Origin of the sequence: Kocuria rosea subsp. polaris (assembly GCF_001483755.1) — a bacterium.
GTDB classification, from domain to species: Bacteria; Actinomycetota; Actinomycetes; order Actinomycetales; family Micrococcaceae; genus Kocuria; species Kocuria cellulosilytica.
Map to the genome: position 1 here is coordinate 1 of NZ_LQBK01000022.1, position 227,963 is coordinate 227,963.

Consider the following 227,963-nt stretch of genomic DNA (forward strand, 5'->3'; position numbering starts at 1 on the left):
CCCGGAAGGGTGTGGGAGAGTAGGACACCGCCGGACCACACCACCAGGGTCGAGCCCCCGCACCACACGGTGCGGGGGCTCCCCGCACTTAACGAACCCACCACCGTCATCGCACCTGCTGACCGCGCCGGCCCGCCGGCCCCTGTCACGGCCTCCGCACGACGCAGGCCCCCACCGTGGCGGTGGGGGCCTGCAGCTCGCGGACGGCGGGGATCAGCCGACGATCTTGCCCGGATTGAAGTTGTTCCCGGGATCCGCGGCGGCGAACAGGCTGCGCATGAGGCGCACGCCCTCGGGGGAGACGTCCTGCTCCATCCACGGGCTGTGCTCCAGTCCCACCCCGTGGTGGTGGGACAGCGTCCCCCCGGCGTCGATGAAGGCCTGCTGGATCGCACCCTTGATCACGGCGTACTCGCCGTGCGGGTCCTCGCCGATCTCGTAGCCGAAGGTGAAGTACAGGCAGGCGCCGGAGTGGTACGAGTGGGACATGTGGGACATGATCCACCCCGTCTTGCCCTGCGACGCGAAGGCCCGGTGGGCGGCCTCGTAGACGGCCTGGTGCACGCTGGTGAGCCTGGACCACGGGGCGGCCGTCTCGGAGACGTCGCCGATGGTGTTCTGCTCGAGCAGGAAGTCGCGCAGGTACGGGGTGTCGAACTTCTTCTGGTCGTAGAGCGCGCCGGGGCCGGCGCCCAGGACCAGGGCGCCCTGCATCTTCACGAGACCGGACACGGCCTTCTTCCTGCGCTCGACCTCCGCCCTGCTGCCCTCGAAGCACACGTAGGCGATGCACATGGCATCGGTGTCCCAGCCGCGGCGGCGCATGAGCTCCCACAGCAGGTCCTGGCCCTTGGCCGTGACCTTCTTCTTGAGGGTGGCCGGGGCCTTCTGGGTGGAGAGCGAGAACGCGGTCTCGTGGGCGTCGGAGACCCGGGCGAAGGTGGTGCTGACGCCGGACCGCGCGATCTCGCGCATCGCGGTGAGTGCCTGCTGCCACGTGGGGAACATGTACGCGATGACCTCGCGGTGCTCGGCGATCCGGTGCACGTGCACGTCGAGCTGGGTGATCACGCCCAGCCGGCCCTCGGAGCCGATGATCATCTCCCGCAGGCTCGGACCGGTGGAGGTCGAGGGGAGGGGCCGCAGCACCACGGTGCCGCCGGGGCGCACCACCCGCAGCCCGCGCACGATGTCGGCGATGTCGCCGTACTTGTCGGACTGCATCCCCGAGGAGCGTGTGGCGGCCCAGCCGCCGAGGGTCGAGTGGGTGAAGGAGTCGGGGAAGTGGCCCAGCGTCCACCCGCGGGCGTTGAGCTGCTCCTCCATGTCCGGGCCCAGCACCCCGGCCTGGATGGTGGCGAGGCCGGAGGTCTCGTCGAGGGACAGCACCTGGTTCATCCGGCCCAGATCCAGGGAAACGATCGTTCGTTCTTCATCGGCGTCCGGCTGCAGGCTGCGGGAGATGCTCGTGCCGCCGCCGAAGGGGATGACCACGAGGTCGCGCTCGACCGCCAGGCGCAGCACCTGGGCCACCTCGTCCTCACCGGCCGGGTAGACGACGACGTCGGGCACGCGCGCGAAGTCGCCCGCCCGGGTGAGCAGGAGCTCGGTGACGGACTTGCCGGCCCAGTGCACGACCCGCAGCTCGTCGTCGAGCGTCAGGTGCTCGGGTCCGGTGACGGCGGCCAGCGCGTCCAGGAGGGCGTCGTCCGCACGGGAGGCGGGGACGCGCACCGTGGAGAAGTCGATGGTGTCGCGCTGGCGGGGCCGCAGGTCCACGTCCAGCGCCTTCTTGACGAACGGTGCGAAGGCGGGCTTGTTGGCGTACTCGAAGTGCACGCCTTCCTCGCCCCACCCCCACCACTTCATGTGCTTCACGGGTGCCATCTGCGCAGTACTCTCCTGGTTCTCGGGGGGTGGTGGTTCAGGCGTCGATGCGCGGACGGTGCTCGGCGTAGAGCGACCGCACCGAGGCCTCGATCCGGTCGTTGAACGAGGAGGTGGGCTCCTTCTCGCGCGCGGCCAGCGGCTCGCCGACGGCCACCACCACGCGGGGCCGGCCGCGGCGCGGCCAGCGCGCCCCGCGCGGCATCGCCTCGTACGCCCCGATCAGGGCCACGGGGACCACCGGGACGCCCACGGCCTTGGCCAGGCCCGCCGCGCCGATCTTGAAGGACCCCATCTTGCCCGTGCGTGACCGTGTGCCCTCCGGGAAGATGAGCAGCGGCACCCCCGCCTTCAGCAGCTGCTTGGACAGCCCGCGGTTCGCCCCGGTCCCCGTCCGGTCCACCGGGAAGGCGTTGAAGATCAGCTCGGTGAACATCCGCTTGTGCGGCGCCGTGAAGAAGTAGTCCGCGGCCACCCCGGTCGCGAGGTCCCGGCGGATGCGCCGGGGCACCGAGCCCAGGACGAGGGGCGCGTCGAGGTGGCTCGAGTGGTTGGCGACCACGATGCAGGCCCCGTCCAGGGCGTCGGCCGCCGGGTGGGTCACCACGGTCCGGCGGACGGTGCGGTACGCCAGGCCCTGCAGGAAGATCCGCTGGGCGATCCGCCGGGCGAGGCGGCGCCTCGGGTCGCGGAAGCGCTCCGGGCTCAGGTGCGCGGAGGACGCGGGCGGTGCCTCCGGTGCGGCCTCGGCCGCGGAGGAGGGCCCTGCGCCGTTCCCGTCGATGGAGCGCTGGACCGGCACGGGCTCCTGGGGGCCGCGGCGCGTCACGACCCGGCCGCCCGTTCCTTCTGGCGGGCCGAGGCGACGAGCCCCGAGATCCGGCGCACCGCGGAGCGGGGCAGGTGCCGCAGGACGAAGCCGAGCAGCCGGTAGCGCTTGGTGGGCATCGAGAGCACCTTGCCGCGCGCCACGTCGTCGAGCGCCTCCTCGACCACGCGCTCGGGGCTGAGCCACATGAAGGAGGGGATCGAGGACCCGCTGATGCCGGCGCGCTCGTGGAACTCCGTGCGCACCCATCCGGGCAGCAGGGCGGTGACGTGGACGCCCGTCCCGCCGAGCTCGACGGCCAGGGCCTCGGTGAACGCGGTCGTGTAGGCCTTGATCGCCGAGTACGAGCCCATCGTGACGAGCCCCGCGGTGGAGGAGACGTTGATGATCCAGCCGGAGCCGCGCGCGGTCATCGCCCGGGCGGCCGCCGAGGACAGGACCAGCACCGCCCGGCACATGACCTCGAACGCGCGGTCGTGGGCGCCGGTGTCCGGGTCGGTGAAGCGGGTCTTCACGGAGAACCCGGCGTTGTTCACGAGCACGTCCACGGGGCGCTCGGGGTCCTCGACCCGGGCGGCGACCCGGTCCACGTCGGCGCGGTCGGAGAGGTCGGCGGCCAGGACCTCCACCGGCACGCCGTGCGCCGAGCGGAGCCCGGCCGCCGTCTGCTCCAGGCGTTCCGCGTCGCGGGCCACCAGGACGAGTGCATTTCCCCGGCGGGCCAGGGCCTCGGCGAACGCGGCGCCGATGCCGGACGTCCCCCCGGTCACGAGAGCGGTAAGCATGAGATCTAGGCTACACTACGGTAGCCGTAGCGCAGTCGGGTGCGGTCCGCTCGAGGGGCGCCGTCGTCGCCCGCCGGGCGGGATCCGCCCGCAGCCCCCCGCCCGCTCCGCACCGGCCGCGGACCAGCACACCACCGGAGGAACACCGTTGACCGAGACCCCCACCACGCGCGTCCTGCTGACGGGAGCCACCGGCTTCCTCGGGCAGGCGGTGCTCGAACGGCTGCTGTCCGACCACGAGGGGGTCCACGTCACGGCCGTCGTCCGGCCCAGGGGCAGCATCAGCGGCGCGCAGCGGCTGCGGCAGCTGCTGCGCAAGCCGGCCTTCCGCACCTGGCGCGAGGCCGTGGGCGATGACGAGGCCCAGCGGGTCTTCGCGGAGCGCACCGCGGTGCTCGAGGGGGACCTCTCCGCCCTCGCGGAGATCACGGAACCGTTCGACGTGGTGATCCACTCCGCCTCCACGGTGTCCTTCGACCCGCCCATCCACGAGGCCTTCAGCACGAACGTCGGCGGCGCCACGGGCCTCTACGACGCGCTCCTGGCCTCCGGGCAGGACCCGCACGTCATCCACGTCTCCACCTGCTACGTCGGCGGGATCGCGAAGGGCCTGCGCCCCGAGGCGCCCGTGGACCACGACGTCGACTGGGCCGCCGAGTACGCGGCCGCCCAGCGGGCGCGCGACGAGGCCGAGATGGCCTCCCGCACCCCGGAGCGGCTGCAGGCGATCATCGACGATGCCACGGCGCACCACGGCAAGGAGGGCCCCAAGTCGGTGGCCCGCGCCGCGGAGGCCGCGCGCGAGGAGTGGGTGCGCACCCGCCTCGTCGAGTACGGGCGCACCCGGGCGCAGTCCCTCGGCTGGACCGACATCTACACCTTCACGAAGGCCCTGGGCGAGCGCGTCGCCGAGCAGAAGTGGGCGGGCGGCGGGCACCGCCTCTCCGTGGTCCGGCCCTCGATCATCGAGTCCGCGCTGCGCCACCCGTACCCCGGCTGGATCGACGGCTACAAGGTGGCCGACCCCCTGATCATGGCCTACGCCAAGGGCGCCCTGCCGGAGTTCCCGGGGCTGCCGGACTCGGTGCTCGACGTCATCCCCGTCGACTTCGTGGTCAACGCGATCGTGGCGCTGGCCACGGACGGGCACCGCGGCCCGTCGGGCGAGGTCACCTCGGACGGGCAGCCGGAGCCCGCCCCCGCGTACTACCAGGTCTGCTCGGGCGCCTCGAACCCGCTCCCGTTCCACCAGATGTACGAGAACGTCCGGTCCTTCTTCCTCGCCCACCCGCTCGAGGACGCCGAGGGCAAGCCCATCCGCGTGCCCGAGTGGAAGTTCCCCGCCAACAACGCCGTGGAGCGCTCGCTCGCGGTCAAGGAGCGGCTCTCCGCGGTGGGCGGCCGGCTCACCTCGGCGCTGCCCGCGACGTCCCGCACCCGCGAGTGGGCGAGCTCGCTGCACCGCATGCAGTCCGGCCTCGGCTCCCTGCGCACCTACGTGGACCTGTACCAGTCCTACACGCGCACCGAGATGATCTTCGACGACGCCAGCACCCGGCAGCTCAACGACTCGCTGCCCGCCGGCACGCCCGAGGACCGGACCTTCGACGTCCGGTCGATCGACTGGGCCGACTACTGGCAGAACGTGCACCTGCCGGCCCTGACCACGATGACCAAGGCCTACGGCCGGCTCCAGGCGGCGTCCAAGCGGCGCAACGCGGTCCGGCGGGCGCTCAGCGAAGGCACGGACGTGCTCGCGGTCTTCGACCTCGAGGGCACCGTCCTGGACTCCACGGTCATCCGGCAGTACCTGCAGCTGCGCCGCCGGACCCTCCACCTCGCGAAGTGGCCCGCGGAGGTCGCCGACCTCGTCTCGAGCGCTCCGACCTACCTCAAGGCCGAGAAGCGGGACCGCGGGGAGTTCATCCGGGCGTTCATGCGCCGCTACCAGGGCGTGCCCGCCGGGACCGTGCGGGAGCAGGTGGCCGGCCCGCTCGGCCAGGACATGCGGCGCCTCCTGCGCCCCGGGGCCCTGGCCCGGATCGAGGAGCACCGCGCCGCGGGGCACCGGACGGTGCTGGTCACCGGGTCCATCGACCTCCTGGTGGAGCCGATCGCGCACCTCTTCGACGAGGTCGTGGCGGGCCGGATGGACGAGCGCGACGGCGTGATGACCGGCTACCTCGCCACGCCGCCCCTGGTCGACGAGGCGCGCGCCCAGTGGCTCAAGACGTACGCCGAGCAAGGCGGCTACGACCTGTCCCGCTCCTACGGCTACGGGGACTCCCACGCGGACGCCAGCTGGCTGCTGCTCATGGGCCACCCCTACACGGTCAACCCGGACCTGCCCCTGTACCGGCTGGCCCGGAAGAACCACTGGCCCATCGAGGACTGGAAGACCGCCTGACCGCAGGGGCGGCGGACGGCGAGCAGGAGGGGCACCGATGGGCGACGACGACCGGACCGATCCGCGGACCGTCTCCACCGACAAGAAGATCACCGCGGCGGCACTCGCCCTCCTCCGGGAGGGCGGGCCGCACCGGGTGAGCATCGAGGCGGTCTCGGCGGCCTCCGGCGTGGCCAAGACGTCGATCTACCGCCGGTACGCGAACAGCCTGGAGATGCTCGAGGGGGCCCTCGAGGACGCCGTGGCCACGTACTCGCCGCAGCGGCCGAGTTCCCCGGCGAGCTGGGAGGAGGGCCTCGCCGAGGCGCTGGACTTCCTGCTCCACGACATGGGCATCGGCGTGGCCGTCTCGCTGCTGAGCGACCCGGACTCGGAGACGTCCCGGATCCTGCGGGCGCACCTGGTCCGGCCGCGCGTGCAGCGGCTCAAGGAGCTCCTCGCCGCGGAGACGGCGGCGGGGCGGCTGAGCCCGGACCTGGACGTCGACGTCGTCCTCGACTTCGTGCTGGGCTCCGCCTACTCCCACGTGGCCCGCTACGGGAGCCTGGGCGAGGACTGGCCCCTGCGGGTGCACCGGACGCTGACCGGCGTGCTCCGGGCGCACCGGCCCTGACCGGTCCGCGCCGCCGCCCGGCTCAGAAGACCTCGCGCTCGTCCGGGCGCCGGGCCAGCTGCGAGGCCACGTAGTCCTCGACCGCCGTGTGCGTCGCCACGTCCTTGCCGGCCCGCTCGGAGAGGAACCACCGGTGCTCGAGCACCTCGTGCACGATCTCGGCCGGCTCGAGCTTGCGGCGCATCGGCGGGGTGACCGCCTCCATGATCGGGGAGAAGACCTCCCGCATCCACAGCTGGGCCACGAGCTCCTCGGGCAGGCCCGGGTAGAGGTCCTGGCCGAGCTGGGCGATGTCGGTCAGGAGCCTGCGGGCCTGGTTCTCGTGGGCGCCCAGACCGGTGAGCCGCTGCAGGCGACGGGTGTGGTGGCCGGGCTCCACGACCTGCGGTCGCAGCCGGATCCGCCCGTCGACCGTGTCCATGGAGGCTTCCTCGACGTCGAAGCCGAGCTCGTTGAGCCGGCGCACCCGCTCCACCACGCGCCAGCGCTCGTCCATGCTGAAGGACTCCTCGACCGTCAGCTCGCGCCACAGGAACTCGTAGGTGGCGACGAGCCGGTCGGAGACCTCGAAGGGATCCACCACGTCCGCGATGTCGTGCCCCTCCTCGACGGCCCCGGCCAGCAGGTCCATGATCTCCCCGGCCACGTTGGTGCGGGCCAGCTCGATGTCGTACCCCCGCTGGCCGTCCGTGAGCTTCGGATGGATCTCGCCCGTCTCCGCGTCCACCAGATAGGCGGCGAACGCCCCGGCGTCCCGGCGGAACAGCGTGTTGGAGAGCGAGACGTCGCCCCAGTAGAAGCCGGAGAGGTGCAGCTGCACGATCAGCGAGGCGAGCGCGTCCACGAGCCGCTCGACCGTGGCGGCGCTGGGACCGGCGGAGAAGATGGCCCGGTAGGGCAGGGAGAAGCTCAGGTGGTCCGTCACCAGGGCTGCCGGCAGGAGCTCCCCCTCGGGGGTGTACCGGTCCGTGACCACGGAGTCCGGCACCACGGACGGGATCCCCATCCGCTGCAGCCGGCGCAGGGTCGCGTACTCGTGCCGGGCGTAGTGCAGAACGGTCTCCTTGACGGCGACGACCTTCTCGCCGGCGCGGGCGAAGCGCACGACGTGCCGGGAGATCCCCCGGGGCAGGGCGGCGAGGACGTGCTCCGGCCACTGCTCGAGCGGCGTGTCCCACGGCAGCTCGAGGAGCACCGGGTCCGGGAAGGCCGTCTGGATCGACACGCTCCCTGACCGTCCGCCGCGGGCGGGGCGGTGCTGGGGCGCGAGGGGGAAGCTGGGGCCGGGAGAACCCTTCATAACGGGCCATGCTAGCAACCGGGACGGCCCCGGTGCCGCCGCGCCCGGCCCCCGCGGTGGCTAGGGTGGTGAGGGTGTCGATCGAACAGCGCATCCACGCGCACTACGCCGGGCTCTCGCCGCAGGAGCAGCGGGCGGCCGACCTGATCCTGGACCACCTGGACGACCTCGCCCTGTACAGCTCGGCGGAGCTGGCGCAGATGAGCGGCGTCTCCCGGGCCACCCTCTCCCGGCTCTACCGCCACCTGGGCTTCGAGTCCTTCACCGAGCTCCGGGAGACCGCACGCACCCTGCGCCAGCAGGGCGTGCCCCTCGGCCCCGACGCCGATCCGGAGCTGAGCCGGCACCTGGAGCAGGAGCTCAAGAACCTGCGCAAGGTCCTGGAGCAGTCGGGGGAGGACCGCCCGGCCCAGGCCGTGCGCGCGCTGGCGGGCGCGAGGACCGTCCTGCTCGTGGGGCTGCGCAACAGCTACCCGGTGGCGCTGCACCTGAAGCAGCAGCTGCAGCAGGTCCGGGACCGCGTGCGGCTCGCCCCCCTGCCCGGTCAGACCCTCGGCGAGGAGCTCGTGGACGTGGGCGAGGGCGACGTCGTCGTCCTGCTGGGCTTCCGGCGGCGCCCCCGCGGGTTCGAGCGCCTGGTGGAGGTCTGCGCGGCCACCGGGGCGCGGACCGTCCTCGTCGCGGACAGCACGGCCCGGCGCCATGCGTCAGCCGTGGACCTGTGGATCGAGTGCCCGCTCGACGGCCTGGGGCCGTTCGACTCCTACGCGGCGGCCATGAGCCTCGTGTCGGTGCTCGCCGACGGCGTGCTGGCCGCGGCGGGACCGGAGGGACGACGACGGGTGAGCCGCACGGCCGAGCTCTACGAGGAGCTCGAGGAGCTGGACCTGCGCTGAGCCGGGCCGTTCCGCTGGACGTCCGGTGCTGGACGCCCGGTGCGTCGACGGGATCCGTCGGCTAGAATCCGTCAGTTGGCTGATCAATCCTGACCGGAACGGGTCCGGTCGGCACCGAAAGGAACTCGCCATGCAGGATTCCCAGGCGCTCGCCCAGGCCGAGACGCATCTCATCCACGTGCTCGAGCACTCCGATCCGCCGCGCGACGCCAGCCGCTACAACGTGACGGCCGCCGCGCGGGCCTACCACGAGCGCACCGGGGACTGGGACGTCCGGAACGCCGACCCCCAGCTCGTCGAGGAGGTGCTCGCCGACCACCCCGCCCGGGACTGATCCGGCCCCGGACACGCCGCGGCGCCCTCCCCGGAGAGGGTAGGGCGCCGCGGCGCCGGTGCGGTGCGGCTGCTGCCGGTCCGCCCGCGCGGACGTCAGTCGGGGAGGCGGTTGCCGGTGGTGGTGTCGAACAGGTGCACGTGCTCCAGGTCCGGGGCGACCCAGATGGTGGTCCCGGCCCGCGGTGGGGTGCGGCCCTCGGCGCGCACGATGATCTCGTGCGCCCCCTCGGCGTCCTCGTCGACTCCCCCGGTCGGGTCCACGGGCACGATCGTGTTGGCGGCGGTGACCGGGGCGAGGTGGCCGTAGACGAAGGCGTCCGCGCCGAGCTCCTCGACCACGTCGGCCTCGATCGGCAGCCCGGTTCCCTCAGCCGCGGGGTGCAGGTCCTCGGGCCGGATCCCGACGGTGACCCGGTCCCCGGTCAGCGCCGACTGCTGCTCCCGGGTCAGTTCCAGGCGCATCGTGCCGAAGGTCGCCGTCCCGCCCTGGACCGGCACGCGGAAGAGGTTCATCGCCGGGGAGCCGATGAACCCGGCCACGAACTCCGTGGCCGGCCGGTCGTAGAGCGCCCGCGGGGTGTCGACCTGCATCAGCAGCCCGTCCTTGAGCACCGCGACCCGATCGCCCATCGTCATCGCCTCGACCTGGTCGTGGGTCACGTAGACCGTGGTCACCCCCAGCCGGCGGGTCAGCGAGGCGATCTGGGTGCGGGTCTGCACGCGCAGCTTCGCGTCGAGGTTCGACAGCGGCTCGTCCATCAGGAACACCTGCGGGGACCGGACGATGGCCCGGCCCATCGCCACCCGCTGGCGCTGCCCGCCGGAGAGTGCCTTGGGCTTGCGGTCGAGGTAGTCGGTCAGATCCAGGATCTTCGCGGCCTCCTCGACCCGCCGGCGGCGCTCCTCGGGGGAGATCTTGGCGATCTTCAGGGCGAANNGTGACCTCTTCGAGGCCGGCGAGCATCCGCAGGGTGGTGGACTTGCCGCACCCGGAGGGGCCGACCAGGACGAGGAACTCCCCGTCGGCGATGTCGAGGTTCAGGTCGGTGACCGAGGGGCGTTCGGCCCCGGGGTACTGACAGGTGACGTTGGCGTAGCGCACAGAAGACATGGTTCACAGCCTCTTTCCCGGCAGGCACGTGCCGGACGATCCGAAGGAGAAGAGCTGCCCCCACAGGTGATGGGGACCACAGTGATCCTAGTCACTCCTGCCGTGCAGATGTCCCCGGCTCGCCGTCATCGGCGGTCATGTCGTCCGGGATCACTGCTGCGCGTCCCGGCGCAGCCCGGCCAGACGGGCCAGGGCCGAGGCCAGCTCCTCCGGCGAGGCGACACGGTGCGGGGCCACGGTCTCGCCCGTGCCCACCTTGATCCCGAGGTCGTCCGGGCCGAGCTCGCGCATGGCGTTCTCGTCCGTCACGTCGTCGCCGGCGAACAGGGTGACGTCCGCGCCGGTGGCCTGCATGAAGGCCGTGATGCCCTCGCCCTTCGTCGCGGAGTGCACCGAGGACTCGACCACGTGCTGGCCCGGGGTGATCTTCAGCCCCTCGAGCTGCTCGAACTGCTCGATCATCTCCTGCTCCGCCCGGGCGCACAGGGTCTGGTCCGCCATCGTGCGGGTGTGGAAGGCGGCTCCCGTGGGCTTGAGCTCCAGCTTGGAGCCGGGGTACCGGGCCACCTGCGCCTCCACGAGCGCGGTGGCCTGCGCCAGCAGCTCCTCCTGCGCGGGGGAGAGCTGCAGCGCGGTGTCCGCGGCTGCCGCCCCCAGCGCGTCGAGGAGCAGCTCCGCCCCGTGCGAGCCGGACAGGAGCATCCGGCCCGCCGGATCCACCACGGAGCGCAGGAACCGCATGGGCCGCCCGGAGATGACGGCCACGTACGTGCGGTCCAGCCCCAGCAGCTCCTCGAACGCGGACTGGGCCTCCGGCAGCGCCCGGCTGTCGTCCGGGTCGTCCGTGAACGGGGCCAGGGTGCCGTCGAAGTCCAGGGCGACCAGCAGGGTCTCGGCCTCCGCCGCGCGGTGGAGGGACTCCTCGAGGGCCGTGCGGGTGTCGTCGTGCGCGTTCATCACTGCTCCTCCTCACCGGTCGTGCCCGGGCGGGTGCGGGCGAGGTCCCGCAGGAAGGCCTCCGACCAGTCGTTGACGTCGTTGCCCAGGACCTGCCGGCGCATCGAGCGCATCCGCTTCTTCGCCTCGGCGGCGGACATCTCCTTGGCCCGCAGCATCGCGTCCTTGAGCCCGTCGATGTCGTGGGGGTTGATGAGCAAGGCCTGTTTGAGCTGTTCTGCGGCGCCCGTGAACTCGGAGAGGACCAGCGTCCCGGACCCGTCCGTCTTGGCCGCGACGTACTCCTTGGCCACTAGGTTCATGCCGTCCCGGAGGGAGGTGACCAGCATGACGTCGGTCGCCAGGTAGAGCGCCACCATCTCCTCGAAGGGGTAGCCGTGGTGCAGGTAGCGGATCGCGGTGTGCGAGATGGTGTCGTGCTGGCCGTTGAGGTGGCCCACGAGACCCTCCACGTCCTCCCGCAGCTGGACGTAGGACTCCACGCGCTCCCGGGACGGATTGGCCACCTGGACCAGCACCGACGGCCCCACGGTCAGCTTGCCGTCCTCCAGCAGCTCCCCGTAGGCCTTGATGCGGTGCAGGATGCCCTTGGTGTAGTCCAGCCGGTCGACGCCCAGGAACACGGTCTCGGGGTCGCCGAGCTCGTGGCGGATCTCCCGGGCCCGCTCCTTGACCTCCGGCCGCGAGGCCAGCTCCTGGATGGCCTCCGCGTCGATGGAGATGGGGTAGGACCGGGCGTGCACGGTCCACCCGGCGTCGTCCGTGCCGAAGCGCGCCGCCCCGTTCTTGAACGGCACGTCCAGGAACCGCCGCACGCAGCGCTGGAAGTTCTGGGCGTCGCCCGGGCGCTGGAAGCCGATGAGGTCCGCGCCGGAGAGGCCGTCGAGGACGGCGCGCCGCCAGGGCAGCTGCGCGAAGATCTCCAGGGGCGGGAACGGGATGTGGTTGAAGAACCCGATCGTGAGGTCCGGTCGCAGCTCCCGCAGCATCTTGGGCACCAGCTGCAGCTGGTAGTCCTGCACCCACACGGTGGCGTGCTCGGCTGCGATCTCCGCGGTCCGTTCCGCGAAGCGGCGGTTGACCCGCCGGTAGGTGTTCCACCACGTGCGGTGGAACTCGGGCGGGGCGATGACGTCGTGGTAGAGGGGCCAGAGGGTCGCGTTGGAGAATCCCTCGTAGTAGGCCTCCACCTCGTCGGCGGACAGCGGCACCGGCGCGAGGTGGAAGACGTCGTGGTCGAAGCGCTCCAGCGTCTCGTCGGCGGCCCCGTGCCAGCCCACCCAGGCGCCGGCGTTGCGGGCCATGACGGGGGACAGCGCGGCCACGAGCCCGCCGGGGGAGCGGCGCCAGGAGGACTCGCCGTGCTCCACGACGCGCTCCACCGGCAACCGGTTGGAGACCACGACGAAGTCGTAGCCCGCCTCCTGCGGCACGTCGGTCCGAGGTTCCGGCACCTGCTCCAGATCGTCCGAGGAGGCGGTGGGAGTCTGCTCTGCACTCACGGGGGTGTCCTTCCGGTAGGTCGTCGTCGTCCTGGCCCCAGTCTATTCGTCAGTGTGCTCATGGTTCCGCCTGGGGATCCGCTGAGTCGGCGGGCCGGGAGAGGGTCCGATAATCTGGGCGACGACACGCCCCCATCCGCCCCCGAGGATCTTTCGAAGAGGACCCATGGCATCCAGCAGCAGCACGACCCCCGACCCCCGGAACCGCGACGCCGCCCGGGAGCGGGCGCGGCAGGTCGCGGACCAGCACGCACGGCAGGACAAGCGCTCCCGCCGGATCCTGCAGCTGGGCATCCTCGCCCTGGTCCTCGTCATCGTCGCCGTGATCGGCATCGTGGTGGCGCAGAACCGGGCCCAGCAGATCCCCGAGGCCGGGCCCGTCCCGGCCAGCGCCAACCAGTGGGGCGGCACGGTGCTCACGGCGGACGGGATCCGCACCGGCGAGTCGGAGGTCCAGGAGCGCGACCTCGGTGAGGTCCCCGAGCCCCCGGAGACCCCGGACGAGTCCGCCGTCCCGCCGGGCGTCGAGGCCTCCGGTGACGACGAGCCCGTGCAGGTCGTGATCTTCCAGGACTTCGAGTGCGTGCACTGCGCCGACTTCGAGACCGAGAACGGGGAGGCGATCGAGGAGGCCGTGACCTCCGGCGACATCACCCTCGAGTACCGCAACCTGAACTTCCTCGACCGCTCGACGCCGACGCAGTACTCGTCCCGGGCCGCGGCGGCCGCCTACGAGGTGGGCAACCAGGTCTCCACCGAGCAGTACCTGGCCTTCGTCGAGGAGGTGTTCTCCCACCAAGGCACCGGTGGGCTGGACGACGAGGAGCTCGTGGAGATCGCCTCCGCGCACGGCGCCGACATCGCGAGCGCACTCGAGGAGAACACCTGGCGGCCGATGGTCAACGTGGTCTCGCAGGAGTCCCTGGCCAACGGCGTGTCCGGCACCCCGACCGTCTTCATCGACGGCGAGCGGCTCGGCAACGAGCCGTTCCAGGACGCCCTCGACGCCGCCGTGGAGGCCAAGGAGTAGGGTCCGCCCCCGCAGCAGCACGACGGCGCCGCGTCCCCGCCCGGGGTGCGGCGCCGTCGTGCTGTACGAGCCGTGCCGGTGCGGGGGATTTCGGCGTCCCCCGGCGCGTCCGATATCCTGAGGAACCGGTTGCCCGGGCCGCACCCGTGCGGAGGCCCGAGAGCCGCTCCGCCTCCTTAGCTCAGCTGGCCAGAGCACCTGTCTTGTAAACAGGGGGTCACCGGTTCGAATCCGGTAGGGGGCTCCACCGGTCCACGACTTTGCGGTCGCGACCACTCATGACGTCACATGTTGCGCGGAGATCTCGATCTGAGCTACAAGCCTGCTGTCCTCCGTGCGGCCACGGCAGGCGGGGCGGGCCCGGCTGGATCTCCTCGAAGAGTGTGCGCTGGTGAACACGGGCGTCGAGATCCGCGCCAACAGTGGGATCCGGAGCTCACGTTGCGGAGGCCACCGACAATTCGGCCGGGGGCGGACCACGCCGGCGAGGGTCTGAGCACCACATGCCGCTCCGGGACTGCGGCGAGACAGAACCGTGATCGCGATTCTCCCGGTCCGGGCCTTGAACCGTGACTCAGGACACTCCTACGGTGTTCATACCTATCTCATAGGTGAGACCTCTTGCCCAGGTCTCGGAACATCTCGATCGCATGACGATTCCCATGTCATGCCCATTCCACAGGAGCAATTCATGAGTACTCTGCGGAAGACCCTCGTCGGCGCGGCCATGGCCGCCGCCCTCGTGGGAGGAACGGTTGCCACCCCGGCGGTCGCGGGGTCAGATGATAGTAAGCCCAAGGATGCCGCGAGTAAATACGACAAGGGGCGTGGCGGACACGAGGATCGTGACCGGCGCGGGGACCACGACGGTGAGAAGGACCGGAAGGGCGACCGTCATCGCAACGGCGACGGCGACCGGGACCGCGAGAACAAGCACGACCGTGACCGGGATCGGGATCGCCACGACAGGGACTGGGACCGCGACGACAGGGACCGGTACGACAGGGACCGCGACGACAAGGACCGGTACGACCGCGACAAGGACCGGCACGACCGCGATGGCAAGGACCGTCACGACCACGACCGGTACGACCGGGACCGCGACCACCGCCACGACAAGGACGGCGACGACAAGAAGTACAACGGCCACGATCACCAGGATCACTGGTGGTACTGCGAGAAGCACGAGAAGTGGCACTTCTACGACGACGACAACAAGCGGAGCCGGGACCACCACGAGGACATGAAGGACGACGGCAAGCACGAGCACAAGAAGAATCACGACGACGACCACAAGCACTGATCCGGTCGGCACCGGCTTCGATGCACGGTCCGGAACCGGAGGCGGAGTCCACCGGCAGTAGGACCGGGATCCGTGCGAGGGAACGAGCGCCCCGTCCCGTGGTGGACGGGGCGCTCCCGTGCGCGGGGCGTCAGCCGGTCCTGCCGCCGTCGACCGCCGCCGTGTGCTCGAGGACGACGTCGGCCAGGGGGCCGAGCACGCTGTGCGGCAGGGCGTGGCCCAGGCCGGGGACCGTCACGAGGCGGGCGGACCCGATCGACGCCGCGAGGTGCTGGGCATGGGGCGGCGGGTTCACAGGGTCCTCGGGCGCCTCGACGACCAGCACGGGCACCGTGACGCCGGCGAGTTCCCCGGCGCGGTCCAGGCCGGACTGATCGGCCAGCGCGTGCGCCGCCGGGTTGTCCGCGGTCCCCGAGTGGGCGACGACGCGCTCCTCCAGGCGCCGGAACTCCTCCGGGTCGAACGGCAGCGCGTCGCCGTTGAGGATCCGCCAGTGCTCGACCCGCCACAGGATCTCCTCGTCCGGGTCGCGCGGGTCGGCCAGGTGCTGCCACAGCTCCAGCAGGCGCGGATCGGGCCCCGGGAGGTCGACGTCACCGGCGCCGGACGGATCGGCCAGGCCGGCGCCGAGCGCGGACGTCGCGAGGACCGTGGCGCTGAGCAGCCGGCCGGGGTGGTCGAGCAGGAGGAGCTGCACGAGCGTGCCGCCCATCGACATGCCCACCGCGTGCGCCCGGTCGAGGCCGAGGGCGTCCAGGACCGCGACCGCGTCCGCGGCGAGGTCGCGCAGCGCGTACGGGTGCTCGGCGAAGGCGCGGGTGGATCGGCCGGTGTCGCGGTGGTCGTAGCGCACCACGCGGTGCCGGGCGCCCAGGCGGGCCACCAGCTCGTCAGGCCAGGTCGCGCCGGACGCGTTGGCGCCCATCACCAGGAGCAGGGGCGAGCCCTCGGGACGGCCCGTCTCCTCCACCCACAGCTCGTAGTGCTCGTCCGCCCGCACCGTCCGTTCCATGACGACCAGTATCGTCCCCCCGCGGGGGCGCCGACAGGGCCGACAGGGGAGGGGCCCGGAGGACACGGGCCGTGCTTCCGGGCGTCCGGCGCCGCGCCGTGATGCTATCGGTGGACGCACGCGGGACGAGCTGCTCCCCGCGGCGTCCGTCGTCCGAGCCGGGCCCCCCGCACCTGTTCCGGCGCTCCCGGGCGACGGCTCCCCCCTGGGTGCACGACGCCGCACCCGCACCGACCCTGGAGGGCACCCTGGTACCCATCACCCGACGACGCGCGCGCCCCTCCGCCGCGGCGGCGTCGATCCTGTTGCTGCTCGTGCTCCTCGTCGCACCGGCCGGCCCGGCCCGGGCGGCGGAGCACGCCGAGCCCGACGGCCCGTATCTGGGGGCGCTGCTGGACTGGGGCGAGGACACGGCGGCCGGCCACGCCGAGCGCCTCGGCGCACCGGCGGCCGTGTACGGCCGGCCGGTTCCGCTGCCGATGAGCGAGCAGGAGCAGGGCCACCTGCGGGACTACTTCTCCCAGGTCTCCGGGCAGGGCGCCCACGCCCTGCTCACGATCCGTCCCGAGATCTCGCTCGGCCGGGTGGACGAGGCACGGGCCGCCGTCCTGGCGGAGCAGCTGGCGGACGCCGCCGAGGGATACGCCGGCAGGCTCTTCGTCCGCTTCGCCCCGCAGATGAACGCCTCCTGGGTGCCGTGGGGGCAGCAGCCCCGGGCGTACACGGAGGCGTTCCGGACGGTGGCGGCCGCCGTGGACGCCGAGCTCGGGGAGCCGGTCATGGTCTGGTCGCCCACGGCCGGCACGGACTACCCCTTCCGCGCCCCGTCCGGCGACCCTCCGCCGGGTGCTGACCTGGCGTCCCTGGACACGAGCGGCGACGGCGTCTGGGACCATGACGACGACCCCTACGGTCCCTACTATCCGGGCGACGACCTCGTCGACTGGGTCGGTCTCGTGGCCCCGCACGACGAGACGGGCAGCGGACCGGCCCGCAACGTCATGCCCTCGCCGGGGTCGTTCGGCGCCCTGCTGGGATCCGCGGGAGGGGCGGGGCCGTCGGAGGAGGACGACTTCTACGCCGCCTACGCCCTCGGCCGCGAGAAACCGCTCATGGTCGAGACGGGGGCCTTCTACAGCCCGGGAGCGGGCGGCCCGTCCGAGGAGGACATCAAGTCGGCCTGGTGGGACCAGGTGCTCGCCACGGTCTCCTCGGGCGACCACGACCGCGTCCGCGCGGTGGTGTGGAACGAGACGGTCGAGCAGCGCGAGAACGGTGCGGTGACCGTTGACTGGAGGATCACGGCCGACCCCGCCCTGGCCTCGGCGGCCGGCGACCGGATGCAGGACTCCGCCCTGGTCACCGGGCCCGTCACCGAACGGTCGGATCTGCCGGGCGCCGGTCCCGCGGCGACGGGGTCCGTGCTCCAGGGCCCGGCCGCGTGGGCAGGGGCGCTCGCCGTGCCGGCCCTGGCGACGCTGCTGTGGGTCCTCCCGCTCCGGGGGCCGGCGAGGGCGTGGGCGTACGCGGACCCCTCCCGGCGGGACCTCCGCATCGACATGCTGCGCGGGGCGGCCATCGTGTTCGTGGTGGTCAACCACGTGGGGATCACCTCGGTGTTCCAGCTGCTGACGCAGGAGACCGTCGGCGTCGTCTCGGGGGCCGAGCTGTTCGTCCTGCTCTCCGGGGCGGTCCTGGGCATGGTGCACGGGCCGCGGGCCAAGGACGAAATCGGGGTCGTGGTCGACCGCACGACCTCGCGGGCCTGGAAGCTCTACGTGACCGCCCTGGTCGTGGTGCTGGCCGTCTACGGGCCCAGCCTGCTCCCCTTCCTGGACGCGGGCGCCGTGACCACCTTCACGGACCAGGGCACCGGGGCCGCCGGGGTCGGTGCCGCGGGCGCCACGTACGACCTCTACTCCGGGATGGACGGACTCCTGCAGTTCCCCGTTCCCGCCCACCTGATCCCGTCGCTGTTCCTGCTGCAGATCGGCCCGTGGCAGTTCGACATCATGGGGCTGTACGTGGTCCTGCTGCTGGTGAGCCCCCTGGTCCTCGCCGCCCTGGCGCGCGGTCGCGCGTGGCTGGTCCTCACCGTCAGCCTGGCCCTCTACGCGACGGGCACCGTCTTCCGGATCCGGCTGCTGCCGTCCCAGTTCGAGGACTCGTTCCCCCTGCTGGTGTGGCAGGTGCTGTTCGTCCTCGGCATGACGGCCGGCCACCACCGGCGGCAGCTCGTCGACTGGTTCTCCCGGCACCGCCCCGTGCTGGGGGCCTGCCTCGCGACGGCCGTCGCCCTCGCGCTCTTCTCCTGGACCAGCCCGTACCTCACCAACGCCTACGACGTCCGGCTGGCCCTGCTGCCGGAGTCGACGTTCCGCACGGTCTACGACGCCTTCTTCGGGCGGACCTACCTGGGGATCGGCCGGCTGGTGAACGTGCTCCTCGTGGTGGTGGCCGGCTACACCGTGCTCAGTGCCTACTGGCGCCCGCTCGAGCGCGCGCTCGGATGGTTCCTCGTCCCCCTGGGGCAGGCCACCCTGTACGTGTTCGTCATGCACGTGTTCCTGATCCTGGCCGTGGCCAACGTTCCCGCCCTGCAGCAGGGGAACCTGTGGGTCAACACCGTCGCCTATGTCCTGGTCCTCGGCCTGCTGTGGGGCATGGTCCGGACCGGGTTCCTGTTCCGGCTCGTCCCCCGGTGAGATCCCGGGGGCCGGGCGGATCCGGCCGGGCGGGTCCGGCCGGGCGGATCCGGCCGGGCGGGTCCGGCCGAGAGGATCGGGGGTGCGGCGAGCGGACGGACCGCCGTTCATGACGGCCGGTCACTGCCTCCGGCCAGCACGTATGACGCCGCCGGCACGGACCCGGGGCGACGGTGGCCGCCGGATGCTAGTTTGCGGCTGCTCATTCTCGTCGTTCCGGCGAGGCGCCACCCCCAGCGCGCTCGCCGTCGGCGGAGAGCCCGCTCCCCCCGGAAGGCCCCCCATGCCTGCTCCCGTTCCTCCCCGTGCCCTGTTCTCCCTCACGGCCGCCGCCGCCGCGGTCGCCCTGGGTCTGACGGCCGTCCCCGCGGCCCACGCCGGCCTGTCGGTCCACTCCCCGAGCGGTCCGACGGCGCTCGCCGCGGCGAAGAAGCCGGTCCGGTCCGTCGCGGTCGCGCCGGCCGAACCCCAGCTCCGCACGTGCCCGCTGCGCTTCGGCGTCGGCACGGCCGGTGGTCCCGGGGCCTCCGCCGAGCTCGCCGAGGTGGCCGCGCTGACCGGGGAGAAGCCCTCGATCGTGCTCTCCTACAAGGACTTCCGCCAGCCCGTGCCCTACTGGGAGCTGGAACAGACCCGCGCGTCCGGGGCGACCACCCTCCTGACCTGGGAGCCGTGGGTCTGGGGCGGCGGGACCGACCAGCCCGCCCACTCCCTGGACGCGATCGCCTCGGGCGCCCACGACGCCCACATCACCGACTGGGCCACCCGTCTGGCCGACTGGGGCTCCCCGGTGATGCTGCGCTTCGGCCACGAGATGAACGGGAACTGGTACCCGTGGTCCGAGGGGGTCAACGGCAACGGCGCCGGGGACTACGTGGCCGCCTGGCGGCACGTCCACGACATCTTCACCGCTGCCGGGGCGGACAACGTCCAGTGGGTGTGGAACCCGAACGTCCCGTACTACGGGTCCACACCCCTGGACGGGCTCTACCCCGGCGCCGGGTACGTGGACGTCGTCGCCCTGGACGGCTACAACTGGGGCACCTCCCAGACGTGGTCCAGCTGGCAGCAGCCGTGGGACCTGTTCGCCTACGGGCTGTCCGAGATGCGGCGCCTGGCCCCGGGCAAGGAGATCATCGTCGCCGAGACCGCCGGCGCCGAGGCCGGGGGCTCCAAGGCCGAGTGGAACGCCCACCTGGTGCACTACTTGGCGCAGCAGCCCGACGTCACGGGCCTCGTCTGGTTCCACCTGGACAAGGAGGTGGACTGGCGGATCGACTCCTCCACCGCATCGGCCCAGTCCCTGGCGGCCGAGCTCGCGAAGCGCCCCTGTCCGTGACGGCGGTGGCACGGCGCGCCACACGGTGTCACGCGAATCACAAAAGCAAACCGTCCGTGTAGCGTGACCCCCACGACCGGCGCCGTGCCACCGCTCATCCGGAGGTGGCACGGCGCCGGTCGGTCCCCCCCAGGACCGTGTCGAGGAGTCCCCCCATGGCAGTCACCTTCCCCCCACCACCCGGCCGCCGGCTCGGACCCGTCTGCGCCGCCCTGCTCGTCGTCGCGCTGGCGGGATGCGCCGAGAACGAGGGGCCGAGTGCCACCACGGCCCCCAGCACGAGCCCGCCCGCGGTCTCGGACGGGCCCGCGCCCACGGCGACCGGCGCTGCCGCGACGCCGAGCGCCGGCCCCGCGCCGTCGGGCAACGACGTGGCCCCCTACGACGCCACCTCCACGCGGGACGCCGCCGGGTCCTTCGGCACGGCCCAGCGGCTCGACGGCTCCCTGGAGGCCGTGGTGGAAGGCCCCCGCCCCGCGACCACGGGGGAGCGTCCCGTCCGGGCCGCTCCGGGCACCCCGGTCCAGGTGTTCACGCTGACCCTCACCAACACCGGCAGCACCCCGGTCGACGCCGTGCCGTGGTCCTTCCCGGTCGCCGTCGCCGGTGCGGAGCCGGCGGTCCCCGTCTTCGACGAGTCCCTGGGCGTGCCGATGGAGACCTTTCCGACCATCGCCCCCGGGGAGAGCGCCTCCCTCGAGGTCGCCTTCGCCGCGGCGCACGACGCCGAGCTGGCCGTGCGCGTCTTCGCCACCACCACCCCCGACCACTACGTCGAGTTCACCGACTGATCGCCCAGCAAGGGACCCCCCATGAAGATCTCAGCTCTGCGCATCCCCGCCGCGGTCGCGGCCTGTTTCGCGGTCGTGCTCGCCGGTGCCCCGGGGGCGTCCGCGGCCCCGTCCGCTCCCGCTCCCGGCGTCTCGGCCGGTCCGACGACGACGCCCGGTCCCGCCGCGGGCACCGTCGCGGCAGCCGTCCGGCTCGAGCCGGTGGACGACGCGTCCACCGTGCCCGCCGGGCGCACCGCACTCCTCGACGTCCTGTCCAACGACGGCCTCGACGAGCCCTCGGCGGTGCGGCTCCGGCTCGTGGACCCCGCGGCCGACGACCCCGACGACGAGCTCGTCGATGCACTGCGCACGGACCTCGGGTCCCTGCGCGTGGTGTCCCCGGACGCGGAGTCCGAGTCCCTGCCCGAGGACTGGGAGCTCCCCGGGCACCCGGTCCTCGCCCTGGAGCCCTCCCCGGACCGGCCGGCCGACGCCCCGCCGGTGGAGGTGGCCTACGCGGTGGTGGACGCCTCGGGCGCCGAGGCGCGGGCCGTGCTCACGGTCGCCCCCGACCTCGAGAGCCAGGCGCCCCCGGGCCCCTCCGCCGGGCCCACCGGCCCGGCGGAGGAGAAGCTGCCGGCAGATCCGACGGGCTCGGCCGGACCGATCGCCCCGGCCGAGCGGGCGGTCACCGCCGAGCCGACCGCGGAGCCATCCGCGGGAGCGGAGCCCGCCGAGGAGCGAGCGGCCGCACCGGAGGCCGGGTCGCAGGAGACGGCGGCCGCGGCCGCCGCGGAGGACGTGGACGTGCCCGTCGAGATCCGGGAGGCGCTCGAGGCCGCCGCGGTCCGGGCGGCGGCCCGGACCGGGGCGCCCACTGCGGGGATGCGCCCCTGGAAGGGCGGCTGGGAGTGGCCGCACGAGCGGGGCGTGGTCCTGTGGTCGGAGGCGCACGGCGCGCACTTCGTGCAGCTCCGGGGCGCGATCGGCCACCGCTGGACCCTCGGGGGCGGGGTCGACACCCTGGGCTGGCCCGTCGACGACGAGTCCTGCCACCTCGTGGGCGGCGGGTGCCGGCAGTCCTTCTCGAAGAACCGCACGGTCTTCTGGACCTCAGCCACGGGGGCCCGGACCGTGAACATGCGGGGCGCGATCGGCCACAAGTGGATCCGCGGCGGGCGCGAGGCCGGGACCTACGGGTACCCCACCACCGACGAGATCTGCGGGTCGTCCGGCGGGTGCCGGCAGTCCTTCTCGAACAACCGCACGGTCTTCTGGACCTCAGCCACGGGGGCCCGGACCGTGAACACCCGGGGCGCGATCGGCCACAAGTGGATCCGCGGCGGGCGCGAGGCCGGGACCTACGGGTACCCCACCACCGACGAGATCTGCGGCCTGGCCGGGGGCGGGTGCCGGCAGTCCTTCACCAGGGCCCACACGATCTACTGGAGCTCCGCCACCGGAGCGCGGGCCGTGAAGACGAACGGTGCCATCGGGCAGCGGTGGATCGCCACGGGACGCGAGCGGGGCTCCCTCGGCTACCCCGTCACGGACGAGATCGGCACCGGGAGCGTGCACCAGACCTTCCAGCGGGGACTCGTCACCTGGAGCCGCGCCACCGGGGCGCGGACGCACCTGTTCCGCGGGGAGTGCCACCACCTCAACACGGGGCGCTCCGTGCAGCCGACCCGCAACGCGGCGCGCGTGTCCCTGACCATCGCGGAGGGCTACGGGCGCTCCCAGGCCACCTTCGTCAACTGCGTGCGCATCGGCGGCAGCTACGTGGAGGAGTGGCGGACGTCGGCCTACGTGGGCGCGAGCGGCTTCAAGCGCCCTGGCGTGCCCTCGGGGCACACGCAGTACCTGTACTCGCCGCAGGGCTCGTACTCGGTCACGGAGTCCTTCGGGGTCTACAACCCGGGCACCGCGCTTCCCTACCGGCAGCTCAACCCGAACTCCCGGTGGGGCGGGCGCCTGGGCACGCTCTACAACAAGTACTTCGAGTCGACCGGCTACACCTGGCCGGACGAGAACATGTGGTACTTCTCGCTCTCCGGCGACTACCGGCTGGGCGTGGTGATCAACTACAACCGCCCGCCGGACTCGACCATCGTCCAGGGCAACGGCTTCGCGATCTTCCTGCACGCCAACAAGAAGCCCACCGCGGGGTGCATCGCCCTGCACGAGCACGAGGTGGCGCGGTACATGCGCACCGCGCGGCCCGGTGACCGGATCATCATGGGCGTCCGGGCGGACCTGTTCCGCTGACGGCCCGCGACGTCAGGAGGGGACCGCACAGCGCGGTCCCCTCCTGACGTCGTCTCCTGATGTCGTCGCGGCGCCGGGCTACTCGACCGTCTCCTCCACCTTGGCCTGACCACGGCGGCCGAGGGCCCACAGCAGCAGCTCGCTCGGCGCGGCGCGGAGCACGCGCACGGTCCCGGTCCGGCCGCGGCCGCCGCGGACGGCGCCGTAGGACGGGGCGATGAGCACCACGGTGTCCTCCTCATCCTTGAGCGCGACCTTGGCCAGCAGGCTCAGGGACCGCCACAGCGCCTGCTCCTCGTCGTGCAGCAGCGGACGCTCGTGCCACTGGGGCTGGGCCCGGCGGACGTCCTCGTGGTGGACGAAGTACTCCACGGTGTTCATCCGCTTGTCCACCGGCCCCAGCCGCGCGGGCGAGTACAGCGGAGGGTGCTCCACCTTCCGCACGAGCTCGTCCCACGGCTGGCTCGCGACGGCCTGCTCGGCACGGCGGGTGCGCTCGCCGAGCACGGGCACCCGCGGCAGCACCCTTCCGGCGAGCAGATCGGGGCGCCCCGCGCGCAGCACGAGGTGCACGGCGAGGTCACGGGTCCTCCAGCCTTCGCACAGGGTGGGGGCGTCAGGGCCCAGGCGGCGCAGGAGCGCGGCGAGGTGCCGGCGCTCGACGTTGGCGAAATTGGTCACGTGGATCCTCCTCGTGGCGCCGCCGCCGGTCGGCGGGGCCGTCCCGACGACCACGCTATACCGGGCGCCCCGCCGCCAGGAACCGGCGCGGCGCGCTCCCGGACCGTCCGCGCGGGAGCGGCGGGGCCGGGCACCATTTGCGGGGGCCGGTGGGCCAGGCACCATTTGCGGGGGCCGGTGGGCCAGGCGCCATCTGCGGGGAACCAGTGGGCCCGGGCACCATCCGCGGGGAACCAGTGGGCCCGGGCACCATCCGCGGGGAACCGGTGGGGCCGGGCACCATCTGCGCGGGGCCGGCAGGTGCAGGCCTCAGCCGCGCGGGACCGGCGGGCCCAGATACAGGAGCACCGAGGCGAGGCCTGCGACCACGACCGCGCCCGCCGCCACCGCCAGCCACGGGCTGCGGAGGGACCAGGCCTCCAGCCTCTCCAGCACGGTGGTGGGACGGTCGCCGCCGGGGGCCAGGCGCCAGCCGCCCTCGAGCCGGCCCGAGCGCTGTGCACGGCGCTCGAAGGGGATCGTGGCGTACGGGACGAAGGCGCTCGCCAGGCCCAGCGCCCCGAAGCCCGCGGTCCACCGCTGGTCCACCCAGACGAAACAGGTCACCACGCAGTACCCCAGGAACACCAGCCCGTGCAGCATGCCGAAGACGGGGACGAAGGCCGCCGAGACCCCCGTGTACTTCAGGACCATGCCGAGGATCAGCAGCGTCCAGGTCACCGCCTCTGCGAGGGCGAAGCGTCCGTAGAGCTCACGGGGTGTCATGGGCAGTGCTCTCCTGGGTCTCGGGGGTGTCGTCGGGCGCGTGGCCGGGGTGTCGTCCGGGGGCGTCGCCGGGCGCGTGGCGGGGCTTCGTGGCCAACGCTTGGAGGTCGACCCGGCCCGAGGGCCGCCGCGGCGCCCTGCTCCACGGTCCGGTCGTCCCCATCCAGGATATCTGCGTGCCGGACGGCGGCGGGACAGTGGTGGAACGGCGGCGGGACGGGGGCGGGACGGTGCTCGGGACCGGTGGCGGGACGGTGCCCGGGACCGGATGCGGGCACCGGAACCGGCTCCACCACCGAATGTGGCATTTCGTGAACTGGATCACCGACACCTCTAGCAAAACCACACGAACTCACATAAACTCAAGGGAACGCAAAGATCCACCATCCTTTCCGACCGTGAGGTGAACGCCATGTTCGCAGAAGAACGCCAGGCCGAGATCGCCGAGCTGGTGGTCGCGACCCGCCGGGTCAACGGCGCGGACCTGGCGCGCCGCTTCGACGTCACCATGGAGACCGTCCGTCGCGACCTCGCGGCCCTCGAGGCCGCGGGCAGGCTCCGCAGGGTGCACGGGGGCGCCGTCTCGGCGGACCAGTCGACGTCCGACGAGAAGGCCATTTCCTCCCGCAAGCACCTGAACACCCCGGAGAAGCGGCGGATCGCGCAGGCGGCGTTCGACCTGCTGCGCACCAGCGGGGCGGGGGCCGTCGTGCTCGACGCCGGAAGCACCGTCGAGGCCCTGGCCGACCTCATCGTCCGCACCGACTCCACCCTGCCGGACGGGCAGGAGCAGCTGATCATCACCCACGCCCTGCACATCGCCGCCAAGCTCGCCGACGCCACGGGCATCGGCCTCGAGCTCGTCGGCGGGCGGGTCCGCAAGCTCACCTGGGCCGCCGCCGGGGGGCGGGCCGCGGAGCACTACACCCGGCTGCGCCCGGACCTCGCGTTCGTGGGCTGCAACGGGATCCACGCCGCGTTCGGGCTGAGCACGCCGGACCCCATCGAGGCGGTCGTCAAGACCGCCATCATCCAGACCTCCCGGCGCGTCGTGGTCCTCTGCGACTCCGCCAAGCACGATCAGGAGACCCTCATGCGCTTCGCGTCGCTCGACGAAGTCGACACCCTCATCACCGACCGGGCCCCCGGTCCGGAACTGGCCGCCGCCCTCGAGGAGGCCGACGTCGAGGTGGTGATCGCGTGATCCTCACCCTCACCCTCAACCCCTCCCTCGACCGCACGGTCGAACTCCCGGCCCCGCTGCGCCGCGGCGCCGTCCAGCGCGCCGACGGCGCCCGGCAGGACGCCGGCGGCAAGGGCGTGAACATCTCCCGGGCCCTGCGCGCCAGCGGCGTCCCGACCCTGGCCGTGCTGCCGGGCGACCCCGGGGACCCGCTGCTGGCGGAGCTCGCCGCGGCCCAGGTGCCCTACGAGACGGTCCCCGTCGGTGCTCCGATCCGCTCCAACATCACGATCACCGAGCCGGACGGCACCACCACCAAGATCAACGCCCCGGGCGCGCCGCTGAGCCCCGGGCACGTCGACGCCGTCGTCGACCTCCTCGTGCACCGCGGCGCGGACGCCTCCTGGGTGGTCCTGGCCGGCTCCCTGCCGCCCGGGGCCCCCGAGGACGTCTACGCACGGATCGTCCGCCGCGTCCGGACGGTGCTGGGGGAGCGTTCGCCCCGGTTCGCCGTGGACACGTCCGGGGCGGCGCTGCGCGGTGCCGTGTCCGGGGACGACGCCCTGCCCGACCTCATCAAGCCCAACGGCGAGGAGCTCGCCGAGCTGGTGGGGACGGTCGACGGCGAACGGCTCGAGGCCGATCCCGACCTCGCGGCCGCGACCGCCGCGGCGCTCGTGGGGCGCGGCCTGGGCGGGGTCCTCACCACGCTCGGGGCCGGCGGTGCGGTGCTCACCGTGCCGGAGGGCTCCTGGCACGCCGTCCACGAGCCCGTGGCCGTGCGCTCCACCGTGGGCGCCGGCGACAGCTCGCTCTCGGGCTACCTCATCGCCCAGGAGCGCGGCGACGCGCCGTCCGAGTGCCTGCGGCAGGCCGTGGCCTCCGGGTCCGCGGCGGCAGCCCTGCCGGGCACCCGGGTCCCGGCCCTCTCCGAGACCACCCCGGAGGCGGTCACCGTGCGGGAGCTCCCCGCGCGCGCCGTCTCCGGCTGAACCAGACCCACTCCACCTCATCCGAACCACCCGGGCCACCGGCCCGGCCGCTCAAGGAGGACATCGTGTCCGAGCTCATCACTCCCGACCTGGTCTCGCTCGACCAGGACCTGGGAGCAGACAAGGAAACCGTCATCGGCCGGCTCGCCGACCTGGTGCAGCGCACCGGTCGCGCCGAGCAGCTGGACGGGCTGCTGGCGGACGCCATCGCCCGCGAGAACAAGACCGCCACCGGCATCCCCGGCGGCATCGCGATCCCGCACTGCCGCTCCACCGCCGTGCTCGAGCCGACCCTGGTCATGGCCAGGCTGGCGCAGGGCGTCCCCTGGGGCGCCAAGGACGGCCCCGCCGACATCGTCTTCTTCATCGCGGCGCCGGAGGGGGCCGACCAGACGCACCTGAAGCTGCTGGCCAAGCTCGCCCGCTCGCTCATGAAGAAGGACTTCGTGGCGGCCCTGCGCTCCGCGCGCTCCGAGCAGGAGATCGTCCGGATCGTCGACGACGCCCTGGGCCTCGGCGGGACGGCCGACACCGCACCCGCTGAGGGGGCCTCCGCGGCCGGCGCCACGTCCGCCACCGCGGTGCCCGCGTCCGTGGACGCCCGGTCCGAGGACGACGGTGCCGCACCGGCGCCCGCCGCGGCGCAGACCGGGGGCGACGCCGAGGGCGCCGGCCCGCACGCCGGCAAGAAGATCGTGGCCGTCACCGCCTGCCCCACCGGCATCGCCCACACCTACATGGCCGCGGACGGACTGACTTACGCCGCCGAGGAGATGGGGGTCGACCTGCAGGTCGAGACCCAGGGCTCCGCCGGCTTCACCAAGCTCGACCCCGCCACGATCGCCGCGGCGGACGCGGTGATCTTCGCGACCGACGTCGACGTCCGGGACCGCTCCCGGTTCGCCGGCAAGCCCTACGTCGCCTCGCCGGTCAAGCGCGGCATCGACGAGCCGAAGGTCATGATCGAGGAGGCTCTGGCCAACGCCGACAACCCGAACGCCAAGCGCGTGCAGGGAGCCGCCGGCGCCGCTGACGAGTCCGACTCCTCCGGCGGGCGCGAGGGGTGGGGGACCCGGATCCGCAAGGCCGTGATGACGGGCGTCAGCTACATGATCCCCTTCGTGGCCGCGGGCGGCCTGCTCATCGCCCTGGGCTTCATGATCGCCGGCGCGGACATCGCCAACGTCGCCGACGACATCCTGGGGACCTCCACCCTGTGGGCCCTCGGGGACGCCTCCGTCGCCCAGTACATCGGGGCCGTGCTGTTCAAGATGGGCGCCCTGGCCATCGGGCTGCTCGTTCCGGCGCTCGCCGGCTACATCGCCTACGGCCTGGCCGACCGGCCCGGCATCGCGCCCGGCTTCGCCGCCGGCCTGGTCGCCAACTTCATGGGCGCCGGCTTCCTCGGCGGCATCGTGGGCGGCCTGCTGGCCGGTCTCGCCGCCTACTGGCTGGCCCAGCCGCGGCTCCCGCGCTGGCTCGGCTCCCTGATGCCGGTGGTCATCATCCCGCTGCTGGCCACGCTGTTCTCCTCGGGCCTGCTGCTGCTCGTCCTGGGCGGGCCGATCGCCACCTTCATGGCGTGGCTCACCGAGTGGCTCAACGGCATGACCGGCGCCAGCGCGCTGGCGCTCGGCGCGATCCTCGGCCTGATGATGGGCGCGGACCTCGGCGGGCCGATCAACAAGGTCGCCTACACGTTCGCCGCCGCCGGCCTGGGCGCCGCTACGGCCGTGAACACCGCCCCGCAGGAGATCATGGCCGCCGTCATCGCCGCCGGCATGGTCCCGCCGCTGGGCCTGGCCCTCGCCTCGCTCGTGGGCAAGCGCTACTTCACCGTGGCCGAGCAGGAGAACGGCAAGGCGGCGTGGCTGCTGGGCGCCTCCTTCATCTCGGAGGGCGCGATCCCGTTCGCGGCCGCGGACCCGCTGCGCGTGCTGCCCTCCACCATGGTGGGCGGCGCCGTGGCCGGCGCGATCTCCCTCAGTGCAGGGGCGCTCTCCCCGGCACCGCACGGCGGCGTGTGGATCCTGCCGCTGATCGGCAACCCGCTGATGTTCCTGCTCGCGGTGGTTGTCGGTACCTTGGTCACAGCAGCCGTCGTCGTCGCCCTCAAGCACGTGGGTGGAGCGCACGGGCGGGTGGCCGACGCCACCCGTTCGCGCGAGGACGCCGCCGCTGTGCCGACCACCGCCTGAGCGACGTGCACGGGCCCCAGTGGGGGCCCGTGCACGGTCAGCTCTTTTTCTCGAGGAAGAGGAACACCATGCAGACACTGACAGGCGTGGGAGTGTGCGCGGGCCGCGTCATCGGCGAGCTCGTGAGCATGCCGGACCCCGTCTCCGAGCCGGCCGCGGGACTGGCCCTGCGGGACGAGGAGCCCGAGGCGGCGGTGGCCCGGCTGCAGGCGGCCGCGGCCGCCGTCAAGGCGGATCTCAAGGGGCGCGCCGAGGTCGCCGTCGAGAAGGACGCCGCGGACGTGCTCAAGTCCACGGCCCTCATGGCGGGGGACAAGGCGCTCCTGAAGAACGCCGCGAAGCTCATCACCGGGAAGGGGCTCGCCCCCGAGCGCGCCCTGTGGGAGGCCGCGAGCGACTACGCGGAGCAGATGCGCGCCCTGGGCGGCTACATGGCGGAGCGCGCCGCCGACATCGAGGACGTCCGGGCGCGGCTCGTGTCCCAGCTGCAGGGCCTGCCCATGCCGGGCGTGCCGCAGCGGGACGTCCCGTTCGTGCTGACCGCCGAGGACCTGGCGCCCGCGGACACGGCGACCCTGGACCCCGAGATGGTCCTGGCGCTGGTCACCTCCGGCGGCGGGCCGCAGTCCCACACGGCCATCCTGGCCCGCAACCTGGGCCTGCCCGCGATCGTGGCGGCACGGGGTGTCGAGGCGCTCGCGGACGGCACGCGCGTGTTCGTGGACGGGGCCACCGGCGAGCTCCGCACGGAGCCGGGCGAGGAGGAGCAGGAGCTCGTGGAGGCGTGGGTGCGCAGCGCCGCGGCGCGCACCGCCTTCGACGGCCGGGGCGTGCTCTCGGACGGCACCGAGGTGCCGCTGCTCGCCAACGTGGGCACCCCCGAGGACGCCCGCACGGCGGCCGCGGCCGGCGCCCAGGGCGTGGGACTGCTGCGCACCGAGTTCTGCTTCCTGGGCCGGGACAAGGAGCCGTCCGTCGAGGAGCAGGTGGAGCAGTACACCGCGATCCTCGAGTCCTTCTCCGGGAAGAAGGTCGTGGTCCGCACCCTCGACGCCGGGGCGGACAAGCCCCTGCCCTTCCTCACCGACACCGCCGAGCCCAATCCGGCGCTCGGCGTGCGCGGCTTCCGCACCGACCGGTCGGTGCCGGGCGTGCTGGCCCGCCAGCTCGAGGCGATCGCGCTCGCCGAGCAGGCCACGGAGGCCGACGTGTGGGTCATGGCACCGATGATCGCCACGACCTCCGAGGCCCGGGACTTCGCCGCCATGACGGCCGACGCCGGGCTGCGCGTTCCCGGGGTCATGGTGGAGACGCCGTCCGCGGCCGTCACCGCCGACCAGATCCTGCGCCACGTCGACTTCGTCTCGCTGGGCACGAACGACCTGACCCAGTACACGATGGCCGCTGACCGGATGATGGGCTCGCTCGCCGAGCTCAACAACCCGTGGCAGCCCGCCGTGCTGCGCATGATCCGCTACACCGTGGAGGGCGCCCGCCGGGCCGAGTCCGAGGGCGCCGGACCGCGCAACGTGGGGGTCTGCGGCGAGGCCGCGGCGGATCCCGCGCTCGCCGTCGTGCTCGTGGGCCTCGGGGTGCACACCCTGTCCATGAGCCCCCGGGGACTGGCCCCGGTGGCGGCCGTGCTGCGCAGCGTGGACCTCGCCACCGCCCGGGCCCTGGCCGAGCTCGCGATCGAGCAGCCCAGCGCGGAGGACGCCTCCGCTGCCGTGCGCGCCGAGCTCGACGTGCTCGCCGAGCTCGGTCTCTGACCCGCGGCCCGGGCCGCAACGCACCACCCCAACCCCCGGGGTCCGACAGCCCGGACCCCGCAACCCGAAGGAGAACCACCATGGCAGAACGCACCGCCACCATCGCCTCGTCCGTGGGCCTGCACGCCCGCCCCGCCGCGATCTTCGCCGAGGCGGCAGGGGAGTACGACATCGAGATCACCATTGCCGCCGAGGGCGAGCCCGAGGACGAGGCCATGGACGCCTCGAGCGTCCTGTCGCTGATGTCCCTCGGCGCCGGCCAGGGGGACAAGGTCGTCCTCCGCGCCGAGGGCGAGGGCGCCGACGACGCGCTCGACAACCTCGTGCGGATCCTCGAGACGGACCACGACGCCGAGTAGGACCTCCCCGCACCGGCCCCACGGCGCCCGCCCACCGCACGGTGGGCGGGCGCCGTGCTGTGCTTGCTGTCCCGTGCTGTGCCGTCCCGTCCCGTGCTGCCCTGCGCCGTGCCCTGCTGCGCCGTGGCCTCCTGTGCGGTTGCTCTCCTGTGCTGTGCCGAGGCCGGACCCGGTCCGTGGCCGCGCACGCGTTTCACGGTCTCCCACGTGCGGCGACTACCGTGGAAGGGATGCCCGCCCACCTCGATGGAGGACCGATGACCGCCGACCGACCACCGCTCGACCACCGCCGCCGGGAGTCGGAGAGCGCCGAGCCGGCGCAGCGACGGGCGCTCATCGTGGGCACGGGCAGGGACCGGGGAGCCCTCGCGGCGGCGCGCGCCCTCGAGCGGGCGGGCTGGCACGTGGGCGTCGGCACTCCGGACGGGCCCGGCATGCTCGGCGCCACGCGGGCGGCCGCGGTCCGCCACGAGGTGCCGCGCCCGCGCGGCGACGGGGCAGGCTTCATCGACGGCGTCCGCCGCGCCGTGGCGGAGGGAGCGTACGACCTCGTCTTCGGCGCCGGCGACGACTGGATGGCCGCGGTCTCCGCGTACCGTCAGCACATCCCGGCGGCCGTGGCGCACCCGGGCCCCGACGTGGTCGCGGCGGCCCTCGACAAGGTCGGCCTGGCGGACCGGGCGGCCCGGGCGGGGCTGAGCGCTCCCCGGACGCTGACGGCCACGGACGAGGCGCTCGCCGCCTGGGACGGCCCGGTCGTCGTCAAGTGCCGGGCGCACTGGGCGCCGGGGCAGACCCGGCCCCACCGCATCGAGGCCAAGCTCTTCCCGGACGCCCCCGCGGCGGCGGGACAGGTCCGGCGCATCCGGGAGGCCGGGGCCGAGCCGGTGCTCCAGGCACCGGTGCGCGGCACCCTCGGAGCCCTGATCGGAGTCCACCACGACGGACGCCTGCACGGCCGGGTGCAGCAGGTCACCTCCCGGCTGTGGCCCACCCCCAACGGCGTCTCGGCCCGCGCCCGGACGGTGCCCGTCGACGAGGAGCTCGCCGCGCGCGCCGAGGTGCTGCTGCGCGAGCTGGGCTGGTGGGGCCTCGTGGAGCTGCAGTTCCTCACCGGGGACGACGGCGTCCCGCAGCTCATCGACCTCAACGGCCGCTTCTTCGGCTCGATGGCACTGGCCGAGGCCGCCCGCCCCGGGCTGGCCGACGCGTGGGGCAGGCTGGTCCTCGGCAGGCCCGTGCCGGAGCTGCCGGACGCCCGGACCGGCGTCCGCTACGCCTGGCTCGCCGGGGACCTGCGCCGGGCGTCCGTGGAGCGCCGCGGCGGTCTGGCCGCGGACGTCGCCGACACCCTCCGCTGGGGCCGTGGCGCCCAGCACAGCGTGTGGGACCTGCGCGACCCCGGCCCCACGTGGCACCTGGCCACCTGGCGGCTCGGGAGCGGCATCCGCTCCCGGTCGGGCGGCCGGTCGGCTCGTCAGCGCCGCCGGCGCACCGTCCGCAGCGTCTCGCCGACGAGGCGGCGCTCGGGAGCCCGCAGCACGACGAGCCCGAGCAGGTAGGTCCCGCCCACGACGGCGGCGCAGAGCGCCGCGAGCACCAGCGACGGCAGCGCGGGCAGCGCCTCGCGCGCGCCCAGGCCCGCGGCGACCGCGACGGCCGCCAGCACCAGGGCCCGGAGCACGAGGGCGGTCGCCCCCCGGGTGTCCAGCCCGGCGTGGCGGCGGTGCAGCAGCCACGCGTTGAGCAGCGCCGCGACCACCAGGGACGCGCTCGTGGCCGCCGCGATGCCGGCGAGGCCCAGCACGGGGGCCAGGACGAGGTCGCCCACCACGTTGACGACCATGGCCAGCACTGCCACGACCACCGGCCCGCGGGAGTCACCGAGGGCGTAGGACGCCCGGACCACCACCTGGCGGACGCTGAGGGCGAGCAGGGCCGGCGCGTACCAGGCGACCGCGGTGGCCGTCGCCGCGACGTCCCCGGCGTCGAACGCGCCGTGCCCGAAGGCCGTGGCGACCAGGGGCCCGGCCGCGACCACGAACACCGCGCACACCGGGGTGAGCACCGTGACGACCACGGACAGCCCGCGGTTCACGAGCCGGCGCAGCTCGGGGCGGTCGTCCGCGGCGGCGCCCAGCGCCGGGTACAGGGGGACGAGCAGGGCCGCGATGACGACGGTCTCCGGAAGGTCGACCAGGCGCCAGCCGTAGGTCAGGGCCGTGATCGTGCCGTCGCCGAGCGTGGAGCCCACCGCCCGGTCGACGAGGGTGTTGATGTTGACTACGGCGTTGCCCACCAGCATGGGCGGCACCAGCCGGGCGATCTCCCGGAAGCCCGGGTCCCGCAGCTCCCACCGGGGCCGGAGCCGGGTGCCGAGCGACCGCACCGGGGGCACCTGCATCAGCAGCCGCGCCGCGGAGCCCACCACGTAGCCCACGGCGAGCGCCGAGATCCCGTACCGGGGCCCGAGCAGGCCCGCCGCGGCGATCATGACCAGGTTGAACGGGACGCCCTGCAGGGAGGACCACGCGAAGCGGCCGTGCGCCTGCACGAGCGAGGCCAGCAGGTCGGTACCGGCCACGAGCACCGTGGCGACGAGGACGATGCGGGTGAGCGAGGCGGCCGTGGCGGTCTGGGCGTCGTCGAACCCGGGAGCGAGCAGGGTCGTCACCGGTTCCGCGAGCAGGCCCGTCACCACGGCGGCCAGGCCGAGGACGACGACGGTGACGGTGAGGGAGACCTCGAAGCCGCGGTGGCCGCGGCAGCCCGTGCCGTCCGCGCGCTCCCGGGCGGCCTCCCGGGACGTCACCGGAGTCACGGAGCGGGCCATCGCCCAGGCGAGCAGGCCGAGGACCACGTTCAGCACGCCCTGGGCCACGAGCCACGCGTCGAGGTCAGCGCCCGCGCCGAAGACGGCGCCGACGACGACGTCCCGGAGGAAGCCGAGAACGGTGGAGACGGCGGTCAGTCCGGTCACGAGCACCGCGGCGCGCGCGATGCTCCAGCGCCCGCCCGGTCCACCCACGGCTTCGGCCACCTCCCTGCTCGGGACCGCTCCGGGGATCGGTGCGGGCTGCATCTGGTGCGAGCCGCGGACCTGCCGGTGCGAACCGCCTGAACAGAATACACAGCACGGTCCCCGGGGCCGTCCGGGTCCGTCCGGGATCCGGGGCGGGGGAGCGGTCCGCGGGGCGCGGACGGACGTCCGGCACGGCTCAGAAGCCGCTCAGGCCTGCGCGGTTAGACTGACCGGGGCCGGCCCCCGCCGGTGCACCGGTCCGCCGGCCGTCCCCGGCCGGCCGGCCCCGACGACCCCGACGATTGAGAGAGCCTTGCGAGAGTTCACCGCACGCTTCGCCACCGCCCAGGAGATCGCCGACTGGGACGCCCACGTCACGGCGAACCCCCACGGCGGCAACATGCTGCAGTCCGCGTCCTTCGCGGACGTCAAGGCGGACCACGGCTGGCGGCCCCTGCACCTCGTGCACGAGCCCGCCGACGGCGGGCAGGCCTCCTACAACCTGGTCCTCGAGAAGCCGGTGCCTGCCCTGGGCAGGCTGTGGTACATGATCAAGGGCCCCGACGTCGCCTCCGTCGACGACATCCCCGGGATCGCGGCGGCCAGTGCCCGGTTCGTGGCCGAGCAGCGGCTGAACGTGTTCGCGATCAAGATCGAGCCGGACGTGCTGGACTCCGACTACGCGCGGGGCGTGCTCGCGCGGGCCGGGCTGAAGAAGTCCTTCAACATCCAGCCCAACGACTCCACCGCGATCCTCGACACCGACCGCGACGAGGAGGCCGTGCTGAAGTCCTTGCACTCCCGTGGGCGCAACGCCGTCCGGCGGGCGCTGCGCGAGGGCTGCACGGTCGAACGCGTCGAGCTCACCGAGCAGAACATGCGCCGGATGTACGCGCTCATGGACACCGTGGGACAGGGCGACGCGAACGTGAACCTGCGCTCCTACGAGTACTACGCGAAGTTCTGGACGACGTTCGAGCAGGCCGGCCAGGGCCGGCTGTACTTCACCTACGAGGACGGTGAGCCGTCCGTGGGCGCCTACGTCATCGCCTACGGGAACAAGGGCACCTACAAGGACGGCGGGTCGAAGCCCCGGCGCCGCCAGTACGGTGACTCCCACCTGCTGCAGTGGACCGCGATCACGGACCTCATGCGGGAGCACGGGATCGTCGAGTACGACTTCTGCGGCACCCCGCCGAGCGACCAGCTCAAGAACAAGGAGCACCCCTACTACGGGCTGGGCCTGTTCAAGACGAGCTTCACCAAGACCGTCGTCGACTTCGTGGGCGTCCACGACCAGGTGCTGAGCCCGGCCAAGTACGCGGTCTGGACCAACGTGGCCGAGAAGGTCCAGCGCCAGCTGTGGGTCCGCCGCACGGGCCAGCCCTTCTACTGATCCGGCCCCGACCGTCCGGCGGCCCCCGCCCCCGCGCCACGGAAGGAGGAACACCGCGTGGTGACCGACCAGCGCGCCCCCCTGCGCCCGTTCGCCGCCTACCCCTCGTCGGACGGGGGTGAGGAGCCCGACGCCCACGTCGTCGAGCCGTTCGGGCCCGGCGGGGACACGACGCTCACGGGCGCCGCCCGCCCGGTCGCCCGGCACGGTGCGGGGCTGCCGGCGGTGCGCCCGACCGAGGCCCAGGCCCTGCACGCCCGGCGCCGCGCGGGGACCGCAGCGGCCGACGTGGTGCCCGACGCCCCGCAGGCGCTGCCCGTGCTGAGCGTGGACCTGATCCGCCGGCACGGTGGCGCCCCCGAGCCGGAGCAGCGCCAGGAGCCGCTCACGGCCGCCGAGACCGTGCCCCTCGCGACGGCGGCCCGCCGGCGCCGCCGCACCGACACCGTTCCCGTCTCCCGCCCGGAGACGACGACGATGGGTCCCCTCCCGGCGCCCGGCAAGAGCTCCGATCGGATGCAGCGGGGCGCCTACCCCTCCACCCGGGCGCAGGGGGCCCGGCCCGGCGGGCGCTCGCGGCTGCGGTCCATGCTCCAGGGGGAGGCGGCCCCGACCGCCCCCATGCGCGTGGTGGAGCGGCTCAACGCCTCGCCCTTCGCCAACCTGCGCCGGTTCGGGGAGTCCACCAGCCGGCAGGCCCGGCGCACCCTGAACTTCGCCCTGCGGCTCGCGGAGACGATGTTCCACTACGGCGCCGACGCCCTCGACGTCGAGAACGCCATCATCGCGGTCTGCGCGACCTACGGGGTCGAGAACGTCGAGGTGGACATCACCAACCAGGCCGTGACGATCAACTACATCGCCGACGACCAGCCGGACGGCGGGGACACCCGAACCCGCGAGGACGTCTTCAACGACCCGGACACCAACAGCCACACGGTCATGCGGGTCGTGCGCTCCTGGACGGACAACTACGCGGGGCTGGCCGAGACGCACCAGCTCGTCGCGGACATCACGGGCGGGGAGATGCCCCGCAGTGAGGCGGAGCGGCGGCTCGAGGCGATCAACGCCAAGCCCAAGCCCTATCCGCGGTGGATGGTGCGGGCGGCCACGACCGCCGCGGCGATGACCATCACCGCCGGCATCGGCGGCGGTGTCCTGGGCGCCCTCGTCGCCGGCCTGTCCTCGATCCTCAACCAGCTCGTGGCGCACCGACTGGGCGCCTGGCGGATCCCCGAGTTCTTCACCATGGCCGCCCAGTCCGGGATCCTCACCACGATGGCCCTGCTGCTGTCCTGGGGCGGCCTCGACCTGTCCCCGACACGCGTCATCGCGGGCGGGATCATCCTGCTCCTGCCCACCACGCGCATGGTCTCCACCATGCAGGACGCGATCAACGGCTTCCCCGTCACGGCGGCCGGGCGCCTGCTGTCCACGTCGATGGCGTTCCTCGGCATCGTCGCCGGGATCGCGGGGGGCATCTCCATCGCCGGGTACGCCGGCATGCCCCGGGTCGACGTCTCGCAGAGCGCCTTCGACCCGGTGAGCCCGCTGACCAACGCCGTGTTCATGCTGATCGCCACCGGGCTCATCGCGGTCACGATGCAGGCCAAGCCCCGGCACGTGCTCTCCACCGTGGTGGCCGCCCTCGGCGGCCTCGTGGTGTACCACACGGGCATGGCCGCCGGTGTGGGAGCCCGCCTGGACACGGCGCTCGCGGCGATCACGAGCGGGTGCGTGGCGACCGTGCTCGCGGCCCGGCACCGGATTCCCCAACTGGTCCTGGCCATCCCCGCGATGACGTTCCTGCTGCCCGGGCTGTCCATCTTCCGGGGCATGTACACCATCACGGTGGAGACGGACACCTACGGCCCCGGGATCGTGGGCCTCGTCAACGCCATGGCCTCGATCGTGGCCCTGGCCTCCGGGGTGGTGCTCGGCAAATACCTCATGCGCCCCTTCGTGGGACACCTCAACGGCACCAGCTCCCGGCGCAACCGGCGCCGCTGACCCGCCGATCCGGGTCACTCGGTGCTGGCACCCGCATCGGAGCGGCAGCGAACCGGGGACGGTTCAGAACGGCGGTGGGTCGTCGTGGGGCCGGGGGCCGCAGGAGGACACCGGGCCTCGGAACGTCCACGGGGCCTCGGCCGACGGCGGCCGGGCTGTCGGTGGTCCGGACAGCGGTGGCGGTCCGGCCGATGGTGGTCCGGACAGCGGCGGTCCGGCCGTTGGTGGTCCGGACAGCGACGGTGGCTCGGACCGCGGTGACCCGCGCGGCGGCCGTGGATCGATGCGCAGGTCGTCGAGGATCCGCAGCGGTGTGAGCACGGGGTGGTGATGCTCCTGGGGATAGGTCACATGGACACGACCTGCCGGCGAAGTCCATTCCAGGACGCCCTCCGGGGTCCGCGGGTGGCGGTGCCGGACCTGCCAGCGCCCGAGCGGGCCGTGCCGGTGCTTGAGGACGTGGTGGTGGCGGCACAGGTGAGCGAGATTGTCAGCGGCGGTCCGCCCGCCGTCGACCCAGGCCACGGTGTGGTCGAGGTCGCAGCGCTCCGCCCGGCGCCGGCATCCGGGGAACCGGCAGGTGCCGTCCCGCGCTCGCAGCCGGCGCTTGAGGTCGGCCGGCACAGCGTAGGTGGTGCGGTCGTGGTCCAGGACCGTGCCGGTGACCGGATGGGTCAGCACTCTCGACCAGGACCCCGCGCCGGCGGCGATCCGCTCGGCCACGCTCACCGGGATCGGCCCGTAGCCGGCCAGTTCCGCGCAGTCGGTGGCCCCCGGCGGGTCCCCGGCGCAGGGGCCTCCGCCGGTGTCGAACGATCCGCTCGAGTGCCCGTCGCGGGGGTGTCCGGCGGTGGTCGGTGACCAGCCGGGGTGTTCGTTGCGGGGATCTCCACCTGTGTCAGCTGACCCGTCGGAACGGCCGTCGCGGGCGTGTCCGCCAGTGATCGGTGATCCGCCGGGGTGCCCGTTGCGGGGGCCCCGGCCGGTGCCCGGCGACCCGCTGGGATGCCCGTCGTCGGGCGTCTGCGCGCTGCGCTCCAGCAGGGCGAGCACCGGCACGGTGACCGTGACCTGTCCGCGGATCCCACGCAGGTGCTCGGGCATCCAGGTGGGCTCCCCGTCCAGCAGCAGCGAGGCGAGCACGTCCGCGCGCAGCTGCCCCGCCGTGCGCCGGCCGCCCTCCCCATGGCCCGGGTCGAGGTCCTTCCCGCCGCACGGGCCGTCACCGGCAGCCCCCGGCCCGTCCGGTGGTGGGCTGTGCGGGTCCACCCGAGCGGCGATGGAGACGAGACGGTGCTGGACGGCATGGGCGGTGGCCGCATCCAGGAGTGCGCACAGCCGCGCCATGCCGTCCTCCTCGGGCTCCACCCACACCCGGCGTCCACGGTGGGCCGCACGGTGGCGGGCCTCCTCGGAGCCGGCGAGCAGCCGAGCCCGCCGCCGCCGGGCCAGCGCCCGCAGCTGCGCCGCGGTGACCGCCGGCGCCTTCTCCAGCAGCTCGTCCGCGACGCGGGCCACGGCCTCGCCGGCGGCCCGCTGCTCGGGCACCCGGCCGGCACCGTCCACGACATCGCGCCACAGGTCCACGATCACCTCGGCCTGCCGCAGGGCGATGGTCCCGGCCTCGAGGGCCTGCAGGACCCGTGGCAGGGACTCCGCCAGCAGGATCGCGTTCTCCACCCGTCGCACCGCCGTGCCCGCCGGCAGCCGCAGAGCGGGGCCGATCTCGTCGGCCACGTCCAGCACCGTGCGCTTCTCCGGTTCCGGGAGGTCCTGACCGCGACCACGGGCGCGCTGATGGCACCGGCGCGCCCGGTCCGTCTGCTGCTGCTCGTGGGCCTGCTCCTGCAGCTGCCACATCCGGTGGATCGTCCGGAGCTGCCGGCCTGCGGCCCGGGCCTCCGCCCGGGCGTCACCGACCAGCTCGGCCACGGCGCCCGCGTACGCCCGTTCGATCCCGGCCGCGGTCCTGTCCTCCCGGAGGGTGCCCTCCCGGTTCCACAGCCGTCCGGCGGTGATGGTCATGATCCATGGTCTCCACCACCTCCGACACCACAAGGGCGGCTCCGGGCGGCTTCGACCGTGCATCCGGCGGCACCCGTCGCACCTGGGGCGTCAACGTCCGGGGGCACCACGACGACGACGGTCCAGGCGGGCCCGCACCTGATGGCCTCAGCCGGTGCCGGCGCCGGGGCGAGCGCGGGACAGAATCCTGGGCCCGCACCCGATGGCCTCAGCCGGTGCAGGCGCCAGGGTGAGCGCGGGGCAGAACCTTGGTCCCGCGCCTGCTCCGGCCTCGGGGACGAGGGGAGGCCTGCACGTCCGGAAGCCGACGGTCCGACCGAGGCCGGACGCTCGCAGCCAGTGCGGCCGGCGCCCGCGGAGCCGGGTCAGATGATCTGGCCGACCGGCAGCTTCTTCTCCGCCTGGAAAGCGTCCTCGGTGCGGCCTCGCGCCCAGTAGCCGGACAGCGAGACCTGGTCCCGCTCCAGCCGGCGGCGGGTGAACAGCTCCTCGCGCAGGGCTTTCATGAGCTCCCGCTCGCCGTGGGCGAAGACCTGCACCCCTCCGGGGTCCGCGGGCCACCCGGCCTCGCGCACGGCCCGCACCAGGGCAGGATCCTCCCCGGGCCCGTCGTCCGCGCGGAAGACCCAGCGCACCGCCATCCCCTCAGGACCGGAGACCGGCTGGACGTCGCGGGGCGAGTCCACCTCGAGGAGCACCTCGCCCTGCGCCGAGGCCGGGAGGGCCTCCAGGACGGCGAGCGCGGCGGGGACCGCGGCGTCGTCGGCGGCGATCAGGGTCCACGCGGCGTCCGGGGAGGGCGTCCACCTGCCGCCCGGACCCAGGGCGATGATGCGGTCCCCGGGCTCGGCGCGGGCTGCCCACGGGCCGGCGAAGCCGTCGTCGCCGTGGAGCACGAAGTCCATCCACAGCTCGTGCCGCTCGGGCACGTACCGGCGGATCGTGAGGTGGCGGGTGACGGGCTGGCGGTCGCCCGGCAGGGTCTCCTTGAGCTCCCAGTAGTCCGGGTTCCGTCCGGGCTCCGCCGGGGTCGGCTGCGCCGTGCCGGGGTGCTCCGCATCGGGGTGCTCCGTGCCGGGGCGGAGGAAGACGAGCTTGACGTACTTCTCGGGCGGGTCGATGTCCGTGTAGCGCTCGGGCTCGTCGAGGCCCAGGACCACCCGGACCATCGACGGGGACAACTGCTCGCGGGAGCGCACCGTCAGGTTCAGCTGCGGCTTGCGGGGTTTCGCGGGCCGGGCTCGGGGGGTCGTCGTCATGCCGCCCACCCTAACGGAGCCCCGCCGGCCGCCCAGCTCACAGCCGCCAGTCGACGGGCTCCGCTCCCTGCTGCTCAAGGAGCTGGTTGGTGCGGGAGAACGGCCGGGAGCCGAAGAAGCCCCGGGACGCGGACAGCGGGGACGGGTGCGCGGACTCGACGGTGGGGAACCCGTCCAGCCAGGAGGCCGTGCTGCGGGCGTCGCGTCCCCACAGGATCGCCACGAGCGGGGTCCCGCGGTCGGCGAGGACGCGGATGGCGCGCTCCGTCACCGTCTCCCAGCCCTGGCCGCGGTGGGAGGCGGGCGCCCCCTCGCGCACGGTGAGGACCCGGTTCAGGAGCATCACGCCCTGCCGCGACCACGCCGAGAGGTCCCCGTGCTCGGGCGGCTCGACGCCGAGGTCCTCCCGCAGTTCCCTGTAGATGTTCTGCAGGGAGCGGGGCACGGGACGGACGTGGGGCTGCACGGAGAAGGAGAGACCCATGGCGTGGCCGGGCGTGGGGTAGGGGTCCTGGCCGACGACCAGCACCCGCACCTGCTCAAGCGGGTCCTGGAAGGCCCGGAAGACCGCCGCGCCCTCCGGGAGCGTGCGGTGCCCGTCGGCGTGCTCCTCGCGCAGGAACCGGCCCATCTGCCGGATCTGCGGCTCGACCGGGGCCAGGGCCTCCGCCCAGTCGGGGGCCATGATCTCGTCCAGGGGCTGGGGCTCGCTCACGGTGCTCCTCGGTGCAGGTGGTCGGTGCGGGCGGTCGGTGCGGGTCTTCGGTGCTGGTCCCCAGCGCGGGTCACGGTGCGGATGCGGTGACGGCGCGGCGGTGCTGGGCACCACTCTAGGCCGGTCCCGCACGGTCCCCGGCCGGGGCGTCCGTCCCCGGAGCGGCGGCCCGGTACCGGGTGCTCCCGGAACCGGCGCCCCGGTGCTGGGTGCCCCCAGTGCCGGAGCCGGTGCTGGTGTCGGTGCTGGTGCTGGGGCTGCTGCTGGGGCTGGTGTCGGTGCTGGGGCTGCTGCCGGTGCCGGTGCTGCTGCCGGTGCCGGTGCTGCTGCTGGTGTCGGTCCTGGGGCCGGCGCCGGTGCCGGAGTGGCGGCGGCGCAGCGCCCGGCCCTCGGCGACCAGCTCCTGCTCCTTCGCCTCCAGCTTCCGGACGCCCCGGAGGTCCCGCGGCGGCAGCCGCAGGTTCTCCTCGGCCTCCATCCCCGCCTGGAGCTGGCGGCCGCGCTCGATCTCCGCGTTGAGCTCCGCCCCGGCGAGCAGCACGATGTTCATGATCCAGAGCCACAGCAGCAGGACGATCACCCCGCCGATGGCCCCGTAGGTGGCGTTGTAGTTGTTGAAGTTGGACACGTAGAAGCTGAACCCGGTGGTCGCCGCGACCATGACCAGGATGGCGACCACCGAGCCGATGCTGAGCCACCGGAACCTCGGCTGCCGGATGTTCGGGGTCGCGTAGTACAGCAGGGCGATCATGAAGACGAGCAGCATCAGCAGGACCGGGACCCGAGCGGCCTGCCACAGCTGCAGGGTCGCTCCGCCCAGGCCGATCAGACCGCCCAGGGCCTCGGCGACCGGACCGGAAAGCAGCAGGAGCAGCATCATGCCCACCACCAGGACCACCAGGGACAGGGTCACCCCGATCATCTGGGGGTAGAGCTTCCAGACCGGCCGCCCCTCCTCGACCTCGTAGATCCGGTTCATGGACCGCCCGAAGGCCCGCACGTACCCCGAGGCCGTCCAGAGGGCGCCGACCAGGCCGGTGACCAGGGCCAGGCCCGCGGACGGGAAGGCGGTGAGCTCGCCGATCGGCCCCTCCAGCACGGCCACGGCCCCCTCGGGAGCCCCGAACTCGTCCAGCAGGCGCAGCAGGGTCCTGGTGGTCGCCTCGGCCTGGCCGACGACGCCGAGCGTGGACACCACCGTGAGCAGCCCGGGGAAGACGGACAGCACGGCGAAGAACGTCATCACCGCCGCCGAGTCCGTGCAGGCGTCGCGGCGGAACTCGTGGACCGACCGGCGCAGGATGTAGCTCCACGAGGGCCTGGTGATCTGCGCCGGCGACGAGGGTTTGTCCGCGCTGTCCGGGTCCGCCCCGGGATCTCCCGTGGGGTGGGGGTCGGCTGCCATGGGGCTCCTCCGCGTGGTCGGCTGCGGGTCAGAATACCGGGGCCGGCACCGCGCCGTCCCGTTCCCTCCCGGGGGAGGGCGGGAGCGGCGGGGGACTGGCTAGAGTGGGCGCATGAGTGCTTCCCCGACCGAGACCCGACCCCGCGCCGTCGTCACCGGGGCCACCGGAGGCATCGGCCGCGCGTGCGTGGTGGACCTCTCCCGCGACCACGACGTCCTGGCGCTGGGCCGCGACGCCGGCCGGCTGGCCGAGCTCGCCGATCTCCCGCACGTCACCGTCCGCGCCGCGGACCTGACCGACGTCGCAGCCCTGCCGGACGTCGTGGCCGACCTGGACCGGGTCGACGTCCTCGTGCACTCGGCGGCGCTCGCGGGGCGCACCACGGTGGAGGCCGCCTCCGTGGCGGACTGGCGGGCGCAGCTCGAGCTCAACGTGGTGGTCCCCGCCGAGCTGACCCGGCTCCTGCTGCCCGCCCTGCGGGCCGCCCGGGGCAAGGTCGTGTTCCTGAACTCCGGCTCGGGCCTCACCGCCCGCGGCGGGGACGCCGTCTACGCGGCCTCGAAGTTCGCCCTGCGCGCGCTCGCCGACTCGCTCCGCCAGGAGGTCGAGGCCGACGGGATCGTGGTCAGCTCGGTGCACCCCGGTCCTGTCGACACGCAGATGCAGCGCGACATCCAGGCGAGCCTGGGCAACGACTACGTCCCGGAGCGCTACATCCGCCCGGAGTCCGTGGCCGCGGCGGTGCGCGCCGTCGTGGACGCGGGCGAGGACGCGCAGCTGACGACCGTCTCCGTGCGGCCCCGGGCCGAGTCGCGGTGACCGGCGAGGACGACGCGCCCGGCGCCGGGCCGGAGCCGGACCGGGACACCGCACCCGAGCCGGTGCCGGACGAGGACGCCGCGGCCGGTCCGGAGCCGGACGGCGAGCCGTCCGGCACGGGGCTGGGCGACGTCGACCGCGAGATCCTCGCCCTCGAGAAGCTGCAGTGGAAGTACCAGGGGGCGAAGGAGATGGAGATCCGCCGCCGCCTGAAGCTCTCGCCCACGCACTACTACCAGCGGCTCAACGTCCTGATCGACACCCGCGCCGCCCTCGAGCACGACCCGATGCTCGTGGCGCGGCTGCGCCGGCAGCGAGGAGGCCAGGAGTGACCCAGTACCCGCACGACGAGTTCGACGACGTCCCCGAGGAGGGTCCCCGCCAGGGCGCCCACCGCGGTCTCCGGCCGACCGTCCGCGTGGGGGCCCGGGAGCTCGCCGCCATCGTCCTGGCCGGGGTGCTGACCCTGGGCGTCGGGGTGTTCGCGTTCCTCAACGCCCCCGCCGACGCCGCCCCGGCACCTGCCGGCACGTCCGCGGGCCCCTGATCCGTCCCGGGCCGCGGCGGACCGCGCTTCACCCACCCCGACGACGTCGGCCCCCGGCGTCACCCGCCTCGCACGACACCGACCCCCGACGACACCGACGCCTGACGCCACCGGAAGGAACCGCAGTGCAGATCGAAGGACGCAGAGTCCGCCTCCGCGACTGGACCGAGGAGGATCTCGCCGCCTACGAGAGGTGGATCATGCCGCCCGCCGGCGGCGGCGAGCACGAGTGGCAGCGCACGGACGGCCCGTTCTACCCCAACTTCACCGCGGAGGGCGCCCAGCGCTGGCTGGGCACCCTCCGGGCGCGCGTGGCGGCGGGGGACTGGCCGGACCCGCGCGAGACGATGGTCATCGCCGACGCCGCTGACGACCGGTTCATCGGGCAGGTGTCCTGGTACTGGTCGGAGAAGCCCACGGAGGACGCGGGGGACGGCACGCACCTGCTGCCGCTGCGCTCCCTGGGCATCACCGTGTACTCCCCGGAGCACTGGAGCGGCGGCTACGGCACCGAGGCCCTGCGCCTGTGGACCGACCACCTCTTCGCCCGCTCCGACTCCCACCGCCTCGACCTCGAGACGTGGAGCGGCAACGTGGGCATGTGCCGGGTCGCGGAGAAGCTGGGCTTCACGGAGGAGGCCAGGATCCGCCGGGCCCGCAGGGTCAGGGGCGAGTACTACGACCGCATGGTCTACGGCGTGCTCCGCGAGGAGTGGCAGGGCTGAGCGGAATCGGCTCAGGGGTTTGCACTCTCCGGGGACGAGTGCCAAGATTGCGATTAGCACTCAGTCGTGTGGACTGCTAATGGCTCGGTCCCCGGCCCGACCTGGGCAGCCACCGGCACAGGAGTGACACCTCAACCACCACGGTGAGGTGCCGCACGGCGTCGGGAAGACTCCGCCGTCGGGCGCACCGTCCGTCGCGGGCACCGTGGAGGTCGACCGTTTGTCTACCGTCCAGGAGGGACGAAGTCACATGGCAAAGATGATTGCTTTCGACGAAGAGGCACGCCGCGGTCTCGAGCGGGGTCTGAACACCCTGGCCGACGCCGTCAAGGTCACCCTCGGCCCGCGCGGCCGCAACGTGGTCCTCGAGAAGGCCTGGGGCGCCCCGACGATCACCAACGACGGCGTGTCCATCGCCAAGGAGATCGAGCTCGACGAGCCGTACGAGAAGATCGGCGCTGAGCTCGTCAAGGAGGTCGCCAAGAAGACCGACGACATCGCCGGTGACGGCACCACCACCGCCACCGTGCTCGCCCAGGCACTCGTCAAGGAGGGCCTGCGCAACGTGGCCGCCGGCGCCGACCCGCTGAGCCTCAAGCGCGGCATCGAGAAGGCCGTCGCCGCGGTCACCGAGGAACTGCTGGCCTCCGCCAAGGAGGTCGAGACCGAGGAGCAGATCGCCGCCACGGCGTCGATCTCCGCCGGCGACCCCGAGATCGGCCGCCTCATCGCCCAGGCGATGGAGAAGGTCGGCAAGGAGGGCGTGATCACGGTCGAGGAGTCCAACACCTTCGGGCTGGACCTCGAGCTGACCGAGGGCATGCGCTTCGACAAGGGCTACCTGTCCGGGTACTTCGTCACCGACGCCGACCGCCAGGAGGCCGTCCTCGAGGATCCCTACATCCTCGTGGTCAACTCCAAGATCTCCGCGGTCAAGGACCTGGTCCCCGTGCTCGAGAAGGTCATGCAGGCCGGCAAGCCGCTGCTGATCATCGCCGAGGACGTCGAGGGCGAGGCCCTGGCCCTGCTGGTGCTCAACAAGATGCGCGGCTCCATCAAGTCCGTGGCCGTCAAGGCCCCCGGCTTCGGCGACCGCCGCAAGGCGCAGCTGGCCGACATCGCGATCCTCACCGGTGGCCAGGTCATCACCGAGGAGGTCGGGCTCTCCCTCGAGACCGCCACCGTGGACCTGCTGGGCCAGGCCCGCAAGGTCGTCGTGACGAAGGACGAGACCACCATCGTCGACGGCGCCGGCACTGCCGAGGAGATCGAGGGCCGCGTGGCCCAGATCCGCGCCGAGATCAACAACTCGGACTCGGACTACGACCGCGAGAAGCTGCAGGAGCGCCTGGCCAAGCTGGCCGGCGGCGTGGCCGTCCTCAAGGCCGGTGCCGCCACGGAGGTCGAGCTCAAGGAGCGCAAGCACCGCATCGAGGACGCCGTGCGCAACGCGAAGGCTGCCGTGGAGGAGGGCATCGTCGCCGGCGGCGGCGTGGCCCTGATCCAGGCCGGCCAGAAGGCGTTCGACAAGCTGCAGCTCACGGGTGACGAGGCCACCGGCGCGAACATCGTCAAGGTCGCCATCGACGCCCCGCTCAAGCAGATCGCCATCAACTCCGGCCTCGAGGCCGGCGTCGTCGTGGACAAGGTCCGCGGTCTGGCCCTGGGCCACGGCCTCAACGCCGCCACCGGCGAGTACGAGGACCTGATGGCCGCGGGCATCAACGACCCGGTCAAGGTCACCCGGTCCGCGCTGCAGAACGCGGCGTCCATCGCCGGGCTGTTCCTCACCACCGAGGCCGTCGTGGCCGACAAGCCGGAGCCCGCGGGCGCCGGCGCCGGTGCCGACGACGGCATGGGCGGCATGGGCGGCATGATGTGATCGACGGCTGACCCGTCGAGCGTGCCCAGCACGCATCCGGCACGGGCCGGGCGCCTCGCAGAGGTGCCCGGCCCGTCGTCGTCCCCGTGCCCGTCGTCGTCCCCGCCCCGTCGTCCCTGCATCCGGTGCCGCGGACCCGGAAATGGTGTTCAATCATCAGGACCAGCTGCCGGAGGAGGAGCCGTGGGCGTCGTCGTGTGGGACGCGGTCCCCGTCCAGCTCGCGCTCGTGCTGATCGCCTTCGCGCTCACCTCGCTGGTGGGCCTCGAACGGCGGCTCCGGCGCAAGAGCGCGGGCCTGCGCACGCACGCCCTGGTCGGCACGGGCTCGGCGGTCTTCACCCTCGTGTCCGCCTACGGCTTCGGCGCCCTGCCCGGCATCGACGCGGGACCGGACCCCTCCCGCGTGGCGGCCCAGATCATCACGGGCATCGGCTTCCTGGGCGCGGGCGTGATCTTCACGAACCGGGACGTGGTCCACGGGCTGACCACGGCCGCGAGCATCTGGCTCTCGGCGGCCATCGGGATGGCCTGCGGGGCCGGGCTCGTGCCGCTCGCCGTCGTCGCCACGGGACTGCACTTCGTCTCCGCGATCGTGCTGACCCCGCTCTCCCGCCGCTTGCCCGGGATGGTGGCCCCGCAGGGCCTCCGGCTGCGCTACGAGGACGGCCACGGCGTGCTGCGGGAGGTCCTCACGGTCGTCGACGAGCTGCAGCTGAGCGCCTCCGTGGTCTCGAGCCGGACGGTCGAGGGAGCGGAGGGCGCTGAGGTGGAGCTGCTCCTGCGGCTGGACGGCAAGACGGACCTGCGCACGGCGGCCGTGCAGCTGTCGAAGGTCGCCGGGGTGCGCGACGTCGCCCAGCAGCGGCTCGAGCAGGAGCCCGGCGACTGAGCCCGTGGCGCACCGGGCCCGTGGCGCACGGGGGCCGTGGCGCACGGGGTCCCGGCGCCGTGAAAAGATGGGATCCATGACGATCACTGCTGCCGCCGACGGCTCCGCGCTGGGCAATCCCGGGCCCGCGGGATGGGCCTGGTACATCGACGACAACACCTGGCGGGCCGGCGGATGGCCCCACGGCACCAACAACATGGGCGAGCTGAAGGCCGTCCTGGACCTGCTCGAGGCCACGGCCCACCGCCGCGAGGAGCCCCTGCGGGTGCTGTGCGACAGCCAGTACGTCATCAACTCGATCACGAAGTGGATGCCCGGCTGGAAGAAGAAGGGCTGGAAGAAGAGGGACGGCAAGCCCGTCCTCAACGTGGAGCTCATGAAGGCGCTGGACGCCGCGATGGCGGGCCGGGACGTGCACTTCGAGTGGGTCAAGGGTCACGCCGGGCACGAGCTCAACGAGGCCGCCGACCTCCGCGCCCGGGCCGTGGCCACCGCGTTCCAGACCGGGCGGCCCGCGCCCGAGGGACCCGGCTTCGACGGCGCCGCCCCGCGTCCGGACGGGCCGGGCCACCGGTCCCCGGCCTCCCGGCCGGTGGAGGGCCGGCACCGGGCGGAGGCTGCCGAGCCCGAGGCGCTGGAGGACCGCCACGACCCCGACCTGCTGAGCGAGCTGCTCGCCCACGAGGAGGAGCTGGCCCGCGGGCGGACGGCGGGGGAGACCGTCGAGGCCCTCGAGCGGGACCTGCTGCGCCCGGAGGTCAGGGCGGACCCGGGCCGGCTGGGGGAGCTGCTGCACGAGGGCTTCGCCGAGGTCGGGGCCTCGGGCTCGTGGTGGTCCCGGGAGGACGTCCTCGACCGGCTGCCCCGCGAACCGGCCCTCGGCGCGGTGGACGTCCACGTGCTGACGGCCACCGAGCTCGGTCCCGCGGCCGTGCACCTCGTCTACCGGCTCACGGCGGGGGACCGCACGAGCCTGCGCAGCTCGCTGTGGGTCCGGGAGGACTCCCGCAACGAGCTGGGGCCCTGGCAGCTGCGCTTCCACCAGGGCACCTACGAGTCCTGACGGGCCCGGTCACACCTCCGGGGCGTCGTCGGCGGGCTCGATGCCCGGTACGCGCACGGTCATCGTCGCGCCCCCGCCGGGGGTCTCGGTGAGCCGCACGGTGCCGTCGTGCTGCTGCACGATCGCGGCCACGATGGAGAGCCCCAGCCCTGTCCCGCCGGTCTCGCGCGTGCGGGAGGAGTCGGCCCGGTAGAAGCGCTCGAACACGCGCTCCGCGTCCTCGCCGTGGATGCCCGGGCCGTGGTCGCGCACCTGCAGCACGGCGTTGAAGGAGTCGTCGACCGAGCGCTCCACGCCCACCGCGATCTCGATCGGGGTGCCCTCCGGGGTGTAGCGCAGGGCGTTGGTCACGAGGTTCGCCACGACCTGGCGCAGCCGGAACTCGTCGCCGTGCACCCACGCCGAGACCGGTGTCCCGCCGCGCAGGCCCTCGACCGCGATCCGCCGGTCGGGGGCGGAGACCCGGGCGTCCCCGGCGGCGTCGAACGCGAGGTGGAGCAGGTCCACGTCGACGTTCTCGGCCGGCCGCCGCTCGTCGAGGCGCGCCAGCATCAGCAGGTCCTCCACGAGCTGCGTCATCCGCTTGGCCTCGGACTCGATCCGGGACATCGCGCCGGCCACGTCCTCGGGGTCCTGCAGGGCGCCGTGCCGGTAGAGCTCCGAGTAGCCCCGGATGGTCACCAGGGGGGTGCGCAGCTCGTGGGAGGCGTCGGCCACGAACCGGCGCAGCTTGGCCTCGGAGCGGGTGCGGGCGTCGAAGGCGTCCTCGATGTGGCCCAGCATCGCGTTGAGGGACGCCGAGAGCTGGCCGATCTCCGTCTGCCGGTTGTAGCCCTCCATGCGCTGGGAGAGGTCGCCCTCGGCGATGCGGGCGGCGGTCTGCTCGACCCGGTGCAGGGGCGCGAACGCGCGGGTGACCAGGACCCAGCCGACGGCCATGGCCGCGAACAGGGTCGCCACGCCGAAGCTCAGCGTCAGGAGGGTCACCGCGCTGAGCATGGCGTTCATGCGGTCGAGCGGCTCGGCGACCGCCACCACGAGGTTCAGCCGTTCCGTCTCGGCCGCGACCACCCGCCACCGGTGGTCCGGGGCGTCCACGGAGCTCACGGTCGTCGGCTCGAAGGGGTTCTCCCGCACGTGCTCGAGGTCGATCTGGGACAGGTCGGGCCGCCGCTCGAGCACTCCGTCCGGCGTGTGCACCGCCTCGGCGAGCATCTCGCCCTCGGCGTCCAGGAGGAACCCGGCGTGCGGCACCTGGGCTCCCTGCGCGCCGCCCATGTCGGCCACCAGCACGGTGGAGACCGCCTGGACGGAGTCCCGCAGCCCGCGGTCGATGTCGTTCAGGAGCGAGGTCCGCAGCACCGAGATCGCCACGAAGCTCGTCACGAGGATGGACAGCGCCAGCAGCAGGCCCGTGAGCACCATGAGCTGCGAGCGCAGGGAGGTCGAGCGCCACCGGGAGGACAGGGTGTGCATCCCGGGACCGGGTCAGTGGTTCTTGTGCGAGGACCGCAGGAGGTAGCCGACGCCGCGCTTGGTGTGGATCAGCGGGGGCAGCTCCGGGTCGTTGTCGATCTTCCGGCGCAGGTAGGAGATGTAGGACTCCACGATCGAGGCGTCCCCGTTGAAGTCGTACTCCCACACGTGGTCGAGGATCTGCGCCTTGGACAGCACCCGGTTCGGGTTGAGCATGAGGTAGCGCAGCAGCTTGAACTCGGTGGGGGAGAGATCGATCTCCCGCTCGCCCCTGAAGACCTCGTGCGCGTCGTCGTCGAGGACCAGGTCGTCCACGCGAAGCCGGGAGTCGTCCTCCTCGGCGGGCTGGGTGCGGCGCAGCACCGCGCGGATGCGGGCGACGACCTCGTCGAGGCTGAAGGGCTTGGTGACGTAGTCGTCGCCGCCCACGGTCAGCCCCGTGACCTTGTCCTCGGTCTCGTCCTTGGCCGTGAGGAAGAGGATGGGGAAGTGCCGCCCGGACGCGCGCAGCCTGCGGGTCACGGAGAACCCGTCCATGTCGGGGAGCATGACGTCGAGCACCGCGAGGTCCGGGTTCTCGGACTCCGCCTTGGCGAGGGCGTCACGGCCGTTGGCGGCGGTGACCACCTCGAAGCCGGCGAAGCGCAGGGACGTGGCCAGCAGCTCGAGGATGTTGGGCTCGTCGTCGACGACGAGCAGTTTCGCTTCGGGGTTGTCGTTCTTCACACCACCCATTTTCTCGGAACAGCCTGAACGCCGCCTGAACGGCCGTCACCGGTCCTCGGGGAGTTCCCCGGGCGCCTCGACGGCCGCGGCGTCGAGGATCCGGTAGGCGTAGCCCTGCTCCGCGAGGAAGCGGCGGCGCTTGGCCGCGTAGCCGGCGTCCACGGTGTCGCGGGCCACCACGGTGTAGAACGTCGCCGGACGGCCGTCCCGCTTGGGCCGCAGCAGCCGCCCCAGCCGCTGGGCCTCCTCCTGCCGGGAGCCGAAGGCCCCCGAGACCTGCACCGCGACCGAGGCCTCCGGCAGGTCGACCGAGAAGTTCGCGACCTTCGAGACCACCAGCACCGGCAGCTCCCCGGCGCGGAACGCGGCGAAGAGCCGCTCCCGCCGGGCCGTGCTCGTGCTCCCCTTGAGCACCGGGGCGCCGAGCAGCGCGCCCAGCTCGTCGAGCTGGTCCAGGAACTGCCCGATCACGAGCACCGGCTCCCCGCGGTGGCGTGCCGCGAGCCGGGCCACGACGTCGAGCTTGTGCGGGGAGGACGAGGCGAGGCGGTGCCGGTCGGCGTCCTCGGCGGAGGCGTAGGCCATCCGGTCCGCGAGCGGCAGCTCCACCCGGACCTCGACGCAGTCGGCGGGGGCGATGTGGCCCTGGGCCTCGATCTCCCGCCACGGGGCGTCGTAGCGCTTGGGCCCGATGAGGGAGAACACCTCCCCCTCGCGGTGGTCCTCGCGCACCAGGGTGGCAGTGAGGCCCAGCCGGCGCCGCGCCTGCAGCTCGGCGGTCATCCGGAACACGGGGGCGGGCAGCAGGTGCACCTCGTCGTAGACGATCAGCCCCCAGTCGTGGCCGTCGAGCAGCTCCAGGTGGGGGTGGATCCCGCCGCGGCGGCTGGTCAGCACCTGGTACGTGGCGATCGTCACGGGGCGGACCTCCTTGACGGCACCGGAGTACTCGCCGATCTCGTCCGCCGTGAGGGTGGTCCGGCGCAGCAGCTCGGCCTTCCACTGCCGCGCCGAGACCGTGTTCGTGACCAGGACGAGCGTCGTCGTGGAGCTCGCCGCCATCACTCCGGCGCCCACCAGCGTCTTGCCGGCTCCGCAGGGCAGGACGACGACGCCGCTGCCGCCCGCCCAGAAGTTCTCCACCGCGTGGCGCTGGTACGGGCGCAGGGACCAGGCCTCGCCCGTGAGCGGGTCCGTCCCCGTGAGGGCGAGGGGGTGGGGCGTGCCGTCCACGTAGCCGGCCCGGTCCTCCGCCGGCCAGCCCACGGTGAGCAGCAGCTGCTTGAGCTGACCGCGCGCGCTCGCGTGCACCACCGTGGTGGAGCCGTCGATGCGGGGCCCGAGCAGCGGGGCGATCTTCCGGTGCCGCGCGATCTCCTCCAGCACCGGGGCGTCGGAGCTGCGCAGCACGAGCCCGTGCACGGGGTCCTGCTCGAGCACGAGCCGGCCGTAGCGGGACATCGTCTCGTCGATGTCCAGCAGCAGGGCGTGGGGGACCGGGAAGCGGGACCGGGTGAGGAGGACGTCGAGCACCTGCTCGGCGTCCAGCCCGGCGGCCCGGGCGTTCCACAGGCCCAGCGGGGTGATGCGGTAGGTGTGCACGTGCTCCGGGGCACGCTCGAGCTCGGCGAAGGCGGCGAGCTCCCGCCGCGCGTCGTCGGCGTCCTCGTGGTCGAGCTCGAGCAGCACGGTCCGGTCGCTCTGGACGATCAGGGGTCCCACGGGGCGGCTCCTCCGCTGTCGGTCGGGTCGTCGGTCGGGTCGTCGGTCGGGTCGTCGGCCGGGCGCCGCGCCCGGTCCCGGCCGGTGAGCCGGTCCACCAGGTCCTGGACCTCCTCCGCGGACGGGACGGGCAGGCGCGGGGCGGGCACCTCGAGCAGCAGGGCCGGGTCGGCGGCGGGGACCGGCGGGGCGGGCTCGGCGGTCGCGACGTCGAGCGCCGGTTCCGTGCCCGTGGCCCGGACGGCGGCGGCGAGCTCCCGGAGCTCGCCGTCCCGGGCGGTGGGGCCGCGGCGCCGTCCGGGGGCCTCCGCGCCGGCGCCGACCACGAGCACGCCGGGCGCCGGCCGCCGCAACCGGCGCCCCGCGAGCTCCGGGGTGCCGGCGAGCGCCTCCAGCAGCTCCTCCTCGCCCGTGAGCACCCAGTCCGCCCGGGTGATCCGGATCCGCCCGTGCCCGCGGCCGGCCTCCTCGACCAGGTAGGCCAGGGCCTGGGGCACCGGGCCCCGGCTGTGCTCCTCGAGCCACGCGAGGATCGAGGGCGGGGTCCAGCCCGCGTCGAGCGCGCGGTGCAGGGAGCGCTCGCTGAACCGGTGCCGCGGGACCGGCCCGTGGCCCTCAGGATCCGCCAGCCCGCCGAGGGCGCGGGCCACGTCGGGCGCGAGGTAGCCGGTGGCCGTGGCCGTGAGGTCGCTCTGCAGCAGCACCGTCCGCGAGGGCGCAGGCAGCCACCCCGCCACGGCGCGGACCGCGTCCTCGGGGCGGTTCTCCGCGAGGGCCAGGCCGGGGACGGTGAGGGCGTCGGCGCCCAGCAGGCCGAGCTCGGCGGCCTCCGTCAGCATTCCCGGGCCCCACCGGTCCAGGGCCCTGGCCAGGCGTGGGCGCCGCCAGCGGGCCAGTGCCAGGACGTCCTCGGCGCCGTGGCCCCCCGGGGCCCGCTCGGCGGCCTCGGCGTGGGCCGCCAGCAGCGCCCGGCGCACGGCCGGGGCCTCCGGGGCGTGCGTGCCCCGCGTGAGGACCCCGACGACCGAGCCGTCGGCCAGGGGCAGCCCCACCGCGGAGGGGACGACGTCGGAGGCCAGCCACGACCGCACCACGTGCCACCACTGTTCGGGGCGCTCGGCGTCCTCGAAGGGAGCCGGCGCCGGGCGCCAGGACGAGGTGTCCGGGTCCAGCCGGACGAGCCCGGTCAGCTCTCCCAGGCCGAGGAGGCGGACGAGCTCGGCGTGCTCGACGCCGAGGGCCGAGCGCAGGCGGCGCAGCTCGCGCACGCCGATCCCGCCCGCCCGCAGGGTGGTCAGCGGCCGGGCCCGCAGCTCGGCGCGCAGCGCCGCGGTGCGCCGCAGCAGCTGCTCGACCGCCGCGGCGGCGGCGTTGTCCCGCACGCGGCCGGGCACGGGCGCGCCCGGCCGGACGGGCGGCTCCGTGGGCGTGGTGGCCCAGGGATCGGGACCGCGCAGGAGCAGGCCGATCTCCCGCGGGAGCTCCACGTGGCGGGCGTCCACGGGGAACAGGACCCCGTGCGCCAGGAGCCAGTCGACCGGCCGGGCGGCGGCGTCGGCCGCGGGGTCGGCACGGCGCAGGGCGCCGGGCAGGGCGCCCACGGGGTGGGCGCGGAACCGGTCGAGCACCTCCTGCGCCGGGGCGGGCCACTGCGCGAGCTCCTCGGCGGTGCGGGGCACGGACCCGGCGACCGGTGCGCCCGGTGCCTCACCGCGCAGGCGTGCGGCGAGGGCCGCGAGCACCGGCCTCGGCCGGCCGAGCCCCGCCGGGTAGCGGCCGAGGGCCTCCGCCAGCCCGGGCACGAGCCGCAGCACGTCGCCGTCCCGGTGCACGAGGCCCAGGCGGTGCAGCCGGTCCCAGGGCGGGCGGGCCGGCAGCGGCGCGGCGGGCCCGCCCAGCACCACGGCGCGTTCGACGGCGTCCAGCTCGGGCCGGGAGAGCTCGTCGAGGGCCCGGCGCAGGCCCGCGCGGGACAGCAGCGCCTCGGCGAGGTCCTCGACCGACTCCGTGCCCGGGCGCACGGCCTCCGGCCGGGCGGCCAGCAGCTCGCCCAGCTCGGCGGGGGAGCGGGACGCGAGATCCCGGAGCAGGCCGTCCGGGAGCACGGCTCAGGCCCGGCGGCGGCGCAGCAGGGAGCGCACCAGGACCGCGCAGAACAGCAGGAAGGCCACGGGGAACGCGAACCACGGGACGACGGTGAGCCCGTCCCAGGGGTCGGCGCCGACGGCCTCGAGCACGAGCAGCAGGGCGAGGCACGCGGCGGACACCAGGCCGAGCACGACCGCGGAGGCGCCCAGGACGTCGACCCCGGGGCGTCGGGCAGGGCGGTCCGCGGGCGCGGCCGCGCGGTCGTCGGTAGCAGGCATGGCTCCAGAATACCGAGCGCGGCGGCGTGCTGGTGACCGCGCCCCGGCGGCTCCCGTCCGTGGGGCAGGGCTAGAATGGGATGTTCCACAGGGTGGCCCGCCGGCAGCGACCGGCGGGCCCCCGCCACGAAACACGAGGACGAGGGAGACAGCGTGCCCACCGGCAAGGTCAAGTGGTTCGATGCGAAGAAGGGCTTCGGGTTCCTGGCGGCCGACGACGGCCAGGAAGTGTTCCTGCCCTCCTCGGCGCTGCCCTCCGGGGCCACCACGGTGAAGCCGGGGACGCGGATGGAGTTCGGGGTGGCGCAGGGACGGCGCGGCGCGCAGGCGCTCTCCGCCCGGATCCTGGACCGCACCCCGTCGGTCGCGAAGAACGTCCGCAAGCCCGCCGACGAGATGGCGGTCATCACGGAGGACCTCATCAAGCTCCTGGACGACATGTCCAACGGCCTGCACCGGGGCCGCTACCCCGACTCCGCGCACGGGAAGAAGATCGCCGCGATCCTGCGCACCGTGGCCGACAACCTGGACGTCTGAGCCCACCGCACCGCCGTCCCGCTCCGCCCCGGCGCACCCGCCGCCGGCAACCGCCACCCATCGCCGACACCCAGCACGAGGGAGACCAGCAGTGACCGAGGAGACCGCCCAGGACGCGACCGCCGAGGCCGCGCCCGCGGCGCCCGAGCCGGCGGCACCGGCGCCCCGCCGCCGCCGGACCCCGAAGCACGACGCCCTGCTCGCGGCCGACGTCGCCACGGCCCGCGCCGCGGTCGAGCAGATCGCGGAGCCCGCGCAGATCGGTCCCGGGCACCGGGTGACGGCGGAGGAGGACCGGCTGGTCGTCCACCTCTTCGAGTGCGCACTGCCCGGGTACCGGGGCTGGAACTGGTTCGCGAGCCTGGCCCGCGCCCCCCGCAGCAAGGCCGTGACGGTCTGCGAGGTGGGCCTGCTGCCGGGGGAGGACGCCCTCCTGGCACCCGAGTGGGTCCCGTGGTCCGCCCGGGTGAGCCCCGAGGAGAAGGCGCAGGAGGAGCAGGACCGGGCCGAGGAGGAGGCCGGGGAGAACGCCGCGGCCGGTGCGCCCGGCGGCTCCGGGGACGCGGCCGGCGGCGACCGGGCCCCCGAGGACCGTGCGGCGGCCGAGGACGGGTCCGTCCCGCCGCAGGAGGGCGAGCGGCCCTGACCGCTCCACCGGGGACCGCCGGGACGGACGAGGCCCCGGAGCCCGCGCGCGGGATGTTCCGGTCCTTCCGGTTCCGCAACTACCGGCTGTGGTTCCTCGGCGCGCTCGTGTCCAACATCGGGACGTGGATGCAGCGCACGGCCCAGTCGTGGCTGGTCTTCGACGAGCTCTCGGACCAGGACGCCACCGCCATGGGCGTGGTGACGGCCCTGCAGTTCCTGCCCCAGCTCTTCCTCGCGCCCTCGGCCGGCGTGCTCGCGGACCGGCTCGACCGGCGGCGCCTGCTGCTGTGGACGCAGACGGCCATGGCGGTGCTGGCGGCCGGTCTGGGAGTGCTGGTCCTGACCGGCGCGGCCACCCTGTGGCACGTCTACGGCTTCGCCCTCGCCCTGGGTGTCGTCTCCACGATGGACGCCCCCGTGCGCCAGACCTTCGTCTCCGAGATGGTCGACGACGCCTACCTCTCCAACGCCGTGGCCCTGAACGCGACCTCGTTCAACACGGCCCGGATGATCGGGCCCGCCGTGGCCGGCGTGCTCGTCGCCTCGATCGGGTCGGGCTGGGTGTTCCTGCTCAACACGCTGACCTTCGGCGCCATGCTCGCCGCCGTCCTGGCGATCCGCACGGACGAGCTGCGCGGGATGCCGCGGTCCGGCCGGGGGCGGGGGCAGATCCGGGAAGGCCTGGCCTACGTCGGCAGCCGCCCCGACATCGTGGCCGTGCTGATCACCATCTTCCTCATCGGCACCTTCGGGCTGAACTTCGCGGTGTTCCTGGCGGCCATGGCCGGCCCCGAGTTCGGCCGCGGCCCGGAGACCTTCGGGCTGCTCAACTCGGTGCTGGCGGTCGGCACGGTGGCGGGGGCCCTGCTCTCGGCCCGGCGCCGCAGCGCCCGGCTGCGCTACGTCTACGGGGGCAGCGCCGTCTTCGCCGTCAGCTGCCTGGGTGCGGCGACGGCGCCCAGCCTGCCGCTGTTCGCGCTGTGGCTGGTGCCCTGCGGGCTGTCCTCCCTGACCATCATGACCACTGCCAACGCGTACGTGCAGTCGACCACCTCACCGGTGATGCGCGGACGGGTCATGAGCCTGTACATGGCCATCTTCATGGGCGGCACCCCGATCGGGGCGCCGGTCGTCGGCTGGATCACCGACGCCCTCGGGGCGCGCTGGGGCATGGGGGTCGCCGTGGCGGCGGGTCTCGGCGGGGCCCTGGTGGGCTTCGTCGTGTGGTGGCGGCTGCGCGCGGGGCGCGTGCCCGCCGGTTAGCGCCCCGACCGTCCGTGGAGCTGCTCGACGAGGTGGTCCACGCAGTGCAGCAGCCGGGCCACGTCGTCGGGCTCGATCGAGACGAACGTGGCGATCCGCAGCTGGTTGCGCCCCAGCTTGCGGTAGGGCTCGACGTCCACCACTCCGTGGGCGCGCAGGACCGCCGCGACACCGGCCGCGTCCACGGCGTCGTCGAAGTCCACGGTGGTGATCACGGTGGAGCGGTCCTCCGGGCGGGCCACGAACGGGCGCGCGAACGGGACCGCCTCCGCCCACGCGTAGACGAGGTCGGAGGACTCCTTCGTGCGGGCCGCGGCCCACGCCATGCCGCCCTGCTCGTTGAGCCACCGGACCTGCTCGTCGAGCATGACCAGGGTGGCCAGGGCGGGAGTGTTGTAGGTCTGGTTCTTCCGGGAGTTCTCCAGCGCCGTGGTGAGCTGCAGGAAGTCGGGGACCCACCGCCCCGAGGCGCCGATCCGCTCGATCCGCTCGACGGCGGCGGGGGAGAACGCGCCGAGCCACAGCCCGCCGTCGGAGCCGAAGTTCTTCTGGGGAGAGAAGTAGTAGACGTCCGCCGCGGCCAGGTCCGCGGCCATCCCGCCGGCCGCCGAGGTGGCGTCGACCAGCACGAGCGCCTCGTCCCCGGTGCCGGCGGGCCGCACCACGGGTGCGGCGACCCCGGTGGAGGTCTCGTTCTGGGGCCAGGCGTAGACGTCCACGCCCTCCTCCGCACGGGCCTCCGGGCGTGCTCCGGGGGCCGACTCCACGATCGAGGAGGCCTCCAGGAACGGGGCGCCGTCGGTGGCCTGGGCGAACTTCGCCCCGAACTCGCCGAACACCAGGTGCTGGGCCCTGCGCTGCACGAGCCCGAAGGCGGCGGCGTCCCAGAAGGCGGTTGCCCCGCCCAGGCCCAGCAGCACCTCGTAGCCCTCGGGGAGCCCGAGGAACTGCGCGAGGCCCTCGCGCACCGAGCCCACGAGCTCCTGCACCGGCGCCTGACGGTGGGACGTCCCGAGCAGGGCGGTCCCGGCGCGGGACACGGCCTCGACCTGGGCCGGGCGGATCTTCGAGGGGCCGGCGCCGAACCGGCCGTCGGCGGGCAGCAGATGCTGGGGGATGGTGACGTGTGCGGGCAACGGGCGCTCCCTCGGGATGACGTGCGGCGGGTGACGGGCGGTGGGCGCGGCCGCCGGGACGGGATGCTCGCGCCGTGCGCGCCTCGGCCCATTCTGCCCCACCCGCGGACGCCGGGCTCCGCGGGTGCCGGGTGCGGGGTGCGGTGGACGCCGGGCTGCGCGGGTGCAGTGGGCGGCCGGGCTCATCGGGCCCCGGGCTCCGCGGGTGCCGCTCTCCGTCCGGACCACAGCGGGGCTCTCGCACTAAGCTCGTGCAGGAAGACCGGACCGGGCAGGATCCCCGGGGCCGGACGGCCGGACGAAGGATGACTGAGGCATGAGCGACCTGATCGACACCACGGAGATGTACCTGCGGACCGTGCTCGAGCTCGAGGAGGAGGGGATCACACCGATGCGGGCCCGCATCGTGGAGCGTCTCGACCACTCCGGGCCCACGGTCTCGCAGACGGTGTCCAGGATGGAGCGGGACGGGCTGCTGACGGTGGGCCCGGACCGGTCGCTGCTGCTCACCGAGGCCGGCCGGGAGCGGGCCGTGCAGGTCATGCGGAAGCACCGGCTCGCCGAGCGCCTGCTCGCCGACGTCATCGGCCTGGACCTGGCACAGGTCCACGACGAGGCGTGCCGGTGGGAGCACGTCATGAGCGAGCAGGTCGAGCGGCGGCTCGTGGACCTCCTGCACAGCCCCCGGCACTCGCCGTACGGCACGCCGATCCCCGGCCTCGCCGCCCTCGGGGTGGAGGACAGCCCCGCCGCGGCGCACCCCTCCCTGCTCGACGCCGCCCGCCACGTCCCGGACGGCCCGCACACCATCGCGCTGCTGCCGGAGGTGGTCCAGGCGGACGCCGACCTGCTGGGCGTGCTGAGCGACGTGGGCGTGCTCACCGGGGCCGAGGTCAGGGCACGGGTGGACGGTCAGCTCGTGCGCATCGAGGTGCCGGCCACGGGACGGTCCGCGGAGGTCGACCTGCGGACCGCCGCGGCCATCCGCGTCCTCGCCTCCTGACGCCCCGCCGCGGGCGGCGGGAGATGTGCCTCGCCGCGGGCGGCGGGGGACATCTCCCGCGGTGCCTCCGGAGGCAGTGCGGCGTCGTCCCCGGTGCCCCGGAGCGCTCCGGGGAGCGGTCCCGTCCCGGATGTGTGGACGTTCACAAGCTACATTCCGCCAGTCCGCTCCCCGACGGGCTCCCGGAGCGCACCGGCCCTGGTGGGACGCGGTTTTTGCGGGCTCCGAAGGGCACTGCACAGGGCGTCACAGGGGCAAATTCTTCTTCTGTGAAGACTCAATTCCGCGGGATTGATATGGTGCTCGTTGCCTCTTCGTGATCGGTCGTGATCAAAACGTGACACTTCCGTAATCTGTCATGTACTGTTCAACGCGTGCTGATCACTGGTCGGATCGGCGCCCACGAAGCACATCGCCGAATTCTGCCGGTGCCCGTGGCCTCTACACAGAAACTGCTTGGCAGAAGCGGGGGAACCATTTTCGGTCCCGGTGATCCGGGTCCTTGGGGTTAAGTCGTCAGAGCGCGTGCGTTCTGCGGCCGGGTGTCTCCCACCCGAATCCGACAGCTCACCTCGTAGGCAAAGGGAGGAACTCAACCATGTCGCTTTTCCAGCAGAACTCTGCCCGCCACCGCGCCGAGAGCACCTCGCACGCCGTGCGCAACACCACCATCGCCGCCGCCGCCGGCGCCGCGATGATCGGCTCCATCGCCCCGGCCCAGGCCTACGCCCAGGCCCCCGTCGAGTCCGGCGCGGCCTACTCGGCCCCGGCCCCGGCGTCCGCCTCGCTGGCCGGCTACACCTCGTACACCTATGAGGCTCCGGTCGCCGCGCAGCCCGCGGCCCAGCCCGCCGCCCCGGCCTACGAGGCCCCGGCCCCGGCGCCCCAGTCGGCCGCCGCCACCGCGAGCGTGACCCCCCAGTCCACCGCCACCACGGCCATCTCCCCGGCCGCCGGCGGCATCGTGGGCACCGCGATGTCCGCGCAGGGCGCCGGCTACGTCTACGGCGGCACCGCCTACGGCGCCTGGGACTGCTCCGGCTTCACCCAGTGGGTCTTCGCCCAGAACGGCATCGACCTGCCCCGCACCACCTGGTCCCAGTTCGCGGCGGGCACCCCCACCGCCAACCCGCAGCCCGGCGACCTCGTCTCCCAGAACGGCGGCGCGCACGTGGGCGTCTACATCGGCGGCGGCAAGATGATCTCCGCCCTCAACCCGACCCAGGGCACCCAGGTCCACTCCGTCAACGCCATGCAGCTGGACGGCTACTACACCTTCTGATCGGTCCCGGCCGCCCGCACCCCTCGGGTGCGGGCGGCACCCGATCCCCCCAGGCACGGAGAGCCGCTCTCCCGGCTCTCCGTGCTTCCTGCTGTCCGCCCGGACAGCGACTCCTCCCCTCCGCTCGCCCGGCCGTCGTTCCCGATCCCGGAACACCGTCCTGCCGGACACCGGACCACCCCAGCATCCCCCGGGGCGATCCGTGCTGTCCCCGTGCCCTCCGGCAGGCCGGCTCGGCCCCGCCAGAAAGTCGTCTGAACTCCTCATGACCCGTGACCTGACCTCCTCCAACGGCATCGGCTCGCTCCTGACCGGCAAGGCCCGCACCGTGGCCGCCGTCGCGGCCTTCTCCGGCCTGGCCCTCGCCACCACCGTGTCCGTGCAGGCCGCTCCGGCCCAGGACGCCTCCGCCGACGCCCCGCTGTCCGCCGTGGCCGCCGCCACCCCCGCCGCGGCCCCCGCCGTGTCCCTCGAGCCCGTCGCCCACGTGACGAAGGCCGAGAAGCCGGCGTCGGAGAAGCCGGCCGCGAAGAAGGCTGAGAAGAAGGCGGAGAAGAAGGCCGAGCGGAAGGTGCAGACCCCGGTCGTCGCGGCTCCCGCCGTGGCCGCCCCGGCCCCGAAGCCGGCCGTGCAGGCCGCCCCCGCCCCCAAGCCGGCCGCCGCGCCCGCCCCGGCGGTGGCGGCTCCGAAGCCCGCTGCTCCCAAGCCGGTCGTGCAGGCCGCCCCGGCCCCGAAGCCCGCCGCCGCCCCGAAGCCGGTCGTGCAGGCCGCCCCGGCGGCCGAGCGCACCGTCAGCACCCAGAGCTCCGCCTCCGGCAAGGGCGCGACCATCTCCTCCGCCGCCATGGGCCAGCTCGGCGTGAGCCAGGACTGCACCGCGCTCGTCACGAACGCCCTGCGCGCCGCCGGGATCAACCACCACGGCTGGCCGGCCTCCTACCTGAGCCTCGGCACGCAGGTCTCCGCCGGCCAGGCGCAGCCCGGCGACCTCGTCTACTACGCCGACGGTGGCATGGGCGCGGCCCACATCGGCGTCTACATCGGCGGCGGCAAGGCCGTCCACGGCGGCTGGAACGGCGGCACGACCGTCATCGACAGCGTCAACGTGGGCTCCGGCCCCGTCTACGTCCGCGTGCGCTGAGCGCACGCGAGAGCACCGGTTCGGGTGCGCGGTTCCTGGTCGGCCAGACGGGAACCGCGCACCCGCTGTCGTTCCCGGGTCCTCCCCGGCGGCCGCTGCGGCGCCCGCTCCGGTGCCCGCCCGGCGGCCGATAGACTGGGACCATGTCCACCGACTACAGCCGCAACGCCCGCACGAGCCTCGATCGTGAGTACGCCTACATGGCCTACGGCATGATCGCCGGCGCCGTGCCCGGCATCGCGGCCGGGTTCGTGGTCGCCGCCTTCGTGGGCCACGCCGCGATGTGGCTCTCCGTCCTCGGCGGCATCGGGATCGTGCTGGGCCTGGTCACCGGGATCCTGCTCCACCGGCGGCGGCACGTCACGGCCGGGCGCCCGGACCGCCGGGAGGGCGGCGCAGCGCCGGAATGACGTGCTCCCGCAGCAGCGGGGCCAGGTCCACGGGGAGCGCGTCGAGGACGTCCTCGCCGACGGGCTGCCAGCGCAGCTCCTCGATCTCCGCGAGCGGCACGGGCCGGCCCGTCAGCGGCGCCGTGAACACGGTGCAGCGCACCCACGTGCGGTCCTCGTTCGCGGCCGGCGCCTCGAACTCCCCGAGCAGGCCCAGCTGAGCGGGGTCCAGCCGCAGGCCCACCTCCTCCGCCGTCTCGCGCACGGCCGCCGCCGCCGGGGACTCGCCCGGATCGAGCTTGCCGCCGACCAGCATGAAACGCTCCGTGCCGCGCTTGCGCACCGTCAGCAGCGCCCCGTCGTCGTCCCGCAGGCACACGGCGGTGATGGTCAGCACCGCGGCGTCCGCGGGGGGACCGGAGGGACCCGCCCCGACGGCCGCGCGCAGCCGGGCGATCTCGTCCTCGAGGTTGCGGACCGCCGGGGCGCCCCACCGTCGCCGGGCGGCCGGGGTCCGGAACAGCGGGCGCCGGTTTCTGAGGTCCTCGAGCACACGCAGCCTGGCCTGCGCGAACACCGCCTCCGGCACGTGCGCGTACTCCTTCCGGACCCCCGCGACATAGGCGGCGTAGCCCGCCGGGTCCGCCCCGAGCACCGAGAGATCGGCGTCGAGGAGCAGCCCTCCGGCGGTGTCGTCGTCGGTGACCCGGTGCCCGAGGGTGAGCAGCACCAGCCGTTCGACCTCCGCCGCGAGCGGCTCGGGGAAGCCGGCGGCGGTCAGCCGCGCACGGGCCAGCTCCGCGGACTCCTGCTCGTCGGACCCGGGGCGGCCCCGGTAGACCGCGTCGTGGAACCACGCGGCCAGGACCAGGGCCTCGGACCGGGCGGGGTCGAGCCGGGTCCCGGCCAGCAGCAGGTCGAGGGCCTCGAGCACCGCGAGCAGGTGCGCGGGACCGTGGTAGTGCCGGTGCGGCTCGCTCCACCGGTGCACGAGCTCCTCGCCCAGCGCCGGGTGCGCCGGGAAGCGGGCGGCCCACCGCCGCAGCAGGACCCGGGCGACCCGGTCCGGGCGCGCCCGCGCGGGAACGCGCAGCCCGCTGCGCACGAGCACGCGCGTGAGCTGCCGGCCGTCGACCGGCCGGGCACCCGCGGCCACCGCCTGCTCGTACCGGCTCTCCGGCACGTCGTAGTGGTCCCGGTCGAAGGCGCGCCGGGAAACCCCCAGCCGGTCCGCGAAGGCGTGCAGCTCCTCGTAGGAGGTGTCGGAGACCAGGTGCGAGAAGTGCGTGCCGTGGGCCGGCCACAGCGGCGGATCGATGTAGACGGGCATGCGATCGATCCTAGTGGGGCCGCACCGGCCGGCTCCCGGCGGGGCGGGCGGGTGTCCGGGCCGTCGGCCGGTGGGCTTCGCCGGACACTGACAGTCCGACGGGCCGTGGGGTTCGCCGGCCCCCTGACAGTCCGTCGGGCGGTGGGCCCGCCGGGTCCGGACAGGCTCGGGTCCGGACGCGGCCGGTTAGCGGGGGTCCGGGGGAGCCCCTAGACTGTTCGCGTCGCCCTCGTAGCTCAGGGGATAGAGCACGGCTCTCCTAAAGCCGGTGTCGTTGGTTCGAATCCAATCGAGGGCACGCACGGACGCCCCGGACCGCACGGTCCGGGGCGTCCGCACGTCCGGGACGGTTCCGGGACCGGAGCGCGGCCGGAGCGGGGCCGGGCGCAGTTCCGGCGCGGGTCCGGGCGCCCTGAGCTCCTTCGGCGCCCGGGCCCGCCGGTCAGCGCCGCGGGGCGGGCGCGCGGTCCCGGGGCGGGGCGTCGGCGGCGCCCGACCGGCGCCGGACCGCCTCCACGGCCACGGCCGCGGTCACGGCGAGCAGCAGCACGAGCAGGACCCAGCGGGCCACCACCAGCACGGAGGCCGTGGTTACGGCGGAACCGTCCCCGGGGTCCGCGAGAGCGGCGTCGATCGCAGCGTTGCCCGCCAGCGAGACGGCCGCGAAGCCGAGCACCACGGCCGAGCGCAGCCATCGCCGCGCGCGGGAGGCCGTGTTGACCGCCACGAACAGCAGCCACGCCAGTCCCACGAACAACGGGGCCAGCAGCCCGGACGAGCGGTGCACCGCCTCGTACTGGGCGCGCCCCTCCTCGCCGAGCGCCGCGGCGAGGCGCTCGGCGTGCTCCTGGCCGAACCCGCCCGGCATCCACTCGGGCAGGGCGAGCCCGCCGGCCGCCGCGGCGCCGAACCGGGGGAGGACCCAGACGTACACGTACAGCCACAGGAGCGCCGCGACGGACATGGCCACGCCCACCACGAGAGCCGAGCTCGACCGCGTGGGCTCCGGCCGGAGTTCACCGGGTGCCGCCTGGTGCAGGCGCGTTCCCCGCGGCGGTCCCGCGGGTGCCGCGGCGCCGCCGTGCTTGCGTGCCTTCTGTGCGCGTGTCAGTCCCATGCCCCCATTATCCCGTCGTGCGCCCACCGCCCAACGCCGGGACCGAGGGGTAGGCTGGGGCCACCCGCACCGGTCCTGACGGACCGCACGGGGGGCGGCCCGGCCGAGGACGACCGGGCGCTCGACGAGGACGACACGGAGGTGCCGGTCATGGAACTGTCCATCGGACTCCCGGACGGCCTGCTCATGCGGCTGACCGAGGGCAACGTGCTGACGCTGTTCGAGAAGGACCACGAGACGGTGCGCCGCACGGTGGACTGCTCCGTCCTCGGCGGCGCCCCCATCGCGGACATGGTGTGGTCGCACAAGCTCTCGGCCGTGATCGTGGCGGTGCCCTCCCTGCACCGGCTCTTCCGCTGGGACCCGTACACCGACGTGCTGTACGAGTTCGCGGGCACGGGCGAGTCCGGACGGCGGGACGGCAAGGCGGCGCAGGCGAAGTTCGCCGCCACCGTGTCCATCACCGAGGACGGCGGCGGCACCCTCTGGCTCATCGACCGGGACTCCTCGTCCCTGCGCTGCATCGAGATCGACACCGACAAGCCCGACGGCGGCCCGCAGGTCTGCACCGTCGTGGGCCGGGCGGGCGACGGCTTCACCGACGGCCCCACGGACGTGGCGCAGCTGGACCACCCCGAGGACCTGCAGATCCTCTACGACGGCTCCGTCGTGATCGCCGACACCGGCAACGACGCCATCCGGCACCTCGACCCGGCCAGCCGGGAGCTCGACACCGTCTACGGCGGAGGGGCCGAGAACTCCGTCGAGTTCGACGACGACATCCGGCTGCACCGGCCGGTCCGGGTCACGGTCGCCGACTCGGAGCTGTGGGTCGAGGACGACAACGGCCGGCACCGGCTCGAACTGCACTTCGTCTGAGGACCGTCCCCCGCCCGGCCCGGCTGTCTCCGGGCCTCGGTAGACTGGGCCCACGATGGACTACCTCTTCGACAACCCGCTCCTGCCCTCCGCGTCCGTGGCCCGCCCCGGCACCGCCGCCCCGCCGCGGCGCGGCACCGCCTCCGCCGACGCCCTCGTGGAGGGGCTCAATGAACCGCAGCGGGCCGCCGTCGAGCACTCCGGCTCACCGCTGCTGATCGTCGCCGGCGCCGGCTCCGGCAAGACCCGCGTGCTGACCCACCGGATCGCGCACCTGCTGGCCACCGGACGGGCCCACCAGGGCGAGATCCTCGCGATCACGTTCACGAACAAGGCCGCCGCCGAGATGCGCGAGCGCGTGGTGGAGCTCGTGGGGGACTCGGCGAGGTCGATGACGATCTCCACCTTCCACTCCTTCTGCGTGCGCGTGCTGCGGCGGGAGGCCGCGAGCGTGGGCCTGAAGTCGACCTTCTCCATCTACGACTCCGCGGACTCCCTCCGGCTGATCACGCTCGTGGCCAAGCAGCACGACCTCGACCCCAAGCGCTTCGCGCCGAAGAGCATCCAGCACCGGATCTCCGCGCTGAAGAACGAGCTCGTCGACGACGAGACACACCTGTCCCGGGCCTCCGAGAGCGACCCCTTCGAGAGCGCCGTGGCCCAGGTCTACCGCGGCTACACCGAGCGGCTGCGCGCGGCCAACGCCATGGACTTCGACGACCTCATCAGCCAGACCGTGCACATGCTCCGGGCGTTCCCGCAGGTGGCCGAGTACTACCGGCGGCGCTACCGGCACGTGCTCATCGACGAGTACCAGGACACCAACCACGCGCAGTACGCGCTCGTCCGGGAGCTCGTCGGGACCGGCGCGGACACCGGGCCGGGGGCGAACCCCGTGCCGCCCGCCGAGCTGACCGTCGTGGGCGACTCGGACCAGTCGATCTACGCGTTCCGCGGGGCCGACATCCGCAACATCGTCGACTTCGAGCAGGACTACCCCCAGGCCCGCACGATCCTGCTGGAGCAGAACTACCGGTCCACCCAGAACATCCTCACCGCGGCCAACGCGGTGATCGCCAAGAACAAGGGGCGCCGGGACAAGCGGCTGTGGACGGCCTCGGGCAGCGGCGAGAAGATCACCGGCTACGCCGCCGAGAACGAGCACGAGGAGGCCCGCTTCATCGCCGAGGAGATCGACCGCCTCCAGGACGAGGACGGCTACCGCCCCGGTGACGTGGCCGTGTTCTACCGCACCAACGCGCAGTCCCGCTCCCTCGAGGAGATCCTCATGCGCGTCGGGCTGCCGTACAAGGTGGTGGGCGGCACCCGCTTCTACGAGCGCAAGGAGATCAAGGACGCCCTGTCCTACCTGCGCGCGATCGTGAACCCGGACGACGACATCAACGTCCGCCGGATCGTGAACGAGCCCAAGCGGGGCATCGGCGACCGCGCGGAGGGCGCCGCCGCGGCGCTCGCCGAGCGCGAGCGGATCTCCTTCATGGCCGCCCTGCGCCGTGCCGACGAGGCACCCGGGATGGCGACCCGTTCGCTCAACGCGGTCAAGGGGTTCGTCCAGCTCATGGACGACCTCGCCTCGGTCGCCGAGGGCTCGGGGGCCGCCTCCGTCCTCGAGGCCGTCCTGGAGCAGTCCGGCTACCTCGCGGCCCTGCGCCAGTCGCAGGACCCCCAGGACGAGTCCCGGGTCGAGAACCTCGCGGAGCTCGTGGCCGTGGTCCGGGAGTTCGAGCGGGACCGCCCCGAGGCAGGGCTGCCCGAGTTCCTCGAGCACGTCTCCCTCGTGGCCGACGCCGACCAGATCCCCAACCGGCCCGCCGCCGGGACCGAGGGCGGGCCGAGCGCCGAGCAGATCGCGGCGGAGGTCGCCGAGGCCCGTGCCCAGGGCGTGGTCACCCTCATGACGCTGCACACCGCGAAGGGCCTCGAGTTCCCCGTGGTCTTCCTGACCGGGATGGAGCACGGGCTGTTCCCGCACCAGCGCTCCCTCACGGACGAGAAGGAGATGGAGGAGGAGCGGCGCCTCGCCTACGTGGGTCTCACCCGGGCCCGCGAGCGCCTCTACCTCACCCGGTCCGAGTTCCGCTCCATGTGGGGGCAGTCCCAGTACAACCCGGCCAGTCCGTTCCTGGACGAGATCCCGGCCGAGCTGCTCGACTGGAAGCGCGAGGGCTCCTCCGCCCCGGCCTCGTGGGGCTCCGCGCTGCACGGCGGCGGCTCCGGGCAGCGGGACCCGATGCGGGGCTCGTACTGGGGCGCGGCGGCGGCGTCGAACGCGGCCTTCGAGCGGATGGCCCCGTCCCGGGCCACCACGGCGGGCCGGGTCCAGCCCAACAAGGAGATCCCGAGCCTGTCCGTCGGCGACACCGTCGACCACAAGGCGTTCGGGAAGGGCACGGTGGTGTCCCTCGAGGGTGCCGGCGACAAGACCGTGGCGAAGGTGCGGTTCGGGGCCGACGAGAAGCGTCTCCTGCTGCGCTACGCACCGCTGACGAAGGTGGGCTGAGCCCGGCGGGCCCGCGGCGGTCCCGTCCGGCGAGCCGCCGCCCGCCGCGGACGCGTGCGGCCGGCGGCCGTGCCGGGACGGAGGAGCCCCCGTGGTGGGGACGGCCCTGTCGACGGGCCGTCCCCACCACGGGGGCTCTGCGCGCGGCGCACCGCCGCGGTCCGGTGCCTAGGAGGTGGGCGCTTTGACCTGGTAGATCGCGCCGGTCGAGACGTCCTCCTCGAGCGCCTCGAGGGTCCGGCCGCGGGTCTCCGGGACCTGCGTGTAGACGAAGATCAGCGCCAGCACGCCGACCCCGGCGAAGAGGAAGAACGTCCCGGTGATCCCGACCGCGTCGACCAGGGAGGGGAAGTAGAGCGAGAGGACGCCGTTGGCGACCCACAGCATGAACACGGACACGCCGATCCCGAAGCCGCGCATGTGCAGCGGGAAGACCTCCGAGAGGTACACCCACACCGCGACGTTGAGGAAGGTCTGCATGGAGCCGACGAAGGCGACGACCAGGGCCAGGATCACCCAGGGGCGCAGCGGGTTGTCCGCGCCCATCGTCATCGCGGCGATCCCGATCAGCAGGTGGCAGGTGGTCGTGAGGCTCAGGCCGATCATGAAGGTCTTCCGCCGGTCGAGCCGGTCCATCATGTACAGCGCGATGAAGCCGCCGACCACGGCGATGACACCGGGGGCGATGTTGGCGATCAGGGCCGCGCTCGCGCTGAAGCCGGACTCGATGAGCACGATCTGCCCGTAGTACATGATCGAGTTGATGCCGGTGAGCTGCTGGGCGATGCCCAGGCCGATGCCGACGAGCATGATCCGGATCAGGTGCTTGTTGGTCAGGATCGTGCCCAGGCCGATCCGGTTCTCCGCCCGCTCCTCCTCGGCGACGTGCTCGACCTCGCCGAGCTCGGCGACCGCCCGGTCCTCGGAGCGCACGGTCTTGAGCACCTCGAGGGCCTCGGCGTGCCGGCCCTTCTCGACGAGCCAGCGCGGGGACTCGGGCATCCGGAGCATCCCGATGAACAGCGCCACGGCCGGCAGCGCGGAGATCGCGAACATGATCCGCCAGACGCCGGTGACATCGCTGAAGACGTTGCCGATGATCGCGTTGATCACGAACGCGGAGAGCTGGCCGATCACGATGGCCACCTCGTTGCGGCCGGCGATCGAGCCGCGGATCTCGTACGGGGCCAGTTCCGAGAGGAAGACGGGCACAACGGCCGAGGCGCCGCCGACGGCCAGGCCCAGACAGATGCGCCCGGCCACCAGGATCTCGTAGGACGGGGTGAAGACGACGATCATCGTGCCGACGAAGAACAGCACGGCCAGCAGGAGGATCGTCTTGCGCCGGCCCCAGGCGTCCGAGATCCGGCCTCCGGAGAGGGCGCCGACGGCGGCGGCGAAGACGAGCGAGCTGGTGACCACGCCCTCCGTGAGCGGGGTGAGGCCGAGCTCGGCCGACATCGGGCGCAGGGCGCCGTTGATCACGCCGGTGTCGTAGCCGAACAGCAGGCCGCCGAAGCAGGCGACGATGGAGATCAGGCCCAGGCGCTTGCGGTGCGGCCCGGAGGTGAGCGGAGGCAGCGTGGCGGCTGCTTCGCGCGGTGACGATGTGGCCATCGGAGGTTCCTTTGTTCGTGCGCAGCCGTGGCGCTCTTCATGATGCGGATCGGTCAGTGCGACGGATCACCGGGAGCGTGACGCAGGTCTCACTGATGCTGATGTCACTATGTTAGGACATATGGGTGGGTCAGGGAACCCTGTCGGACGGATTTTTGTGACGGCCGCAACATCCGTCGTCGTCGCGCCCGGAATCGGGTCCTGGACTGGGTCCTGGGCCGGGCCCTGGACCGGACCCGGACCCGGGGGCGACGCCCGGAGCGGAGCCCTGTCCGGGGACGACGGAGGCGAACACGGCCCGGTGCGGGGAGGGCACGGGTCGGCCGGCGGGTGCCCTCAGACGAACAGCAGCACCGCCACGGCCGCGGGGGCCGTCCAGCGCAACGACCTGCCGGTGAGATTGTGCACCGCGCCCAGCAGGGTGCAGCAGACCACGGCCGTGGCGACGGAGGCCCAGCCGCCGAGAAGCAGTCCGGGCAGGGCGAGCAGGAGTCCGAGGACGAGCCCGCCCACCGGCGCGGCCTGTGCCCAGCGCAGAGGCCGGCGCAGCTCCACGGCCCGCTGCACGCACGTCAGGACCAGCGCCAGGAGCAGGGACCGGCCCACGTGGTAGGCCGCGAAGCCCACCATGCCCAGCCACGCGCCTCCGCCGTAGTCGGCGTAGAGGTCCAGGTAGAGCTGGATCGGCTGGACGCGCCACTCGCCCACGAGGAAGACGGGCAGGATCACCCCGAGCAGGACCGCCAGCACGAACAGGAACAGGGCGGTGGTGGTCCGCCGGTGATCGACCGCGGGGGAGGGAGAAGGGGTCGAGGGTGGGGGAACACCGGGGTCCAGCGCCCGGTGGCGCAGCCACGCCACGAGACCTCGCTGGATCCCGACCCATGCCGCGCCCAGGCAGAGCCAGGCGAAGACCTGCCAGCCCAGCGGATAGACGTCGGGGATCTCGCCGGTGAGGGTGAGCACCGTGCCGTCGACCACGGCCTCGAGCCCGAGGGCCACGAACGCGAAGGTCGCGATCGAGACGAGGAAGCCGGGGTCGGCGGGGGCGAACGCCCGGTTCTCGGGGGGATCGACAGAGCTCATGGGGTCAGTCAATCAAGAAACGCCGGGCCGCACGCGCGCGTCCCCGGTTGTGGCCGCCGATTCGGCATGCACTACAGTCTCGTACAGGGAGTGCACCGGAAAGTCCCGCGCCCGGAACGGCTCCGCGGAACGGTCCGGGCGCATCCGCCGGGCCTCGGCCGGGAGGATGCGGGCGCTCCGTTCACCATCCGGTCGGAGGACGACCCGCGTACTGCCCGGGTCGCCGCCGCCCACGACTTCGACGAAGAAGGGCATATACCCGTGGACCTGTTCGAATACCAGGCACGCGACCTGTTCGAGAAGCACGGCGTCCCCGTGCTCCAGGGCATCGTCGCGACCACCCCCGAAGAAGCAAGGGCCGCCGCCGAGAAGATCGGCGGAGTCACCGTCGTGAAGGCCCAGGTCAAGGTCGGAGGCCGCGGCAAGGCCGGTGGCGTCAAGGTCGCCAAGAACGCCGACGAGGCCTACGAGTACGCCCAGCAGATCCTCGGGATGGACATCAAGGGCCACACCGTCCACCGGGTCATGATCGCCCAGGGCGCGGACATCGCCGAGGAGTACTACTTCTCGATCCTGCTGGACCGCGCCAACCGCTCGTACCTGGCCATGTGCTCCGTCGAGGGCGGCGTGGAGATCGAGCAGCTCGCCGTCGAGCGTCCCGAGGCCCTCGCCCGGGTCGAGGTCGTCCCGACCGAGGGCATCACCGAGGCCAAGGCCCAGGAGATCGTCCGCGAGGCCCGGTTCGACGAGGAGACCGCCGCGAAGGTGGCCCCCGTCCTCGTGAAGCTGTGGGACGTCTTCAAGAAGGAGGACGCCACGCTCGTCGAGGTCAACCCGCTCGTGAAGACCGGCGACGGGCAGGTCATCGCCCTCGACGGCAAGGTCACCCTGGACGAGAACGCCGAGTTCCGCCAGTCCGAGCACGCCTCGCTCGCGGACAAGTCCAGCGCCGACCCCCTCGAGGAGAAGGCCAAGGAGCACGACCTCAACTACGTCAAGCTCGACGGCGAGGTCGGCATCATCGGCAACGGCGCGGGCCTGGTCATGTCCACCCTGGACGTCGTCGCCTACGCCGGGGAGAAGCACGGCAACGTCAAGCCGGCCAACTTCCTGGACATCGGCGGCGGGGCCTCGGCCGAGATCATGGCCGCCGGCCTGGACGTGATCCTCAACGACCCGCAGGTGAAGTCCGTGTTCGTCAACGTCTTCGGCGGCATCACCGCGTGCGACGCCGTGGCCAACGGCATCGTGAAGGCGCTCGAGATCCTCGGCGACGAGGAGGACAAGCCGCTGGTGGTCCGCCTGGACGGCAACAACGTCGAGGAGGGCCGGCGCATCCTCGCCGGCGCCAACCACCCGCTGGTCACCCTCGCCGAGACCATGGACGAGGGTGCGGACAAGGCTGCCGAGCTCGCCCACGCCGCCAACTGATCCGCCGACACGGACGAACACTTCTAAGGAACGAACAGCAATGGCTATCTTTTTGAACAAGGACTCCAAGGTCATCGTTCAGGGCATCACCGGCGGCGAGGGCACCAAGCACACCGGGCGCATGCTCGCGGCGGGGACCCAGGTCATGGGCGGCGTGAACGCCCGCAAGGCCGGCACCACCGTGTCCCACCAGGACAAGGACGGCAACAGCGTCGAGCTGCCGGTCTTCGGCACGGTCGCCGAGGCCGTCGAGAAGACCGGTGCGGACGTGTCGATCGTCTTCGTCCCGCCGGCCTTCACGAAGGACGCCGTGATCGAGGCCATCGACGCCGAGGTCCCGCTGGTGGTCGTCATCACCGAGGGCATCCCGGTGCAGGACTCCGCCGAGTTCTGGGCCTACGCCAAGTCTAGGACCGGTGCGGACGGCCAGCAGACCACCCGCATCATCGGCCCGAACTGCCCCGGCATCATCACCCCCGGCGAGTCGCTGGTCGGCATCACCCCGGCCAACATCACCGGCAAGGGCAGGATCGGGCTGGTCTCCAAGTCCGGGACCCTGACCTACCAGATGATGTACGAGCTGCGGGACATCGGGTTCACCACGGCCATCGGCATCGGCGGCGACCCGGTCATCGGGACCACCCACATCGACGCCCTCGAGGCGTTCGAGGCGGACCCCGAGACCGAGGCCATCGTGATGATCGGCGAGATCGGCGGCGACGCCGAGGAGCGCGCCGCGGACTTCATCAAGGCCAACGTGTCCAAGCCCGTGGTCGGCTACGTCGCCGGCTTCACCGCTCCCGAGGGCAAGACCATGGGCCACGCCGGCGCCATCGTCTCCGGCTCCTCGGGCACCGCGCAGGCCAAGAAGGAGGCCCTCGAGGCCGCGGGCGTGAAGGTCGGCAAGACGCCGTCCGAGACCGCCCAGCTCATGCGGGAGATCTTCGAGGGCAAGTGACGCCCCGGGCCCCGGCCCGCTGATCCTGCACGCACCAGGCCCCGTCCACGCACCGTCGTGGGCGGGGCCTGGTGCGTGTCCGGGGCCACGCCGGCGCGCCGCGTGACCGGGCGCCGGCCGGCGCCGGCCACGCCACGACGTGAATAAGACGGTATGTCTTTACAAACTGACCTGATGTCGTATCCTGGTTGTGATCCGGAACACTGATCGACCCGGCCTCCGGCACCCGCCCGGAGCACCGGCCCGGCACCAGAAAGCAGGTCACCATGGCGCAGCAGAACGCGACCCCCCGGACCGTCGACACGGCGGCCCAGCAGAAGAACCCCGTGCTGATCGGCACCGCCCCGGACTCGTGGGGCGTGTGGTTCCCCGACGACCCCCAGCAGACGCCCTGGGAGCGCTTCCTCGACGAGGTGGCCGAGGCCGGCTACTCGTGGATCGAGCTGGGCCCCTACGGCTACCTGCCCACCGACCCCGCCCGGCTCGCCGACGAGCTGGCCCAGCGCGACCTCAAGGTCTCCGCCGGCACGGTCTTCACCGCCTTCCACCGGGGCGCCGCCCAGTGGGACGAGGCCTGGGAGCCCGCCCGCAGGGTCGCCGAGCTGACCGCCGCCATGGGCGGCGAGCACATCGTGGTGATCCCGGCCATGTGGCGCGACGACGTCACGGGCGAGGCCCTCGAGAACGAGCACCTGAGCACCGAGCAGTGGAACGCCCTGTGCACGGGCCACGACCGGCTCGGCAAGGTGCTGCGGGAGGAGTACGGCCTGCAGCAGCAGTTCCACTCCCACGCCGACTCCCACGTGTGCGGCCAGCCCGACATCGAGACCTTCCTCCAGCGCACCGACCCCGAGCTGGTCACCCTGTGCCTGGACACCGGCCACGCCGAGTACGGGGGAGCGTCCTCCGTGGACCTGATCCGCAAGTACCCCGAGCGGATCGGCTACCTGCACCTCAAGCAGATCGACCCGGTGGTCCTCGAGCGCGTGCGCCGGGAGAACCTGACCTGGGCCGCGGCCAACCTGGCCGGTGTCATGGTCGAGCCGCCCGCCGGCCTGCCCGACCTCGCGGAGGTCATCGCGGAGGTGGAGAAGCTGGAGCGGCCGATCTTCGGCATCGTCGAGCAGGACATGTACCCCGTCCCCTCCTTCGACGTCCCGCTGCCCATCGCGACCCGTACGCGCTCCTACCTGCTGGGCTGCGGCTCCCGCACCCGCGTCCGCTGACCCGTCCGCGCACCACAGACCTGGAGAACCGTCCATGAAGATCGCCCTCGATCCCACACCGTTCCACTCGACCCACTCCCTGCTCGAGTTCCCGCGGCTCGCCGCGGACCTGGGCTACGAGTACCTGCAGCTGACGCCGCACGCGGACTTCCTGCCCTTCTTCAACCACCCCAAGGCCGACGACCGGCTCGTCGCGGACCTGCGGACGGCCTGCCGCGACGCCGGGGTGCAGATCGCCTCCGTGCTCCCGGTGCTGCGCTGGTCCGCGCCGGACCCGGACGCCCGGGAGGCGGCCGTGCGCTACTGGAAGCGGGCCGTCAGGATGACCGTGGACCTCGGGGTGCAGCAGATGAACACCGAGTTCCAGGGCCGGCCCGAGCGGGCCGAGGAGTCCGAGCGGGCCTTCTACCGGTCCATGGAGGAGCTGCTGCCCCTCGTCGAGGCCGAGGGCGTGCACATCGCGATCGACCCGCACCCCGACGACTTCGTGGAGCAGGGCCTGGCCGCCTGGCGCGTGATCCGGGGCGTGAACTCCCCGAGCCTCGGCTTCGCCTACGTGGCCCCGCACACCTTCCACATGGAGGACGCCCCGCTGGAGATCATGGCCGCCGTGGGGGACCGGCTGCGCGTGGTCCACGTAGCCGACTCCATGGACCACCACCGCTCGCACGGGCTGCGCTACATCACCAACCCGCCGGGCAGCAGCGCCCGGGTGCACCAGCACCTGAAGATCGGCGACGGGGACGTCGACTGGGACGAGTTCTTCGGCGGGCTCGCGGCCAACGGCTTCCTCGACCGCGAGGACTCCGTGATGGTCTCCTCGGTCTTCGCCGAGAACGAGAACGCGATGGAGGTCTCCCGCTACCAGCTGGAGCAGATGACCGAGCGGGCCGCCGCGGCCCGCTCCCAGCAGCAGAACGCGCAGAAGGCGGAGGCCCACGCATGAGCTACGACGTCGTGACCCTGGGGCGCATCAGCGTCGACATCTACCCCGACGACATCGGCGTCGGCCTGGAGGACGTGACCACGTTCCGCAAGTACCTGGGCGGTTCGCCGTCGAACGTCGCGGTCGCCGCGGCCCGCCACGGCGAGTCCGCCGCGGTGATCACCCGCACCGGCGACGACCCGTTCGGCGCCTACCTGCACCGGGAGCTCACCCGCTACGGCGTGGACGACCGGTTCGTGAGCCCCGTGCCGGGGCTGCAGACCCCCGCCACGTTCTGCGCGATCCGCCCGCCGGAGGACTTCCCGCTGTACTTCTACGGCCGGTTCCCCACGGCCCCGGACCTGCAGATCCGGCCCGAGGAGATCGACGCCGAGGTCGTGCGCGACACGCGCATCCTGTGGTCCACCGTGACCGGCCTGTGCCAGGAGCCCTCCCGCTCCGCCCACTTCGCCGCCCACGAGGCCCGGCCCCGCGAGCAGCTGCGGAACGACCAGCACACGATCCTGGACCTCGACTACCGGCCCATGTTCTGGGAGTCCGAGGAGGACGCCCGCGCGCAGGTGCACGAGCTGCTCCAGCACGTCACCATCGCCATCGGCAACGACAAGGAGTGCGCGGTGGCCGTGGGGGTGGGCACCCCGGACGAGCAGGCCGACCGGCTGCTGGAGGCCGGCGTGCGGATCGCCGTGGTCAAGCTCGGCCCCGAAGGGGTCATGGCCAAGACCCGCGACGAACGCGTGGTCTCGGCTCCCGTCCCCGTGGAGACCGTCAACGGCCTCGGCGCCGGGGACTCCTTCGGCGGGGCCTTCTGCCACGGCATCAACCAGGGCTGGAGCCTCGAGCAGGTCCTGGACTACGCCAACGCCTCCGGCGCGATCGTGGCGTCGAGGATCTCCTGCTCCGATGCCATGCCCACCCCCGACGAGGTCTTCCGGCTGCTGCTCGAGCGCGGCCGCGCCGTTCCCGAAGGAGCCACCCGATGACCACCACGTCCACCCTCGAGCTCGACACGGCCGATCCGCGCCGCTACGAGCACCTGAGCCGGACCCGGCTCGAGGACCCGCGCGCCGTCCAGCGCGCCGCCGACACCCGCCGGCGCCACCCGGGCCTCGTCCACGGCAAGCAGAACTTCGTGGTCGCCGCGGACCACGCGGCCCGCGGCGCCCTGAAGGTCCGCGACGAGCACGACGCCATGGCCGACCGCCGCAGCCTGCTCGACCGGCTGCAGATCGCCCTGGCGAACCCCCGGGTCGACGGCGTGCTGGCGTCCCCGGACGTGCTCGACGACCTGCTGCTGCTGGGCGCCCTCGACGGCAAGCTCGTCTTCGGCTCCATGAACCGCGGGGGGCTGCCGGGCCTGGTCAACGAGATCGACGACCGCTTCACTGGCCACACCGCGGCGGCGCTGGACCGGGTCGGTGCCGATGGCGGCAAGATGCTGACCCGCATCTGCTTCGAGTCCCCGGACACCACCTCCGTGCTGGAGAGCACGGCGCGCGCGGTGGACTCCCTGGCGGCGCTCGGGCTGATCGCGATGGTCGAGCCCTTCATCTCCCGGATCACCGACCGGGGCATCGTCAACGACCTCTCCGCCGACGCGGTGATCCAGTCCGTGGCCATCGCCCAGGGCCTGGGCGGGAGCTCCGCGCACACGTGGATGAAGCTGCCCGTCGTCGAGGACATGGAGCGCGTCATGGCGGCCACCACCCTGCCCACGGTCCTGCTCGGCGGCGACCCCAGCGGCCGGCCCGACGAGGTCTTCGCGACCTGGGAGGCCGCCCTGGCCCTGCCCGGTGTGCAGGGCCTGACCGTGGGCCGCACCCTGCTGTACCCCGAGGACGGCGACGTCGCCGGCGCCGTGGCCACCGCCGCGTCCCTGCTCAAGGGGCACCCCGTCGAGGAAGGAGCCGCCCGATGAGCACCCGCACCCTCTCCGTGTCCCAGGCGCTCGTGGAGTTCCTGGCCAACCAGTGGACCGTCGACCGGATCGGCGGCGAGGAGTACCGGCAGCGCACGATCCCCGGGATGTTCGGCATCTTCGGCCACGGCAACGTGGCCGGGGTGGGACAGGCCCTGAAGCAGTACCAGGCCGAGGACCCCACGGTCATGCCCTACTACCAGGGCCGCAACGAGCAGGCCCAGGTGCACCAGGCCGTCGGCTACGCCCGGCACACCCGGCGCCGGGCGACCTTCGCGGTGTCCACCTCGATCGGGCCCGGAGCCACGAACATGGTCACCGGCGCCGCCCTGGCCACCACGAACCGGCTGCCCGCGCTGCTGTTCCCCTCGGACCAGTTCGCCTCCCGGCGGCCGGACCCGGTGCTCCAGCAGCTCGAGCGCCCCGACGCCAACGACATCACCGTCAACGACGTCTTCCGGCCGGTCAGCCGCTACTTCGACCGCGTGTGGCGGCCCGAGCAGCTGTTCTCCGCGCTGCTCAACGGGATGCGGGTGCTCACGGACCCCGCCGAGACCGGCGCCGTGACCATCGCGCTGCCGCAGGACGTGCAGGCCGAGGCCCTCGAGGTGCCGGAGGAGTTCCTCGCGCCCCGCGAGTGGCGGATCCGCCGGCCCGCCCCGGAGGAGGAGGACGTCCGGGCGGCCGTCGCGGCGATCCGCGCGGCCGAGCGGCCGGTGGTCATCGCCGGCGGCGGGGTCCACTACGCCTTCGCGACCGAGGCGCTGCGCGAGTTCGCCGAGGCCACGGGCATCCCCGTCGCCTACACCCAGGCCGGCGTGGGCGTCCTGGACTGGGACCACCCGCAGTGCCTCGGCGCCGTCGGCTCCACCGGCTCCACGGCCTCCAACGCCGTGGTGGCCGAGGCCGACCTCGTGATCGGCATCGGCACCCGGTACGAGGACTTCACCACGGCCTCCCGCACCGCGTTCCAGCACCCGGACGTGCGCTTCGTCAACGTCAACGTGGCCGCGTTCGACGCGTACAAGCAGGGCACGGCCGTGCCGGTCGTCGCCGACGCCCGCAAGACCCTCGTGGAGCTGACGAAGGCGCTCGGCGGGTACCGGGTGGGCGCGGACCTCGCGGCGACCGTCGAGGCCGAGAAGCAGCGCTGGGACGCCACCGTGGACGCCGCCTTCGGCGAGCGGCACCTGCCGCTGCCCAGCCAGAACGAGATCATCGGGGCCGTCAACGAGGCCATGGACGAGCGCGACGTCGTCGTGTGCGCCGCGGGCTCGCTGCCCGGCGACCTGCACAAGATGTGGCGGGTCAAGGACCCGTACGGCTACCACGTCGAGTACGCGTTCTCGTGCATGGGCTACGAGATCGCCGGCGGGCTCGGGGTCAAGCGGGCCGCAGTGGCCGAGGCGGACCGGGCCGGAGCGCCCCGGGACGCGCGGGACGTCGTCGTCATGGTCGGGGACGGCTCCTACCTGATGATGCACACCGAGCTCGTCACGGCCGTGGCCGAGGGGCTCAAGCTCGTGGTGGTGCTGATCCAGAACCACGGCTACGCCTCGATCGGCGCCCTCTCGGAGCAGCTGGGCTCCCAGCGCTTCGGCACCAAGTACCGCTACCTCGACGGGGAGCGGCACAGCTTCGACGACGGCTCGACCCTGCCCATCGACCTCGCCACCAACGCCGAGTCCCTCGGGGTGCGGGTGCTGCGGGTCGAGCCCGGCGAGGGCGTGATCGACCGGCTGCAGGCGGCCGTCGCGGAGGCCAAGGCCGTGCCGGAGGGCTCCGGCCCCGTGCTCGTGCACGTGGAGTCGGACCCCCTGATCGACGCGCCCAGCTCCGAGTCCTGGTGGGACGTGCCCGTGACGGGCACCGCCACCCTCGCATCCACCCACGAGGCCCACGAGGTCTACCAGCAGCACAAGTCCCGGCAGCGTCCGCTGCTCGGGGAGTCCAGGAGGAACGCATGAGCCAGCAGACCCAGCAGCAGACCCAGCACGTCGAGCACTTCATCGACGGCAAGCGCACCCCCGGCACCGGGGACCGCACGCAGGAGATCTACAACCCCGCCACCGGGCAGGTGTCCGGCATCCTGCACCTGGCCACCGACGAGGACCTGCAGACCACGGTGGCCGCGGCACGCAGGGCCGCCGACTCGTGGGGCGACGTCTCCCTGGCCAAGCGCACCGCCGTGCTCTTCAAGTTCCGCGAGCTCGTGGCCGCCCACACCGACGACCTCGCCGCCCTGATCACCGCGGAGCACGGCAAGGTGCTCTCCGACGCCAAGGGCGAGGTGGGCCGCGGCCTCGAGGTCGTGGAGTTCGCCTGCGGCATCGCCGAACAGCTCAAGGGGGAGTTCTCCGACCAGTTCTCCACCGGCATCGACGTCTACTCCTTCCGCCAGCCCCTCGGCGTGGTCGCGGGCATCACCCCGTTCAACTTCCCCGTCATGGTGCCGCTGTGGATGGCCCCGGTGGCGATCGCCACCGGCAACGCGTTCATCCTCAAGCCCTCCGAGCGGGACCCCTCCCCGTCCCTGCTGATCGCCGAGCTGTGGCAGCGGGCCGGCCTGCCCGACGGCGTCTTCCAGGTCCTGCACGGCGACAAGCAGGCCGTGGACGGGCTGCTGACCCACCCGGACGTCGACGGCATCTCGTTCGTGGGCTCCACCCCGATCGCCCAGTACGTGCACGAGACCGCCACGAAGCACGGCAAGCGGGTCCAGGCCCTCGGCGGGGCCAAGAACCACGCCATCGTGCTGCCGGACGCGGACATGGACTCCGCGGCCGACAACCTCACCGCGGCCGCCTTCGGCTCCGCCGGGGAGCGCTGCATGGCCGTGTCCGTGGCCGTGGCCGTGGGCGAGGCCGCGGACCTCCTCGTGGACAAGCTGGCGGAGCGCGCGAAGGACATCACCGTGGGCAACGGCATGGACGCCTCCTCCGACATGGGCCCGGTCATCACCCCCGCCTCCCGGGACCGCGTGCGCCGGATCGTCACCGCCGCCGAGGAGGCCGGTGCGGCCGTCGTCGTGGACGGGCGCGACCTGATCGTGGCCGACCACGAGAACGGCTTCTTCGTGGGCCCGACCGTCCTCGACAAGGTCCGGCAGGACATGGAGGCCTACGAGGAGGAGATCTTCGGGCCCGTGCTCGTCGTGCTGCGCGTGGACAGCCTCGACGAGGGCATCGAGGTCATCAACGCCAACCCGTACGGCAACGGCACCGCGATCTTCACGTCCTCCGGCGCCTATGCCCGGCAGTTCAAGCGGCGCGTGACCGTGGGCATGATCGGCGTCAACGTCCCGATCCCCGTGCCCGTGGCCTGGCACTCCTTCGGCGGCTGGAAGGCCTCCCTGTTCGGCGACCACCACATCTACGGGCCCGACGGCGTGCGCTTCTACACCCGCGGCAAGGCCGTCACCGAGCGGTGGCCCGAGCCGCACCACGCGTCCGGGGCGTCCTTCGCGTTCCCGTCCTCGGGCGACCACTGAGCCGACCGCACCCGAGCCCGTCCCCGCCGGTCCCGCGACCGGCGGGGACGGGCCCCCAGACCACCCCGCCCTGCGAGGGGCACAGAGAGGACACAGACCATGAACACTCCGTTGCGCGTAGCCGTCGTCGGAGCGGGCCGCATGGGCGCCGACCACATCGACCGGATCCACCACCGCACCACGGGCGCCGAGGTGGCGGCCGTCGTCGACATCGACCGGCCCCGGGCGGAGGCCGCCGTCGCCCACATCGACGGCGCCCTCGCCTGCACGAGCTTCCAGGAGGTCCTGGACCGTGGTGACATCGACGCCGCCCTGATCGCCACCCCGGGGTTCCTGCACGAGGACGTCCTGCTCGCCGTGATCGAGCACGGCCTGCCCACCCTGTGCGAGAAGCCGCTGACCCCGGACGCCGCCTCGGCGTGGCGCGTGGTGCAGGCCGAGGCCGCCGCGGGCCGGAAGCTCATCCAGGTGGGCTTCATGCGCCGCTTCGACGCCGGCTACCGGTCCCTGCGCCGGCTCATCGAGGAGCAGACCTACGGTGAGCTGCTGACCCTGCACCACCAGCACCGCAACCCGACCACCCCCGCGGGCTTCACCAACGAGATGATCATCAACGACTCCGTGGTGCACGAGTTCGACGCGGTGCGCTACTTCACCGGGGAGGAGATCACCTCCGTCCAGGTCCGGATCGGACGCTCCACCCGCAACGCCCCCAACGGTCAGCGCGACCCGCAGCTCGTGCTGATGGAGACGGAGTCCGGGGTGCTCGCCCAGGTGGAGGCGTACGTCAACGCCCAGTTCGGCTACCAGGTGGCCACCCAGGCCTCCTTCGAGACCGGTGTCGTGGGCATCGGCGGGGACACCGAGCCCTACGTCCGCACGGCCGGCACGTGGGGCGGCAGCATCACCCCCGGCTTCGAGGAGCGCTTCCGGGACGCCTACGACATCGAGCTCCAGGACTGGGCCGACGCGGCCGCGCGCGGCGAGCTGGGCGGGCCCTCCGCCTGGGACGGCTACGCCACCGCGGCGTGCTGCGAGGCCGGTGTCCGGGCCCAGGCCAGCGGCGAGATCGTCCCCGTGCAGCTCGAGGAGAAGCCGGAGCTCTACCGGTGAGCCCGCTCCAGCGGTGATCTCCCACCGCTGGGCCCCCGCCCCGGGCCGGTCCCGGAGCCGCCGCGGCGGCTCCGGGACCGGCTTCTCGCTCTCCTGCGCGGACCCTCAGCCGCTCCGGGGCGCCGCGCACGAGCTGCGCAGCACCAGGCGGGGCGTCAGCAGCGCGGTCCGCACCGGGGCCGCCGCCGTCGTCGTCGCCCGCTGCACGAGGCGCTCGGCGGCGGCGGCCCCGACCTCGGCGTTGCGCCCGTCGACGGTCGTGAGCCGCAGCAGGTGGGTGGCCGCCACGGGGGAGTCGTCGTAGCCGATGACGGACAGGTCCTCCGGCACCCGCAGCCCGCTCTCGCGGGCCGCCGCCAGCGCCCCCATCGCCATGGTGTCGTTGGCCGCGAAGACCGCGGTCGTGGCCGGCGCCTCGGCCAGCAGCCGCAGCGCGGCCCGATAGCCGTCCTCCTCCGTGGTGCCGCCCGCGCCGCGCACCACCGGTGCGCGCAGGCCCCGCTCCCGGAGCGCGTCCCGGAAGCCCCGGGCCCGTAGCTCCGCCGCCCCGCCGTCACCGGTGAGGTGGCCGAGCCGCCGGTGGCCGAGCTCCAGGAGGTGCTCCGTGGCCAGCCGGCCGCCGAGACGGTCGTCGTCCGCCACGACGTCCGCGCCGGGGATCACGCCACGCCGGCTGCCCGCGACCACCACGGGCAGTCCCTCCGGCACGCGCATGGCGGGCGTCGGTTCCGTGGCGATGACCAGGCCGTCGACGCGCATGGCCAGGAAACCGTCCAGCGGGCCGGTCTCCACGTGCGCGTTCAGCGTGTGGTCGGAGACCGCGATGCGGAAGCCGTGCGGGGCCAGCCCGTCCTGCAGCCCCTGCAGGAGGGAGACGAACCAGAGGTTCCGGAAGTCGTCGAGGACCACGCCGATGGTGCGCGTGGCGGCTCCGGCCAGCGCCGCGGCCACCTGGCTGGGGCGGTAGCCCAACTGCTCCACCGCCTCCAGGACGGCGGTCCGCCGGGCCTCGGACACGCTGGGGGAGCCGCGCAGGACGAGGGAGACGAGCGACTTGGAGACGCCCGCGGCCCGGGCGACGTCGTAGATGGTGGGCGGGCGGGGCGGACGCGAGTTCACCACAGCATTCTCTCCCATCTTGTCCTGACAAACCTCTTGACCGGGTCCCGAGGAGATCCTACGCTCGTTGGAGCGCTCCAAAATGTGGCCCGGCACACAATGTCCGGCTCCACGGTGCCGCTCTTTCCCGTCCCACCCCGCGCGTTCTCCCCGCATTCCCCGTTCGTCCCGTCCCCGCTCCAGGAGAGAAGCATGACCGACAGCATCGGCATCGCCGTCATCGGCGCCGGCATGGCCGGGCAGGCCCACGCGGCCGCCTACCGTGTGGCGCCCACCCTCTACGATCCCGTCCTGCCCCCGCTGCGCTACGTCGCCGTCGGCGACGTCAACGAGACCCTCGGCGGCCACGTCGCCCGCCGCTACGGCTACGAGAAGGCCGTCGGCTCCTGGGAGGCGATCGCGGCGGACCCCGAGATCGACGTGGTCAGCGTCGTCATCGCCAACCGCTTCCACCGCCGGGCGGTCGAGGGCCTGCTGGAGGCCGGCAAGCACGTGCTGTGCGAGAAGCCGCTCAGCGACACCCTCGAGGACGCCCGCGCCATGGCCGCCGCCGCCGAGCAGGCGGAGTCCATCGCCCGGATCGGCTTCACCTTCCGGCGCACTCCCGGCATCGCCGCGATCCGCGACCTGATCCGCGGCGGAACGCTGGGGAAGGTGCTGCACTTCAGCGGCCGGTACTGGACCGACTACGGCGTGAACCCCAAGGCGCCCATGAGCTGGCGGTACCAGGGCGGCCCCGGCTCCGGGGCGCTGGCCGACGTCGGCAGCCACCTGGCCTACGTCGCGGAGTTCCTCTGCGGTGACATCGCCTCCGTGTCCGGCGGACGCCTGGCCACCACCATCACCGAACGCCCGCTGCCGGTGGGAGCGGTGACCGGGCACGACATCGGCGAGGTCAGCGACGTCCACGAGCCGGTCGAGAACGACGACTACGCGGCCTGCTCCGCCGAGTTCGCCTCCGGCGCCGGCAGTCTGGAGGTCTCCCGGGTGGCCGCGGGGCACCCCAACACCCTGACCTTCGAGGTGTTCTGCGAGAAGGGCGCGGCGCGGTTCACCCAGCTGCGCCCGGCCGAGATCGAGCTGTTCCTGCGCGAGGGGCCTGAGGCCACCAACGGCTATCGCACCGTCAACCTCGGCCCCGGGCACCCCTACCTCGGAGGCGGCCTGGCCATGGACGCCCCGGGCGTGGGCTTCGGGCAGAACGACGCCTTCGGCTACCAGGCACGGGCCTTCCTGGAGGAGGTCGCGGGTCTGGACGAGTCCGTCTCGCTGCCGCGCAACGCCTCCTTCGACGACGGCGTGCACAACATGGAGGTCCTGGCTGCGGCCGTGGAGTCCGCCACCCACCACGGAAAGAAGGTCGTCCTGTGAAGCTCGGCGTCTACAACGCAATCCTGCACGATCGCCCCCTGCCCGAGGCCCTGAAGGTCATTGCCGACCTCGGCCTGACCGGCATCGAGATCAACACGGGAGGTTTCCTGCCGGCCGTCCACGTCCCGGACATGGACGAGATCCTCGTCAGTGACGCCGCCCGCGACGACTACCTGGGCGTCTTCGAGGGCACCGGCGTCTCGATCGCCGGCCTCAACTGCAACGGCAACCCGCTGCACCCCAAGCCGGCGATCGGCGAGAAGCACGCCGAGGACATCCGCCGCTCCATCCGGCTGGCCGAGCGGCTGGGCCAGGACCGCGTGGTGACGATGTCCGGGCTGCCCGGCGGGGAGCCCGGGGCCACGGTGCCCAACTGGATCGTCAACGCCTGGAACTCGGCCTCCCTGGACGTGCTGGACCACCAGTGGGGCCTCGTCGCGGACTTCTGGCGGGAGACCGACCGGATGGCCGCCGACCACAGCGTCAAGGTGGCCCTGGAGCTGCACCCGCAGAACGTCGTGTTCAACACCGCCGACGTCCGCAAGCTCATCGAGCTGACCGGCGCCACCCATGTGGGGGTGGAGCTCGACGCCTCGCACCTGTTCTGGCAGCAGATGGATCCGGTCGCCGTGGTGCGCGAGCTCGGCCCGCTGATCTTCCACGCGGCGGCCAAGGACGTGCGGATCAATCGTGAGAACGCCGCGCTCTACGGCGTCCTGGACAACAGCTTCCGCCGGCTCGGCCCCGAGGAGGAGCGCACCAACCTCGGCGGCGACGAGTGGGCCAACGAGTGGCCGACGGATTCCGCCTGGGACTTCGTGGCGCTCGGGCGCGGCCACGACACCGCGTACTGGGCGGAGTTCCTCGCCGCCCTGCACGAGGTCGACCCGGACATGGCGGTCAACATCGAGCACGAGGACGTGTCCCTGGGGCGGATCGAGGGGCTCGAGATCGCCGCGGGCGTCCTGAAGGACGCCGCCGCGTCCGTCCCCGCCCTGCGCTGACCGCGGCCGCCCCTCCGGCGGGTCCCCTCCGGCTCCGGAGGGGACCCGCCCGCTGTCCGGAGGGGACCCGCCTGCGCTCCGGGGCTGCCGCCGCGGCCCTCCGTCCCGGAGCCGGCCGCGGGACGGAGGGCCGCGCGGCTAGAGCTCTCCGGTGAGGAACTGAGCGGTGCCCAGGCCGAAGGACCAGTCCTCGCGGGTGTTCTCGGTGACGGAGACGATGAGGTCCTGCGGGTCCAGGCCGGTGCGCTCCTCGAGGCGGTCGGCCAGGGCGCGGTACATGGCCTGCTTCTGGGCCTCGCTGCGGCCCTGCTGGGTGACCTGGACGACCACGAGGTCGTCGGTGCGGGTGTAGCCCAGCCCGGTGTCCTCGGCGATGATCTGCCCGGGCCGGTGCTCGGTGATGATCTGGTAGCGGTCGCGGGGCGGGGCGGCGAAGGTGTCGAGCATGACGTCCTGGACGGTGTCGGCGAGCTCGCGGAGCTGGGCGGGGGAGCGGCGGTCCTGGACGACGTCGATGCGCACGAGGGGCATGGTCGGAGCCTTTCGTTCGGTGCGGGCGGGAGGTGTGGGTGCGGTGCCGGGCGGTCCTGCAGGGGTGGTCCGGACGGTGCAGAACTCTGCTATGAGAATTTGACCATATGTCAGGACATATTGGAAGAGTGCACGGCATGCCCGACGACGCCGGGCGCGCGGGGCCCCGTCAGCCCCGGCGTGCGGGCCGAGCCCCCCGGGGCGGCCGCCCGGTGACGTGCGCGGCCGCCGTGGGGGAGAGCCGCAGGGCGCCGAGCAGAGGCACCAGGAGCAGGGCGGCGACGGCCACGAGGGCGGCGCGGTGCGGGAACAGTTCGCCGGTCCCGGGGAGTGCGTCCGCGGTGGTCGCGGACAGCTGCAGGACGAGCGCGCCCAGGGCGATTCCGAGCCCGGTGGCCAGCTGCGCGCTGGTGGCGGACAGGGCGTTGGCGGAGGACAGCTGGTCCGGTCCCACGTCCGCGAACTGCAGCGAGTTGTAGGCGGTGAACCCGACGGAGCGCAGGGCCCCGCTGAGCAGCAGGAGGCCGGTGACGAGCCACAGGGGCGTTCCCGGGGTGAGCAGGGCGAGCGCCGCCACGGTCGCCGTGCCGCCCGCGACGGAGCCGACGAGGACGGTGCGGAACCCGAACCGTCGCAGCAGCGGAGTGGTCGCGGGCTTGACCCCCACGTTGCCCACGAACACCGCGGTCACGAGCAGTCCGGACTCCACGGGCGAGCGGCCGAAGCCGTCCTGGAGCAGCAGCGGCAGCAGGAACGGCACCGAGCTCACGGCCGCCCGGTAGGCGAGGCCGCCCGAGTTGGCCGCCCGGTAGCCGGGGATCCGGTAGACCCGCAGGTCCAGCAGGGGGTTCGCGGTGCGCAGCAGCCACCGGGCGGCCACGGCCCCGCTGAGCGCCGCGGCGCCGAGCAGGACGACGGCGGCGCCGGCCCACTGCCCGTGCGGCAGGAGCTCCAGTCCGGCGACCAGACCGAACACGGCGGTCGTGCACCAGAACAGCCCCGGCACGTCGAGGGGTCGCGGCTCGGTCCCGGTGTCGCGGACGAGCCACAGCGCCGCGACGAGGGCCGCCGCGCCCACCGGGACGTTGACCAGGAAGATCCAGTGCCAGCTCGCCCAGGACGTCAGCAGTCCGCCCACGAGCGGTGCGAGCACGGGCGCGAGCAGCGCGGGCCACGTGATCCAGGCGATCGTCCGCAGCAGGTCCCGCCGGTCCGTGGCGCGCAGCACGATGAGCTGCCCGACCGGGACCATCAGGGCGCCACCGAGCCCCTGCAGGGCCCTCCCGGCCACCAGGGCCGCGAGGCTGCCGCTCACCGCGCACAGCACGGAGGCCAGTGTGAAGACGGCGATGGACGTGCAGAACACCCGCCGGGGGCCGAAGCGGGCCGCGAGCCATCCGCCCACGGGGATGAACGCGGCCACGGTGACGAGGTAGACGGTCATCGTGAGGCCGACCTCGGCGCTGCCGACGCCGAGGTCGGCCGCGATCCGCGGAGCCGCCGTGACGAGGATCGTGCCGTCGAGGTGCTCCATGAACAGCACCGCCGCCACGAGCAGGCCGAGCCGGCGGCTCCACGGGGGAGGGTCCGCCGGCTCGGCCCCGGGGCGGGCCCGGGCGTGGACGCCCGGACGGGACGCCGCGGAGCCGCTCAGCGGCCGAAGGGCAGCCGGGGGTCGACCGCCGACTCGTCCCAGGTCCGGCGGATCCAGCCGTGGTGGGGGTCGTCGCTGATCAGCCACTCCCGCACCCGGCCGGGGCCGGCCATGACGTTGAGGTAGTACAGGTCGTAGCCGGGGGTCGCCATGGCGGGGCCGTGCCAGCCGTAGGGCACCAGGACGACGTCGCCGGAGCGCACCTCGGCGCTGACGTCGATGGGCCGGTCGTCCGAGGCGTAGACGCGCTGGTAGCCCATGGGATCGGTGCCGTGGCCCTCCGGGGCGGGCATGCCCTCGGCGAGCTGCGTCTCGAAGTAGTAGATCTCCTCCAGCGCCGTCTCCCCGTCCTTCTCCTCGTCGTGCTTGTGCGGCGGGTAGGAGGACCAGTTGCCCGACGGGGTGAGCACCTCGCACACGATGAACCGGTCGGCCTCCAGGGCCGCGGGCGTGCCGAAGTTGTGCACCTGGCGCGAGCAGTTCCCCGCCCCGCGCAGCTCCACCGGGATCTCGTCGCGGCTCACGAGCCGCGTCGGGTGCTCCGCACGGGCGGGCGCCGAGGCCACGGCCACCCGGCCGCCGGTCGGGGCGGACACGGTCAGGTCCCGGCGGATCCCGGTGTAGAGCACGTCGGTGGGGCCGGCGAAGACGGACGGGCGGCCGGCGAGGTCGTAGCTCTCCCCGCCCGTCTCCGCCGTGAAGCTGCCCGTGAGGGGCACCACGATGCGCTCCTCCTCCGCGGCGTCCAGGCTGATCTGCTCGCCCGGGCCGAGGTCGGCCACGCGCAGGCCCGTGTGGGCCCAGCCGGGGACCTCGGTGGTGGAGTCGTGGCCGCCCAGGGAGACGAACCAGCCGTCCTGGGCGGCGGAGTCCTTGGGGTGGACCCAGTCGGGGCGGGAGCTGTCGGTGTGCATGGGTGGGTGTGCCTTCCGGTGTCGTCGTCGTGCGGTGGTTCCGGGCCGGAGCGCCGGTGCTCAGTGCTGGACGAGGGTGAGCTCGAACGTGTACTTGTCGGCCCGGTACACGTGCCGGCCGGTCTCGACCTGGCGGCCGAGGTCGTCCATGGCCGTGCGGTGCATGCTGACCAGCGCGGCCCCGGGCTCCACCCCCAGCTGCTCCGCCTGGAACTCGTCGGCCGAGACGGCGCCCACCCGCTGGTGGGCCAGCTGGAAGTTGACGCCCTGGCCGCGCATCAGCGAGTACAGCCCCTCGTCCTCGAGCTGCTCGCGCGTGAGCTCGCAGAGCCCGCACGGGATCCAGTTCTCCATGAGGGCCAGCGGCTCGCCGTCCGTGCTCCGCCGGCGCACGAGGTGGTAGACCTCGTCGCCCGGGGCGAGCCCGAGCAGCAGCGCCACCTCGTCGTCGGCGGGGACCCGGGCGAAGTCCAGCACCGTGGTGCTGGGCCGGCCCCCGCTGCGCTGGAGGTCCTCGTGCAGGCTGGTCAGCTCGAGCGAGCGCCGGACCTGGCTGCCCACCACCTGGGTGCCCACCCCGCGCTTGCGCACCAGCAGCCCGGCGCGGACGAGCTGGTCCATGGCCTTGCGCATGGTGGGGCGGGACAGGTTGAGCCGGTTCGCGAGATCGATCTCGTTGTCCAGCTTGGTGCCCGGGGGCAGCTCACCGCTGCGGATGGCGTCCTCGAGCCCCTGCGCCACCTGGTGGTAGAGGGGCACGGGGGAGGTCTTGTCGACCGTGAGGTGGAGCGGGCCGGACATGGGGACCTCCAGGGGCTGGACCGTGCGTGCACGACTGCGGACGCCCTCCATTGTGGCCGATGGCATGTGTGCATGTCCATACAATGTGTTGACATTGGTGAGCCGGGTCACCCAGGATGAACCGCGGGCCGGTCCCGGTCCGACCCCCGTCCCGCGAGAGGAACCCTGCCATGACCGTCCGGATCGGACTGATCGGCGCCGGCCGCATCGGCGCCATGCACGCCGCCAACCTCGCCGCCCTGCGCACTCCGGAGGGCGCTCCGGCGGTGCGGCTGAGCATCACGGACGCCGTGCCCGAGCAGGCGGCCGCCGTGGCCGCCCGGACGGGGGCGGCCCCGCGGCCCACGGTCCGGGCGCTGCTCGACGACGGCGTGGACGGCCTCGTCGTGGCGACCGGCACGGCCTCCCACCCGGAGCTGATCCGGGCCGGGCTGCAGGCCGGGCTGCCGGTCTTCTGCGAGAAGCCCGTGGCGCTGTCGGTCGAGGAGGCGATGCCCCTGCTCGACGAGATCGAGCGCGTGCAGGGCGTGGTGCAGATCGGCCACCAGCGCCGCTTCGACCCCGGCTACGTCCGCGCCCGGGAGCTCCACGCCTCGGGGGCGCTGGGGTGGTTGCACACCGTGCGCGCCGTGACCGGTGACATGACCCCGCCGCCCGTGGAGTTCCTCGCGACGTCGGGCGGGCTGTTCCGGGACTGCTCCGTGCACGACGTCGACGTCCTCCGGTGGATCACGGGCCGGGAGGTCACCGAGGTGTACGCCCGCGGGTCCAACCGCGGGGACCCCCGGATCGGCGAGGTGGGCGACGTCGACACCGCGCTCGCCGTGCTCACCCTCGACGACGGCACGGTGGCGACCGTGGCCGCGACCCGCTACAACGGGGCGGGCCACGACGTGCGGCTCGAGCTGCAGGGCTCCCAGGGCTCGGTGGCCGTGGGGATGGACGAGCACATGGCCATGCGCTCGGCCGAGCCGGGCGTCGGGTTCCCCGCGGGACCGCCGCACACGACGTTCCACGACCGCTTCGCCGAGGCCTACCGCCGGGAGATGGCCGCCTTCGTGCAGGTGGTGCGCGGGGAGATCCCGAGCCCCTGCACGGCCCGGGACGCCGTGGCCGCCTCCCGGGTGGCCGATGCCGCCCAGCGCTCCCTCGAGACGGGCGCCGCCGTCCGGGTGGAGCCCCTCGAGGCGGCCCCCGGGGCGGGACGGCCGGCCGGCCGCCGGTGACCGCGCCCGCCGGCGGCCCCGGCGAGGCCGGCCGGGCGGATCGGGTCGTTCAGACCAGGACGATGGTGCGGTTGCCGGAGAGCACCACGCGGCCCTCGGCGTGCCACTTCACGGCGCGGGACAGCGCCTGCATCTCGGCGTCGCGGCCCACCGCCACGAGGTCCGCGGGAGTGTGGGCGTGGTCCACGGGCATGACCCGCTGGGCGATGATCGGGCCCTCGTCGAGGTCCGCCGTCACGTAGTGGGCCGTGGCCCCCACCATCTTCACGCCCCGGGCGTAGGCCTGGTGATAGGGCTTGGCGCCCTTGAACGAGGGCAGGAACGAGTGGTGGATGTTGATGCACCGCCCCGACAGCTCGCGGGTCAGCTCGTCGGAGAGCACCTGCATGTAGCGGGCCAGCACGACCAGCTCGACGTCGTAGCGGTCCACGAGGTCCAGCAGCCGGCCCTCGGCCTGCGGCTTGGTCCCGGCCGTGACGGGGATGTGGTGGAAAGGGATCCCGTGCCACTCCACGAGGCTCCTGTGGTCGAGGTGGTTGGAGACCACCGCCACGATCTCGATGGGCAGCTCGCCGATCCGGGTGCGGTGCAGCAGGTCCGTCAGGCAGTGGGAGAAGCGGGAGACCATCACGAGCACCCGCGTCCGGCGCTGCACGGAGACGAGCCGGAACCGCATGCCGTGCTGCTCCGCGACGGGGGCGAAGCCGTCGGTCAGGGACTCGACGGTGGCCGTGCCGGCCTCGCTGACGGTGTGGCAGCGGATGAAGAACTCGTCGGTGAAGCGGTCGGAGAAGTGCTTCACGTCGAAGATGTCGCAGCCCTGCTGCGTCAGGTTGGACGTGATGGCGCTGACGAGCCCGTGGGCCTCGGGGCAGTGGACGGTCAGGACGTGTTCGACGGTCCCCTGGGCGGGCATGGGCGGGCTCCTCGGCGCTGGTGACGGGTGCGCCGCGCGGTGCGGCCCCGGCTGGGGCGTGCGCGGCCCTCCGATCCTAGCCCCAGCGGGCCGGGACGGTGTGCCGGGCGCGGTGTAGACCGATGGCCGCGGGAACGGGCGGTAGGAGTCCGCCCGGCGCGGGGAGAGATGCGCCTCCTATGGAGGACCCGCGGCCATCGGCAGGCGTTGCACGCCTCAACAGAGGAGAGCCGTGGGCTGAGCGGCTTTCAGAACACGGATGCCGCAGACGGTGCACCCCCCAGTGCGTCCGAATCGGTCCGATCCGTGCAATTTCCCCCATTGCTGTGGTTCTCACCACGTTTGCAACTTTATCCGACGCGGCACCGCGTCCGCACCCGCTTTCCCCAGAAGATTCCCGGAACGGGGCGTGCAGGGCGGGGGAGCGCCGCCCGGTGGGCCGGCCCGGCAGCCTCCCGAGGCCGCGGATCCGCCGGAAATACGGCTCCCACCAGCCCTTTCGCGCCGGGAGCGGCCGGCGTCCGCTGCGGGGGGTGCCGGCCGCTGTCCCCCGAAGTACGGACAGGACCGGTGCGCCCGCACCACCCCGCGGCGGGCGGGTCAGGCGACGCTCGTGTTGAACAGCAGGCCGAGGAGATAGGTGGCCAGGGCGGCGCCGTAGCCGATGGCGAGCTGGCGCAGCCCGCGCTTCCAGGGCGAGGCCCCGGAGAGCAGTCCGACGAGTCCCCCGGTGACCAGCAGGGCGATCCCGACCAGGACGAGGGCCACGGCCATCGCGGGGATCCCCGTGAGGCCCGCGAGGTACGGCAGGATCGGGATGATCGCCCCGGAGGCGAAGAAGCAGAAGCTGGACGCCGCCGCCCCCAGGTCCGTGCCCAGGGCCACGGTGGAGTGCTGGGCCGGCTCGTCCTCGACGGTGTCCTGGAACGACCGGGAGGGATCGCAGTCGCACTCGTAGTAGCCCAGCCGCTCCGCGGCGCGGTGCTCGGCGGCCTCCTCGCTCATGCCCCGGGCCCGGTAGATCAGCACGAGCTCGTTGGCGTCCAGATCCAGGTTCGGGGCCACGTGCAGCGTCACCTGGGTCGGCTGGGAGGCGTCGAGCAGCTCGCGCTGCGAGCGCACGGAGACGAACTCCCCGGCCCCCATGGACAGCGCGCCCGCGAGCAGGCCGGCGATCCCCGCGAAGAGCACCATCCCGGAGGAGGTCCCGGTGGCGCCCACGCCCATCACCAGGGCGAGGTTCGACACCAGGCCGTCGTTGGCTCCGAAGACCGCCGCCCGGAAGTTGCCGGAGAGCTTGTGCCGGCCCTCGGTGGCGAGCGCGCGGATGATCTCCTCGTGCACGGCCTCGTCCGCCGCCATGGCGTCGGACGCGTCCTGCTCGCGCTCGTAGGGGGAGCGGCTCTCGGCCCGCTGGAGCAGGGCCAGGACGAAGACGGAGCCGAAGTGCGCGGCGAGGAAGATCAGCAGCCGGGAGTACAGGGACGGCCGGGCCTCGGACCCGGCGTGCGGGCCGAGGAGCCGGACCCAGTGCTCGGCGTGGCGCCGCTCGGCCTCGGAGACCTGGTGCAGGATCTCCCGCTCCCGGCCGGTGCTGCGGGCGGCGAGGAGGGCGTAGATCCGTGCCTCGGCGCGCTCCTCCGCGAGGTACTTGCGCCAGCGGCGGATCTGCCCCCGCTCGGATCGGCCCGGGTGGGAGGTGTCCTCCCACGAGGTGGGGGAGTCGGGTGCGGGTGTCATGGGGCCTTCCTCGGGCCCGCGGCGGCACGGGGCGCGCGGGGTCCGACCGGGGAGCTTGCGGTGTGCTGCGGAGGGGCCCGTCCGTCCGGGGGCACGGGCGGACCGCCGGCACCGGTCGTCGGGCCCGGGACGGCGGCGGGCCGACGGGCGGCGGGCACCCGGGAGCGGCTCCCCTTCGCTACCCGACGAGTGTAGACCCGCGGGGGCGCCGCCGGAACTCGGGGCCGGTGCCTTGCGGACCGCTCAGCGGGAACCGGCCGCCGCGGGGCGGCGCAGGATCGCGTACGCGGCGATCCCTGCGAGCATGCCCCAGAACGGGGAGACGATGCCGTAGGGGGCGATCCCGGAGACCGTGACCACCAGGGTGATGAGCGCCGCCTCGATGACCGCCGGCTGGTGCCGGCCGGGGTGCATGCTGTCGAAGAAGGAGCCCTGCAGCGCGCCCAGCAGGGCCACGCCGGCGAGGGCGGTGATCATCCCCGGAGGGATCGCCGAGAACGCGGCCACGATGGTGTCCGCGAACAGGCCGAACAGGACGTAGAAGAACCCGCACGAGACGCCGGCCACGTAGCGCCGGGCGATGTCCGGGTGGGACTCGGGACTGGTGGCGATGCCCGCGGTCACGGCCGCGAGGTTGAGGGCGTGGCTGCCGAAGGGCGCGAAGGCGACCGACGCGACGCCCGAGGCGCCGAGCAGCAGGCGGTCCCGGGCGTCGTAGCCGGCCGTGTGCATCATGGCCAGGCCCGGGGCGTTCTGCCCGGCCGCGGTCACGATCAGCAGCGGAATGCTGATCCCGGCGATCGCGTCCCACGAGAACGTGGGCAGCGTCAGCACCGGCTCGGTGAGGGAGAGGTCCAGGACCACGGGTTCGATCCGTCCCCGGACGAGCGCCGCCAGCACGCCCAGCGCCAGCGCAGCGAACACCGCGTAGCGGGGGAAGAACCGCCGGCCCAGGAGATAGCCGAGGACCAGGGCGCCCGCCACCCACGGGTTCTCGACGACGGCCGCGGCCACCTTGATGGAGAAGGGGAAGAGGACGCCCGCCAGGACGGCGGCGGTGATGGGCTTGGGCACCGCGGCCAGGATCCGGCCGATCAGCCCGGTCACGCCCAGGAGCAGGCCCAGGACACCGGTGACGACGTAGGCGCCCACGGCGTCGGAGAAGGAGTAGTTGCCGAGCGAGGTGATCAGCAGCGCCGCCCCCGGGATGGACCACGCCACCATGACGGGCTGGCGGGTCCACACGCTCATGAGCGCGCACGTGAGACCCGAGCCGACCGAGATGGCCCACAGCCAGGAGGAGGTGAGCTCCGGGCTGAGCCCGCCCGCCCGCGCGGCCTCGAGGACCACGAGCACGGGCCCCGAGTAGGAGACGACCACGGCCACGAGGCCCGCGAGGACCGCCGACGCGGACCAGTCCCGCCGGAGCCCGCGGCCGGAGTGCCCGGCGGACCGGGTGGTGCTCGGCACGTGGCGGCTCATGGAGTGCTCCCGGATGACAGAACGCGCAGCGGTGGAACGGCGGACCGTGCCAGCCTAGGACCTCGCCCCGCGGGAGATAAATATCAGTCCCGCATGATTCCCGGTGCACAGCATATGAGTGCTCCGGCGGGCGTCAGGAGTCGACGGTGTCCGGCGCCGCCGGCGTGCGCCACTGCCGGCGGTCGGGGGCGATGACGTCGGCCTCGTCACGGGTCTCCGCGGGGAAGGACCCCACGCCCCAGTGGAAGCGGTACGGGTCGGCGCAGCCCCAGCCGAAGCGCAGGCCCTCGACGAGCTTCTGCGCCGCCTCCGGGAAGCCCAGCGGCGCGGTGGTCCACGGCTGGTCCCAGCCCGCGGGCTCGTTCCACTCGTCCTCGTGGAAGAAGGTGGCGTCCACGGGCCAGGCCGCGTTCGCGAGCTGGCCGCCCGAGAGCACGGCGCACTCCACGCCGTGCGGGCCGACCCCGGCCCACGCGACGGGCGCCTCCGACCGGTCGTCGCAGCGCTCGTACTCCACGACGAGGAAGTCGTTCCAGGGCAGCCGGGCGAGCACGGTGGCGATGAGCCGGCGCAGGTCCTCCCAGACGTCCTCGCCGGCCACCGGGGTGGTCTCGTCCGGGAGGACCACGCCGATGCCGGCGCGGCCGAGCATCTCCTGGGCCTCCGGGGTGGCCAGGTCGGACCAGGTCCTCGTGTCGGCGAAGCCGTCCCCGGCGGGCTCCCCGGCGGGCTGGCGGGCGGAGGCGAAGCGCATGGCCTCCTCCCACGAGCCGAAGAACCGGCGGACGCCGTCGAAGTAGGGCCTGCGGGTGCTGTGCGCCTCCTGCTCGACCACCCACCGGCCGTAGCGGGCCGTGGTCGGGTGGTGGCCGGCGCTGCGGCAGTGGGAGAGGAACGCCGTGACGGCGGTCGTGTACTCCTCCTCCGTGAAGGCGCGCTCGAGCGCCGGCTCGGCGCCGGCCCGCAGCCCGATCCGCTCGAGCGCCACGTCCCAGCGGCCGCCGCCCAGGCGCTGGGCCACGGTGCGGTCGGGCACGGGCCAGTGGTGGGCGAGCGTGCACAGGAACTCGGAGTCCGTGCACAGCCCCAGCCGCGCGATCTCGTAGCTGTGCGCGCTGAGCGGACGGCAGGCGGTCTCCCGGGCGCAGTGCTGCTGGGCCGCACCGATCAGGCCGAGGGTCCGCCGGGTGAGGGAGCCGTCGGCGTCGGAGACCGCGAGGAGCCCGGTGACGTCGCGGACCAGGTCCGTGCTGAGGTTCAGCGCGGCGTAGTCGGGGGCCGGGGTCAGCCCGAGGTGCTGGGCCATGACCAGCCACACGCCGGCGCCGACGGCGCCGTCGTTGATCTCGGGGGCGGCGGCGTCCTGCGGGAACCGCTGCCCGAGGTGCGCGATCGCCGCGTCCAGCAGGGCGGCCGGCTCCTCCGGGAACAGCAGCTGGAAGCGCATGCGCACCTGGCCGCGGGTCATCCCGCGGTCGGCCATCGCGTGGATCAGCGAGCCGTAGCGCTGCACGAAGGCTGCGAGTCCCGCCACGGCGTGAGGCATGGAGGGTCCTCCGGTCGAGTGGTCGGACCGGCTCGGGGAAGGCGCCCGGGCCGAGGGGGCTGCGCCGTCGCACGGCACCGACGCCGCCGCACGATACCGCGCACCTCCGATGCTAGTGCCTGCCCGCCGCTTCCCGCTCGTGCGGGGGAATGTGACGGGCCCGCAACCCCTCCGTCGACGCAGCCGCAGGTCAGGGGGTGAGCAGGCCCCGGATGTCCTCGGCCGTGAGGGCGCTGGAGAACATCCGGTCGTCGTCCAGCACGGCCGTGAACAGCCTGGCCTTGCGCTCCTTGAGCGCCATGACCTTCTCCTCGATCGTGTCCCGGGCCACGAGCCGGTAGACCATCACCTTCTTCTGCTGGCCGATGCGGTGGGTCCGGTCCACGGCCTGCTCCTCGGTGGCCGGGTTCCACCACGGGTCCAGGAGGAAGCAGTAGTCGGCCTGGGTGAGGTTGAGCCCGAAGCCGCCCGCCTTGAGGCTCACCAGGAACACGGGGACCTCGCCGGACGTGAACCGCTCGAGCACCCGCGCCCGGTCCGTCGTCGAGCCGTCGAGGTAGGCGTAGGGGATGCGCAGCTCGTCCAGGCGGGCGGCGGCCTTCTTGAGGAAGCTGGTGAACTGGCTGAACACCAGGGGCCGGTGCCCCTCCGCCACGATCTCGGGCAGGTGCTCGAAGAGCAGGTCGAGCTTGCTCGAGGAGACGTCGGCCGCGGGGTCCACGAGGGACGCGTCGAGGCTGAGCAGGCGCAGGGTGGTCAGGGATTGGAAGATGGTGAACCGGTTGCGGTCGAGGTCGCGCAGCAGGCCCAGGACCTTCTGCCGCTCCCGCTGCAGGCGCGTGTCGTAGATCCTGCGGTGCGCGGGGGAGAGCTCCACCTCGATGGTCTGCTCGAGCTTGGGCGGCAGCTCGAGGTCCACGGACTCCTTGGTGCGGCGGAGCATGAGCGGCTTGACGCGGCGGCGCAGCCGGGCGAGCGCCGCGGCGTCCTGCCCGCGCTCGATGGGGCGCTGGTAGGTCTCCGTGAACTTCCGCCGGGACGGGAACAGCCCGGGCGCGGTCAGGGACAGCAGCGCCCACAGCTCCACGAGGCTGTTCTCGAGCGGGGTGCCCGTGATCGCCAGCTTGAACGGGGCGTCGAGGTCCTTCGCGGCCCGGTGCGCCTTGGTCCGGGGGTTCTTCACGAACTGCGCCTCGTCGAGCAGCACCCCGGCCCAGGAGATCCCCCGGTAGGCGGCCTCGTCCAGGCGCAGCAGGGTGTAGGAGGTCACCACCACGCGGGCGCCGCCGGCGGAGTCCGCGAGCGCGGTGCCGGCCTTGGCCTGCGTGTCGGTCACGCCCACGACCGGCAGGGACGGGGCGAAGCGCCGGATCTCCGCCGTCCAGTTGGGCACCACGGAGGTCGGGGCGACCACGAGGAACGGCGGCAGGTCCGGGTCCTGCTCGACGGCGCGGCAGATCAGGGCGATCGCCTGCACGGTCTTGCCGAGGCCCATGTCGTCGGCGAGGATCCCGCCCAGGCCGTGGTCCCACAGCACGCTCAGCCACGAGTAGCCCTCGCGCTGGTACGGGCGCAGCTCGGCGTGCAGCGTCGCGGGGACGGGGGGCGCCCCGACGGCCCCGAGCTCGAGCAGGGAGCGCACGCCCTTCCGCCAGGCCTCGGCCTGCTCCGTGTCCGTGGCGACGTCCTCGAGGTCCTGCCACAGCCCGGCCTGGTGCCGGTGGATCCGCAGGGGCCCTTCGGGGCTCTCCTGCAGCGAGCGCGCCTCGGCGATGAGCTCGCGCAGCCGGTCGAACTCGGGGCGGTCCAGGGAGAACCAGGACCCGTCCGGGGCCAGCATCACGTCCTGGCCGAGGTCGAGGGCGCGGAAGACGTCGGCGAAGGAGATGTAGAACTCGCCCACCTTGACGGTGACCCCGAGGTCGAACCAGTCGCGGCGCTCCGTGGCGGCGGTGCTGACGGTGATGGTGGGCGGCTCGGCGATCTGCTGGTAGGCCCGGCGCCCGCCGGTGTGCTCGATCCGCAGGTCCGGGACCTTCTCGAGGGCGGGCAGCCACTCGCGCACGAGCACCAGGGCGTCCTGCGCCACGTAGCTCGAGCGGCGGAAGTCCACGCCGGGCGCCCGGTGCCGGACCGCGGCGGTGACCGCCGTCTCCCAGGAGGACTCCCGGTGCACGGGCTCGTCGGCGAGCGGGTCCTCGGGGCGGAACGGCAGCAGGATCCGCTCCCGGCCCTTCTGGTACTCCCACTCCCAGCGGGCGCGGATCGTGAGCTCTTGGTGCTCCAGGGTGAGCACCAGCTCGGGGTCCGCGACCTGCGGCAGCTCGATGGACCCGTCCCCGGTGTCCACGTCCATGCTGCGGTGCAGCCGCGGGAAGTAGCGGTCGAAGAACTCCTCGACCTCGTCCTCGGGGATCCGCAGCCCGCCCGCCGTGTCCAGGAACCGCCGCTGCTCGCGGGTGAGCCGGGTGGCCAGGGGCACGAGTCGCAGGGGCAGGACGTTGAGGTCCTCGGTGTCGGCGACGGCCTGCGGGTCGCCGTCCGGGGAGAACAGCCCGTGCCCGGGATCGCCGATGATCCGTGCGGTGTCCAGGGCGATCCGGCGGCCGCCGCTGTCCACCGTGGGCCGCAGCTCGAGGTCCTTTCCGGGGCCGCGCAGCACGTCCACGTGGAAGCGTCCCGGCTCCTCGAGCGCCACGGGCAGCCCGTGCTCCCGGCCGACCAGGGAGATCCCGGCGGCCTCCGCCCGGGCGAGGATGCCCCACAGCAGCGGGGAGGCGTAGGAGTCGAGCCGGATCCAGTGCCGGTCGTGCACCGCCCAGGGGGAGCGGGTGGCGCTGAGCGCCCGGAGCTCGTCGAACCAGTCGACCTGCTCGGGGCTCAGCGACCACCGGCCGGCGTCCGCGGTCACGGTCTCCCAGTCCAGTCCGCCCTTGATCCACCCGCCGCGCCGGCCCCGGCGCACCGGGCGGACGTACAGGTGCCACGGCGAGCCCGCGCGGCCCGTGCCGTGCACGTACCGGTACGGCTCCCGGCGCAGGTCGAACTCCAGGGCCACCCCCTCCGGCTCCTCGGGGGGCGGCTCCACGTGGTCCATCCCGCCCAGGATCTCGGTCAGGGCGTCCTTCCAGTCGGGGGCGTCCCCGCGCCGCGCGGACGCGCGCCCCTCCCGGGGCGCGGCGCCGGCCGGGGACGACGGCGCGGCGGTGCCGCCCTGCTGGTGGGCGCGGACCGCGGTCTCGAAGTTGTGGCGCAGCACCGCGGCGACGGCGTGCTTGCAGAACCCTCCGGCCGGGCAGGTGCACCACGCGGGCCCCGGCGCGCCGCCGGCCCCGACGTGCACGGTCACCGAGTACACCGCCCCGGAGCCCTCCACCTCGGCGGCGAGGACACCGGCCCCCTCGGCGCCCGGGGACCACCGGACGGTGCGCACGCGCCCGGTGCGGAAGTACTCCTGGCCGCGGCGGAAGACGGCGGGCCCGGAGGCGGCGACGAGCCGCCGGGAGTCCACGAGGGGGCCGGGAGGGGAATGCATCGTCCCACCGTATCGGGCCGGGGCACCGGCAGCCGCGTGTGCGGAGCCCTCCCGCGGGCTATCTATAATCGAGGCGACCCCTCGAACTATCGACAGCGGCCCCACGTGCGGCCGCGGACGGAGGACTCGTGCCCGACACTGCTGGGCTCCGCCTCGGAGACCATGCCATTGCCGACAGTGCCGAGGAGCTCGCCTACCTCCGCTGGAACGACGCCGTCTGCGCGGCCTTCTTCGGCCCGGAGCGGGCGGGGGAGCTGATCTACCTCGACCTCGACGACAAGACGCTCGCCGCGATCGGCGAGGAGCGCGGCCTCGACGGGCCCTCGACCCTGCGGGCGCTCGCGGACTCGGTGACGCCGCTGCTCGTGACCGAGGACGGGCGGCGCTCGGTGTTCGACGTGTTCAACCGGCTCAACGGCCAGTGGTACCGCGCCACCCGCCGCAGCCTGGACTCCATCGCGGAGATCTCGCCGCCGCCCGTCGTCGCCCTGCTGGCGCTGTTCGCCCTCGCCGGGCGGCACATGTCGACCCTGGCGGCGCGGACGGGCAACAAGTCCGTCTCCACGTTCTTCCTGCCCCTGACCGTGCTGCTGCAGGCCGGGCCGGAGAACGCCAAGGCCCTCGAGTCGTCCTTCAAGAAGGACACCGAGGCGTACTGGGACGCGCTGCGCTACTGGCTCGAGCTGCGCAACGGCGAGATCGGCCTGCCCACGGCGTACGCGGTGAACCAGCGGCCGGTCGGGCTCGCGCTGTCCCAGACGATGTTCGGCGAGGCCGAGCGGCGCCAGCTGCACCGCATGTTCGAGGACCTGGGGATGACCACCGCCCAGGGCCTGTCCGCCGCGGAGCTGGGCGTCTACCTCGACTTCTGGCTGGACATGGCCGAGACCAAGGCGTCCAAGGCCATGAAGCAGGTCTGGGCGAACCCGCTGACCCGTGAGCCCGGCCTCGAGATCGCCCTCGCGGAGCTCGCGGTCTGGGAGCAGTCCCGGGAGCAGGCCCGCGCCGAGGTCCGCGCCAACGGCCGGGGCCCGGGCCGCAGCGCGGTCAAGTCGTGCTCCCTGTCCCTCACGGACAGCACCGACTACGTGGGCAACCCCGTGTTCGAGCTCGGCTTCGTGGTGCCCAAGCGCTTCCTCTCCGGCCGGGAGGTGGAGCTCGAGACCACGGCGGGACCGCGCACCGTGTTCCTGTCCTTCATCGGGGACGCCTTCCTCGGGGTCTCCGCCTACACCGCGCGGATGGACCCGGGATCGCTGCTGGGCGGGACCCTGCAGCTCAGCGCCGGGGACGTGCGCTTCGAGCGCAACCCGCGCCCCGTGGTGATCTTCGCCAAGGACGGCTTCTCGGACACCTTCATCTCCGTGGACCACATCCCCGCGGCCTGGCCGTGCCGCATCATGGTCCGGGACGAGCCCGAGTGGATCGCCCAGATCAAGCGCATCCTCGACGACTCCGCCTCCCCGGACTACCGCTTCGTCGAGGCCGGCACCCACGGCCTGGCCGAGGGCTGGGTGATGTTCGACGACGTGCAGGTGCTGCGCGCGGGCAACCCGGAGCTCACCGCCAACGACAACTTCTCCGGCCTGGTGCCCCGGCTGGTCCCCGCGATCACCCTCTCGGGGGGCCTGCGGATCCCCGGGAGCGTGGTGCGCTGGTCCGCGCTGCGCCCCCCGCAGGTGACCATCACCTCGGACACGGACGCGCCCCTCACCGTGGAGTGCGAGTGGCGCAACCCGCACTCGTTCAAGCTGGAGAAGGCGAAGCTCGTGGAGGGGCGCGTGCCGCCGTTCCAGATCTCGCTGCACGGCACGCCGATGGCACGGGCGGACCGGACCCTCAAGCCCAACGACTACACCCTGGTCCTCAAGGCGGGCCGCACGGTCCGGCAGCGCCGCGAGTTCAAGCTCCGGGACTCCTCCTTCCACCTGACCCAGCGCTCCCTCGGCTACGAGGGCGAGATGGTGCACGTCGAGGAGGAGCCCCTGTGGCCCGTCACGGCCGGCATCGTGGCGGAGCTGCCCGAGCGGTACGTGCAGGGCGCCTTCGACAACCTGCCGGCGCGGGAGGCCGGCGGGGACCACGAGGTCCCCGGCGCCCCGGGCTGGCACTCCTCCGAGGGGCAGCTGCTGCTCGAGCGCAGCAACGCGCTGCCCGAGCCGGAGGGGCGCTCCTGCCTGGCCACCGGCCGGCACCGCATCGTGCTGCCCGCGATGGAGCCCAAGGCTAAGGCGCCGTGGATCTTCGGGCAGTGCGCCCAGTGCGGGCTGCAGAAGCGCTATCCGGGCCGGCTCACGAAGCCCTCCGCGCTCACCTCCACCGGCTCCGTGGACGCGCTGCGCTTCATCGGCCCGGACGAGGGGGAGTACCCGACGTCCTGGGCGCCGTTCCGGGACGCCCTCACCTTCCTGGGCGGCGGCAAGCGCTCGAGCCTGTCGATCGTGGCCCGCCAGCTCGAGGACTCCGAACGCTTCGAGGAGTGGTTCGTGGGCCACCTGCAGGCCCTCGGCTTCCTCGAGGTGGTCCGCGACGAGCACTGGATCGTGCGGCGCTGGCAGGTCTGCGGTCCCTCCCTCACCCAGCTGGTGGACGGCTCCGTGCTGCTCACCGGCGGCTGGACCCCGGAGAAGGAGGCCCTGGTCGCGGAGGCGGCCGCGGCGCAGGAGGCGTCCGTGGTGGTGCTCTCCCCCGAGGACCACGGGACCACGCTGCTGCAGGACGTGGACCTCGGCACGCTGCAGGAGGCGCTGCCGGTGGGGCTGTGCGACGTCGTCTTCGACGCCGGGCCCGCGATGCTGGAGACCCTGCCCCCTCTGTCGGAGGTCGAGGAGCGGCTGCGGCGCGCGGAGATGCAGTACAACGGGGTGGCCGAGCGCTTCGCCCCCGAGGACGCCACGTGGGAGCACACCGAGGACCGGAACCGGCCGGGACTGTACCGGATCAACCACCACCACCGGACCCGGTACGCGTTCCGCACCCCGGCGGACGTCGAGTCCGGCCACGCCCGGTTCGTGGCCTCGGGCATCGGCAAGCACTTCGCGGCCCGGCAGGCCGGGGTGCCGATCGTCTCCTACGATCCCGAGCTGGAGCTGCTGTCCGTGCCCATCGGCGCGGAGCTGGCCGGGCTCTACGCCCGCGCCGCCGTCCTGTGCTCGGGGCTGCTGCCCGCCAAGGTGGACGAGGACTTCTCGCTCAACTACGGGGACGTCACGCCCGAGTTCGCCCAGACCCTGGTGGACAAGCTCATGAGCTGAGCGGCTCCCGGCCGGGAACGGCGACGGGCCCCGGGTCGTCCGACCCGGGGCCCGTTCCCGTCGGCCGCTCGGTGCGCGGCCCGGTCCGCGACTACGCCGTCGTCGCGGCCGCCCCGACGCCGGCGGCCGCCCGGCCGGCGGCGTCCGCGGCGATGAGCTCCGCCGCGCGCTCCCCGATCATGTAGACGGTGATGTTGGGGTTGACCGTGGTCAGCTCCGGCATCACCGAGGCGTCGGCCACGCGCAGTCCCGTCACGCCCTTGACCCGCAGCTGCGGATCGAGCGGGGACATCGCGTCCTCGGCCGGGCCCATCCGGCAGGACCCGGCCGGGTGGTAGACGGTGTTGTGGGTGCGCCGGACGTAGTCGGCGATCTCCTCGTCGGTCTGCACGTCCTTCCCCGGGAACAGCTCCGTGCCCGCCCACTCGGACAGCGCCGACTGCGCGACGATCTCGCGGGCCCTGCGGATGCCGGCGGTCATGATCCGCATGTCGTAGCCCTCGGGGTCGGTGAAGTACCGGGGGTCGACCTTCGGCTTGTCCCGGAAGTCGCGCGAGCGCAGCCGCACGGTGCCGCGGGAGCGGGCGTGGGTGACGTTGGGGGTGAGGCAGAAGACGTTGTCGGCGGTGGGGTAGCCCTGCCGGTAGGTGTGCATGTCGAAGTTGACCGAGCCGTAGTGCATCATCAGGTCCGGCCGGTCGCCGCCGGGGTCGACCCGGGTGAAGATCCCGGCCTCCCACCACTGGGTGGACTCGGTGACCATGGGCTTCTTCGCCTCCCACTGGATCACGCCCTCGGGGTGGTCCTGCAGGTGCTCGCCGACGCCGGGGGAGTCCACGAGCACGTCCACGCCGACCTCGCGCAGGTGCCCGGCGGGGCCGATCCCGGAGAGCATCAGCAGCTTGGGGGTGTCGATCGCCCCGGCGGAGACGACGACCTCGCGGCGGGCGCGCACGGTGCGGGCCGTGCCGAAGGCGTTGTCGACGACCTCCACGCCCACGGCCCGGCCGTCCTCGACGACCACGCGCCTGGCCTGGGTCGAGTGCAGGACCGTGAGGTTGGCCCGGTCGGCGGCCGGGTGCAGGTAGGACACGGACGCGGAGGCCCGGGTGCCGTCCGGCCTGCGGTTGAGCTGGAAGAAGTTCGCGCCGTTGACCACGGTCTCGCCGGTGTTGAACGGGGTGCGCGGGATCCCCGCCTGCTCGCAGGCCTCGAGCAGGGCGACGCCGCAGGGGTCGTCGTCCGGGACCTGCATGAGGTGCACGGGTCCGTCGTGGCCGTGGTGGGCGCCGTCGGCGTCGTTGGTCTCGAGCTTCCGGTAGAGCCGGAAGGCGGTCTCGGCGTTCCAGCCCTCGGCGCCGTGGACCTGCTCCCACTCGTCGAGGTCCTCGGCCGGGGCCCAGAACGCGATGCACGAGTTGTGCGAGGAGCACCCGCCCAGGACCTTGGCGCGGGCCATGCGCATGAAGGAGTTGCCGTTCTCCTGCTCCTCGAGCGCGTAGTCCCAGTCGTAGCCGGACTCGAGCAGCTCCATCCAGCGGCTGAGGGTGAGCACCTCGTCGATGCCCGCGTCGTGCGGGCCGGCCTCGATGAGCCCGACCGTCACGGCCGGGTCCTCGGACAGCCGGGCGGCGACGACGGCTCCGGCGGAGCCGCCGCCGACCACCACGTAGTCGAACTCCTGCGGGGTCTGCGGGGCGGGGGTGGTGCTGGGAACGGTCATGGTCTCTCCTGGCGGGGAATTCGGGGAACGAGTGTCCGTGGGCCCACGCCGTCGTCGTCCCCGCGGATCCGGGGACGACGACGGCGCCGGTGGGCCCGGCTCAGTGCTGGGCGAACCAGCCGGTCACGGCCGGGGCGGTGTTCTGGTAGACGTGCTTGAGCTCCTGGTACTCGCCCAGGCCGGTGGGGCCGAGCTCGCGGCCGGTGCCCGACTGCTTCATCCCGCCCCACTCCGCCTGCGGCAGGTAGGGGTGGAAGTCGTTGATCCAGATCGTGCCGTGGCGCAGCCGCCCGGCCACGCGCTGGGCCCGCCCGGCGTCCTGGGTCCACACGGCGCCGGCGAGGCCGTAGATCGTGTCGTTGCCGATCTCCACGGCCTCGTCCTCGGTGCGGAAGGTCTCGACCGTGACGGTGGGGCCGAAGGCCTCGTCGTGCACGCAGTCCATCTCGCGGGTGCAGCGGTCGATCACGGTGGGCGGGTAGAAGAAGCCCTGCTCGAGGTCGAGCGAGCCGTCGGCGGAGGCGCCGGTGGCGAACTCGCCGCCGCAGCGGACGCGGGCGCCCTGCTCGCGGGCGTGCTGCACGTAGGCGTGCACCTTCTCCCGCTGCGCGGCGGAGATCAGGGCTCCGGTCTCGGCCTGCTCGTCGAACGGGCCGCCGAGGCGGATCTGCTCGGCCCGGCGGACGAGCTCGTCGACGAAGCGCTCGGCGATCGACTCCTCGACCACCAGCCGCGCCCCGGCGGAGCAGACCTGCCCGGAGTGCACGAACGCGCCGTTGAGAGCGTTGTCCACGGCGGCGTCGAAGTCGGCGTCGGCGAAGACCACGTTGGGGTTCTTCCCGCCCAGCTCGAGGGCGACCTTCTTCACGGTCGGCGCGGCCGCGGCGGCGATCGTCCGCCCGGTGACCACTCCGCCGGTGAAGGAGACGAGGTCCACGTCGGGGTGGCTCGCCAGCGGCGCCCCGGCCTCGGCGCCGGCGCCGGTCACGAGGTTGGCCACCCCGTCGGGAAGCCCCACCTCCTGGAGGACGTCCATCATCAGGACCGCCGTGTGCGGGGTCAGCTCGGCGGGCTTGAGCACGAACGTGCAGCCGGCCGCGATGGCCGGGGCGATCTTCCAGGCGGCCTGCAGCAGCGGGTAGTTCCAGGGGGTGATCATCCCGCACACGCCCACGGGCTCGGTGACGACCTTGGAGACCACGGCCGGGTCCCCGGCGTCGACCACGCGCCCGGCCTGCTCGGCGGCGTTCTTGCCGAACCAGTCGAAGCACGCGGCGATGTCGTCCATGTCGATCCCGGACTCGGCCAGGCGCTTGCCGGTGTCCAGGGACTCGGCGCGGGCGAACTCGTCCTTGCGCTTGCGCAGCCGGGCGGCCACCGCCAGGAGCAGGTCGCCGCGCCGCGGGGCGGGCACGGAGGACCAGCGGCCGTCGTCGAAGGCCCGGCGGGCCGCGGCGATCGCGCGCTCGGTGTCCTCGGCGCCGGCCTCGGAGACCACGCCGACCTCGGTGCCGTCGGCGGGGCAGACGATGGTGCGGGTGCCGCCGGCGGCGGCGGGCTGCCAGCGTCCGTCGATGAACAGGGTGTCGGTCACGGGTGTGCCTCCTTCGTCACCGCGGGGGTCTGCCCCGTCGGCACGTCGTGGATGTCGGTGGACCAGTCGGGGTGGCCCTCGGCGCCGTCCTGGATCATGGACGGGCCGTCGTGGATGCTCAGGAAGGCCAGGTGGGCCTCCCAGTTGTCGAGGACGTCGTTGATGAGCTGCTCCCGGTTCCAGTCCATGACGTCGGTGCCCTGGGAGCCGGTCTCGTTGAAGACCTCCAGGCGGTAGTAGAGGTCCGAGTCGGGGTTGGTGCGGAACCCGCCGAAGGCGGGCACCGGGGTCGCCACCGGGTAGATCTGGTAGCAGAAGCTCCGGTCGTCGCCCATGGGCACGGTCAGCGTGTACTCGGACAGCCCCTGGTAGCCGACCTCCGAGCTGGACAGTTCGGCGGCGTGGCCCTGGGCGCAGAACTCCTCGACGACCTCGGCCAGGGCCGGGGCCAGCACGTGCTCCTCGTAGCGGCGGACCGCCCGCGGGCCCGGGAAGGAGCCGATGCGGGTCAGCCGGCGCCGCCACTGGCTGTCCGGGCCGGGGGTCCGGGAGGCGGTCACGGAGCGGCGGGTGGCGGAGCGGCCCTCGCGCTGGGAGCGCTCGGCGCGCAGGGCCTTCCAGAACCCGATCATCACGAGGTACATCACGACCGAGAACGGCAGGCCGATGATCAGCGTGGCCGCCTGCAGAGTGGCCACGCCGCCGACGAGCAGCATCGCCAGGGTCAGCAGGCCGGTCGCGGCGGCCCAGAACACGCGCAGCCACTTGGGCCCGTCCTGGGTGGGGTCCTGGATGGTCGAGGTGAACGTGGACATCACGAGCGCCCCGGAGTCCGCGCTGGTGACGTAGAACAGCAGCCCGGACAGGGTCGCCAGACCGATGAGCAGCGGGGCGCCCGGGTACTGCTCGAGCAGGGAGTAGAAGGCCCGCTCGGGGGTGTTCATGGCGGCCTGCCCGAAGGCGTCGTCGCCGCCGGTGACGATCTCCAGGGCGCTGTTGCCGAAGACCGAGACGAGGATGAGGATGAACACGAACGGCACGGTGAGGGTCGCGACCACGAACTCGCGCAGGGTGCGGCCGCGGGAGATCCGCGCCAGGAACAGGCCCACGAACGGCGCCCAGGCGATCCACCAGGCCCAGAAGAACAGGGTCCACCCGGCCATCCACTCGGCCGCGCCGGTGTAGGCGAAGGTGTCGAGGGCCATCCCGGGCAGCTCCGCCACGTAGTCGCCCAGGTTCTGCACCGTGGCGTCGAGCAGGAAGGAGGTGCGCCCGGCGATCAGCACCCAGGCCACGAGGGCCACGGCCATCAGGACGTTGAGCTCGGAGAGCCGCCGGATGCCCTTGTCCACGCCCGAGACGCACGAGGCGGTGGCCATGACCACGGCCACCGCGATCAGCGCGGTCTGCGCGGCGACGCCCTCCTCGATGCCGAACAGCAGGAAGAGGCCGTAGTTGAGCTGCACCACGCCGATGCCCAGGGAGGTGGCCACGCCGAAGATCGTGCCCAGCAGCGCCGCGATGTCCACGGCGTCCCCGGCCCGGCCGTGCACCCGCTTGCCGATCAGCGGGTAGAGGGCCGAGCGGATGCTCAGGGGCATGTTCCAGCGGTAGGCGAAGTAGCCGAAGGCCATGCCCATCAGGGCGTACATCGCCCAGCCGATCACGCCGTAGTGGAACAGCGTCCACACCACGGCCATGCGGGTGGCCTCGGCCGTCCCGCCCTCGCCGGTGGGCGGGCCGTAGTACTGGGTGACCGGTTCCGCCACGGAGAAGAACAGCAGGTCGATGCCGATCCCGGCCGCGAAGAGCATCGCGGTCCACGTGAACAGGTTGTACTGCGGCTTCGAGTGGTCCGGGCCCATCTTGATGGTGCCCTCGCGGGAGACCGCGACGATCACCACGAACGCGGTCACCACGGCGGCCGTGAGCACGTAGAACCAGCCCATGTTGGTGGCGATCCAGGCGACCACGGCGCCGATCACCGTGGCGGCCTGCTCGGGGGCCAGGATCGCCCACAGGGAGAACAGGACGATGCTCACACCGGAGCCGGCGAAGACGGCACGGTTGACCTTCGGTCGCGCCGCGGCGCCGGGCGGACCCTCGCTCTCGGGGGCGGAAGTGGACAGGGCAGCGGTCATGTCGGGTCCTCCTGGGAAGGGTGGTCCGGTCTCGTGGGGTCGCCCGCACGCCGGTCCGGGCGGACGGGGCGGGGGCGGGACGTCGTCGTCCCCGCGGGGCCGGCACCGTCACGGGGAGGAGCGGCGGCCCACGTCACATGGTGTCACCAACCTTCCGGTTGGTAAAGTTCTTGGCATGAGTTCCTCCTCCCGCGACCGCATCCTGGACGGCGCCCTCGAGCTGCTGCGGGCCGGCGGCACCGTCTCCCTGGAGTCGACCGCCCGCCGCGTCGGGCTGAGCAAGCCCGGGGTGATGTACCACTTCCGCACCAAGGAGGCGCTGATGCTCGCCCTGGTGGACCGGGTGATGGACGGCTGGGACGCACAGATGGCCCGCCGCCTCTCCGCGCCGCCGGAGCTGGTGCCGGCGGAGGAGCGCCTGCGCGCCTATCTCGACTGGTGCCTGTCCGGGGAGGTCGACGAGACCGACCTCGTGATGCTCACCGACCAGCGGCTGCGCGCCACGCTCAAGAAGCGCTGGGTGGCCCGGATGACCCCGTGGGTGGACCTGCCCGAGGACCTGCCCGCCGAGCGGCGAAGCCGGCTGCTGGCCGTGCGGCTGCTCGCCGACGGCGTGTGGTTCGCCGACGCCGCGGGCGTCTTCGCCCCCGGCCCGCAGGAGCGGGCCCGGGTGCGGGCGGTCGCCGACGAGCTGCTGGCGGGCTGAGCCGTGACCCGATGGCTGCTGCTCGTCGGCGCCGTGCTCAGCGAGGTGGCGGCCACGCTGGCGCTGAAGGCGGCCCTGGACGAGCCCGGCTGGTACGTGCTCGTCGGCACCGGATACGTCGCCGCGTTCGCGCTCCTGGCCGCCGTGCTGCGCCGCGGCACCCCCGTGGGGGTCGCCTACGGCGTGTGGGCCGCCCTGGGGGTGCTGCTCACCGCCCTCGCCGCGGCCGTGGTCTTCGGCGAGCGGCTGAGCCCGGCCGTGCTGGCCGGACTCGTGCTGGTGGTGGCGGGCGTGCTCTGCGTGGAGCTCGGCTCCCGCCGCCCCGCCCCGGAGCAGGAGGGGCGCGGCTGATGGCCTGGATCTTCCTCGCCGCCGCGATCCTCACCGAGGTCGCCGGGACGCTGTCCCTGCGGACGGCCGCCCGGGGCCACCCCCGCTGGTACGCCGCCGTGGTCGCCGGCTACGTGGTGGCCTTCACCTGTCTGAGTCTCGCCCTGGCCGAGGGCATGGCGCTGGGGGTCGCCTACGGCATCTGGTCGGCGGCCGGGGTGGCGCTGACGGCGCTGGCCGGCCGGCTGCTGTTCCGGGAGCCGTTCACCTGGGTGACGGCGGCCGGGGTGGCCCTCATCGTCGGCGGGGTGCTCCTCATCGAGCTGGGCGCCCCGCCGGGCTGAGCGGCTCCCGGCGGCAGGCCCGGCGGCAGGCCCCGGGGCGGGCCCGGCACCGTTTTGCTGGTGCGGTGCCGGAACTCGTGTAGAGTGGTCCGCAGTTGTTGAGGTTCGTTTTTGTCTTTCAAGCAGTTCGGCCCACTCGGGTGCAGCAGTTTTTCTGAGAAGACGTTTTCCATGCATCACAACTGTCGTGTTTCTCGAACGTCGGGAAACGTTCATCTCATGAAGGATCAGGTCTCCCATGACTACCGGTATCGTCAAGTGGTTCAACGCTGACAAGGGCTTCGGCTTCATCACCCCCGAGGACGGCTCCAAGGACGTCTTCGCCCACTTCTCCGCGATCAACTCGAACGGCTTCCGCTCGCTGAACGAGAACGACCGCGTCGAGTTCGAGACCCAGGACGGCCCCAAGGGCCCCCAGGCCGCGAACATCAACGTCATCTCCTAAGGATCCTCCGCGGGCCCCGGCCCGTCGATCCTCCAGAACCGCCGTCGGGCTCCGCCCGACGGCGGTTCTGTCGTCGTGGCCGACGTGCATCGAGTCCCGCAGCACTGTGTCCCACAGCGCGGAACGCCACCGTCCCGTGTCACCAGCGCTGAACGCCACCGTCCCGCGTCCCACGACATCCCCTCGCCGTGCCCCGGGGCAGGGCGAGGCGCGAGAGCACCCGGAGGTCCTGCCATGACCGCACCCGATCCGTTCCCCGCGGCGGAGGAGCCGGAGGACCCCTTCGTGCTGAACCGGATCTCCGACGCCGAGCTGGAGGTCACCGTGCCCTTCGAGGTCGAGGCCTCCGAGTGGGAGTTCGACGGCTCCGCCGACGAGGCCGGAGGCGGCTGGGGCTCCGCGGGGGACTACGGTCTCGAGTGAGCGCTCCCCGGCCCGGCCCGGGGTGCGGCCCGGCCCGGGGTGCGGAGCGGCCCGGGGTGCGGAGCGGGCTGCGGGCGGCGCGCACGACGGAGGCCGCAGCCCGATGGGCTGCGGCCTCCGTCGTCGTCCTGCCCGCCGGCTACGCCGACAGCGGGAGGGTCGAGGGGTGGAGCTTGAAGAACGGGTGCCGTCCGGTCGTCGCGAGGGCTCCGGGAACGAGGAGCTGGCGGTACTTGGCGCACCATTGCGCGGTTCCCTCCGTGTGCTCCGCCGCGGCGGCGAGGTCGTCGGCCTCAGGGCTCAGGTACTCCTGCACGTCCCCGTCCGTCGACGTGAGCCGGACGAGGTGCAGATCGGGGAGGGCGGTGACGGTCACGTCGATCCACTCCTCGCGCTGGTCGGTGGTGATGGCTGATCTTTCTTCGGACATGGTCATGTTTTCTCCTGACGTTCTTGCAGGCATCCGATGGCGTTGCCCGCCGCTTCGTCATCCGATCCACCCGGGAACATCGGGTTGGCGCGCAGCGGGTCGGAGCCCCTCCGCGGGTTCGCCGGGGATCGTGTGATCTCCGGCCGAGCACGCGGACGCCGCATCTCGAGAAGCAGATCCAGGCTACCCCGGAGCTCCGACACCTCGACAAGCGCGTCGTGAGTCGTGTCACTGAAACGTAATGCTCGAGCTCGTCGCCGGCGCCGTCGCCGGTGTTCCGCGACCATTCCAGCGCAGCGATGTGTCGCCGAGATGTCGGAACGGTGACGTCCCGGGGAAGAACCGCGCACAGGGGGGGCGACCCTGGCGCCGCCGGGCGATGTGGTTCAATGGACTCAGCTTCAAGAGACCCGGTCGGCAAGCTCCGACTTGACCGGGCACCAACCCCATGTTCACGGGTGGTTCGGATGACGAAGCGGCTCGCGTCGCCGCCACGGCGGCACCCGGTGCGAGCAAGAGCGCACGAAGGATCCCGGTCATGTCCGACCCCCGCACCCCCGTCCCCGCCGTCCGCACGGGCGCGCCGCCCGGCTCCTCCCCGGGTGTCCCGGCCGGACGGGACCCGTCCCCGGGCGAGCCCGCCGGCGTCCCGGCCATCAGCGCCTCCGCCATGAGCGTCGAGGACTACGCCCGTGCGGTGCAGGCCCGCACCGAGTTCGTGGACTTCCTGCTGGCCCCGGCCCGCGGGGAGCTCGCCGCCGCCTGAGGACGGGCGCCGTGGACCTGCTCCTGGACCGTTCCGTGCTGCTCGGGGTGCGCACCCCGGAGCGCTGCCCCGAGCTGGCCGGGGTCCTGCGCCGGCAGGGTCACCGGCGGCTGTTCGTGCCGGCCACGGTGCTCGGCGAGCTGCTCGCCGAGCGGCCCGACGAGACGCTGTGGGCGGAGCAGCTCGAGCTGCGCTTCCCGGGCCGGGTGCTGCCGGTGGACGCCGCCGTGGCCCGGGCGTGGGGCGCGCTGGCGGCACGGGCGACGGCCGACCCGCTCGCCGGCCTCACCGCGGCCACGGCCCTGGTGCACGGGCTGACCGTGCTGACCGCGGAGCCCGGGCGGTACGCCGGCACCGGGACGTCCGTCCTGGACGCGTCCCCCGCCCCGCGGCAGTCCTCGCGGTAGCCCTCAGGCGGCCCGGCGGCGGCGCGGGCCGCGCTCCGGCACCGAGAGCTCCAGGGCGCGCTCGTAGTGCTCGAGCAGCTGCCCGACCAGCACGTCCCACGTCCGGCCCTGGACCGCCGCGTGCGCGGCGGCGCCGAACGCGGCCCGCTTCGCCTCGTCGCCCAGGAGGTCGGCCACGTGCCCCCGCAGCGCTCCGAGGTCGCCCGGGGGATAGAGCCAGCCGGTGCGGGACCGGTCCACGAGGTCGAGGGGCCCGCCCCGGCCGGTCGCGACCACCGGCACCCCGGAGGCCATGGCCTCCTGGATCGTCTGGCAGAACGTCTCGAACTCGCCGGGATGGACGAACACGTCGAAGGACGCCATGATGCGGGCGAGCTCCGCGCCGCTGCGCCGCCCGGTGAAGTGGGCCTGCGGGAGCCGGCGGCGCAGGACGTCCTCCTCCGGGCCCGAGCCCACGACCACGAGACGCGTGCCGGGCAGGTCCGCGACCGCGGCGAGGTCCTCGACCTGCTTCTCTGGGGCGATCCGGCCCACGTAGCCGACGATCCGCCGGCCGTCGCCGACCTCCTCCCGCCACTGCTCGTCCCGGTGCCGGGGGCTGAAGCGGGTGGTGTCCACCCCGCGCCGCCACAGGTGCACGTCCCGGACGCCGTGCTCGGTGAGCTGACGGACGGCCGAGGTGGACGGCGCGAGCGTGAGCGTCGCGAGGTTGTGCATGGAGCGCACGTGCCCCCACAGGAGCTGCTCGAGGAACGGGGCCCCGTACTTGGCCGCGTAGCCGGGCACGTCCGTCTGGTAGACCGCCACGCACGGCACCCCGAGCTGCCGGGCCGCCAGGATCGCCCGGCGGCCCAGCACGAACGGGGAGGCCACGTGGACCACGTCCGGCCGGAAGCGCTCGAGCTGCCGGCGCACCCGCGCCACGGTCCCCCCGGCCACGCGCACCGCCGGATAGCCCGTGAGCGGCACGGCGGGCAGCCGGTGCACCGGCACCCCGTCCAGGTCCTCGACGACGTCCTCGGCGGGGCGCCCGAGCGGAGCGGGGCCGTAGGAGGGTGCCACGACGGCGACGTCGTGCCCTCCGGCGACCAGCTGCTCGAGGACCCGCAGCACCGAGTGGGTGACTCCGTTCAAGTGGGGGAGGAACTGCTCGGCGACCACGGCGACTCTCATGGGCCCGAGCCTGCCCGGGCCGCGCGGCCGGACGGGAAGCGGCGCGTGGCCCGCCGGTGAAGGCCTCGTGAAGCCTCTGCCGGGGCGCCGCGCGGGCGTGGGAAGATGGTCGGTGATGAACTCCCATGGCTCCTCTTCCCCCGCCGCACGCCCCGACCGCAGGGGCGTGCCGATGCCGCTGTGGCTGCAGGGCGTGCTGGAACTCGGCTCCGTGGCCGTGGTGTCCTACCTGCTCGTCCTGCTGACCGTCCTCATGGTGTGGCTCGCCGACGGCTTCGACACCCTCGGACTGACCGGGGGGATCGTGCTCTCGGGCCACGTGTGGCTGCTCGCCCACCTCACGCCCCTCCAGGTGGCCCTGGACCCGGGCGCGGGACTGCCCGCGACCACCGGGACGCTCAACCTCGTCCCCCTGGGGCTGACCGTCGTCCCGTTCGCGCTCGCCTGGCACGCCGGGCGGCGGCTGGCGCGGGCCTGCTGGGAGGGCCAGTTCTGGCAGCCGTACCTCAGCGGCCTCGCCGCCTACTCCGCGCTCGGCGCCGCGGCGGCGCTGCTGTTCACCGGGGAGCAGGTCTCGGCGAGCCCGGCCGCGGCGGCCGTCTTCCCGCTCGTGCCCGTGGCCCTGGGCGGGTTCGTGGGCGCGTACCGGGCCTCCCGGTCCCTGCCGGGGCTGATCGGCGTCAACGCCGCCGCGTGGGTGGAGCGCACGAGCCAGTACTCCCGCTGGGCCGGGTCCTACGTCTGGGCGGTGCTGCGCGCCGGCTTCGTCGCGGCCGTCGCCGGGGTCGGCGCCGGGGCGGCCCTGCTCGCCGCCGCCCTGTTCTGGAACTGGAACGACGTGGTGGGCGTCTACCAGCGGCTCGGCACCGGCGTGCCCGGGGACACCGCGCTGACCGGGCTGCAGCTCGGCTACCTGCCCAATCTCGCGGTCTACGCCCTGGCCTGGGCCACGGGCGCGGGCTTCGACCTCGGCTCCGGCACCCACGCCTCCCCGCTGGGCACCGACCCCGGACCCGTGCCGCTGCTCCCGGCGCTCGCCGCGCTGCCACCAGAGGAGCTCCCGGCCGGCGCGCTGGGAGTGGTCGCGCTGCCGATCCTGGCCGGCGTCCTCGCCGGCTGGTGGTTCCTGCGCGAGGGCGAAAACCACCTGGACGACTGGATGGCGCTGCGGCTGCCCGCCCGCTGGATCACGTACCCGGTCTCGACGCTGCTGACCGGGGTGCTCGTGGGCGCGGTCGCGGGCGTGCTGGTGATGCTGCTGAGCTGGCTGGCGCACGGCTCGCTGGGGCTCGGCCGGCTCACGGACGTGGGGCCCGACGGTCCCGCCGTCCTGCTGCTGTTCGGCGCCGAGGTGGCCGTCGGGACGGCGGTCGGCTACGTCCTGGGACCGTGGCTCGAGCACGAGCCGCCGTTCGCCCCGCCCCGCGACGAGGAGGACGGGGAGGACCGGACGCCCGCCGGCCGGCGCGAGGCGCGGCGGCGGCACCGGGAGGAGGCCGCGGCCCGGCGCGCGATGCGCTCGGCGGGCCCGCGGGGCCCGCGGACCGCGCCGGGGGCCGACCGGGACCGGGCCGGGGCGGAGCGCGCCGGCACGGTGCCGTGGGCGGCTCAGGGGCGGGCCGGGGCGGGGTCCGGTCCCGCGGAGGCGTTCGACGTGGACGCGGTCGACGCCGTCGAGGCGCCCGCCGCGTCGTCCGACGCCGGCGCGCCCCGGTCGCCGGAGAGATAGCTCCAGATCCCGTCCTCGAGCTCCTGCTGGCACTGCGCCTCCCCGGAGAGGGTGAGGGTGCCGGCGACGCACTCCTGGTAGGCCTCGGCCAGGGGCCACAGCGCCAGGCGCGCCCCGCCGGTGAGCAGGCTCAGCGAGCCCAGCACGATCGCGGCGACCGCGCTCACCACCAGCAGCCGGCGCCGGTCCGTCCCGCGGGAGCGCACGAGGGCCGCGACGCCCAGCCCGATCCCGGCGGCCGCGAGCACAACCCCCGCCACGGTCGGCCACAGCCCGGAGCCGACGAGCACCAGGGCCACCGCCGCGCACACCAGCGCACCTCCTGCCGTGCGGGTCGCGGCGGCGCGTCGTGCGTCCGCAGGGGCTGCCTCGGGACTCGGGCGGGGAGGGGTCATGCCTTTCACTCTAGGGCACCCCGGGCACCGGTCCCCGCCCGCGCCACTAGACTCGACGGCATGCGCATCGTGGTCATGGTCTCCGGCTCCGGCACCAATCTGCAGGCGGTCCTCGACGCCGTCCGGGAGGGCCGGATCGACGTCGAGATCGCCGCCGTGGGCGCGGACCGGCCCTGCACCGGCCTGGAACGGGCCCGGCAGGCCGGGGTGGAGACCTTCCTGGTCCGGCCCGGCGACCACCCGGACCGGACGCGGTGGAACCGCGCCCTGCAGGCGGCGGTGGCCGCCCGGGAGCCCGACCGGGTCCTCTTCGCGGGGTTCATGCGGATCGTGGACGCCGAGTTCGTCGAGGCGTTCGCGGGGCGGATCATCAACACCCACCCGTCCCTGCTGCCGTCCTTCCCGGGCGCGCACGCGGTGCGGGACGCCCTCGCGCACGGGGTGAAGGTCACCGGTGTCACCGTCCACGAGGTCGTCGCCGACGTCGACGCCGGTCCGATCCTGGCGCAGGCGGCGGTGCCCGTGGCGGACGGGGACACCGAGGCGCAGCTGCACGAGCGGATCAAGGCCGCCGAGCGCGAGCTGCTGGTGCGCACGCTCGGCGAGACGGCCCGGCGGGGCGCCCTGCACGACGCCCGGTGAGCGGGCCCGGCACGGGTCCGTAAAATGGTCCCGGCGGATCCCGCCGGCAACCACGACCTCGAACGCTTGGAGAACCTGTGAGCCCCACCCAGCTTGACCGTGTACCCATCAAGAGGGCGCTGGTGTCCGTCTACGACAAGACCGGGCTGGAGGGCCTCGCCACGGGCCTGCACCGGGCCGGCGTCGCGATCGTCTCCACCGGCTCGACCGCACGGCGGATCGCCGCACTGGGCGTGCCGGTCACGGAGGTCGCGGACGTCACCGGGTTCCAGGAGTGCCTGGAGGGCCGGGTCAAGACCCTGCACCCGCGGGTGCACGCCGGCATCCTCGCGGACCGCCGCAAGCAGGACCACATGGACCAGCTCGCGGAGCTGGAGATCGAGCCGTTCGACCTCGTGGTCGTGAACCTCTACCCGTTCGCGGACACGGTGCGCTCCGGCGCGGGCCAGGACGAGGTCGTCGAGCAGATCGACATCGGCGGTCCTTCCATGGTCCGGGCCGCCGCCAAGAACCACGCGGCCGTGTCCGTGGTGGTCGACCCGTCCTCCTACGACGCGGTCGTCGAGGCCGCGGCCTCGGGCGGCTTCGACCTGCGGGCGCGGCGGCGGCTGGCCGCCGCGGCGTTCGCGCACACCGCCGCCTACGACACCGCGGTGGCGACCTGGACAGCCCAGCAGTTCGAGCAGGACGAGGACGCCAACTTCTGGCCGCCCTACGCCGGCCTGGCCCTGCAGCGCTCCGCCTCGCTGCGCTACGGCGAGAACCCCCACCAGAAGGGGGCGCTCTACGTGGACGAGGCCGCGGCGCCCGGCATCGCCCAGGCCGACCAGCTGCACGGCAAGGAGATGTCCTACAACAACTACGTGGACGCCGACGCCGCGCTGCGCGCCGCCTACGACTTCGACGAGCCGGCCGTGGCCGTCGTCAAGCACAACAACCCGTGCGGGCTCGCCGTGGCCACCCCCGGCGCCGAGGACCCGATCACCGACGCCCACCGCAAGGCCCACGCGTGCGACCCGCTCTCCGCGTACGGCGGCGTGATCGCCGCCAACCGGACCGTGACCCGGGCCATGGCCGAGACCGTGCGCGACATCTTCACCGAGGTCGTCGTGGCCCCCGGGTTCGAGCCCGCGGCCCTCGAGATCCTGCAGGCCAAGAAGAACATCCGCCTGCTGGAGCTGCCCGAGGGCTTCGAGCGGGACGTCCTCGAGTACCGGCAGGTCTCCGGCGGCGCGCTGCTGCAGGTCGCCGACCGGCTCGACGCCGAGGGCGACGACCCGGCCGGCTGGACGCTGGCCGCGGGGACGCCGGCGGACGAGGGGACGCTCGCCGACCTCGCCTTCGCCTGGAAGGCCCTGCGGGCGGTGAAGTCCAACGCGATCCTGCTCGCCGACCACGGCGCCTCCGTGGGCATCGGCATGGGACAGGTCAACCGCGTGGACTCCTGCAGGCTCTCCGTGGAGCGCGCCAACGCCCTCGGCGAGGACGGCGCCGAGCGCGCCCGCGGGGCCGTGGCGGCCTCGGACGCGTTCTTCCCGTTCGCGGACGGTCTGCAGGTGCTCCTGGACGCCGGGGTGCGCGCCGTGGTCCAGCCCGGCGGGTCCATCCGGGACGAGGAGGTCGTGGCCGCGGCCGAGGCCGCCGGCGTGACGATGTACTTCACGGGAGCGCGGCACTTCTTCCACTGATCCGACGCCCCACCGCCGCAGCCCGGCGCCGTCCGACGGCCGCCCGGCACAGCGGTGGGACGCAGCACGCACGGCGACGGCCGCACTCCCCGCGGGGAGTGCGGCCGTCGCCGTGCGTGCTGCCCGCGCCGGTGGGCGCGTTCAGCTCCCGGGGTCAGCTCATGCGCTCAGCGAGGAGAGGACCCGGTTGAAGGTCTCCGAGGGGCGCATCACCGAGAACGTCTTGGCGTCGTCCGGGCGGTAGTAGCCGCCGATGTCGGCGGGCCGGCCCTGCACGGAGAGCAGCTCCTCGTTGATGGCGTCCTCGTTCTCGGCCAGCTGCTCCGCCACGGAGGCGAAGGCCTGGGCCAGCTCGGTGTCCTCGTCCTGGCGCGCCAGCTCCTGGGCCCAGTACAGGGCGAGGTAGAAGTGGCTGCCGCGGTTGTCGATCTCGCCGGCCTTCCGGCTCGGGGACTTGTTCTCCTCCAGGAACGTGCCCGTGGCCCGGTCCAGGGTCTCGCCGAGGATGCGCGCGCGGGCGTTGTCCGCCGTCGACGCCAGGTGGTCGAGGCTCGCGGCCAGGGCGAGGAACTCGCCGAGGCTGTCCCAGCGCAGGTGGTTCTCCTCGACCAGCTGCTGGACGTGCTTCGGCGCGGACCCGCCGGCGCCCGTCTCGAACAGCCCGCCGCCGTTGATGAGGGGGACCACCGAGAGCATCTTCGCGGAGGTGCCCAGCTCCAGGATCGGGAACAGGTCGGTCAGGTAGTCGCGCAGCACGTTGCCGGTGACCGAGATGGTGTCCTCGCCGCGGCGGATCCGCTCGATCGAGAAGGCGGTGGCCTCCTCGGGGGACATGATCTCGATCTGCAGGCCCTCGGTGTCGTGCTCGGCCAGGTACTCCTCGACCTTGGCGATGAGGTTGGTGTCGTGGGCGCGGGTGCGGTCCAGCCAGAACACGGCCGGCGTCGAGGAGGCCCGGGCGCGGGTCACGGCGAGCTTGACCCAGTCCCGGATGGCGACGTCCTTCGTCTGGCACGCGCGCCAGATGTCGCCGGGGGAGACCTCGTGCTCGACGAGCACGGCGCCGGAGGAGTCGACGACCTGGACGGTGCCCTTCGCGGGGATCTCGAAGGTCTTGTCGTGGGAGCCGTACTCCTCCGCCTTCATCGCCATGAGGCCCACGTTCGGCACCGAGCCCATCGTGGTGGGGTCGAACGCGCCGTTGGCGCGGCAGTCGTCGATGACCACCTGGTAGACCCCGGCGTAGGAGCTGTCCGGCAGCACCGCGAGGGTGTCGGCCTCCTCGCCCTCGGGGCCCCACATGTGCCCGGAGGTGCGGATCATGGCCGGCATCGACGCGTCGACGATGATGTCGGAGGGCACGTGCAGGTTCGTGATGCCCTTGTCGGAGTTCACCATGGCGAGCTTCGGGCCCTCGGCGAGGCCCTTGTCGATCCCGGCCCGCACGTCGTCGCGCACGTCGGCCGGCAGGGCGTCGAGGCCGTCGAGGATCGCGGCGAGACCGTTGTCGGAGCTCAGGCCGGCCTCCTCGAGGGCGGCGCCGTGGGTGGCGAAGACCTCCGGGAAGAAGGCCTCGATCACGTGGCCGAAGATGATGGGGTCGGAGACCTTCATCATGGTGGCCTTGAGGTGCACCGAGAACAGGACGTCCTCCCGCTTGGCGCGCTCGACCTGCTCCGCGAGGAACGCGTCCAGGGCCTCGGCCCGCATCACGGTGCCGTCGACGACCTCGCCGGCCAGCACGGGGACGGACTCCTTGAGCACCGTGGTGCCGCCGTCCTCGCCGACCAGCCGGATCGTCAGGGTGTCGTCGTCCTCCATGACCACGGACTTCTCGTTGTCCCGGAAGTCGTCGGCGCCCATGGTGGCGACGTTCGTCCTCGACTCCGCCGTCCACTCGCCCATCCGGTGCGGGTTCTTGCGGACGTAGTTCTTCACCGAGGAGGGGGCGCGGCGGTCCGAGTTGCCCTCGCGCAGCACCGGGTTGACGGCCGAGCCCTTGATCTTGTCGTATCGGGCCCGGACCTCCTGCTCCTCCTCGGTGCGCGGCTCGTCCGGGTAGTCCGGGAGGTCCACGCCCTGCTGCTGCAGCTCCTTGACGGCGGCCTTCAGCTGCGGGACGGAGGCGGAGATGTTGGGGAGCTTGATGATGTTGGCCTCGGGCTTCTTGGCCAGCTCGCCGAGCTCGGCGAGGGCGTCGGCCACCCGCTGGTCCTCGGGCAGGCGGTCGTTGAAGGCGGCGAGGATGCGACCGGCCAGGGAGATGTCGCGGGTCTCCACCTCGACGCCGGCGGTCGAGGCGTAGGCCTCGATGATCGGCTTGAACGAGTAGGTGGCGAGCAGGGGCGCCTCGTCGGTGCGGGTGTAGATGATCTTGGCCATGTGCGGGCTGTCTCCCAGGATGTCGTCGGATCGGGGTGGTGCTTCCTGGTGCCAAGATACCCGAGGCGGCGCCCCGCCCGCTGGCCGCCCGGGGAGTGCGGGGGCTCCGGGCACGACGGCGGGCCCGTTCCCCGCGGGGGAACGGGCCCGGGCCGTGGCGTCCCGGCCGGTGCGGGGCGGCTGCCGGCCGGGCCGGGCTCAGCCCTCGGTGGACTGCGTGGAGCGTTCGCCGTTGACGAGCTCGCCCTCGCCGATCACGCGGTCGCCGGAGCCGTCCCGGCTCTCTCCCAGGGCCTGCTGCTCGCCCTGGCCGGAGACCTGCTCGCCCTGGCCGGAGACCACCTGGATCTTGCGCGGCTTGGCCTGCGCGGAGACGGGGATCGTCACCGTGAGCACGCCGTTGTCGTAGTTCGCGGCGATGCCCTGGATGTCGATGCCCTGGCCCAGGTTGAGCTGGCGCACGAACGAGGAGCTCTGCCGCTCCCGGGTGATCCACTGGACGTCCTGGACCTCGGGCAGCTTCCGCTCCGCCCGGATGGTCAGCAGCTGGCCGTCGACGTCGACGTCGACGCTGTCGGGGTCGATCCCCGGCAGGTCAGCCCGCAGGATGTACTGGTCGCCGTCCCGGTACAGGTCCATGGGCATCTCGCGCAGGCCCTGCCGGGCGAACAGCGAGGCGGCGAGCCGGTCGAAATCGTTGAACGGGGTGAACATCGTGGCCACGTCAATCATCTCCTCAACCATGTGAGCAATGTCTTCGACATTTAGTTGAGTCGGATCAACTCAACTGTTGACCATGATAGTGCCGCCCTGGGAGCTCTTCAACAGGTCCGGGCTCGGATCGCCCACGGCGAACCGCCCGTCGGCGGGCGCCGTGCGCGGGTGCGTCGTGTCAGCGGGTGTCGGCTCAGCGGGTGTCGTGGGGGTACCGCACGCCGATCCGCTCCCGCACCCGGTCGAAGAGCTCCACGAGCTCGAGGGAGTCGGCCCACGGCATCACGGGGGACTCGAGCAGGCCCTGCTGCACGCAGCGGGTGGCCTCCCGCATCTCGAAGACGTAGCCCGCGCCCGGCACGGCCACGCGCTCCACCGCGGGGTCGGCGCCGCCGCGGGCGCCGGCGGCGGTCTGCAGCACCAGGGTGGTGGGGCAGTTGATCCGGCCGTCCACGCGCAGCCAGCCCTCCGTGCCGCTGAGCGTCACCTGGTGCGGGACCGTGCTGGACAGGGTGCCGCTCACGTGGGCCCGGCCGTGGCCGTAGTCCAGGGTCAGGGCGGTGTCCACGTCCACGTCGGTGGCGCCGAGCTCCGCGCGGGCGCTCCAGCGCTCCGGGGCGCCGAGCACGGCGGAGGTCCAGGTCAGCGGATAGACCATCATGTCCAGCAGCACGCCTCCGCCGTCGGCCCGGCGGAACAGCCGGTGGGCCGGGTCGAGGGGGCGGTGCATGCCGATGGACCCCTCGACCGAGCGCACCCGGCCGAGCCGGCCCTCCCGGACCCAGCGCATCGCGGTGCGGAAGCCGGGGGTCATGCGGGTCCAGACGGCCTCCATGAGGAAGACGCCGTGCTCGCGGGCCAGGCGGAACAGGTCCCGGACCTCCGCCGCGGTCATGGCGAGGGCCTTCTCGCACACCACGTGCTTGCCGGCCCGCAGCAGCGCCGAGACGTCCCGGTGGTGGTAGCCGTGCGGGGTGGCCACGTAGACGATCTCCACGTCCGGGTCGGCCGCCAGGCGGTCCAGGCCCGTGGCGGGGGCGGTGCTGCCGTAGGCGCGCTCCACCCCGTGCCGGCGGGCGAAGTCCTCCGCGCGGTGCTGGTCCCGCGAGCTCACGGCCACCAGCCGGGCGTCGGGCAGCGCGGCGATGTCCGCGACCACCTTCTCCGCGATGCCGCCGGTGCTGACCACGCCCCATCCGAGCGTGCGGCCCGTCGCGGTGCCGGGGTCGTCGAGGTGGGCGGCGTCGAGGGAGGCGGCGACGAACGGGCTGAGGGTCTGAGCGGGCATGGGCGCATTCTGCCACGCCGTTCCCCGGCGCCACCCGCTGAGCGCTGCCCGCCCGGCGCCGTCGCACCTGGCCGCCCGTTCGAGGCCGCCCGCTCCGGGCCGCGGCCCGCCCTCCCCGGCCGCGCCGATCGAACGACCGTTCGTCGCCTAGACTGGCCCCGTGCCCCGGGTGAGCCAGCAGTACAAGGACGAACGCCGCCGCGAGATCGTGGCCGCCGCCAGCGAGTGCTTCCTCGAGCACGGCTTCGAGGGGGCGTCGATGCACCGCATCATCGCCGCCACGGGGCTGTCCGCGGGAGCACTGTACAACCACTTCCCGAGCAAGCAGGAGCTCGTGGCGGCGGCCGCCCGCGCCGCCCTGGACCGGGTCCTCGCGGCCGCGGAGGACGAGCCCCGCACCGACCCCGCCGCGTGGGTCGTGGGGCTGCTGGAGCGGCTGGCCGCGGACCCGGCCACCACCCGCCTGCTGCTCATCACGTGGGGCGGCGCCGTGACCGACCCGGGTCTGGCCGCGCTGGCCGGGGAGCACCTGGGACGTGTGCGGGACCGCGTCGAGGAGCGATACGGGCGGTGGGCGGCCGAGGAGCTGGGGCTCGACCCCGGCGCGGCCCGGGAGTGGGCCGGGATGTTCGCCCAGGCCATCCTCTCGGTGCTGCAGGGCTGGGTGGTGCAGTCCTGCCTGCTGCCCGGCTTCGACCACGGCGCGTACCTCGACTACGCGCGCACCCTCGCGGCGCAGTGACCGGGTGCCGTGTCCAGGAACCACGGCCCGGTGCGGCGCGGAGCCGGGTCAGGCATGGAGCCGGGTCAGGCGTTGAGCCGCGTCAGGCGTTGAGCCGGCGGTGCTCGGCGGAGAGCTGCACGTAGGTCCGCGCGTTGGCCCGGACCTTCTCCTGCTCCTCCTGCGTGAGCTCGCGCCGGACCTTGGCCGGCACCCCGGCCACCAGTGAGCGCGGCGGCACCACGGTGCCCTCTAGGACGACGGCGCCCGCGGCGACCAGGGAGCCCGTGCCGATCACGGCGCCGTTGAGGACGGTCGCGTTCATCCCGACCAGGACCTCGTCCTCCACGGTGCAGCCGTGCACCACGGCGCCGTGGCCGACGCTCACGTCCGCGCCGATCGTGCAGGCGTGGCCGGGGTCGGAGTGGACCACCACGTTGTCCTGCAGGTTCGAGCGCGCCCCCAGCCGGACGGGGGAGCGGTCCCCGCGCACCACGGCGCCGTAGAAGGTCCCGGACCCGGGGCCCAGCTCGACGTCGCCCACGACCGTGGCGGTCGGGGCCACGAAGGCGGACGGGTCGATCCGGGGCTCGTGCCCGCCGTGCGGGAGGACCAGGCCGGGCGTCGTGGAGTGTGCCATGCGCCCAGCCTAGCGGCGGAGCAGCGGCCCGCGGCTCAGGCGTCCTGCCGGGTGACCGCCGGGCGCGCGGAGCGCTGGTGCCCGTGCTGGAGGGCCACCCGGATCTTCTGGCCGCCCTTGAGCACGTACTCCGCGCCGTGCACGTGGATCGTGACGTCGTCCGCGCGGCGGGAGGAGCCCTCGAGCTCCAGGACGTGGTGGTCGATGCAGACCCGGATCACCTGCCCGCGGTACAGCACCGTGAACGTCACCGACTGCAGCTGGCTCGGCAGGGCCGGGTCGAACTCGAGCCACCCGCCCCGCACGCGCAGCCCCGCGTAGGCGCGGGTCACGACGTCGACCGAGCCGGCCATGGCGCCCAGGTGGATGCCCTCGCCCGTGGTCCCGCCCTGGGTGTCGTCGAGGTCCACCAGCAGGGCGTCCTGGAAGGACGACCACGAACGGTCCGGGTGCAGCCACGCGAGCACCGAGGCGTTGACCACCCGGGAGAGCGAGGAGCCGTGGGAGGAGCGCGCGATGTAGAAGTCGACGGTGCGCTCGATCGCGGCGTGGTCCACGTCGTAGCCCATCCGGCCGAGCTCCTCGACCAGGCCGTCGGGACCGAAGAGGTAGACCAGCATGATCGTGTCGGCCTGCTTGGCCAGCTTGTAGTTGTTGGTCATGTCGCCCTCGTTCTCCAGCAGGAGGTCGAGGCGGCCGATGTTGCGGTACTTGGCCCGGTAGTACTCCCAGTCCAGCTCGTCGAGGTCGTCGTAGCCGTGGAACTGGCTGATGGTGCCGTCCGCGTTGAACGGCACGAACATCCGCTCGGCCATCTGCTGCCACGTCCCGACCTCCTCGGGCGAGAGGTCGAAGCGGGCGGAGAGCTCCTCGCGCTGGTGCTCCACCATGTCGTGGAAGATGTGGGCGCTGTGCCGGAACAGCCAGGCCGCCAGCACGTTCGTGTAGGCGTTGTCCTTGAGGCCGCCGCCGTGCTGGCCGCGCGGGCCGTCGTGGTACTCGTCCGGGCCCATGACCCCGGCGATGTGGAAGCGGCCGTCCGCGGGGTCGTAGTCCGTGAGGGACGCGAAGAGCCGGGTGATCCCGATGATCAGCTCCGAGCCCTGGCCGGCCAGCCAGTCCAGGTCGCCGGTGGTCTCGTAGTAGATCCAGGCGTTGTAGGCGATCGCGAGGCCCACGTGGAACTGGCGCCACGAGTTGTCCGGCAGCCACCGGTTGGAGTGGTGGTTGAACAGCTCCGGCGGGGTCTCCTCCCGGCCGTCGGAGCCCGACTGCCACGGGAACGCGGCGCCCTCGAGCCCGAACTCGGTGGCCCGGTGCTTCGCCATGGGCAGCCGGCGCCACCGGTAGGACAGCAGGGCGCGCGTCACCTGCGGCTGGTGCAGGTTGACCACCGGGAGGATGTAGAGCTCGTCCCAGAAGATGTGCCCCCGGTAGCCCTCGCCGTGCAGACCGCGGGCGGGGACGCCGGCGTCGCGCAGGGACATGTGCGGGGCCAGCGTCTGGGCCACGTGGAACAGGTGCACCCGCAGCGCCAGCTGGGTCAGGCACAGCTCCCCGGTGCTGTTCTCCGGGTCCGGGCACACGTCCACGTCGAAGCGGTCCCACAGCAGCGACCACTCGATCTCGTGCGAGGGCAGCAGGCCCCGGACGCCGCTGGGGTTGCGGTCCAGCTCCGCGAGCGCGCCCTCCCGCGGCGAACCGATCGCCGCGTCGCGGCTCGTGACCACCGCCGTGGTCGAGTCGATGATCACCGGGCGGCCGTCGGCGATGTTGACCTGGTGGCGGCGGAACTCGGTGCCGCCCGGGCGGATCTCGCGGCGCTCCCGGACGTTCTGGCCGCCCTCGATGGTGGTGCGCTGGGCCGTGGTGATCTCGATCTTGGACTGGGTGGTGCGCACGTGGGAGAGCAGGGTCTCGTGGTCGTCGGGCAGGGACGTCGACTCGAGGTCCACGAGGTGGTGGTCGTTGAGGTCCTGGTACTCCGCGACCCCGTTGTTGCGCACGCTGGGGTCGATGCCCGTGCGCAGGTGCAGCCGTCCGGAGAACCCCCGGGCGGTCACCGTGGTCTCCTGCGCCCCCAGGTGCCGGAAGCGCAGCGACACGAGGCGGCGCTGGACGATCTCCAGCCGGGCGCGGGCGCCGTCCTCGCCCCGGTCGCCGTTGAGGTCGGTGAGGGTCAGGGAGCGGATGAGCAGGCCGCGGCGCAGGTCGAGCTCGGTCCGCTCGTCGGACGGGACCAGCCCGCCCTCCGACCACCAGTCGCCGCCGGAGACGCGCAGGTCCAGATGGGTCCAGTTGGGGGCGTTGACCATGGACTCGTGCTCGACGTCGCGGCCGCTCAGGTGGCTCACCACCCGGTTGAAGATGCCGGCCAGGTAGTTGCCGGGGTAGTGCACCCCGTTGTCGGGGAACTCGCAGGCGGACCCGCGCACGCCCATGTAGCCGTTCGCCAGCGTCAGGAGGGTCTCCCGCCGGGCCTCGGTGGTCGGGTCGAAGCCCTCGAAGACCAGCTTCCAGGGGTCGTCGCGGCGGGCGCCGAGGTCGAGCTCCCCGACGTCGTTGAGCACGATCGTGGCCCCGGCCCGGTACAGGTCGTTGCGCTCGCCGTGGCGGCGGATGCCCACGACCATGCCGAAGCCGCCGGCGGCCGCGGCCTGCACCCCGGACACGGCGTCCTCCACCACCACGGACCGGGCCGGGTTCACGCCGAGCATCTTCGCGCAGGTGAGGAACGTGTCGGGGGCCGGCTTGCCGGGCAGCCCGTGCTCGGCGGCGAAGTGGCCGTCCACGATGATGTCGAAGGAGTCCTGCAGCCCGGCCGCCGCGAGCACCGGGACGCTGTTGCGGCTCGCGGTCACGAGGCCCACCGGCACCCCGGCCCCGCGCAGCCGCTCGATGAGCGCCACGGTCCGGTCGAAGACCCGCACGCCCTGGACCTGCAGGGCGTCCTGGAAGTAGGTGTTCTTCAGCACGGCCTGGCCCTGCACGGTCCACGCCCCCGGCGTCTCGTCGCCCTCGGGCAGGCGTGCGCCGCGGGCGGCGAGCAGGGAGCGGATCCCGTCCTCGCGCCGCCTGCCGTCCACGTAGTGGCGGTAGTCCGCGTCGGCGTCGAAGGGCCGCCGGTCCACCGTGGTGCCCTCCTCGGCCGGCTCGAGCCGGTCGTCGGCCAGGATCGCGTCGAAGAGGGTCTTCCAGGCCGCGGCGTGCACGGCGGCGGTGTCGGTGACCACCCCGTCCATGTCGAAGATGACGGCCTCGTGCGGGATGCGCAGCTGGTCGACCGCCTGGGCCGGTGCGTCCGGGCCCTGGATGCGCGGCAGGGACGCGGTGAACGGGGCGGTGGGCAGTGCGTTCACGAGAGTTCCTCCGGAAGTGGGTGTGTTTCCCGTGGCCCCCGGAACCGCACGGAGAGACCCCAGCACACGGCACGCGACGGACCCCGGACGCGTCGTTGCGGTTTGGCACGGGAGCGGTGACGGCCGTCCGTGCCGACGGTTCCTGACCAGTTCATTAAACGGCCCGGGGCCCGCAGGGGCAAGCCGCGTCCGCTCAGTGGTCCGCCCGGGGCAGGCGGACCGTGAACCGGGTGCTGCCCGGGACGCTGCTGACGTCGATCCGCCCGTGGTGCGCGTGCACGATGGCCTCCACGATCGAGAGCCCCAGACCCGTGCCGCGGGAGGTCCCGGCCCGGGCGTGGTCCTCCCGGGCGAAGCGGGCGAAGATGTGCTCGAGGAAGTCCGCGCCGACGCCGGGGCCGTCGTCGGCCACCGCGAGCACGGCCTCGCCGCGGGTCCGCGGCCCGCCGCCGGGCTCCACGGTGCCGTCGGGCTCCACGGTGAGGGACGCGGTGACGGTGGTCCCGGCGGGCGTGTGCTGGTGGGCGTTGGCGAGCAGGTTGATGAGCACCTGGCGCAGCTGGGCCGGGTCGCCCCGCACGAGCACGGGCTCGTCGGGCAGCTCGAGGCGCCAGACGTGGCCGGGCGCCGCCACCCGGAGGTCGCTGACCGTCTCGATCACCAGCTCGAGGAGGTCGACGTCCTCGGTGACCACCGCCCGGCCCTCGTCCAGGCGCGCGAGCAGCAGCAGGTCCTCGACGAGCGCGGTCATCCGCGCCGCCTCGGACTCCACCCGGGACAGGGAGCCGCGGCCCTGCGGGCTCATCGGCTCGGTGAGCCGGATGAGCTCCGCGTAGCCCCGGATGCTGGCCAGCGGGGTGCGCAGCTCGTGGCTGGCGTCGGCCACGAACCGGCGCACGCGCGTCTCGCTGCGCTGGCGGGCGACCAGGGCGTGGCTGACGTTGTCCAGCATCCGCCCGAAGGCGTGGCCGAGCCGGCCCACCTCCGTGTCGGGGTGCGCGGCCGGCGCCACGGCCCCGACGGGCAGGACCACCTCCCCGTGGTCGAGGTCGAGCTCCGAGACGCGGGTCGCCACGTCGGAGAGCCGTTCCACGGGGCGCAGGGTGCGCCGGACGACGACGAGGCCGAGCAGCCCCGTGGCGGCGATGGCGCCGGTCGAGATCGCCGCGGTGCTCACCCCGAAGCTGCGCAGGGTCTGCTCCTTGTCGGCCAGCGGCAGGCCGGTCAGCACGAGCCCCCAGTCCCACGGGTCGTCGACCACCAGCACCCGGTAGCCGCCCACGGCCAGCTGCACGTCCACGGGACCCCACTGCTCGCCCCCGTCCTCGTCCGACTCCGCGCCGAGCGCCGTCACGAGCTCCCCGAGCCGCCGCCGGTCCGCGTCGGTCAGCTCCTGCCGCGTCCCGTCGGCGGCGAAGAGCCCGGCGCGGACCACCTCGCCGTCCACGATCCGGGCGTTGAGGGTCCCCGCGCCCTGCGCGGGGACGTCCATCATGGCCTCCAGCTCCTCCGAGGGCCCGGCGGCGGCCCGGACCCCGTACTCGATCGCGCGGAAGGAGGCGTCCCGGACCTGGCGGTCCAGCTGCTCGCCCAGGGACACGTTGAGCGCGGCGAGGCCCAGGGCGCCCACCGCGGCGCAGGCGACGGTCAGCAGCGCCAGGACCGTCAGCAGCAGCTTGGTGCGCAGCTGCAGCGCCCGGCCGGGTCCGCGGAGCCGCGGCCGGGCACCGGCGCCTCCGGCGCTCATCGGAGGGTGCTCACTCGGCCGGTCGGAGGACGTAGCCGGCGCCGCGCACCGTGTGGATCATGGGCGGCCGGCCGGCGTCGACCTTCTTGCGCAGGTACGAGATGTAGAGCTCCACGACGTTGGTCTGGCCGCCGAAGTCATAGCCCCAGACCAGCTCGAGGAGCTGCGGCTTGCTGAGCACCCGGCGCGCGTTCTCCATGAGGCAGCGCAGCAGGTCGAACTGGGTGGCGGTCAGCGCGATCTCGGCGCCGCCCCGGCGGACCTCCCGCGTGTCCGCGTTGAGCACGAGGTCGCCCACGACCAGTTCGGCGGAGTCCGGGTGGGCGATGCCCGCACGCTGCACCAGGCGGTGCAGCCGCAGCAGCAGCTCCTCCATGTCGAACGGCTTCGTCACGTAGTCGTCCCCGCCCGCCGCGAGGCCGGTGATGCGGTCCTCGGTGCTGTCCTTCGCGGTGAGGAACAGGGCCGGGACGGTGGGGGAGAAGGAGCGGATCCGCTCGAGCACCTCCACCCCCGAGCAGCCCGGGAGCATGACGTCCAGCACCAGCACGTCGGGCCGGAAGCGGCGGGCCTCGGCCACCGCGGCGTCGCCGTCGTGGGCGGAGCGCACCTCCCAGCCCAGCATCGACAGGCCCATGGACACCATCTGCGCCAGCAGCGGCTCGTCGTCGACGACGAGCGCGCGCACCGGTGCGCCGTCGGGGTGCCGCAGGCGCGGGAGGTCCACGGCGGTGGGCCGCTGCACGGGCTCGGTCACGGCGTGCTCCCTCCTGGTCCCCGCCGGCGGCACCGGCGACCTGGGACCGACCTCAGCGTAGCGCCGCACCCGCCGCCGGGTCCTTCGCGGACGCACTTCACAGCCGCGGCACAGGAAGCCGATAAGAGCGCCACATCCCCGTCTGCTGAGGTGGAAGCAGGAAACGGGCCGGGGGCCCGGACCCGGCGGGCCGGAGCCCGCCGGAGCACCACGAGAGGGGAACCGCCGTCATGCTGCACACCCACCACCCGGTCGGGGAGGCCCGGTCCGCGGAGCCGTCCGCCGCGCCGCGCGCCCGCCGGCGCCTGGCCGGGATCGACGCCGCCCGTGGCCTCGCCCTGCTCGGCATGGTCTCCGTGCACATCCTGCCGTCCTGGGACCCGGAGACCTTCGAGGCCACCGCCCAGTGGACCCTGTTCTCCGGCCGGGCCGCCGCCCTGTTCGCCCTGCTCGCCGGTGTGGGGCTGGCGCTCGGCTCGGGCGGGACCCGGGTGCACGAGGGGCCCCGGATGACCGCGGACCGGGCAGGGCTGCTGGTGCGGGCGGTGCTCATCACGGTGCTGGGGCTGCTGATCAACCAGCTCTCGCCGGGCGACCCGCCCGCCTACAACATCCTCGTCTACTACGGCGTCTTCTTCCTCCTCGCCCTGCCCTTCCTGCACCTGTCCGCGCGAGCCCTGCTCGCCTGGGCGGCAGGGCTCGCGGTGCTCGGCCCCGTCCTGGTGCACGCGCTGGGGCCCGCCCTGCCCGGGTTCGCCGTGCACAACCCCGACGTCGCCGAGCTGCTCGCCGAGCCGGGCACGACCCTCGCCCAGCTGCTGGTGACCGGCTCCTACCCGGGGGTCACCTATCTCGTCTATCTCCTGGCGGGCCTGGCGCTGGGACGGCTGGACCTCTCGGCCGCGCGCACCCAGCTCGGCCTGCTGCTCGGCGGGGCCGCGCTCGCGGCGGTGGCCGCCGTCACCTCCTGGCTGCTGCTGCACCCCCTGGGCGGCATGGAGCGCCTGCTCGCCGCGAGCCCATTCCTGGGCCGGGAGGACGTCCAGGACGTCATCGTGTACGGGCCGGACCCCGTCCTGCCCTCCTCCAGCTGGTGGTGGCTGGCCGTCACCGGGCCGCACACCAACACCCCGCTCGCCCTGCTGAGCGGGGTGGGCACCGGGGCCCTCGTGCTGGGCCTGTGCCTGCTGGTGGCCCGCCGGGCGGAGCACGTGCTGCTGCCGCTGGTCGCGGCCGGCTCGATGACCCTGACCCTCTACTCGGCGCACCTGCTCGGCCTCTTCCTGGAGCTGCACTACGAGCGGCCGGTGCTGTGGTTCCTGGTGCACGTCCTGACGGGCACCGTCCTCGCCGTCCTCTGGCGCCGGGCCCGGGGGCAGGGACCCCTCGAGCGGGTCGTCGGCCGGTCCGCGCACGCCGGGCGGGACCTGGTCCTGCGGCATCGCCTAAACTCGTAGACGGTCCACCCACGGTCCCCGACTTCAGGAGCGGCATGTCCACGAGCACGTCCCCGTCCGTCACCAACCAGCCCCTCGCCGAGGTCGATCCGGAGATCGCGGCGGCCATCACCGACGAGCTCGGCCGCCAGCGCGGCACCCTCGAGATGATCGCCTCCGAGAACTTCGCGCCCCGCGCGGTCCTCGAGGCCCAGGGCTCGGTGCTGACGAACAAGTACGCCGAGGGCTATCCCGGGCGCCGCTACTACGGCGGCTGCGAGTTCGTCGACGTCGTCGAGAACCTCGCCCGGGACCGGGCCACGGCCCTGTTCGGCGCCGAGCACGCCAACGTCCAGCCCCACTCCGGGGCCCAGGCCAACACGGCGGTCATGCAGGCGCTGATGACCCCCGGCGACAAGCTGATGGGCCTCTCCCTGGCCCACGGCGGCCACCTCACGCACGGGATGAAGCTCAACGTCTCCGGCAAGCTCTACGAGATCGCCGCCTACGAGGTCGATCCCGAGACCTACACCATCGACATGGACAAGGTGCGGGAGCAGGCCCTCGCCGAGCGCCCGCAGGTCATCGTGGCCGGCTGGTCCGCGTACTCGCGGGAGCTGGACTTCGAGGCGTTCCGCTCGGTCGCCGACGAGGTCGGGGCGAAGCTGTGGGTGGACATGGCCCACTTCGCGGGCCTCGTGGCCGCGGGCCTGCACGCGAACCCCGTGCCGCACGCCCACGTGGTGACCTCCACCGTGCACAAGACCCTCGCGGGTCCCCGCTCCGGCGTGATCCTGACCACGGGCGAGCTGAAGAAGAAGATCGACTCCGCCGTCTTCCCGGGCCAGCAGGGCGGACCGCTCATGCACGCCATCGCGGGCAAGGCCGTGGCCTTCAGGATCGCCGCCACCGAGGAGTTCCGCGCCCGCCAGGAGCGCACCGTCGAGGGCGCGCGCATCCTGGCCGAGCGCCTCGGCGCCGACGACGTGGCCGCGGCCGGGGTCTCCGTGCTGACCGGCGGCACCGACGTGCACCTGGTCCTCGTGGACCTGCGCCACTCCGAGCTGGACGGCAAGCAGGCCGAGGACCTCCTGCACCAGGCGGGGATCACCGTCAACCGCAACGCCGTGCCGTGGGACCCGCGCCCGCCGATGGTCACCTCCGGGCTGCGGATCGGCACCCCCGCGCTGGCCACCCGCGGCTTCGGCGCCCCCGAGTTCGAGGAGGTCGCCGAGATCATCGCGACCGCCCTCAAGCCCGGGGCGGACATCCCCGCCCTGCGGGCCCGCGTGGACCGGCTCGCGGCGGACTTCCCGCTCTACGACGGCCTCGAGGAGTGGTGAGCGTGGGCGCGCAGGTCCTCGACGGACGGGCGGCCTCCGCCGCGATCAAGGCCGAGCTCGCCGAGCGCGTCGCCGCGCTCGCGGAGCGGGGGGTCACCCCCGGTCTCGGCACGGTGCTGGTGGGCGACGACCCCGCCTCGCACTCCTACGTGGGCGGCAAGCACCAGGACTGCGCCGAGGTCGGCATCTCCTCGATCCGCCGCAACCTCCCCGCGGACGTCTCCCAGGAGGAGCTCGAGCGCGTCCTCGACGAGCTCAACGCGGACCCCGCGTGCACCGGCTACATCGTCCAGCTGCCGCTGCCGGAGCACATCGACACGAACGCGATCCTCGAGCGCGTGGACCCGGACAAGGACGCCGACGGGCTGCACCCCACGAACCTCGGCCGCCTGGTGCTCAACGTCTCCGAGCCGATGACCTCCCCGCTGCCGTGCACGCCGAACGGGGTGATCGAGCTGCTGCGCCGCAACGGTGTCGAGCTCGCGGGCCGGCACGTGCTCGTCGTGGGCCGCGGCGTGACGGTCGGACGGCCGATCGGGCTGCTGCTCACCCGCAAGGAGATCAACGCCACGGTCACGCTCGCCCACACCGGCACGCAGAACCTCGACGAGCTGCTGGCGCAGGCCGACGTCGTCGTGGCCGCCGCCGGCCGACCGCACATGATCACGGCCGACCGCCTCAAGGACGGCGTGGTGCTCCTCGACGTCGGGGTCTCCCGGGTGGAGGACCCCGAGACCGGGAAGAAGAAGCTCACCGGGGACATCGACCCGGCCGCCGAGCAGAAGGCCTCCTGGATCTCGCCGAACCCCGGCGGGGTCGGGCCCATGACCCGGGCCATGCTGCTGCTCAACGTCGTGGAGACCGCCGAGCGGCACGCCGGCCTCCGCTGAGCACCGCCCACCGCGCCCCGGGAGCCGCCGCTCCCGGGGCGCGGCCGTTCCCGGCACCGGGCGAGCGGGCGCCCGCGCCGGTTCGTGGCCCGGGCCGGGATTTGCGACAATGGGACCATGCGCTCCCTCGGATCACCGACCCCGTCCTCCTCCCCGGCCGCCGAGCCCGGCGGCCGTGCCGCCCGGTGGGGCACGGCGCTCGGCCTGGCCGTGCTCGTGGTCATCTTCGTGGTCGCCCTGCTGCAGGCCGCGAACGCGAACTCGTGGCTGGGCTGGACGCTGGCCGGCATCGCCCTCGGCTGGCTGATGCTCGCCACCTGGGTGGTGCTCATGGTCCGCAGGGCCGCCCGGTTCGGCCGCCGGCAGGTGGACGAGGCCCGGGAGCAGCTGCGCAGCGGCTCCGGCCGTGCCCCCGCCGCCACCCGCTCCGGTGCCGCGGACTCGATGCGGGACGAGAAGCTCTCGCACAGCTTCCAGATCGTCCTGGTGCAGTCCAAGGTGATCAAGCAGGAGCTCGCCGCGCTGCCGGTCGAGGGCCCCGAGCGCGAGGCCCTGGACCGCGCCCTCGACACGATCGACATCACGGCCGGCAACGGGATGAGCATGCTGCGCCAGGAACCCCTCAGCGGCACCGTGGTCGACTGACCGCAGCCCGCCCCGCAGCACTCCCCGAAGCACGCCCCCCGCTCGTCACCACCCGGAAGCCAGGTGCCCCCGCATGTCCCGCCCCGAGAACCTCCTGCGCGTCGCCACGGTCAACGTCAACGGCATCCGCGCCGCCTACAAGCGCGGCATGGCCGGCTGGCTGAGCGGCCGTGACGTCGACATCCTCTGCCTGCAGGAGGTCCGCGCCCCCGACCGGATCGTCCGGGAGCTGCTCGACGAGCAGACCTGGGACGTCCACCACGCCGAGGCGGCCGACAAGGGCCGGGCCGGCGTGGCCGTGGCCACCCGCCGCGACGCGCACGGCGGGTCGCTGCTGCCGGTCGCCCGGCGCGGCTCCATCGGCCCCGAGCACTTCGAGACCTCGGGCCGGTGGGTCGAGACCGACCACGCCCTGGCCGACGGCAGCACCCTGACCGTGGTCTCGGCCTACGTCCACTCCGGGGAGGTCGGCACCCCCCGCCAGGACGACAAGTACCGCTTCCTCGACGCCATGACCGAGCGGCTGCCGGAGCTCGCCCGGAGCAGCGACCACGTGCTCGTCGTCGGCGACCTCAACGTGGGCCACACCGAGCTCGACATCAAGAACTGGAAGGGCAACGTCAAGAACGCCGGCTTCCTGCCCGAGGAGCGTGCCTACTTCGACCGCTTCCTCGGCGAGCAGGGGTACCGGGACGTCGCCCGGGATCTGGCCGGACCGGTGCCCGGGCCGTACACCTGGTGGTCCTACCGCGGCAAGGCCTTCGACACCGACGCCGGGTGGCGCATCGACTACCACATGGCCACCCCGGGGCTCGCGGACCGGGCCGTGACCGCCGTGGTGGACCGTGCCCCCAGCTACGACACCCGCTTCTCCGACCATGCGCCCGTGGTGGTCGACTACCAGTTCTGACCCCGTTCCCGTTCCGCGCCGCCCGCGCACGCCCGATCGAAGGACCCCGCACCGTGACCCCTGAGCCCGCCCCGTTCGACGTCCCCACCGCCTCCGGAAAGCCCCGTGTCGTCTCGGGGGTGCAGCCCTCGGCGGACTCCCTGCACCTGGGCAACTACGTGGGCGCGGTGCGCAACTGGGTGGACCTGCAGGACGACAACGAGTGCGTGTTCTTCGTGGCCGACCTGCACGCCGTCACCGCCGAGCAGGACCCCGCCACCCTGGCCCAGCGCACCCGAGTCACGGCGGCCCAGTACATCGCCGCGGGCATCGACCCCGAGCGCTCCACCCTGCTGGTGCAGTCCCACGTGCCCGAGCACGCGCAGCTGGCGTGGGCGCTCAACTGCATCACGGGCTTCGGCGAGGCGTCCCGGATGACCCAGTTCAAGGACAAGTCCGCCAAGCAGGGCGCCGAGAACGCCACGGTGGGCCTGTTCGCCTACCCGGTGCTCATGGCCGCGGACATCCTGATCTACCAGGCCCACCAGGTCCCCGTGGGCGAGGACCAGCGCCAGCACCTCGAGCTGACCCGCAACCTCGCCCAGCGGTTCAACGCCCGGTTCGGGGACACGTTCGTGGTCCCGGACCCGAAAATCCTCGCCGAGTCCGCCAAGATCTACGACCTGCAGCACCCCACCGCGAAGATGTCCAAGTCCGCCGCGTCGGAGAACGGGCTGATCCGGCTGCTGGACCCGGCCAAGAAGAACGCGAAGAAGATCAAATCCGCGGTCACCGACGACGGCACCGAGATCCGCTTCGACCGGGAGGCCAAGCCCGGCATCGCGAACCTGCTCACCATCTACTCGGCGCTCACCGGCCGGGCCGTGGACGACGTCGTGGAGGAGTACGAGGGGAAGCTGTACGGCCACCTCAAGGTCGGCCTGGCCGAGGTGGTCACCGAGACCCTGGAGCCCATCCAGGCGCGCGCCCACGAGCTGCTCGACGATCCCGCGGAGCTGGACCGCCTCCTCGCCCGGGGTGCCGAGAAGGGCCGGGAGATCACCGTGCGGACGCTGGCGGGGGTCTACGACCGGATGGGCTTCCTGCCGCGCCTGGGCGGGTCCGGGGGGCTGGGCTAGGCTGGGTCCCGTCCTGTGAGGAGTTGAGTTGACCCGTACGCAGCAGTCCCCCACCATCCGCCCCGGCCAGGTGTACGCGGGCGTGGTGATCGAGCTGCCCGAGCCCGTGGGCCGGGAGCTGCAGGACTGGCGCGCGTCCTTCGGGGACCCGGCCTCCTACGCGGTGCCGGCGCACATCACCCTGATGATCGCCCCGCAGGCGGAGAGCTGGGACGAGGTCGTGGAGCGGGTGGGCTCCGTGGCCCGGGAGTGGGAGCCGTTCCGGGTGGAGATCAACGGCACCGGCACGTTCCGCCCCGTGAGCCCGGTGGTCTACCTGCGCATCCAGGAGGGCGAGGAGCAGTGCCGGGCGCTGCACGAGGCCCTGCACGAGGAGCAGCTCGTCTCGGCGTCCCCCTTCGAGTTCCACCCGCACGTCACGATCGCCCAGGCCGTGGAGGAGTCGGACCTCGACCGTGCGCAGGACATGCTGCGGACCTACCGTGCCGGGTTCCTCGTGGACCGGATCGGCCTCTACGAGCTCGACGGCCTCGGCGTCTGGCAGATCCGCGAGGAGTTCCCCTTCCGGGGCCGCGACCGCGACCGGCGCTGAGCCGCCCCGGCCATGAGCACCCGCGCCGGTCCCCGCACCGCTCCCGCCCCGGAGCTGCCGCCCCGCGCGATCGACCGGCACGGCATGCGGCGCGAGGCCCTGCGCCAGCGGGCGCTGCTGCGCGAGCAGCGGGCCGCCGGCGCCGGCGCCCGCGCCGTGGCCGGCGCGGCGCTCGGGGCGGCGCTCACCGCGGTGTACCGGCGGATGCCGGTCCGCGTGGTGCTGCACTACCTCTTCCACGGCGGCCCGCTCATGGCAGCGGGCCTGTCCTTCGTGCTGATCTTCGCGTCCACGGCCCTGCTGGTGATGGGCTTCTCCGTGATCGGCGTGTTCCTCGGCAACGATCCCCTGGTGCGGGACGCCGTGGTGGAGGCCGTGACCGAGCGCGTGCCCGGTCTGCTCGACACCGGGGACGGGGGAGTGGTCCCCCTGGAGCTGCTCGAGGACACGCGGCCCTTCACCCTCGCCACGGTGATCGGCGCCGCCGTCCTGTTCTTCGCCGGCTGGCGCTGGGTCTCCGGGGTGCGGCTCGCGTTCCGCCGGCTCTTCGAGGTGCCCCCGGCGCAGGGGCTGCCCATCGCGGCCGTGCCCAGGGACCTGCTCGGCCTGCTCGTGCTGGGCGTGCTGCTCGCGCTGTCGGTCGTGGCCAACGGCGCGGCCTCGGGCTTCCTGGGCTTCCTGCTCGACATCACCGGGGAGCTCGGCTGGGGCCGCGGACCCGAGTGGCTGCGCACCGGGCTCACCTGGGCGCTGAGCACGCTGCTCGTCGTCGTGCTCGACGCGCTGTTCGCCCTCGAGCTCGTGCGGGGCGTCGCCGGGCTGCGGATGACCCGCCGCGCCCTGGTCGTGACCGTGCTCTCCGCGGCGGCCGGCAACTTCGCGCTGCGCTACATCGGGGGAGCGATCGTGGCCGGGGCCACCACCAACCCGTACCTGCTCTCGGTGGCCCTCGTGGTCGGCGTGCTGCTGTGGTTCTACCTGTTCAACCAGATCCTGCTGTTCTCCGCGGCGATCGGGGCGATCGTGCACGCGGACCAGCGCGGCGGGCGGGTGCAGCCCGACGGCGAGCCCGTGGCCGTCACCGTGGTGCCCATGGCCTCCCTCCCGGTCCGCCGCTGAGCCGGCGTCCGGGCCGGCGCCCCGCCCGCACGACGGCGGCCCGCCCCCTGCCGTGCAGGGGACGGGCCGCCGCGGCCTCGGGGCACGCTCACATGGAGCGGCTCAGGATGGCGTTCTTGACCTCGGCGATGGCCTTCGTGACCTGGATGCCGCGCGGGCACGCCTCGGTGCAGTTGAAGGTCGTGCGGCACCGCCACACGCCCTCCTTGTCGTTGAGGATCTCCAGGCGCAGGTCCCCGGCGTCGTCGCGGGAGTCGAAGATGAACCGGTGCGCGTTGACGATCGCCGCCGGCCCGAAGTACTGGCCGTCGGTCCAGAACACGGGGCACGACGACGTGCACGCGGCGCACAGGATGCACTTGGTGGTGTCGTCGAAGCGCGCCCGGTCCTCCTGGGACTGGTAGCGCTCCATGGTCGGCTCGTTGCCGCCGGCCACCAGGAACGGCATGATCTCGCGGTAGGACTGGAAGAACGGCTCCATGTCCACGATCAGGTCCTTCTCGCACGGCAGGCCCTTGATGGGCTCCACCGTGACGGGCTTGGACAGGTCGAGGTCCTTGAGCAGCACCTTGCAGGCGAGGCGGTTCTGGCCGTTGATGCGCATCGCGTCCGAGCCGCACACGCCGTGGGCGCAGGAGCGGCGGAAGGACAGCGAGCCGTCGATCTCCCACTTGACCTTGTGCAGGGCGTCCAGCACGCGGTCGGTGCCGTACATGGTGAGCTTGAACTCGTCCCAGTGCACCTCGTCGGAGAGCTCCGGGTTGTAGCGGCGGATCTGCAGGGTGAGGTCGAAGGTGGGGATCTCCTGCTCGCCCTGCTGCTCCTCGGGCAGGTCCACGCGCGCGGCGGGCGCCTCGCCCTCGGCGTTCTCGGCGGCGGGGTCCACGGCCGGGGCGTCGGCGTCGTCGCGCTCGTCGGCGGACCCGGCGTCCGCGTCGGTCTTGTAGCCGGCCCGGTCGTCCTGGTCGTGCCCCGGCTCGTGGCCGTGCTCGGGGGCACGGTCCTGCGGGTCGTCGTCGCGGCCGTCCTCGGGGCGGTCGGGAGTGTGTGCGGTAGACATCAGTACTTACGCTCCATGGGCTCGTAGCGGGTGAAGATGACGGGCTTCGTCTCCTGCCGGATCCCCGCGGTGGGGGAGGAGGGGTCGAGGTAGACCATCGAGTGCTTCATGAAGTTGGCGTCGTCGCGCTCCGGGAAGTCCTCCCGGAAGTGCCCGCCGCGGGACTCGGTGCGGTGCAGGGCGGCCACGGTCATGACCTTCGCGAGCTGCAGGAGGAAGCCGAGCTCCACGGCCTCCAGCAGGTCCAGGTTGAAGCGCTTGCCCTTGTCCTGGATGGAGATGTTCGCGTACCGGGCCTCGAGGGCGGCGATGTCGTCCAGCGCCGCCTGCAGGGTCTCCTCGGTGCGGAACACCTGGACGTTGAGGTCCATGGTGTCCTGCAGGTCCTTGCGGATCGCGGCGACCTTCTCGGTGCCGGTGCCGTTGCGCGCGTTGTCGAGCAGCGCCACGGTGCCGTCGAGGGCGGTGTCCGGGACGGGCACGAACTCGGCCTGCTGCGCGTACTCGGCCGCGTAGATGCCGGCGCGCTTGCCGAACACGTTGATGTCCAGCAGCGAGTTGGTGCCCAGGCGGTTGGAGCCGTGCACGGACACGCAGGCGACCTCGCCCGCGGCGTACAGGCCCGGGACCACCGTCTCGTTGTCCTGGAGCACCTCGGCCTTGATGTTGGTCGGGATGCCGCCCATGGCGTAGTGGCAGGTCGGGAAGACCGGGACGGGCTCGGTGTAGGGCTCCACGCCCAGGTACGTGCGGGCGAACTCCGTGATGTCGGGCAGCTTCGCGTCAATGTGCGCCGGCTCGAGGTGGGTGAGGTCGAGCAGGACGTAGTCCTTGTTCGGCCCGGCGCCGCGGCCCTCGCGCACCTCGTTGGCCATCGAGCGGGCCACGATGTCGCGGGGGGCGAGGTCCTTGATGGTGGGGGCGTAGCGCTCCATGAACCGCTCGCCGTCCGCGTTGCGCAGGATCCCGCCCTCGCCGCGGGCCGCCTCGGAGACGAGGATGCCCAGCCCGGCCAGGCCGGTCGGGTGGAACTGGATGAACTCCATGTCCTCGAGGGGCAGGCCGTTGCGGAACGCGATCGCCATACCGTCGCCGGTGAGGGTGTGGGCGTTGGAGGTCGTCTTGAAGACCTTGCCGGCGCCGCCGGAGGCGAAGACCACGGACTTGGCCTGGAAGACGTGCAGCTCCCCGGAGGCGAGGTCGTAGGAGACGACGCCGGCGACGCGGCGCTGACCGTCCACCTCGGTCATGATCAGGTCCAGGACGTAGTACTCGTTGAAGAACTCCACGTTGTGCTTGATGCAGTTCTGGTACAGCGTCTGGAGGATCATGTGCCCGGTGCGGTCCGCGGCGTAGCAGGCGCGGCGCACGGGGGCCTTGCCATGGTCCCGGGTGTGGCCGCCGAAGCGGCGCTGGTCGATCTTGCCCTCGGGGGTGCGGTTGAACGGCAGGCCCATCTTCTCGAGGTCGAGGACGGCGTCGATGGCCTCCTTCGCCATCACCTCGGCGGCGTCCTGGTCGACCAGGTAGTCACCGCCCTTGATGGTGTCGAACGTGTGCCACTCCCAGTTGTCCTCCTCGACGTTGGCGAGGGCCGCGCACATGCCGCCCTGCGCCGCGCCGGTGTGGGAACGCGTGGGGTACAGCTTGGTCAGTACGGCAGTGCGGGAGCGCTGACCGGCCTCGATGGCGGCGCGCATACCGGCACCACCGGCGCCGATGATGACCACGTCGTACTTGTGAACCTGCATACCGGTAGTTCTTTCTGTTGGGTGTTCCGTCGGATGTGCTGGGGTCCGGTCGCCTGTGACCGGACGGCGGAGGCGGCCCGCCGCGGGGGGCGGGCCGCCTCCGGCAGGGCGCTCAGCCCGCCGCGCAGAAGCTCGCGAGCAGCGCGGGGTCCGCGCCGGCCGGGCAGGGCTCGAAGGTGAAGATGACCAGGGTGCCGAGCAGGATCACGAAGGCGGACGTGGTGAAGAGGAAGACCTTCAGCCAGAACCGGGTCCGGTCCTTCTCCGCGTAGTCGTCGATGATCACGCGCAGGCCGTTGGTGCCGTGCAGCATGGCGAGCCACAGCAGGAGCATGTCGAAGACCTGCCAGAACGGGCTGGCCCACTTGCCGGCCACGAACGCGAAGTCCACCGCGTTCACGCCGCCCTCCGGGCCCACGAGGTTGACCCACAGGTGGACGAAGACGAGCACGAGCAGGACCACGCCGGACAGGCGCATGAACAGCCACGCGTACATCTCGAAGTTGTTGCGGCGGGAGGAGGAGCGGTTGTACTTGACGCCGTTGACCTCGAGGTCCTTGCTCCGGGGGACCGAGATGCGTGCCTTGAGCGGAGTGCTCATTGTGAATTAACCCCCGAAGACGTGGGACAGGTGACGGATGAGGAACGGGACCATGACGACGACCCACAGGAGCAGGACGCCCCAGAGCATCTGCTTCTGGTACTTGGTGCCGCTGGACCAGAAGTCCACCATGATGATGCGCAGGCCGTTGAACGCGTGGTAGACGATGGCCGCCACGAGGCCGGCCTCGCCGAGGCCCATGACCGGGTTCTTGTAGGTCGCCATGACCGCGTTGTAGGCCTCGGGCGAGACCCGCACGAGCGCGGTGTCCAGGACGTGGACCAGAAGAAAGAAGAAGATGGCCACGCCGGTGATGCGATGGGCCACCCAGGACCACTGGCCATGAGCCTGGCCCCGGTACAGGGTGCCCTTGGATGTCTTCGCCACTGAAAAACCTCCCTGAGTCGCTCGCCGTCGTGCGCTCTAGAAATGTTCGGGAATTCGCACTGCGCACGACGTGAGCGGAGCCCTCCGGCTCTGTGTCGGATGATGCGCGAGTTCCCTCCCACGATACCAGCACGGACGCTGTTTACTGACAGCCTGTCCCGCGCCGGAGCGCGGTTCCCGCCGCGGGCGGACGTCGATTTCCCCGGCTTCCGGGGGCGAGGTCGTATGGTGTTGTCCGTGACCTCCCCACTCGCGCACTTCCACCCCTTCATCCCTGCCGGAGGGGTCGGCTCCCGGCTGTGGCCTCTGTCCCGGGCCGACGCCCCCAAGTTCCTGCTCGACCTGACCGGCTCCGGCTCCTCCCTGCTGCGCGCCACGTACGACCGGCTCGCGGGCCTGGGTGGCGGCCGGGTCATGGTCGTGACCGGGCGCACGCACGCCGCCGCGGTCTGCCGGCAGCTCCCGGAGCTCTCCGGCGAGGACCTCGTGCTCGAGCCGTCCCCGAAGGACTCGGCCGCGGCCATCGGCCTGGCCTGCATGCTCGTCCAGCGCCGCGACCCCGAGGCGATCGTCGGGTCCTTCGCGGCCGACCACGTGATCGAGCCCGCCGAGGCCTTCCAGGACGTCGTGCGGGAGGCCGTGGCCGCGGCGGCCTCGGGACGGATCGTGACGATCGGCATCCCGCCGAGCTCCCCGGCCACCGGCTTCGGCTACATCCGGGCCGGCGCCCAGCTCGGGCTGGCGGACGCCCCGCACGCCCTGCAGGTCGAGGAGTTCGTCGAGAAGCCCGACGAGGACACCGCCCGGCACTACGTGGCCGGCGGCAACTACACGTGGAACGCCGGGATGTTCGTGGCGCCCGCGTCCCTGATGCTGCGCCACCTCGCGGCGAGCCAGCCGGAGCTGCACGCGGGGCTCACCGAGATCGCCGAGGCCTGGGGCACGCCGGCCCAGGACGAGGTGGTGGACCGGGTGTGGCCCGGGCTGCCCAAGATCGCGATCGACTACGCCGTGGCCGAGCCCGCGGCGGCCGCCGGGGACGTCGCCATGGTCCCGGCGAGCTTCACCTGGGACGACGTCGGGGACTTCGCCGCGATCCGGCGGCTCAACCACGTCGACCCCGAGACCGACCCCGACGTCACGGTGCTCGGCGACAACAGCCGCGTGCTCTCGGACAGCTCGAGCGGCATCGTGGTCTCGGACACGGGCCGGCTGATCGCGCTGATCGGGGTCGAGGACATCGTGGTGGTCGACACCCAGGACGCCCTGCTGGTGACCACGCGCGAGCACGCGCAGCGCGTCAAGGACGCGGTGGCCTCGCTCAAGCAGAGCGGCAACACGGACGTCCTGTGAGCGTCCCGGGCCGTGCGCGCCCGGGAGTAGTCTGGGCAGATGTCTGACGCGCCATCCTCCTCCGCGGCCCTGGAGGCGGGCCTCCCGCCCGCCATCGGCCCCCTGCTCAAGCGGTACCTGCCGGACCTGATCGCCTTCCGGCGGGACCTGCACCGGCACCCCGAGCTGTCCTACCAGGAGTTCCGGACCACGGACCGGATCGTGGGCGCGCTGGAGAACATGGGCCTCGCCCCGGTGCGGCTCTCGGACACCGGGTGCTACGTGGACATCGGGCACGGGCCGATCGCCGTGGGCCTGCGGGCGGACATCGACGCGCTGCCCATCCAGGAGGGCACCGGCCTGGAGTACTCCTCCGTCAACGACGGCGTGGCGCACTCGTGCGGGCACGACATCCACGCCACGGTGATGGTCGGCGTGGCCAAGGTGCTCGCGGACCTGCACCGCACCGCCCACATCGCCGGGACCGTGCGGATCGTCTTCCAGCCCGCCGAGGAGCAGCTGCCCGGCGGCGCCCTCACCGTGCTGCGCCAGGGCGTCCTCGAGGGCGTGCCCCGGATGTTCGCCCTGCACTGCGAGCCCAAGGTCGACGTCGGCCAGGTGGGCACCCGGATCGGCGCGATCACGTCCGCCTCCGACACCGTGCGCATCGAGTTCACGGGCCGCGGCGGGCACACCTCGCGCCCGCACCTCACGCAGGACCTCGTCTACGCGATGGCGCAGATCGCCGTGAACGTCCCGGCCGTGCTGTCCCGGCGGATCGACGTCCGCTCCGGCGTGGCCGTGGTGTGGGGGCAGATGCACGCCGGCGTGGCCCCCAACGCCATCCCCGCCACCGGTTTCATGTCCGGGACCATGCGCTGCCTCGACGCCGACGCGTGGCACCGGGCGGGCAAGCTGCTCGACGAGGTCGTGCACCAGGTCGCCACGCCCTACGGCGTGGACGTGGAGCTCGAGCACATCCGCGGCGTCCCTCCCGTGGTCAACGGGGAGGTCGAGACGACCCTGATCGAGAACGCCGCCCGCGCCGAGCTCGGCGAGGACGCGGTGGTGCTGGTGCACCAGTCCATGGGCGGGGAGGACTTCGCGTGGTTCCTCCAGGAGGTCCCCGGGGCCATGATGCGGCTGGGCACGCGCACGCGGGGCGGGCACACCTACGACCTGCACCAGTCGGACTACGTGGCGGACGAGGCGGCGATCGGCTGCGGCATCCAGGTCATGGCCAACACGGCCCTGCGCGCCATCCGGCTGCACTCCCGGCAGGCCCGGCCGGACGTCGCGTCGGACTGACGCCGGCCTCCGGCGCTCCGGGCCTACCCGTGGGTAGAGTGGCACCACGTCGCGCTCCCGCGTGACCGGGCTCACGTCCCGGCCGCGCCCGTCTCCTGGAGGAACCATGACCTTCTCGCCCCGGACGTCCCGAGGACGCCGCCCGCTCCCGGCCGCCGCGCTGCTGGGCCTCTCCGCCCTCGTCCTCGCCGGCTGCGGCGCCGCCCCGGAGGAGGGCGGCGAGGCGCAGGAGCAGGCCACCGACTTCACCGGCTGCATCGTCTCCGACTCCGGCGGGTTCCAGGACCGCTCCTTCAACCAGAACTCCTACGAGGGCCTGCAGGCCGTCGAGGAGTCCATGGGCATCGAGGTCAACCAGGCCGAGTCCCAGGCCGAGACCGACTTCGAGCCCAACCTGACGTCCATGGTGCAGGCCGGGTGCGACCTGACCGTGTCCGTGGGCTTCCTCCTCGCCGACGCCACCCGGACCGTGGCCGAGGCCAACCCCGAGTCGGACTTCGCGATCGTCGACGACGCCTCGATCGAGCTGCCCAACGTGAAGCCGCTCGTCTACAACACGGCCGAGGCCGCGTTCCTCGCCGGCTACGTGGCCGCGGGCAGCACCGGCACCGGGACCGTGGCGACCTACGGCGGCATGGACATCCCCACCGTGACGGTGTTCATGGACGGCTTCGCCGACGGCATCGAGCACTACAACGACACCAAGGGCGAGGACGTCCGGCTGCTGGGCTGGAACAAGGACACCCAGGACGGCACCTTCGTGAACAGCTTCACGGACACCTCCGCCGCGAAGACCACCACCCAGAACTTCGTCAACGAGGGCGCGGACATCGTCCTGCCCGTGGCCGGGCAGGCGGCCCTCGGCACGATCGACGCCGTGGTGGAGGCCAACAGCGGCGACCGCGACGAGGTGCGCTTCGTGTGGGTCGACGCCGACGGCTACGAGACCCTCGAGAAGGGCAAGCAGTACCAGCTCACCTCCGTGCTCAAGCAGATGAGCACGTCCGTGCAGGACGTCGTGCAGAACGCGGCGGAGGGCGAGTTCAGCAACGAGCCCTACGTCGGCACCCTCGACAACGACGGCGTGGGCATCGCCCCCTACCACGACCAGGAGGAGGCCGTGGGCGAGGAGCTCGCGGCCGAGGTCGAGCAGCTGAAGCAGGACATCATCGACGGCACGCTCACGGTCGAGTCCGAGAACTCGCCCCAGGCCTGAGCCCGGGCCGCACCGACCACCGCACGCCGCCGCCCGGCCGCAGCCGGGCGGCGGCGTGCCGGCCCGGGGGCCGGCGGACGGCCCACGAGGAGGACCACCCCACCATGAAGCTGGAACTGCAGTCCATCACCAAGCGGTTCGGCTCCTTCGCGGCCAACGAGGACGTCGACCTCGTCGTGGAGCCCGGGCAGATCCACTGCCTCCTCGGCGAGAACGGGGCCGGCAAGTCCACCCTGATGAACGTCCTCTACGGCCTGTACCGGCCGAGCGGGGGACGCATCCTCGTGGACGGCTCCGAGGTGTCCTTCCGGGGACCCGGGGACGCCATGGCCGCCGGGATCGGCATGGTGCACCAGCACTTCATGCTGGTGCCGGTGTTCACCGTCGCGGAGAACGTGGCCCTCGGCGCGGAGAGCACCCGCGGCGGCACCCTCGACCTGGAGACCACCCGCCGCCGGATCCGGGAGATCTCGCAGCGCTACGGCTTCCACGTGGACCCGGACGCCGTGGTCGAGGACCTGCCCGTGGGGGTGCAGCAGCGCGTCGAGATCATCAAGGCCCTCGTGCGGGACGCGCAGGTGCTCATCCTCGACGAGCCCACGGCGGTGCTCACGCCGCGGGAGACCGACGAGCTGCTCGAGATCATGCGCCAGCTGCGCGGCTCGGGGAGGTCCATCCTGTTCATCTCGCACAAGCTGCGGGAGGTCAAGGCGATCTCCGACGTCATCACGGTGATCCGCCGCGGCCGGGTGGTGGGGCAGACGTCGCCGGAGGCCTCGACCGCCGAGCTGGCGGCCCTCATGGTGGGCCGGGACGTGTCCCTGACGGTGGCCAAGGACGACGCCGACCCGGGGGAGCGGGCCCTCGAGGTCTCCGGGCTCACCGTGCTCGCGGACAGCGGCGTGCGGCTGCTCGACGACGTCAGCTTCGACGTGGCCCGCGGGGAGATCCTCGCGGTGGCCGGGGTGCAGGGCAACGGCCAGACGGAGCTGGCGGAGGCGATCCTCGGCCTGCGGCCGCGGGCCACCGGCTCGATCCGGCTGGGCGGCACGGAGCTGCTCGGGAGGTCGGTGCGCCAGGTCCTCGACGCGGGCGTGGGCTTCGTCCCGGAGGACCGCTCCACGGACGGGCTCGTCGGCTCGTTCACCGTCGCCGAGAACCTCGTGCTGGACCTCTACGGCGACGACCGCTTCTCCCGCGGCCCGTCCCTGCGGCTGGGCGAGGTCCGGGCCAACGCCCGCCGCGCCGTCGAGCAGTTCGACGTCCGCACCCCCTCCGTGGACGCACCCGTGCAGACCCTGTCCGGCGGCAACCAGCAGAAGGTCGTGCTCGCCCGGGAGCTCTCCCGGCCCCTCGAGCTGTTCCTCGCCTCCCAGCCCACCCGCGGGGTGGACGTCGGGTCGGTCGAGTTCATCCACGAGCAGATCGTCGCCGAGCGGGACAAGGGCGTGCCCGTCCTCATCGTCTCGACCGAGCTCGACGAGGTGTACGCGCTGGCCGACCGGATCGCCGTGTTCTTCCACGGCCGTCTCATGGGGATCGTGGGTCCCGACACCCCGCGCGACGTCCTGGGGCAGATGATGGCCGGGGCCACCGCCCCTGAGGCCGCCGCGCCGCGGACGGAGGAGCGGGCATGAGCGCCACCGGCACGGCCCCCGCGGCCGCCGACCAGCAGGAGGCGCCGCCGCCCACGACCGTCGCGCCCGGGGTCACCCGGCGCGCGTGGACGGGCTCCGCGCTGCAGTCCGTGCTCGCGATCGTCGCCGCCCTGGTCCTGGGCGGGCTGCTCATCGCCCTGACCGACGACCGCGTCGCCGACGCCGCGAGCTACTTCTTCGCCCGCCCCGCGGACACGCTCGCGGCCATGTGGGCCGCCGCGTCCGCCGCCTACGAGGCGATGTTCTACGGCGCCGTCTACAACCCGAACGGCACCACGCTCGCGCAGCGCGTCTATCCCCTCGCGGAGACCCTGACCGTGGCCACGCCGCTGGTCCTGGCCGGTCTCGGCGTGGCCGTGGCCTTCCAGGCCGGGCTGTTCAACATCGGCGCCCAGGGGCAGCTGCTCATCGGCGCGGCCCTCGCGGCCTGGGTCGGCTTCGCGTGGCAGCTGCCGGTGGGCGTGCACCTGCTCGCCGTGGTGCTCGCCGGGGCCGCCGGCGGAGCGCTGTGGGGCGCCGTCGTCGGCGTCCTGAAGGCCCGCACCGGCGCCCACGAGGTGATCCTGACGATCATGCTCAACTACATCGCGCTGAACCTCGTCGCCTGGCTGCTCACCCGCCCGGCGTTCCTGCGCCCGGGCTCCTCCAACCCGGTGAGCCCCCAGGTCGCGGAGACCGCGATGTTCCCCAAGCTGCTGGGCGAGCAGTTCCGGCTGCACTGGGGGTTCGTGCTCGCGATCCTCGCCACCGTGTTCGCCGCGTGGCTGCTCAAGCGCTCCACGATCGGCTTCGAGCTGCGGGCCGTGGGCGCCAACCCGCGTGCGGCCCGGACCGCCGGCATCTCCGTCACGCGCGGCTTCGTCGTCGTCATGGTCCTCGCGGGCGCGCTCGCGGGCCTCGCGGGCGTGGCCCAGATCTCGGGCACCGAGCGTGCCCTGACCACGGGCGTCGCCGCGTCCTTCGGCTTCGACGCGATCACGGTGGCCCTGCTGGGGCGGTCGCGGCCGTGGGGCACGTTCTTCGCGGGGCTGCTCTATGGCGGTTTCCGTGCCGGCGGCGTCACCATGCAGTCGATGACCGGCACGAACATCGACATCGTCCTGGTCGTGCAGTCCCTGATCGTCCTGTTCATCGCCCTGCCGCCGCTGGTGCGCACCGGACGGGCCCGCGCCCGCCGCGGCCGGCGCAGCGCCGCTGCCACCACCGCCACCACTGCCACCACCGAAGGAGGCCGGGGATGAGCCCGCAGCACCCGGAACCGCGCCCCGGACAGGCGCCCCGGTCGTCCGACGGCGCAGCCGGCGGTCCGGCCGGCAGCACCGCTTCCGGCACGGCTTCCGGCAGCGCTTCCGGTGGCACGGCCGGTGGCACGGCCGGTGGCGCTCCCGGCCGCACGACCACGGCGACCCTGCCCCCGCCGGGCGGGACCGAGCCGTCCAGCTCCGCGGCCGGGGCGGTCGTGGGCGTCCCGAGCCGGCGCACCCCGGTGGTCCTCGGCCTGCTGAGCCTCGTGGCCCTCCTGCTGTTCGGGCTCAACGCCCCGGACAACACCGTGAGCTTCCGCGTCTCGGAGGCCGGCGACCTCTTCCGCGTGCCCGACCTCGTGGTGCACGGCGTCCTGTGGGGCTGGGTCACCGTCGCCGTGCTCACCGGGCTGACGGTCCTCGCGGTCCTGCGCGCCCGGACCGGGGCGCACCTGCCCCGGTGGGCGGTGCTGCTGTTCGGCTTCTTCTTCGTCAGCGGCTTCCTCGTGTGGGTCGTGGGCAGCGCCCGCAGCCCCGACGTGTCCCTGTCCGGGCTGCTGGCCGGGTCCGTGGCCCTGGCCATCCCGCTGATCTTCGGCTCCCTGGGCGGCCTGCTGTGCGAGCGCTCCGGCGTGATCAACATCGCGATCGAGGGCCAGCTGCTGTTCGGGGCGTTCTCCGCCGCGGTGGCCGGCTCGCTCTCCGGCAGCGCCTGGGTGGGCCTGCTCGCCGCCGTGCTGGGCGCCGGGCTCGTCTCGCTCGTGCTCGCCCTGTTCTCGATCACCTACCGGGTCAACCAGGTGATCGTCGGCGTGGTGCTCAACGTGCTCGTGTCCGGGCTGACGGGCTTCCTCTTCGCCACGGTGCTGGAGTCGGACCCGGGCGTGTTCAACTCCCCGCCGCGGCTGCCGCGCTTCGCCGTGCCCGTGCTCTCGGAGATCCCCCTGGTCGGGCCCATCGTCTTCGACCAGTCCGTGATCGGCTACCTGATGTACGCGGCCGTGGCGCTCGTGTGGTTTGCGCTCTACCGGACGCGCTGGGGGCTGCGCACCCGCTCCGTGGGGGAGCACCCCAAGGCCGCCGACACCCTCGGCGTGAAGGTCAACGCCCTGCGCTTCCGCAACGTGCTGCTGGGCGGGATGGTCGCCGGCCTCGGCGGGGCCTTCTACACGCTGGTCTCCGTCTCCGCGTTCACCCGCGACATGACCTCCGGCGCCGGCTACATCGCGCTGGCCGCCCTGATCTTCGGCCGGTGGAACCCGGTCGGGGCGCTGCTCGCGTCCCTGCTGTTCGGCTTCGCGTCCAACCTGCAGTCGATCCTGTCCTTCCTGGGCACGCCCGTGCCCAGCCAGTTCCTGGCCATGCTCCCGTACGTGGTCACCATCCTGGCCGTGGCCGGGCTCGTGGGGACCTCCCGCGGCCCGGCGGCCATCGGCAAGCCCTACACCAAGGAGTGAGCGCCCCGTGCACGAGAACCAGCCCACGGGCGGCGGAACGGACCGGATCGACTGGGACCGGCTGCGGCAGGCCGCCGTGGCCGCCCGCGAGCACGCCTACGTCCCGTACTCGCACTATCCCGTGGGCGCGGCCGCCCTCACCGAGGACGGCCGGGTGGTCTCCGGGTGCAACGTGGAGAACGCCTCCTACGGGCTGACCCTGTGCGCCGAGTGCGCGCTGGTCTCCGCGCTGCACATGTCCGGCGGCGGCCGGCTCGTCGCGTTCGTGTGCGTCGACGGGTGCGGCGACGTCCTGATGCCGTGCGGGCGGTGCCGGCAGCTGCTCCACGAGCACCGCGCGCCGGAGCTGCGGCTGCTGACCGTCTCCGGGGTGCGCACCATGGCCGAGGTCCTGCCCGACGCCTTCGGCCCCGAGAACCTCTAGCCCCCGAAAGGACCTCCCATGACCGAGCAGTTCGACGTCGTCGACGTCATCCGGACCAAGCGCGACGGCGGTGCGCTGTCGCCCGAGCAGATCGCGTGGGTGCTGGACGCCTACACCCGCGGGGTCGTGGCCGAGGAGCAGATGAGCGCCCTGGCCATGGCCGTCTTCCTGCGGGGCATGGACCGGGACGAGATCGCGCACTGGACGCGGGCGATGATCGCCTCGGGCGAGCGGATGGACTTCTCGGAGCTCGTGCGCTCCGGGGCCCGCTCGGCCACCGCGGACAAGCACTCGACCGGCGGGGTGGGGGACAAGATCACCCTGCCGCTGGCCCCGCTCGTGGCGGTCTTCGGAGTGGCCGTCCCGCAGCTGTCCGGGCGCGGGCTCGGCCACACCGGCGGCACCCTGGACAAGCTCGAGTCGATCCCGGGCTGGCGCGCCGCCCTGTCCAACGAGCAGATGCTGGCCCAGCTGCGGGACGTGGGCGCGGTGATCTGCGCGGCGGGGTCCGGCCTGGCGCCCGCGGACAAGAAGCTCTACGCGCTGCGGGACGTCACCGGGACGGTCGAGTCCGTCCCGCTCATCGCGTCCTCGATCATGTCCAAGAAGATCGCCGAGGGCACCCAGTCGCTCGTGCTCGACGTCAAGGTGGGGTCCGGGGCGTTCATGAAGGACCTCGCGTCCGCCCGCGAGCTGGCCCGCACGATGGTCGACCTCGGCACGGACGCCGGGGTCACGACCACGGCGCTGCTCACCGACATGTCCACGCCGCTGGGCCTGGCGGTCGGCAACGCCGTGGAGGTCCAGGAGTCCGTCGAGGTGCTCGCCGGCGGCGGCCCGGCCGACGTCGTGGAGCTCACCGTGGCGCTCGCCGCGGAGATGCTCGCCGCCTCCGGGATGCCCGACGCCGACCCGGCCGAGGCGCTGCGGGACGGCCGGGCCATGGACGTGTGGCGGGCCATGGTCGCCGCCCAGGGCGGCGACCCCGACGCCGCCCTGCCGCAGGCCCGGGAGTCCGAGACCGTGGTGGCCGAGTCCGACGGCGTGCTCACCGAGCTCGACGCCCTCCGGGTCGGGACGGCGTCCTGGCGCCTCGGGGCGGGCCGGGCCCGGCGCGAGGACCCGGTCCAGGCCGGCGCCGGCGTGCTGCTGCACGCCAAGCCCGGGGACACCGTCCGGGCCGGGCAGCCGCTGCTGACCCTGCTCACGGACACCCCCGAGCGCTTCGCGCGGGCCCGGGAGGCCCTCGAGGGCGCCGCCGTGATCGCCCCGGAGGCCCCGGCCGCGCGCCCGGACCGCGCCGTGGTCCTGGAGACCGTGCGCTGAGGGCAGCCTGCCGGGCGCACCGCACCGAGGACGGGCCGGGGGCCCGCCTATACTGCGGAGAGAACCAGCGCGAAACGAGAACCGAGGGCGTGCGCACACGCTCGGAAGGGTGGGTCCAGTTGGGTCTGCGAGGCATTTTCCGGAAGAACACCGAGGACAGCACGCCGCACCGCGAGACCGGCCGGCCGGAGCAGCCGGCCGACTCGACCGCCGGCCCCGACCGACGCGACACGGAGGCCCGGGACACCGGCGCCCGTGACGCCGGGGACCAGAGCACCGGGGGCCAGGACACCGGTCCCCGCCGCCCCGACGGACGCGGCCCCGAGGAGCAGGGCCCGCGGGAGCACGGCACTGAAGAGCACGGCACCGGGGAGCAGGGCACCGAGGAGCCCCGGCCGCTGCCGGACCGCGGGCCGCTGCCCTTCCTCGTGGACCGGCTGACGTCCCGGGGGGCCGACCGCGCCGTGCTCACGCTCGTCCAGCGCGGCAACACCATGACGCACCAGACCGAGCAGTCCGTGGGCGGCGCCGACCCGTCCGTGGAGTCCGGCACCGTGGACCAGGACTCGCCGCTGTTCGACCCCGTGGCCGACCTCTACAGCGAGGCCATGTCCTCGCCGCGCGGCGCGTGGCAGAACGCCCGCATCGAGGTGGGCCCGGAGCAGGACGGCGTCCGGCCTGTGGTGACGACCTACGGGTTCCCCGACGGCGGCGAGGAGGTCCGGACCTGGCGGTCCGGCCGGCCCGCGCCGGGTCACGCCGGGACCGGCGGCGGGCAGCGCGTCGCCGGCACGGAGCACGCCGCCGACGCGCGGACTGCCGGCGAGCCGCAGCCCGCCGACGCACGGGCCGCCGGCGAGCAGCACTCCGCCGACGTCGCCGACGGGCCCACGGCGCCGGGCACGGAGCGCGCGGGTGGCGGGCTCCCCGCGGCCGCAGCCGCCGCCGGGGCCGGGTCCTCCGCGGCCGGTGCCGCCGCAGTCCCTGCGTCCGAGCCGGCCGACGTGTCCGCACCCGAGCGGACCGGGGTCCCGGAGCCCGAGGCGTCCGCCGCGGCGGAGCCCGCCGCCGCGACGGAGAGCCCGGTGGGCCGGGCGGACGACGAGCAGCGCGCCCCCGACCACGACACCCGCCCCGACGAGGCCCCTCGCGCCGGCACCGCGCACCACGACGTCCCCGAGCACGTCGACCACGAGGAGTGGCACGAGGACGTCGAGCCGCCCGCGCCCACCGGGGCGGCGGCCGCGACGGCCGCCGCGGCCGCCGCCGGCACCACCGCGGACGACCACGGCTCCTCCGCCCCGGAGACCGCGGTCTCCACCGACGTCTCGCCGTCCTACCGGGCGCCGGCGGGGACCCCGGACCGGCCGTCCCAGGACAAGCTGGCCGAGGGCAACCTCGTGCTCAAGGAGGTCGACGTCCTGCGCCGGCTGGGCGACGCCCAGCGGCGGCTGTTCGGCGAGGACGGCACGGCCATGGACGTCTCCACCGTCCTCGTGCGGGTGCGTGCCCTCGGTACGTACTACGACGCGCTCACGCACGTGCGCAAGAACGGCTTCTGGGACCAGCGCCGCACCTTCGACCTGATCCCCGAGGAGCTGCTGCACGTGCAGGAGCTCAAGGACGAGTCCTACGTGGAGGGAAACGGCGCGCCGCTCGCGATGATGTTCCGCTTCCGCCCGGGCATCCCCCCGGAGGTGAACTTCGACTACGCGGACGAGGAGGCCTTCGTGCGCTACGAGGAGCGGCTGCCCGCGCAGAACTACCTCGAGGAGCTGCGCATGTACCCCCGCACCGGGGCGCACATCCCGCAGCACATGAACGAGGCCCTGCAGGACTGGAACTACTGAGACCGACCGAGACACCGACCGAGACAGGGGCCGTCCCGACCGTGATGCTGACCGCCGCCGAACGGCACCCGGGCCGCGTGCCGGACCGGGTCCTGCGCGACCTGCCCAAGGTGTGCCTGCACGACCACCTCGACGGCGCCCTGCGCCCGGCCACCGTGGTGGAGCTGGCCGCCGCCGCCGGGCACCGCCTGCCGGTCGAGGAGCCGGCGGCGCTGGGCCGGTGGATGCGGGAGAGCGCCGGGTCCGGCTCCCTGCTGCGCTACCTGGCGACCTTCGAGCACACGGTCGCGGTGATGCAGACCCCCGAGGCGCTCGTGCGCTGCGCCCGGGAGTACGTCGAGGACCTCGTGGCGGACGGGGTGGTCCACGCCGAGGTGCGGTGGGCGCCCGAGCAGCACACCGCGGGCGGGCTGTCCATGGCGGAGGCCGTCGAGGCCGTGCGGCTGGGCCTCTCGGAGGGCGTGCTCGCCGCGGAGGACGCCGGCCACATCGTGTCCGTCACCCAGATCCTGTGCGCCATGCGCCAGGCCGACCGCTCCCTGGAGGTCGCCCGCCTCGTGGTCTCCAACCGGGACCGCGGCGTGGTGGCGTTCGACCTCGCCGGCCCCGAGGACGGCTTCCCGCCGGCCCGGCACCGCGCGGCCCTGGAGCTGCTCGCGGACGAGCTGATGCCCGTCACCCTGCACGCCGGGGAGGCCGCGGGCATCGAGTCGATCCGGGACGCCCTGGCCACGGGGCGCGCCCTGCGCCTGGGCCACGGGGTGCGCATCGCGGAGGACATCGACATCGACTACCTGGCGGACGTCGCCGTCGTCGACCTCGGGCGCACGGCCGAGTGGGTCCGCGACCGGGGCATCGCCCTCGAGGTGTGCCCCACGTCCAACCTCCAGACCGGCGCGGTGGCGGCGTTCGGCGGCAGCCTCGACCGGCACCCGGTGGACATGCTGTACCGGACCGGGTTCACCGTGACCGTCTCCCCGGACAACCGGCTCATGAGCGGGACCACGGTCACGGACGAGCTGGCACTCCTCGTGGCGCACTTCGGCTACGGGCTCGACGACCTGGAGCGGCTGCAGCGCAACGCCGCGGCCGCCGCGTTCCTCCCGCTCGAGGACCGCACCGCCCTGGACGGGATGATCACCGACGGCTTCGAGGGGATGCACGCATGAGCCAGGGGCACGGCACGGACGACGTCGCGGCGGGACTGGGCGTCCCGGAGCAGACCGCGCAGCGCTTCGCGGAGCTCGTGGCGGTCATGGACCGGCTGCGCTCCCCGGGCGGCTGCGCCTGGGACGGGCAGCAGACCCACGAGTCCCTCGTGCGCTACCTCGTGGAGGAGGCCTACGAGGTGGTCGAGGCGGTCGAGGCGGTCGAGGCCGAGGGCGGTCCGGCCGCGCACGCCGGGCTGCTCGTCGAGGAGCTCGGCGACGTCCTGCTCCAGGTCGTCTTCCACGCCCGGGTCGCGCAGGAGCGCCCGCGCGCCGAGGGCGGCTTCGACGTGGCGGACGTGCTCGAGGCGATCACGGCCAAGCTGGTCCGCCGCCACCCGCACGTCTTCGACCCCGGGGCCACCGGGGACGTGGCGGGCGAGCACTCCCTCGAGCAGCTGCACTCCCGCTGGGAGGACCTCAAACGGGCGGAGAAGCCCGAGCGGACCGGTCCCTTCGACGGCATCCCGCCGCACCTGCCGGCCCTCGCCCTCGCGGAGAAGACGCTGGCGCGGGCCCGCAAGCACGGCCTCGAGCCGGCGGCCCCCGGCGCGGAGGAGCCCGGCGGCCCGGACACCGAGGAGGAGCTGGGCGCGGCGCTGTTCGCGCTCGTGCGCACCGCCTCCGCCCGCGGCCTCGACGCCGAGCGGGCCCTGCGCGGGGCCGCCCGCGCGTACGCCGCGGCCCGGGACGGGCACTGATCCCGTCACGCGCCGCCGCCCACCGCGGGCCTCCGGCGCCGAGTCGCTAGGCTGGAGCCGCCGGGGGTGCCCGGCCCCGCCGGAGCGGGACCTCGGCCGGTGCCCGGCACCGGAGCCCCGGCCGACCCGCCGCACCCGCACCACCCACGACAGCGACAAGCCCAGCACCAACGTCAGGAGCAACCCATGGCCATGATCACCGCAGTGCACGCCCGCCAGATCCTCGACTCCCGCGGCAACCCGACCGTGGAGGTCGAGGTGCTGCTGGAGGACGGCAGCTACGGCCGGGCGGCGGTGCCCTCGGGCGCCTCGACCGGTGCCTTCGAGGCCGTCGAGCGCCGTGACGGCGACCAGAAGGTGTACCTCGGCAAGGGCGTCCTCGACGCCGTGAAGGCCGTCGACGAGGAGATCGCCGAGGCCGTGATCGGTCTCGACGCGACCGACCAGCGGCTGGTCGACCGGACCATGCTCGACCTCGACGGCACGGAGAACAAGGCCGGCCTCGGCGCCAACGCCATCCTGGGCGTCTCCCTGGCCGTGGCCCGCGCCGCCGCGAACGCCTCCGACCTGGAGCTGTACAAGTACCTGGGCGGGCCCAACGCGCACGTGCTCCCGGTGCCGATGATGAACATCCTCAACGGCGGCTCGCACGCCGACTCCAACGTGGACATCCAGGAGTTCATGATCGCCCCGATCGGCGCCCCGACCTTCTCCGAGGCGCTGCGCACCGGCGTGGAGGTCTACCACTCCCTCAAGGCCGTGCTCAAGGAGCGCGGGCTGGCCACCGGGCTCGGCGACGAGGGCGGCTTCGCCCCGAACCTCGAGTCCAACCGCGCCGCCCTCGACCTCATCTCGGAGGCCATCGAGAAGGCCGGGTACACCGTGGGCACCGACGTGGCGCTCGCCCTGGACGTCGCCTCCTCCGAGTTCTTCGAGAACGGCAAGTACAGCTTCGAGGGCCAGCAGCTCACCGCCGCGGAGATGACCGCCTACTACGAGGAGCTCGTGCGGGACTACCCGATCGTCTCCATCGAGGACCCGCTGGACGAGGACGACTGGGAGGGCTGGCAGACCCTGACCGCCTCCGTGGGCACCCAGGTGCAGATCGTCGGCGACGACCTCTTCGTCACCAACCCGGAGCGGCTCTCCCGCGGCATCGAGGAGGGTGCCGGCAACGCGCTGCTCGTGAAGGTCAACCAGATCGGCTCCCTCACGGAGACCTTCGACGCCATCTCCCTGGCCCAGCGGCACATGTTCCACTGCATGATCTCGCACCGCTCGGGCGAGACCGAGGACACCACGATCGCCGACATCGCGGTGGCCACCAACGCCGGGCAGATCAAGACCGGGGCCCCGGCCCGCTCGGAGCGCGTGGCCAAGTACAACCAGCTGCTGCGCATCGAGGAGGAGCTCGGGGACGCCGCGCGCTACGCGGGCGCCTCCGCGTTCCCGCGCTACACCGCGAAGTGACGAGCCACGGCGGCTGACCGGCCGGGCCGGCCCGTCGTCGTGCGGGTGAGCGGCCGTCCCCGGGCGGCCGCTCACCCGTGAGCGCTAGACTGGTCCCCGTCCCCGCCCTTCCCCCGTGAGGTCAGCATGCCCGCTCCCCGCCCGCGCACCACCCGCCTGCTCGGCGGGCGCGACGCCGCGCAGGGGACGCGCGGGCGCGACGCCGGGCCTGCCGGCGGATCCGGCGGCGGGTCCAGCGCCGTGGGGTCGCCCGTTCCCGCCCGGACCTTCAGCGGCCGGTTCCTGGTCCTCACGCTCGTGGCCGTCCTCATCGTCTTCCTGGCGGCGCCGACCACCAAGATCTTCCTCGAGCAGCGGGCGGAGATCGCCCAGCTCGAGCGCGCCATCGCCGACATGGAGGCCCAGAAGGCCTCCCTCGAGGACCAGGTGGACCAGTGGTCGGACGAGACCTACGTCCAGCAGCGGGCCCGGGACCGGCTGCTCTACGTCATGCCGGGGGAGCGGTCCTACCTCGTAGTGGGCGCCGAGGAGATGGACGGCGCCGTGGTGGACTCCTCGGCGGCGCAGGTCGAGGCCGAGAAGCCCGCGTGGGTGGACGCCCTCTGGCAGTCCGTCGTGGCCTCCGCCTACGAGGACGCCGGCCCCGTGGCGGGCGCCGCGGCCGTCGAGGACACGGAGTCCGGCGGCATGGACGCCGACAGCACGGACGCCGACAGCACGGACGCCGGCGGCACGGACTCCGCCGAGGAGCCGGGCGGCCCCGCCGCCCCCGGGGAGTCCGGGACGGCCCAGGAGCCCGGCGCCGCCGGGCGGACAGCACAGACAGAGCAGACGGAACCGACAGACGAGACCGTCCCGGCCGCCCCGGCGGACGGGGCCGACGCGCCGCAGGACGCGGCGACGGACAGCCGCGGCAGCCCCGCGGAGTGAGGAACGGCGTGAACCCCCAGCACGGACACGAGCCCGGCGACCGACCCGCCCCCCGGGGGCTCGGGGTGACGGCCGAGACGGTCGAGCCCACGGCCCTGGACCTGCAGGTCCTCTCCCGGCAGCTCGGGCGCCCGGTGCGCGACGTCGTCGAGATCCCGGCCCGCTGCACGTGCGGGAACCCGCTCGTGGCGGCCACCGCCCCCCGGCTGGCCAACGGCACCCCGTTCCCCACCGTGTTCTACCTCGCCCACCCCGTCATCACGGCCGCGGTGTCCCGGCTCGAGGCGGCCGGCCTGATGTACGAGATGACGGACCGCATCGCCGCGGACGAGGCCCTGGCCGCCGCCCACCGCGCCGCGCACGAGGACTACCTCCGCGAGCGCGCGCGGATCGGCGCCGAGGCCGGCACCGGGCCCGTCCCCGAGATCGAGGGCATCTCCGCCGGGGGCATGCCCGTGCGGGTCAAGTGCCTGCACGTGCTGGCCGGCCACGCGCTCGCGGCCGGGCCCGGCGTGAACCCGCTCGGGGACGAGACCCTCGAGGCGATCGCCGAGTGGTGGACGCCCGAGGCCTGCCACTGCGACCCCGCCTGGCGCGAGGCCTGAGACCCACCCGCGGCGCCCGCCGCGGCGGCCCCGCCCGGCGCGGGCCCGAGACCCACCCGCCCCCGACACCCCGAGGACTCTCCATGCGTGTAGGCGCCATCGACTGCGGCACGAACTCCATCCGACTGCTCATCGCCGACACCCGGGAGGAGCACCGCCGCACGGTGCTCGACGACGTGGTGCGCGAGATGCGCGTGGTCCGCCTGGGCCAGGGCGTGGACGCCACCGGGTGGCTCGCCGAGGCGGCGCTCGAGCGCACGTTCGCGGCCACGGACGAGTACGCGAAGCTGCTGAAGAAGCACGACGTGGAGCAGTTGCGCTTCGTGGCCACGAGCGCGACCCGCGACGCCGGCAACCGGGACGTCTTCCTCGCGGGGATCCGTGAGCGCCTCGGCGTGACCCCCGAGGTCATCAGCGGCGACGAGGAGGCGGAGCTGTCGTTCCGCGGCGCCTCGGCGGCCGTGGGCGGGGCCGATCCCGAGGACCGGGTCCTGGTGATCGACCTCGGCGGCGGGTCGACCGAGTTCGTGCTGGGCAACGCCCAGGGGGTCCTCGCCGAGCGCAGCATGGACATCGGCTGCGTGCGCCTGACGGAGCGCCACCTCGGCTCCAACCCGCCGACGATCCAGCAGCAGGACGCGGTGCTGCGCGACGTCGACCACGCCGTGGACGTGGTCCTGCAGAGCGTGCCCCTCGCCGAGACCACCCACCTCGTGGGCGTCGCCGGCACCATCACGACCGTCACCGCGCACGCCCTCGGGCTGTCCGCCTACGACCCCGCGGCGATCGACGGCGCGGAGCTGCCGGCGGAGCGGATCGCGCAGGCGTGCCGGGAGCTCACGGGCATGACCCGCGCGGAGCGCGCGGCACTGCCCTACATGCACGAGGGCCGGGTCGACGTCATCGGCGGCGGCGCCCTCGTGTGGCGGCGGATCGTCGAGCGGGTGGGGGCGGCCACCGGCGGACGGGTGGACTCGGCGATCGCGAGCGAGCACGATATTTTGGACGGGATCGCCCTCTCCCAGGTCGGCTGACCCGCCCGGACCCCCCCCGACCCGGAAGGACACATGTCTTCCAGCGCATCCCGCCGTCGTTCCCCGCGCCACCGCGCCCTCACCCGGTGGGGCGCGGTGGCCGCGGCCTCGGCCGTGCTCGGCGCCGGCGCGCTGGCGCTGTCCGGGGCGGGGCCCGCCGAGGCCCGTCCCGCGGTGCCCGGGCCCGCCCCGAGCATCCCGCTCGAGGACCCCGTGAGCGTGGCGCCCGTGCCGAGCGAGGGCGCCACGCGCGCCCCGGACACCTCCCGCATCGCCGAGGACGGGATCCGCCCCCTGCAGTACTGGCTGGACGAGTACGGCGTGCGCGAGGCCTGGAAGGAGTCCACGGGGGAAGGGGTGCGGATCGCCGTCATCGACACCGGGGTGGACGGCTCGCACCAGGACCTCGAGGGCGCCGTGGTCGGCGGCACCGACGTCTCCGGGGGCGGTGCCGCCGACGGCCAGGAGGGTCTCGGCACCGAGCCGGAGCACGGGACCCTCGTGGCGTCCGTGGCCGCGGGCCGCGGGCACGTGGCCCCGGGCGGGCGGGACGACGACGCCCCCGGCCGGCCCGCCGGCATCGTGGGCGTGGCCCCGGACGCCGAGGTGCTCGCCGTGTCCACGTGGCTGGGGAACGAGAGCCCGGAGGTCCGCAGCGTCGACGAGCAGCTCCCGGACGCCGTCCGGTGGGCCGTGGACAACGGCGCGGACGTCATCAACATGTCGGTGGGCTCCAACGCCACCTCCTGGCCCGAGAGCTGGGACGAGGCCTTCCTCTACGCCGAGGAGCAGGACGTGCTCGTGGTCGCCTCGGCGGGCAACCGGGGCTCCGGGCTCGTCCAGGTCGGTGCCCCGGCGACCATCCCCGGCGTGCTGACGGTGGGCGGCGTGGGCCGCTCCGGGGAGGCCAGCTGGGAGTCCTCCTCGCAGGGGATCTCCATCGCCGTGGCGGGCCCCTCGGAGGACATGGTCGGCGCGATCCCCGGCGACCGGTACGCCTCCTGGGCGGGGACGTCCGCGTCCGCGCCCGTGGTGGCCGGCACCGCGGCGCTGATCAAGTCGAAGTGGCCGGACATGAGCTCCGCCCAGATCGCGAACCGCATCGTCTCCACCGCCCGGGACACCGGGGCGCCGGGCAAGGACCCGCTCTACGGCTACGGGGTCCTGGACGTCGAGGCCGCGCTCACGGAGGACGTCCCCGAGGTGGACCGCAGCCCGCTCGGCAGCATGGAGCAGTGGGTGCGGGTGCACCGCAGGAGCGCCGCGGCGACCCCCACGACGGGCCCCACGGAGAGTGCGGCGCCCGTCACGGAGGAGGTCGAGGCGGAGGTCGCCCCGCCGGAGCCGGTCGCCCCGATCGACGAGACCGGGCTGCTGCCGGTGGTGGTGCTCGCCGGGTTCGGGCTGCTCGTGCTGGGCCTCACCGTGGGCGCCGTGGTGCACATCCGCCGCATCGTGGCGGACGGCGCGGCGGAGGGGCCGGAGGGCCGCTCCTGAGGCGTGCGCGGGAACACGCTGGGGGCGCTCCGCACGAGGACTGATATCGACAGCGTTCTGAGTAGACTCGGGGCATGTCTTTCACTCAACTGGCCAAGGACCGTCCTCGCCTGCTGATCGTCGGCGGAGGCTACGTCGGCTTCACCGTGGCGCAGGAACTGCAGAAGCGGATCAAGGACTCCGGCGGAGTCGTCACCGTGGTGGATCCCAACCCGTACATGATGTACCTTCCCTTCCTGCCCGAGGTGGCAGGCGGCAACGTCTCCGCCCGCAGCGCGGTCGTGCCCCACCGGCAGCACCTCAAGGACTGCGAGATCGTCACCGGGCACGTGCTCGGGGTCGACCACGCCAACCGCACCGCGACCGTCAAGGGCATCGACGAGGGCGAGACCTTCGAGCTCGCCTACGACGAGGTCGTCGTCGCCGGCGGCTCCGTCACCCGCGCCTTCCCGATCGAGGGCCTCGCCGAGAACGGTATCGGCCTCAAGACCATCGAGGAGGCCGTGGCGGTGCGCAACTGGGTGCTCGAGCGCATCGAGGTCGCCTCCCTCACCACCGACGAGGAGGCCAAGCGCCGGGCGCTGACCTTCGTGGTGGTCGGCGGCGGCTACGCCGGCACCGAGACCATCGCCGAGATCGAGGACATGGCCCGCAGCGCGGTCGAGCGCAACGAGCGGCTCCAGGTCTCCGACCTGCGCTTCGTGCTCATCGAGGCCATGGGCCGGATCATGCCCGAGGTCTCCGAGGAGCGTGCGGAGAAGGTCGTGGCGCACCTGCGCAGCCGCGGCATCGAGGTGCTGCTCAACACGTCCCTCGACTCCGCGGTGGACAAGCACCTGAAGCTCGTCAACATGGAGGACAAGTCCCCGGCCGGCGAGTTCGGCACCGACACGCTGATCTGGACCGCCGGCGTGCAGGCCAACCCGCTCGTCAAGTCCACGGACTTCCCGCTCGACGATCGCGGCCGGGTCCGGGCCGGGGCCGACCTGCGGATCACCGGCGACGACGGGCCCCTCGAGGGCGCGTGGGCCGCCGGCGACGTCGCCGCGGTGCCGGACCTGACCGGCGGGGGAGTCGGCGGGTTCTGCGTCCCCAACGCCCAGCACGCGGTGCGCCAGGCGCACACGATGGTCAAGAACATCCTGGCCGCCCGCGCGGGCAAGCCGCTCGAGGACTACTACCACGAGAACCTCGGCGCGGTCGCCGGGCTCGGGCTCTACAAGGGGGTGGCCAGCATCAAGAACCTCCCCGGGCTGCCCGAGAAGGGCCTCGAGTTCTCCGGCGTCGCCGCCTGGGCCATGCACCGGCTCTACCACGGCTACGCGATCCCCACCGTGGACCGCAAGGCCCGCGTCTTCACCGAGTGGGCCCTGAACTTCGTGTTCGGCCGGGACACCACCACGCTGCGCCACGAGCGGGATCCGCGCACGCGGTTCCAGGTCGCGGCCGGCAAGGCCCCGGCCCCCCGCAAGGCCAACCTCTGACCCGATCCGTGCCCTGCTCGACCCCGTCCCGGCCGTGTGCCGAGGCGGGGTCGAGCCGTTTCCGGGCGCGGTGCTCCGGGCCGGCCGACCGGAGGTCCTGGCCCGGCCGGCGGTCGGCCTCAGGTGGAGGGGATCCGGCGCAGCTCGCTGTCGTGGGCGTGGACCATCCGCCGGTAGCCGTCCCCGGCCTCGCGCATCCAGGCCACGCCCAGGGCCGGGCAGACCTCCTCCACGGTGCCCCGGCAGTGCAGCAGGCCCTGTTGCCACACCTCGATCCGGTCCCCGGGGCGCAGCTCGCCCAGGTCGTGCAGCACCTCGCCGGTCCCGACGGCCTCCCGGGCCGGCGGCTCGCTCCCGGGAACAAGCACGATCGAGGGTGCCGACTCCGGTGCCGGCGAGGGCCCGCCCGAGCGCTCTGTCATCTCCTCGGGTGCAGGCTCCTCCCCGGGCGCCGGCTCCGATCCGGACGGCACCTCGGTGAGACGGACCGGAGGGGCGAGGAACTGCTGACGGGTGTCGAGCTCGGCCACCAGCTCCTGGCAGCGGTCCTGCGTCACGGGATGGGGACCGTCCGGATCGGTGAGGTACTCCTGCTCGAGCCGGCGGCAGACACGGCTGTGCAGCACCTGCAGCTCGGTGAGGTCCAGCTCCGCGAGGGCGGAGGGGAACGGGTCCGCGGGGGACAGGAACGTGTCGGGCGCCGAGGGCGCCACCGGCGGCAGGGACGGGGACGGAGCGAGCTGGGGGTTCATGAGGGCAACCTCTCGACCGGGAACGGTGCGGCCGGCTGCTCGACCCGTTCCCAGGCTAGGCCGCCGCTCGCCCGCTGACCAGTGCTTTGCATGATTTGCAGTCCGGAGCGGAGAGCGTCAGCGGCCGGAGCGCGCCCGTCCGGGCGCTCACCCTCCGCCCCGTCGTCCCCGGCCGGCTCCCTCGTCCGTCAGACGGTGCGCTCGGGGTGGGCGATCTCGCGGGCGTCGAGCTCCACGGTCAGCTCCTGGTGACGCTCGAGGGTGACCGGATGTGCTCCGGCCGCGTCACCGAGGTACTCCCGGTCGAGCTGGCGGCCGACCCTGCTGTGCAGGACGTGCAGCTCGGCGAGGGACAGCTCGGTGAGATCGGCCGGGAACGCGTCGTCGGGCATCAGATAAGTCCTGCCGGTGGGCGGGGCCACGACCTCGCTCATGCTGCTGTGGTCCCGCGGAGTGCCGGGATGGACCGGGCCGGGGCGGGCGCCGGGCGGTGCCCGCCGTCAGGGAGGAGCCGGTGGAACGAGGGGAGGGGGTGGTGCACGGGGGCAGCCTCCTGCGGGTACGAGGACGTCGCGGCCGGCTGCTCGACCACGGTGCCAGACTACTGGATCCGGGGCCCGGTCGACGAGACGGGATTCCCCGGCGGCGCGGGCCCGGACCGGCGAGGTGACAGGGAGGAAACGATAGGGTGGGGCGGCGGCCCGGTGACGTGGCCGACCCCGGCCCCCATAGCCCAATCGGCAGAGGCAGCGGACTTAAAATCCGCTCAGTGTCAGTTCGAGTCTGACTGGGGGCACGCTGCAACCGCGGTGTTCCGCGGCAGCTGGAGGCTGGACCGAGTGCCCAACTCGGGCCGGCCGACGTCTGCTCGTCGCGCAGGGAGCACTTCGTGCTCGAACACCAACGTGGACACCTGCCCTGCCGGGCGCCGGGTCTACCCGCGGCCGGCGTGGTCGGCGATCATGGGGCATGACCGACCGAGCGGAGCGGGGGACACCGGAGTTCACCCGGTTCATGCCGTGGCGCATCCGCATCCCGATCGCCGCCGTGATCTTCGCGGTGATGCCAGTGGCTCTCGCATCGGTGCCGCAGGAGCCGATCCTCCTGTGGCGGTTGCTCGTTGTCGCGGTCGGAGCCGTCGCGTTCAACCGGCTGGTGCTGAGATCGCTCAGCCTGCAGCTCGATGAGCGGGCCGAACGCTGAGACAACCGTGCCGGTGCCACAGCAAGGGAGAACAACGAGATGAGACCACTTCGATACTCGATCAACGTCACGCTCGACGGCTGCTGCCATCACGAGGCAGGACTTCCCCCGGACGAGGAGTCGATGCGCTACTGGACCACTGAGATGGAGCGAGTCGATGCCCTGCTGTTCGGCCGGGTGACCTACGAGATGATGCAGTCGGCGTGGCGGAGGCCGCCCACGGGCACGTGGCCGGACTGGATGGATGAGTGGGAGATCCCGTTCGCCGAGGCCATCGACCGGGCGAAGAAGTACGTCGTGTCGAGCACGCTGAGCGAGGTCGATTGGAACGCCGAGCTGGTGCGAGGCGACGTGGGGCCAGCGGTTCAGCGGCTCAAGCAGGAATCGGGCGAGGGCCTGTGGGTGGGTGGCGTGACGCTCCCGACGGCGTTGGTGGATCTGGGACTGATCGACGAGTACGAGTTCGTGGTGCAGCCGGTCCTTGCCGGACACGGGCCGACGTTGCTCGCCGGTCTGCGCGAGCGCATCCAGCTCGAGCTCGTGGACCGCCATGAGTTCCGGTCGGGGGCGGTCGCCCAGCGATACCGGCCCACGCGAGTTCCGGCTTGACGTGTTTTGTCCTGGCACGTCGGCCGCTCCCGCGCGACGGAACGACGGCTCGGGGTCGCGTTGCCCCGCGCTGCCCATGCCCCGAGCGCACGGACATATCGATGGGGCATCACCCAGAGGTGTCGGTAGCGGACAGGGCAAGCGTTGCCTGGCGCGGCCCTGCTAGGTTCACGCCATGGTGATCGAAGTGGAGCTGCGCGAGTGGGAGCAGCAGTGCTGCGGTGAGCCGTTTCGGATCGGCTCGACCGTCACCTGGAAGCTGGTGGCCCGCGACCCGGGCGAGGACAGCGGCCGGCCGGTGCCTGGGTACTGGGCGGAGCACCACGACCAGACGCCCGAGCACGTACCGCACCTGCCGGTCACCGGCGTCGTGCGCTCCGCCCAGGCCCTGCACTACGCCTTCGACGAGGGTGCGAACCCCGGAGAGATGATCATCCGACCCGGCAGCGAAGTGGCCGTGGAGCTCGACGCCGTTCCCGGCGCCGGGACGCAGTTGCCGGGGTGCACGAGGGAGCACGAGGTGCTGGCCTACCGGGTGCAGCTGGAGGTCGCCGACGACGCAGTGCTGCCGGTCTACGTGCCCGACGAGTAGTCCTGGCCCAGTTCAGCCCGACGGATCGTCAGCCGGTGCGGCCGGCGGAGTGCAGGGCGCGCAGGTAGACCCAGGAGCGGCGGACGCGTAAGGCGTTGATCCCGGTGAGGACCACGAGGGCGCCCAGTGCACCCAGCCACGGGAAGCCAGGGGCGGCCAGTGCGCTGAGGGCGACAGACACAACCATGGCGATGCCGACCACCACTCCTTCGATGTTCTGGCAGGCGACGACACCGACCGCAGCCCGCACCTCGGGGTGCTCGGGCAGCGACCCGGTGTTCGCGGCCGCCGCGAACGCCGACTTCCACTGCGCCCCGCCGACCCGCTGGTCGAACCGAGGGCGAGGAGCCCGGGCCCAGCGGTCGACGAGCATGGCCAGACCGACCAGTGCGAGCAGCGGCACCGGCCACCAGGGCGTGCATGTCTCGCCGTTCTCGTCCAGCACGAACCGGACGACCAGTGGCAGCCCGATGATCATCACCGCTGCCTCGGGGAGTGCGCGCACCAGGGCCTGACCCGCGGTCGGCACGGGCACTTCTGTGGTCTGTTGGGTTGCTTGTCGCATGGCACTGATGCCACCGGATGGCGTCGGCCGGCCTGTGGAGTGCACAGCTTGCAGGTAGGCCCAGCCGTGGCGGGCTTGGCGGCCCGCGACCACGGTGGCCGCAGCGCAGAGGGCCGCGAGCACCAACCACAGCCACACCGCACGAGTCGCCCAGGTGACGGTCACGCCAACAGCAGCGGCGCCGAGCAGCACGGACTTCTCGAACTGCCAGCAGGCCAGGGCCGCGGCTGCCTGGGCTGGAGATCGCGGTGGAAGTTCACCGCTCTCAGCCGCGATCGCCAGGTCCCACTTCAACGTGTCCAGCTCGGTGGTCGGTGACAGATCGGGCCGGGGCGCCTTCGTGAGTCGGTGGAGAAGGAGCGCGGCTGGAACGAGCAGTCCGGGCAGGAACAAGAACCAGTCGGATCGTGCGTTGCCCTGCTCATCCAGGCCCCACAGGGCCAGTCCTGGAATACCGAGGGTCAGCATGAGCGCGGCAGGCAGCGTTCGCACCAGCACCTGTCCGGCCCGCGGTACGGGCACCTCGTCGGTGCGTTGGGCGGGCTGGTCCATAGCGCCGACGCTACCGGCGGGCCGACGGGGAGTGGCAGGTGCACATGAGGGGAGCGACGACGCGGTGGCCGGCCTGCCAGGATGCGAGGGGGGCGGGACGGGGCGGGACGGGGCGGGCGGAGAGGGACACGGGCACCACGGTCGGAAGACCCATGTGTGCGGACGGACACGACGCGGTCCCCGTCGCTACGCTGGGGTCCACGACGAGGCGGACGGGGGAGCCGATGCCCGCGGAACCGGAGGCCGGAGATACCACGGCGCCGAAGAAGGCCCGGACGTGGCTGTGGTGGGTCGCCGCGTGGTTCCTGTGGACCTTCGTCGCCGACGAGATCCTCGAGGCGGTCCTGGACTGGATGGTGGCCGCCTACGACTACGTCACCCGGGCTCAGGCCGGCCTCTGCCTGGGCTGGGGCGCCGCGGCGCTGGGCATCGTCGTGCTGGCCGGCGCCCGGCCACGCCGTCGGCGTGCACCGGACCCGGAGGCGTGAGCCGGGCGGAGCGGCGGTCCACGTCCGCGAGCACGGGACCGGTGGCTGTGTCCCGGCGAACAGGACGGGACCGGCCCCGGTGCCGGTCCCTGGGCGGGGCTACCGGGGCAGGTGGCGCTGCAGCCACAGGGTGCACCACATCTTCACCCGCAGCTCGTCCCAGTCCGGGACGTCGACGACCAGGGCGGCGGGTCCGTAGCGGTGGACGGAGGTGACGCCGTCGCGGTCGCACAGCTCGGCGATCAGGTGCTCCACCAGGCCCGGGTGCTGGGCGGGGATGTCCTCGCGCAGCCCGACGTCGAAGCAGTCCAGCTCGGCGACCACGGTCACCAGCGGCTCCTGCAGAGCCGCCGCCTCCGGGCCGTCCCCCTGGAGGGCGTCGATGGTGCGGCGGGTGTGGGCCAGCATCTCGGTCCCGCTCATGGCCGGCCGTCCGTGGGCGGACTGATAGGCGCTGTAGAGCGGCAGGCCGGGCAGGAAGAGGTGGTGGTGGTCGGTGCCGAGCACCGGATAGTTCAGCAGCGGGTGGTCGGCCATGATGTGCTCGCCGACCTGCCAGGTCGCCTGCGGCACGGCGGTGGCGAGGACCTGGCCGAGGTAGGAGACGAAGCCGTCGACGAGGGCGATCGTGGCGGCCGGTGGGTGCGGGTCCACGAGCCGGCCGTGCCGGGCCCAGGACGGCCAGTCGGGCCGGGTCGGATCCTCGGTCAGGGAGTGGGCGGCCGTGCCGAGCTCGACGGCCCGGGCGGAGATCCAGGCCCACAGCGGGGAGACGGAGTAGACGGAGCCGTCGAGCATCTCGGACGGGTCCATGCCGTGTCCGGCCAGCGCTGCGCGCAGGTGCTGGAGCGCCGGGTCGCGTTCGGCGAGGTAGGCGTCGAGCGCGTCGGCGGCTTGCGTGGCATCCATCAGCTCGTACGGCACATCACCCATGGGGCGACTCTACTGCCCTCCGCGGCGGTCCCGTGGCGCGCGGGGTCGGCCCGGTCCGCCGTCGGCGTCCGGAACGACTGCGGAAGAAGACACCTCCCCACGGTCACCCCGCACCCGGACGCGCAGCGGCCCCGCTCCGAGGACGGAGCGGGGCCGCTGCGGGAACGGTGCCGGATCAGCGGTAGTCGATCCGGATCTTTCCGCCGGGGCTCCAGGTGATGGAGCCGCCCTGGAAGTACTGCACCACGGACCGGTCGGCGCGGGTGATCTCCCCCGTCCGGGGGAAGCCCAGGCGGCTCTTCGTGCCGCCGAGCGCGAGGTAGGACCGGCCGATCGAGCCCTTGATCTCCTGGGCGTAGGTGCTGGGGCTCCAGTAGATCCGGCCGTTCTGGAACACCTGGTAGACCCCGCCCGTGCCGGTGGGCGCCTCGTCGGACGTCGGGTGGCCCAGGGGGCCGGCGGTGCCGCCGGAGCGGTCGTGCCGGCCGCCGATCGAACCCTTGAGGGGGTGCGCCCCGGCGGTGGCGCTCCAGACGATCCTGCCCCGCTGGAAGGACTGGGAGGTGCCTCCCCGGCCGTCGGAGACGGCCGCGGCCGTGGGATAGCCCAGCGAGCCCTGCTCGCTGCCGGCCCGGAAGTAGGCGGCGCTGGTGGCGCCGGTGACCGCGTGCGCCCCGTGGGCGGAGCTCCACAGGATCCGCCCGTTCTGGAAGGTCTGGTAGTACCCGCCGATGCCGTTGCCCCGGCGGTCCGCGGTGGGGTACCCGAGAGCGCCCTTCTCGCTGCCCGCCGCGGCGTAGGTCCGGTCGATGTCGCCGGTCAGGGCGTGGGACCCGCTGCGGGAGGACCAGAGGATCCGGCCGTTCTGGAACAGCTGGTAGGCCCCGCCGATGCCGTTGGACCTCTCGTCGGAGCGCGGGAAGCGCAGGACGCCGGCGGCGGTGCCGTTGCGCTTGTACGCGGACTCGACCCCGCCGCGCACCCAGTGGGCGCCGGTGGCCGAGGTCCAGTAGATCGTGCCCTTGCTGAAGGTCTGGCGGACCCCGCCGGCGATGGGCTGCTCGTGCGAGGTCGGCGCCCCCGTCTCGCTCTTGATCCGCTGGTACAGCGAGCCGATCGCACCCTTGGTGGTGTAGGTCGGCGTCGGCGCGGCCGGTGCCGCGGTCTCGGCGGGCTTCGTGATCCAGAGGGCGTCGTGGGTGTTCAGCGTCTTGCCCCCGGGCAGGGTGGACCAGACGTCCCCGGAGTCCAGGATCAGCTGCTTGTACTGGTCGGAGTCCAGCGTCGGGTTCTTCTGCTTGAGCAGGGCCAGGGTGCCGGCCACGTGCGGGGTGGCCATCGAGGTGCCGTAGTCGAAGCGGCTGTTGGGCGCCACCGGCGTGGTCCTGCCGGTGTTGCCCGCGGAGAGGATGTGGTGGCCCGGGGCGTAGATGTCCACGGCGCTGCCGTGGTTGGAGTAGCTGGCCCGGACCCGGTCGGAGCCGATGGCGCCGACCGTGATCACGTTGTAGCAGTTGCCCGGGGCGTACTCGATCGCCGGGCGGCCGCTGTTGCCCGCGGCCACGGCCACGGGGATGTTCCGGAACCAGGCCGTGTTGATGGCGTTCTGGAGGGTCGGCGAGCACGCCCCGCCCATGGACAGGGACATGTTGATCACGTCGGCGCGCTTGCGCGGGGCGGGGGCCCCGGCCACGGGGTCCCCGGCCAGCCACCGCACGGCGTCGGCCATGTCGGAGACGTAGCCGAAGCCGCACGCGCCCAGGGCGCGGGCGTTGAGCAGGGTCGCGTCGGGGGCGACGCCGACGGTGCCGTAGCTGTCGCGCTTGGCGGCCACGGTCCCGGCCACGTGCGTGCCGTGCCAGATGGAGTTGGTGGCCGCGGAGCCGCTGTAGCACTGCCCGGCCGTGGAGTAGGTGCCCGGGTCGCGGGCGTCGGTGTCCCGGCCGTTGCCGTCGTTGCCGAGGGCGGCGGTGGAGACGAAGTCGTAGCCGCCGATGGTCTGGGAGTCCAGGTCCGGGTGGTTGGCGAAGCCGGTGTCGACGACCCCGACCGTGACGCCCTTGCCGGTGGCGGTGTCCCACGCCTCGAAGGCCCGCAGGTTGGTGAGGGCCCACAGGGACGGGACGCCCGGGTCGGTGGCGGTCGCGGCGACGGAGCCCATGCCCTCCGGCTCCGCCTCGTCCGTGCCGGGGATCCGGGCGGTGGAGACGAGGCGGTCGGGCTCGGCGTAGGCCACGGCCGGGTCCTTGGTGAGCTCGTCGGCCAGTTTCTCGGCCTGGTCGGTCGAGACCTCGCCGGCCAGCTCGACGACGGCCGCGCCGTCGCCGGTGGTGCGGACCTCGGTGGTCTCCTCGGCCTCCGGGACGTCGGCCTCGGCGGCGGCGTCCTCGACGGCCCGTTCCGACTCGGCCTCGCTCACGGGGGTGCGGTACTTGACGATCATCCGGTCGGTGATCTCCGGAGGGGCCTCGCCGCTGAGCTGCTGGGGGCGCAGGGTCGTGGCGTTCTCGGCGGGGGAGGCCGTCGCGGGCGTGAGGGGAGCCAGCACGAGGGCCAGGGTGAGAGCGGACAGGGTGGGGGCGAGCATGGATCGTTGCATGGGCGAACTCCTGGGGGGTGGGGGGATCCCGGAACAGGTTCTCACATGCAAATCAATGCGAATAGATCTAAGTCAAGATCACGGCTTCATCACGAAGTGTGACGCTCCGGGGTCGGTGGGGCGGCCCGGGCGGACCGGGTCAGGCGACTCCCACCAGCACGGCGAGCCACCGGAGGTGCTGCAGCAGCGACGGGACACCGGCGGTCAGCAGGGCCACGGCGGCCGCGGACGTGGCGCGGCCCAGGTGGCTCCGGGCGGCGGCGCGGGCCGTGGCGCGGACGGCGGGGGAGCGGCGGCGCGCGGCCGGCGCGAGGTCGAGCGCGGCCTGGACCAGGCTCCACAGGGCCGTGGCGCCGGACCCGGCGACGAGGAGGCAGCCGTAGAGGAGGACGGCTCCGGGCAGCTGGACCACCGGTGAGCGCCCGGTTCAGTCCGCGAGCACGGCGGCGCCCAGGCCCACGGCGAGCACCCCGGCCACCGCCCAGGTGAGGCGGTAGGCCCGGCGGTAGTGCTCGGCGCTGCGGAGCTCGAGCCACGCGGCGGTGTGCGGGGCGGGGGCGGTGCTCGGGGAAGTGCCCGGGGAGGCCTGCGCGCGGCGCAGCCGGCCGATGGCGCCGAGGTAGCGGCTCCAGTGCAGGACGGCGAGGGACCCCACGGCGAGCAGGACCGGGATCGCGGCCAGCGGCACCCAGTGGGCGGCGGACTCGGGCATGACGGGCCTCCGGAGCGGGACGACGGTCGTTCCTCCCAGCATGTGTGCACCAGCAAAGAACTGTCTGTCCGCTCTCCTGGGGCCGCGGCCCGGGCCGCATGCACGCCCTCGGCTTAAGCACAGCAGTTCTTCTGCTTCCGTGCGGTTCCCGTTGCTACCCTGGAGACACATCTCGCACATCAGTGCCACGGAAGGACCCCTCAATGGCCGGCGGTAACCCGCTTCTCCGCGATTTCTCGAAGCCGGGCGCAGGCAGCGCCCAGCCCTCCGGGAACCAGTACGGACAGAACTCCTACGGAACCCCCTACCAGCAGCAGCCCGGCTACGGGCAGACGGGCTACCAGCAGGGCGGCTACGGCCGGCCGCAGCAGGGTGTCCCGTACTCGGCCGAGCGCCTCGACTCGATGTACAACGCCCCGGCCGCCGGGACGAACCAGACCGGCCGGATGACCTACGACGACGTCATCATGCGCACCGCCACGGTGCTCGGCGCCGTGGTCGTCGGCGCGCTCGCCGGCTGGATCATGCCGATCCTCACCATCCCCGGTGCCCTGATCGGTCTCGTCCTGGGCCTGGTCAACGCGTTCAAGCGCCAGCCCTCGCCGGCCCTGATCCTGGCCTACGGCCTGTTCGAGGGCATGTTCCTCGGCGGCATCTCGCAGATGTTCGAGGCCATGTACCCGGGCATCGCCGTCCAGGCCGTGATCGGCACCCTCGCGGTGTTCGGCTCCGTGCTCGTGCTCTTCCGCTCGGGCAAGCTGCGGGCCTCCGCGAGGGCGACCAAGATCTTCATGGTCGCGCTCATGGCCTACTTCGTGTTCGCCCTCGTCAACCTGGGCGCGGTCCTGCTGTTCGGCTTCAACATCCGCACCGACAGCCCCCTCGGCCCCTGGCTGGGCCTGGCCATCGGCGCGATCGCCATCCTGCTGGCCGCGTACAGCTTCGTGCTCGACTTCGAGAACATCAAGCGCGGCGTCGAGGTCGGCGTCCCGGAGAAGATGGCCTGGTCCGCGGCCTTCGGCCTCACGGTCACGCTCGTGTGGCTCTACATCGAGATCCTGCGCATCCTGGCGATCATCCGGGAGATGACCTCGAACTAGGTCCTCACGCTCCGGCCCAGCGCGGCCCACGACGGCCCGGCACCCGCCCACCGCGGGTGCCGGGCCGTCGTCGTGCCCCGGCGCGCGGGTGCAGAACGGGCGTCAGTGGTAGGAGATCCGGGGCCCGGGGGTGGGCCGGGTGGCCGCGTGCTCGGCCGCCACGCCCCGGGGCGGGCGGCCCACGAACAGCCAGCCGAGGAGCTTTTCCTCCGCGGCCAGCCCGTAGAAGGCGCGGACCGCGTCCTCGCGCGCGCCGTCGCGCTCGGCCCACACGGTGCCCCAGCCGGCCGCCCAGAACGCGGCCTCGAGCAGCGGGCGGGCCCCGTGCGCCGCGTTGAGCTGCTCCTTGCGGGAGAGGCCCAGGGCGTCGTCGGGACTGAAGACGAGGGCGCAGCCCATCCCGCCCGTGCTCGCCCACTTCAGGGCGCCCCGGAACGCCGCGAGCCGGCGCAGCTGCTTGCTCTTGAGCCGCGGGAACGGCGCCGACATGTTGGGCACCCGGGTCATCCCCGCCAGTGCCGCCGCGAGCTCCGGGGCGGAGCGGCGGGTGGTCACGGCCACCCGCCAGCTCAGTCCCGGCTCGGCGGCCGCAGTGCCTGCGGCGGCGCGGAGCACGGCCTCCAGCTCCTCCCGGGGAGGGGCGTCCGGGGTCAGGGCGGGCGCCGGCCGGCGCTGGGCGAGGACGCGGAGGAACGTGCGTGACATGCCGCCAGTCTTCCACCGTGCGCGCGCCGCGGGCGGGAGCGGCGTCCCGGGGGCGTCCCGGGCCCCGGCCGGGCGTCGCCGGCCGGTCGCGCGGGCGTGCCAAGATGTCTTCATGCCTTCGACTTCGCACGACGCCGAGCGGCCTCCGCTGCCCGGGCCGAGCAACGAGCTCCCCCCGTTGCACGGCAACGCCGCGGGAGGGGTCGCGGTCTCCGTGCGGGTCGCCGCGGCGTGGTCGTGGCGGCTCATCATCATCCTCGCGGCCGTGGGGCTGCTCGGCTACATGCTCTCCACGATCACGGTGGTCATCATCCCCGTGCTCATCGCGGGCCTGCTCGCCGGGCTCCTGTTCCCGCTGGTGAAGTGGCTGCGGGGGCGGCACGTGCCGGCGGGCCTGGCCTCGGGCCTCGCGGTGCTCCTGCTCATCGGGCTCGTGACGGGCCTGCTGGTGCTCGCCGGCCGGCAGATCGTGCTCGGCTTCGCGCAGCTGTCCGAGAACGTGGTGGTCGGCACGCAGCAGCTCCTGGGCTGGCTCGAGGACGGGCCCCTGAACCTCAGCGCGGACAGCGTGAACGACTGGATCGACGATCTCGGCACCACGATCCAGGACAACAGCGAGGCCATCCTCTCGGGGGCCATGTCCTTCGGCTCGACGGCGGGCAACGTGCTGACCGGCATCATCATCATGCTCTTCACCCTGCTGTTCTTCCTGATGGACGGGGAGCGGATCTGGCTCTTCCTGGTCCGGCTGTTCCCGGTCAGCGCACGGCGGGCCGTCAACGGCGCCGGCCGCCGGGGCTGGACCTCGCTCGTGCAGTACGCGCGGGTCCAGGGCTTCGTGGCTTTCGTGGACGCGGTGGGCATCGGGCTCGGCGCGGCCCTGCTCGGCGTCCCGCTCGCGCTGCCCATCGGCATCCTGGTGTTCCTGGGCTCCTTCATCCCGATCGTGGGCGCCGTGGTCACGGGGATCGTGGCGGTGCTCGTCGCCCTCGTGGCCGACGGCTTCGGCACCGCCCTGGCCATGCTCGCCGTGGTGCTCCTGGTGCAGCAGATCGAGTCCAACGTCCTGCAGCCGCTCGTGATGGGGCGGGCCGTCTCCCTGCACCCCCTCGCGGTGTTCCTGGCCGTGGCGTCCGGCACCATCCTCTTCGGCATCACCGGGGCGCTCTTCGCCGTGCCGCTGATGGCCTTCCTCAACACGGTGGTGCGCTACCTCGTGAACGGCGCGTGGCGCGCGGACGACGAGATCCCGTGGGAGCCGTACTACTTCCCGTGGGAGATCAAGAAGCACGCGCGCCGCAACGACCTCACCCGCGACCAGGTCATGGCCCAGCTCCAGCGCTTCCGCCGGACCCGCGCCAAGGAACGGCTGCAGGCCGCCCTCAAGCGCGGCCGCCGGGACGACCGCGCCCGGGCCGCGGCGGGAGCCGGCCGGCGCCCCGGCCGCGGGCCCGGCGGCAACGGTGCCGGTGGGGGGCCTCCGGCCGCGCCCGAGCGGCCCTCGGGCAGCGACTAGGATGAGGACCGCGCCCGCCGCCGGCGGGCGCTCACCGTGGGCGGGCCCAGCGGCCCGCCGCGGTCCCGCCCCACGCCCCGACCGGGAAAGAAGACGCACCGTGAGCCTGGCCGAACTGCCCGTCCGCCTCGCCGACATCCAGGACGCCGCCGCGCTCCTCGAGGGCGTGATCGACCGGACCCCGGTGGCCCACTCCCGGGCGCTGTCCCGGCTGATCGGCTCCGAGGTCAACCTCAAGGCCGAGAACCTCCAGCGCGCCGGCTCCTTCAAGGTCCGCGGCGCCTACGTGCGGATGGCCAAGCTCACCGACGAGGAGAAGGCCCGGGGCGTCGTGGCGGCCTCCGCCGGCAACCACGCCCAGGGAGTGGCCCTCGCCGCGGCCAAGCTCGGCATCACCGCGCGCATCTACATGCCCCTGGGCGCGGCCTTGCCCAAGATCGCCGCGACCCAGGACCACGGGGCCGAGGTGATCCTGCACGGCACCACCGTGGACGAGGCGCTCGCCGAGGCCCAGCGCCACGCCACCGCGACCGGAGCGGTGTTCGTCCACCCCTTCGACCACGCGGACATCGTGGCCGGACAGGGCACGCTCGGCCTCGAGGTGCTCGAGCAGGTGCCCGAGGTCGACACCGTCATCACCGGGGTGGGCGGCGGGGGGCTGCTCGCCGGCGTGGCGGTGGCGGTCAAGGCCCGGGCCGAGCAGCTGGGCCGGCCCATCCGGCTCATCGGCGTGCAGGCCGAGAACGCGGCCGCCTACCCGCCCTCCCTCGCGGGGGACGCGCTCGTGACCCTGGACCGGGTCTCGACCATCGCGGACGGCATCGCCGTGGGCAAGCCGGGGCAGCTGCCGTTCAGCATCATCAAGGAGCTCACCGACGACGTCGTGACGGTCTCCGAGGACTCCCTCGCCCGGGCGCTGATCTTCCTGCTCGAGCGCAACAAGCTCGTGGTGGAGCCGGCCGGCGCCGTCGGCGTCGCGGCCCTGCTGGACGGCCGCCTGCAGAGCGCGTACCCGGACCTCGGGAACACGGTGGTGGTGCTCTCGGGCGGCAACGTGGACCCCATGCTCATGCTCAAGGTCATCCAGCGGGGCCTCTCGGCGGCCGGCCGGTACATGACCATCAAGATGATGCTCACCGACCGCCCGGGCGAGCTCGCGCGCATCTCCCAGCTCATCGCGGTCCAGGACGCCAACGTCACCGGCGTGGACCACACCCGGATCGGCGGCTCGCTCAGCCTGGGGGACGTGTCCATCACCATCGACATGGAGACCAAGGGCCACGAGCACTGCCGCCAGGTCCTCCGGGCGCTCGAGGCGGAGGGCTACCACCCCGTCGTCGTGCACTGACCGTGCGCGGGGCACGGTCCCGGGCCGCGGACGACGACGGCGCCGGTCCCCGCGGGGACCGGCGCCGCTGTGGGCGGGCGCGGCGTCAGGAGCGGCGCCGGCCGGTGAGGTAGGTGGCGAACGCGCTGACGAACGTCGCGAAGACGACGACGTTGCGCAGGCTGCCGGGCTCGCTCGCGGCCGGGTCGCCCTGGCCGGCGAAGTGCAGCACGACGGCCACGGCCCCGAGCACCACCGTCAGGACCAGCAGGACCTTGGTGCCGGGGCCGGGACTGCGCAGCCAGTGGGTCGTCACCGGGGCCTCAGCCCTTGAACGGCTTGGCGTCCAGGATCTTGACCGGGATGTCCTTGCCGTTGGGCGCGGTGTAGGACAGCTCGTCGCCGACCCGGTGGCCGGAGATCGCGGAGCCCATGGGGGACTTCTCGGAGAAGACCTCGAGGTCGCTGCCGGCGGCCAGGTCCTCGGCCACCTCGCGGGAGCCGATGAGGAAGGTCATCGCCTCGCCGGCGATCTCGGCGGTGACGACCATGCCGGCCTCGACCACGCCGTCGTCCGCCGGGGCCTCGCCGACCTGGGCGTTCTCGAGCAGGTTCTTGAGGTGGACGATGCGCCCCTCGTTCTTGCTCTGCTCCTCGCGGGCGGCGTGGTAGCCGCCGTTCTCCTTGAGGTCGCCCTCCGAGCGGGCCTGGTCGATGCGCTCCACGATCTCCTGCCGGTACGGGCCGGAGATGTGGTCGAGCTCCTTCTTCAGGCGGTCGTAGGCCTCCTGGGTGAGCCAGGCGCCGGTCTTGTTCGTGGTGGTCACATTCTCTCCTCGGTGGACGGTCGGTCGGGCCGCGGCTGCCCGCCCGGGAGTCCGGGCGGGTCCGCGGCGGACCGGGACGGCGGTGCGGGCCGCCGGTGGTGCAGGGGCCCGCTACGCAAAGACCCCGCCCCGGTGCAGGTCGTCCGTTCGGACGGTGTCCGGCTGCCGGGGACGGGGAGTCCTGGTCCCCAGTCTAGGCGGGGCGGGCGGACAAGCCCAAAGAACGGTGTCGGCGGCGACACACGGGCGCCGCGCGGCTCACTCCTCGACCCAGCAGGAGTCCACGACCGCGGTGGTCGCCAGGTTCGTGGTGCGCACCGCCGCCCGGTGGGAGCTCGTCCCGCCCTCGCTCAGCCGCTCCGCGGGCACGGCCCCGACGGTCACCTCGGCCCAGCCCACCACGGCGTACTCCTGGTTGAGCGCCTGCACCGCGCACGTCACCACGTCCTCGGGGCGCTTGGTGAGCTCGAAGTCGGCCGTGGCCCGGGCCTCCGAGACCACCTCGAAGCCGATGTCCTTGAACGTGGGGGCGCCCTGCCGGGCCGTCACCACCCAGACGACGAACACGGCCGTCAGCACGGTGGCCGCCGCCGCGAGCCCGATCCAGCCGCGCGGCCCGATGCGGCGCTCGCGGCGGGGGGCTCCGTAGCGGTCGGAGAGCAGGTCTGAGGAGTCGGTGGACACGGCGGCCTCGGGTCTCGGGGGCGGAAGCGGCGGCGGCCGGAGCCGGCCGCCGCCCGGCCACTGTAGCCGAGACGCCTGGGAGCATCCCGGGCGCGGGCCCGCCCGGCGAACGCGTAAAATGGGCGGCGGCCCGTGCCCGCACCGGCCGCACCCCGTTCCCCCGACCGTTCCCGAGAGGATTCCCCGAGTGACCTCCCTGTCAGAGATGCGCCTGCTGGCCGTCCACGCCCACCCCGACGACGAGTCGAGCAAGGGCGCCGCGACCATGGCCCACTACGTCCGGCAGGGGGTCGAGGTCATGGTGGCCACGTGCACCGGTGGGGAGCGGGGGTCGATCCTCAACGCCGAGATGGAGGGCCACCCGCACGCCGAGCGGGACCTGACCGGCCTGCGCCGGCACGAGATGGCGCACGCGGCCGCCGCGCTGGACGTCCGCCACCGCTGGCTCGGCTTCATGGACTCCGGCCTGCCCGAGGGGGACCCGCTGCCGCCGCTGCCGCCGGGCTGCTTCGCGCTGCAGCCGCTCGAGCGCGCCGCCGCGCCCCTGGTCCGGCTCGTGCGCCGGTTCCGGCCGCACGTGATCCTCACCTACGACGAGAACGGCGGCTACCCGCACCCGGACCACATCCAGACGCACAACGTCTCCGTCGAGGCGTTCCGCGCGGCCGGGGACCCGGAGCGGTACCCGGGTCTCGGCGAGCCGTGGACCCCGCAGAAGCTCTACTACGACCGGGCGTTCAACCTGGAGCGCTTCGTGGCCCTGCACGAGGCCCTCGAGGAGCGCGGCCTGCAGTCCCCGTACGCGGCCCGGATCGCGATGCTGCAGGAGAGCGACCCCGAGGGCCACCGCCCGCCGGCCCCCCGGCACGAGACCACCACCAGGGTGCGGTGCCCGGACACGTTCCCGCTGCGGGACGAGGCGCTGCGCAGCCACCGCACCCAGGTGGCGCCGGACGGGATGTTCTTCGCCGTCTCCGCCGAGCTGCAGTCCGAGGTCTGGCCGTGGGAGGACTACGTGCTCGCCGAGTCCCGGGTGCCCACCGAGCTGCCGGAGCACGACCTGTTCGCCGGGATCGTGGGCTGAGCGCCGCGATGAGCACCGTGCTGAACGCGCTCGCCCTGCTGCCCGCGATGGCGCCCAACCCGATCGACGAGGGCACCCTGCGCCCCGGCCTGGACCCGAGCCAGGTGACCCCCGGCGTGCTGGGCTTCCTCATGACGCTGCTCCTGGCCGTGGCCGTCATCTTCCTGGTGCGGGACTTCAACCGCCGCAACCGCCGCCTGCGCTACCGTGCGGAGTACGCCGAGCGCCGGGCCGCCGAGGAGCGGGTGGGCGGCTACGCCGGGGCGGACGACACCCGGACCGCCGGGGACGCCCGGGACGACGGCGCCGGGAGCGCCGGGGCCCGGGGCGCCGGGGGAGACCCGGTGGCGCCGGCCGAGGAGCCGGAGGGCCCCGACCGGCGCGGCTGAGACCGGGGCCCGCCCGCGGGCCCGTGTGCAGGACCCGAGATCCGAGGAGCTCCCGTGGCCAACCGATTGACCGGACAGTCCTCCGCCTATCTGCGCCAGCACGCGGACAACCCCGTGGACTGGCAGCCGTTCGACGCCGCCGCGTTCGCCGAGGCGGCCCGCCGCGACGTGCCGGTGTTCCTCTCCGTGGGCTACGCCGCCTGCCACTGGTGCCACGTGATGGCCCACGAGTCCTTCGAGGACCCCGAGGTCGGCGCCTACCTCAACGAGCACTTCGTGCCCGTCAAGGTGGACCGCGAGGAGCGCCCGGACGTGGACGCCACCTACATGGTGGCCACGCAGCTGATCACCCGCCAGGGCGGCTGGCCCATGAGCGCGTTCCTCACCCCGGACGGGCGGGCGTTCCACGCGGGCACGTACTTCCCGCCGCGGCCCGCGCACGGCATGCCGTCCTTCCGGCAGGTCCTCGAGGCCGTGGCCGCCGCGTGGTCGACCCGCCGGGACGAGCTCGAGCAGGCCGCGGACACGGTCGCCCGGGCCATCGCCGGGCAGGCCGAGGACCTGCGCTCCGCCCTTGCCGGCGGCGCCGTGACCGTGCCGGCGGCCGGGGAAGCGGAGGAGGACGGGCCGGACCTGGCCGCCGCGGCACTGGACGTGCTCCTGGCGGACGAGGACCCCGCGCACGGGGGCTTCGGCGGCGCCCCCAAGTTCCCGCCCTCCACGGTGCTGCTCCTGCTGGAGCGGCTCGCCGCCGGCGGGGCCCCGCGGACCGCGGACCGGGCGCGGGGCCTGCTCGGGCGCACCCTCGGCGCGATGTGCGGCTCCGCGCTGTTCGACCACGTGGGCGGAGGCTTCCACCGGTACTCCGTGACCCGGGAGTGGTCCCTGCCGCACTACGAGAAGATGCTCTACGACAACGCCCAGCTGCTGCGGGCCTGCGCGCGGGCTGCGGTCGCGGACCCCGGCGCCGGCCACGCGCGGGCCGCCGCGGACACCGCCGGGTTCCTGCTGGCGGAGCTGCGCCTGCCCGGCGGGGCGTTCGCGTCCTCCCTGGACGCGGACACGGTCTCCGCGGACGGGGACGTGCACAGCGGCGAGGGCGCGTTCTACGTGTGGAGCCGGTCGGAGCTGCGCGAGGTCCTGGGCGCCGACCGCGGCACGGCCGTGGCCGACCTCATGGGCGTGGCGGCCGGGGCCCCGCAGCCCCTGCACCCCGGGCGGGTCCTGGACGGGACCGACCTGGCGCTGTGGGACGACGCCCGCCCCGAGCTCGCCGCCGCCCGCTCCCGGCGCCCCGCCCCGGCCCGGGACGACAAGGTCGTGGTCGGCTGGAACGGGATGACGGTCACCGCGCTGGCGGAGGCCGGGGTGCTGCTGGAGGACCCGGCGCTCGTGCTCGCCGCCGAGGAGGCCGCAGCGCACCTGTGGGCGGTGCACTGGGACCCGTCCCGCCGGAGCCTGGCGCGCACCAGCCACGCGGGCTCGGCGGAGCGCTCGATCGAGGGCCTGCTCGAGGACTACGCGATGGTCGCCGAGGGCTTCCTCGCGCTGTACCGGGCCACCGGGGCGGCGCCCTGGTACGAGCGGGCCCGGGAGCTCGCCGACGTCGCCGCGGAGCGGTTCTCGCACCCGGGCCCGGACGGCGGGCCGGAGCGGGTCTGGTCCGACCTGGCGGACGTCCCGGCGCCGCTGCTCGCGGCGGGCAGCTCCGGGCGGGCGGAGCCCCTCGACGACGTCACCCCGGCCGGGACGGCCGTGCTCGCCGCGGTGCACGTGGAGCTGTGGGCCCTGGAGGAGGACGAGCACCGGCTGGGGGCGGTCCCCTCCCTGCTGGGGCCCCTGGAGCTGCTGGCCCGCCGCTCGCCCCGCAGCGCCGGCCGGGCCCTGGCCGTGCGGGCGGAGCTCGGGTCCGCCCCGGCGCACGTGGTGCTCGCCGGCGGGACCGCCGAGGACAAGCTCGCGGCCCGGCGGGCCGTGGGCCCCGCCGCGGTGCTGAGCACGCGGGTGGTGGACGCCGACGCCCCGGGGGCGCCGGGCTCGGCCCGCGGGAAGGCCGCGCTCGGCGGGCGGTTCACGGTGTACATGTGCCGGGACTTCGCCTGCCGCGCCCCCGTGCACTCGGTCGCGGAGCTCCAGGAGCAGCTGGCCGGGGCGGACCCGCTCAGCTGAGCATCGCGAGCATGATCGCCACGTAGTGCAGCGCGAAGCCCAGCACCGTGAAGGCGTGGAAGACCTCGTGGAAGCTGAACACCTCGGGCAGCAGCCGCGGGCGCCGGGTGCCGTACACCACGGCTCCGGTGATGTAGGCCACCCCGCCGGCGGCGGTGAGCGCGGCGGCCGGTGGGCTGGCCTGCCAGAACTGCGGGAGGTAGAAGAGGGCCAGGCAGCCCATCACCACGTACAGCGGGGTGTACAGCCAGCGGGGCGCGAGGGTCCACAGCAGCCGGAAGGCCACCAGGCCGGCGGCGCAGGACCAGATCACGACGAGCAGCAGCCGGGACTGCGCCGGGGCCAGCAGCGCGACGGCCAGCGGCGTGTAGGTGCCGGCGATCAGCAGCGCGATGTTCGAGTGGTCCATCCGGCGCAGGACCATGTGCAGCCGCCGGGGCCAGTAGGCGCGGTGGTAGATCGCCGACACGCCGAACAGCAGGATGCCCGTTCCGCCGTACACGGCGCACGCGATCCGCAGCTCGGTGCTGGGCGCCAGCAGGATCGCCACGAGGCCCAGAACGACGACGACGGGCGTGAAACTCGCGTGGATCCAGCCCCGCCACGCGGGCTTGCGCTCCACGAGGTCCTCGATCCGGTGCTCGACCGCCTGCTCGACGCGGCCGGCGGCCCGGCCGACGGCGCCGTGCGAGTGCTCCATGATGATCCTTCCGGCGTGCTGTGCGTGAGTCCGACCGGTCTCCCACCGGGTAGTTTAGGAGGCGTCCCCGAGAGCCGGCCGGGTCCGTGACGGCCGCCACGTCCGGCACCGTGGCCCCCACCACGTCCGGGACCACCACCGACACCGTGCGCGAGAACCCGGGAGGAAGCACAGATGCCCAAGCCACGGCCGCTCTACCGGTTCTACGAGCGCCGGCTCTCCACCGGCCTCGACCCGCGGCGGCTGCCCAAGCACGTCGGCGTCCTCGTGGACGGCAACCGGCGGTGGGCCAAGCAGTTCGGCGCCTCGACCGCGGACGGGCACAAGGCCGGGGCGCAGAAGATCGTCGAGTTCCTCGGCTGGTGCCGGGAGCTGGACATCGAGGTGGTCACCCTCTACATCCTCTCCACCGAGAACCTCAAGCGCCCGGCCGCCGAGCTGGAGCCCCTGCTCGAGATCATCTCCGACCTCATGGACACCCTCACCGAGGCCGGCATCTGCCGGGCCCAGCCCGTCGGCGCGCTCGAGATGCTGCCGCCGCGGCTAGCGGACTGTCTGGCCGACCTCACGGAGCGCACCGCGGGCAACGCCGGACCGCACCTGAACATCGCGGTCGGCTACGGGGGCCGGCAGGAGATCGTGGACGCCGTGCGGGAGGTGCTCACGGAGGCGCTCGAGGCCGGCACGGACGTGCGGGAGCTCGCGCAGAGCCTGTCCGTGGAGGACATCTCCCAGCACCTCTACACGCGCGGGCAGCCGGACCCGGACCTGCTGATCCGCACCTCCGGCGAGCAGCGGCTGTCCGGGTTCCTCATGTGGCAGTCCGCCTACAGCGAGTACTACTTCTGCGAGGCCCTGTGGCCGGACTTCCGGCGCGTGGACTTCCTGCGGGCGCTGCGCGACTACGCGTCCCGGCAGCGGCGCTTCGGCGGCTGAGCGGACCCGGCCGCGCCCGTCGTCGTCCCCCGTCATCGGTGCTGCCGCCGGCCCTGCCGCCGGCCCCTGACGTCGGCCCCTGACGTCGGCCCCTGACGTCGGCCCTCGCCGGCGCCGCCGCGGTCGTCCCGGGTCGTCGCGGGCAATTTCCGCGCCGTTCACCGTTTCTGCTCGCATGGTGGGGCCGGTCCGCATACGTTGTCCTCAGGTGGACGGCGCGGACGCCGCCCACCGCACCGGAGAGGAAGGGCCGCCATGAGCATCTCCAAGAAGCAGGAGCGCATCGTCGACATCACCGCCCCCCTGGGCGCCGGGGTGCGCTCCTACGTGATCGACACCTCGGTGCTGCTGTCCGACCCCCGGGCGATCCTGCGCTTCGCCGAGCACCAGGTGGTGCTCCCCGTCATCGTGATCACGGAGCTGGAGGGCAAGCGGCACGACCCGGAGCTGGGCTACTTCGCCCGGCAGGCGCTGCGGCTGCTGGACGACCTGCGGGTGGAGCACGGCGGGCTCAACCGGCCCGTGCCCCTGGGGGACGAGGGCGGGAGCCTCGTGGTGGAGCTCAACCACGTCTCGGACACCGTCCTGCCGGTGAGCTTCCGGCTCAAGGACAACGACTCCCTGATCCTGGCCGTGGCGCTGAGCCTCGCCAACGAGGGCAAGGACGTGTGCATCGTCTCCAAGGACCTGCCGATGCGGGTCAAGGCCTCCGCCCTGGGCCTCGAGGCCGAGGAGTACCGGGCCGAGTGGGTCGGCTCCGACGTCGAGTGGTCCGGGACCGCGGCGCTCGACGTACCCGACGACGTGGTGGACCGGCTCTACGGCGGTGAGGCCGTCGTGGTCCCGGGTGCCGAGGGGCTGCCGGCCAACACGGGCCTGACCCTGCACTCCGTGCGCGGCAGCGCCCTGGCCCGGGTCCGCGCCGACGGCTCCGCCCGGGTGGTGCGCGGGGACCGGGACGTCTTCGGCGTGCACGGCCGCTCCGCCGAGCAGCGCCTCGCGATCGACCTCCTGCTGGACCCCGAGGTGGGCATCGTCTCGCTGGGCGGGCGCGCCGGCACCGGCAAGTCCGCCCTGGCCCTGTGCGCGGGCCTGGAGACGGTGATGGAGCGCCGCGAGCACCGCAAGGTCATGGTCTTCCGGCCCCTCTACGCGGTGGGCGGCCAGGAGCTCGGCTACCTGCCCGGCTCCGAGGAGGAGAAGATGAACCCGTGGGGCCAGGCCGTCTTCGACACCCTCGGGGCGCTGGTCTCGCAGGAGGTGGTCGAGGAGGTCCTCGACCGGGGGATGCTCGAGGTGCTGCCGCTCACGCACATCCGCGGCCGGTCCCTGCACGACGCCTTCGTGATCGTGGACGAGGCCCAGTCCCTCGAGAAGAACGTGCTGCTCACCGTGCTCTCCCGGATCGGGCAGAACTCCAAGGTGGTCATGACCCACGACGTCGCCCAGCGCGACAACCTCCGGGTGGGCCGCCACGACGGGGTGACCGCCGTGGTCGAGGCGCTCAAGGGCCACCCGCTCTTCGGCCACGTCACGCTGACCCGCTCGGAGCGCTCGCCGATCGCCGCCCTGGTCACGGAGGTGCTGGGCGACCTGGACGGCTGAGCCCCGGCTCTGCCCGGCCTCCCGTCCGGGGCCCCGCCGCCGTCCCCGGGCGGTGGGGCCCGGACGTGCCGGGGGCCTCCGGAACCCCGGGGGCGCCAGGGGTCCGAGCGGCCTCAGGGGCCGACGGGCCAGGGCAGGTGCCGGCTCACGTCCGTGAGGTCCAGGCGCACCGAGGCGAAGAGGTCGTCGATGAGGTCCTCGTCCACGGCCTCGATGCGCAGGTCGTGGCCCGTGCCGGCCAGCGGCCCCTCGAGCACCTCGGAGCGGACGCAGATCGCCGTCCGCTCGTCGAGGAGCACCCGGGTGCGGGCCGGGGCGAGGGGGTGCCCCGGAGCGGCCGGGGCGTAGGCGTGGCCGGGGACCACCACGGCGTCGCGCACCCGCCGCCCGTGGTGGGTGCCGGTGCTGACGTCCTCGACCGTGCAGGGCTGCCGCTCCGGCAGGTAGGGCGGCACGGGGGCGTCCCCGGCCAGCTCGACCGGGTCGAGGATGGCCTGCCAGCGTCCGCCGCCGAACACGGGGTCTCCGTAGGCCGCCTCGGGCCGGCGCTCCACGAGCCCGGAGTCCGTGTACACCGGGGCCACGAGGCGCGGCGCCAGCAACCACGAGGCCGGGGTCGAGGCGACGTAGAAGTCGTCGAGCGACTGCTCCCGCGTGCCGGCCGTGTACAGCGGGGTGCCGTCCAGGGCCTCGACGCGCAGAGCGTCCGGGCGGCGGACCCAGGCCCGGACGGGCTCGCGGGGCACGGTGCCCTCGGGGGCCGGCCAGGACAGGACGAAGCGCACGGTGTCCCAGCGCCACGGCGAGGAGCGGCTCAGGGCCCGGAACTCGTCCGGGTCGGTGGGCGCGGGCACGGGGGAGCGGGGCATGGGCCCAGTCTAGGGAGCGGTCCCGGGCGTCCACAGGAGTCCTGCCCGGCACGCGGACCGGGGCTACGATGCCCGGTGTGGGCACCTTCCTGACCGAGCAGCTCGCCCGCGGGGACGCCGCCGGCTGGACCGCCGTGGCGCTCGCGGTGCTCGGCACCGCCGTGCTCACAGCCGCGTGCGCGTGGCTGTGGCGCACGGACGTGCGGGAGCACCGCCTGCCCGGCCGCGTGGTGCGCCCGCTCTACCCCGTGTGCGGGGCGCTGCTGGGCGCGGCGGCGGTCGTGGCCGGCGAGCCCGTCCGGCTCCTGTGGATGCTGTGGGGCCTGGTGGTCGTGGGCGGGCTCTACGTCCTGCTCCGGCTGCTGAACCCGGCGGGGATGGGCATGGGCGACGTCCGGCTCTCGGGGCTGCTCGGCATGTGCCTGGGCTTCGTCTCCGTCTGGCACGCCGTGCTGGGGGCGGCGGCCGGGTTCGTGCTCGGCGGCCTGGCCGGGGCCGTGCTCGTGGCGCTGCGCCGGGTGGACGCCCGCTCCCGGGTGGCGTTCGGGCCCGCCATGATCACCGGGGCCCTCGGCGTCCTCCTGCTGCTGTGACCCGTGCCGGCCTGCCAGAATGGGCCGGACCCCACCGACCGGCGACCCTGCACGAGGAGCCCGCATGCCCACCCCCGAGTTCGTCCTGTCCCTGCGGGAGAAGATCGGCCACGACCTCCTGTGGCTGCCGGCCGTCACCGCCGTGGTGCTGCGCGACGACGGGCGGGTGCTGCTGGCCAGGCGCAGCGACAACGGCAACTGGGGACTGGTGAGCGGGATCGTCGAGCCCGGCGAGGAGCCGGCGGTCACGGCGGTGCGGGAGTGCCTCGAGGAGACCGGCGTCGTCGCCGTCGTGGAGGACCTCGTGGCGATCAAGGCGGGGGAGCCCGTGCAGTACCCGAACGGGGACCGCTGCCAGTTCCTGGACCACACGTTCCGCTGCCGCTGGGTCTCCGGCGAGGCCCGCGTCAACGACGACGAGTCGCTCGAGGTCGGCTGGTTCGCCCCGGACGGCACCCCGCCGCTGCCGCCGCACCAGCGGGCCCGGCTCGACGCCGCCCTGGTGCACGACGGCCGCGCCCGCTTCGTGGTCTGAGCCCGGACCTCGTTCCCGCCGGGCGCGCCCCCAGGACGCCACGAGAAACACAGTGTGCTTACTTGTGGGGCGGAGCACACGTTCCTAGACTCGGAAGCGTCCACCCGACGAGCACCAACGAGCAAGGAGGAACGACATGCCCGCAGGACAGACCGGTTTCGACGACGTGACCTACGACCTGGTCTCCGTGCAGTACCACTCGCTCAAGGCAGGCCACGACTACGGCCAGTACGTGCGGGACGCCCGCAACGCCGGCCGCGACGACATCGCCGAGTTCTTCGAGCAGGTGATGAGCCAGGACGCCGAGCGTGCCCGGAAGTGCCACGAGTTCATCAAGGAGCTCTCCACGTCCGACGAGTCCGGCCCGGCCGTGACCTCCTGACCCGGTCCGGCGCGCGAGCCGCCGCCGCACGACGCGAGGGGTCGCGCCCGCCCAGGATCCTCCTGGCGGGCGCGACCCCTCGGCGTGGGGAACGGCGGATCAGGCGTTGGGGCCCGTCATGGTGGTGACGTCCAGCGCCCGGTCCAGCTGCTCCTCGGTGAGCCGGCCGTCCTCCACGTAGCCCAGGGCGACGGTCGCCTCGCGCACCGTCATCTTGTTCGCCACGGCGTGCTTGGCGATCTTCGCGGCGGCCTCGTAGCCGATGGCCTTGTTCAGCGGGGTCACGATGGACGGCGACGCCTCGGCGAGGAAGCGGCAGCGCTCCCTGTTCGCCTCGAGCCCGTCGATCATCTTCTCCGCCATCACGCGCGAGGAGTTCGCGAGCAGCCGGACCGACTCCAGCAGGGCCGAGGCCATGACCGGGATGCCCACGTTGAGCTCGAACGCGCCGTTGGTGGAGGACAGCGAGACCGTGGTGTCGTTGCCGATCACCTGCGCGCAGACCTGGATGGTGGACTCGCAGATCACCGGGTTGACCTTGCCGGGCATGATCGAGGAGCCGGGCTGGAGATCGGGGATCAGGATCTCGCCCAGGCCGGTGTTGGGCCCGGAGCCCATCCAGCGCAGGTCGTTGTTGATCTTCATGTAGCTGTAGGCGACGTTGCGCAGCTGGCCGGAGGCCTCGACCAGGCCGTCCCGGTTGGCCTGGGCCTCGAAGTGGTTGCGGGCCTCGGTGATGGGCAGCCCGGTCTCCTCGGCGAGCAGCTCGATCACGCGGGCGGAGAAGCCGGCGGGGGTGTTGATGCCCGTGCCCACCGCGGTGCCGCCCAGCGGGACCTCGGCCACGCGCGGCAGCGAGGACTGCACCCGCTCGATGCCGTAGCGCACCTGCGCGGCGTAGCCGCCGAACTCCTGGCCCAGGGTGACCGGGGTGGCGTCCATGAGGTGGGTGCGCCCGGACTTCACGACGTCCTGGAACTCCGCGGCCTTCCGCTCGAGGGACTCGGCGAGCTGCGTCATGGCCGGGACCAGGTCGTTGACCAGCGCGCCCGTGACGGCCACGTGCACGGAGGTCGGGAAAACGTCGTTGGAGGACTGGGAGGCGTTGACGTGGTCGTTGGGGTGGACCTCGACGTCCGTGCCCTCGAGCGCCTGGTTGGCGAGGGTCGCCAGCACCTCGTTGGTGTTCATGTTGGAGGACGTCCCGGAGCCGGTCTGGAAGACGTCGATCGGGAAGTGCTCGTCGTACTGCCCCGTGGCGACCAGGTCCGCGGCGTCCGCGATGGCCTTGGCGCGCTCGTCGTCGAGCACCCCCAGCTCCGCGTTCGCCCTGGCGGCGGCCTTCTTGATCTGCGCCAGCGCGACGATGTGCTGGGGCTCGAGCGGCTTGCCCGAGATGGGGAAGTTCTCGACCGCCCGCTGGGTCTGCGCGCGGTACAGGGCGTTCGCGGGAACGCGGACCTCGCCCATGGTGTCGTGCTCGATGCGGTACTCGGTGGTCTCTGCGGTGGTATCAGCCATGGCGTCAGTCTAGGACAGCCGCAGGTGACGCCCGGCACGCCCGGCCCGCCGTGACGGCCGCCGGCCGGGCGGTCCGGGTCAGCGGGCCGGGAGCCAGGTGCCGTGCCCGTGCACGAGCTCCGCCTCGCCGTCCTCCAGGTGGTAGAAGACGCCGACCACGGCGACGTCCCCGTTGGAGACCGCGTCCGCGATCACCCGGGACTGCTCCATGAGCCGCGACGCCGTCTGCTTGGTGTGCTCCACCACGGCCGAGTTGACGTCCTGGCGGCCGGCGCGCTGGGTCTCCAGCACGGACGGCATGATCCGCTCGATGAGGTCCCGCTGGAAGCCGCGGGGCATCTGCCCGGAGCCGGCGACGGCGTGCGCGGCGGTCACGGCCCCGCAGGAGTCGTGGCCGAGCACCATGATCAGCGGCGTGCCGAGGTTCGCCACGGAGTACTCGATGGAGCCGAGCACGGCGTCGTCGATGACCTGCCCGGCGGTGCGCACCACGAACGCGTCACCCAGTCCCAGGTCGAAGATGATCTCCGCGGCCAGCCGTGAGTCCGAGCAGCCGAAGATCACGGCGAACGGGTTCTGCCCGCCCGCCACGGACTGCCGGCGGGAGGCGTCCTGGTTGGGGTGCAGGGACTCGCCCGCGATGAAGCGGGCGTTGCCCTCGCGCAGGCGCTGCCAGGCGGCGGCCGGGGTGCGGGGCGAGGTGTCTTCGGGGCGGCTGTCCGGGTTCATGGCGTCTCCGTGGTTCGCGGGGCAGGGGCATCGGTGAGGTCCTCGGCGACGGCGGCGGCCAGCCGGTCCAGCTCGGCGCCGGGCGCGTCGCCCTTGAGCACCACGGTGGAGCCGTTGACCTCTCCCGTGTACGCGGTCAGGGCGTCCTGGTTCCGGGACTCCTCCCGGACGTGCACGTCCCACGCCACGCCCCCGACCTCGACCTCCGCCGTGGCGGGGACGGCCTCGGTCTGCTGGGCCAGCCACGTGGGGTTGGACAGGGACGTCTGCACGAGACCGATGAAGCTGCCCTGCGGGGTGGCCCAGCCGATCTCCCAGAAGGGCACCCCTTCGGCGGCGCCGCCGTTCCACCGGGCGTAGTTGGCGGTCCAGCCCTCGCCGGGCTCCGGCACGACCGGGGTGAAGGGCGCCTCGTCCGCGACGTAGTCCGCCTCCTGCGCCACGTCGACGTCCGGCCGGTACGGCTGGGCGTCGGGGCGGGGCTGGAGCCACACGAAGGGCAGGACCAGCAGGAGCAGGACGGCCATCGAGATGATCATCCCCTGCACGGGGGCGTTGAGCCGCCGGGCCTGCTTCTCCGTGATCTGCGGGAGCGGCTGCTCCGGGGCATCGGTGCCGGGGGACGCGGGGTGCTCGGGCGCGGGCTGCTCCGCCGCAGGGGTCTCGGCGGGACGGTCGGGGGTCGAGGAACTCACCCGTCCATTGTGCCCTGTCCGCCGCGCCCTGTCCGTCCCGCCGGGAACCTCCCAGCTCCGCCGGCAGCCGCCCGGCCGTGAATGTGGCGCGCGTCGCGGTCCCCGGGGGAGCGGACGATATGCTGGGCGGGACGTGGACCGCGCCCGCGGCCGAGCCCGGCCCGGGGGTCCCGCAGAACGTGAACTCGAAGGTGAGGAACAACGTGGCCGAAGAAACCACCGGAACGATCCCCGCGCGCACCAACAACGTGGCCGACCGCAACCTGGCGATGGAGCTGGTGCGGACCACCGAGGCGGCGGCGATCGCCGGCGGCCAGTGGGTCGGCGCGGGCGACAAGAACGCCGCCGACGGGGCTGCGGTCGACGCCATGCGGTCCCTGCTCTCCACCGTGCACTTCAACGGCACCGTGGTCATCGGCGAGGGCGAGAAGGACGAGGCCCCGATGCTGTTCAACGGCGAGCAGGTGGGCGACGGCTCCGGGCCGTCCTCCGACGTCGCCGTGGACCCCATCGACGGCACCCGCCTCACCGCGCTCGGCATGAACAACGCCCTGGCCGTCATCGCGGTGGCCGACGGCGGGTCGATGTTCGACCCCTCCGCGGTCTTCTACATGGACAAGCTCGTGGTGGGCCCGGAGGCCGCCGATTTCGTGGACCTGCGCCTGCCCGTCAAGCAGAACCTGCACCTCGTGGCCCGGGCCAAGGGCGTCAACATCAACCAGCTCACCGTGTGCGTGCTGGACCGCCCGCGCCACCAGCAGCTCGTCGACGAGATCCGCGCCACCGGCGCCCGCACCCGGATGATCCTCGACGGGGACGTGGCCGGGGCGATCGCGGCCTGCCGCGAGGGCACCGGCGTCGACGTCATGATGGGCATCGGCGGCACCCCCGAGGGCATCGTCACGGCGTGCGCCGTCAAGGCCACCGGCGGCATCATCCAGGGCCGGCTCGCCCCGGTCGACGACGACGAGCGGCAGAAGGCCCTCGACGCCGGCCTGGACCTCGACGCGGTGCTGACCACCGACGACCTCGTCACCTCGGACAACTGCTTCTTCTCCGCCACGGGCATCACCGACGGCGACCTGCTGCGCGGCGTGCGCTACCGCGGCCGCCGGATCACCACCCAGTCCATCGTGATGCGCTCCCGCTCCGGGACCGTGCGCATGGTCGAGGCGGAGCACCTCGCCTCCAAGTGGGAGAAGTACGCCCGGCACTGAGCCCGGCGCCGAGCCCGCCGGTCGCGGCCCGCGGCCGCGACCCAGGACCCCCGTACCGTCCACCGGTGCGGGGGTCCTCCCGTCCCCTGTCACACCGTGTCCGGCGCCTGCCGGACCCCCTCCCGGCTCTAGACTGGAGCCCGAACTGCGGGCGCCGACCGCGGTCCCCCAGCCGGGGCGGAGCGCCCGGGTGACGAGGAGGATCCCCACGTGAGCACGACGGTCAGCCCCTGCCCCAACCGCAAGACCTGGGACGCCACCGTCCGGGTGACCGGCGGGCACCCGCAGCAGCTGTGGGGCATCGGCGAGGCACAGGTCTCCGCCGAGGGCCCGGCCCTGCGGGTCGACCGGGTCATGGTCCACGACGCCGAGCAGCGCACCGTGGGCTACGCCCAGCTCTACCTGCGCTCCGAGGCCGAACGGGTGGTCGCCGGGACCGTGCACTGCCACGTCCACCGGCCCGAGGACCTGCCCGTGGTCGCCGCGGCCCTCGCCGACTGGGCGCGGGAGGAGCACTCGGCGGTGCTGCTGCGCTTCCAGGCCGACACCCTCCGCGGCCCCGGCACCCGGGAGGCGCTGGAGGCCGCCGGGTTCTCGCGCCCCGACGCGGGCCCCGGCCCGGAGGAGCCGCGGCGGCTGGAGGTGCTGCTGGGGGAGACCGAGCGGGACCTCTCGCGGCGGCTCTCGGAGGCCACCCTGGACCGGTGCCGCGCGGCGCTGCGCACCCCGGGCGTGACCGTGCGCGAGGTGACGGCCGGCAGCCGGGTGCTGGCGAACATCGGGCTCCGGACCCGGCTCATCACCCAGCTGCTCGAGGACCTGGGGGAGGACTCGCTGCTGCTCGTGGCCACCGAGGCCGCCGAGGACGGCCGCGAGGCGGCGCTGGGCTACCTGTGGTTCGTGCACACCCGCGGCCTGGCGATGATCTACCGGCTCGGCTTCACCCGCCGGGGCCGGGACCTCGGCGTGGACGACGCCCTGCTGCTGACCGGGATCGTGGAGCTGCAGAAGCGACGCGTCCAGCGGCTCGACGGCGGCGACCCGGACGAGACGGAGGTGCCGCTCGTGGTGCGCGAGCTGGCCGGGGCGGAACGGCCGGTGCTGGGACCGTGGGAGAAGCCCCTGGGCCGCGGGCCGGCCGGGGAGTTCTCGCAGGACCGTGCCGAGGCCGCGGCTGCGGCGACGGGCACGGCGGTCGCCGCGGAGCTGGGCCTGGGCGAGTCCGTCCCCGCGTGGTCGCCCGAGCACGGCGAGCCCGACGACGAGCCCGAGGCCGACGACGAGGCGGGGCGCCCGGCCCGGGGACGGGCCCGGCGGGCCCGGGACCTCACCCGCCGGGTGGTCACGGAGGGGATGTCCGCCCTGCGCGACGCCGCGGGGCGCTGACGGCGCACGGGCGCAGTGCCGCTCCGTGCGGTGCCGATGTCGGCGGGTCCGGAGCGGGCCGCGCTGAGCCGCACCGTTCCGTGCCGCACCGGACTGTGCGGCGCTGATCCGTTGGGTGCCGGGGGCCCGGAGTCCAGCAGTCCCGTCGCGGGAGCGCTCAGCCCTCCCGGCGGCGCACCCCGGCGACGGCCTGCCGCAGCCGGTCCGGCAGACCGGGAAGGCTCTTGCGGGCCGCGAGCGCGGCCTCCCGGGCGGCGCGCACCCCGGTGTACGCGGCGTACCTGCCCCGGCTCACGGGCAGGTCCCAGGTCCCGGGGTAGGACTCCGGGCGGCCGCCGAAGGACTTCTTGAACTTCGTGAAGCCGTGCCACGCGTGCTCCGGGCCGGCGTTTTCGGGCGCGGTGCCGAAGAGGTCGAACCGGCGCAGGCCCTTCTGCTTGGCGTCGAGGACCATCCGCACGACCAGCGGGATCCCCGCCGAGAGCCTGCGGTGCTCGAAGTCCATCGCGGCGTGGGCGTAGGTGCGGGTGTCGTCGGAGTCGTAGACGAGGGAGGCGCCGATGGGCTCCCCGTCCAGCCGGGCCACGTACAGGGCCGCCGCGCCCACGGGCATGAGGCTGCGGGCCGCCTCGCGCAGATAGGCGTCCTGCTGGCGGGCGAAGTCCTTGCGCTCGGCGGTGGCCTCGAGGAAGCCCAGGAGCACGTCGACGTCCTCCGGGTCGGTCGAGGTCGTGAAGGTCACGCCCTTCTTGGCGATGTTGCGGTGCAGGTTGCGGTTGGTGGACTTCATGTCCTTGAGGATCGCGTCCTCGTCCTGGGTGAGGTCGATGACCTGGGTGTGCCCGGGCTGGACCTGCCGGGGCGCCGGGCGCAGTCCGCGCCGGCGCAGGGAGGCCTCCGGCGTCTCGAGCCCGTCCGTCACCGCGGCGTCCACGGGCTCCACCCGCACGAACCAGCACCGCTCGGCGCGTGCGGTGCTGGTGAGGTCCTCGAGCGCGGCCTCGAAGGCCTGCGGGGTCTGCGCCTCGGGGCCGTACGGGCAGTAGAGGTAGCGGCCGGTCCGGCCGCCCTCGAGGACGGCGAGGTAGCGCCATCCGTCCCCGGAGGCCTGGAACACCTTGTGCCCCAGGTTCCGCTGGAAGACGGCCCATGCGTTCGACTGCAGTATGTTCGCCACGCCCCCACTGTACCGGGGTGTCCGGGCGCTGCCGTCGCCCTGCGGGACGGCCCGGTCAGGGCACGGAGCAGGTGCCGTTGGGGGTGAGTTCCTGCGCTCCCACGAGGGGTTTCGCCGCCGGGACGGGAACGGTCATCGCGATCCCGGGGCCCACGGGTGTGCCGGCGGGCAGGGCCTCCGCGTCCCGCGCGCCGCGGTCCGTGGCCTCCTCGAGCACCCGGTCCACGTCCTCGTGCAGCCGGTCGTAGTCGGGGTAGGTGGGGAAGGACGGGTCGTAGTAGGGCGGGCCGGCGGCGAACTGCACGAGCTCGTGCTCCTTGGCCTTGAGCGCCACGTCCACGAAGGAGCCGATCTGGCTTTGCGGGATGTCGGTCTCGACGACCTGCGTCCCGGACTCCGCGAGGTCCTCGAAGCGGGTCAGCACGTTGACGGGGTTCAGCTGCTGGAGCATGGCGGCCTGCACGCAGCGCTGGCGCGCCTGGCGGTCGTAGTCCGTGGCGCCCTCGCGGGACCGGGCGTACCAGAGCGCCTCGTAGCCGTCCAGGTGCTGGACCCCCGGTTCGATGTACCCGAAGATCTCGTTGGGCAGGCCCGTGACCAGGTCGGTGCCGCCGCCGATGGGCACGCGCCCGCCGACGTCGATGGTGATCCCGCCGAGAGCGTCCACGAGCTGCTCGAAGCCGTTCATCTCGACGATCGCGTAGGCCTGGACCTCGATTCCGAGGATGCCCTCCGCGGCGTCCTTCATGGCCTCGGCGCCGGGGTCGGCGGCGTCGGGGTAGAGCTCGGCGTGGTTGTTGACGACGTCGGTGTAGAGGGCGTTGAGGATGCACGCGTCGCCGCAGTCGAAGCCCTCGGGGTAGACGTCCGCCAGCGGCGAGTCCTCGGGGAAGGGCGTGTTCTGCAGATTGCGGGGCAGGGAGATCGTCACGGTCCGCCCGGAGTCGGCGTCCACGCTGAGCACCGTCATCGAGTCGGGGCGGCGGCCCGAGCGGTCCTCCCCGGAGTCGGTGCCCATGAGCAGGATGTTGTACCGCCCGTCCGAGGGGCGGAAGGGCAGCCCGCCGCCGAAGACGTCCGAGACCGCCCCGCGCGTCACGGACAGCAGGTAGGCGGAGTAGGCCAGCCCGCCGGAGGTGAGCAGCATCAGCGCCACGGTGGCCGCGGCCACCGCCCGGCGGGTCCGCCGCACGAGCAGACCGGGGCGGATGAGCCGGAACGTGTCGAAGAAGAGGAACGCCCACCCGAGCGCGAGGGCCACCAGCCCGGCGATCACGAGCAGGGACGTGAACGAGTTCGTCAGGAACCAGACGAGCGGGGTCCGCCACAGGAGCAGGCTGAGGAGCGCGAGGGCCGCCGCGGCCCAGACGACCACGTCGACCTTGAGGGCGGCACGCCCCGTGGCCCGCCGGCCCGCGACGAGCTGGGCGCTGCCGGGGACCACGAGCGTGGACAGCAGCAGCGTCCAGGCGCGCCGGGCCCGGGCGCCGTCCCCGGCGTGCTGGGGATGGCGCAGCGGGTCCGTGAGCCGGGGCGGGCTCGCCGCGCCGTCGTCGACGCCCCGCACGGCCGTCACGGCGTCCGGCGGGAGGTCCCGGGGGCGGGAGTCCTCGGCGGACGGGTCGTGCGGCGGACGGGGGTCGTGCTCAGCGCGGGGGGTGTGGCCGTTCACGGGCAGCTCCGGCGGGGAAGGGCGGGCAGGGCAGGTGCGGGGCGGCCGGTCAGCCGCCGAGGCGGGTGCGCAGGGCGGCGCCCTTGTCGTGGGCGGTCTGCCGCAGCTCGGCGGCGAAGCGCAGGAGCTGTCCGCGCAGCGCCTCGGCCTGCGGGTCCGTGCCGGCGGCGAGGATCCGGGCGGCCAGGAGCCCGGCGTTGCGGGCCCCGCCGATGGACACCGTGGCCACCGGCACGCCGGCGGGCATCTGCACGATCGACAGCAGCGAGTCCATCCCGTCGAGGGTCTTCAGGGGGACGGGGACGCCGATCACCGGCAGGGGAGTCACCGCCGCGAGCATCCCCGGCAGGTGGGCGGCGCCGCCGGCCCCGGCGATGATCACCCGCAGCCCCCGCTCGTGGGCCTGCCGGCCGTACTCGATCATCTCGGTGGGCATCCGGTGGGCGGAGACGACGTCGGCCTCGTACGGGATCCCGAACTCCTCGAGCGCGGTGGCGGCGGCCTCCATCACGGGCCAGTCGGAGTCCGAGCCCATCACGACGCCCACGGCGGGCTGCTGCTTCTCGTTCACTGGTGCTCCTGGGCTGCTCGGCGGGCCGGGGCCGCCGTCGCGGTCCGGTCTGGGGCTACGCTATCCGTCCCGGCTGGACGGGCCGTGGGAGGCACGCTGGTCAGGCCTGCCCGTCGCGCAGCACGGCCGCGGCGCGGGACGCCCGCCGGCGCAGCTCCGTGATCTCGTCGGCGGCGCCGGTGACGTTGACGTGACCGATCTTGCGCCCGGGCCGCACGGCCTTGCCGTAGTTGTGGATCTTCGCGCGGGGCTCGGCGCTCATCGCGGCCCGGTAGGCGCCGAAGAGGTCCTGGTTCGCCCCGCCCAGGTAGTTCTTCATCACCGCGGACCCGCCGATCAGCCCGGTGTCCCCGAGCGGGAGGTCCAGCACGGCGCGCAGGTGCTGCTCGAACTGGCTCGTCACGGACCCGTCCATGGTCCAGTGCCCGGAGTTGTGCGGGCGCATGGCCAGCTCGTTGACCAGGAACCCGTAGCCGCGGCCGGGGGTCTCGAAGAGCTCCACGGCCATCACCCCGGTCACCCCCAGCTCCGTGGCCAGCGTCCGGGCGGCGTCGGCGGCCGCGGACGCGACCTCGGGCAGCAGCTGCGGGGCGGGCGCGAGCACCTCGTCGCAGACGCCGTCCACCTGGATCGACTCCACCACCGGCCACGCCCGCACCTCGCCGGAGGGGGTGCGGGCCACGAGCGCGGACAGCTCGCGGGAGAAGCCGACCTTCTCCTCGACCAGCAGGGGGCCGTCCGTGCGCGCGAACCACTGCGCCGGCTCGGCGCCGCGGGCGTCCTCGGCCGTGCCGAGGACCATCACGCCCTTGCCGTCGTAGCCGCCGCGCGGCGTCTTGAGCACCACGGGCCAGCCGGTGCGCTCGCCGAAGGCGATCAGCTCCTCGACGTCGGCGACCGCCGCCCACTGCGGGTTCGGCAGCCCGAGGCGCTCCACGGCCGCGCGCATCCACAGCTTGTCCTGGGCGTGCACCAGGGCGTCCGGGCCCGGGCGCACGTCGACGCCCTCGGCGAGCAGGGTCCGCAGGTGCTCGGTGGGCACGTGCTCGTGGTCGAACGTCAGGACGTCGACGCCCCGGGCGAACCGGCGCAGCACCTCGAGGTCGGTGTAGTCGCCCACGGGCGCGGTGGGCACGGCGGCGACCGCCGAGACGTCGGGGCCCTCGGCGAGCACGCGCAGCTCGATGCCCAGGGCGGTGGCGGAGGGCGCCATCATGCGGGCGAGCTGCCCGCCTCCGACGACGCCGACGACAGGGACGGTCACAGAAGAATTCACCCGACCAGGGTATCCCGGTCCCTCGGGCCCTCCCGGCGGACTGTGCTGAAGCTCTCCGGTGCCGCGGAGGAAGGGCGGGGTAGGATGTGCCGAGGTCCGCCGCGGGCGCTCTCCCGTGCTCGTCGACCGCTGCGCCGGCCGGCGCCCACCGACTCACCACCTGGGAGACCTGAAGCCGCGTGAACCGTCTCGTCGACCGTTTCGATGCCCTGTGGCACCTCTTCGTCAAAGAACTCATGAAGTTCGGTGTCGTCGGCGCGCTCGCGTTCGTCATCAACGCGTCGCTCACCTGGATCCTGATGCACACGGTCTTCCAGGACGGCCACCTCAAGGCCAAGTTCGTGGCGACGGCCGTGGCCATCGTCTTCGCCTGGGTCGCCAACCGGCTGTGGACCTTCCGGCACAAGCGCCAGTCGGACAAGCGCCGCGAGCTGATCCAGTTCCTCGTGGCCAACGGCATCGGCATGGCCATCGAGCTCGGCTGCCTCGGCTTCAGCTACTATGTCCTGGGCCTCACCAGCGCCTACGCGTCCTTCGTCTCCGGCACGATCATCGGCACCATCCTCGGCACGGTCTTCCGCTACTTCGCCTACCGCTTCTGGGTCTTCACCGAGGAGCTCGACGAGGACCCGAACTTCGCGGACACCGCGGCCCTCGAGATCGCCCTCATCACGGGGCGTCAGACGGGCGAGGGCACCGAGCGCTCCGACCGGGAGCACGGACAGCACCGGGCGCACGACCACCCGCGGACCCAGGACCAGCCCCGGACCCACGACCGCCTCCGGGCCCAGGACCAGCCCCGGACGGAGAGCACGGCGGTCCCCGGACCGGACGCCCACGGGGGCGCGGGTCCGGCCGAGGGCCGCTGAGGCTCCCCGCTCAGAAGCCCACGGAGTTCTCGGCCGCCAGCACGGACCGCCAGGCGTCGTCGGCGGCGTCCTCCGGGCGGTCCGTGACGACCGCCGCGCGGCCCCCGGCCAGCACGGCCAGCACCCCCAGCAGGAACGCGGCGTCCATCCGCCGTCCCGGCACGTGCACCGCGGCCGCCGTGCCCCACGCGTCCTCCCGCCCGGACCGGAGCTCGCCCGCCGCGGGCAGCAGCCGGCCGTGGGCCAGGAATCCGTCGGTCCCCGCCGCCCGGAGGGCGTCGCCCTCCGGGGCCGGCTCCTCGAAGCCGGCGTAGACGTCCGCGTGGGAGCGGATCTCGGCGCAGTAGTCCAGGACGTCCCCGCCCGGCAGCTCGCCGCGGTAGCCGAGCGAGAGCGCCGGCCGGTCCAGGACCACCGCCCGCGCACCGGAGGGCACCCGCTCCAGCAGCGGCGGTGTCGCCCCCTGCGCGTCGACGAGCCCCACCACGGCCCGGTCGCCGGGCTCCGCCGCGCCCCCGAGCGGATCGACCGTCCGTACGGCCGCCCCCATGGTCCACGTGCCCAGGGCGACCGCGAGGCTGCGCCAGTGCACCTCCTCGCCGAGGGCCACGACGTCGCCCGCCTCGAGGTCCAGCTCGTCCACCCACAGGTTGGCGGTCTTGGCCGCCCAGTTGTCGAGGACCCGCCCGGAGAGCTCCACGCGCTCGCCGTCCCGGCCGTACCAGATGAGGGCGGGGCGGCTGCTGCTCCGCAGGTTGTCCATCAAACGGGGGACAGAGTCCGGGATCGGGGTGGCCATGGTTCCTCCTCGTGGGTGCCCGCCACCGGTCACGGCAGCGGAGCATATGCGTGGGACCGTATTCTTCACGGTCCCCGGCGACTTCCCGAAATCGCGTCGTGACGTGGAAAAACGTCTACTCCCAACGGCATTCATCACGGTTAGGGTCGTAGGGGCGCCCTCCCGACAAGGGTTGACGCCACAGTAGTTACACACGTGTAATTGGGAAGTCCGGCAGACGATCAGCAAGGATACGTTCTCCGGGATGCACGGGGCCGGCGCCCCCCGCAGTCTGCCGGACCCGGGCAATCGTGTCGGATGGAAGGAAAGTCATGGGAGAGGCCGCACGCCAGCAGGTCGTGGACACCACCCCCCTCGGCGCCCGTCGCCGGAGCATGCGCTCGGTGCCCGAGGACTGGTTCGTGGACCCCGTGGACCCCCGGGCCGCCGAGCGGCACGTCCGCCGGGTGGGCGGCAGCCTCGAGGACCAGGCCACCGCGTACCTCAAGGCCCACGAGGCCGTCCAGGACCTCTCGGGCGGGGGAGCGGCACCCGCCCTCGACCTGCTCGAGGCGCCCGCCGCCGACGAGGGCTCCGACTGGAGCGCCGTGGCCGGTCTGTACGCCGTGGAGGAGGACGAGGGGGAGCTGGCGTGGCAGACCGACGCGCTGTGCGCCCAGACCGACCCGGAGGCCTTCTTCCCCGAGAAGGGCGGATCCACGCGTGACGCCAAGCGCGTGTGCGAGGCCTGCCCCGTGCAGGCCGAGTGCCTCGACTACGCGATGAGCAAGGACGAGAAGTTCGGCATCTGGGGCGGGCTCTCCGAGCGCGAGCGCCGCCGCCTGCGCCGCCTCGCCCGCTGAGGTAGTTTCGGGCCATGACCTCCTCCGGCAGCGCCACCCGCCTCTGCTCCCGCCAGACCTGCACGCGGGACGCTGTCATGACCCTCACCTACGTGTACTCGGACTCGACCGCCGTGGTCGGCCCGCTCGCCGGGCACGCCGAACCCCACGCCTACGACCTGTGCGCCGTGCACGCTGACCGGCTCACGGTGCCGCGGGGCTGGCGCGTCGTCCGCCTGGAGCTGCCGGAGGCCCGGGCCCGGCGCGAGGACATCGGTGCCGTGGCCGAGGCCGTCCGGGAGGACGAGCCTCCCGCGCGCGTGCGCGACCGTCCGCGGACGGTGCTGCGCGACGTCTCCCTGCCCCGCTCCTCCTCGCCGCGTCCCTCGGCGTCGCGGTCCGCCGCTCCGCGCTCGGCGCGTCCTGACGGGCTCGGGGCGAGGAACCCGGAGGACGGTCCGGCGGCGACCCCTGAGCCTGCCCCCGAGCGGCCCCGGGCGGCCGGCCCGGAGAGCGGCCCGCGGGCGACCCCGGCGCCCGTGCCCGGGAGCCCGCGGACCACCGCCCCGGCCGCGGCGTCCGGCCCGGCCGCGGCGCCGGGCCCCGACGTGGTGTGGCACGACGTCCCGATGCCCAGCACCCTGCAGCGGGCGCACCTCCGCCGGCCCGCCGCCCGCGGAGGCTCCGCCCGGCCGCCGGCCTGAACCCCGCCGGGATTCCGTCCGGGCCGGCACCGCGCGTCCCCGCCCGGTTGCGGACCCGGCGCTCGCTCCGGCCCTAGGATGAGCCGCAGACCGCGCCTGCCCGGTGCGGGACGCTCTTCCCCCCGGAGCACCAGGAGCCCCCATGACTGTCCCTGCAACGACGCAGCCGACGCACGATCTCCACGCCGAGCCCCACCACGAGAGCGGGCCCGTCCGGCAGCACGAGGCCCCGGGCGGCCTCCGCCCGGCGCCCTGGGAGCTGCCGGCTCCCGGACCGACCCCGGAGCCCCCGGCGGTCGCCCTGGCCCCCGGTCTCGTCGAGATCCTGCGGTGCCCCCTGACGGGCGGGACGCTGATCCCCGTGGACGCCGACCGGCTGATGAGCGACCGCCCGTTCCGCGACGGCGTGCACCCGGTCTACCCGATCACCGGCGGCATCGCCTGCCTCACCCCCGGCCGCTGAGGACCGGGGCGCAACGCCCTGGGTCACGAAGGAGTTAACATTCGTGATCCACGGGGTCCGGGTGCGGCCGGGCACGGCCCGGGGACCTATCGTGGAAGCAGTTCCCCCAGCGTTCCCCCCACCCCCCTGACGCCCGAGGTGCCGTTCCCCATGCCCCTGCCCTCTTCCCCGGATCCCGTGCTGCCTTCCCCGCGACCGACGCCGGCTCCCCGGCGCCTGCTCGCGCTGGGCGCGGTGACGGTCCTGCTCGCCACCGGATGCGCGCAGGCCTCCGGCGCTGCCGCGGAAGGACCGGCCGCCACCGCCTCGTCCCCGGCGTCGTCCGTGCCGTCGTCCACGCCGGTGCCGACGAGCCCGCCGGCCACCGTCGCCCCGGCCGAGGTCACCGTCGCCCCCGCGGACGCCGCGGTCGAGCACAACCCCGTGGAACCGGTCGTCGTGCGCGCCGACCGGGGCGAGCTGGCCGACGTCGTCCTCGTCCCCGCCCTGGGCGGCGAGCCCGTCCCGGGAGAGCTCTCCGCCGACGGGCGCACCTGGACCAGCACCGAGGTCCTGGACTTCGACACCCGGTACGCGCTGCACTGGAGCGCCGCGTCCGGGGCCGCGGCCACGACGACGGGCAGCAGCACGTTCACGACCGTTCTCGCCGCCCACGAGGTGGACGCCCGCCTCAACGTGGCCGACGGCGGGACCTACGGCACCGGGCAGGTCCTGGAGTTCACCTTCTCCGAGCCCGTGGTGCACAAGGAGCAGGTCGAGCAGGCCGTCACCGTCGACGGCGGCGGCGACCGGGCGGGCGCCTTCCGCTGGTACTCGGACACGATGGTCCGCTACCGCCCCGCCGAGAAGTGGGCACCGCACGCGCGGATCACGGTCACCCTCGACCTGCTCGGGCTCGACGTGGGCCACGGGATGGTGGGCAACCACGACCTGCGCCGGAGCTTCTCGACCGGCGCCGAGCACTACGCCCGCGTCGACAACGAGACCAAGACGCTGACCGCCTGGGTGGACGGCGAGGTCGCGGGGACGTTCCCCGTGACCCTCGGCAACGAGGACTGGCCCTCCACCACGGGGCAGAAGGTGATCATGGAGCAGGCCCCGGAGTACCTGTTCAAGGCCTCCTCCCTGGACCTGCAGCCGGGGGACCCGCACTGGTACGACACGTTCTGGGCCTCCAACGTGTCCCGGCTGACGGCCAGCGGCGAGTTCGTGCACCAGGCGCTGCCGTCGGCGATGCCCGTCCTCGGGGTCGCCAACGTCTCCCACGGGTGCGTGGGCATGCCGCCCGAGGGCGCGAAGTTCATCCACGACGTGTTCCGGCCCGGGGACGTCGTGGAGGTCGTGGGCACCGGCTATCCGCAGGCCGACCCCGACGACGGGTACGGCGACTGGAACATCCCGCTCGAGCACTACGCGGACGAGCAGTGGAAGGGCAACTGGTGAGGGTCCGCCGCTGAGACCCCGGTGCGCCTGGCGTGGGAGGACGCCGTGCCGGTCGTGGGTAGGATCGGACCGGCCGGAGCGGTCCCGCCCGCCCCGCCATCGAACCCCACCGACCGAAGGACCGCCCGTGGCCACCCCCAGCAACGACAAGGCCCCCTGGCAGCAGGCCGATCCGCCCGCTGACGAGGACCGGCACGAAGAGCCCGTGTGGACGGGCCTGCTCCCCGCCGTCGTCCCCGCGGACACCGCCCCCGACGACGAGCAGCACGACGGGCACGACGACGCCCGCCGCGGCGCCGGGCAGCGCCGCGCGCCCGGCCGCACGGGCGGGGGCTCCCGCGCCGTCGGGGCCGCCGAGGCCGCGGGGGACGACGACCCGGACGAGGAGGCCCGCCGCCGGGCCGCGCTGCGCCGGGACGCCCTGGCGGACGAACCGCGGCTGCCGAAGCTGCAGCAGGTCCTCCTCGTGCTCGTGCTCCCGCTCGCGCTGCTGGCCGCGGCGGTGCGCGTGGTGGCCACGCCCCTGTTCCTGTGGGCGGAGTACCACCGCCCCGGCTTCCCGGCGGACTCCTACGGCTTCTCCACCGAGGAGCGGATGACCTTCGGGTCCTACGGACTGGACTACGTCATGAACTGGGCCCCGCCCGCGTTCCTCGGCGGGCTGCAGGACGCGGACGGCGCCCAGCTGTTCCTCGGCTCCGAGGTCGCGCACATGACCGATGTGAAGATAGTGCTGCAGAGCGCCCTCGCCGCGGTCGCCGTCCTGGCGCTGGTCGGCATCGTCTCGTGCCTGTACCTGCGCGCGAAGGCCCCCGGGGCCGCCTCCGGCGCCCTGTTCTTCGGCTCGTGGCTGACCGTGGTGCTGCTGGTCGTGCTGGCGGTCGCCGCGGTGCTCGGCTGGCAGCAGTTCTTCGCCCTGTTCCACTCCCTCTTCTTCGCCGACGGGTCCTGGACCTTCCGCGCCTCGGACACGCTCATCCGGCTGTATCCCACCCAGTTCTGGATGGACGCGGCGATCGCGGTGGCCGGGCTGACCCTTCTGGGGGCGCTCGCGGTCATGGTCGCCACCTGGCCCACCGCTTTCCGCCGGCACCGGGCCCTCGACCGGGTGCGCCGGCGGCAGGAGCTCAAGCGCCGGCTGGCCGGCCGCTGAGCCGGTCCGTGCGCCGTCCTTGGGGACCCGGCCCGTACCGCCGGATCAGATCCAGGCGTCGAACCACATCCGCTCCCGCCACTGGGCGTACTCGACGGTCTCCGCGTACCAGATCGGCGCGAAGTGCGCGCTCAGCAGCAGCACCGCGGCCGTGAACACGCCGACCAGCGCGAGGCCCGCGCGCCGACGCCGCACGGTGTCCCCGGGCCGGCCCAGGACCAGGCCGAGCATGCCGGCGAGCACGAGCATCAGGACCGGCTGCACGGGCAGCGCGTAGAAGTAGTACATGGTGCGCTCGGGGAACAGGAACCAGGGCAGGTACCCGGCAGCGAACACGCCGGTCAGCGCCCCGAAGCGCCAGTCCCGCCGCACCGCCCACAGCCACGCGGCCACGAGCACGGCGGCGATCGCCGTCCACCACAGCAGCGGGTTGCCGATGTTGAGGATCGCCTGCGAGCAGTGCTCCGCCGCGCACCCGGCCGTGCCCCGCTCCGGGTCCTCGTAGAAGTAGGAGGTGGGCCGGCCCAGGGTGAGCCACAGCCACGGCAGCGCCTCGTAGGAGTGGTCGGTGCCCAGGCCGCTGTGGAAGCCGTAGGCGGAGGAGTGGTAGGCCCACAGGGAGCGCAGGGGCGCGGGAAGCCACTGAGCGCCTTCGCCCGGGTGCTGCTGCGCCCAGGTGCGGTCGTAGGCGTCCGAGGAGGCGAACCAGCCCGCCCAGGTGGACACGTAGACCACCAGGCCCGTCCCGACGACCGCGAAGAACGCGGGCACGCCGTCCTTGAGCACCCCGGCGGCCGGCCAGCGCCGCACCCCGGCCACCCGGCGGGCGTTGAGGTCCCACAGCACCGTGAGCACCCCCAGCGCCGCCACCAGGAACAGGGCGCTCCACTTCACCCCGACCGCGAGCCCGCAGGCCACGCCCGCCGCGATCCGCCACCAGCGCACGCCCAGCCACGGCCCCCACTCCAGGCGCCGCCGCAGCTCTGCGTCCGGGACACGGCCGCCGGGGGGCACGCCCAGCCTGGCGACCAGGCGCCGGCGCCCGTGCTCCCGGTCCAGCAGGAGCAGCACGAACGCGAGCAGCACGAAGAACATCAGGAAGACGTCCAGCATCGCGAGCCGGGACTGCACCAGGTGCAGCCCGTCCACCGCGGTGAACAGCCCCGCCAGCGTGGCGACCGTGACCGAGCGGAAGAGCAGCCACCCCGCGGCGCACACCAGCGCGATGGAGAGCGTGCCGACCAGGGCCGCCGAGAAGCGCCACCCCAGAGGGTCCTCGGCGCCGAACAGCCACATGCCGAAGGCGATGAGCCACTTCCCGGCCGGCGGGTGGACCACGTAGGAGGGGGAGTCCAGGGCCTCGGGCGGGGTGCCGGCCACGAACTGCTCGTCCGCGCCCTCCGGCCACTGCCGCTCGTAGCCGTGCAGCAGCAGGGAGTAGGAGTCCTTCACGTAGTAGGTCTCGTCGAAGACGATCGCGTCCGGGTGGGAGAGCCGGTGGAAGCGCAGCAGCCCGCCGAGCAGGACCACCAGCAGCGGGGCCAGCCACGCGAACCGGGCCACCGCGGCGGGGGCCGGCAGCAGCCGCTCCCGCAGCGCCGCGGGGGCGAGGGACCCGCGCAGCGTGCCCACCGGTGCCGCGGGCCGAGGCTCCGGGGCCAGGACTGGGGCGCGCACCGAGGAACTCACGGTGTCATCGTAGGGGACGCGTCCCGCCGCCCGCGGACCCCCGGAGTCGCCCCGCGGAGCGCGCCGTACAGTGGAGCCGTGCACACGGAACCTCACGACGACGCCCCCGCCGACGCTCCCGCCGGCTCCGACAGCGACCCCGGCAGCGGCTCCGACGGCGATGCCGGCAGCGCTTCCGGCGGTGGCTCCGGCAACGGCTCCGGCAACGCTCTCGGCGGCGACGACTTCGGCAGCGGCCCCGCGGGTCCCGGGCAGGTGGTCCTGGCGGGCACCCCGATCGGCAACCTCGGCGACGCGCCGCCCCGGCTGCGGGCGGCCCTCGAGACCGCGGACGTGCTCGCCGTCGAGGACACCCGGCGGCTGCGCCGGCTCACCGCCGGCCTCGGCGTCACCACGCGCGGGCGGGTGCTCACCCACCACGAGCACAACGAGGCCGGGCGGGTCGCCGAGCTGCTCGACGCCGTCCGCGCCGGGAGCACCGTGCTGGTCCTCTCCGACGCCGGGATGCCCACCGTCTCCGACCCCGGCTACCGGCTCGCGGAGGCCGCGGCGGCCGAGGGCCTGACCGTCACCGCGATCCCCGGGCCCTCGGCGGTGCTCATGGCCCTGGCCGTGTCCGGCCTGCCCACGGACCGGTTCACGTTCGAGGGCTTTCTGCCGCGGAAGTCCTCGGAGCGCGCCGGCCGGCTGGCCGAGCTCGACGGCGAGCGGCGCACCATGGTCTTCTACGAGGCGCCGCACCGGCTCGAGGTCATGCTCACCGCGCTGCGGGACGCCTTCGGGGCCGGCCGCCGGGCGGTCGTCGCCCGGGAGCTCACCAAGCTGCACGAGGAGGTCGTGCGGGGCTCGCTCGCCGAGCTCGTCGACTGGTGCGGGCAGGGTCAGGTGCGCGGGGAGATCGCCGTCGTCGTCGCCGGTGCCCCCGCCCCCGAGGCCGCCCGCCCCGAGGACCTCGTGGCCGAGGTCGAGGCGCTCGTGGCCGGTGGGACACGGCTCAAGGACGCCGCCGGCCAGGTCGCCGCCCGCACGGGCGTGGGCAAGCGGGAGCTCTACGAGACGGTGCTCGCCTCCCGCAAGGGCTGACGAGCGACGGATCCGGGCCCCGCCTCACACGCGGGCCGCGACCCTGTGAGACCGAGTTGACCCGGGACCCCGGCCGGCGACACGGTGCGGAAACATCGCCCGTCCAGACTCGGACGTACCGGGACCCGCGCACGTGCGGCGCGGGCCCCGATGTCCTCCCGTCCGTCGAACAACGGAGCCATGCCATGTCCTACGTGCTGCCCGCAGACTTCGTCACCAAGATGATCGACGCCGGAGAGGCGAAGGTCTTCATGTCCACCCGTGACACCCTGATCAGGGCGTTCATGGCCGGCGCGATCCTCGCCCTCGCCGCGGCGTTCGCCGTCACGGTCACCGTGCAGACAGGCCAGGCGGTGGTCGGGGCCCTGCTCTTCCCAGTCGGCTTCTGCCTGCTGTACCTGCTCGGCTTCGATCTCCTGACCGGGGTGTTCACCCTGGTGCCGCTCGCGCTCATCGACAAGCGCCCCGGCGTCACGGTCCGCTCGATGCTGCGCAACTGGGGTCTGGTGTTCACGGGCAACTTCGCCGGCGCGTTCACCGTGGCCGTGATGATGGCGATCATCTTCACCTACGGCTTCTCCACCCCGCCCAACGAGGTCGGCCAGGCCATCGGCTCGATCGGGGAGGGCCGCACCGTCGGCTACGCGGAGTACGGCGCCGCCGGGATGCTCACGCTGTTCGTCCGGGCCGTGCTGTGCAACTGGATGGTCTCCACCGGGGTGGTCGCCGCCATGATGTCCACGAGCGTCTCCGGCAAGGTGATCGCCATGTGGATGCCCATCCTGCTGTTCTTCTACATGGGCTTCGAGCACTCGATCGTCAACATGTTCCTGTTCCCCTCCGGTCTCATCCTCGGCGGCGACTTCTCCGTCATGGACTACCTCGTGTGGAACGAGATCCCCACCGTGCTCGGCAACCTCGTGGGCGGGCTGACCTTCGTGGGGCTCACCCTCTACGCCACGCACGCCCGCACCGGGGCGTCCCGCGCCCGGCCGGTCCCGCAGGAGGACCGTGTCCCGGTCGCGTGAGCGAGGCGCCCGGCATCCGGTCCCGCACAGCGCCGAGTCCCCCGTGTGCTCGCAAGTCCCCTGGATCGATCGGGGGGAATTGCGAGCACACGGGGGACTCGGCGTCCGGCCGGGGACCGTGCTCAGCGGCGGGCCGTCACCGATCGGGGGAGCCACCGGGCGCGCCACCGGGCCCGCCCGGCGCCGGGGCTGCCGCGCTCGGCCAGGGATGCCCGCAGGGCCGTGACGTCCGCCGGCGCGGCCTCGGGCGACCACGCCGCGGTGTCCGGCGCGTAGAGGGCCCGCTCCACGTCCCGGCCGAGGCGCCCCAGCGGCGCCGCGGCCGCCGGGAGCACGGCGCCGAGCCGGTCCACGAACGCCCGGGGCGTCTCCGCGGCGGCGCGGCCCACGCCGTGGTCGACGGCGAGGTCCTCGACCTCTGCCCAGCCGGCCAGGGCCCGCTGCGGGGCCGGGGCCCCGTCGTCGGCCAGGACCCGGAGCCGGCGCCGGCGCCGCCGCGACCGGAGCAGCCGGGGGAGCGCGGCCAGCAGGGCGAGCAGCGCGGCGGCCAGGCCGCCGGCGAGCCAGGCCGGCCACACCGCCGGGTCGGCGTCCTCCTCGGGCGCCGGCGCGGCGGAGGACTCCGGGGTCGGCACGGCCGTCGGCTCGGCCGAGGGCGCGTCCGTCTCGGAGCTGTCCGCCGTGCTCGCGGGGGTGGGGGCGTCGGTCGGCTCACCGGTGGGCTCCGCGGTGCCCTCGCCCTCCGGCGACTGCCCGTCCCCGTCCTGGGAGCCCTCGGCGGCGTAGCCGGGGAGGTCGCCCGTGCCGGGGGTCGGCTCGAAGCGCACCCAGCCGGAGCCCTCGAACCACAGCTCCGGCCACGCGTGGGCGTCGCGCGGCAGGACCGGAAAGGCGCCCGGGTCCGCGGCGGCCCCGAAGGGCTCCTCGGTCTCCGGCGCGGCGCCCGGAGCCGCGTCCGCGGCGTCCGTCCCGGTGGCCGGGAGGTAGCCGACCGCCACGCGGGCGGGGATGCCCAGCTCCCGGGCCATGACCGCCATCGCCGGGGCGAAGTGCCCGGCGTAGCCCGCGCGCACGGCCAGGAACTCCTCGAGGGAGCCCATGCCGCCGGCGTCGTAGCCCTGGGCGAGCGGGGCGTCCACGTCGTAGCGGAACTCGTCGGAGCGCAGCCACTCCTGCAGGGCCAGAGCCTGGTCGAACGCCGTGGGGGCGTCACCGGCGCGCTCCCGGGCGGCGTCCCGGAGGGCGGCCGGGGTCTGCTCGGGCAGCTCCCGGTACGGGGCGAGCTCCGGGGTCTCCGGCGCGGCAGGGGCCTCGCGCAGCCGCGCGGAGGTGGGCTCGGGGGCGACCGAGCGGACCTCGTAGGCCGTGCCCTCCGGGGGGATCCGCTCCCCGAGCACGGCGAGGTCCCGGGGGCTCCAGTCCCAGTCGCCGTCCTCGAGCCCCGTCACGCCCACGGGCGCCCACGGCAGCGGCAGCCAGCGCTCCGACCAGTCCCGCAGCTCCACGGCGGTGGTGCGCTCGGGGCCGTCGCCCACCGGCTGCAGCGGGGTGGGCGCGAGGTCGCCGGGCCCGGGTTCCAGCCCGGTGCTGTCCGGGAACCACTCCGCGCCGGAGAAGTCGGCCAGGGCGAGCACCCGCAGCAGCTCGGGCTCACCGGTGCTCGTGGTGTACTCCAGGCGCGGCAGCTGCTCCGCGGAGCGCAGGTCCTGGCCCACGGCCCGCAACGGGCCCACCCCGGAGGCGCGCTCGCCCGCGAGGCCGCTGCCCTGCGGGAACGCGCCGTTGACGAAACCGGGGACCAGGCCCGGGACCAGCAGGGTCACGGCGAGCACCCCGGCGCCCACCACCAGGGCCCGCGGCCAGCTGCCCGGCGCCGCCGCGGTGCGGGGCTCCCGCACCGCGCCGAAGCGCCGTCCGCCGCCGAGCAGGACCAGGGCGGCGAGCACGGCGGCCGCCGTCCCGGCCGCCCCCACGCTCTCCGGGAGCACCAGGGCGGGCACCACCAGCAGCGCCAGCACGCCGAACGCGCTGAGCCCCGGCAGCCGCAGCGCCACGAGCACGGTGTCCACGAACAGGGTCACGACCCCGGCCACCAGGGCCGCGACGAACGCGAGCGCCGCGGCGTCCGGGTACGGGGCGGGCCGCTCCGCGGCGACCCCGGCGGCTTCCCGCCACAGCTGCGCGGCGAGCCCCAGGCTCCCGGGGGTGGGGACCAGGCCGAGCAGCGCGGGCTCCCGCAGGAACAGCACCGTGAGCACGAGCACCAGGGCGCCGGCGCCGAACAGCGGGGCCAGCGCGCCCGGCAGCCGCAGCACCCGGGACGTCGCGGTCGCGGCGACCACGGCGAGGGCGGCGAGCAGCGACCCCGGCACCCACCCGGTGCCGTCGAGGACGCCGGTCAGGGCCACGAGGGACAGCCAGACCGCAGCGAGGACCGTGCCGGCCAGGCCCAGGACGGCGCCCACCGGGCGGCGGACCTGCGTTCCCGGGGTCTCCGGCGGCCCGGCGGCGACCGGTGCGGCCGACGGGGCGCGGACGGCGGCGCTCACCGGACGGCTCCGGCCGTGCGGGCCCCGGTGCCCAGCTGCGCCCACGCGTCCTCGGGCGCGGCGGAGGCCGGCACGACGACGACGGACCAGCCCGCCGCCTCCAGCACTGCCGCCCCGTCCGGGTCCCGGCCGGGGGAGGAGCCCACCAGCACGGCGCTGCCGGCGGCGGCCCGCTGCGTGCCGCCCAGGACCCGGTCGGCGGCCGGCGCGGAGAGGTCCCCGGAGACCAGCAGCACCGGGTGGACCAGGCCGTCCCGGTCGAACCGGTCGGCCAGCGCGTCCTCGGCGGTCCCGCCGGTGGCCGAGGTCCGCGGCGCGGGCTCCGGACGCACCCGCGCCAGTCCGTGCCGGGCGTCCTCGGCGCCGTCGTCGGTGACGGCGGTGACGGCCGCGGTGCGGGCGGGTGCGTCGTCGTCGTCCTCGCCGCCGCGGGGGAGCGGGCGGCCGAAGGTGTCGAGGGCGTGCACGGCGGTCTCGCGCTGGGTGAGGTGCTCGAGCACGGCGGCGGTGAAGGACACGGCCCACTCGAACTCCGCGGTGCTGGGGAGCACGCCCGCCCACAGCCGCTCCCCGGGCCAGGAGGCCTCGTCGCGGTCCAGGACCAGGACGAGGCGGCGGGTGCTGCGGGGGTCCTCCTGGCGGACCATCAGCCGGCCCTGCTTGGCGGAGGCGGCCCAGTGGACCCGCCGCATGGGGTCCCCGTGCCGGTACTCGCGGGTGGTGACGTTGTCGGGGCCCGGCTGCGGCTGCGCCGTCCGGGACGGGTCGGTGCCGGACTCCCGCAGCCGGTCGGCGCTGATCTCCGGCAGCTCCACGGGGTCCGGGGCCACGTGCAGGGACGTCCGCTCGGAGGCGTCGAGCAGCTCGGCGGCGAGCCCGAACGGGTCGGCGACCCGCACCGTGGCCGGGCCCAGGGCGTACACGCCGCGGCGGCGCGGCCGCACCGTGTAGGCGGCGGGCTCCCCGCTCGCCGTCACGCTCAGCTCGCGGTCCCCGCCCAGCGGCTCGGGCACCGTCTCGTGCACGGCCACCGCACCGGTGATCGTGCCGCCGCGCCGGGTCCGGTGCCGCACGCGCAGCCGGACCACGGCCGAGTCCCCGGCCGTCACGAGCGCCGGCTCCACGCCGCGCTTGAGCAGCACCCTCGGCTTGACCACGTACAGGGACAGCGCCGCGAACAGCGGGGCCCCGCCCAGGAACAGGGCCAGCGCCAGCACGTCCTTGCGGCCCAGCCAGGTGGCCAGCAGCAGGCACAGCGCGCCCGCCCCGAGGAACGCCCAGCCGCGCCCCGTGAACCGGGCACGGGAGTCCACGGGCTGCTCCGCCCGCTCGCCCTCCGCCGCCGGGCCCGGATCCGGCCGGCGGCTCATCGGGTCCGGGGGGTGTGCTCGGCCGGGACCCGCACCTCGTCCAGCACCGCCCGCACCAGCTCCTCCGCGGAGTCCGTGCCGGCGCGGCGGTCCAGGATCAGGCGGTGGGCGAGCACGGGCACCGCGACCGCCCGCACGTCGTCGGGCAGGACGTACTCCCGCCCGCTCAGGGCGGCCTCCGCGCGGGCCGCGGCCTGCAGCTGGAGCAGCGCCCGGGGACTGGCGCCCAGCCGGATCTGCGGGTGCGAGCGCGTGGCCTGGCCCAGGGCCACCACGTAGGCGCGCACCGCGTCCGAGACGTGGATGCCGCGCACGTGCTCCACCAGGCGGGCCGCGTCCTCGACGGAGACCACCGGCTGCAGGCCCGCCAGCGGGGAGCCGCCGCCGTGGTCGGTGAGCATCGTCATCTCCGACTCGGTGTCCGGGTAGCCCATCGAGATCCGGGCCGTGAACCGGTCCCGCTGCGCCTCCGGCAGCGGGAACGTGCCGTCCATCTCCACGGGGTTCTGCGTGGCCACCACCATGAACGGGCTCGACAGCCGGTAGGTGGTGCCGTCCGCCGTGACCTGCCCCTCCGCCATGCACTCGAGCAGCGCGGACTGGGTCTTGGCCGAGGCGCGGTTGATCTCGTCCCCGATCACCACGTTGGCGAACACCGGGCCCGGCTTGAACTCGAACTCGCGGCGGGCCTGGTCGTAGACCGAGACGCCCGTGATGTCCGTGGGCAGCAGGTCCGGGGTGAACTGCACGCGCGAGACCGTGCCGCCGATCGCGCTCGCCAGCGTGCGCGCCAGCATGGTCTTGCCCACGCCCGGCACGTCCTCGACCAGCAGGTGCCCGCCGGCCAGCAGCACGCTCAGGGCCGTGCGCGCCGCCTCGGGCTTGCCGTCGATCACCGCGTTGATCCGGTCCAGGATCGTCTGCGTGTACTGGGGGAAGGACTCCATGGGCTCCTCGGCTTCCTGCTCGGGCTGCTGCTCCCAGTATGTCCGCACGGGGCGCAGCTCGTAGATTGGTCGGGGCGGAACGTGCCCGCGTGTTCCGCCCCGGTCCCGGACCGGCCGGAGCTCACCGGATCTGTCCGTCTCTTCGCGACCCGCTCTTTTCCTTCTCCGTTTCCTCCCGACCCTTTCCGAGGTGCCGCCCGTGACCGACCCCAACGCCACCCTGCTCACCGCCTCCCTGTGGCCGGACCCCGCCGCGCGGCCCGCTCCCGCCCCGGGTGCGGTCCCCGCCGCCTACGAGCCCGAGCACTACGCCGTGCCCGAGGACGTCCCCGCGGGGGAGGGCACCCGGCGGCGCTCCGCCCAGGCCGACGACGGGCGCCGCCGCAACCTCTCCCACCCGCCCGCGCCGGAGCCGCTGCCGCACCCGGTGGCCGACAACCACACCCACCTGGACCTGCAGGACGGCCGGGTCCAGGTCTCGGTGCGCGACGCCGCGGACGCCGCCGCCCTCGCCGGCGTGGGCGGGCTCGTCCAGGTCGGCTGCGACGTCCCGTCCTCCCGCTTCGCCGTGGCCGCCGCCGGGGCCGACCCCCGGGTGCTCGCCGCGGTGGCGCTGCACCCCAACGAGGCGCCGAAGCTCGCGGCCGCCGGGACCCTCGACGAGGCGCTCGCCGTGATCCGGGAACTGGGGGAGCACGAGCGGGTGCGGGCCTTCGGCGAGACCGGCCTCGACTACTTCCGCACCGAGGGGGAGGGCCGGGAGCACCAGAAGGCGTCCTTCCGGGAGCACATCCGCTTCGCCCGCGAGACCGGCAAGGCGCTGCAGATCCACGACCGGGACGCCCACGCCGACGTCGTCGCCGTCCTGCTGGAGGAGGGCGCCCCCGAGCGCACCGTGTTCCACTGCTTCTCCGGGGACGAGGAGCTCGCGCGGATCTGCAACGAGCACGGCTGGTACATGTCCTTCTCCGGCACCGTCACCTTCAAGAACAGCCACGACCTGAAGGCCGCGCTGCGCACCGCCCGCCCCGAGCTCGTGCTCACCGAGACCGACGCGCCGTTCCTCACCCCGCACCCCTACCGGGGCCGGCCCAACGCCAGCTACGTGGTCAACTACACGGTGCGCGGCATGGCCGGGATCCTGGAGCAGGAGCTGGAGCCGCTGTGCGAGCGCCTCTGGTCCAACACGGTGGAGGTGTACGGCGAGTTCTGACCAGGCCCCTGGCCCGCCCCGTTCCACCCCACCCGCATCGCCGAGTCCCCACATCTCGGCTGCCCGCGGCTACCGATTCCCCACGTTGTGGCGCCTGACATTGCCGAGCCCCCAGAGAGTGGCGTCATGCATCGCCGAGTCCCCAGACTGTGGCGCCTGACATTGCCGAGTCCCCAGGCCGTGGTGCCTCGCATAGCCGAGTCCCCAGGATCCGGAGGCTCTCTGGCGCCGAGTCCCCACGCTCGGGCGTTCACGGGCGGTGAGCCCCCAAGGCACTCGCATTTCCCCATGAATGTTCGTGGGGAAACAAGAGTCACTTGGGGACTCGACGGCATGCCGCCGCTCAGCGCCGGCAAGCGAGGAAGCACAGCAGGGCGGGTGGTGCGGCACGGCCCGGTCACCGCGGTGGCGGTGTGCCGCAACGGTGGAGCGGGGCCGGGTGGTGCGGATCAGCGGGTGCGGGTCAGCGGGTGCGGGTCAGCGGGTGACGGCTGAGCGGCGCAGGGCGGCTTCGACCCGGGCGACGGTCGTGGCGGGGGAGCGCACGACGTCGTGCCAGCCCACCCGGATGACGGTCCACCCCAGCTCCTGGATCTCGATCTCGCGCCGTCGCTCGTTGCGGATCACGGTGGCGGCGGAGTCCGCGTACTTCGTCTCGCCGTCGAACTCGAGCACCAGCCGCTGCTCGGGCCATGCGAAGTCCGCCCGGTAGGACCCCGTCCGTCCCACGATCACCCACTGAAGTTCCGGCTCCGGCAGGCCGGACTCCGCCAGCATCAGGCGGGTGAGGGTCTCGCCCACGGACTCGGAACGCGTGTCCATGGCGTCCAGCACGCGCCGCGCCCGGCGCACGCCCCGCCGGCCCGCCCACTCCGACAGGCGGTTCTCCAGCGCGATCCGCGTGAGACCGAAGCGATGCGCCTGGTCCGCCAGGACCACGGCGTCGGTGAAGGGCAGCAACCGGGCGCAGTCCAGCAGCGTGCGCTCGCCCGACGTGGCACGCAGTCCGTGGATCGTGACGATGTCGGTCTCGGGCAGCGGCTCCTGATGCCTGACGACTCCGGCGTATCCGTTGTGGGTCCCCCGGCCCGGCCGGGTGAGCGTGTGCAGGCGGGCCGGGACACGGCGCAGATGGAGGCCGTGCACGAGGGCGGCCGAGGCGAGACAGAACACCGGTGGCACGGAGGCAGCGCGGGTGAGCGCCCGGTGCCGGAGCAACGACTGCTCCTCGGGCCTGAGCTGCCGGTAGCCGTCCGACGACGCGAAGTAGCCGGGGTGGACTCGGTGGAGCTCGCCGACGCGGAGTCGACGCCGGATCTCGTGGCCGCTGAGGCCGGTGTCGTGCAACTGGGTAAGGCTCATGAGCTCGGTCATGCCCTGTTGATAGCTGGAACGAAACCGCGGTGGTCCGGCGCCGCCGCGATGACGAACAACCGCGCGACATGGACATGCCACACAGAAATGGGGAGTGGGAATGGCGTGCCCGCCGAGCCCCCAATCCAGTCGCATTTCCCCATGCCGATTCGTGGGGACACGAAACAACAGTGGGGGCTCGACGCCCGCGGGGGGTGGAGCTTGGGGACTCGGCGGCAGACGGGCGGGGAGAGAAGAGGGAGAGAAGGGGCAGGGGGCGGGGGAGGCGAGTGCGGCCGATACGATGGCTCGGTGACTGAATCCAGTGCGCCAGAGCCCGCTGCCCGTGCCCTGCTGGGGCCCGCGGAGATCCGCGCGCTCGCGGAGCAGCTCGGCATCCGGCCGACCAAGACGCTCGGGCAGAACTTCGTGATCGACCCCAACACGATCCGGCGGATCATCGCCGCCGCACGGCTGGGCGAGCACGAGACGGTGCTGGAGGTGGGACCGGGGCTGGGCTCGCTGACCCTCGGGCTGCTGGACGCCGCCGAGCAGGTCGTGGCCGTGGAGATCGACCCGCCGCTGGCGGCGCAGCTGCCGCACACGGTGGAGCAGCTGCGCCCCGAGCTGGCGGGCCGCCTGACCGTGCTCGAGCAGGATGCCATGCGCGTCGAGGAGCTGCCCGCCGAGCCCACCGCCCTGGTGGCGAACCTGCCGTACAACGTGGCCGTCCCGGTGCTGCTGCACCTGCTGGCCCGCTTCCCCTCGATCCGCCGCGGGCTGGTGATGGTGCAGGAGGAGGTCGCGGACCGGCTGGCCGCCGCGCCGGGCTCCAAGGTCTACGGGGTGCCGTCGGTGAAGGCCTCGTGGTACGCCGAGGTCACCAAGGCCGGGACCATCGGGAAGAACGTGTTCTGGCCGGCCCCGAAGATCGCCTCGGGGCTGGTGCGCTTCGTGCGCCGCGAGCAGCCGGTGGCGGACGTGGACCGGGAGCTGGTGTTCGCGGCGGTGGACGCGGCTTTCGCCCAGCGGCGCAAGACCCTGCGGGCCGCCCTGGCAGGGTGGGCGGGCTCCGCCGCGGCGGCCGGGGAGATCCTCGCGGCGGCTGGGATCGACCCGGGGGAGCGCGGGGAGAAGCTGGACGTGCACGCGTTCGCCCGGATCGCCCAGGCCGGCGCCGCCGCAGGACTGACCGCGGGGGTGCGCGGGGCATGACCACCACGCCGCGCCCGGAGCGGGCCGCCGCCCCCGGGAAGGTCAACCTGTTCTTCGCCGCGGGCCCGCCGCGCCCGGACGGCTACCACGACGTCGCGAGCCTGTACTGCGCGGTGAGCACGGGCGAGACCGTGACGGTCGCGCCGACCCGGAGCGGCGGCACCACCGTGGGCGTGGCGGCGGTCCCGGGCTCGCTCGTGGCCCAGCAGATCGACCGGGGGACGTTCACCCTGGACGCGGTGCCCACCGACGGGTCCAACCTGGCGGTCCGGGCCGCCGAGGCCGTGCTCGCGCGCTTCCCGCGGCTCTCGGGCGGGCTGCACCTGCAGATCGACAAGGCCGTTCCGGTGGCCGGCGGCATGGGCGGGGGCTCCGCGGACGCCGCGGCGGCCCTGCTCGCCGTGAACCGGCTCGCCGCCCGCGTCTCCGGGGAGCCCCCGCTCGACGACGACGCGCTGCTGGAGCTCGCGGCCGGTCTCGGCGCCGACGTGCCGTTCGCGCTGACGGGCGGGGCGGCGGTGGGCACCGGGACGGGGGCGCACCTGCGGCCGGTGGCGGTCGGGGCGCCGCTGCACCTGGTCCTGGTGGCGGCCGAGGCCGGGCTGTCGACGCCCGCGGTCTACGCCGAGCTGGACCGCCTGCGCGCGCGCGAGGACGTCCCGCCGCCCCGGCTGCCGGCGGGTCTCGAGGAGGCCCTGCGCGCCGGGCAGGCCGGCGAGCTGGCCCCGCTGCTGGTCAACGACCTGCAGGCCGCGGCCCTCTCGCTCGCCCCGCAGCTGGCGCCCGTGCTGGCCGCCGGTGCGGCCGCCGGCGCCCTGGCGAGCTTCGTGTCCGGGTCCGGGCCCACCGTGGCCCACCTCGTGGCGGACGCCGCGGCGGCCGAGGACCTCGCGGACGTGCTCCGGGGCCGGGGAGCGCCGGCTCTCGCGGTGCGGGCTCCCTGACCCCGGGGGACGCGGAGGCGGCTGCGGCCGAGGATCTCGTGGACGTGCTCCAGGGCCGGGGAGCGCCGGCTCTCGCGGTGCGGGCTCCCTGACCCCGGGGGACGCGGAGGCGGCTGCGGCCGATGACTTCGCGGACGTGCTCAGGGGCCAGGGAGCGCCCGCTTCCGCGGTGCGGGCTCCCTGACCCCTGGCGTTCGACCGCCGGCGCCTGGATCGGACCTGACCTCCCGGGTTCAGGCGGCGCCGGCGGACGGTCAGCGGTGCTGCGGACCGGTCTCCTGGGCGGGCGCCGGGTCCGCCGCCGGGCGGGTCTGGCGCTGCACCACGAACGCGGGCACCACTGCGGCGCCGCGGCCGCTGAGCCGCTCGAAGCGCTCCTCGAACCGGCGCAGCCGGCCCCGGGGCTCCACGGCCAGCACCACGCCGTCGACCCGGTCGGTGAGGGCGGCCAGCTCGGCCGCCCCGGCCCGCGGCGGGACCGTGGCCACGAGCAGCGAGGGCGTGGTGTCGTCCATGCCCAGCCAGTTCGTGTCGCCCAGCGGACCCACGGCCTCGGTGAGCGTGTCCGCGCCCACGACCTCCACGGTGCCGCCCCACGAGGAGACCACGTTGTCCAGGGCCCGGACGACGACCGCGGCCTGACCGGGCAGGGTCGAGTGCACGGCGATCCGGGATCCCGGCCGCGGCACGGCGCGGTCCTCGTCCTGGGAGAGCCGGCGCAGCAGCTCGAGGGCGCCGTCCTCGTCGTCCTCGGAGCTCAGCACCACCACGGGCGAGCCGGTCGCGTCGGCGAGCCGGTCGGGCCGGCGCACGCTGCGGTCGGCGCGCTCCCGGAAGGCGCCGGCGAGGGCGCCGAGCACCAGCCCGCCGACCAGCCCGCCGGCCACGAAGAGCAGCAGCCCGGCCGAGGAGGGCTCCTGCGGCGGCGTGGCCTCGCTGATCACGCGGCCCGGGGTCGGGGCGATGAGGGCCAGGGCGGTGCGCTGCTCGCGCAGCTGCCGCAGGGAGGAGGAGTCGTCGTCGCTGCGCTCGAGGCCGGCGATGGACTTGTCGATGCGCTGCAGGGTGTCGTCGGCGGTGGTCTGCACGTCCTCGCCGCGGTCGGCGAGGTACGCGGTGGCCAGGGCGTTGGCCCGCTCGGCGGCCTGGTTCGGGTCGTCGGCGGTGACCGTCACCCGCAGCACCTGGGTGTCGTCCGGGGCGGTGGTCGAGAGCCGCTCGAGCAGGTCCTCGGCCAGCGCGGGGTCGGCCTCCTCGACGGGGACGTCCTGCAGCAGGGCCGCGGCCCGCAGCGTGATGCGCTGGGAGGCCATCGTGGCCATCTCCGTCTGCATCTCGACCTCCTCGAACCCGGAGTCGCCCGTGAGCGGGTTCACCGCGCTCGGGGTGACGGTCATCGAGGCGGTCGCCTGGTAGGTCGGCGGCCACAGCAGCCCCGCGACCACGGCGGCGGCCAGGACCACGAGCCAGGTGCTGAGGATCGTGGGCCAGCGGCGCAGGACGCGGCGCCACGGCGGCGTCGGGTCCGCCGGCTCCGGGCGGCGCGGACGGGTCCGGACGGTGTCGTCCCGGGTCCGGCGCCGGTCGGCGCCGATGGTGTTCAGAGTCTCGCTCATGTGGATTTCCCCCCTGGTGGATCGCGGGTCGTCTCGGACGGTGCGGCCGTGCCCGGCGTCCGCCCCCCGGCGGATCGCCGACCCCGGCCTGTCGGAAGCGCTGCCGAGTCCAGCCCGGCCGGCGGCGTCCTGATCCGATGTCGATCGATTTGAATGTTACAGATGCAAACTCAGCGGGACCACAGCAGGACCCGGGAACTGCGTGGCCTCTTCGGGCCACACGCCTCGGCGTCCGTCCCCCGGACGGCGGTCCGGCCCCGGAGCACGAGCACCGCCGCGGCGCCGGCCACGAGCAGACCGGTCAGCGCGAGGTGCACGAACAGTCCGGTGGTGCCGGGGCCGAGCAGGGCGCGGACCGCCAGCCCGCCGCCGCCGGTGAGCACCGCGGCGGCCGCGGCGATGGCGCCCACCACGGACCAGCGCGGGGCGATGCCGAGCAGCCGCACGGACTGGAACAGGGCCAGTCCCGTGTCGGTGAGCACCGACGCCGCCCACGCCGTGGCCGCCCCCACGAGGCCCCACTGCGGGATCAGCCACAGGTTCAGGGCCACCGCCACGGCCAGGGCCGCGGACTTGTTCATCAGCTGCCACCGGCTGCGCCCGGCCATCAGCAGCAGGGACTGCACCCCGCCGGCCGAGACGGCCAGGAGCATGGCGGAGGCGATGACGAGCATCGCGGGGTAGCCGGACTCGAAGCCCTCGCCGAAGAAGGACAGGATGACCGGGCCGAACAGCAGCAGCGTGAGGTAGAACGGCCAGGCGCCGGCCACGAGCACCGCGGTGGTGCGGGTGAACACCGACCGGGCGGTGGCGAGGTCGTCGACCGCGAGCGCCGCGCTGATGGACGGGCCCGTGACGATGCGCGCGGTGTGGTCGAGCATGGCGCCCACCCGGATGCACCGGTTGACCACGCCGTAGACGCCCGCCGCGGCGGGGCCCAGGAACGCGGCCACGAGCAGCACGTCGAGCCACTCGAGCAGCGCCTCGACGAAGGCGGTCACGCCGCGGGCGGAGGAGAAGGACCAGAACGCCCGCCGCTGCACCGCCGTTCCCGGCGGTGCCGCGGCCCCGGGCTCGTCGCGCAGGCCCTTCAGGTACCGGCGCAGCAGCACGAGGGCGAGCACGGCGACCACGGCGACCGGCACCGTCCACGCCGCCGTGAGGGCCAGCAGCCCTCCGCCGGCGAGGACGACGGCGAGGACGCCGAGCACCCGCAGCGAGGGCAGCACCACGTTCTGCAGGAAGGAGAAGGTCGGCACCCGGTGCAGCCCGCGCAGGGCGCCGAAGGCGAGGTTGAGCACGGCGCCGAGCACCAGGAAGGGCGCGGCGAGCAGGACGGCGGGGCCGACGCTTTCGGGCAGCACCCCCGGCAGGGCCGTGAGCACGGCCGCCACAGCGGCCACGCCCGCAGCGAGCACGAGCACCGGGCGCCCCGCGATCCGCAGCACCCCGGTCACCGCCGAGCCCTGGCCCCGGGCGGTGAGGGCGGGGACCGCCCGCACCAGCCCGGTGTCGGCGCCGAAGGTGGACAGGGTCGTGGCGATCGCCAGCACGGCCACCACCTGGAAGAACTGGCCCGCCGCCGCCGCGCCCGAGGCGTTGGAGACCACCAGCGTGGCGGCGAAGGCCAGCCCCGCCCCGGTGACCACGAAGGCGAAGGTCAGCGAGCCCGAGCGCGCCAGCGGCTGCGGGCTCACAGCCCCTCCCCGTAGCGCCGGGAGCGCAGCAGCACGGCCAGGGACAGGCTGATCAGGATGAACTGCACCGCGTCCAGGCCGTAGTAGGTGAAGAACAGGCACGCGGCCACGGGCGCGGAGTGCACGAGCAGCCCGGTGGTGCTGCGGACCTTCAGGGTCATCAGCGTGGTCCCGTGCAGATAGGCCATGAACAGGCCCAGGCCCACGAGCCCGTAGCAGAACATCAGGGTCCAGACGTATCCCTGGGTGCCCATCTCGATGCCGACGGTCTCGTCGTAGAGGGGCGCTCCGTAGCCCAGCAGCGGCGAGTCCAGGGTGGCCAGGAAGGTGTCCCGGTACAGGTCGGAGCGGGTGCCCGTGCTGTCGCTGTACTCCTGCCGGCCCATGATCCGATCGACGGCGCCGCTGGCCACGAGCCAGCCGCCGACGGCGGCCACGCCCGCGATCCCGGCCAGGGCGACCCCGATCCGGCCCCGCAGGACCATCCGGACCATCACGTACCCGAGCGCCACGGCGATGCCGAGGAACATGCCCCGGTTGGTCGTGGCCACGGCCGGGGCGAGCGAGGCCAGCAGCCCGGCCACGATCAGCAGGTGCCGGGCGCGGAAGCGCACCGTGGTCAGGTAGGCGAGCACCAGGGGCGTGAGGAGCACGAACCCGGAGCCCCACCCGTTGGTGTACGGGAACGGGGCCGCCGGCCGGTTGTAGGGCTCGGGCGCCCCCCAGGGCATCTGGACCTCCGCGAGGGGTGGGAAGAAGTAGTTCTGCACCAGCGCGTTGGAGGTGATGCCCTCCGGCAGCAGCAGCCCGATCGGGGTGGTCAGCCGCGCCTCGGGGATCACGAACGTCAGCAGGCCGAGTCCCACGAGCGTGGCCCACGCGACCACGGCGGCCCGCAGGAACCGCCGGTGGTCCAGGGTCTCCCGGGCGTTCCAGTAGTAGACGAAGTAGATCAGCGCGGCGAAGATGTTCACCCAGCGCAGCGCGAAGCCCATCCAGGAGCCGAAGCCCTCGATCTGCACCGAGCTCGCCGCCATCCAGAGCAGGAACACGCCGAGCACCCACGCCGGCCACGGGACCGTGGTGCCGCGGCGGAGCACGAGCAGGAAGAGCATGGCCACGGCGAGCAGCGCCGGGGCGAACTGCAGGGCCCCGGAGGCCCAGATCAGCGGCAGCCCCCAGAACAGGACCAGCAGCGGCCAGGCGGGCAGGGCGGCGGTGGTGCGGCGGACCGGGGCCGGCCGCACCACCGAGGGGCTCAGGAGGGCCACGGCCGCCTCACACTCCTCGGCCGAAGAAGGACACGGCGTTCTGCAGCCGCTCGGCGCTGACCGCGCCGGTCGCCACGGCCAGGGCCCCCCAGGCGCGCAGCTGCCCGCGGTCCCGGCGCAGCGCGGCCCGGGCCCACCGCACGGCCTCCCGGCGGTCGCCGCGGGCGGCGTGGGCGAAGGCCACCTGGCCCGCCATCAGGGCGGTGCCCCGGTCGGAGGTCTCGAACTCGGGGAACTTGCGCAGCATGTAGGTCAGGGCGCCGGCCATGTCCCCCCACTGCTGGCGGAAGAAGGAGGGCCGGTCCCAGCGCACGGTCAGCACGGTCTCGGGCACGGAGTGCACCGGGGCGTGCCGGGCCAGGCGCAGCAGCAGGTCGTAGTCCTCGCCGTAGGAGGAGGGCAGGTCCTCGTCGACGAGGCCCACGGGCCCGTACAGGTCGGCGCGGCGGCAGATCAGCGCGGAGGGGTGGATCTCCATCATCCGGTCGGCCAGCAGCTCCGGGAAGGTGGCCACGGCCTGCGGGACGCGCCGGATGGTGCGCTCGTGGGAGACGATCTCGATCGCGCCGGCGATCGCCGAGGCCTCCGGGTGCCGGTGCCAGTGCGCCACCTGCCGGGCGAGCTTGTGCGGGGCCCACACGTCGTCGTCGTCGCAGAAGGCGATGATCTCCCCGGTGGCGGCGTGGATGCCGGTGTTGCGGGCGCCCACCAGGCCCGGGGAGCGGGTGTTGGGCACGGTGCGCAGCTCCACGCCGGCCGGGACGCGGACGTCCTCGAGCGGGTCCACCTCGATGCGGTCGAAGACGACCACGACCTGGACGGGGCCGGCGTAGTCCTGCTCGACGATCGCGCGGACCGCCTCGCGCAGCATCTGCGGCCGCCCGGCGGTGGCGATCAGGACGGACACGGACGGGTGCTCGGTGCGGAAGCCGGCGGCGGTGGCCGGGGCGGGGGTGAGGACGTCAGCGGACATGGCGGGTGCTCCTGTCGGTCGGGAGGGCGCCGACGGCGTCGGCGTCCGGGGCGGTGTCGGCGGGCCGGGCGGTCAGGCCCAGGTACTTGCGCCGCATCGAGACCGCGCTGATCGCCGCGAGGGCGGCCAGCAGGATCGCGTAGGCGGGCAGGAAGAGCGCGGGGATCCCCCAGAGGAGGAAGATCCAGCAGGTGACCCCCGCGTCGGTGGGCAGGTTGAGGAAGGAGCGCAGCGTCCCGCCCGAGGGCGGCCCGGCGATCCCGCCCTTGCGCCGCAGCTGCTCGGCGAGGATCTGGCTCATGAACTGGCCGACCTCCACGAGCACGAACAGCGCGGCGAGCACCGCCAGGGCCGCGGCCGGGAAGGCCTCCGGCCGCGGGTGCAGCAGGGCGGCGGCGGCCACGGCCAGGTGCAGCGCCGGGGTCCGGATCGAGTCGACCACGTGGTCGAGCCACTCCCCGGCCGGCGAGCCGGTGCCCGTGAGCCGGGCCACCTGCCCGTCGGCGGAGTCCAGGACGTAGCCGGCCGCGAGGAGCACGGCGACGACGACGCCGGTGGCCGGGGCCGGCGGGAGCGCCACGAGCACGGCCAGCCCCGCCGCGGAGAGGACCCCGCTGAGGGCGGTCACCCCGTTGGGGGTCAGCCCGGCCGCGGCCGCCTCGGCCGCGGCGTAGCGGGCCAGCGGGCGGTTGACCCACCGGGTGTAGGCCGGGACCCCCTGGCCGGGCTTCTGCGCGGCGCGCAGCCCGGCCAGGGCCTCCGGGAAGGTGGGCCGGCGCCGCGGGGCGCCGGCGCTGCCGGTGGTGGTGCTCATGCCGCGTCCTTCGGGCGGGGCGCCAGCTCGAGGTCGAAGCTGGCGTCCGGGGTCGCCCGGTAGTCGAGGTGCATGCTGACGGTGACCACGTTGACCCCTGCCTTCAGGGCCGAGGCCGGCACCACGGCGGTGACCGGGTCGGCGAGGGCGGCGGTGGTGCTCCGGGCGCCCAGCGTGTAGCTGGTCCAGTCGAGGGAGCCCTCCGGCATGTTGGATCGGACGATCTCCTTGCCGTTGACCCGCACCACGATCCCGTCGTCGGCCCGGGTGGTGAGCTGCAGGTCCCCGAGCGCCGCCGGGTCTGCCACCGTGAACTCCTTGCGGAACTGGGTGGCCACCGGCCGGCGCCCGTCCGTGGTCAGCTCCGTGGCCACGGGGGTGCCCCAGCCGAACGGTGCCTTCCCCTTCAGCCAGCCCGTGACCGCGCCGGCCTCCTGCCAGTCGGCCTCGGGCGCCGAGTCCTCGTGCCGGTAGGACCACTCGGCCCCGCGGGCGATGACGTCGGGCAGCACCGCGGGCGCCTCGGGCTGCTCGCCCTCGGTGACCACGGCCTTCAGGTCGAAGCTGGCGTCGGTGGTGTTGGTCCAGTTGGAGTGCATCTCGGCGGCGATGACGTTCTTGCCGTCGCGCAGCATCCAGCCGGGGACCTCCACCGTGACGGGCTCGGCCACCGCGGTAGCGGTCCGGCGCGGGGCGGTCGCGTACGTCCCGGAGGACAGCAGCCCGTCCGGCAGGTTGCTGCGGGTCACCTCTTCCCCGTTGACGTAGACGGCGATGCCGTCGTCGGCCCGGGTGGTGAGGGTCAGCTTCTCGATCGTGGAGGCGTCGGCCACCTGCACCGACCGGCGGAAGTAGGTGGTCAGCGGGCGGGTGCCGTCGGCCACCAGCGTGGTCCTCACCTGGTCGCCGCCCCAGCCGAGCACGGCCGAGCCCTGCTTCCAGGAGGCGTCGTCGAAGTCCGTCGACGCCCAGCCGCGGGCCGGCGGGTTGGCGCGGTCGTGGTGGTACCTCCACGTGGCGCCCTCGGCGACGAGCGCGTCCGGATCGGCCGGCTCCTCGGCCGGGGGCTCCTCGGCGGGCGGCTCCTCGACAGGGGGCTCCTCCGCCGGCGGTTCCTCCGCGGGCGGCTCCTCCTCGGCGGGCGGCGCCGGCTGCGTGCCGGCGGTGGCCACGGCGGTGAGGTCGAAGCTGGCGTCAGTGGTGTTCGTCCAGTTGGAGTGCATCTGGGCGGAGATCACGTTCTTGCCGGTCTTCAGCGCCGATCCGGGGACCTCCACCGTGACGGGCTCGGCCACCGCGGTGACGGTCCGGCGCGGGGCCAGGGCCCAGGGGTGGTCCTCGAAGGAGCCGTCGGTGACGTTGGAGCGGACCACTTCCTTGCCGTTGACGAAGACGACCACCCCGTCGTCGGCGCGGGTCGTGAGGGTCAGCTTCGCGACCTTCGTGGCGTCGGCCACGTCCACGGTCCGGCGGAACTGGGTGACGATCGGGCGGGTGCCGTCGGCCACCAGCGTGGTCTTCACCGAGGCGTCGCCCCAGCCGAGCACGGCCGAGCCCTGCTTCCACGCGGAGTCGTCGAAGCCGGTGGACGTCCAGCCCGCACCGGGCGCGACGTCACGGCTGTGGTGGTACTTCCACGTGGCGCCCTCGGCGATCAGGGTGCTGGTGCCGGGCTCGGGCTCCGGCTGCGGCTCGGGGGCCGGCTCCGTGCCCGCCAGCACCACCGGGGTGGAGGCGGAGACGTTGCCCGCGGCGTCCGCCGCGCGCACCGCGTACCGGGCGCCGTCCACGTGCGGGACCTTCAGGCTGGTGCCCGTGGCGGTGCCGACCGGCCGGTCGTTGCGCAGCACCTGGTAGGTCACCCCGGACTCGGGGGCCGCCGTCCAGGTGAGGACGTCGGAGGTCCCGTCGAGACCGACCTTCAGGCCCGTGGGCGCGGCCGGGGCCTTGGCGTCCCGCGGGGCGAAGCGGAGGAAGCCGCCGGACCACTGCGGGGAGCCGGTGGAGGAGATGCTGCGGTTGATGTCGCCGCCGGTCCACAGGACCCCGTTGCTGTCCATCAGCGTGGCCCAGACGCCCCAGCCGCCGAAGCCCTTGATCTCCGGGTTGAAGCCGGGGATGAAGCGTCCGGTGCCGGCGTCCCAGGCGCCGATGGCGTTGATCCGGTCGGCCACCGTGGTCGGCTGGGTCGAGAGCCGGGTCCACTTCGTGGCGCCGGCGTTGAACCAGTTGAAGCAGTGGCACGCCCCGAAGACCGTGCTGTCGGTCGAGGTGATCGCCTGCATGTCGCCACCGGCGGTGGTGATCCCCTGGGAGGTGCGCTGGAAGGTGGAGCGGTCGTAGCCGAACATGGAGTGCTCGGCGCCGCCGGCCCACACGGTGTTCCCCTGCTCGCGCACGGCGAGCTGGAAGGCGAGCTGGCCCGGGTCGGCGTAGTCCACCGGGACGGACGGGTCCCAGGTCCAGGTGTCCAGCGGGGCGCCGGCGGTGGTCCGCACGGACGCCAGCCGGAACGCCGAGGCGTTCTGGGACTGGTTGAAGTAGCCGGCCGCGTAGAGCCGGTCGCCCTTGGCGGAGGCGTCGATGCTGGTCACCGTGCCGTTGAACTCGGGGTTCCAGGAGGAGTCCGGGGTGCGCGTGGAGATCTTCACGCGGGCGCCGGCGCGGGCGTAGACACGGCCCGTCTCCTGACCGCCGCTGAGGTGCGTGAAGGCGCCGCCCAGGTAGAGCCAGTCGCCCTGCACGTCGAGGGTGCGGACCTGCAGCACGCCGTTGGTGAGCAGGTTCTCCACCTTGAGGTTCCAGGCGGTGTCCACCTTGCCGGTCGTGGCGTCGAGCACCACGAAGCCGGGGGAGCTCACGCCGTTGACCGTGCTGAAGCGCCCGCCCACGGCGAGCCGGTTGTTCGGCAGCTCCGCGAGGGACTTGACCTGGCCGTCGAAGACCGGACGGAAGTCGGTGCGCAGCTCACCGGAGTTGACGTCGAAGGCCGCGAGGTAGGACTGGGCCACGCGCCCGGTGCCGGCCGCGCTGCGCTGCATGGCCTTGAAGTTCCCGCCGGTGAAGACCGTGCTCCCGATCTGCTCGAGGGCCTGCACCTCCGTGTTCATCTCCTCGCCCTGGCCGTCGGCGCGCTCCACGGCCCCCCACTTGGTGGGCTCGGCGCCGCTGTTGGGCAGGGCCCGCTGGGCGATCGCGGCGGTCCCGGAGTCCGGGATCGCCTTGCCGCTGAAGGCCTTCTGGTCGACCTTGGGCCGCAGGTACACCTGCGTGAAGGGCATGGCGCCCTTGCCGCCCGCGGCCGGGGACCACAGGTAGGTGGTCGACGTGTTGCTGCCGGCCATCTCGTCGCCGTAGCGGAAGCCGCGCTGCCAGCTGGTCTCGGCGGTGTCCTCGAAGCGCATCCGGGCCGTGCCGGTGGTGCCGATGTCGTTGGTGGTGCCGCTGGTCCCGGAGGCCACGCTCCCGCCGTAGGCGAACGAGTAGGAGGTCACCGGGGTGCGGGAGCCGAAGGCCCAGTTCCAGTACGGCTTGGCGGAGATCTTCATCCGCCCCTCCTGCCAGGTGGTGCCCGCGGCGTCCCGGGCACGGCGCAGCCGGATGCCGTCGTCGAGGGAGTCGGGGCGCTGCCCGTTCAGGAGGTCGTCGACCGTCTCCGAGGACAGCTGCTTGGGCGTGAAGGCCGCGGTGCCCGTGACCGTGGAGGAGACGTCCTTGGGCGTGCCCACGCCCTGGTAGTACTCCTTCCAGTCGTTGCGGCCGCGGCCCACGAGGACCCAGCCGCCGCCGTCGGTCACCTGGTCGCAGTAGAACTGCTCGGGCGCGGTCATCGCCGGGGTCACCAGCCAGTAGACGCCGGAGGCCGACTTCGGGTCCTTCTGCTTGATCTCCCAGCAGGACGCCGCGGCCGAGGCCGCGGTCCTGCCGTCCACCGGGGGCGCCTCGGCGGCGCCCACCGGGGCGAAGGTCAGCAGCGTCGTGGCGACGGCCAGCACGGTGCCGATGCTCAGGCTCGCCCTGGTGCGGGCCGTGCGGGCCCGGCGCCGGGCCCGGTCCGCCCGGGTCGGGGTGTTCGTGTTTCCCATGGTGTGGTTCCTCAACAGGTTCGTGCGGACGGATCAGCAGGTCGGGTCGTCGGGGAAGCCGTGCTGGACGACTTGCCAGGACTCGCCCGGTTGGCGGAAGAGGTCGTAGTTGTGCAGGGCCTTGCGGCCCTTCTGCTTGCCGCTGACGACCACGCCGTCACGGTCCACCACGGTGACCTCGGAGGAGTCCAGGCAGACCGTCACGCGCACGGCCTCGCCGTCGTCCGTGGGCAGCGGGGCGGAGACGGGCTCGCCGACGACGACGGGCGTCCCGCGCTGCTCCCAGCCCTGGTGCTCGAACTCGGCCAGGGACGCGAGGATCTCCTGGAGCGCGGCACCGGTGGCGGACTCCTCGGCCACCGCGACGGCGGCCGGGTCCAGCTCGGCGGGCTCCTGCGCGGCGTCCAGCTCGGCGGCGGACTGCGGCTTGCCGGGGTCCTCCGGGGCCGGCTCGTCCGAGGGGACGAAGGCCTCGTGGGCCTCGAGCGCCGCCTCGATCTGCTCGACCTCCGGCGCGTCGGCGGCCACGGGCTCCGCCGAGGGCAGGTCCTTGGCGCGGACCTCCTGCGGCGTCTCCAGCTCCACCACGGTGTTGGCCTCGAGGGCCTCCGCCGCCGGGTCGTCGCCGGCGCCGCCGGCGCCGCAGCCGGCCAGCAGACCGGCGAGCACGAGCCCGCCGAGCAGCCGGTGCGCGGTACGGACAGTGGGACCTCGAGTGCTCGATGCGCACGACAGGTCAAGGATCATGTCAGCTCCCCCCAGATCTGAACTTCCGGCGCCGATGGCCGGCGCCGCGGTGATCCGCCGCAGGTTGTGGGTCGAGGGACCCCCGCGGCCTCCCGGACGACCCCCCGTCCGGATTCATTGGATCGCATGGAGT

194 protein-coding genes, 3 tRNA genes, 1 pseudogene and 2 riboswitches are annotated in these 227,963 nt (G+C 73.7%); of the genes and pseudogenes, 114 read left to right on the forward strand and 84 right to left on the reverse strand.

The features are described from left to right. Positions 1–213: 213 nt before the first annotated feature. From AVL61_RS10335 to AVL61_RS10345, 3 genes are read right to left on the reverse strand one after another with little or no spacing between them, the layout of a single operon-like run. Positions 214–1,887, reverse strand: a complete 1,674-nt coding sequence (locus tag AVL61_RS10335) for an FAD-binding oxidoreductase (protein WP_058874254.1) — start codon at positions 1,885–1,887, stop codon at positions 214–216. Between the two features lie 37 nt (positions 1,888–1,924). Next, a complete protein-coding gene (locus tag AVL61_RS10340; protein WP_231738376.1) occupies positions 1,925–2,689 on the reverse strand; it encodes a lysophospholipid acyltransferase family protein in 765 nt (254 codons plus the stop codon). A 23-nt stretch (positions 2,690–2,712) separates the two neighbouring features. Then, positions 2,713–3,501: an SDR family NAD(P)-dependent oxidoreductase gene (locus tag AVL61_RS10345; RefSeq protein WP_058874256.1), complete on the reverse strand. Its 789-nt coding sequence runs from the start codon at positions 3,499–3,501 to the stop codon at positions 2,713–2,715. A 148-nt stretch (positions 3,502–3,649) separates the two neighbouring features. Between AVL61_RS10345 and AVL61_RS10350 the strand changes: the two genes are divergently transcribed. Then, complete coding sequence (locus AVL61_RS10350; RefSeq protein ID WP_058874257.1) at positions 3,650–5,908, forward strand: HAD-IB family hydrolase; 2,259 nt, start codon at positions 3,650–3,652, stop codon at positions 5,906–5,908. A gap of 37 nt (positions 5,909–5,945) precedes the next feature. After that, the gene (locus AVL61_RS10355) at positions 5,946–6,521 is read left to right on the forward strand and encodes a TetR/AcrR family transcriptional regulator (RefSeq protein WP_058874258.1); all 576 of its coding nucleotides are present in this window, start codon (positions 5,946–5,948) and stop codon (positions 6,519–6,521) included. A gap of 22 nt (positions 6,522–6,543) precedes the next feature. Here the strand turns inward: AVL61_RS10355 and AVL61_RS10360 are convergent, their stop codons facing one another. After that, a complete protein-coding gene (locus AVL61_RS10360; protein WP_058874259.1) occupies positions 6,544–7,746 on the reverse strand; it encodes a DUF4032 domain-containing protein in 1,203 nt (400 codons plus the stop codon). Between the two features lie 149 nt (positions 7,747–7,895). Here AVL61_RS10360 and AVL61_RS10365 point away from each other — a divergent pair, with 149 nt between their 5' ends. Further along, complete coding sequence (locus AVL61_RS10365) at positions 7,896–8,717, forward strand: MurR/RpiR family transcriptional regulator (protein WP_058874260.1); 822 nt, start codon at positions 7,896–7,898, stop codon at positions 8,715–8,717. A gap of 130 nt (positions 8,718–8,847) precedes the next feature. After that, a complete protein-coding gene (locus AVL61_RS10370; protein ID WP_058874261.1) occupies positions 8,848–9,051 on the forward strand; it encodes a hypothetical protein in 204 nt (67 codons plus the stop codon). A gap of 95 nt (positions 9,052–9,146) precedes the next feature. Here AVL61_RS10370 and AVL61_RS10375 read toward each other — a convergent pair. From AVL61_RS10375 to AVL61_RS10385, 3 genes and pseudogenes are all read right to left on the reverse strand, one after another. After that, positions 9,147–10,164 (reverse strand): annotated as a pseudogene (locus AVL61_RS10375) (ABC transporter ATP-binding protein). A 150-nt stretch (positions 10,165–10,314) separates the two neighbouring features. Continuing rightward, positions 10,315–11,121 (reverse strand): trehalose-phosphatase, encoded by an 807-nt coding sequence (gene otsB, locus AVL61_RS10380; protein ID WP_058874262.1) that lies wholly within the window; start codon positions 11,119–11,121, stop codon positions 10,315–10,317. Then, complete coding sequence (locus AVL61_RS10385; RefSeq protein ID WP_058874263.1) at positions 11,121–12,623, reverse strand: alpha,alpha-trehalose-phosphate synthase (UDP-forming); 1,503 nt, start codon at positions 12,621–12,623, stop codon at positions 11,121–11,123. The genes otsB and AVL61_RS10385 overlap by 1 nt, the downstream gene beginning before the upstream one ends. Before the next feature lie 166 nt (positions 12,624–12,789). Between AVL61_RS10385 and AVL61_RS10390 the strand changes: the two genes are divergently transcribed. From AVL61_RS10390 to AVL61_RS10400, 3 genes are all read left to right on the forward strand, one after another. Continuing rightward, positions 12,790–13,653, forward strand: a complete 864-nt coding sequence (locus AVL61_RS10390; protein ID WP_058874264.1) for a DsbA family protein — start codon at positions 12,790–12,792, stop codon at positions 13,651–13,653. Between the two features lie 170 nt (positions 13,654–13,823). Then, a tRNA-Thr gene (locus tag AVL61_RS10395) sits at positions 13,824–13,900 on the forward strand. 444 nt (positions 13,901–14,344) lie between these two features. After that, positions 14,345–14,956, forward strand: a complete 612-nt coding sequence (locus AVL61_RS10400; RefSeq protein WP_058874265.1) for a hypothetical protein — start codon at positions 14,345–14,347, stop codon at positions 14,954–14,956. Between the two features lie 130 nt (positions 14,957–15,086). Here AVL61_RS10400 and AVL61_RS10405 read toward each other — a convergent pair whose 3' ends face one another. Then, the gene (locus AVL61_RS10405) at positions 15,087–15,968 is read right to left on the reverse strand and encodes an alpha/beta fold hydrolase (RefSeq protein ID WP_058874266.1); all 882 of its coding nucleotides are present in this window, start codon (positions 15,966–15,968) and stop codon (positions 15,087–15,089) included. Between the two features lie 209 nt (positions 15,969–16,177). Here AVL61_RS10405 and opgC point away from each other — a divergent pair, with 209 nt between their 5' ends. From opgC to AVL61_RS10425, 4 genes are all read left to right on the forward strand, one after another. Next, complete coding sequence (gene opgC / locus AVL61_RS10410; protein ID WP_231738377.1) at positions 16,178–18,673, forward strand: OpgC domain-containing protein; 2,496 nt, start codon at positions 16,178–16,180, stop codon at positions 18,671–18,673. 283 nt (positions 18,674–18,956) lie between these two features. Next, complete coding sequence (locus tag AVL61_RS10415; protein WP_058874267.1) at positions 18,957–20,012, forward strand: glycoside hydrolase family 26 protein; 1,056 nt, start codon at positions 18,957–18,959, stop codon at positions 20,010–20,012. Positions 20,013–20,167: 155 nt separating this feature from the next. Beyond that, complete coding sequence (locus AVL61_RS10420; RefSeq protein ID WP_058874268.1) at positions 20,168–20,803, forward strand: hypothetical protein; 636 nt, start codon at positions 20,168–20,170, stop codon at positions 20,801–20,803. A gap of 21 nt (positions 20,804–20,824) precedes the next feature. After that, positions 20,825–23,053 (forward strand): L,D-transpeptidase family protein, encoded by a 2,229-nt coding sequence (locus tag AVL61_RS10425; protein ID WP_058874269.1) that lies wholly within the window; start codon positions 20,825–20,827, stop codon positions 23,051–23,053. 78 nt (positions 23,054–23,131) lie between these two features. Here AVL61_RS10425 and AVL61_RS10430 read toward each other — a convergent pair whose 3' ends face one another. Then, on the reverse strand, positions 23,132–23,734 hold the full coding sequence (locus AVL61_RS10430; RefSeq protein ID WP_058874270.1) for a TIGR03085 family metal-binding protein: 603 nt from the start codon (positions 23,732–23,734) through the stop codon (positions 23,132–23,134). Positions 23,735–24,043: 309 nt separating this feature from the next. Beyond that, a complete protein-coding gene (locus AVL61_RS10435) occupies positions 24,044–24,499 on the reverse strand; it encodes a DUF3817 domain-containing protein (RefSeq protein ID WP_058874271.1) in 456 nt (151 codons plus the stop codon). 412 nt (positions 24,500–24,911) lie between these two features. Between AVL61_RS10435 and AVL61_RS10440 the strand changes: the two genes are divergently transcribed. The 6 genes from AVL61_RS10440 to AVL61_RS10465 all read left to right on the forward strand — a co-directional run bounded on the left by AVL61_RS10440 (position 24,912) and on the right by AVL61_RS10465 (position 32,562). Then, positions 24,912–25,703 (forward strand): DeoR/GlpR family DNA-binding transcription regulator, encoded by a 792-nt coding sequence (locus tag AVL61_RS10440; protein WP_058874272.1) that lies wholly within the window; start codon positions 24,912–24,914, stop codon positions 25,701–25,703. Continuing rightward, complete coding sequence (locus AVL61_RS10445; protein ID WP_058874273.1) at positions 25,700–26,674, forward strand: 1-phosphofructokinase family hexose kinase; 975 nt, start codon at positions 25,700–25,702, stop codon at positions 26,672–26,674. Before AVL61_RS10440 ends, AVL61_RS10445 begins: the two co-directional genes overlap by 4 nt. A 65-nt stretch (positions 26,675–26,739) precedes the next feature. Beyond that, a complete protein-coding gene (locus tag AVL61_RS10450; RefSeq protein WP_058874274.1) occupies positions 26,740–28,872 on the forward strand; it encodes a PTS fructose transporter subunit IIABC in 2,133 nt (710 codons plus the stop codon). A gap of 68 nt (positions 28,873–28,940) precedes the next feature. Beyond that, on the forward strand, positions 28,941–30,641 hold the full coding sequence (ptsP, locus tag AVL61_RS10455) for a phosphoenolpyruvate--protein phosphotransferase (protein ID WP_058874275.1): 1,701 nt from the start codon (positions 28,941–28,943) through the stop codon (positions 30,639–30,641). Positions 30,642–30,721: 80 nt separating this feature from the next. Continuing rightward, positions 30,722–31,000, forward strand: a complete 279-nt coding sequence (locus AVL61_RS10460) for an HPr family phosphocarrier protein (RefSeq protein WP_058874276.1) — start codon at positions 30,722–30,724, stop codon at positions 30,998–31,000. A gap of 257 nt (positions 31,001–31,257) precedes the next feature. Further along, the gene (locus tag AVL61_RS10465) at positions 31,258–32,562 is read left to right on the forward strand and encodes an ATP-grasp domain-containing protein (RefSeq protein ID WP_231738378.1); all 1,305 of its coding nucleotides are present in this window, start codon (positions 31,258–31,260) and stop codon (positions 32,560–32,562) included. On the opposite strand, the gene murJ is transcribed toward AVL61_RS10465, so the two are convergent. Continuing rightward, a complete protein-coding gene (gene murJ, locus AVL61_RS10470) occupies positions 32,478–34,040 on the reverse strand; it encodes a murein biosynthesis integral membrane protein MurJ (RefSeq protein WP_231738379.1) in 1,563 nt (520 codons plus the stop codon). The genes AVL61_RS10465 and murJ overlap by 85 nt on opposite strands. 295 nt (positions 34,041–34,335) lie before the next feature. On the opposite strand from murJ, the gene AVL61_RS10475 reads away from it, so the two are divergent. Next, positions 34,336–35,418 carry a lipid II:glycine glycyltransferase FemX gene (locus AVL61_RS10475; RefSeq protein ID WP_058874278.1) on the forward strand — a complete coding sequence of 361 codons (1,083 nt, stop codon included), beginning with the start codon at positions 34,336–34,338 and terminating at the stop codon, positions 35,416–35,418. Between the two features lie 57 nt (positions 35,419–35,475). Then, on the forward strand, positions 35,476–37,428 hold the full coding sequence (locus tag AVL61_RS10480; RefSeq protein WP_058874279.1) for a threonine/serine exporter family protein: 1,953 nt from the start codon (positions 35,476–35,478) through the stop codon (positions 37,426–37,428). 63 nt (positions 37,429–37,491) lie between these two features. Here AVL61_RS10480 and AVL61_RS10485 read toward each other — a convergent pair whose 3' ends face one another. The 4 genes from AVL61_RS10485 to AVL61_RS10500 form a co-directional block, all read right to left on the reverse strand. Further along, positions 37,492–39,453: an HNH endonuclease signature motif containing protein gene (locus AVL61_RS10485; RefSeq protein WP_058874280.1), complete on the reverse strand. Its 1,962-nt coding sequence runs from the start codon at positions 39,451–39,453 to the stop codon at positions 37,492–37,494. 365 nt (positions 39,454–39,818) lie between these two features. Further along, entirely contained in the window at positions 39,819–40,712 is an 894-nt protein-coding gene (locus AVL61_RS10490; protein ID WP_058874281.1) for a siderophore-interacting protein, read from the reverse strand. Between the two features lie 37 nt (positions 40,713–40,749). Further along, positions 40,750–41,427 carry a uracil-DNA glycosylase gene (locus AVL61_RS10495; RefSeq protein ID WP_058874282.1) on the reverse strand — a complete coding sequence of 226 codons (678 nt, stop codon included), beginning with the start codon at positions 41,425–41,427 and terminating at the stop codon, positions 40,750–40,752. A 115-nt stretch (positions 41,428–41,542) separates the two neighbouring features. Continuing rightward, positions 41,543–42,832 (reverse strand): YihY/virulence factor BrkB family protein, encoded by a 1,290-nt coding sequence (locus tag AVL61_RS10500; RefSeq protein ID WP_231738380.1) that lies wholly within the window; start codon positions 42,830–42,832, stop codon positions 41,543–41,545. Between the two features lie 112 nt (positions 42,833–42,944). On the opposite strand from AVL61_RS10500, the gene AVL61_RS10505 reads away from it, so the two are divergent. The 7 genes from AVL61_RS10505 (at position 42,945) to AVL61_RS10535 (ending at position 48,760) form a co-directional block, all read left to right on the forward strand. Next, on the forward strand, positions 42,945–43,652 hold the full coding sequence (locus tag AVL61_RS10505; protein ID WP_058874283.1) for an SDR family oxidoreductase: 708 nt from the start codon (positions 42,945–42,947) through the stop codon (positions 43,650–43,652). After that, a complete protein-coding gene (locus AVL61_RS10510; RefSeq protein WP_331457114.1) occupies positions 43,649–43,984 on the forward strand; it encodes a DUF3263 domain-containing protein in 336 nt (111 codons plus the stop codon). Before AVL61_RS10505 ends, AVL61_RS10510 begins: the two co-directional genes overlap by 4 nt. Continuing rightward, positions 43,981–44,199: a hypothetical protein gene (locus AVL61_RS10515; RefSeq protein ID WP_058874284.1), complete on the forward strand. Its 219-nt coding sequence runs from the start codon at positions 43,981–43,983 to the stop codon at positions 44,197–44,199. Before AVL61_RS10510 ends, AVL61_RS10515 begins: the two co-directional genes overlap by 4 nt. A gap of 125 nt (positions 44,200–44,324) precedes the next feature. Beyond that, complete coding sequence (locus AVL61_RS10520; RefSeq protein ID WP_058874285.1) at positions 44,325–44,924, forward strand: GNAT family N-acetyltransferase; 600 nt, start codon at positions 44,325–44,327, stop codon at positions 44,922–44,924. A 250-nt stretch (positions 44,925–45,174) separates the two neighbouring features. Next, a complete protein-coding gene (gene groL / locus AVL61_RS10525) occupies positions 45,175–46,806 on the forward strand; it encodes a chaperonin GroEL (RefSeq protein ID WP_058874286.1) in 1,632 nt (543 codons plus the stop codon). Between the two features lie 183 nt (positions 46,807–46,989). Beyond that, a complete protein-coding gene (locus tag AVL61_RS10530; RefSeq protein ID WP_058874287.1) occupies positions 46,990–47,697 on the forward strand; it encodes an MgtC/SapB family protein in 708 nt (235 codons plus the stop codon). A gap of 76 nt (positions 47,698–47,773) precedes the next feature. Next, complete coding sequence (locus AVL61_RS10535) at positions 47,774–48,760, forward strand: RNase H family protein (protein WP_058874288.1); 987 nt, start codon at positions 47,774–47,776, stop codon at positions 48,758–48,760. Between the two features lie 9 nt (positions 48,761–48,769). Here the strand turns inward: AVL61_RS10535 and AVL61_RS10540 are convergent, their stop codons facing one another. From AVL61_RS10540 to AVL61_RS10560, 5 genes are read right to left on the reverse strand one after another with little or no spacing between them, the layout of a single operon-like run. Beyond that, positions 48,770–50,236, reverse strand: coding sequence for a sensor histidine kinase (locus AVL61_RS10540; protein WP_058874289.1), 1,467 nt, complete (start codon positions 50,234–50,236; stop codon positions 48,770–48,772). Positions 50,237–50,248: 12 nt separating this feature from the next. Further along, the gene (locus AVL61_RS10545; RefSeq protein WP_058874290.1) at positions 50,249–50,971 is read right to left on the reverse strand and encodes a response regulator transcription factor; all 723 of its coding nucleotides are present in this window, start codon (positions 50,969–50,971) and stop codon (positions 50,249–50,251) included. 36 nt (positions 50,972–51,007) lie between these two features. Next, entirely contained in the window at positions 51,008–52,684 is a 1,677-nt protein-coding gene (locus tag AVL61_RS10550) for a DNA repair helicase XPB (protein WP_058874291.1), read from the reverse strand. After that, entirely contained in the window at positions 52,672–54,789 is a 2,118-nt protein-coding gene (locus AVL61_RS18615) for a helicase-associated domain-containing protein (protein WP_058874292.1), read from the reverse strand. Before AVL61_RS18615 ends, AVL61_RS10550 begins: the two co-directional genes overlap by 13 nt. Positions 54,790–54,792: 3 nt before the next feature. After that, positions 54,793–55,050, reverse strand: coding sequence for a hypothetical protein (locus tag AVL61_RS10560; protein WP_058874293.1), 258 nt, complete (start codon positions 55,048–55,050; stop codon positions 54,793–54,795). Positions 55,051–55,203: 153 nt separating this feature from the next. Here AVL61_RS10560 and AVL61_RS10565 point away from each other — a divergent pair, with 153 nt between their 5' ends. The 3 genes from AVL61_RS10565 (at position 55,204) to AVL61_RS10575 (ending at position 57,498) form a co-directional block, all read left to right on the forward strand. Next, on the forward strand, positions 55,204–55,587 hold the full coding sequence (locus AVL61_RS10565; protein ID WP_058874294.1) for a cold-shock protein: 384 nt from the start codon (positions 55,204–55,206) through the stop codon (positions 55,585–55,587). Between the two features lie 91 nt (positions 55,588–55,678). Then, positions 55,679–56,233 carry a DUF3027 domain-containing protein gene (locus AVL61_RS10570; RefSeq protein ID WP_058874295.1) on the forward strand — a complete coding sequence of 185 codons (555 nt, stop codon included), beginning with the start codon at positions 55,679–55,681 and terminating at the stop codon, positions 56,231–56,233. Positions 56,234–56,286: 53 nt separating this feature from the next. After that, positions 56,287–57,498 carry an MFS transporter gene (locus AVL61_RS10575; protein WP_058874296.1) on the forward strand — a complete coding sequence of 404 codons (1,212 nt, stop codon included), beginning with the start codon at positions 56,287–56,289 and terminating at the stop codon, positions 57,496–57,498. Here the strand turns inward: AVL61_RS10575 and serC are convergent. Beyond that, positions 57,495–58,634: a phosphoserine transaminase gene (gene serC / locus AVL61_RS10580; protein ID WP_058874297.1), complete on the reverse strand. Its 1,140-nt coding sequence runs from the start codon at positions 58,632–58,634 to the stop codon at positions 57,495–57,497. The two genes, AVL61_RS10575 and serC, sit on opposite strands and share 4 nt — an antisense overlap. Before the next feature lie 316 nt (positions 58,635–58,950). Between serC and AVL61_RS10585 the strand changes: the two genes are divergently transcribed. From AVL61_RS10585 to AVL61_RS10600, 4 genes are all read left to right on the forward strand, one after another. Next, the gene (locus tag AVL61_RS10585) at positions 58,951–59,637 is read left to right on the forward strand and encodes a metal-dependent transcriptional regulator (protein ID WP_058874298.1); all 687 of its coding nucleotides are present in this window, start codon (positions 58,951–58,953) and stop codon (positions 59,635–59,637) included. A 405-nt stretch (positions 59,638–60,042) separates the two neighbouring features. Continuing rightward, positions 60,043–60,230: riboswitch (cyclic di-AMP (ydaO/yuaA leader) on the forward strand. A 5-nt stretch (positions 60,231–60,235) separates the two neighbouring features. After that, positions 60,236–60,919: a C40 family peptidase gene (locus AVL61_RS10590; RefSeq protein ID WP_058874299.1), complete on the forward strand. Its 684-nt coding sequence runs from the start codon at positions 60,236–60,238 to the stop codon at positions 60,917–60,919. A gap of 265 nt (positions 60,920–61,184) precedes the next feature. After that, entirely contained in the window at positions 61,185–62,060 is an 876-nt protein-coding gene (locus AVL61_RS10595; RefSeq protein ID WP_058874300.1) for a C40 family peptidase, read from the forward strand. 143 nt (positions 62,061–62,203) lie between these two features. Beyond that, positions 62,204–62,470, forward strand: a complete 267-nt coding sequence (locus AVL61_RS10600; protein WP_058874301.1) for a hypothetical protein — start codon at positions 62,204–62,206, stop codon at positions 62,468–62,470. On the opposite strand, the gene AVL61_RS18690 is transcribed toward AVL61_RS10600, so the two are convergent. Then, entirely contained in the window at positions 62,421–63,779 is a 1,359-nt protein-coding gene (locus AVL61_RS18690; protein ID WP_082697079.1) for a DUF4031 domain-containing protein, read from the reverse strand. The genes AVL61_RS10600 and AVL61_RS18690 overlap by 50 nt on opposite strands. A gap of 225 nt (positions 63,780–64,004) precedes the next feature. On the opposite strand from AVL61_RS18690, the gene AVL61_RS10610 reads away from it, so the two are divergent. Then, positions 64,005–64,077 (forward strand) — tRNA-Arg (locus AVL61_RS10610). Positions 64,078–64,221: 144 nt separating this feature from the next. On the opposite strand, the gene AVL61_RS10615 is transcribed toward AVL61_RS10610, so the two are convergent. Continuing rightward, a complete protein-coding gene (locus tag AVL61_RS10615) occupies positions 64,222–64,749 on the reverse strand; it encodes a hypothetical protein (protein ID WP_231738381.1) in 528 nt (175 codons plus the stop codon). A gap of 297 nt (positions 64,750–65,046) precedes the next feature. Here AVL61_RS10615 and AVL61_RS10620 point away from each other — a divergent pair, with 297 nt between their 5' ends. Both AVL61_RS10620 and pcrA read left to right on the forward strand, forming a co-directional pair. Further along, complete coding sequence (locus tag AVL61_RS10620; RefSeq protein WP_231738382.1) at positions 65,047–65,775, forward strand: NHL repeat-containing protein; 729 nt, start codon at positions 65,047–65,049, stop codon at positions 65,773–65,775. Between the two features lie 55 nt (positions 65,776–65,830). Beyond that, the gene (gene pcrA, locus AVL61_RS10625) at positions 65,831–68,296 is read left to right on the forward strand and encodes a DNA helicase PcrA (protein WP_058874303.1); all 2,466 of its coding nucleotides are present in this window, start codon (positions 65,831–65,833) and stop codon (positions 68,294–68,296) included. Positions 68,297–68,464: 168 nt separating this feature from the next. On the opposite strand, the gene AVL61_RS10630 is transcribed toward pcrA, so the two are convergent. Together AVL61_RS10630 and AVL61_RS10635 are read right to left on the reverse strand one after the other, a co-directional pair. Beyond that, complete coding sequence (locus AVL61_RS10630) at positions 68,465–69,913, reverse strand: sugar porter family MFS transporter (RefSeq protein WP_058874304.1); 1,449 nt, start codon at positions 69,911–69,913, stop codon at positions 68,465–68,467. 336 nt (positions 69,914–70,249) lie between these two features. Further along, positions 70,250–70,999, reverse strand: coding sequence for a hypothetical protein (locus tag AVL61_RS10635; RefSeq protein ID WP_058874305.1), 750 nt, complete (start codon positions 70,997–70,999; stop codon positions 70,250–70,252). 261 nt (positions 71,000–71,260) lie between these two features. Here AVL61_RS10635 and sucC point away from each other — a divergent pair, with 261 nt between their 5' ends. The 9 genes from sucC (at position 71,261) to AVL61_RS10685 (ending at position 82,081) form a co-directional block, all read left to right on the forward strand. Then, a complete protein-coding gene (sucC, locus tag AVL61_RS10645; protein ID WP_058874307.1) occupies positions 71,261–72,430 on the forward strand; it encodes an ADP-forming succinate--CoA ligase subunit beta in 1,170 nt (389 codons plus the stop codon). A gap of 40 nt (positions 72,431–72,470) precedes the next feature. Continuing rightward, on the forward strand, positions 72,471–73,388 hold the full coding sequence (sucD, locus tag AVL61_RS10650; protein WP_058874308.1) for a succinate--CoA ligase subunit alpha: 918 nt from the start codon (positions 72,471–72,473) through the stop codon (positions 73,386–73,388). 266 nt (positions 73,389–73,654) lie between these two features. After that, complete coding sequence (locus AVL61_RS10655; RefSeq protein ID WP_058874309.1) at positions 73,655–74,614, forward strand: sugar phosphate isomerase/epimerase family protein; 960 nt, start codon at positions 73,655–73,657, stop codon at positions 74,612–74,614. A gap of 34 nt (positions 74,615–74,648) precedes the next feature. Beyond that, complete coding sequence (locus AVL61_RS10660) at positions 74,649–75,560, forward strand: sugar phosphate isomerase/epimerase family protein (protein ID WP_058874310.1); 912 nt, start codon at positions 74,649–74,651, stop codon at positions 75,558–75,560. After that, positions 75,557–76,543 carry a 5-dehydro-2-deoxygluconokinase gene (gene iolC, locus AVL61_RS10665; RefSeq protein ID WP_058874311.1) on the forward strand — a complete coding sequence of 329 codons (987 nt, stop codon included), beginning with the start codon at positions 75,557–75,559 and terminating at the stop codon, positions 76,541–76,543. The genes AVL61_RS10660 and iolC overlap by 4 nt, the downstream gene beginning before the upstream one ends. After that, a complete protein-coding gene (locus AVL61_RS10670) occupies positions 76,540–77,478 on the forward strand; it encodes a Cgl0159 family (beta/alpha)8-fold protein (protein ID WP_058874312.1) in 939 nt (312 codons plus the stop codon). The genes iolC and AVL61_RS10670 overlap by 4 nt, the downstream gene beginning before the upstream one ends. Beyond that, positions 77,475–79,445: a 3D-(3,5/4)-trihydroxycyclohexane-1,2-dione acylhydrolase (decyclizing) gene (iolD, locus tag AVL61_RS10675; protein ID WP_058874313.1), complete on the forward strand. Its 1,971-nt coding sequence runs from the start codon at positions 77,475–77,477 to the stop codon at positions 79,443–79,445. The genes AVL61_RS10670 and iolD overlap by 4 nt, the downstream gene beginning before the upstream one ends. Then, entirely contained in the window at positions 79,442–80,968 is a 1,527-nt protein-coding gene (locus AVL61_RS10680) for a CoA-acylating methylmalonate-semialdehyde dehydrogenase (protein ID WP_058874314.1), read from the forward strand. Before iolD ends, AVL61_RS10680 begins: the two co-directional genes overlap by 4 nt. Before the next feature lie 99 nt (positions 80,969–81,067). Further along, positions 81,068–82,081 carry a Gfo/Idh/MocA family protein gene (locus AVL61_RS10685; RefSeq protein ID WP_058874315.1) on the forward strand — a complete coding sequence of 338 codons (1,014 nt, stop codon included), beginning with the start codon at positions 81,068–81,070 and terminating at the stop codon, positions 82,079–82,081. A 105-nt stretch (positions 82,082–82,186) separates the two neighbouring features. Here the strand turns inward: AVL61_RS10685 and AVL61_RS10690 are convergent, their stop codons facing one another. Then, on the reverse strand, positions 82,187–83,218 hold the full coding sequence (locus tag AVL61_RS10690) for a LacI family DNA-binding transcriptional regulator (protein WP_058874316.1): 1,032 nt from the start codon (positions 83,216–83,218) through the stop codon (positions 82,187–82,189). Between the two features lie 174 nt (positions 83,219–83,392). On the opposite strand from AVL61_RS10690, the gene AVL61_RS10695 reads away from it, so the two are divergent. Beyond that, on the forward strand, positions 83,393–84,571 hold the full coding sequence (locus tag AVL61_RS10695; protein ID WP_058874317.1) for a Gfo/Idh/MocA family protein: 1,179 nt from the start codon (positions 83,393–83,395) through the stop codon (positions 84,569–84,571). Continuing rightward, positions 84,568–85,575: a sugar phosphate isomerase/epimerase family protein gene (locus AVL61_RS10700; RefSeq protein ID WP_058874318.1), complete on the forward strand. Its 1,008-nt coding sequence runs from the start codon at positions 84,568–84,570 to the stop codon at positions 85,573–85,575. Before AVL61_RS10695 ends, AVL61_RS10700 begins: the two co-directional genes overlap by 4 nt. 138 nt (positions 85,576–85,713) lie before the next feature. Here the strand turns inward: AVL61_RS10700 and AVL61_RS10705 are convergent, their stop codons facing one another. From AVL61_RS10705 to AVL61_RS10720, 4 genes are all read right to left on the reverse strand, one after another. Then, complete coding sequence (locus tag AVL61_RS10705) at positions 85,714–86,106, reverse strand: tautomerase family protein (protein ID WP_058874319.1); 393 nt, start codon at positions 86,104–86,106, stop codon at positions 85,714–85,716. A 169-nt stretch (positions 86,107–86,275) separates the two neighbouring features. Then, on the reverse strand, positions 86,276–87,640 hold the full coding sequence (locus AVL61_RS10710; RefSeq protein WP_157571379.1) for an MFS transporter: 1,365 nt from the start codon (positions 87,638–87,640) through the stop codon (positions 86,276–86,278). 116 nt (positions 87,641–87,756) lie between these two features. Next, on the reverse strand, positions 87,757–88,674 hold the full coding sequence (gene iolB, locus AVL61_RS10715) for a 5-deoxy-glucuronate isomerase (protein WP_058874320.1): 918 nt from the start codon (positions 88,672–88,674) through the stop codon (positions 87,757–87,759). 60 nt (positions 88,675–88,734) lie between these two features. Then, positions 88,735–89,475 (reverse strand): GntR family transcriptional regulator, encoded by a 741-nt coding sequence (locus AVL61_RS10720; RefSeq protein ID WP_058874321.1) that lies wholly within the window; start codon positions 89,473–89,475, stop codon positions 88,735–88,737. A gap of 170 nt (positions 89,476–89,645) precedes the next feature. Here AVL61_RS10720 and AVL61_RS10725 point away from each other — a divergent pair, with 170 nt between their 5' ends. Continuing rightward, positions 89,646–90,701 carry a Gfo/Idh/MocA family protein gene (locus tag AVL61_RS10725; protein ID WP_058874322.1) on the forward strand — a complete coding sequence of 352 codons (1,056 nt, stop codon included), beginning with the start codon at positions 89,646–89,648 and terminating at the stop codon, positions 90,699–90,701. 49 nt (positions 90,702–90,750) lie between these two features. Here the strand turns inward: AVL61_RS10725 and purU are convergent, their stop codons facing one another. From purU to AVL61_RS10750, 5 genes are all read right to left on the reverse strand, one after another. Beyond that, positions 90,751–91,617 carry a formyltetrahydrofolate deformylase gene (purU, locus tag AVL61_RS10730; RefSeq protein WP_058874323.1) on the reverse strand — a complete coding sequence of 289 codons (867 nt, stop codon included), beginning with the start codon at positions 91,615–91,617 and terminating at the stop codon, positions 90,751–90,753. 600 nt (positions 91,618–92,217) lie between these two features. Next, positions 92,218–93,357: a VIT1/CCC1 transporter family protein gene (locus AVL61_RS10735; protein ID WP_058874324.1), complete on the reverse strand. Its 1,140-nt coding sequence runs from the start codon at positions 93,355–93,357 to the stop codon at positions 92,218–92,220. A 243-nt stretch (positions 93,358–93,600) separates the two neighbouring features. Further along, complete coding sequence (locus AVL61_RS10740) at positions 93,601–94,839, reverse strand: benzoate/H(+) symporter BenE family transporter (RefSeq protein WP_058874325.1); 1,239 nt, start codon at positions 94,837–94,839, stop codon at positions 93,601–93,603. A 133-nt stretch (positions 94,840–94,972) separates the two neighbouring features. After that, positions 94,973–96,385, reverse strand: coding sequence for a TY-Chap domain-containing protein (locus tag AVL61_RS10745; protein ID WP_058874326.1), 1,413 nt, complete (start codon positions 96,383–96,385; stop codon positions 94,973–94,975). Between the two features lie 190 nt (positions 96,386–96,575). Beyond that, positions 96,576–99,920, reverse strand: coding sequence for a DEAD/DEAH box helicase (locus AVL61_RS10750; RefSeq protein WP_058874327.1), 3,345 nt, complete (start codon positions 99,918–99,920; stop codon positions 96,576–96,578). A gap of 128 nt (positions 99,921–100,048) precedes the next feature. On the opposite strand from AVL61_RS10750, the gene AVL61_RS10755 reads away from it, so the two are divergent. Further along, complete coding sequence (locus tag AVL61_RS10755; protein ID WP_058874328.1) at positions 100,049–103,174, forward strand: hypothetical protein; 3,126 nt, start codon at positions 100,049–100,051, stop codon at positions 103,172–103,174. A 91-nt stretch (positions 103,175–103,265) separates the two neighbouring features. Here AVL61_RS10755 and AVL61_RS10760 read toward each other — a convergent pair whose 3' ends face one another. The 3 genes from AVL61_RS10760 to betT form a co-directional block, all read right to left on the reverse strand. Further along, entirely contained in the window at positions 103,266–104,897 is a 1,632-nt protein-coding gene (locus AVL61_RS10760; protein ID WP_058874329.1) for a GMC family oxidoreductase, read from the reverse strand. Positions 104,898–104,997: 100 nt separating this feature from the next. Beyond that, positions 104,998–106,491: an aldehyde dehydrogenase family protein gene (locus AVL61_RS10765; protein WP_058874330.1), complete on the reverse strand. Its 1,494-nt coding sequence runs from the start codon at positions 106,489–106,491 to the stop codon at positions 104,998–105,000. Further along, entirely contained in the window at positions 106,488–108,632 is a 2,145-nt protein-coding gene (gene betT / locus AVL61_RS10770; protein WP_058874331.1) for a choline BCCT transporter BetT, read from the reverse strand. The genes AVL61_RS10765 and betT overlap by 4 nt, the downstream gene beginning before the upstream one ends. A 175-nt stretch (positions 108,633–108,807) precedes the next feature. Here betT and AVL61_RS10775 point away from each other — a divergent pair, with 175 nt between their 5' ends. The 5 genes from AVL61_RS10775 to AVL61_RS10795 all read left to right on the forward strand — a co-directional run bounded on the left by AVL61_RS10775 (position 108,808) and on the right by AVL61_RS10795 (position 110,880). Next, positions 108,808–109,338 (forward strand): TetR/AcrR family transcriptional regulator, encoded by a 531-nt coding sequence (locus AVL61_RS10775; RefSeq protein WP_058874332.1) that lies wholly within the window; start codon positions 108,808–108,810, stop codon positions 109,336–109,338. Between the two features lie 3 nt (positions 109,339–109,341). Beyond that, positions 109,342–109,689 carry a DMT family transporter gene (locus AVL61_RS10780; RefSeq protein WP_058874333.1) on the forward strand — a complete coding sequence of 116 codons (348 nt, stop codon included), beginning with the start codon at positions 109,342–109,344 and terminating at the stop codon, positions 109,687–109,689. Beyond that, the gene (locus tag AVL61_RS10785; protein WP_058874334.1) at positions 109,689–110,012 is read left to right on the forward strand and encodes a DMT family transporter; all 324 of its coding nucleotides are present in this window, start codon (positions 109,689–109,691) and stop codon (positions 110,010–110,012) included. Before AVL61_RS10780 ends, AVL61_RS10785 begins: the two co-directional genes overlap by 1 nt. Before the next feature lie 238 nt (positions 110,013–110,250). Beyond that, positions 110,251–110,457, forward strand: a complete 207-nt coding sequence (gene cspE / locus AVL61_RS10790) for a transcription antiterminator/RNA stability regulator CspE (RefSeq protein WP_017832155.1) — start codon at positions 110,251–110,253, stop codon at positions 110,455–110,457. Positions 110,458–110,691: 234 nt separating this feature from the next. Next, positions 110,692–110,880: a hypothetical protein gene (locus AVL61_RS10795; protein ID WP_058874335.1), complete on the forward strand. Its 189-nt coding sequence runs from the start codon at positions 110,692–110,694 to the stop codon at positions 110,878–110,880. A gap of 139 nt (positions 110,881–111,019) precedes the next feature. Here the strand turns inward: AVL61_RS10795 and AVL61_RS10800 are convergent, their stop codons facing one another. Next, positions 111,020–111,316, reverse strand: a complete 297-nt coding sequence (locus tag AVL61_RS10800) for a hypothetical protein (protein ID WP_058874336.1) — start codon at positions 111,314–111,316, stop codon at positions 111,020–111,022. Between the two features lie 393 nt (positions 111,317–111,709). Further along, positions 111,710–111,835, forward strand: a riboswitch (SAM riboswitch). Positions 111,836–111,848: 13 nt separating this feature from the next. On the opposite strand from AVL61_RS10800, the gene AVL61_RS10805 reads away from it, so the two are divergent. Then, entirely contained in the window at positions 111,849–112,076 is a 228-nt protein-coding gene (locus tag AVL61_RS10805; protein WP_058874337.1) for a hypothetical protein, read from the forward strand. A gap of 11 nt (positions 112,077–112,087) precedes the next feature. After that, positions 112,088–112,483 carry a PIN domain-containing protein gene (locus AVL61_RS10810; RefSeq protein ID WP_058874338.1) on the forward strand — a complete coding sequence of 132 codons (396 nt, stop codon included), beginning with the start codon at positions 112,088–112,090 and terminating at the stop codon, positions 112,481–112,483. Positions 112,484–112,486: 3 nt separating this feature from the next. On the opposite strand, the gene AVL61_RS10815 is transcribed toward AVL61_RS10810, so the two are convergent. Further along, positions 112,487–113,656 (reverse strand): glycosyltransferase family 4 protein, encoded by a 1,170-nt coding sequence (locus tag AVL61_RS10815; protein WP_058874339.1) that lies wholly within the window; start codon positions 113,654–113,656, stop codon positions 112,487–112,489. Between the two features lie 115 nt (positions 113,657–113,771). On the opposite strand from AVL61_RS10815, the gene AVL61_RS10820 reads away from it, so the two are divergent. The 3 genes from AVL61_RS10820 to purH all read left to right on the forward strand — a co-directional run bounded on the left by AVL61_RS10820 (position 113,772) and on the right by purH (position 118,110). Beyond that, the gene (locus AVL61_RS10820; RefSeq protein WP_231738395.1) at positions 113,772–115,385 is read left to right on the forward strand and encodes a cell division protein PerM; all 1,614 of its coding nucleotides are present in this window, start codon (positions 113,772–113,774) and stop codon (positions 115,383–115,385) included. A gap of 455 nt (positions 115,386–115,840) precedes the next feature. After that, complete coding sequence (purN, locus tag AVL61_RS10825; protein ID WP_082697083.1) at positions 115,841–116,422, forward strand: phosphoribosylglycinamide formyltransferase; 582 nt, start codon at positions 115,841–115,843, stop codon at positions 116,420–116,422. A 77-nt stretch (positions 116,423–116,499) separates the two neighbouring features. Continuing rightward, positions 116,500–118,110 (forward strand): bifunctional phosphoribosylaminoimidazolecarboxamide formyltransferase/IMP cyclohydrolase, encoded by a 1,611-nt coding sequence (purH, locus tag AVL61_RS10830; protein ID WP_058874340.1) that lies wholly within the window; start codon positions 116,500–116,502, stop codon positions 118,108–118,110. A gap of 159 nt (positions 118,111–118,269) precedes the next feature. Here purH and AVL61_RS10835 read toward each other — a convergent pair whose 3' ends face one another. The 3 genes from AVL61_RS10835 to AVL61_RS10845 all read right to left on the reverse strand — a co-directional run bounded on the left by AVL61_RS10835 (position 118,270) and on the right by AVL61_RS10845 (position 122,494). Next, positions 118,270–120,492, reverse strand: coding sequence for an NADP-dependent isocitrate dehydrogenase (locus AVL61_RS10835; RefSeq protein ID WP_058874341.1), 2,223 nt, complete (start codon positions 120,490–120,492; stop codon positions 118,270–118,272). 198 nt (positions 120,493–120,690) lie between these two features. Next, positions 120,691–121,236 (reverse strand): Hsp20/alpha crystallin family protein, encoded by a 546-nt coding sequence (locus tag AVL61_RS10840; RefSeq protein ID WP_408669420.1) that lies wholly within the window; start codon positions 121,234–121,236, stop codon positions 120,691–120,693. Positions 121,237–121,399: 163 nt separating this feature from the next. Continuing rightward, positions 121,400–122,494, reverse strand: coding sequence for a Gfo/Idh/MocA family protein (locus AVL61_RS10845; RefSeq protein WP_058874343.1), 1,095 nt, complete (start codon positions 122,492–122,494; stop codon positions 121,400–121,402). Between the two features lie 160 nt (positions 122,495–122,654). Here AVL61_RS10845 and AVL61_RS10850 point away from each other — a divergent pair, with 160 nt between their 5' ends. Beyond that, positions 122,655–123,236 (forward strand): TetR/AcrR family transcriptional regulator, encoded by a 582-nt coding sequence (locus AVL61_RS10850; protein WP_231738383.1) that lies wholly within the window; start codon positions 122,655–122,657, stop codon positions 123,234–123,236. Between the two features lie 82 nt (positions 123,237–123,318). Here the strand turns inward: AVL61_RS10850 and AVL61_RS10855 are convergent, their stop codons facing one another. The 4 genes from AVL61_RS10855 to AVL61_RS10870 all read right to left on the reverse strand — a co-directional run bounded on the left by AVL61_RS10855 (position 123,319) and on the right by AVL61_RS10870 (position 129,718). Further along, complete coding sequence (locus tag AVL61_RS10855; RefSeq protein ID WP_058874345.1) at positions 123,319–123,855, reverse strand: gamma carbonic anhydrase family protein; 537 nt, start codon at positions 123,853–123,855, stop codon at positions 123,319–123,321. A 35-nt stretch (positions 123,856–123,890) separates the two neighbouring features. Next, on the reverse strand, positions 123,891–127,214 hold the full coding sequence (locus AVL61_RS10860; protein WP_058874346.1) for a beta-phosphoglucomutase family hydrolase: 3,324 nt from the start codon (positions 127,212–127,214) through the stop codon (positions 123,891–123,893). 193 nt (positions 127,215–127,407) lie between these two features. Next, positions 127,408–128,961, reverse strand: a complete 1,554-nt coding sequence (locus AVL61_RS10865; RefSeq protein ID WP_058874347.1) for a sensor histidine kinase — start codon at positions 128,959–128,961, stop codon at positions 127,408–127,410. Between the two features lie 10 nt (positions 128,962–128,971). Beyond that, the gene (locus AVL61_RS10870) at positions 128,972–129,718 is read right to left on the reverse strand and encodes a response regulator transcription factor (RefSeq protein ID WP_269433313.1); all 747 of its coding nucleotides are present in this window, start codon (positions 129,716–129,718) and stop codon (positions 128,972–128,974) included. A 230-nt stretch (positions 129,719–129,948) separates the two neighbouring features. Between AVL61_RS10870 and AVL61_RS10875 the strand changes: the two genes are divergently transcribed. The 8 genes from AVL61_RS10875 (at position 129,949) to AVL61_RS10910 (ending at position 137,771) form a co-directional block, all read left to right on the forward strand. Continuing rightward, positions 129,949–131,175: a heparan-alpha-glucosaminide N-acetyltransferase domain-containing protein gene (locus AVL61_RS10875; protein ID WP_058874348.1), complete on the forward strand. Its 1,227-nt coding sequence runs from the start codon at positions 129,949–129,951 to the stop codon at positions 131,173–131,175. 35 nt (positions 131,176–131,210) lie between these two features. Continuing rightward, a complete protein-coding gene (gene glyA / locus AVL61_RS10880) occupies positions 131,211–132,497 on the forward strand; it encodes a serine hydroxymethyltransferase (RefSeq protein ID WP_058874349.1) in 1,287 nt (428 codons plus the stop codon). Between the two features lie 2 nt (positions 132,498–132,499). Then, entirely contained in the window at positions 132,500–133,387 is an 888-nt protein-coding gene (locus AVL61_RS10885; protein WP_058874350.1) for a bifunctional methylenetetrahydrofolate dehydrogenase/methenyltetrahydrofolate cyclohydrolase, read from the forward strand. 117 nt (positions 133,388–133,504) lie between these two features. Beyond that, positions 133,505–134,032 (forward strand): hypothetical protein, encoded by a 528-nt coding sequence (locus tag AVL61_RS10890; RefSeq protein ID WP_058874351.1) that lies wholly within the window; start codon positions 133,505–133,507, stop codon positions 134,030–134,032. A 73-nt stretch (positions 134,033–134,105) separates the two neighbouring features. Beyond that, complete coding sequence (locus AVL61_RS10895) at positions 134,106–134,942, forward strand: exodeoxyribonuclease III (protein WP_058874352.1); 837 nt, start codon at positions 134,106–134,108, stop codon at positions 134,940–134,942. Between the two features lie 53 nt (positions 134,943–134,995). Next, the gene (gene trpS, locus AVL61_RS10900; protein ID WP_058874353.1) at positions 134,996–136,060 is read left to right on the forward strand and encodes a tryptophan--tRNA ligase; all 1,065 of its coding nucleotides are present in this window, start codon (positions 134,996–134,998) and stop codon (positions 136,058–136,060) included. Positions 136,061–136,088: 28 nt separating this feature from the next. After that, positions 136,089–136,652: a 2'-5' RNA ligase family protein gene (locus AVL61_RS10905; protein ID WP_058874354.1), complete on the forward strand. Its 564-nt coding sequence runs from the start codon at positions 136,089–136,091 to the stop codon at positions 136,650–136,652. A 12-nt stretch (positions 136,653–136,664) separates the two neighbouring features. After that, complete coding sequence (locus AVL61_RS10910) at positions 136,665–137,771, forward strand: YihY/virulence factor BrkB family protein (RefSeq protein ID WP_058874355.1); 1,107 nt, start codon at positions 136,665–136,667, stop codon at positions 137,769–137,771. Positions 137,772–137,859: 88 nt separating this feature from the next. Here AVL61_RS10910 and AVL61_RS10915 read toward each other — a convergent pair whose 3' ends face one another. The 4 genes from AVL61_RS10915 to sdhC all read right to left on the reverse strand — a co-directional run bounded on the left by AVL61_RS10915 (position 137,860) and on the right by sdhC (position 141,570). Continuing rightward, the gene (locus AVL61_RS10915) at positions 137,860–138,831 is read right to left on the reverse strand and encodes a succinate dehydrogenase iron-sulfur subunit (RefSeq protein WP_231738384.1); all 972 of its coding nucleotides are present in this window, start codon (positions 138,829–138,831) and stop codon (positions 137,860–137,862) included. Continuing rightward, on the reverse strand, positions 138,831–140,582 hold the full coding sequence (gene sdhA / locus AVL61_RS10920; RefSeq protein ID WP_058874356.1) for a succinate dehydrogenase flavoprotein subunit: 1,752 nt from the start codon (positions 140,580–140,582) through the stop codon (positions 138,831–138,833). The genes AVL61_RS10915 and sdhA overlap by 1 nt, the downstream gene beginning before the upstream one ends. A gap of 112 nt (positions 140,583–140,694) precedes the next feature. After that, a complete protein-coding gene (locus AVL61_RS10925; protein ID WP_058874357.1) occupies positions 140,695–141,183 on the reverse strand; it encodes a succinate dehydrogenase hydrophobic membrane anchor subunit in 489 nt (162 codons plus the stop codon). Between the two features lie 6 nt (positions 141,184–141,189). Then, positions 141,190–141,570, reverse strand: coding sequence for a succinate dehydrogenase, cytochrome b556 subunit (gene sdhC, locus AVL61_RS10930; protein ID WP_058874358.1), 381 nt, complete (start codon positions 141,568–141,570; stop codon positions 141,190–141,192). A 225-nt stretch (positions 141,571–141,795) separates the two neighbouring features. Between sdhC and AVL61_RS10935 the strand changes: the two genes are divergently transcribed. The 17 genes from AVL61_RS10935 to AVL61_RS11015 all read left to right on the forward strand — a co-directional run bounded on the left by AVL61_RS10935 (position 141,796) and on the right by AVL61_RS11015 (position 162,314). Further along, the gene (locus AVL61_RS10935) at positions 141,796–142,923 is read left to right on the forward strand and encodes a mannose-1-phosphate guanylyltransferase (protein WP_058874359.1); all 1,128 of its coding nucleotides are present in this window, start codon (positions 141,796–141,798) and stop codon (positions 142,921–142,923) included. Between the two features lie 39 nt (positions 142,924–142,962). Next, positions 142,963–144,210, forward strand: a complete 1,248-nt coding sequence (locus tag AVL61_RS10940; protein WP_058874360.1) for an amidohydrolase — start codon at positions 142,963–142,965, stop codon at positions 144,208–144,210. 106 nt (positions 144,211–144,316) lie between these two features. Further along, entirely contained in the window at positions 144,317–145,426 is a 1,110-nt protein-coding gene (locus AVL61_RS10945; protein WP_058874361.1) for a BMP family lipoprotein, read from the forward strand. Between the two features lie 104 nt (positions 145,427–145,530). After that, positions 145,531–147,063 carry an ABC transporter ATP-binding protein gene (locus tag AVL61_RS10950; RefSeq protein WP_058874362.1) on the forward strand — a complete coding sequence of 511 codons (1,533 nt, stop codon included), beginning with the start codon at positions 145,531–145,533 and terminating at the stop codon, positions 147,061–147,063. After that, positions 147,060–148,325, forward strand: coding sequence for an ABC transporter permease (locus AVL61_RS10955; RefSeq protein ID WP_058874363.1), 1,266 nt, complete (start codon positions 147,060–147,062; stop codon positions 148,323–148,325). Before AVL61_RS10950 ends, AVL61_RS10955 begins: the two co-directional genes overlap by 4 nt. Then, the gene (locus tag AVL61_RS10960) at positions 148,322–149,785 is read left to right on the forward strand and encodes an ABC transporter permease (protein ID WP_157571381.1); all 1,464 of its coding nucleotides are present in this window, start codon (positions 148,322–148,324) and stop codon (positions 149,783–149,785) included. The genes AVL61_RS10955 and AVL61_RS10960 overlap by 4 nt, the downstream gene beginning before the upstream one ends. A gap of 7 nt (positions 149,786–149,792) precedes the next feature. Beyond that, positions 149,793–150,209 carry a cytidine deaminase gene (locus AVL61_RS10965; protein ID WP_058874364.1) on the forward strand — a complete coding sequence of 139 codons (417 nt, stop codon included), beginning with the start codon at positions 149,793–149,795 and terminating at the stop codon, positions 150,207–150,209. Between the two features lie 18 nt (positions 150,210–150,227). After that, positions 150,228–151,535 (forward strand): thymidine phosphorylase, encoded by a 1,308-nt coding sequence (locus tag AVL61_RS10970; protein ID WP_058874365.1) that lies wholly within the window; start codon positions 150,228–150,230, stop codon positions 151,533–151,535. An 89-nt stretch (positions 151,536–151,624) separates the two neighbouring features. Continuing rightward, positions 151,625–153,385, forward strand: a complete 1,761-nt coding sequence (locus AVL61_RS10975) for a hypothetical protein (protein ID WP_157571382.1) — start codon at positions 151,625–151,627, stop codon at positions 153,383–153,385. 44 nt (positions 153,386–153,429) lie between these two features. After that, the gene (locus AVL61_RS10980) at positions 153,430–154,554 is read left to right on the forward strand and encodes an adenosine deaminase (protein WP_058874367.1); all 1,125 of its coding nucleotides are present in this window, start codon (positions 153,430–153,432) and stop codon (positions 154,552–154,554) included. Continuing rightward, positions 154,551–155,294, forward strand: a complete 744-nt coding sequence (locus AVL61_RS10985) for a MazG nucleotide pyrophosphohydrolase domain-containing protein (RefSeq protein ID WP_058874368.1) — start codon at positions 154,551–154,553, stop codon at positions 155,292–155,294. Before AVL61_RS10980 ends, AVL61_RS10985 begins: the two co-directional genes overlap by 4 nt. Positions 155,295–155,480: 186 nt before the next feature. Further along, positions 155,481–156,764: a phosphopyruvate hydratase gene (gene eno / locus AVL61_RS10990; RefSeq protein WP_058874369.1), complete on the forward strand. Its 1,284-nt coding sequence runs from the start codon at positions 155,481–155,483 to the stop codon at positions 156,762–156,764. A gap of 126 nt (positions 156,765–156,890) precedes the next feature. After that, positions 156,891–157,694 carry an FtsB family cell division protein gene (locus tag AVL61_RS10995; protein WP_058874370.1) on the forward strand — a complete coding sequence of 268 codons (804 nt, stop codon included), beginning with the start codon at positions 156,891–156,893 and terminating at the stop codon, positions 157,692–157,694. Between the two features lie 8 nt (positions 157,695–157,702). Beyond that, entirely contained in the window at positions 157,703–158,299 is a 597-nt protein-coding gene (locus AVL61_RS11000) for a DUF501 domain-containing protein (protein ID WP_058874371.1), read from the forward strand. Between the two features lie 83 nt (positions 158,300–158,382). Beyond that, a complete protein-coding gene (locus tag AVL61_RS11005) occupies positions 158,383–159,333 on the forward strand; it encodes a Ppx/GppA phosphatase family protein (protein WP_058874372.1) in 951 nt (316 codons plus the stop codon). A 33-nt stretch (positions 159,334–159,366) separates the two neighbouring features. After that, a complete protein-coding gene (locus AVL61_RS11010) occupies positions 159,367–160,830 on the forward strand; it encodes a S8 family serine peptidase (RefSeq protein ID WP_058874373.1) in 1,464 nt (487 codons plus the stop codon). Positions 160,831–160,904: 74 nt separating this feature from the next. Further along, positions 160,905–162,314, forward strand: coding sequence for an NAD(P)/FAD-dependent oxidoreductase (locus tag AVL61_RS11015; protein ID WP_058874374.1), 1,410 nt, complete (start codon positions 160,905–160,907; stop codon positions 162,312–162,314). A gap of 119 nt (positions 162,315–162,433) precedes the next feature. Here AVL61_RS11015 and AVL61_RS17885 read toward each other — a convergent pair whose 3' ends face one another. Beyond that, entirely contained in the window at positions 162,434–163,066 is a 633-nt protein-coding gene (locus AVL61_RS17885; RefSeq protein ID WP_058874375.1) for a hypothetical protein, read from the reverse strand. A 188-nt stretch (positions 163,067–163,254) separates the two neighbouring features. After that, the gene (locus tag AVL61_RS11025) at positions 163,255–163,500 is read right to left on the reverse strand and encodes a hypothetical protein (protein WP_157571383.1); all 246 of its coding nucleotides are present in this window, start codon (positions 163,498–163,500) and stop codon (positions 163,255–163,257) included. A 288-nt stretch (positions 163,501–163,788) separates the two neighbouring features. Between AVL61_RS11025 and AVL61_RS11030 the strand changes: the two genes are divergently transcribed. From AVL61_RS11030 to AVL61_RS11045, 4 genes are all read left to right on the forward strand, one after another. After that, a tRNA-Leu gene (locus AVL61_RS11030) sits at positions 163,789–163,862 on the forward strand. A 173-nt stretch (positions 163,863–164,035) separates the two neighbouring features. Next, positions 164,036–164,269, forward strand: coding sequence for a hypothetical protein (locus AVL61_RS11035; protein ID WP_058874377.1), 234 nt, complete (start codon positions 164,036–164,038; stop codon positions 164,267–164,269). A 39-nt stretch (positions 164,270–164,308) separates the two neighbouring features. Next, positions 164,309–164,878, forward strand: coding sequence for a dihydrofolate reductase family protein (locus tag AVL61_RS11040; RefSeq protein ID WP_058874378.1), 570 nt, complete (start codon positions 164,309–164,311; stop codon positions 164,876–164,878). Positions 164,879–165,053: 175 nt separating this feature from the next. Then, entirely contained in the window at positions 165,054–165,470 is a 417-nt protein-coding gene (locus tag AVL61_RS11045; protein ID WP_058874379.1) for a DUF6578 domain-containing protein, read from the forward strand. 28 nt (positions 165,471–165,498) lie between these two features. On the opposite strand, the gene AVL61_RS11050 is transcribed toward AVL61_RS11045, so the two are convergent. Then, positions 165,499–166,587, reverse strand: a complete 1,089-nt coding sequence (locus AVL61_RS11050) for a hypothetical protein (RefSeq protein WP_058874380.1) — start codon at positions 166,585–166,587, stop codon at positions 165,499–165,501. 224 nt (positions 166,588–166,811) lie between these two features. Between AVL61_RS11050 and AVL61_RS11055 the strand changes: the two genes are divergently transcribed. Then, positions 166,812–167,075, forward strand: a complete 264-nt coding sequence (locus tag AVL61_RS11055) for a hypothetical protein (protein ID WP_058874381.1) — start codon at positions 166,812–166,814, stop codon at positions 167,073–167,075. Between the two features lie 99 nt (positions 167,076–167,174). Here AVL61_RS11055 and AVL61_RS11060 read toward each other — a convergent pair whose 3' ends face one another. From AVL61_RS11060 to AVL61_RS11075, 4 genes are all read right to left on the reverse strand, one after another. Further along, positions 167,175–167,984 (reverse strand): hypothetical protein, encoded by an 810-nt coding sequence (locus AVL61_RS11060; RefSeq protein ID WP_231738385.1) that lies wholly within the window; start codon positions 167,982–167,984, stop codon positions 167,175–167,177. A gap of 199 nt (positions 167,985–168,183) precedes the next feature. Continuing rightward, the gene (locus AVL61_RS11065) at positions 168,184–170,607 is read right to left on the reverse strand and encodes a S8 family serine peptidase (protein ID WP_157571384.1); all 2,424 of its coding nucleotides are present in this window, start codon (positions 170,605–170,607) and stop codon (positions 168,184–168,186) included. A 139-nt stretch (positions 170,608–170,746) separates the two neighbouring features. After that, positions 170,747–171,019 (reverse strand): hypothetical protein, encoded by a 273-nt coding sequence (locus AVL61_RS11070; protein WP_058874384.1) that lies wholly within the window; start codon positions 171,017–171,019, stop codon positions 170,747–170,749. A gap of 15 nt (positions 171,020–171,034) precedes the next feature. Next, positions 171,035–171,319 carry a hypothetical protein gene (locus tag AVL61_RS11075; RefSeq protein WP_058874385.1) on the reverse strand — a complete coding sequence of 95 codons (285 nt, stop codon included), beginning with the start codon at positions 171,317–171,319 and terminating at the stop codon, positions 171,035–171,037. 203 nt (positions 171,320–171,522) lie between these two features. Between AVL61_RS11075 and AVL61_RS11080 the strand changes: the two genes are divergently transcribed. Beyond that, a complete protein-coding gene (locus AVL61_RS11080) occupies positions 171,523–172,419 on the forward strand; it encodes a Bax inhibitor-1/YccA family protein (RefSeq protein WP_058874386.1) in 897 nt (298 codons plus the stop codon). A 102-nt stretch (positions 172,420–172,521) separates the two neighbouring features. On the opposite strand, the gene AVL61_RS11085 is transcribed toward AVL61_RS11080, so the two are convergent. Continuing rightward, entirely contained in the window at positions 172,522–173,124 is a 603-nt protein-coding gene (locus AVL61_RS11085) for a nitroreductase family protein (RefSeq protein ID WP_058874387.1), read from the reverse strand. Positions 173,125–173,236: 112 nt separating this feature from the next. Between AVL61_RS11085 and AVL61_RS11090 the strand changes: the two genes are divergently transcribed. Next, positions 173,237–174,640 carry an AI-2E family transporter gene (locus AVL61_RS11090; protein WP_082697087.1) on the forward strand — a complete coding sequence of 468 codons (1,404 nt, stop codon included), beginning with the start codon at positions 173,237–173,239 and terminating at the stop codon, positions 174,638–174,640. Positions 174,641–174,740: 100 nt separating this feature from the next. Continuing rightward, positions 174,741–175,988: a threonine ammonia-lyase gene (gene ilvA / locus AVL61_RS11095; protein ID WP_058874389.1), complete on the forward strand. Its 1,248-nt coding sequence runs from the start codon at positions 174,741–174,743 to the stop codon at positions 175,986–175,988. 85 nt (positions 175,989–176,073) lie between these two features. Here ilvA and AVL61_RS11100 read toward each other — a convergent pair whose 3' ends face one another. The 3 genes from AVL61_RS11100 to AVL61_RS11110 all read right to left on the reverse strand — a co-directional run bounded on the left by AVL61_RS11100 (position 176,074) and on the right by AVL61_RS11110 (position 177,478). Beyond that, positions 176,074–176,283 carry a hypothetical protein gene (locus AVL61_RS11100; RefSeq protein ID WP_058874390.1) on the reverse strand — a complete coding sequence of 70 codons (210 nt, stop codon included), beginning with the start codon at positions 176,281–176,283 and terminating at the stop codon, positions 176,074–176,076. Between the two features lie 7 nt (positions 176,284–176,290). Continuing rightward, complete coding sequence (greA, locus tag AVL61_RS11105) at positions 176,291–176,794, reverse strand: transcription elongation factor GreA (RefSeq protein ID WP_058874391.1); 504 nt, start codon at positions 176,792–176,794, stop codon at positions 176,291–176,293. Between the two features lie 258 nt (positions 176,795–177,052). Further along, positions 177,053–177,478, reverse strand: coding sequence for a DUF4307 domain-containing protein (locus tag AVL61_RS11110; protein ID WP_058874392.1), 426 nt, complete (start codon positions 177,476–177,478; stop codon positions 177,053–177,055). A 205-nt stretch (positions 177,479–177,683) separates the two neighbouring features. On the opposite strand from AVL61_RS11110, the gene mca reads away from it, so the two are divergent. From mca to AVL61_RS11125, 3 genes are read left to right on the forward strand one after another with little or no spacing between them, the layout of a single operon-like run. Then, entirely contained in the window at positions 177,684–178,562 is an 879-nt protein-coding gene (gene mca / locus AVL61_RS11115) for a mycothiol conjugate amidase Mca (RefSeq protein ID WP_058874476.1), read from the forward strand. A gap of 8 nt (positions 178,563–178,570) precedes the next feature. Further along, positions 178,571–178,951 carry a hypothetical protein gene (locus tag AVL61_RS11120; RefSeq protein WP_058874393.1) on the forward strand — a complete coding sequence of 127 codons (381 nt, stop codon included), beginning with the start codon at positions 178,571–178,573 and terminating at the stop codon, positions 178,949–178,951. Between the two features lie 54 nt (positions 178,952–179,005). Further along, entirely contained in the window at positions 179,006–181,120 is a 2,115-nt protein-coding gene (locus tag AVL61_RS11125; RefSeq protein ID WP_082697088.1) for a thioredoxin domain-containing protein, read from the forward strand. Here AVL61_RS11125 and trhA read toward each other — a convergent pair. Continuing rightward, on the reverse strand, positions 181,113–181,820 hold the full coding sequence (gene trhA, locus AVL61_RS11130; RefSeq protein ID WP_058874395.1) for a PAQR family membrane homeostasis protein TrhA: 708 nt from the start codon (positions 181,818–181,820) through the stop codon (positions 181,113–181,115). The genes AVL61_RS11125 and trhA overlap by 8 nt on opposite strands. Positions 181,821–181,994: 174 nt before the next feature. Here trhA and AVL61_RS11135 point away from each other — a divergent pair, with 174 nt between their 5' ends. Both AVL61_RS11135 and AVL61_RS11140 read left to right on the forward strand, forming a co-directional pair. Then, positions 181,995–182,756 carry an isoprenyl transferase gene (locus tag AVL61_RS11135; protein ID WP_058874396.1) on the forward strand — a complete coding sequence of 254 codons (762 nt, stop codon included), beginning with the start codon at positions 181,995–181,997 and terminating at the stop codon, positions 182,754–182,756. 255 nt (positions 182,757–183,011) lie between these two features. Then, a complete protein-coding gene (locus AVL61_RS11140) occupies positions 183,012–184,361 on the forward strand; it encodes a PhoH family protein (protein WP_058874397.1) in 1,350 nt (449 codons plus the stop codon). Positions 184,362–184,474: 113 nt separating this feature from the next. Here the strand turns inward: AVL61_RS11140 and AVL61_RS11145 are convergent, their stop codons facing one another. Then, positions 184,475–185,230, reverse strand: coding sequence for a hypothetical protein (locus AVL61_RS11145; RefSeq protein WP_058874398.1), 756 nt, complete (start codon positions 185,228–185,230; stop codon positions 184,475–184,477). A gap of 68 nt (positions 185,231–185,298) precedes the next feature. On the opposite strand from AVL61_RS11145, the gene AVL61_RS11150 reads away from it, so the two are divergent. The 3 genes from AVL61_RS11150 to AVL61_RS11160 all read left to right on the forward strand — a co-directional run bounded on the left by AVL61_RS11150 (position 185,299) and on the right by AVL61_RS11160 (position 186,740). Beyond that, positions 185,299–185,823: a prepilin peptidase gene (locus AVL61_RS11150; protein WP_058874399.1), complete on the forward strand. Its 525-nt coding sequence runs from the start codon at positions 185,299–185,301 to the stop codon at positions 185,821–185,823. Positions 185,824–185,887: 64 nt separating this feature from the next. Continuing rightward, positions 185,888–186,358, forward strand: coding sequence for an NUDIX hydrolase (locus tag AVL61_RS11155; protein ID WP_058874400.1), 471 nt, complete (start codon positions 185,888–185,890; stop codon positions 186,356–186,358). Between the two features lie 136 nt (positions 186,359–186,494). Then, a complete protein-coding gene (locus AVL61_RS11160; RefSeq protein ID WP_058874401.1) occupies positions 186,495–186,740 on the forward strand; it encodes a hypothetical protein in 246 nt (81 codons plus the stop codon). A gap of 99 nt (positions 186,741–186,839) precedes the next feature. Here the strand turns inward: AVL61_RS11160 and AVL61_RS11165 are convergent, their stop codons facing one another. The 3 genes from AVL61_RS11165 to AVL61_RS11175 form a co-directional block, all read right to left on the reverse strand. Then, complete coding sequence (locus tag AVL61_RS11165) at positions 186,840–188,261, reverse strand: class II fumarate hydratase (RefSeq protein ID WP_058874402.1); 1,422 nt, start codon at positions 188,259–188,261, stop codon at positions 186,840–186,842. A gap of 78 nt (positions 188,262–188,339) precedes the next feature. Then, positions 188,340–188,990: a carbonic anhydrase gene (locus AVL61_RS11170; protein ID WP_058874403.1), complete on the reverse strand. Its 651-nt coding sequence runs from the start codon at positions 188,988–188,990 to the stop codon at positions 188,340–188,342. After that, positions 188,987–189,685: a DUF4245 domain-containing protein gene (locus tag AVL61_RS11175; protein WP_058874404.1), complete on the reverse strand. Its 699-nt coding sequence runs from the start codon at positions 189,683–189,685 to the stop codon at positions 188,987–188,989. The genes AVL61_RS11170 and AVL61_RS11175 overlap by 4 nt, the downstream gene beginning before the upstream one ends. Before the next feature lie 269 nt (positions 189,686–189,954). On the opposite strand from AVL61_RS11175, the gene glpX reads away from it, so the two are divergent. Both glpX and AVL61_RS11185 read left to right on the forward strand, forming a co-directional pair. After that, on the forward strand, positions 189,955–190,902 hold the full coding sequence (gene glpX / locus AVL61_RS11180) for a class II fructose-bisphosphatase (protein ID WP_058874477.1): 948 nt from the start codon (positions 189,955–189,957) through the stop codon (positions 190,900–190,902). Positions 190,903–191,112: 210 nt separating this feature from the next. Beyond that, on the forward strand, positions 191,113–192,288 hold the full coding sequence (locus tag AVL61_RS11185) for a hypothetical protein (protein WP_058874405.1): 1,176 nt from the start codon (positions 191,113–191,115) through the stop codon (positions 192,286–192,288). A gap of 157 nt (positions 192,289–192,445) precedes the next feature. Here AVL61_RS11185 and AVL61_RS11190 read toward each other — a convergent pair whose 3' ends face one another. From AVL61_RS11190 to AVL61_RS11205, 4 genes are all read right to left on the reverse strand, one after another. Beyond that, positions 192,446–193,465: a lipid II:glycine glycyltransferase FemX gene (locus AVL61_RS11190; RefSeq protein WP_058874406.1), complete on the reverse strand. Its 1,020-nt coding sequence runs from the start codon at positions 193,463–193,465 to the stop codon at positions 192,446–192,448. A 55-nt stretch (positions 193,466–193,520) separates the two neighbouring features. Next, positions 193,521–195,137, reverse strand: coding sequence for an LCP family protein (locus AVL61_RS11195; protein WP_058874407.1), 1,617 nt, complete (start codon positions 195,135–195,137; stop codon positions 193,521–193,523). Positions 195,138–195,186: 49 nt separating this feature from the next. Continuing rightward, the gene (purE, locus tag AVL61_RS11200; protein ID WP_058874478.1) at positions 195,187–195,672 is read right to left on the reverse strand and encodes a 5-(carboxyamino)imidazole ribonucleotide mutase; all 486 of its coding nucleotides are present in this window, start codon (positions 195,670–195,672) and stop codon (positions 195,187–195,189) included. Between the two features lie 136 nt (positions 195,673–195,808). Next, positions 195,809–196,972, reverse strand: a complete 1,164-nt coding sequence (locus tag AVL61_RS11205) for a 5-(carboxyamino)imidazole ribonucleotide synthase (RefSeq protein WP_082697089.1) — start codon at positions 196,970–196,972, stop codon at positions 195,809–195,811. Positions 196,973–197,163: 191 nt separating this feature from the next. On the opposite strand from AVL61_RS11205, the gene AVL61_RS11210 reads away from it, so the two are divergent. Further along, complete coding sequence (locus AVL61_RS11210) at positions 197,164–197,853, forward strand: GtrA family protein (RefSeq protein ID WP_231738386.1); 690 nt, start codon at positions 197,164–197,166, stop codon at positions 197,851–197,853. Between the two features lie 10 nt (positions 197,854–197,863). Here AVL61_RS11210 and AVL61_RS11215 read toward each other — a convergent pair whose 3' ends face one another. After that, a complete protein-coding gene (locus tag AVL61_RS11215) occupies positions 197,864–198,652 on the reverse strand; it encodes a TIGR03089 family protein (RefSeq protein WP_058874408.1) in 789 nt (262 codons plus the stop codon). Positions 198,653–198,963: 311 nt separating this feature from the next. Here AVL61_RS11215 and AVL61_RS11220 point away from each other — a divergent pair, with 311 nt between their 5' ends. The 5 genes from AVL61_RS11220 to AVL61_RS11240 all read left to right on the forward strand — a co-directional run bounded on the left by AVL61_RS11220 (position 198,964) and on the right by AVL61_RS11240 (position 203,236). Next, entirely contained in the window at positions 198,964–199,494 is a 531-nt protein-coding gene (locus AVL61_RS11220; protein WP_058874409.1) for a WhiB family transcriptional regulator, read from the forward strand. A gap of 77 nt (positions 199,495–199,571) precedes the next feature. After that, on the forward strand, positions 199,572–200,177 hold the full coding sequence (locus tag AVL61_RS18725; protein WP_408669421.1) for a DUF3499 family protein: 606 nt from the start codon (positions 199,572–199,574) through the stop codon (positions 200,175–200,177). Positions 200,178–200,319: 142 nt separating this feature from the next. Next, positions 200,320–200,640: a hypothetical protein gene (locus AVL61_RS11230; protein WP_058874411.1), complete on the forward strand. Its 321-nt coding sequence runs from the start codon at positions 200,320–200,322 to the stop codon at positions 200,638–200,640. Positions 200,641–200,790: 150 nt separating this feature from the next. Next, complete coding sequence (locus AVL61_RS11235) at positions 200,791–202,083, forward strand: L,D-transpeptidase (RefSeq protein ID WP_058874412.1); 1,293 nt, start codon at positions 200,791–200,793, stop codon at positions 202,081–202,083. 127 nt (positions 202,084–202,210) lie between these two features. Continuing rightward, on the forward strand, positions 202,211–203,236 hold the full coding sequence (locus AVL61_RS11240) for a TIGR01906 family membrane protein (protein WP_058874413.1): 1,026 nt from the start codon (positions 202,211–202,213) through the stop codon (positions 203,234–203,236). 45 nt (positions 203,237–203,281) lie between these two features. Here AVL61_RS11240 and AVL61_RS11245 read toward each other — a convergent pair whose 3' ends face one another. Continuing rightward, positions 203,282–204,925: a dolichyl-phosphate-mannose--protein mannosyltransferase gene (locus AVL61_RS11245; protein WP_231738387.1), complete on the reverse strand. Its 1,644-nt coding sequence runs from the start codon at positions 204,923–204,925 to the stop codon at positions 203,282–203,284. A 78-nt stretch (positions 204,926–205,003) separates the two neighbouring features. Here AVL61_RS11245 and rsmI point away from each other — a divergent pair, with 78 nt between their 5' ends. Both rsmI and AVL61_RS11255 read left to right on the forward strand, forming a co-directional pair. After that, on the forward strand, positions 205,004–206,008 hold the full coding sequence (gene rsmI / locus AVL61_RS11250; RefSeq protein ID WP_231738388.1) for a 16S rRNA (cytidine(1402)-2'-O)-methyltransferase: 1,005 nt from the start codon (positions 205,004–205,006) through the stop codon (positions 206,006–206,008). Positions 206,009–206,193: 185 nt separating this feature from the next. Continuing rightward, entirely contained in the window at positions 206,194–207,036 is an 843-nt protein-coding gene (locus AVL61_RS11255) for a formate/nitrite transporter family protein (RefSeq protein WP_058874415.1), read from the forward strand. 122 nt (positions 207,037–207,158) lie between these two features. Here AVL61_RS11255 and AVL61_RS11260 read toward each other — a convergent pair whose 3' ends face one another. Genes AVL61_RS11260 through AVL61_RS11270 form a run of 3 tightly spaced genes read right to left on the reverse strand, consistent with a single transcriptional unit; the run spans position 207,159 to position 211,902 of the window. Next, entirely contained in the window at positions 207,159–209,585 is a 2,427-nt protein-coding gene (locus tag AVL61_RS11260) for a transglutaminase TgpA family protein (protein WP_197412684.1), read from the reverse strand. Then, on the reverse strand, positions 209,582–210,898 hold the full coding sequence (locus tag AVL61_RS11265; protein ID WP_231738389.1) for a DUF58 domain-containing protein: 1,317 nt from the start codon (positions 210,896–210,898) through the stop codon (positions 209,582–209,584). The genes AVL61_RS11260 and AVL61_RS11265 overlap by 4 nt, the downstream gene beginning before the upstream one ends. Positions 210,899–210,951: 53 nt before the next feature. Next, positions 210,952–211,902: an AAA family ATPase gene (locus AVL61_RS11270; RefSeq protein ID WP_058874418.1), complete on the reverse strand. Its 951-nt coding sequence runs from the start codon at positions 211,900–211,902 to the stop codon at positions 210,952–210,954. A gap of 199 nt (positions 211,903–212,101) precedes the next feature. Between AVL61_RS11270 and AVL61_RS11275 the strand changes: the two genes are divergently transcribed. Then, on the forward strand, positions 212,102–213,115 hold the full coding sequence (locus AVL61_RS11275; protein WP_058874419.1) for a TatD family hydrolase: 1,014 nt from the start codon (positions 212,102–212,104) through the stop codon (positions 213,113–213,115). Positions 213,116–213,592: 477 nt separating this feature from the next. Here AVL61_RS11275 and AVL61_RS11280 read toward each other — a convergent pair whose 3' ends face one another. Continuing rightward, a complete protein-coding gene (locus AVL61_RS11280) occupies positions 213,593–214,477 on the reverse strand; it encodes a DUF559 domain-containing protein (RefSeq protein WP_197412685.1) in 885 nt (294 codons plus the stop codon). Between the two features lie 303 nt (positions 214,478–214,780). Between AVL61_RS11280 and rsmA the strand changes: the two genes are divergently transcribed. Both rsmA and AVL61_RS11290 read left to right on the forward strand, forming a co-directional pair. Continuing rightward, on the forward strand, positions 214,781–215,683 hold the full coding sequence (rsmA, locus tag AVL61_RS11285; protein WP_058874421.1) for a 16S rRNA (adenine(1518)-N(6)/adenine(1519)-N(6))-dimethyltransferase RsmA: 903 nt from the start codon (positions 214,781–214,783) through the stop codon (positions 215,681–215,683). After that, positions 215,680–216,627, forward strand: a complete 948-nt coding sequence (locus tag AVL61_RS11290) for a 4-(cytidine 5'-diphospho)-2-C-methyl-D-erythritol kinase (RefSeq protein WP_058874422.1) — start codon at positions 215,680–215,682, stop codon at positions 216,625–216,627. Before rsmA ends, AVL61_RS11290 begins: the two co-directional genes overlap by 4 nt. Positions 216,628–216,881: 254 nt before the next feature. On the opposite strand, the gene AVL61_RS11295 is transcribed toward AVL61_RS11290, so the two are convergent. The 7 genes from AVL61_RS11295 to AVL61_RS11325 all read right to left on the reverse strand — a co-directional run bounded on the left by AVL61_RS11295 (position 216,882) and on the right by AVL61_RS11325 (position 227,830). After that, positions 216,882–218,243 carry a YveK family protein gene (locus AVL61_RS11295; RefSeq protein ID WP_058874423.1) on the reverse strand — a complete coding sequence of 454 codons (1,362 nt, stop codon included), beginning with the start codon at positions 218,241–218,243 and terminating at the stop codon, positions 216,882–216,884. A gap of 170 nt (positions 218,244–218,413) precedes the next feature. Beyond that, a complete protein-coding gene (locus AVL61_RS11300) occupies positions 218,414–219,940 on the reverse strand; it encodes a lipopolysaccharide biosynthesis protein (RefSeq protein ID WP_058874424.1) in 1,527 nt (508 codons plus the stop codon). Then, complete coding sequence (locus AVL61_RS11305; protein WP_058874425.1) at positions 219,937–221,211, reverse strand: O-antigen ligase family protein; 1,275 nt, start codon at positions 221,209–221,211, stop codon at positions 219,937–219,939. Before AVL61_RS11305 ends, AVL61_RS11300 begins: the two co-directional genes overlap by 4 nt. A 7-nt stretch (positions 221,212–221,218) precedes the next feature. Next, positions 221,219–222,184, reverse strand: a complete 966-nt coding sequence (locus AVL61_RS11310) for a glycosyltransferase family 2 protein (RefSeq protein WP_058874426.1) — start codon at positions 222,182–222,184, stop codon at positions 221,219–221,221. Further along, positions 222,174–222,998: a CDP-alcohol phosphatidyltransferase family protein gene (locus AVL61_RS11315; protein ID WP_058874427.1), complete on the reverse strand. Its 825-nt coding sequence runs from the start codon at positions 222,996–222,998 to the stop codon at positions 222,174–222,176. Before AVL61_RS11315 ends, AVL61_RS11310 begins: the two co-directional genes overlap by 11 nt. Then, positions 222,995–227,083, reverse strand: coding sequence for a fibrinogen-like YCDxxxxGGGW domain-containing protein (locus AVL61_RS17890; RefSeq protein ID WP_058874428.1), 4,089 nt, complete (start codon positions 227,081–227,083; stop codon positions 222,995–222,997). Before AVL61_RS17890 ends, AVL61_RS11315 begins: the two co-directional genes overlap by 4 nt. 33 nt (positions 227,084–227,116) lie before the next feature. Then, on the reverse strand, positions 227,117–227,830 hold the full coding sequence (locus AVL61_RS11325; protein WP_157571389.1) for a hypothetical protein: 714 nt from the start codon (positions 227,828–227,830) through the stop codon (positions 227,117–227,119). Between the last annotated feature and the right edge of the window lie 133 nt (positions 227,831–227,963).

Bases quoted from the DNA above. Each gene is read 5' to 3' on its own strand.
- AVL61_RS10335 (WP_058874254.1), bottom strand. From the start codon at position 1,887: ATGGCACCCGTGAAGCACATGAAGTGGTGGGGGTGGGGCGAGGAAGGC.
- AVL61_RS10345 (WP_058874256.1), bottom strand. From the start codon at position 3,501: ATGCTTACCGCTCTCGTGACCGGGGGGACGTCCGGCATCGGCGCCGCG.
- AVL61_RS10355 (WP_058874258.1), top strand. From the start codon at position 5,946: ATGGGCGACGACGACCGGACCGATCCGCGGACCGTCTCCACCGACAAG.
- AVL61_RS10370 (WP_058874261.1), top strand. From the start codon at position 8,848: ATGCAGGATTCCCAGGCGCTCGCCCAGGCCGAGACGCATCTCATCCAC.
- otsB (WP_058874262.1), bottom strand. From the start codon at position 11,121: ATGAACGCGCACGACGACACCCGCACGGCCCTCGAGGAGTCCCTCCAC.
- AVL61_RS10390 (WP_058874264.1), top strand. From the start codon at position 12,790: ATGGCATCCAGCAGCAGCACGACCCCCGACCCCCGGAACCGCGACGCC.
- AVL61_RS10400 (WP_058874265.1), top strand. From the start codon at position 14,345: ATGAGTACTCTGCGGAAGACCCTCGTCGGCGCGGCCATGGCCGCCGCC.
- AVL61_RS10405 (WP_058874266.1), bottom strand. From the start codon at position 15,968: ATGGAACGGACGGTGCGGGCGGACGAGCACTACGAGCTGTGGGTGGAG.
- AVL61_RS10415 (WP_058874267.1), top strand. From the start codon at position 18,957: ATGCCTGCTCCCGTTCCTCCCCGTGCCCTGTTCTCCCTCACGGCCGCC.
- AVL61_RS10420 (WP_058874268.1), top strand. From the start codon at position 20,168: ATGGCAGTCACCTTCCCCCCACCACCCGGCCGCCGGCTCGGACCCGTC.
- AVL61_RS10425 (WP_058874269.1), top strand. From the start codon at position 20,825: ATGAAGATCTCAGCTCTGCGCATCCCCGCCGCGGTCGCGGCCTGTTTC.
- AVL61_RS10435 (WP_058874271.1), bottom strand. From the start codon at position 24,499: ATGACACCCCGTGAGCTCTACGGACGCTTCGCCCTCGCAGAGGCGGTG.
- AVL61_RS10440 (WP_058874272.1), top strand. From the start codon at position 24,912: ATGTTCGCAGAAGAACGCCAGGCCGAGATCGCCGAGCTGGTGGTCGCG.
- ptsP (WP_058874275.1), top strand. From the start codon at position 28,941: ATGCAGACACTGACAGGCGTGGGAGTGTGCGCGGGCCGCGTCATCGGC.
- AVL61_RS10460 (WP_058874276.1), top strand. From the start codon at position 30,722: ATGGCAGAACGCACCGCCACCATCGCCTCGTCCGTGGGCCTGCACGCC.
- AVL61_RS10465 (WP_231738378.1), top strand. From the start codon at position 31,258: ATGACCGCCGACCGACCACCGCTCGACCACCGCCGCCGGGAGTCGGAG.
- AVL61_RS10485 (WP_058874280.1), bottom strand. From the start codon at position 39,453: ATGACCATCACCGCCGGACGGCTGTGGAACCGGGAGGGCACCCTCCGG.
- AVL61_RS10490 (WP_058874281.1), bottom strand. From the start codon at position 40,712: ATGACGACGACCCCCCGAGCCCGGCCCGCGAAACCCCGCAAGCCGCAG.
- AVL61_RS10500 (WP_231738380.1), bottom strand. From the start codon at position 42,832: ATGGCAGCCGACCCCCACCCCACGGGAGATCCCGGGGCGGACCCGGAC.
- AVL61_RS10505 (WP_058874283.1), top strand. From the start codon at position 42,945: ATGAGTGCTTCCCCGACCGAGACCCGACCCCGCGCCGTCGTCACCGGG.
- groL (WP_058874286.1), top strand. From the start codon at position 45,175: ATGGCAAAGATGATTGCTTTCGACGAAGAGGCACGCCGCGGTCTCGAG.
- AVL61_RS10535 (WP_058874288.1), top strand. From the start codon at position 47,774: ATGACGATCACTGCTGCCGCCGACGGCTCCGCGCTGGGCAATCCCGGG.
- AVL61_RS10540 (WP_058874289.1), bottom strand. From the start codon at position 50,236: ATGCACACCCTGTCCTCCCGGTGGCGCTCGACCTCCCTGCGCTCGCAG.
- AVL61_RS10545 (WP_058874290.1), bottom strand. From the start codon at position 50,971: ATGGGTGGTGTGAAGAACGACAACCCCGAAGCGAAACTGCTCGTCGTC.
- AVL61_RS10560 (WP_058874293.1), bottom strand. From the start codon at position 55,050: ATGCCTGCTACCGACGACCGCGCGGCCGCGCCCGCGGACCGCCCTGCC.
- AVL61_RS10575 (WP_058874296.1), top strand. From the start codon at position 56,287: ATGTTCCGGTCCTTCCGGTTCCGCAACTACCGGCTGTGGTTCCTCGGC.
- AVL61_RS10585 (WP_058874298.1), top strand. From the start codon at position 58,951: ATGAGCGACCTGATCGACACCACGGAGATGTACCTGCGGACCGTGCTC.
- AVL61_RS10590 (WP_058874299.1), top strand. From the start codon at position 60,236: ATGTCGCTTTTCCAGCAGAACTCTGCCCGCCACCGCGCCGAGAGCACC.
- AVL61_RS10595 (WP_058874300.1), top strand. From the start codon at position 61,185: ATGACCCGTGACCTGACCTCCTCCAACGGCATCGGCTCGCTCCTGACC.
- AVL61_RS10600 (WP_058874301.1), top strand. From the start codon at position 62,204: ATGTCCACCGACTACAGCCGCAACGCCCGCACGAGCCTCGATCGTGAG.
- AVL61_RS18690 (WP_082697079.1), bottom strand. From the start codon at position 63,779: ATGCCCGTCTACATCGATCCGCCGCTGTGGCCGGCCCACGGCACGCAC.
- AVL61_RS10620 (WP_231738382.1), top strand. From the start codon at position 65,047: ATGGAACTGTCCATCGGACTCCCGGACGGCCTGCTCATGCGGCTGACC.
- pcrA (WP_058874303.1), top strand. From the start codon at position 65,831: ATGGACTACCTCTTCGACAACCCGCTCCTGCCCTCCGCGTCCGTGGCC.
- AVL61_RS10630 (WP_058874304.1), bottom strand. From the start codon at position 69,913: ATGGCCACATCGTCACCGCGCGAAGCAGCCGCCACGCTGCCTCCGCTC.
- AVL61_RS10635 (WP_058874305.1), bottom strand. From the start codon at position 70,999: ATGAGCTCTGTCGATCCCCCCGAGAACCGGGCGTTCGCCCCCGCCGAC.
- sucD (WP_058874308.1), top strand. From the start codon at position 72,471: ATGGCTATCTTTTTGAACAAGGACTCCAAGGTCATCGTTCAGGGCATC.
- AVL61_RS10655 (WP_058874309.1), top strand. From the start codon at position 73,655: ATGGCGCAGCAGAACGCGACCCCCCGGACCGTCGACACGGCGGCCCAG.
- AVL61_RS10660 (WP_058874310.1), top strand. From the start codon at position 74,649: ATGAAGATCGCCCTCGATCCCACACCGTTCCACTCGACCCACTCCCTG.
- iolC (WP_058874311.1), top strand. From the start codon at position 75,557: ATGAGCTACGACGTCGTGACCCTGGGGCGCATCAGCGTCGACATCTAC.
- AVL61_RS10670 (WP_058874312.1), top strand. From the start codon at position 76,540: ATGACCACCACGTCCACCCTCGAGCTCGACACGGCCGATCCGCGCCGC.
- iolD (WP_058874313.1), top strand. From the start codon at position 77,475: ATGAGCACCCGCACCCTCTCCGTGTCCCAGGCGCTCGTGGAGTTCCTG.
- AVL61_RS10680 (WP_058874314.1), top strand. From the start codon at position 79,442: ATGAGCCAGCAGACCCAGCAGCAGACCCAGCACGTCGAGCACTTCATC.
- AVL61_RS10685 (WP_058874315.1), top strand. From the start codon at position 81,068: ATGAACACTCCGTTGCGCGTAGCCGTCGTCGGAGCGGGCCGCATGGGC.
- AVL61_RS10690 (WP_058874316.1), bottom strand. From the start codon at position 83,218: ATGGGAGAGAATGCTGTGGTGAACTCGCGTCCGCCCCGCCCGCCCACC.
- AVL61_RS10695 (WP_058874317.1), top strand. From the start codon at position 83,393: ATGACCGACAGCATCGGCATCGCCGTCATCGGCGCCGGCATGGCCGGG.
- AVL61_RS10705 (WP_058874319.1), bottom strand. From the start codon at position 86,106: ATGCCCCTCGTGCGCATCGACGTCGTCCAGGACCGCCGCTCCCCCGCC.
- AVL61_RS10710 (WP_157571379.1), bottom strand. From the start codon at position 87,640: ATGGAGCACCTCGACGGCACGATCCTCGTCACGGCGGCTCCGCGGATC.
- iolB (WP_058874320.1), bottom strand. From the start codon at position 88,674: ATGCACACCGACAGCTCCCGCCCCGACTGGGTCCACCCCAAGGACTCC.
- AVL61_RS10720 (WP_058874321.1), bottom strand. From the start codon at position 89,475: ATGTCCGGCCCGCTCCACCTCACGGTCGACAAGACCTCCCCCGTGCCC.
- AVL61_RS10725 (WP_058874322.1), top strand. From the start codon at position 89,646: ATGACCGTCCGGATCGGACTGATCGGCGCCGGCCGCATCGGCGCCATG.
- purU (WP_058874323.1), bottom strand. From the start codon at position 91,617: ATGCCCGCCCAGGGGACCGTCGAACACGTCCTGACCGTCCACTGCCCC.
- AVL61_RS10735 (WP_058874324.1), bottom strand. From the start codon at position 93,357: ATGACACCCGCACCCGACTCCCCCACCTCGTGGGAGGACACCTCCCAC.
- AVL61_RS10740 (WP_058874325.1), bottom strand. From the start codon at position 94,839: ATGAGCCGCCACGTGCCGAGCACCACCCGGTCCGCCGGGCACTCCGGC.
- AVL61_RS10745 (WP_058874326.1), bottom strand. From the start codon at position 96,385: ATGCCTCACGCCGTGGCGGGACTCGCAGCCTTCGTGCAGCGCTACGGC.
- AVL61_RS10750 (WP_058874327.1), bottom strand. From the start codon at position 99,920: ATGCATTCCCCTCCCGGCCCCCTCGTGGACTCCCGGCGGCTCGTCGCC.
- AVL61_RS10760 (WP_058874329.1), bottom strand. From the start codon at position 104,897: ATGACCGTTCCCAGCACCACCCCCGCCCCGCAGACCCCGCAGGAGTTC.
- betT (WP_058874331.1), bottom strand. From the start codon at position 108,632: ATGACCGCTGCCCTGTCCACTTCCGCCCCCGAGAGCGAGGGTCCGCCC.
- AVL61_RS10775 (WP_058874332.1), top strand. From the start codon at position 108,808: ATGAGTTCCTCCTCCCGCGACCGCATCCTGGACGGCGCCCTCGAGCTG.
- AVL61_RS10785 (WP_058874334.1), top strand. From the start codon at position 109,689: ATGGCCTGGATCTTCCTCGCCGCCGCGATCCTCACCGAGGTCGCCGGG.
- cspE (WP_017832155.1), top strand. From the start codon at position 110,251: ATGACTACCGGTATCGTCAAGTGGTTCAACGCTGACAAGGGCTTCGGC.
- AVL61_RS10795 (WP_058874335.1), top strand. From the start codon at position 110,692: ATGACCGCACCCGATCCGTTCCCCGCGGCGGAGGAGCCGGAGGACCCC.
- AVL61_RS10800 (WP_058874336.1), bottom strand. From the start codon at position 111,316: ATGACCATGTCCGAAGAAAGATCAGCCATCACCACCGACCAGCGCGAG.
- AVL61_RS10805 (WP_058874337.1), top strand. From the start codon at position 111,849: ATGTCCGACCCCCGCACCCCCGTCCCCGCCGTCCGCACGGGCGCGCCG.
- AVL61_RS10815 (WP_058874339.1), bottom strand. From the start codon at position 113,656: ATGAGAGTCGCCGTGGTCGCCGAGCAGTTCCTCCCCCACTTGAACGGA.
- AVL61_RS10820 (WP_231738395.1), top strand. From the start codon at position 113,772: ATGAACTCCCATGGCTCCTCTTCCCCCGCCGCACGCCCCGACCGCAGG.
- purN (WP_082697083.1), top strand. From the start codon at position 115,841: ATGCGCATCGTGGTCATGGTCTCCGGCTCCGGCACCAATCTGCAGGCG.
- AVL61_RS10835 (WP_058874341.1), bottom strand. From the start codon at position 120,492: ATGGCCAAGATCATCTACACCCGCACCGACGAGGCGCCCCTGCTCGCC.
- AVL61_RS10840 (WP_408669420.1), bottom strand. From the start codon at position 121,236: ATGGTTGAGGAGATGATTGACGTGGCCACGATGTTCACCCCGTTCAAC.
- AVL61_RS10845 (WP_058874343.1), bottom strand. From the start codon at position 122,494: ATGCCCGCTCAGACCCTCAGCCCGTTCGTCGCCGCCTCCCTCGACGCC.
- AVL61_RS10855 (WP_058874345.1), bottom strand. From the start codon at position 123,855: ATGGCACACTCCACGACGCCCGGCCTGGTCCTCCCGCACGGCGGGCAC.
- AVL61_RS10865 (WP_058874347.1), bottom strand. From the start codon at position 128,961: ATGAGCGCCGGAGGCGCCGGTGCCCGGCCGCGGCTCCGCGGACCCGGC.
- AVL61_RS10875 (WP_058874348.1), top strand. From the start codon at position 129,949: ATGCTGCACACCCACCACCCGGTCGGGGAGGCCCGGTCCGCGGAGCCG.
- glyA (WP_058874349.1), top strand. From the start codon at position 131,211: ATGTCCACGAGCACGTCCCCGTCCGTCACCAACCAGCCCCTCGCCGAG.
- AVL61_RS10890 (WP_058874351.1), top strand. From the start codon at position 133,505: ATGCGCTCCCTCGGATCACCGACCCCGTCCTCCTCCCCGGCCGCCGAG.
- AVL61_RS10895 (WP_058874352.1), top strand. From the start codon at position 134,106: ATGTCCCGCCCCGAGAACCTCCTGCGCGTCGCCACGGTCAACGTCAAC.
- AVL61_RS10910 (WP_058874355.1), top strand. From the start codon at position 136,665: ATGAGCACCCGCGCCGGTCCCCGCACCGCTCCCGCCCCGGAGCTGCCG.
- AVL61_RS10915 (WP_231738384.1), bottom strand. From the start codon at position 138,831: ATGTCTACCGCACACACTCCCGACCGCCCCGAGGACGGCCGCGACGAC.
- sdhA (WP_058874356.1), bottom strand. From the start codon at position 140,582: ATGCAGGTTCACAAGTACGACGTGGTCATCATCGGCGCCGGTGGTGCC.
- AVL61_RS10925 (WP_058874357.1), bottom strand. From the start codon at position 141,183: ATGAGCACTCCGCTCAAGGCACGCATCTCGGTCCCCCGGAGCAAGGAC.
- AVL61_RS10935 (WP_058874359.1), top strand. From the start codon at position 141,796: ATGGTGTTGTCCGTGACCTCCCCACTCGCGCACTTCCACCCCTTCATC.
- AVL61_RS10940 (WP_058874360.1), top strand. From the start codon at position 142,963: ATGTCTGACGCGCCATCCTCCTCCGCGGCCCTGGAGGCGGGCCTCCCG.
- AVL61_RS10945 (WP_058874361.1), top strand. From the start codon at position 144,317: ATGACCTTCTCGCCCCGGACGTCCCGAGGACGCCGCCCGCTCCCGGCC.
- AVL61_RS10950 (WP_058874362.1), top strand. From the start codon at position 145,531: ATGAAGCTGGAACTGCAGTCCATCACCAAGCGGTTCGGCTCCTTCGCG.
- AVL61_RS10955 (WP_058874363.1), top strand. From the start codon at position 147,060: ATGAGCGCCACCGGCACGGCCCCCGCGGCCGCCGACCAGCAGGAGGCG.
- AVL61_RS10960 (WP_157571381.1), top strand. From the start codon at position 148,322: ATGAGCCCGCAGCACCCGGAACCGCGCCCCGGACAGGCGCCCCGGTCG.
- AVL61_RS10970 (WP_058874365.1), top strand. From the start codon at position 150,228: ATGACCGAGCAGTTCGACGTCGTCGACGTCATCCGGACCAAGCGCGAC.
- AVL61_RS10980 (WP_058874367.1), top strand. From the start codon at position 153,430: ATGCTGACCGCCGCCGAACGGCACCCGGGCCGCGTGCCGGACCGGGTC.
- AVL61_RS10985 (WP_058874368.1), top strand. From the start codon at position 154,551: ATGAGCCAGGGGCACGGCACGGACGACGTCGCGGCGGGACTGGGCGTC.
- eno (WP_058874369.1), top strand. From the start codon at position 155,481: ATGGCCATGATCACCGCAGTGCACGCCCGCCAGATCCTCGACTCCCGC.
- AVL61_RS10995 (WP_058874370.1), top strand. From the start codon at position 156,891: ATGCCCGCTCCCCGCCCGCGCACCACCCGCCTGCTCGGCGGGCGCGAC.
- AVL61_RS11005 (WP_058874372.1), top strand. From the start codon at position 158,383: ATGCGTGTAGGCGCCATCGACTGCGGCACGAACTCCATCCGACTGCTC.
- AVL61_RS11010 (WP_058874373.1), top strand. From the start codon at position 159,367: ATGTCTTCCAGCGCATCCCGCCGTCGTTCCCCGCGCCACCGCGCCCTC.
- AVL61_RS11015 (WP_058874374.1), top strand. From the start codon at position 160,905: ATGTCTTTCACTCAACTGGCCAAGGACCGTCCTCGCCTGCTGATCGTC.
- AVL61_RS17885 (WP_058874375.1), bottom strand. From the start codon at position 163,066: ATGAACCCCCAGCTCGCTCCGTCCCCGTCCCTGCCGCCGGTGGCGCCC.
- AVL61_RS11025 (WP_157571383.1), bottom strand. From the start codon at position 163,500: ATGAGCGAGGTCGTGGCCCCGCCCACCGGCAGGACTTATCTGATGCCC.
- AVL61_RS11035 (WP_058874377.1), top strand. From the start codon at position 164,036: ATGACCGACCGAGCGGAGCGGGGGACACCGGAGTTCACCCGGTTCATG.
- AVL61_RS11040 (WP_058874378.1), top strand. From the start codon at position 164,309: ATGAGACCACTTCGATACTCGATCAACGTCACGCTCGACGGCTGCTGC.
- AVL61_RS11045 (WP_058874379.1), top strand. From the start codon at position 165,054: ATGGTGATCGAAGTGGAGCTGCGCGAGTGGGAGCAGCAGTGCTGCGGT.
- AVL61_RS11050 (WP_058874380.1), bottom strand. From the start codon at position 166,587: ATGGACCAGCCCGCCCAACGCACCGACGAGGTGCCCGTACCGCGGGCC.
- AVL61_RS11055 (WP_058874381.1), top strand. From the start codon at position 166,812: ATGCCCGCGGAACCGGAGGCCGGAGATACCACGGCGCCGAAGAAGGCC.
- AVL61_RS11060 (WP_231738385.1), bottom strand. From the start codon at position 167,984: ATGGATGCCACGCAAGCCGCCGACGCGCTCGACGCCTACCTCGCCGAA.
- AVL61_RS11065 (WP_157571384.1), bottom strand. From the start codon at position 170,607: ATGCAACGATCCATGCTCGCCCCCACCCTGTCCGCTCTCACCCTGGCC.
- AVL61_RS11075 (WP_058874385.1), bottom strand. From the start codon at position 171,319: ATGCCCGAGTCCGCCGCCCACTGGGTGCCGCTGGCCGCGATCCCGGTC.
- AVL61_RS11080 (WP_058874386.1), top strand. From the start codon at position 171,523: ATGGCCGGCGGTAACCCGCTTCTCCGCGATTTCTCGAAGCCGGGCGCA.
- AVL61_RS11085 (WP_058874387.1), bottom strand. From the start codon at position 173,124: ATGTCACGCACGTTCCTCCGCGTCCTCGCCCAGCGCCGGCCGGCGCCC.
- AVL61_RS11090 (WP_082697087.1), top strand. From the start codon at position 173,237: ATGCCTTCGACTTCGCACGACGCCGAGCGGCCTCCGCTGCCCGGGCCG.
- mca (WP_058874476.1), top strand. From the start codon at position 177,684: ATGCGCCTGCTGGCCGTCCACGCCCACCCCGACGACGAGTCGAGCAAG.
- AVL61_RS11120 (WP_058874393.1), top strand. From the start codon at position 178,571: ATGAGCACCGTGCTGAACGCGCTCGCCCTGCTGCCCGCGATGGCGCCC.
- trhA (WP_058874395.1), bottom strand. From the start codon at position 181,820: ATGGAGCACTCGCACGGCGCCGTCGGCCGGGCCGCCGGCCGCGTCGAG.
- AVL61_RS11135 (WP_058874396.1), top strand. From the start codon at position 181,995: ATGCCCAAGCCACGGCCGCTCTACCGGTTCTACGAGCGCCGGCTCTCC.
- AVL61_RS11140 (WP_058874397.1), top strand. From the start codon at position 183,012: ATGAGCATCTCCAAGAAGCAGGAGCGCATCGTCGACATCACCGCCCCC.
- AVL61_RS11145 (WP_058874398.1), bottom strand. From the start codon at position 185,230: ATGCCCCGCTCCCCCGTGCCCGCGCCCACCGACCCGGACGAGTTCCGG.
- AVL61_RS11150 (WP_058874399.1), top strand. From the start codon at position 185,299: ATGCCCGGTGTGGGCACCTTCCTGACCGAGCAGCTCGCCCGCGGGGAC.
- AVL61_RS11155 (WP_058874400.1), top strand. From the start codon at position 185,888: ATGCCCACCCCCGAGTTCGTCCTGTCCCTGCGGGAGAAGATCGGCCAC.
- AVL61_RS11160 (WP_058874401.1), top strand. From the start codon at position 186,495: ATGCCCGCAGGACAGACCGGTTTCGACGACGTGACCTACGACCTGGTC.
- AVL61_RS11165 (WP_058874402.1), bottom strand. From the start codon at position 188,261: ATGGCTGATACCACCGCAGAGACCACCGAGTACCGCATCGAGCACGAC.
- AVL61_RS11170 (WP_058874403.1), bottom strand. From the start codon at position 188,990: ATGAACCCGGACAGCCGCCCCGAAGACACCTCGCCCCGCACCCCGGCC.
- glpX (WP_058874477.1), top strand. From the start codon at position 189,955: ATGGAGCTGGTGCGGACCACCGAGGCGGCGGCGATCGCCGGCGGCCAG.
- purE (WP_058874478.1), bottom strand. From the start codon at position 195,672: ATGGGCTCGGACTCCGACTGGCCCGTGATGGAGGCCGCCGCCACCGCG.
- AVL61_RS11215 (WP_058874408.1), bottom strand. From the start codon at position 198,652: ATGGCCACCCCGATCCCGGACTCTGTCCCCCGTTTGATGGACAACCTG.
- AVL61_RS11220 (WP_058874409.1), top strand. From the start codon at position 198,964: ATGGGAGAGGCCGCACGCCAGCAGGTCGTGGACACCACCCCCCTCGGC.
- AVL61_RS18725 (WP_408669421.1), top strand. From the start codon at position 199,572: ATGACCCTCACCTACGTGTACTCGGACTCGACCGCCGTGGTCGGCCCG.
- AVL61_RS11230 (WP_058874411.1), top strand. From the start codon at position 200,320: ATGACTGTCCCTGCAACGACGCAGCCGACGCACGATCTCCACGCCGAG.
- AVL61_RS11235 (WP_058874412.1), top strand. From the start codon at position 200,791: ATGCCCCTGCCCTCTTCCCCGGATCCCGTGCTGCCTTCCCCGCGACCG.
- AVL61_RS11255 (WP_058874415.1), top strand. From the start codon at position 206,194: ATGTCCTACGTGCTGCCCGCAGACTTCGTCACCAAGATGATCGACGCC.
- AVL61_RS11270 (WP_058874418.1), bottom strand. From the start codon at position 211,902: ATGGAGTCCTTCCCCCAGTACACGCAGACGATCCTGGACCGGATCAAC.
- AVL61_RS11280 (WP_197412685.1), bottom strand. From the start codon at position 214,477: ATGAGCCTTACCCAGTTGCACGACACCGGCCTCAGCGGCCACGAGATC.
- AVL61_RS11290 (WP_058874422.1), top strand. From the start codon at position 215,680: ATGACCACCACGCCGCGCCCGGAGCGGGCCGCCGCCCCCGGGAAGGTC.
- AVL61_RS11295 (WP_058874423.1), bottom strand. From the start codon at position 218,243: ATGAGCGAGACTCTGAACACCATCGGCGCCGACCGGCGCCGGACCCGG.
- AVL61_RS11310 (WP_058874426.1), bottom strand. From the start codon at position 222,184: ATGTCCGCTGACGTCCTCACCCCCGCCCCGGCCACCGCCGCCGGCTTC.
- AVL61_RS11315 (WP_058874427.1), bottom strand. From the start codon at position 222,998: ATGAGCACCACCACCGGCAGCGCCGGCGCCCCGCGGCGCCGGCCCACC.
- AVL61_RS17890 (WP_058874428.1), bottom strand. From the start codon at position 227,083: ATGGGAAACACGAACACCCCGACCCGGGCGGACCGGGCCCGGCGCCGG.
- AVL61_RS11325 (WP_157571389.1), bottom strand. From the start codon at position 227,830: ATGATCCTTGACCTGTCGTGCGCATCGAGCACTCGAGGTCCCACTGTC.